Source organism: Paenimyroides ummariense, from assembly GCF_900115115.1.
Classification (GTDB): domain Bacteria; phylum Bacteroidota; class Bacteroidia; order Flavobacteriales; family Flavobacteriaceae; genus Flavobacterium; species Flavobacterium ummariense.
On sequence record NZ_FOVI01000005.1, the window covers coordinates 1 to 196,089 of the forward strand.

General features: G+C 38.3%; 171 protein-coding genes, 4 tRNA genes and 1 pseudogene. 88 read left to right on the forward strand and 88 right to left on the reverse strand.

Annotated features, from left to right (window positions below; translation table 11 throughout):
* Positions 1-97: 97 nt before the first annotated feature.
* The gene (locus BM253_RS04870) at positions 98-724 is read right to left on the reverse strand and encodes a peroxiredoxin (protein WP_091520109.1); all 627 of its coding nucleotides are present in this window, start codon (positions 722-724) and stop codon (positions 98-100) included.
* A gap of 121 nt (positions 725-845) precedes the next feature.
* Between BM253_RS04870 and BM253_RS04875 the strand changes: the two genes are divergently transcribed.
* Positions 846-1,265 (forward strand): RrF2 family transcriptional regulator, encoded by a 420-nt coding sequence (locus BM253_RS04875; protein ID WP_091520112.1) that lies wholly within the window; start codon positions 846-848, stop codon positions 1,263-1,265.
* A gap of 31 nt (positions 1,266-1,296) precedes the next feature.
* On the opposite strand, the gene BM253_RS04880 is transcribed toward BM253_RS04875, so the two are convergent.
* The gene (locus tag BM253_RS04880; protein WP_218154367.1) at positions 1,297-2,526 is read right to left on the reverse strand and encodes a PQQ-dependent sugar dehydrogenase; all 1,230 of its coding nucleotides are present in this window, start codon (positions 2,524-2,526) and stop codon (positions 1,297-1,299) included.
* Positions 2,527-2,752: 226 nt separating this feature from the next.
* Between BM253_RS04880 and fabV the strand changes: the two genes are divergently transcribed.
* Both fabV and BM253_RS04890 read left to right on the forward strand, forming a co-directional pair.
* Positions 2,753-3,949: an enoyl-ACP reductase FabV gene (gene fabV, locus BM253_RS04885; protein ID WP_091520116.1), complete on the forward strand. Its 1,197-nt coding sequence runs from the start codon at positions 2,753-2,755 to the stop codon at positions 3,947-3,949.
* 413 nt (positions 3,950-4,362) lie between these two features.
* The gene (locus tag BM253_RS04890; protein WP_091520119.1) at positions 4,363-5,604 is read left to right on the forward strand and encodes a DUF445 domain-containing protein; all 1,242 of its coding nucleotides are present in this window, start codon (positions 4,363-4,365) and stop codon (positions 5,602-5,604) included.
* A gap of 100 nt (positions 5,605-5,704) precedes the next feature.
* Here BM253_RS04890 and BM253_RS04895 read toward each other — a convergent pair whose 3' ends face one another.
* The 8 genes from BM253_RS04895 to BM253_RS04930 all read right to left on the reverse strand — a co-directional run bounded on the left by BM253_RS04895 (position 5,705) and on the right by BM253_RS04930 (position 14,921).
* Positions 5,705-7,024, reverse strand: a complete 1,320-nt coding sequence (locus BM253_RS04895; protein ID WP_091520123.1) for an MFS transporter — start codon at positions 7,022-7,024, stop codon at positions 5,705-5,707.
* A gap of 57 nt (positions 7,025-7,081) precedes the next feature.
* On the reverse strand, positions 7,082-7,774 hold the full coding sequence (gene cmk / locus BM253_RS04900) for a (d)CMP kinase (protein WP_091520127.1): 693 nt from the start codon (positions 7,772-7,774) through the stop codon (positions 7,082-7,084).
* Between the two features lie 26 nt (positions 7,775-7,800).
* Entirely contained in the window at positions 7,801-8,811 is a 1,011-nt protein-coding gene (porQ, locus tag BM253_RS04905; RefSeq protein ID WP_091520130.1) for a type IX secretion system protein PorQ, read from the reverse strand.
* Positions 8,812-8,906: 95 nt separating this feature from the next.
* Complete coding sequence (locus BM253_RS04910; protein WP_091520134.1) at positions 8,907-9,365, reverse strand: hypothetical protein; 459 nt, start codon at positions 9,363-9,365, stop codon at positions 8,907-8,909.
* An 84-nt stretch (positions 9,366-9,449) separates the two neighbouring features.
* Positions 9,450-11,915, reverse strand: coding sequence for an endopeptidase La (lon, locus tag BM253_RS04915; RefSeq protein WP_091520137.1), 2,466 nt, complete (start codon positions 11,913-11,915; stop codon positions 9,450-9,452).
* 143 nt (positions 11,916-12,058) lie between these two features.
* Positions 12,059-12,676 carry a hypothetical protein gene (locus BM253_RS04920; RefSeq protein ID WP_091520141.1) on the reverse strand — a complete coding sequence of 206 codons (618 nt, stop codon included), beginning with the start codon at positions 12,674-12,676 and terminating at the stop codon, positions 12,059-12,061.
* A gap of 84 nt (positions 12,677-12,760) precedes the next feature.
* The gene (locus tag BM253_RS04925) at positions 12,761-14,068 is read right to left on the reverse strand and encodes an MFS transporter (protein WP_091520144.1); all 1,308 of its coding nucleotides are present in this window, start codon (positions 14,066-14,068) and stop codon (positions 12,761-12,763) included.
* A gap of 46 nt (positions 14,069-14,114) precedes the next feature.
* Complete coding sequence (locus tag BM253_RS04930) at positions 14,115-14,921, reverse strand: M48 family metallopeptidase (protein ID WP_091520148.1); 807 nt, start codon at positions 14,919-14,921, stop codon at positions 14,115-14,117.
* 87 nt (positions 14,922-15,008) lie between these two features.
* Between BM253_RS04930 and BM253_RS04935 the strand changes: the two genes are divergently transcribed.
* Positions 15,009-15,863 (forward strand): alpha/beta hydrolase, encoded by an 855-nt coding sequence (locus tag BM253_RS04935; protein ID WP_091520151.1) that lies wholly within the window; start codon positions 15,009-15,011, stop codon positions 15,861-15,863.
* 82 nt (positions 15,864-15,945) lie between these two features.
* Entirely contained in the window at positions 15,946-16,326 is a 381-nt protein-coding gene (gene msrB, locus BM253_RS04940; protein WP_218154368.1) for a peptide-methionine (R)-S-oxide reductase MsrB, read from the forward strand.
* On the opposite strand, the gene BM253_RS04945 is transcribed toward msrB, so the two are convergent.
* Positions 16,323-17,051 carry a biotin--[acetyl-CoA-carboxylase] ligase gene (locus BM253_RS04945; RefSeq protein ID WP_091520158.1) on the reverse strand — a complete coding sequence of 243 codons (729 nt, stop codon included), beginning with the start codon at positions 17,049-17,051 and terminating at the stop codon, positions 16,323-16,325. The genes msrB and BM253_RS04945 overlap by 4 nt on opposite strands.
* Before the next feature lie 85 nt (positions 17,052-17,136).
* Between BM253_RS04945 and rsfS the strand changes: the two genes are divergently transcribed.
* The 7 genes from rsfS to BM253_RS04980 all read left to right on the forward strand — a co-directional run bounded on the left by rsfS (position 17,137) and on the right by BM253_RS04980 (position 22,657).
* Positions 17,137-17,517 carry a ribosome silencing factor gene (rsfS, locus tag BM253_RS04950; RefSeq protein WP_091520163.1) on the forward strand — a complete coding sequence of 127 codons (381 nt, stop codon included), beginning with the start codon at positions 17,137-17,139 and terminating at the stop codon, positions 17,515-17,517.
* Positions 17,518-17,525: 8 nt separating this feature from the next.
* Positions 17,526-19,469 (forward strand): ATP-dependent zinc metalloprotease FtsH, encoded by a 1,944-nt coding sequence (gene ftsH, locus BM253_RS04955; protein ID WP_091520167.1) that lies wholly within the window; start codon positions 17,526-17,528, stop codon positions 19,467-19,469.
* Positions 19,470-19,578: 109 nt separating this feature from the next.
* Positions 19,579-20,178: an LUD domain-containing protein gene (locus BM253_RS04960; protein ID WP_091520551.1), complete on the forward strand. Its 600-nt coding sequence runs from the start codon at positions 19,579-19,581 to the stop codon at positions 20,176-20,178.
* Positions 20,179-20,181: 3 nt separating this feature from the next.
* Positions 20,182-20,976 carry a phosphatidate cytidylyltransferase gene (locus BM253_RS04965; protein WP_091520171.1) on the forward strand — a complete coding sequence of 265 codons (795 nt, stop codon included), beginning with the start codon at positions 20,182-20,184 and terminating at the stop codon, positions 20,974-20,976.
* Positions 20,976-21,629, forward strand: coding sequence for a phosphatidylserine decarboxylase family protein (locus BM253_RS04970; RefSeq protein WP_091520174.1), 654 nt, complete (start codon positions 20,976-20,978; stop codon positions 21,627-21,629). Before BM253_RS04965 ends, BM253_RS04970 begins: the two co-directional genes overlap by 1 nt.
* Positions 21,630-21,887 carry an acyl-CoA-binding protein gene (locus BM253_RS04975; RefSeq protein WP_091520179.1) on the forward strand — a complete coding sequence of 86 codons (258 nt, stop codon included), beginning with the start codon at positions 21,630-21,632 and terminating at the stop codon, positions 21,885-21,887. It begins immediately after the preceding gene.
* 5 nt (positions 21,888-21,892) lie between these two features.
* A complete protein-coding gene (locus BM253_RS04980) occupies positions 21,893-22,657 on the forward strand; it encodes a superoxide dismutase (RefSeq protein WP_091520181.1) in 765 nt (254 codons plus the stop codon).
* A gap of 155 nt (positions 22,658-22,812) precedes the next feature.
* Here BM253_RS04980 and BM253_RS04985 read toward each other — a convergent pair whose 3' ends face one another.
* From BM253_RS04985 to ccoS, 9 genes are all read right to left on the reverse strand, one after another.
* Positions 22,813-23,880 (reverse strand): T9SS type A sorting domain-containing protein, encoded by a 1,068-nt coding sequence (locus BM253_RS04985; RefSeq protein WP_091520184.1) that lies wholly within the window; start codon positions 23,878-23,880, stop codon positions 22,813-22,815.
* Between the two features lie 52 nt (positions 23,881-23,932).
* A complete protein-coding gene (locus BM253_RS04990) occupies positions 23,933-24,937 on the reverse strand; it encodes a hypothetical protein (protein WP_091520188.1) in 1,005 nt (334 codons plus the stop codon).
* A 171-nt stretch (positions 24,938-25,108) separates the two neighbouring features.
* The gene (locus BM253_RS04995; RefSeq protein ID WP_245758448.1) at positions 25,109-25,807 is read right to left on the reverse strand and encodes a sulfite exporter TauE/SafE family protein; all 699 of its coding nucleotides are present in this window, start codon (positions 25,805-25,807) and stop codon (positions 25,109-25,111) included.
* Positions 25,807-26,253 carry a FixH family protein gene (locus BM253_RS05000; RefSeq protein ID WP_091520193.1) on the reverse strand — a complete coding sequence of 149 codons (447 nt, stop codon included), beginning with the start codon at positions 26,251-26,253 and terminating at the stop codon, positions 25,807-25,809. Before BM253_RS05000 ends, BM253_RS04995 begins: the two co-directional genes overlap by 1 nt.
* Before the next feature lie 38 nt (positions 26,254-26,291).
* Entirely contained in the window at positions 26,292-27,710 is a 1,419-nt protein-coding gene (gene ccoG, locus BM253_RS05005; protein ID WP_091520197.1) for a cytochrome c oxidase accessory protein CcoG, read from the reverse strand.
* 105 nt (positions 27,711-27,815) lie between these two features.
* Entirely contained in the window at positions 27,816-28,757 is a 942-nt protein-coding gene (locus BM253_RS05010; protein WP_091520200.1) for a cbb3-type cytochrome c oxidase N-terminal domain-containing protein, read from the reverse strand.
* Positions 28,758-28,759: 2 nt separating this feature from the next.
* Positions 28,760-28,963: a CcoQ/FixQ family Cbb3-type cytochrome c oxidase assembly chaperone gene (locus BM253_RS05015; protein ID WP_091520204.1), complete on the reverse strand. Its 204-nt coding sequence runs from the start codon at positions 28,961-28,963 to the stop codon at positions 28,760-28,762.
* Between the two features lie 3 nt (positions 28,964-28,966).
* A complete protein-coding gene (ccoN, locus tag BM253_RS05020; RefSeq protein WP_091520209.1) occupies positions 28,967-31,153 on the reverse strand; it encodes a cytochrome-c oxidase, cbb3-type subunit I in 2,187 nt (728 codons plus the stop codon).
* A gap of 9 nt (positions 31,154-31,162) precedes the next feature.
* Positions 31,163-31,342, reverse strand: coding sequence for a cbb3-type cytochrome oxidase assembly protein CcoS (gene ccoS, locus BM253_RS05025; protein ID WP_091520213.1), 180 nt, complete (start codon positions 31,340-31,342; stop codon positions 31,163-31,165).
* Between the two features lie 571 nt (positions 31,343-31,913).
* Between ccoS and BM253_RS05030 the strand changes: the two genes are divergently transcribed.
* The 11 genes from BM253_RS05030 (at position 31,914) to pdeM (ending at position 48,393) form a co-directional block, all read left to right on the forward strand.
* Positions 31,914-32,861, forward strand: coding sequence for an alpha/beta fold hydrolase (locus tag BM253_RS05030; protein ID WP_091520215.1), 948 nt, complete (start codon positions 31,914-31,916; stop codon positions 32,859-32,861).
* Positions 32,858-35,263 carry a bifunctional aspartate kinase/homoserine dehydrogenase I gene (gene thrA / locus BM253_RS05035; RefSeq protein WP_091520219.1) on the forward strand — a complete coding sequence of 802 codons (2,406 nt, stop codon included), beginning with the start codon at positions 32,858-32,860 and terminating at the stop codon, positions 35,261-35,263. The genes BM253_RS05030 and thrA overlap by 4 nt, the downstream gene beginning before the upstream one ends.
* A 2-nt stretch (positions 35,264-35,265) precedes the next feature.
* Positions 35,266-36,423 (forward strand): trans-sulfuration enzyme family protein, encoded by a 1,158-nt coding sequence (locus BM253_RS05040; protein WP_091520223.1) that lies wholly within the window; start codon positions 35,266-35,268, stop codon positions 36,421-36,423.
* Positions 36,423-40,130: a methionine synthase gene (gene metH / locus BM253_RS05045; RefSeq protein ID WP_091520227.1), complete on the forward strand. Its 3,708-nt coding sequence runs from the start codon at positions 36,423-36,425 to the stop codon at positions 40,128-40,130. Before BM253_RS05040 ends, metH begins: the two co-directional genes overlap by 1 nt.
* Before the next feature lie 261 nt (positions 40,131-40,391).
* The gene (metF, locus tag BM253_RS05050) at positions 40,392-41,348 is read left to right on the forward strand and encodes a methylenetetrahydrofolate reductase [NAD(P)H] (protein ID WP_091520231.1); all 957 of its coding nucleotides are present in this window, start codon (positions 40,392-40,394) and stop codon (positions 41,346-41,348) included.
* Between the two features lie 77 nt (positions 41,349-41,425).
* Positions 41,426-41,989, forward strand: a complete 564-nt coding sequence (locus BM253_RS05055) for a Crp/Fnr family transcriptional regulator (protein ID WP_091520235.1) — start codon at positions 41,426-41,428, stop codon at positions 41,987-41,989.
* Between the two features lie 85 nt (positions 41,990-42,074).
* Positions 42,075-42,329, forward strand: coding sequence for a SemiSWEET transporter (locus BM253_RS05060; protein WP_091520238.1), 255 nt, complete (start codon positions 42,075-42,077; stop codon positions 42,327-42,329).
* 364 nt (positions 42,330-42,693) lie between these two features.
* On the forward strand, positions 42,694-43,701 hold the full coding sequence (locus tag BM253_RS05070) for a ligase-associated DNA damage response exonuclease (RefSeq protein ID WP_091520245.1): 1,008 nt from the start codon (positions 42,694-42,696) through the stop codon (positions 43,699-43,701).
* Positions 43,698-45,278, forward strand: a complete 1,581-nt coding sequence (locus BM253_RS05075) for an ATP-dependent DNA ligase (RefSeq protein WP_091520249.1) — start codon at positions 43,698-43,700, stop codon at positions 45,276-45,278. Before BM253_RS05070 ends, BM253_RS05075 begins: the two co-directional genes overlap by 4 nt.
* A gap of 2 nt (positions 45,279-45,280) precedes the next feature.
* Positions 45,281-47,734 (forward strand): ligase-associated DNA damage response DEXH box helicase, encoded by a 2,454-nt coding sequence (locus tag BM253_RS05080; protein ID WP_091520253.1) that lies wholly within the window; start codon positions 45,281-45,283, stop codon positions 47,732-47,734.
* Entirely contained in the window at positions 47,731-48,393 is a 663-nt protein-coding gene (gene pdeM, locus BM253_RS05085; protein WP_091520257.1) for a ligase-associated DNA damage response endonuclease PdeM, read from the forward strand. The genes BM253_RS05080 and pdeM overlap by 4 nt, the downstream gene beginning before the upstream one ends.
* Positions 48,394-48,528: 135 nt before the next feature.
* Here pdeM and BM253_RS05090 read toward each other — a convergent pair.
* The 4 genes from BM253_RS05090 to BM253_RS05105 form a co-directional block, all read right to left on the reverse strand.
* Positions 48,529-48,602: transfer RNA gene (locus BM253_RS05090), tRNA-Arg, on the reverse strand.
* A 25-nt stretch (positions 48,603-48,627) separates the two neighbouring features.
* Positions 48,628-48,702, reverse strand: a tRNA-Pro gene (locus BM253_RS05095).
* Between the two features lie 6 nt (positions 48,703-48,708).
* Positions 48,709-48,792: transfer RNA gene (locus tag BM253_RS05100), tRNA-Ser, on the reverse strand.
* A 14-nt stretch (positions 48,793-48,806) separates the two neighbouring features.
* Positions 48,807-48,879: transfer RNA gene (locus BM253_RS05105), tRNA-Lys, on the reverse strand.
* Positions 48,880-49,084: 205 nt separating this feature from the next.
* On the opposite strand from BM253_RS05105, the gene BM253_RS05110 reads away from it, so the two are divergent.
* The 7 genes from BM253_RS05110 to BM253_RS05140 all read left to right on the forward strand — a co-directional run bounded on the left by BM253_RS05110 (position 49,085) and on the right by BM253_RS05140 (position 55,435).
* Entirely contained in the window at positions 49,085-49,660 is a 576-nt protein-coding gene (locus BM253_RS05110) for a Crp/Fnr family transcriptional regulator (protein WP_091520262.1), read from the forward strand.
* An 88-nt stretch (positions 49,661-49,748) separates the two neighbouring features.
* Positions 49,749-50,138 (forward strand): VOC family protein, encoded by a 390-nt coding sequence (locus tag BM253_RS05115; protein ID WP_091520266.1) that lies wholly within the window; start codon positions 49,749-49,751, stop codon positions 50,136-50,138.
* A 10-nt stretch (positions 50,139-50,148) separates the two neighbouring features.
* The gene (locus tag BM253_RS05120; RefSeq protein ID WP_091520270.1) at positions 50,149-50,520 is read left to right on the forward strand and encodes a MauE/DoxX family redox-associated membrane protein; all 372 of its coding nucleotides are present in this window, start codon (positions 50,149-50,151) and stop codon (positions 50,518-50,520) included.
* Between the two features lie 2 nt (positions 50,521-50,522).
* Entirely contained in the window at positions 50,523-51,047 is a 525-nt protein-coding gene (locus BM253_RS05125) for a hypothetical protein (protein ID WP_091520274.1), read from the forward strand.
* Between the two features lie 161 nt (positions 51,048-51,208).
* On the forward strand, positions 51,209-52,813 hold the full coding sequence (locus BM253_RS05130; RefSeq protein ID WP_091520277.1) for a Na+/H+ antiporter: 1,605 nt from the start codon (positions 51,209-51,211) through the stop codon (positions 52,811-52,813).
* A 75-nt stretch (positions 52,814-52,888) separates the two neighbouring features.
* On the forward strand, positions 52,889-53,839 hold the full coding sequence (locus tag BM253_RS05135) for a bestrophin family protein (protein WP_245758449.1): 951 nt from the start codon (positions 52,889-52,891) through the stop codon (positions 53,837-53,839).
* Between the two features lie 276 nt (positions 53,840-54,115).
* Positions 54,116-55,435 (forward strand): aspartate kinase, encoded by a 1,320-nt coding sequence (locus BM253_RS05140; RefSeq protein WP_091520283.1) that lies wholly within the window; start codon positions 54,116-54,118, stop codon positions 55,433-55,435.
* Positions 55,436-55,523: 88 nt separating this feature from the next.
* Here the strand turns inward: BM253_RS05140 and BM253_RS05145 are convergent, their stop codons facing one another.
* The 4 genes from BM253_RS05145 to BM253_RS05155 all read right to left on the reverse strand — a co-directional run bounded on the left by BM253_RS05145 (position 55,524) and on the right by BM253_RS05155 (position 57,898).
* Positions 55,524-55,991, reverse strand: a complete 468-nt coding sequence (locus tag BM253_RS05145; protein ID WP_091520287.1) for an META domain-containing protein — start codon at positions 55,989-55,991, stop codon at positions 55,524-55,526.
* A gap of 77 nt (positions 55,992-56,068) precedes the next feature.
* Positions 56,069-56,725, reverse strand: coding sequence for a hypothetical protein (locus BM253_RS05150; RefSeq protein WP_091520290.1), 657 nt, complete (start codon positions 56,723-56,725; stop codon positions 56,069-56,071).
* A gap of 64 nt (positions 56,726-56,789) precedes the next feature.
* Entirely contained in the window at positions 56,790-56,939 is a 150-nt protein-coding gene (locus tag BM253_RS17300; RefSeq protein ID WP_177205736.1) for a hypothetical protein, read from the reverse strand.
* Positions 56,940-56,992: 53 nt separating this feature from the next.
* The gene (locus BM253_RS05155; protein WP_091520293.1) at positions 56,993-57,898 is read right to left on the reverse strand and encodes a helix-turn-helix domain-containing protein; all 906 of its coding nucleotides are present in this window, start codon (positions 57,896-57,898) and stop codon (positions 56,993-56,995) included.
* Between the two features lie 701 nt (positions 57,899-58,599).
* Between BM253_RS05155 and BM253_RS05165 the strand changes: the two genes are divergently transcribed.
* The 7 genes from BM253_RS05165 (at position 58,600) to BM253_RS05195 (ending at position 64,004) form a co-directional block, all read left to right on the forward strand.
* Positions 58,600-59,031: a hypothetical protein gene (locus tag BM253_RS05165; RefSeq protein ID WP_091520301.1), complete on the forward strand. Its 432-nt coding sequence runs from the start codon at positions 58,600-58,602 to the stop codon at positions 59,029-59,031.
* Positions 59,032-59,354: 323 nt separating this feature from the next.
* Positions 59,355-60,605: a site-specific integrase gene (locus BM253_RS05170; RefSeq protein WP_091520304.1), complete on the forward strand. Its 1,251-nt coding sequence runs from the start codon at positions 59,355-59,357 to the stop codon at positions 60,603-60,605.
* Positions 60,606-61,182: 577 nt separating this feature from the next.
* Positions 61,183-62,256: a DUF932 domain-containing protein gene (locus BM253_RS05175; RefSeq protein ID WP_066436458.1), complete on the forward strand. Its 1,074-nt coding sequence runs from the start codon at positions 61,183-61,185 to the stop codon at positions 62,254-62,256.
* A gap of 51 nt (positions 62,257-62,307) precedes the next feature.
* Positions 62,308-62,715: a hypothetical protein gene (locus tag BM253_RS05180; protein ID WP_066436456.1), complete on the forward strand. Its 408-nt coding sequence runs from the start codon at positions 62,308-62,310 to the stop codon at positions 62,713-62,715.
* 2 nt (positions 62,716-62,717) lie between these two features.
* The gene (locus BM253_RS05185) at positions 62,718-63,212 is read left to right on the forward strand and encodes a DUF1281 family ferredoxin-like fold protein (protein ID WP_091520307.1); all 495 of its coding nucleotides are present in this window, start codon (positions 62,718-62,720) and stop codon (positions 63,210-63,212) included.
* A gap of 4 nt (positions 63,213-63,216) precedes the next feature.
* On the forward strand, positions 63,217-63,648 hold the full coding sequence (locus BM253_RS05190) for a hypothetical protein (protein WP_066436453.1): 432 nt from the start codon (positions 63,217-63,219) through the stop codon (positions 63,646-63,648).
* Positions 63,649-63,698: 50 nt separating this feature from the next.
* Complete coding sequence (locus tag BM253_RS05195) at positions 63,699-64,004, forward strand: penicillin-binding protein (protein WP_245758450.1); 306 nt, start codon at positions 63,699-63,701, stop codon at positions 64,002-64,004.
* 240 nt (positions 64,005-64,244) lie between these two features.
* On the opposite strand, the gene BM253_RS05200 is transcribed toward BM253_RS05195, so the two are convergent.
* The 22 genes and pseudogenes from BM253_RS05200 to BM253_RS05305 all read right to left on the reverse strand — a co-directional run bounded on the left by BM253_RS05200 (position 64,245) and on the right by BM253_RS05305 (position 81,794).
* Positions 64,245-64,694, reverse strand: coding sequence for a response regulator (locus BM253_RS05200; protein ID WP_066436445.1), 450 nt, complete (start codon positions 64,692-64,694; stop codon positions 64,245-64,247).
* Positions 64,676-64,963, reverse strand: coding sequence for a hypothetical protein (locus tag BM253_RS05205; protein WP_091520313.1), 288 nt, complete (start codon positions 64,961-64,963; stop codon positions 64,676-64,678). Before BM253_RS05205 ends, BM253_RS05200 begins: the two co-directional genes overlap by 19 nt.
* Before the next feature lie 278 nt (positions 64,964-65,241).
* The gene (locus BM253_RS05210; RefSeq protein ID WP_091520316.1) at positions 65,242-65,535 is read right to left on the reverse strand and encodes a helix-turn-helix domain-containing protein; all 294 of its coding nucleotides are present in this window, start codon (positions 65,533-65,535) and stop codon (positions 65,242-65,244) included.
* Complete coding sequence (locus BM253_RS05215; protein ID WP_002978523.1) at positions 65,516-65,827, reverse strand: helix-turn-helix domain-containing protein; 312 nt, start codon at positions 65,825-65,827, stop codon at positions 65,516-65,518. The genes BM253_RS05210 and BM253_RS05215 overlap by 20 nt, the downstream gene beginning before the upstream one ends.
* 158 nt (positions 65,828-65,985) lie before the next feature.
* Complete coding sequence (locus tag BM253_RS05220; RefSeq protein WP_091520318.1) at positions 65,986-66,780, reverse strand: cation efflux transmembrane domain-containing protein; 795 nt, start codon at positions 66,778-66,780, stop codon at positions 65,986-65,988.
* A 4-nt stretch (positions 66,781-66,784) separates the two neighbouring features.
* Positions 66,785-68,956, reverse strand: a complete 2,172-nt coding sequence (locus BM253_RS05225; protein WP_091520321.1) for a TonB-dependent receptor — start codon at positions 68,954-68,956, stop codon at positions 66,785-66,787.
* Positions 68,957-69,042: 86 nt separating this feature from the next.
* Positions 69,043-69,354 (reverse strand): hypothetical protein, encoded by a 312-nt coding sequence (locus BM253_RS05230; RefSeq protein ID WP_091520323.1) that lies wholly within the window; start codon positions 69,352-69,354, stop codon positions 69,043-69,045.
* Between the two features lie 74 nt (positions 69,355-69,428).
* Positions 69,429-69,716, reverse strand: a complete 288-nt coding sequence (locus BM253_RS05235; protein WP_002978515.1) for a hypothetical protein — start codon at positions 69,714-69,716, stop codon at positions 69,429-69,431.
* A gap of 109 nt (positions 69,717-69,825) precedes the next feature.
* Positions 69,826-70,275 carry a DUF3872 domain-containing protein gene (locus tag BM253_RS05240; protein ID WP_091520326.1) on the reverse strand — a complete coding sequence of 150 codons (450 nt, stop codon included), beginning with the start codon at positions 70,273-70,275 and terminating at the stop codon, positions 69,826-69,828.
* Between the two features lie 12 nt (positions 70,276-70,287).
* Complete coding sequence (locus tag BM253_RS05245) at positions 70,288-70,848, reverse strand: conjugal transfer protein TraO (RefSeq protein ID WP_013632611.1); 561 nt, start codon at positions 70,846-70,848, stop codon at positions 70,288-70,290.
* A gap of 20 nt (positions 70,849-70,868) precedes the next feature.
* Entirely contained in the window at positions 70,869-71,762 is an 894-nt protein-coding gene (gene traN, locus BM253_RS05250; protein WP_066436433.1) for a conjugative transposon protein TraN, read from the reverse strand.
* 24 nt (positions 71,763-71,786) lie between these two features.
* Positions 71,787-73,127: a conjugative transposon protein TraM gene (gene traM, locus BM253_RS05255; RefSeq protein ID WP_084019013.1), complete on the reverse strand. Its 1,341-nt coding sequence runs from the start codon at positions 73,125-73,127 to the stop codon at positions 71,787-71,789.
* Positions 73,114-73,398, reverse strand: a complete 285-nt coding sequence (locus tag BM253_RS05260) for a hypothetical protein (protein ID WP_024566592.1) — start codon at positions 73,396-73,398, stop codon at positions 73,114-73,116. The genes traM and BM253_RS05260 overlap by 14 nt, the downstream gene beginning before the upstream one ends.
* Before the next feature lie 18 nt (positions 73,399-73,416).
* On the reverse strand, positions 73,417-73,845 hold the full coding sequence (locus BM253_RS05265; protein ID WP_091520329.1) for a hypothetical protein: 429 nt from the start codon (positions 73,843-73,845) through the stop codon (positions 73,417-73,419).
* 11 nt (positions 73,846-73,856) lie between these two features.
* On the reverse strand, positions 73,857-74,480 hold the full coding sequence (gene traK, locus BM253_RS05270; protein ID WP_037440337.1) for a conjugative transposon protein TraK: 624 nt from the start codon (positions 74,478-74,480) through the stop codon (positions 73,857-73,859).
* A 19-nt stretch (positions 74,481-74,499) separates the two neighbouring features.
* Entirely contained in the window at positions 74,500-75,495 is a 996-nt protein-coding gene (gene traJ, locus BM253_RS05275; RefSeq protein WP_024566595.1) for a conjugative transposon protein TraJ, read from the reverse strand.
* Positions 75,496-75,498: 3 nt separating this feature from the next.
* Positions 75,499-76,131 carry a DUF4141 domain-containing protein gene (locus BM253_RS05280; protein ID WP_048499037.1) on the reverse strand — a complete coding sequence of 211 codons (633 nt, stop codon included), beginning with the start codon at positions 76,129-76,131 and terminating at the stop codon, positions 75,499-75,501.
* A gap of 28 nt (positions 76,132-76,159) precedes the next feature.
* Positions 76,160-76,645: a TraG family conjugative transposon ATPase gene (locus BM253_RS05285; protein ID WP_262487574.1), complete on the reverse strand. Its 486-nt coding sequence runs from the start codon at positions 76,643-76,645 to the stop codon at positions 76,160-76,162.
* A gap of 59 nt (positions 76,646-76,704) precedes the next feature.
* Positions 76,705-78,516, reverse strand: a complete 1,812-nt coding sequence (locus tag BM253_RS05290) for a reverse transcriptase/maturase family protein (RefSeq protein WP_091520333.1) — start codon at positions 78,514-78,516, stop codon at positions 76,705-76,707.
* 553 nt (positions 78,517-79,069) lie between these two features.
* A pseudogene (locus BM253_RS05295) lies at positions 79,070-81,151 on the reverse strand (TraG family conjugative transposon ATPase); the annotation flags it as partial.
* Entirely contained in the window at positions 81,148-81,477 is a 330-nt protein-coding gene (locus BM253_RS05300) for a DUF4133 domain-containing protein (protein WP_084019010.1), read from the reverse strand. The pseudogene BM253_RS05295 and the gene BM253_RS05300, both read right to left, overlap by 4 nt.
* Before the next feature lie 11 nt (positions 81,478-81,488).
* The gene (locus tag BM253_RS05305; RefSeq protein ID WP_002979435.1) at positions 81,489-81,794 is read right to left on the reverse strand and encodes a DUF4134 domain-containing protein; all 306 of its coding nucleotides are present in this window, start codon (positions 81,792-81,794) and stop codon (positions 81,489-81,491) included.
* Between the two features lie 257 nt (positions 81,795-82,051).
* Between BM253_RS05305 and BM253_RS17475 the strand changes: the two genes are divergently transcribed.
* The 7 genes from BM253_RS17475 to BM253_RS05340 are packed head-to-tail and all read left to right on the forward strand — an operon-like array spanning position 82,052 to position 90,042.
* Positions 82,052-82,267, forward strand: a complete 216-nt coding sequence (locus tag BM253_RS17475) for a helix-turn-helix domain-containing protein (RefSeq protein WP_109570615.1) — start codon at positions 82,052-82,054, stop codon at positions 82,265-82,267.
* Positions 82,268-82,274: 7 nt separating this feature from the next.
* Positions 82,275-83,171, forward strand: coding sequence for a hypothetical protein (locus BM253_RS05315; RefSeq protein ID WP_091520341.1), 897 nt, complete (start codon positions 82,275-82,277; stop codon positions 83,169-83,171).
* On the forward strand, positions 83,168-83,458 hold the full coding sequence (locus BM253_RS05320) for a hypothetical protein (RefSeq protein ID WP_013632622.1): 291 nt from the start codon (positions 83,168-83,170) through the stop codon (positions 83,456-83,458). The genes BM253_RS05315 and BM253_RS05320 overlap by 4 nt, the downstream gene beginning before the upstream one ends.
* On the forward strand, positions 83,448-85,223 hold the full coding sequence (locus tag BM253_RS05325; protein ID WP_013632623.1) for a DUF2326 domain-containing protein: 1,776 nt from the start codon (positions 83,448-83,450) through the stop codon (positions 85,221-85,223). The genes BM253_RS05320 and BM253_RS05325 overlap by 11 nt, the downstream gene beginning before the upstream one ends.
* Complete coding sequence (locus BM253_RS05330; protein WP_091520343.1) at positions 85,224-86,036, forward strand: endonuclease; 813 nt, start codon at positions 85,224-85,226, stop codon at positions 86,034-86,036.
* Positions 86,037-86,076: 40 nt separating this feature from the next.
* Positions 86,077-88,218 (forward strand): ATP-dependent nuclease, encoded by a 2,142-nt coding sequence (locus tag BM253_RS05335; RefSeq protein ID WP_091520346.1) that lies wholly within the window; start codon positions 86,077-86,079, stop codon positions 88,216-88,218.
* Positions 88,219-88,221: 3 nt separating this feature from the next.
* On the forward strand, positions 88,222-90,042 hold the full coding sequence (locus tag BM253_RS05340; protein ID WP_091520349.1) for a UvrD-helicase domain-containing protein: 1,821 nt from the start codon (positions 88,222-88,224) through the stop codon (positions 90,040-90,042).
* 26 nt (positions 90,043-90,068) lie between these two features.
* Here the strand turns inward: BM253_RS05340 and BM253_RS05345 are convergent, their stop codons facing one another.
* The 3 genes from BM253_RS05345 to BM253_RS05355 form a co-directional block, all read right to left on the reverse strand.
* Entirely contained in the window at positions 90,069-90,542 is a 474-nt protein-coding gene (locus BM253_RS05345; RefSeq protein WP_450088496.1) for a conjugal transfer protein TraD, read from the reverse strand.
* A gap of 173 nt (positions 90,543-90,715) precedes the next feature.
* Positions 90,716-91,165, reverse strand: coding sequence for a DUF3408 domain-containing protein (locus BM253_RS05350; protein WP_013632628.1), 450 nt, complete (start codon positions 91,163-91,165; stop codon positions 90,716-90,718).
* 4 nt (positions 91,166-91,169) lie between these two features.
* Complete coding sequence (locus tag BM253_RS05355; RefSeq protein ID WP_091520354.1) at positions 91,170-91,937, reverse strand: ParA family protein; 768 nt, start codon at positions 91,935-91,937, stop codon at positions 91,170-91,172.
* Positions 91,938-92,701: 764 nt separating this feature from the next.
* On the opposite strand from BM253_RS05355, the gene mobA reads away from it, so the two are divergent.
* From mobA to BM253_RS05385, 5 genes are all read left to right on the forward strand, one after another.
* On the forward strand, positions 92,702-93,133 hold the full coding sequence (mobA, locus tag BM253_RS05365; RefSeq protein ID WP_091520360.1) for a conjugal transfer protein MobA: 432 nt from the start codon (positions 92,702-92,704) through the stop codon (positions 93,131-93,133).
* A gap of 8 nt (positions 93,134-93,141) precedes the next feature.
* Positions 93,142-94,428 (forward strand): conjugal transfer protein MobB, encoded by a 1,287-nt coding sequence (gene mobB / locus BM253_RS05370; RefSeq protein WP_091520364.1) that lies wholly within the window; start codon positions 93,142-93,144, stop codon positions 94,426-94,428.
* Positions 94,429-94,529: 101 nt separating this feature from the next.
* Positions 94,530-96,530 (forward strand): conjugal transfer protein MobC, encoded by a 2,001-nt coding sequence (mobC, locus tag BM253_RS05375; RefSeq protein WP_091520367.1) that lies wholly within the window; start codon positions 94,530-94,532, stop codon positions 96,528-96,530.
* A gap of 127 nt (positions 96,531-96,657) precedes the next feature.
* Complete coding sequence (locus BM253_RS05380; RefSeq protein WP_091520370.1) at positions 96,658-97,554, forward strand: LysR family transcriptional regulator; 897 nt, start codon at positions 96,658-96,660, stop codon at positions 97,552-97,554.
* Between the two features lie 75 nt (positions 97,555-97,629).
* The gene (locus tag BM253_RS05385) at positions 97,630-98,595 is read left to right on the forward strand and encodes a YeiH family protein (protein ID WP_091520374.1); all 966 of its coding nucleotides are present in this window, start codon (positions 97,630-97,632) and stop codon (positions 98,593-98,595) included.
* A gap of 66 nt (positions 98,596-98,661) precedes the next feature.
* On the opposite strand, the gene BM253_RS05390 is transcribed toward BM253_RS05385, so the two are convergent.
* Positions 98,662-104,094 carry an N-6 DNA methylase gene (locus tag BM253_RS05390; RefSeq protein WP_091520377.1) on the reverse strand — a complete coding sequence of 1,811 codons (5,433 nt, stop codon included), beginning with the start codon at positions 104,092-104,094 and terminating at the stop codon, positions 98,662-98,664.
* Positions 104,081-104,518 carry a DUF1896 domain-containing protein gene (locus tag BM253_RS05395; RefSeq protein WP_091520379.1) on the reverse strand — a complete coding sequence of 146 codons (438 nt, stop codon included), beginning with the start codon at positions 104,516-104,518 and terminating at the stop codon, positions 104,081-104,083. Before BM253_RS05395 ends, BM253_RS05390 begins: the two co-directional genes overlap by 14 nt.
* Before the next feature lie 179 nt (positions 104,519-104,697).
* On the opposite strand from BM253_RS05395, the gene BM253_RS05400 reads away from it, so the two are divergent.
* Entirely contained in the window at positions 104,698-106,833 is a 2,136-nt protein-coding gene (locus BM253_RS05400; RefSeq protein WP_091520382.1) for a DUF262 domain-containing protein, read from the forward strand.
* A gap of 21 nt (positions 106,834-106,854) precedes the next feature.
* Positions 106,855-107,613 (forward strand): Swt1 family HEPN domain-containing protein, encoded by a 759-nt coding sequence (locus BM253_RS05405; protein ID WP_091520386.1) that lies wholly within the window; start codon positions 106,855-106,857, stop codon positions 107,611-107,613.
* A 44-nt stretch (positions 107,614-107,657) separates the two neighbouring features.
* Here the strand turns inward: BM253_RS05405 and BM253_RS05410 are convergent, their stop codons facing one another.
* The 6 genes from BM253_RS05410 to BM253_RS05435 form a co-directional block, all read right to left on the reverse strand.
* Positions 107,658-108,539 (reverse strand): ORF6N domain-containing protein, encoded by an 882-nt coding sequence (locus BM253_RS05410; RefSeq protein ID WP_091520555.1) that lies wholly within the window; start codon positions 108,537-108,539, stop codon positions 107,658-107,660.
* Positions 108,529-110,622 (reverse strand): type IA DNA topoisomerase, encoded by a 2,094-nt coding sequence (locus BM253_RS05415; RefSeq protein WP_091520389.1) that lies wholly within the window; start codon positions 110,620-110,622, stop codon positions 108,529-108,531. The genes BM253_RS05410 and BM253_RS05415 overlap by 11 nt, the downstream gene beginning before the upstream one ends.
* A 6-nt stretch (positions 110,623-110,628) precedes the next feature.
* Positions 110,629-112,089: a DUF3945 domain-containing protein gene (locus BM253_RS05420; RefSeq protein ID WP_091520393.1), complete on the reverse strand. Its 1,461-nt coding sequence runs from the start codon at positions 112,087-112,089 to the stop codon at positions 110,629-110,631.
* 85 nt (positions 112,090-112,174) lie between these two features.
* Positions 112,175-112,483 (reverse strand): helix-turn-helix domain-containing protein, encoded by a 309-nt coding sequence (locus BM253_RS05425; protein ID WP_002978404.1) that lies wholly within the window; start codon positions 112,481-112,483, stop codon positions 112,175-112,177.
* Between the two features lie 11 nt (positions 112,484-112,494).
* A complete protein-coding gene (locus BM253_RS05430) occupies positions 112,495-112,848 on the reverse strand; it encodes a helix-turn-helix domain-containing protein (RefSeq protein WP_091520397.1) in 354 nt (117 codons plus the stop codon).
* Between the two features lie 262 nt (positions 112,849-113,110).
* Positions 113,111-113,956 carry an RteC domain-containing protein gene (locus tag BM253_RS05435; RefSeq protein WP_027384306.1) on the reverse strand — a complete coding sequence of 282 codons (846 nt, stop codon included), beginning with the start codon at positions 113,954-113,956 and terminating at the stop codon, positions 113,111-113,113.
* A gap of 240 nt (positions 113,957-114,196) precedes the next feature.
* Here BM253_RS05435 and BM253_RS05440 point away from each other — a divergent pair, with 240 nt between their 5' ends.
* The 10 genes from BM253_RS05440 (at position 114,197) to BM253_RS05485 (ending at position 122,437) form a co-directional block, all read left to right on the forward strand.
* The gene (locus tag BM253_RS05440; RefSeq protein ID WP_027384307.1) at positions 114,197-114,760 is read left to right on the forward strand and encodes a helix-turn-helix domain-containing protein; all 564 of its coding nucleotides are present in this window, start codon (positions 114,197-114,199) and stop codon (positions 114,758-114,760) included.
* Between the two features lie 90 nt (positions 114,761-114,850).
* Positions 114,851-117,262 (forward strand): heavy metal translocating P-type ATPase, encoded by a 2,412-nt coding sequence (locus tag BM253_RS05445; RefSeq protein WP_027384308.1) that lies wholly within the window; start codon positions 114,851-114,853, stop codon positions 117,260-117,262.
* Positions 117,263-117,265: 3 nt separating this feature from the next.
* On the forward strand, positions 117,266-118,216 hold the full coding sequence (locus tag BM253_RS05450; RefSeq protein ID WP_027384309.1) for a cation diffusion facilitator family transporter: 951 nt from the start codon (positions 117,266-117,268) through the stop codon (positions 118,214-118,216).
* Positions 118,217-118,261: 45 nt separating this feature from the next.
* Complete coding sequence (locus BM253_RS05455; protein WP_027384310.1) at positions 118,262-118,648, forward strand: hypothetical protein; 387 nt, start codon at positions 118,262-118,264, stop codon at positions 118,646-118,648.
* A gap of 264 nt (positions 118,649-118,912) precedes the next feature.
* Entirely contained in the window at positions 118,913-119,293 is a 381-nt protein-coding gene (locus BM253_RS05460) for a hypothetical protein (RefSeq protein ID WP_143095587.1), read from the forward strand.
* A gap of 68 nt (positions 119,294-119,361) precedes the next feature.
* Complete coding sequence (locus BM253_RS05465; protein WP_027384312.1) at positions 119,362-119,700, forward strand: four-helix bundle copper-binding protein; 339 nt, start codon at positions 119,362-119,364, stop codon at positions 119,698-119,700.
* Between the two features lie 169 nt (positions 119,701-119,869).
* A complete protein-coding gene (locus BM253_RS05470) occupies positions 119,870-120,379 on the forward strand; it encodes a plastocyanin/azurin family copper-binding protein (RefSeq protein WP_027384313.1) in 510 nt (169 codons plus the stop codon).
* A gap of 107 nt (positions 120,380-120,486) precedes the next feature.
* On the forward strand, positions 120,487-120,732 hold the full coding sequence (locus BM253_RS05475) for a heavy-metal-associated domain-containing protein (protein ID WP_091520400.1): 246 nt from the start codon (positions 120,487-120,489) through the stop codon (positions 120,730-120,732).
* Between the two features lie 108 nt (positions 120,733-120,840).
* Positions 120,841-121,257 (forward strand): helix-turn-helix domain-containing protein, encoded by a 417-nt coding sequence (locus BM253_RS05480; protein WP_143095588.1) that lies wholly within the window; start codon positions 120,841-120,843, stop codon positions 121,255-121,257.
* 109 nt (positions 121,258-121,366) lie between these two features.
* Complete coding sequence (locus BM253_RS05485) at positions 121,367-122,437, forward strand: flavin reductase family protein (RefSeq protein ID WP_091520404.1); 1,071 nt, start codon at positions 121,367-121,369, stop codon at positions 122,435-122,437.
* Between the two features lie 63 nt (positions 122,438-122,500).
* Here the strand turns inward: BM253_RS05485 and BM253_RS05490 are convergent, their stop codons facing one another.
* Together BM253_RS05490 and BM253_RS05495 are read right to left on the reverse strand one after the other, a co-directional pair.
* Complete coding sequence (locus BM253_RS05490; protein ID WP_027384315.1) at positions 122,501-122,812, reverse strand: hypothetical protein; 312 nt, start codon at positions 122,810-122,812, stop codon at positions 122,501-122,503.
* 45 nt (positions 122,813-122,857) lie between these two features.
* On the reverse strand, positions 122,858-123,124 hold the full coding sequence (locus BM253_RS05495) for a hypothetical protein (RefSeq protein ID WP_027384316.1): 267 nt from the start codon (positions 123,122-123,124) through the stop codon (positions 122,858-122,860).
* 206 nt (positions 123,125-123,330) lie between these two features.
* Between BM253_RS05495 and BM253_RS05500 the strand changes: the two genes are divergently transcribed.
* The 14 genes from BM253_RS05500 (at position 123,331) to lpdA (BM253_RS05560) (ending at position 145,032) form a co-directional block, all read left to right on the forward strand.
* Positions 123,331-123,906 (forward strand): helix-turn-helix domain-containing protein, encoded by a 576-nt coding sequence (locus BM253_RS05500; protein ID WP_091520408.1) that lies wholly within the window; start codon positions 123,331-123,333, stop codon positions 123,904-123,906.
* Positions 123,907-124,149: 243 nt separating this feature from the next.
* The gene (locus BM253_RS05505; RefSeq protein WP_091520411.1) at positions 124,150-125,220 is read left to right on the forward strand and encodes an efflux RND transporter periplasmic adaptor subunit; all 1,071 of its coding nucleotides are present in this window, start codon (positions 124,150-124,152) and stop codon (positions 125,218-125,220) included.
* Positions 125,221-125,223: 3 nt separating this feature from the next.
* Positions 125,224-128,349: an efflux RND transporter permease subunit gene (locus BM253_RS05510; protein ID WP_091520414.1), complete on the forward strand. Its 3,126-nt coding sequence runs from the start codon at positions 125,224-125,226 to the stop codon at positions 128,347-128,349.
* 9 nt (positions 128,350-128,358) lie between these two features.
* Entirely contained in the window at positions 128,359-129,654 is a 1,296-nt protein-coding gene (locus tag BM253_RS05515; RefSeq protein WP_091520418.1) for a TolC family protein, read from the forward strand.
* 100 nt (positions 129,655-129,754) lie between these two features.
* Positions 129,755-130,321: a DUF2652 domain-containing protein gene (locus BM253_RS05520; RefSeq protein ID WP_027384322.1), complete on the forward strand. Its 567-nt coding sequence runs from the start codon at positions 129,755-129,757 to the stop codon at positions 130,319-130,321.
* 115 nt (positions 130,322-130,436) lie between these two features.
* A complete protein-coding gene (locus tag BM253_RS17655; protein ID WP_027384323.1) occupies positions 130,437-130,862 on the forward strand; it encodes a Fur family transcriptional regulator in 426 nt (141 codons plus the stop codon).
* A gap of 164 nt (positions 130,863-131,026) precedes the next feature.
* Complete coding sequence (gene lpdA / locus BM253_RS05530; protein ID WP_034671907.1) at positions 131,027-132,430, forward strand: dihydrolipoyl dehydrogenase; 1,404 nt, start codon at positions 131,027-131,029, stop codon at positions 132,428-132,430.
* Between the two features lie 118 nt (positions 132,431-132,548).
* Positions 132,549-132,965 (forward strand): hypothetical protein, encoded by a 417-nt coding sequence (locus BM253_RS05535; protein ID WP_027384325.1) that lies wholly within the window; start codon positions 132,549-132,551, stop codon positions 132,963-132,965.
* 160 nt (positions 132,966-133,125) lie between these two features.
* Positions 133,126-133,461, forward strand: a complete 336-nt coding sequence (locus tag BM253_RS17660; RefSeq protein ID WP_394330690.1) for a DUF6660 family protein — start codon at positions 133,126-133,128, stop codon at positions 133,459-133,461.
* Positions 133,462-133,581: 120 nt separating this feature from the next.
* Positions 133,582-137,898 (forward strand): CusA/CzcA family heavy metal efflux RND transporter, encoded by a 4,317-nt coding sequence (locus BM253_RS05540; protein ID WP_091520422.1) that lies wholly within the window; start codon positions 133,582-133,584, stop codon positions 137,896-137,898.
* Position 137,899: 1 nt separating this feature from the next.
* A complete protein-coding gene (locus tag BM253_RS05545; protein WP_027384837.1) occupies positions 137,900-139,210 on the forward strand; it encodes an efflux RND transporter periplasmic adaptor subunit in 1,311 nt (436 codons plus the stop codon).
* 177 nt (positions 139,211-139,387) lie between these two features.
* Positions 139,388-141,634 carry a heavy metal translocating P-type ATPase gene (locus BM253_RS05550; protein ID WP_051230782.1) on the forward strand — a complete coding sequence of 749 codons (2,247 nt, stop codon included), beginning with the start codon at positions 139,388-139,390 and terminating at the stop codon, positions 141,632-141,634.
* Between the two features lie 65 nt (positions 141,635-141,699).
* A complete protein-coding gene (locus tag BM253_RS05555) occupies positions 141,700-143,598 on the forward strand; it encodes an Nramp family divalent metal transporter (protein ID WP_027384835.1) in 1,899 nt (632 codons plus the stop codon).
* 21 nt (positions 143,599-143,619) lie between these two features.
* Entirely contained in the window at positions 143,620-145,032 is a 1,413-nt protein-coding gene (lpdA, locus tag BM253_RS05560) for a dihydrolipoyl dehydrogenase (RefSeq protein WP_034672041.1), read from the forward strand.
* Between the two features lie 113 nt (positions 145,033-145,145).
* Here lpdA (BM253_RS05560) and BM253_RS05565 read toward each other — a convergent pair whose 3' ends face one another.
* The 3 genes from BM253_RS05565 to hppD all read right to left on the reverse strand — a co-directional run bounded on the left by BM253_RS05565 (position 145,146) and on the right by hppD (position 147,723).
* The gene (locus BM253_RS05565; protein ID WP_027384833.1) at positions 145,146-145,559 is read right to left on the reverse strand and encodes an OsmC family peroxiredoxin; all 414 of its coding nucleotides are present in this window, start codon (positions 145,557-145,559) and stop codon (positions 145,146-145,148) included.
* Positions 145,560-145,633: 74 nt separating this feature from the next.
* Positions 145,634-146,491, reverse strand: coding sequence for a helix-turn-helix domain-containing protein (locus BM253_RS05570; protein ID WP_051230781.1), 858 nt, complete (start codon positions 146,489-146,491; stop codon positions 145,634-145,636).
* Positions 146,492-146,562: 71 nt separating this feature from the next.
* Positions 146,563-147,723, reverse strand: a complete 1,161-nt coding sequence (gene hppD / locus BM253_RS05575) for a 4-hydroxyphenylpyruvate dioxygenase (RefSeq protein ID WP_091520426.1) — start codon at positions 147,721-147,723, stop codon at positions 146,563-146,565.
* 367 nt (positions 147,724-148,090) lie between these two features.
* Between hppD and BM253_RS05580 the strand changes: the two genes are divergently transcribed.
* From BM253_RS05580 to BM253_RS05610, 7 genes are all read left to right on the forward strand, one after another.
* On the forward strand, positions 148,091-148,312 hold the full coding sequence (locus BM253_RS05580; protein ID WP_091520430.1) for a heavy-metal-associated domain-containing protein: 222 nt from the start codon (positions 148,091-148,093) through the stop codon (positions 148,310-148,312).
* A gap of 38 nt (positions 148,313-148,350) precedes the next feature.
* Positions 148,351-148,794 carry a DUF3347 domain-containing protein gene (locus tag BM253_RS05585; protein WP_091520433.1) on the forward strand — a complete coding sequence of 148 codons (444 nt, stop codon included), beginning with the start codon at positions 148,351-148,353 and terminating at the stop codon, positions 148,792-148,794.
* Positions 148,795-148,860: 66 nt separating this feature from the next.
* Entirely contained in the window at positions 148,861-151,161 is a 2,301-nt protein-coding gene (locus tag BM253_RS05590) for a multicopper oxidase family protein (protein ID WP_091520437.1), read from the forward strand.
* Positions 151,162-151,398: 237 nt separating this feature from the next.
* Positions 151,399-152,520, forward strand: coding sequence for an MFS transporter (locus BM253_RS05595; protein ID WP_245758453.1), 1,122 nt, complete (start codon positions 151,399-151,401; stop codon positions 152,518-152,520).
* Positions 152,521-152,703: 183 nt separating this feature from the next.
* The gene (locus tag BM253_RS05600; RefSeq protein ID WP_245758454.1) at positions 152,704-153,558 is read left to right on the forward strand and encodes a heavy metal-binding domain-containing protein; all 855 of its coding nucleotides are present in this window, start codon (positions 152,704-152,706) and stop codon (positions 153,556-153,558) included.
* A gap of 115 nt (positions 153,559-153,673) precedes the next feature.
* Entirely contained in the window at positions 153,674-153,895 is a 222-nt protein-coding gene (locus tag BM253_RS05605) for a heavy-metal-associated domain-containing protein (RefSeq protein ID WP_091520439.1), read from the forward strand.
* Between the two features lie 151 nt (positions 153,896-154,046).
* A complete protein-coding gene (locus BM253_RS05610) occupies positions 154,047-154,874 on the forward strand; it encodes an RteC domain-containing protein (protein WP_091520443.1) in 828 nt (275 codons plus the stop codon).
* 250 nt (positions 154,875-155,124) lie between these two features.
* Here BM253_RS05610 and BM253_RS05615 read toward each other — a convergent pair whose 3' ends face one another.
* The 6 genes from BM253_RS05615 to BM253_RS05640 all read right to left on the reverse strand — a co-directional run bounded on the left by BM253_RS05615 (position 155,125) and on the right by BM253_RS05640 (position 162,125).
* A complete protein-coding gene (locus BM253_RS05615; protein WP_091520447.1) occupies positions 155,125-157,833 on the reverse strand; it encodes a prealbumin-like fold domain-containing protein in 2,709 nt (902 codons plus the stop codon).
* Positions 157,834-157,935: 102 nt separating this feature from the next.
* On the reverse strand, positions 157,936-158,958 hold the full coding sequence (locus tag BM253_RS05620) for a hypothetical protein (protein ID WP_091520450.1): 1,023 nt from the start codon (positions 158,956-158,958) through the stop codon (positions 157,936-157,938).
* Positions 158,951-159,748, reverse strand: coding sequence for a fimbrial biogenesis chaperone (locus tag BM253_RS05625; RefSeq protein ID WP_091520454.1), 798 nt, complete (start codon positions 159,746-159,748; stop codon positions 158,951-158,953). The genes BM253_RS05620 and BM253_RS05625 overlap by 8 nt, the downstream gene beginning before the upstream one ends.
* A gap of 74 nt (positions 159,749-159,822) precedes the next feature.
* Positions 159,823-160,374, reverse strand: a complete 552-nt coding sequence (locus tag BM253_RS05630) for a hypothetical protein (protein WP_091520457.1) — start codon at positions 160,372-160,374, stop codon at positions 159,823-159,825.
* A gap of 225 nt (positions 160,375-160,599) precedes the next feature.
* Entirely contained in the window at positions 160,600-161,118 is a 519-nt protein-coding gene (locus BM253_RS05635) for a hypothetical protein (protein ID WP_091520461.1), read from the reverse strand.
* A 146-nt stretch (positions 161,119-161,264) separates the two neighbouring features.
* Entirely contained in the window at positions 161,265-162,125 is an 861-nt protein-coding gene (locus tag BM253_RS05640; protein WP_091520464.1) for a helix-turn-helix domain-containing protein, read from the reverse strand.
* Positions 162,126-162,671: 546 nt separating this feature from the next.
* Here BM253_RS05640 and BM253_RS05645 point away from each other — a divergent pair.
* From BM253_RS05645 to BM253_RS05655, 3 genes are read left to right on the forward strand one after another with little or no spacing between them, the layout of a single operon-like run.
* Positions 162,672-164,342, forward strand: a complete 1,671-nt coding sequence (locus BM253_RS05645) for a peptidase domain-containing ABC transporter (RefSeq protein WP_091520468.1) — start codon at positions 162,672-162,674, stop codon at positions 164,340-164,342.
* A 33-nt stretch (positions 164,343-164,375) separates the two neighbouring features.
* On the forward strand, positions 164,376-165,680 hold the full coding sequence (locus tag BM253_RS05650; protein WP_091520471.1) for an HlyD family secretion protein: 1,305 nt from the start codon (positions 164,376-164,378) through the stop codon (positions 165,678-165,680).
* Positions 165,677-167,083, forward strand: coding sequence for a TolC family protein (locus BM253_RS05655; RefSeq protein ID WP_091520474.1), 1,407 nt, complete (start codon positions 165,677-165,679; stop codon positions 167,081-167,083). The genes BM253_RS05650 and BM253_RS05655 overlap by 4 nt, the downstream gene beginning before the upstream one ends.
* Positions 167,084-167,133: 50 nt before the next feature.
* Here BM253_RS05655 and BM253_RS05660 read toward each other — a convergent pair whose 3' ends face one another.
* The 6 genes from BM253_RS05660 to BM253_RS05685 all read right to left on the reverse strand — a co-directional run bounded on the left by BM253_RS05660 (position 167,134) and on the right by BM253_RS05685 (position 173,178).
* Positions 167,134-167,298 carry a DUF1737 domain-containing protein gene (locus BM253_RS05660; protein ID WP_177205738.1) on the reverse strand — a complete coding sequence of 55 codons (165 nt, stop codon included), beginning with the start codon at positions 167,296-167,298 and terminating at the stop codon, positions 167,134-167,136.
* 175 nt (positions 167,299-167,473) lie between these two features.
* The gene (locus tag BM253_RS05665) at positions 167,474-169,567 is read right to left on the reverse strand and encodes a TonB-dependent receptor (RefSeq protein ID WP_091520482.1); all 2,094 of its coding nucleotides are present in this window, start codon (positions 169,565-169,567) and stop codon (positions 167,474-167,476) included.
* Positions 169,568-169,579: 12 nt separating this feature from the next.
* Positions 169,580-170,863: a PQQ-dependent sugar dehydrogenase gene (locus tag BM253_RS05670; protein ID WP_091520485.1), complete on the reverse strand. Its 1,284-nt coding sequence runs from the start codon at positions 170,861-170,863 to the stop codon at positions 169,580-169,582.
* Positions 170,864-171,058: 195 nt separating this feature from the next.
* Entirely contained in the window at positions 171,059-172,003 is a 945-nt protein-coding gene (locus tag BM253_RS05675; protein ID WP_091520487.1) for an aldo/keto reductase, read from the reverse strand.
* Positions 172,004-172,217: 214 nt separating this feature from the next.
* Positions 172,218-172,685, reverse strand: coding sequence for an META domain-containing protein (locus tag BM253_RS05680; protein WP_091520490.1), 468 nt, complete (start codon positions 172,683-172,685; stop codon positions 172,218-172,220).
* 112 nt (positions 172,686-172,797) lie between these two features.
* Complete coding sequence (locus tag BM253_RS05685) at positions 172,798-173,178, reverse strand: Fur family transcriptional regulator (protein ID WP_091520493.1); 381 nt, start codon at positions 173,176-173,178, stop codon at positions 172,798-172,800.
* Between the two features lie 120 nt (positions 173,179-173,298).
* Between BM253_RS05685 and BM253_RS05690 the strand changes: the two genes are divergently transcribed.
* Positions 173,299-174,207, forward strand: coding sequence for an NAD(P)/FAD-dependent oxidoreductase (locus tag BM253_RS05690; protein WP_091520497.1), 909 nt, complete (start codon positions 173,299-173,301; stop codon positions 174,205-174,207).
* 156 nt (positions 174,208-174,363) lie between these two features.
* Here BM253_RS05690 and BM253_RS05695 read toward each other — a convergent pair whose 3' ends face one another.
* Positions 174,364-175,983, reverse strand: a complete 1,620-nt coding sequence (locus BM253_RS05695) for an LVIVD repeat-containing protein (RefSeq protein ID WP_091520500.1) — start codon at positions 175,981-175,983, stop codon at positions 174,364-174,366.
* A 245-nt stretch (positions 175,984-176,228) separates the two neighbouring features.
* Between BM253_RS05695 and BM253_RS05700 the strand changes: the two genes are divergently transcribed.
* Positions 176,229-177,458, forward strand: a complete 1,230-nt coding sequence (locus BM253_RS05700) for a YaiO family outer membrane beta-barrel protein (protein WP_091520503.1) — start codon at positions 176,229-176,231, stop codon at positions 177,456-177,458.
* A gap of 78 nt (positions 177,459-177,536) precedes the next feature.
* Here the strand turns inward: BM253_RS05700 and BM253_RS05705 are convergent, their stop codons facing one another.
* From BM253_RS05705 to BM253_RS05740, 8 genes are all read right to left on the reverse strand, one after another.
* A complete protein-coding gene (locus BM253_RS05705; protein WP_091520505.1) occupies positions 177,537-180,959 on the reverse strand; it encodes a sulfatase-like hydrolase/transferase in 3,423 nt (1,140 codons plus the stop codon).
* The gene (locus BM253_RS05710; protein ID WP_143095589.1) at positions 180,956-182,032 is read right to left on the reverse strand and encodes a hypothetical protein; all 1,077 of its coding nucleotides are present in this window, start codon (positions 182,030-182,032) and stop codon (positions 180,956-180,958) included. The genes BM253_RS05705 and BM253_RS05710 overlap by 4 nt, the downstream gene beginning before the upstream one ends.
* 7 nt (positions 182,033-182,039) lie before the next feature.
* The gene (locus BM253_RS05715) at positions 182,040-182,399 is read right to left on the reverse strand and encodes a response regulator transcription factor (RefSeq protein WP_091520512.1); all 360 of its coding nucleotides are present in this window, start codon (positions 182,397-182,399) and stop codon (positions 182,040-182,042) included.
* 4 nt (positions 182,400-182,403) lie between these two features.
* Positions 182,404-186,315 (reverse strand): response regulator, encoded by a 3,912-nt coding sequence (locus tag BM253_RS05720; protein ID WP_091520515.1) that lies wholly within the window; start codon positions 186,313-186,315, stop codon positions 182,404-182,406.
* Positions 186,316-186,610: 295 nt separating this feature from the next.
* Positions 186,611-188,047, reverse strand: coding sequence for a TolC family protein (locus tag BM253_RS05725; protein WP_091520520.1), 1,437 nt, complete (start codon positions 188,045-188,047; stop codon positions 186,611-186,613).
* A 3-nt stretch (positions 188,048-188,050) separates the two neighbouring features.
* A complete protein-coding gene (locus BM253_RS05730; RefSeq protein WP_091520525.1) occupies positions 188,051-191,203 on the reverse strand; it encodes an efflux RND transporter permease subunit in 3,153 nt (1,050 codons plus the stop codon).
* A 15-nt stretch (positions 191,204-191,218) separates the two neighbouring features.
* Entirely contained in the window at positions 191,219-192,304 is a 1,086-nt protein-coding gene (locus BM253_RS05735; protein ID WP_091520529.1) for an efflux RND transporter periplasmic adaptor subunit, read from the reverse strand.
* A 106-nt stretch (positions 192,305-192,410) separates the two neighbouring features.
* Entirely contained in the window at positions 192,411-192,854 is a 444-nt protein-coding gene (locus BM253_RS05740) for a hypothetical protein (RefSeq protein WP_091520533.1), read from the reverse strand.
* A gap of 165 nt (positions 192,855-193,019) precedes the next feature.
* Between BM253_RS05740 and BM253_RS05745 the strand changes: the two genes are divergently transcribed.
* The gene (locus BM253_RS05745; protein ID WP_091520537.1) at positions 193,020-194,021 is read left to right on the forward strand and encodes a T9SS type A sorting domain-containing protein; all 1,002 of its coding nucleotides are present in this window, start codon (positions 193,020-193,022) and stop codon (positions 194,019-194,021) included.
* 191 nt (positions 194,022-194,212) lie between these two features.
* Here BM253_RS05745 and BM253_RS05750 read toward each other — a convergent pair whose 3' ends face one another.
* Positions 194,213-194,788 (reverse strand): RNA polymerase sigma factor, encoded by a 576-nt coding sequence (locus BM253_RS05750; RefSeq protein ID WP_091520540.1) that lies wholly within the window; start codon positions 194,786-194,788, stop codon positions 194,213-194,215.
* Between the last annotated feature and the right edge of the window lie 1,301 nt (positions 194,789-196,089).

Below are 196,089 nucleotides of genomic sequence, written 5' to 3' on the forward strand. Positions count from 1 at the left end.
ACCTCAAGTTAACAAAATTTGAGGACAATAAAAAAAATCCCCGACAAAAAACATGTCGGGGATTATACCAAAGACCTTTTTAGACAGCCTCTTTTGTTTATGGTTGCTTAACGTAACGTAAATAAGGTTTAACAATATTTACTTCACCAAAAAGTTCTTGTGCTTTTACCGTATCAACAGCTGGTGTAACAATACAATCATCACCATTTTTCCAATTAGCCGGCGTTGCCAATTTATGTTGATCTGTTAATTGCAAACTATCAATAACGCGAATAATTTCATTAAAATTTCTACCTGTACTTGCCGGGTATGTTAAGGTTAAACGTACTTTTTTATTTGGATCGATCACAAAAACACTTCTAACTGTTACGGTTTCACTTGAATTAGGATGAATCATATCATACAAACCCGCCACATTTTTATCTTCGTCTGCAATAATAGGAAACTGCACAGAAACTTCTTGTGTTTCGTTAATATCTTCAATCCATTTATTATGACTTTCAACTCCGTCAACACTAATAGCAATTGCTTTTACATTGCGTTTAGCAAATTCTTCTTTTAATGCAGCTGTTTTACCTAATTCGGTAGTACAAACGGGTGTAAAATCTGCAGGATGGCTAAATAAAACGCCCCAGCTATCATCTAAATAATCATATAAATTTAATCTTCCTAAACTGGTATCAGCTGTAAAATCGGGTGCGATATCTCCTAATCTTAATGACATATTATATATTTTTTAAAATTAATCTTCACAAAAATAGTAAACTTTTGTTTAATCACTACTAAATCAATGAAGTTTAATTTTAATAAAATATTGTTAATTTTGTAAACAGATAATTTAGTATATGCTATCACAAAAATCGAAATATGCTTTAAAAGCTTTAGGTTACCTTGCAAAGAATCAGGCAGGCGGCCCCGTACTTATAAGCACCATTTCTAAAGAGAAAAAAATTCCGCAGGCTTTTTTAGAAAATATTTTTCATGAACTGAAAAAAGCAGGTTTTTTAACGAGTCACCGAGGCAGATTTGGTGGTTACACATTGTCTGACGATCCAAGTAAAACAAAACTTTCATCAATTATACGAGTTGTAAACGGACCGTTAGCTATGTTGCCATGTGTAAGTTTAAATTTTTATGCAACATGTGATGATTGCTGCGAAGAGACCTGTGGTTTGCGTGGTATTTTCCAAGATGCACGGGATGCATTGTTACAAGTTTTAGAAAACAGATATCTTTCTGATATTATGGATAAGGATGTAGAATAAAAAAAGCAATCTTCACAGATTGCTTTTTATGTTAATTTTTACTGATTCTGTAGATTTTACCGCTATCAGTAACCGCATATAATGATTGATTCTGATGCGATGCCAATACATCTCGGAAACGTTCTCCTTTGTCTGCCAACAAACGTTCTTCGCCTGCTATTCTGTTGTTTTTAATTACCAAACGAATAATATGCTGACCACTTAAAGCACCTAAAAATAAATTATGCTGCCATTCGGGAATGGTATTTCCTGTGTAAAAATCCATTCCGCTTGGTGATACCGACGGATCCCAGTAATAAACTGGTTGCTCCATGCCTTCTTTTTGGGTTATTCCCTCGCCTATTTTGTTTCCGTTATATTCCAAACCGTACGAAATAACAGGCCAACCATAATTTTTACCGGGTTCTATAAAATTGATTTCATCACCTCCTTTAGCACCAAATTCAGATTCCCACAATTGTTTTGTAACGGGATGAAACGCCAAACCTTGCGGATTTCTGTGTCCGTATGAATATATTTCGGGTTTAGCATTAGCCGTGGACATAAACGGATTACCCGAAACCGGTTGCCCATTTTTAGTAATTCGGACAATTTTACCCAAAGCTTTGTCTAATTGTTGTGCTTGCGGACGTGTAGCCAAATCAGACCGTTCGCCTGTGGTTGCGTACAAATTTCCTGCATCGTCAAAAGCTAAACGGCTACCATAATGCAAACTTCCGTTGTACGAAGGTTCGGCTCTGTAAATTACGGTTGGGTTTTCAATCAATTTTTCATCGGTAGATAATTTTCCTTTAGCAATTGATGTTAAATTTCCGTTGCCAAATGGTTCAGAAAACGACCAATAAATCATTCTGTTCGAAGCAAAATCGGGATCCAACGCAACATCTAACATTCCGCCTTGTCCACCGGCATCAACCGCAGGAAATCCTAAAACTTCGGTCATCATTGTTCCGGTTTCAGAAAAAATCTTCATGGAGCCACCTTTTTGGGTTACTAACAAATTGTTATTTGGCATTGCAACAATTGCCCACGGACTCACTAAATCTGTAGCGATAACATCAATTTTAAGATTGGTTGTTGTTTTTACACTTCCAATACGGGTTTGCCCTTCAAACGCTGGTTTGTAATTGGTGTTTGGCTGCTGTGTTTCAACCGGATCACCCAACGGAACAGTGTCTTCTGGCGAAGTAGAATTGTCATCGTTGCAAGAGAAAATTCCCAGCAACATAAAAACGGGAATAAAACTAAAATTTCTTTTCATAGCGCAAATATTTATAATTATTCAAACCTAAAGTTACAAAAAATGCAATAAAATATTTATTTACAAAGAAATTATGATGTTAAAAATGATTTATCTTACCAAAAATGTAATAAAATCGAATCATAAAATCAATCAACAACGTCAGAAAATATAATTTTAAAATAAGATATAAATAGTTAAATTTGATGTTTAAAACAAGATTCAAAATAAATTAAAATATAGCAAAATGATTATTAAACCAAGAACAAGAGGTTTTATTTGTTTAACATCGCACCCAGACGGAACGGCGGTTAACATTAAAAATCAAATTGATTATGTTAAATCACAAGGCGAAATTAAAAACGGACCAAAGAAAGTTTTGGTAATTGGTGCTTCTACCGGATTTGGAATTTCTTCACGTATAGCAGCGGCTTTTGGTTCGGGTGCTGCAACAATTGGTGTTTTCTTTGAAAAACCAGCTGCCGAAGGCAAACCAGGAACTGCAGGTTGGTACAATTCTGCTGCTTTTGAAAAAGAAGCGCAAAATGCAGGTTTGTATGCAAAATCTATCAACGGAGATGCTTTTTCTGATGAAATTAAACAACAAACCATAGATTTGATTAAGAAAGATTTAGGAACGGTTGATTTAGTTGTGTACAGTTTGGCATCGCCACGCAGAACGCATCCAAAAACGGGTGTTGCGTACGCGTCGGTTTTAAAACCAATCGGACAAACATTTTCTAACAAAACGGTTGATTTTCATACAGGTGTTGTTTCTGATATTACAATAAATCCTATTGAAAGTCAAGAAGATATTGATAATACCATTGCTGTAATGGGTGGTGAAGATTGGAGATTCTGGATGGAAGATCTACAAAAAGCGGGTGTTTTAGCTAATGGAGTTAAAACGGTTGCTTATTCGTACATTGGACCAGAATTAACCTTCCCAATTTACCGCAACGGAACTATTGGTCAGGCGAAGAACGATTTAGAAGCTACTGCATCAACTATAAATACTATTTTAAAAGATTTAAACGGAGAAGCTTACGTTTCTGTTAACAAAGCTTTGGTAACGCAGTCAAGTTCTGCAATTCCTGTGGTGCCACTTTACATTTCGCTTTTGTATAAAGTTATGAAAGAAAAAGGTATTCATGAAGGAACGATCGAACAAATGTACCGTTTATTTAATGACCGATTATATACTGCTGATGGAACTATTCCTTTAGATGCTGAAGGTAGAATTAGAATTGATGATTGGGAAATGCGTGAAGATGTTCAGCAGGAAGTTGACAAATTATGGAAACAAGCTACTACTGAAAATTTAGAACAGATTTCTGATATTGAAGGATACAGAAATGACTTCTTTAATTTATTTGGATTTAACTTTGACTCTATAGATTACGATGCTGAAGCTAACGAACAAGTTAACGTTCCAAGTATCTAAAATAATTTAAAACTATACTTAAAATCGCACTAACTATTTAGTGCGATTTTTTTATTTTATAAAAAAATCAATTTCATTTTTTTAAATAATGTATTATCCATCTTACAAAAAATATCAAAATTTAACATATAAACAAAATCTATTTTAAAATATAATTATTTGATTATCAAAAATTAAAATAAATTTATTTAAATAATAAGTTAAATATATTAAATTAAAATTGTTTACAAATAAATACAACCATTGATACATTATTTTAAAATACTTAAACAATTAAAACAGACAATATTATAATCTAGATACAGTATAATTTAAAAAAATGAATAGCGAATTCTATATTTAACTAAAGAATTTACAAAAAATTTAATTTGAAAATTCACTCAAAAAATCGTAGCTTCATTAAAAGATAAATCATGAACGATCAGTTAAAGAAAAGTCAACTAAAAAAACATAAAATGTTAGCCACAGGTTTGTTTCTACTTATGGCTTTTGTATATATTTTAATGATGTATCTTTTAAAAAACAATCCGCAAAAGTGGATGGAATATGTTCGTGCGTTTTCAGAAGCCGGAATGGTTGGTGCATTGGCAGACTGGTTTGCAGTTACAGCCTTGTTTAAATATCCGTTAGGTATAAAAATTCCACATACAAATCTTATCACAAACAATAAAGATTCGTTAGGTGAAAATTTAGGAAACTTTGTCAGCACAAATTTCCTGACTGCCGATACTATTCGTCCGTATATTGATAAACTATCAATCAGTGAATATTTAAACGATTGGCTTTCCAAAGAGAAAAACCAACAGCTTATACACAATGAATGCAGTAAAATTATTCAGCGTATCATTAGTAATTTGGATGATGAATCTATCGCCGAATTTTTAGCGACCAAAGGTTTTGAGCTTACAAGCGAAATCCGATTAGAAAAATTGGCAGCTACTTCCCTACTTTATCTTTTAGAGCAAAATGAACACGATCGTTTGTTGAATATTATTTTGCCACAGGCTCAACATTACGTTGAAAATAACCGGGAATTGATTTATAAGAAAGTCGTTGAAAAACAACCAATACTAGGTTTAATCGGCGGAAAATCGGTTACCAATCAGTTGATTTCGGGTATTACTACTTTTTTAGAAGAAATTGAAAAGAATCCAAATCATGATATTAGAAAGTCGGTTACTTTAAAGCTATATCAGGTGGTTGAAGATTTGAACGAAAAAGACGACTGGCATGATAAGTTCGATCAAATAAAAGAAGAATTCATTACAAAAGAAAAATTGTACGAATACACGAAAGATATCTGGCTGCGACTGAAAGAAGATATGCTAGAAAAGTTAAGTGACCAAAATGCTACTTTTAATCAATATATAAAACAAAATATCCAGCAAATGATTGTGAGTTTTAGAGAAGATCAAACAATGCAGGAAAATATCGACAAATATGCTAGACAATATGTTTACAAAATGGTATTGAAAAACAGTAATGAAGTCGGAAAGATTATTACAAATACGGTTCAAAAATGGGACGGAACTGAATTAAGCGAGAAAATGGAATTAGAAGTTGGTAAAGATTTACAATACATTCGCATAAACGGGACGTTGGTTGGCGGACTTGTTGGGTTGATTATTTACACGCTCACTCATTTATTTTTATAAATGCTACAATTCAAATGAGATTCCTCCTTCGTCGGAATGACAAAATACATTAACAATTATCATAAAAAAACGGAAACTTTAAGTTTCCGTTTTTTAGTATTTAGATATTTTTATCATGCTTATATTTAAATAGAATAGCAAATAAAATGGTTACAACCAAAGCATAACCTGCAAAAATGTACCACGAAGTTTGCCAACCTGCTATTTGCGCTTCAGCACTTTCACTTGAAAATACAAAATGATTTACAACCGCTTGGGCACCTAACATTCCAATAGTAGCTCCAAATCCGTTGGTCATCATCATAAAAACTCCTTGAGCCGATGAACGAATGTTCTTATTAGTTTCTTTATCAACAAACAATGAACCTGACACGTTAAAGAAATCAAACGCAATTCCGTAAACAATCATTGATAAAACAAACATCCAAACGCCATCGCCAGGATTTCCCGTAGCAAAAAGTCCGAAACGTAAAACCCATGCAACCATTGCCATAAGCATTACTTTTTTTATACCGAATTTCTTTAAAAAGAAAGGAATTAGCAAAATACAAAGTGTTTCGGATACTTGCGAAAGAGAGATTAAGGCATTAGCATTCTGTGCTCCCCATGTTTGAGCAAACTCAGGAATTTTCTGAAAGCTTTCGATAAACGGATTGGCGTATCCGTTGGTAATTTGAAGAGAAACCCCTAATAGCATCGAAAAAATAAAGAAAATTGCCATTTTTCGTTCTTTGAATAAAGCAAAAGCTTTTAAACCTAACGTATCTGCAAGCGTTTTTTTCTCTTCATCTTTACAAATTGGGCAATTAGGAAGCGTAAAACTGTACAAAAACAAGATAATTCCTAAAATTCCCGATACAAAAAACTGACTATAGGTGTTTTGAAAACTTAAGAAATTAGCACTTTTACCTAAAAAACTAAAGGTAATAGTACCGTTTTCTGTCCCCATAAAATTTACTAACAACATAGCAAAAATAAACCCAACAGTTCCTAATGTTCGAATGGGCGGAAACGCTTTAATAGTATCAAAATTATTATTTGTAAGAATAGTGTACGAAGTAGAGTTTGAAAGTGCTATTGTTGGCATGTAAAAAGCGACACTGCACGAATATAGTAAGAATAATGTTGAAAATTCAGCCTCTGTACCGGTTGTCATTCCGTAGTATCCGGCTAAAATGATAAATGCAGCAGCCAACGCATGACAATATCCCAATAATCTTTGAACGGGAATCCATCTATCGGCAACTATCCCCATAATGGCAGGCATTATAATAGAAACAATTCCTTGCATTGCATAAAAAAAGCCGATTTGTTCCCGCATTCCAATAGAAAACAGATAACTTCCCATTGATGTTAAATAAGCTCCCCAAACAGCAAACTGTAAAAAGCTCATTATTGTTAATCGTAATTTTATGCCCATTTGTATCGATTTAAAAAAAGTGTGTAAAAGTATAAATTTTTAGCGGTAAGAAAAAGCCTAAACAGCATTTATGGCTTTGTGTGCCAAATCTAAAATTAAATTAAACTGTTCTTCTTTTGTTAGGTTTGAATTATCTATCATTACTGCATTTTCTGCTACGATTAAAGGGGAATCTTCGCGGGTAGAATCAATTTTGTCGCGTTCCACAACATTTTTCAGAACTTCATCAAAAGTAATATTTGGAGATTTTTCCTGCAATTCTAAATATCTGCGTTCTGCTCTGATCTCAGCCGAAGCCGTCATAAAGATTTTTAATTCGGCATCAGGAAAAACAACGGTTCCAATATCACGACCATCCATCACCACACCTTTATCAATGCCATATTTTTTTTGCTGCTGAACCAATTTCGTTCTAATGGCTGAAACTTCGGCGATTTTACTTACAAAATTCGATACTTCGATTGATCTTATTTTATCTTCCACATTTTCATCGTTCAGATAAATTTCGGCAAAACCCAAATCTTCATTAAACTTAAACGACAAAAAAACATGATTTAAATTGGCAACCAATTGGTCGGCATCAAAGGTATCAGAAGTAATAAAACCTTGCTGCATGGCAAACAAGGTTACGGCACGGTACATGGCACCGGTATCGATATAAATATAATTTAAGGTTTTTGCCAGCTGTTTTGCCAGCGTGCTTTTCCCGGTTGATGAATGACCATCAATAGCTATGGTTATTTTTTTCAAAAGAATTTATTTTATCTGCAAAAATATTACAGTTTAACCGATAAGCCAAACAAATTGGTGTTTCCAGCCAATGTAAAGCGGTTGTAAGCGTATTCTATTCTAAAACGTTTTACCTGTAAGCCAAAACCTGCGGTAAAACCTGCAAAACTGCGTTGTTCTACCAACTTCATTTCTTCGCCGTTTTTAAAGTTATATCCTAAACGAATGTTGAAGTTTTTTTCTGGAAATAGTTCGATACCAACCACTACGTGTCGCATAAGATTGTTACCAAAACCAACTTTTTCTTCGGTAACATTATTTTCTAAATCAACTTGTGAGCGGTTTGGGTTTGAAAACGAAATATCCCATTTCTGAAGATTATCTAACGTTAAATGCCAGCGAATCGGTACATTTTCTAATAATTTACTGAAACCTAAAACAACTTCGAACGGTAAACTTTCGCGCGTATCTTCGTAGCTAGACAATTGTCCTCCCAAATTTTTTGCCGTTAAACCTACAGCCCAACCTGTTTCAGGATCATTATACAAACCTCCGATATCTGCTGCAACAGCAAACGAATTATAGCTTTCTAAGGTTGATGAAATAGCTTTAATGTTTGCCCCCACAGAAAAATTGGTATCTTGAAAAGGATGCGCATAACCAACTGAAACCGCGATATCGTTACCCGAAAAAGATCCGGTTGCCGTACCGTTTTCATCGTAACCATCCATAGATCCGTAATTTAAAAAGGTAACACCCACATGAAAATTACGTCCGTTTTTAAATTTGTGTGCATAAGCTGCAGATCCCAAACTTGTATCGCCGTAATATCTACCAAAATTTACCGCCAGCATGTTGTTCATTTCGTCGTTTAACGATGCCGGATTGTATAGTACCTGATTTACTTCGTTGCCCGTTATGGTTGCATTGCTGCCACCTAACGCCGCTTGTTTGGGCGATGTGGGCATTTGTAAAAACTGATAAGCATCTTTGCCACCTACCTGAGCAGTTGCAGTTGTTAATGTTATTAAAGAAACTAAGGTTAATAGTTTACGCATGTTTAGTTGAATTACATGAAAACGAATATATAACTTTATAACGACAGAATAAAAAAATTGGTATGTTTTCGTGTGGAAATTTTGAAACAAACATCTTAATTTTGTCTTACTAAAGTTACTTTATAATCTTTATCTTCTAAAAACTCAATGTTCAATAGTAGATAAACTGTTTCTAATCTATTATCGTAGAAAATTTTAAGATAAGTATTTTCTTTTTCATTAATGATTTTTAGTTTATGTGGGAGATTTTTCGGTCGTGTAAAAGAATTCATAAAAAAACTTCCGTTTCTATAGCCTCCCGTACCTTGATAAAAATATCTAGCTGAAGAAAAACTCCATCTAATTATTTTTTGATCTTCGGGAATTTTATGTCTAAAGAAAACTAAAGTGTCATTTTCAAAATATACATCTTCTTTATTCTCAGCTATCCATTTAATATCACTAGGTCTTTCTAATTTAAAAAGTGACTTAAATTTTTTCTTTAAATCTTTTTCTTGTTGACCTAAACATATTATTGGTAGTAAAAAGAATATAATTATAAGTTGCTTTTTCATTACAGTGTTTCATTTTAAAAAATAAAAATAACAAAAAAAGCTAATACATTTCTGCATTAGCTTTTTAATCAATTTATAGTTCCATTAAACTTCTTTAACAGTAAGCTCTTTTGCGTTTTTAACCTTCTGGTTTGTCAATGCTAAATCAATAACTTCGGTCATTTTATCAACGTAATGAAACGTTAATCCCGTTAAATATTCCGGTTTTATTTGATCGATATCGCGTTTGTTTTCTTTACAAAGAATAATTTCTTTAATATTCGCGCGTTTTGCAGCCAATATTTTTTCTTTAATACCACCAACCGGAAGTACTTTTCCACGTAAGGTAATTTCACCGGTCATTGCTACATTTTTCTTGATTTTACGTTGGGTAAAACTCGAAACCATTGAGGTTAACATAGCAATACCTGCCGACGGACCATCTTTCGGTGTTGCACCTTCTGGAACGTGAACGTGAATTTTGTATTTATCGAACACTTTTGCATCAATTCCAAACAAATTACTGTTTGATTTAATGTATTCCAACGCAATCGTTGCCGATTCTTTCATTACATTCCCTAGATTTCCGGTCATTGTAAGCGTTCCTTTTCCTTCAGAAAGTATCGATTCTATAAACAAAATATCTCCACCTACGCGTGTCCAAGCCAAGCCTGTAACAACTCCGGCAACATCGTTTGTTTCGTATTTATCGTAATCGTATTTAGGTGCACCTAAAATTTTAATGATATCTTCTTCGGTCAGTTTTTCGTTGAATTCTTCTTCTAAAACAATCGATTTTGCAATATTTCGAACAATAGTTGCAACTTCTTTATCTAACCTACGCACACCCGATTCACGTGTGTATTTGGTAACAATAAACTCCATTACTTTTTTAGGAATACTGATTGTCTTAACATCTAAACCATGTTCTTTTAGCTGTTTTGGAAGTAAATGTTGTCTTAAAATCTCGGTTTTTTCTTCAATAGTGTAACCGTTCATTTCAATTACTTCCATACGATCCAACAACGCAGGCTGAATGGTATTTAAGCTGTTTGATGTAGCAATGAACATTACTTTTGAAAGATCGAAACCTAATTCCACGAAATTATCATAGAATTCTTTGTTTTGTTCCGGATCTAAAACTTCTAACATGGCACTTGACGGATCGCCCTGATTACTGCTTGAAAGTTTATCAATTTCATCTAAAACAAACACCGGATTTGATGTTTTTGCTTTTTTGATAGATTGAATAATACGCCCCGGCATCGCACCGATATAGGTTTTACGATGTCCGCGAATTTCGGCTTCGTCACGCAAACCACCTAACGAAATACGAACATATTCGCGGCCCAATGCTGTTGCAACCGATTTTCCGATTGATGTTTTACCAACACCTGGTGGTCCGTATAAACACAAAATTGGCGATTTCATATCGTTTCGAAGTTTTAAAACCGCCATGTGTTCAATTACACGGCGTTTAACATCTTCCAACCCGTAATGGTCCTTATCTAAAATCTTTTTTGCGTTTTTAAGATCGAATTTATCAACTGTGTATTCATTCCAAGGCAATTCCAACAAAAGTTCCAAGTAATTTCTTTGGATAGAAAATTCTGCAACCTGCGGATTCATACGCTGCATTTTGCTTAATTCCTTATCAAAATGCTCTTGAACTTTAGCATCCCATTTTTTAGATTTCGCTTTCTTACGCATTTCTTCGAATTCTTGCTCGTGCGAAACGCCACCCAATTCTTCTTGAATCGTTTTTATTTGCTGATGTAAGAAATATTCTTTTTGCTGCTGATCTAAATCAATACGGACTTTGGTTTGAATATCGTTTTTTAAATTCAATTTCTGAAGTTCGGTATTCATTCTGCGCAGCGTTTCCAACGCGCGTTCTTTTAAATCGTTTTTCTCTAAAAGAGCTTGTTTATCTGCAACATCAAGATTTAGGTTTGATGAAACAAAGTTTACTAAAAACGAATCGCTTTCGATATTTTTAAGTGCAAAAGCAGCTTCTGATGGAATATTCGGGTTTTCGCGAACAATTTCCTGCGCCGTTTCTTTAATGGTTTCAATAATCGTTTTAAACTCTAAATCGTTTGCATCTGGCTTCGCATCTTCAGCTTCAACAACTTTTGCCTTTAAATACGGATCTTCCTGAATAATTTCATCAATTGCAAAGCGCTTTTTGCCTTGTAAGATTACGGTAATATTACCATCGGGTAATTTTAGCGTCTTTAAAATCTTCGCAACGGTACCAAATCGGTACACATCATTTCCTCCAGGAACTTCAACTTCCTCGTTAAGCTGCGCAACAACCCCGATTGTTTTATTTCCTTCTAAGGCTTCGTTGATTAATTTGATAGATTTATCGCGCCCTGCCGTAATAGGAATTACAACACCTGGAAACAAAACCATGTTACGTAAAGGTAATATACTAAGTTCTGTAGGGATTTCTTCTTTGTTCATTGCCTCTTCGTCTTCTTGAGAAAACAACGGAATAAATTCTGCATTTGAATCTAAATCTTGAAGTGACAAATTGTCTAATGATATAATTTTTTCGTGTGACATAAATATTTTATAAGTCAAAATGTCATTATAAAAGATAAATAACATTTTAAAACATTAAGTTCGTATGTATTTCTAACTAAGTACTAAATGTTTCAATATTTATGCCAATAAAAAAAACCTTACAATTGTAAGGCTTTATGATATTAATAATTTATATAATTGAAATTTCCTTTTGTTATTCTTTGTGGTTCTAATGTCAAATCAATATCTTCATCTTCAATTTCAGTAGGAATAAGTAGATAATCAAAATTTCCGCTCATATATCTTGCTACATCGTTTATACGTGTAACGTTTCCATAACCTGCATTTTGATTTTCTTCAGCATTTAATGTGGAATAAGTTACCCAAAACCTATTAAATTTACCTTCTTCTTCTTCATCTGGCACCATTTCCTGTACGTTTAAAGTAGCGCTACTTAAAAGATTGCTAGGATTCTCGATACTTAATCTGCTAGGAAAATTACCTACTGTGAAAGTACTAAACTGAATAATTAAGTTAGCCGCTTTGTAACGCAATTCAGGATTTGAAGTATTTTCGTGATGAACTAATGATAAGCGTGCGTTAATGGAAATGGAATTTCCATTAAAATCTACTGTTACTTTATCAGTCACAACTGTTTCTTTAGCATTTAAATCGAAACTTAATATAGGTGTTCCTGGTAAACTATCATCCTTTACTTTTTCATCAATAGGCTCTGTTTCACATGATGCAAATCCAGCCGATAAAACTACTGATGCCAAAATATATTTTAATTTTCTCATAAGATTTAGTAAGAATGTTAAATTTATCCAAATATAAAATTATTTTTTTTACATACGAAAGTATTTGTAAAAATATTATTTATTTTAACTAATTGCTTCTTTTTTTCGAGTTTTAATTAATAAAATAATTCCTATTGCAAAAAACACCACTAAAAATAAAATAGCATTTTGCATTTTGCCTGTAATTTGAGCTATTCCTCCGTAAATAAGCATTCCTATTACAATTCCAATCTTTTCGGTTACATCATAAAAACTAAAAAACGATGTTGTATCAGTTGTTTCAGGTAATAATTTTGAATAAGTTGATCTTGAAAGCGATTGAATTCCGCCCATTACCAAACCAACCATTGCTGCAACTATATAAAATTCTACTGGTTTTACAACAAAATAGGCACATATACAGATAAAAATCCAAGCGGCATTTATTACAATTAAGGCATTAATGTTTCCTATTCTTTTTGATAATTTCGATGTAAGAATCGCTCCAACAACTGCAATTAGTTGAATAAGAAGAATACTGACGATTAATCCCATTTGTCTTTGATCGTCGTCTTCCCATTGAACTTCTTTCTCCCCAAAATAAGCAGCGATAATCATTACGGTTTGTACTGCCATACTGTAAACAAAGAAAGCACCTAAGTATCCTTTTAAAACGGGATATTGCTTTAATTCTTTAAAAATTCGTTTTAATTCTCTGAAACCTGAAAAGAACGCTTGAGCGCTGATCCTTTTTGAATTTCTAAAATTTGGTAACAATCTGTAAGAAATCTGACTGAAGCCTAACCACCAAATTCCGACCAAAATAAACGAAAACTTCATTGCCTGCATAGGTCCGTCGAAACCAAAAAGTTCACTTTTCATAACCATTGTCAAATTGATAATCAACAAAATTACCGATCCAATGTATCCTAACGAATATCCTTTGGCAGAAACTGCATCTTGTTGCTCCGGAAAAGCAATATCGGGCAGATAAGAATTATAGAAAACCAAACTTCCCCAGAAACCAATCAATGCCATCATATAAAAGAACAGACTTGTATAAAGATTGCCTAAATCGAAAAAATAAAGCATCATACAAGAGATAGATCCTACGAAACAAAACAATTTCAAGAAAAACTTTTTATTACCCAAGTAATCAGCGACACCCGATAAAAGCGGAGAGATAAAAGCTATGATTAAAAAACCAATGGCAGTTACGTAGCTTATAATAGATTCGCTTGGTGTGTCGATACCAAAAAACGAAGCAGATTTTTTATCTTCTAACCTAAACAAGGCTCCGTAAAACAGCGGAAAAATAGAAGATGAGATCACCAAGGCATATACAGAATTTGCCCAATCGTAAAAAGCCCATGCGTTAAGAACTTTTTTTTCGCCTTTTATATATGTTTTCATAAAGAAGAAATAAAAAGGCAGTTTTACAACCGCCTTTTAAATGAAGTTAATATTTTTTACCAAATTTAGCAGCTTCTGCCTTTGCTTCCGGAATTAATTTTTGAATGTTTGCAATACGCGTTTTATCGCTTGGGTGAGTGCTTAACAATTCCGGAGTTTTACTGCCGCCTTGAGCCGACATTCTTTGCCAGAACGAAATAGCATTATCGGGGTTATATCCAGCAATTGCCATTAACATTAATCCTAAACGGTCTGCTTCAGATTCATCGCTTCTGCCGTATGCTAACATTGCCAAGTTTGATCCTGTTCCATACAACAAGCCTAATCCTTGCTGAACTGCTGCCGAACTACCAGATGTTGCTGCACCTAAACCTTGCGCTACACCTGCTTGGATCAGAGCCTTATCCATACGCTTGCGGCTGTGGCTTAACAAAGCATGTGCAACTTCGTGACCCATAACGGTTGCTAAACCTGCTTCGTCTTTCGTTACTGGCATAATTCCGGTAAATACGGCGATTTTTCCTCCAGGCATACACCATGCGTTGATTTCTTTGCCTTGAATCAATTTATATTCCCATTTATAGCTGGAAATTTGATCTTGAAATCCTTTCGATGTCATCCATTTTACTGCTGCATCTTTAATTTTTGTTCCAACATTCTGCACTTTTGTAGCATCGGCTGTACCCGTAACCACTTTATTCTCCTTTAAAAAGGTGGTATATTGCTGATAAGCTGCCGGAATTAACTGTTCGTTTTCATTTGTTAATGCCAATCCTTTCTTTCCCGTTAGCGGGTTTGTAGCACACGCCAGCATTAAAGCTGCCACGCTGCACAATACTAATACTTTTTTCATAGCTAAATAATTTAATCATTAAATTTTTCTAAAATTATAAAATATTCCAAACAATACCTTTTAACTTTGTTTACAAAAGTAAAAAATATGGCACAAAAACAAGAAAAAGTTTTAGAAGTTCCACGTTATATTAAAAATACATCGAAGGTTTTACAAACATTAAATAAAAATATGGCAGCTGCGTTTGCCCTGAAATTGTTTGAAACACCAATTAAATACAAAATGCCAAAACGCGAACAAAAAATGTACGAAGTTTCGCATAAATCGAAATTAATCTTACCGGAAAGCGGCAAAGAGATCGTGGTTTACGAGAATAAATTCGGACCTAAAAAAGTATTACTTGTTCACGGATGGAATGGTCGCGGCACGCAATTGGTATCTATTGCAAAAGCTTTTAAGGAATTAAATTATACCATTATTAGTTTTGATGCTCCCGGTCATGGAAAAAGTGCGAAAACGACTGCTAATATGAAACATTTTATTGAAGCTGTTTTTGAATTGGATAAGAAATATAATGGTTTTGATGTAATGATTGGTCATTCGTTAGGCGGCATGAGTGTTATAAATTCTTTAGGTAGAGGATTGCAAACAGACAAAGCTATCATTATTGGCAGCGGAAATACCACAAAAGCCATTACCGAAGATTTTTTAGGAACTATTGGAATGAAACAAAAATTAACGCCAACATTAATCAATATGTTCGAAAGAAAATACAACGACAAAATGACCAATTACGATGTTGCCGATCAGGCGTCAAAAGTAAATGTTCCGGTTTTAATCATTCACGATAAAAATGATAAAGACGTGCCTTTTACGGCTGCCGAAGCAATTTCAAAAAACCTGCAAAACAACGAATTATTAATAACAACAGGATTAGGACACAGAAAAATTTTAGGAGATGAGAACGTTATTGAAAAAATCGTACAGTTCGTTACCAATTAAACTATTTTGGATATTTTTATCTTTACAATTGGTAAGCTGTAAAGAACACAACGCCAATGCACAAACCCAAACAACAAAAACTATGACAGAGAAAGATTGGAAAGAAAAACTAACGCCCGAAGAATATTATATTTTACGCGAAAAAGGCACAGAACGACCTTTTAGTGGCAAATACAACGATTTTTTTGAAAAAGGATCTTACGTTTGTGCTGCCTGCGGTAACAAATTGTTTAATTCCGATGCAAAATTTGATTCATCATGTGGTTGGCCATCGTTTGATCAAGCTATTGAAGGATCGGTAACTTATACAAAAGATACATCGCACGGAATGATTAGAACCGAAGTTACTTGTGCAAAATGCGACGGACATTTAGGTCATGTTTTTGATGACGGACCAAAAGATACCACCGGAAACCGTTACTGCATGAATTCAGTTTCTATAAAATTTGTTCCTGCTGATTAATACATCAACTTAATATCTTTCAAATTATAACACTGTAAATCGTCATTTTCTAACTGCAAAACCAGCTGACCATGGCGATTTACTTCTTTTGTAATTCCGTTAAATAATTGTCCATCTTTACTTTCAAAAGTACTTACGCTATCTTTTCTAAATAAATGATTGTGGTAAAAATTCCATTCTTCATCTGTTTTATTTTCTAAATCATTCAAAATTTCCTTAATATTATCAACAATTGCGGTTAATAATTGCAAACGATCTGGTGCGATATCATACTGTTTTAAAATAGACGAAGCTTGCGGAAATCCGTCGAAATTTGTTTGTTCGCAATTAATTCCAATACCAATTATCGAACTTACACTGCCATTGACATGAATGTTATTTTCAATTAAAATGCCCGATATCTTCTTGTTGTATGACAAAATGTCGTTAGGCCATTTTACATAAATATTCGTTAAATTTAAAGAAATCAAAGCCTTTAATACAGCATTTGCAACCACTACATTCAGGGTAAACAGATTATCTGCTGTGGTCTTTTTTTCTTTTAAATAGATACTAAACGTTAGGTTTTTAGCATCTTCGGTAACCCAAACACTTCCCATTTGACCTTTTCCTTGCAACTGCATATCAGCCCAAACAACCGTAAAGTCGTTTAAATTAGAAGTAACAGACAGATTTTTTAAAAAATCATTTGTAGAAGATGTGGCATTGAGTTTGATTAAATACATTATAAATACTATCTTTAGGACAAAATTAATTTTTAAGACAATACAATTTAATAAATTTGCAATAATTAAAGTACAAAATAGTTACATGAGCGAAAACAAAAAGAACAATGAGGCTTTATTAGCCTTAATTATTGAAGGAATAGAAAACGTTAAAGGAGAAAATATTACCATTTTAGACTTAAGAGCCATAGAAAATACTGCCTGTGATTATTTTGTGATATGCGACGGAAATTCTAACACACAGGTTAATGCCATTTCCGGAGCAGTTCAACGTACTGTATCAAAAGAACTTAAAGACAAGCCTTGGCATGTTGAAGGAACTGAACAGGCAAACTGGGTTTTAATGGACTACATTAATATTGTTGTTCATATCTTTCAAAAAGAAACCCGCGAATATTATAATATTGAAGACCTTTGGGGCGATGCTAAAATTACCCAGGTAACTTCAAACCAACCAACACAGTAACCATTTTTATGAAGAATCCCGTAAATAATAAGCCCAAGTACAACCCTTGGATGCTTTATGGTGGCATTATATTTATACTTTTTGCTATTTCGCTTACAACTGGCGGAGGTAGTTTCGGAGGTAATAAAACCATAGGTCTTTCTACATTTTATAAGTATTTAGACGGTAATCAGGTAGAAAAAGTAGTTTTTAACAACTCGTCTGCGCAAGTTTTCTTAAACGAAACCGCAAAGAACACTGCCGAACATCAAAAAGATAACAAGCCTACACTGTTAAGCTCCATGTCAAAAGGTCCTGATTATGTTGTAGAAATTGCCAATAAAGATCTGTTTGAAGAGAAATTGATTCAAGCATCTAACGAAGGAAAAATTAAAGAGTTTTCTAACGAAAAAGAAAGCAACTGGGGTAGTATTTTATTATCATTATTGCCAATCATCTTAATTCCGGTAGTTTGGATTTTTATGATGAGAAGAATGGGCGGCGGCGCTAGCGGTGGCGGTGGCGGACAAATTTTTTCGATAGGAAAATCAAGAGCTCGTTTGTTCGATGAAAAGAATGATAGCCGTGTTACTTTTAACGATGTTGCCGGTTTAGAAGGTGCAAAAGAAGAAATTCAGGAAATTGTTGAATTTTTAAAGAATCCTGAAAAATATACTTCGATTGGTGGTAAAATTCCAAAAGGAGCTTTATTGGTAGGTCCTCCGGGAACAGGTAAAACCTTATTGGCGAAAGCTGTTGCTGGTGAAGCACAAGTACCTTTTTTCTCTTTATCAGGGTCTGATTTTGTGGAAATGTTCGTTGGTGTTGGTGCATCTCGTGTACGTGATTTATTCAAACAAGCAAAAGAAAAATCGCCTGCCATTATTTTTATCGATGAGATTGATGCTATTGGTAGAGCGCGTGGAAAATCGAATTTTTCAGGATCAAACGATGAACGCGAAAACACATTGAACCAATTACTTACCGAAATGGATGGTTTTGGTACAAACACAAACGTTATTGTTTTGGCAGCAACAAACCGCGCCGAAATTCTAGATAAAGCTTTAATGCGTGCCGGTCGTTTTGACAGACAAATTTATGTAGATCTTCCGGATGTTAACGAACGTAAGCAAATTTTTGAAGTTCACTTAAAGAAAATTAAAAAAGTTGAAAACCTTGATGTTGATTTTCTTGCAAAACAAACTCCAGGATTTTCGGGTGCAGATATTGCCAACGTTTGTAACGAAGCTGCTTTAACCGCTGCACGTAAAGGAAAAACCGAGGTTGATAAACAAGACTTTTTAGATGCTGTTGACCGTATTGTTGGCGGTTTAGAAAAGAAAAACAAAATTATTACACCAGAAGAAAAATATGCTATCGCGATACACGAAGCTGGTCACGCGACCGTTTCTTGGTTAACAGAGCACGCTGCACCATTGGTTAAAGTAACTATTGTTCCTCGTGGTATGAGTTTGGGTGCTGCATGGTATCTGCCAGAAGAACGTCAAATTGTGCGTACAGAACAAATGTTAGACGAGATGTGTGCAACAATGGGCGGTAGAGCTGCAGAGAAAGTTATTTTCGATAAAATTTCTACAGGTGCTTTAAGCGATCTTGAAAAAGTAAACAAACAAGCACGTGCAATGGTTACTATTTATGGTTTGAACGATTCGTTAGGAAACATTACGTATTACGATTCATCGGGTCAAAGCGAATACAACTTTTCTAAACCTTATTCAGAAGAAACGGCGAAATTGATCGATAAAGAAATTTCAGGTTTAATTGAAGGTCAGTACCAAAGAGCAATTGATTTATTAACAGAAAATAAAGATAAATTAATTCAATTAGCTGACTTACTTTGTGAAAAAGAAGTGATTTTTAGAGAAGATTTAGAAGATATTTTTGGAAAACGTGCTTTCGGTACTAAAGAAGTTATCGATATAACTACCGAAAATGGATCGGAAGTTATTTAAAATTAACACTTTAACCTAACATACAAAAACTTGGTTTAACAGTAAGTTGAACCAAGTTTTTTTTTATCTTTGAATATGTATAATGCCAAGATATACTTAAAAATTGCCAATGAACATATTTAAAAAATTTTTAAGCAGTTTTTCGTCTCCTCGTCAAGATAAGAATGAGGAGGAAGGTAAATATCTGCCTGAAAAAGAAACACCTGTCGACGAACAGTTTACGCATAACTTTAAGACGAACGGCGGGAAGTTTTTATATTGTGAAAATGAAGAAGAATTAGACGAAAACTTTATAAGTATTTTACAGGAAAACGATTGGTTTGAAATTGAAGCTTTAACGTTTGAAAAAGGACTTCAACACTTTTTGTCTGATAATAAACTGAATTATAAAAATCCTGCAAATCCTATATTCTTACTAACAAGCTGCGAAAGTTTAATTGCACAAGACGGATCTATTTTGTTCTCGTCAAAACAGTTATTTCATTACAAACCAAATGAGTTGCCTAAAAACATCATTGTTGTAGCAAAAGCCAGCCAAATTACGCGTTCTAAAAGCGATGGTTTACGCAATATAAAAATTAGGTATGCCAATGAAATACCTACAAATATTACCACAATGCAACATTTTAAAGAAAGTAAAAACGACGATTTTTTACAATACGGCATTCAGGCTAAAAACTTTTACCTGCTGTTATTAGAAGATTTTTAAACTATGAATGAAGTTGTAAAGCGCACCCTGTCGGGAATTTTATACATTGCACTATTAGTTGGTGCAATTTTATTTTCAAAAGATACATTCCTTGCACTTTTTGCGTTCTTTTTTATTGTGGCAGTTTACGAATTTTGTCAGCTGTACCACATCAATAAAATATCGGGTTTTATTTGGTCGATCCTTTTAGCATCTTCCTTTATTTTTGTAGATAATCTGCCAACTAACAGTATTTATCTCTCTTTTCTCCCATTTAGTATTTTTCTAATTATTGATCTTTTACAGAACAAAACATCTTCAAAACCATCAATATTTCAAAAATATCTGCACTTAACAGGCTATGTGGTGCTTCCGTTTTTAATCATCACCCAACTACCCTATTCAAACCAAAGTTACACGCCCCTATTGTTATTAAGTATTTTTATAATGATATGGTGTAACGACACTTTTGCTTATATTTGTGGCAAGCTTTTGGGAAAACACAAGCTTTACGAAAAAATATCGCCCAAAAAAACGATCGAAGGTTTTATAGGCGGATTAATTTTCACACAGGTTGCCGCTTTTATCATCTTTAAATACACCGATATTCAGGCATCGCTGCCATTTTGGATGTTAATTGGTTTAGGTATAAGTGTTATTGGGACCATTGGTGATTTGGTTGAATCCAAGTACAAACGCCAAGCTGGTATTAAAGACAGCGGATCGATCATGCCCGGACACGGCGGTATTTTAGACAGGTTAGACAGTATTTTATTTGCTGCACCCTTTTTATTTTTAATTTATAAAATTGTTATGTAATGTTTCATAAAGAAGGCGCTAAAATAATTTTAGTTACACTTTTAATTGCTGTTGCAATTATTCTTGGAGTTGAATATTTAATTTCGATACCTTGGTTAGTTAAAGCCATACAAATTGCTACTTTGTTGTTTTTGGTAATTGTTCTTCAGTTTTTTAGAAATCCAAAAAGAACATTAGACGATATTGCCGATCATTTAATCTTGGCTCCGGTTGATGGAAAAGTTGTGGTAATTGAAGAAGTTTACGAACCTGAATATTTTAAAGACAAACGTTTAATGGTATCCATTTTCATGTCGCCAATAAATGTTCACGTAACTCGATATGCACTTAACGGAATGGTAAAATACAGTAAATATCATCCGGGAAAATATTTGGTAGCTTGGCATCCAAAAGCCAGCGAAGAAAACGAACGTACTACGGTAGTTATAGACAATCCTGTTTATGGCGAAGTAATGTACAGACAAATTGCAGGTGCATTAGCTAAACGAATTGTAAACTACGCAAAAGTGGGGCACAGAGTTAATCAGGGCGATGATGCCGGATTTATTAAATTTGGTTCGCGTGTAGATTTGTATCTGCCATTAGGAACCAACGTAAATGTGGTGCTTAACCAAAAGGCTCGCGGAAACAAAACGGTAATCGCTAATAAATAAATGAACCAAACCGATCAGTTATTTAAAGAAGCTTTTGAAAAAGCGTCTGCAACACACATAAAATTACCGGACGATGTTCGTTTGCGTTTGTACGCCTATTACAAACAGGCAACTTTAGATTATACGCATAATTTTGTTTATCATGAAGTGGATCTAATTCGCGGATTTAAATTCAATGCCTGGAAACAAGTAGCACATTTAACACAAGAAGAAGCTAAAATTTTGTATATTGAACTTGTAAAATCATTAAAGCTATAAATTGTATGAAAAGAAACATTTTATTACTTACAGCAGTTACTTCTTTTTTACTTTTCAGTTGTAAAAATAAAGAAGAAATGACCGAAGTGCAAGTGCCAAGCGCAACTGCAAAAGATTCGATACCAGCAAAAGGAGACCCTAAATCTGTTGTTGCAAACCAAGGAGCTTTTCAAATGAAAGGTTTAAACTACGGTTACAACGATTTAGAACCATATATGGACGGACAAACCGTGGAAACACACTATGGCAAACACCATTTAGGTTATTGCAATAAATTGAACGATGCTGTGAAAGGCACACCTTTAGAAACAATGTCTATTGAAGAGATTTTGAAAGGGATGGATCTTAAAAACAGTGCCTTAAGAAACAATGCCGGCGGATACTACAACCACAACATTTTCTGGGAAATTTTAGGACCAAAAGCAGGCGGACGTCCAACAGGAAAAGTAGCCGAATTGATCAATAAAGATTTTGGAAGTTTCGATCAGTTTAAAACACAGTTCAGCGATGCAGCTAAAGGAGTATTTGGTTCGGGCTGGGTTTGGTTGGTTTATCAGAACGATGGTACATTGAAAATTACAACATCAATCAATCAAGATAATCCGTTGATGCCAAATTCTGAAGTTAAGGGATATCCGTTAATGAATATTGATGTTTGGGAACATGCTTATTACTTAAAGTATAAAAACGAACGACCAAAATATATTGAAAACTTCTGGCAGTTAGTTGACTGGAGTAAAGTTGAATACAGATTGTCATTAATCAAATAAAACAAAAAAGAGATTCTAAAATTAGAATCTCTTTTTTTATTAAAAACACTGTGGATTTCCAGAGATAAAAAATTTACATATTTCCTTTACCACAGATTGCTGCGCTTTATTCGCATTTTACTCTTACATTATACAGCAATATAATTTACAAAATATTACTTTTTAACTAGTTTTTTAACGGCTAAACCTTCGTTAGTTTGTAAATGTAACATGTAGGTTCCGATTGCTAAATTTTCTACGCTCAATTGAATATTAGTTTCGTTAGTAAATGTTTGTCTTTTTATTTCTTTGCCTGCTATATCGTAAACTGTTATTTGTTGTATCTGCATATTTTCATTGTTGGTAATATTTACAACATTGGTTGCCGGATTGGGGTACAAATTAAATTTATCTGCTAAAAAATTCTCTGCGCTTAAAATATAAGGTGGCACACTTTTTAAAGCCGTTATTTTAATGTTATCGTACTTGTTATTATCAACTGTAGTAGTGCTGTTCGTTGTAAATATGAAAGCCAATGTTTTTGGTTTAAAATCTTCTATTAAATTGGTAGAGGTGCTTGTTTTTAAAAAATCACCAACGGCTATGGTGTTAAAATAAGGCGTTTCAAAATATGCTTTTTTATTGTTATAATCTAAATATACAATTAAGGTGATCCAGGTATTAAAGGGTATTTTAGCAACATTAGTACTATTTTTATCTAATTTAATATTTTTACCAAGATCTTTACCAACAACAGCCATCTGATCAGCATGTGTATGAAATAAATAACTTATCAGTCTTTTATTTGCCAACCTAATATCACCGGTAGAATCATCACCTATTATTATATGCTGCCCATAACCATTAAATTGCTGCTGAACACCGCCTGTATAATAATCAATTTCAAACTTTAGCACGTTATTACCGGGCGTGCGTTGATCAATCAACGATCCTAAACCATTTTTTTTTGCAATAAGTCCAGTATCCAATGGGATTGTTGTGTCGTTTGACAAAGTAAGTACGTTGCCTTTATTTGCTTCGGTGGTAATAGTAAACAGATTGTTACTCTGTGCACCAGGAAGTAAACATTCTGTTAGCCAGCCGCCTTTGCCGGGTGTTGTGCCTGTAAAATCGGTACCTACATTGCCCTGTGAATAGCTGTTAAAAGTTTCGTTGTATAATACCTGGCTGTATAAGTTATTTAAACAAAATAATGCTGTTATAATATATATGCTCTTTTTCATAATCAATTAAAATTATTAAAGGCTGTTTTTAGGCAGCCTTTTTATTAAAATATTATTCTACTTTTAACGACAATGCAGAATTTTGCCAAAAGGTTATATGGTGTAAAAGAAAATCCATTACCAATGTTTTACTTACACTGCCACCTAAAATAGGTTCTGTGTGGTTTATGTTTTGGCGATCCACTATAACTTCAAAAGAATTACATGTTCCAGACCCTCCACTTCCAGAAGAATAAGACGTTTGATTACTAGAACCATCAGTATAATAGTATAAATCAAAACTTCCAAATGGTACATTTGCTTGTTGTTGTGTTCCACCAGGTGTGTCTTCTACTTTTTGCCAAGGTGTACTACCATCGTTCAATGTGTGAATTTCGGGATGCAAGTAATATTTACCTACAAAAGCACCGGCTTCAAAAACATCAACTTCATAGAAAAATACTTTGCCGTATTCTTTTAATAATGCTTCCTCTTGTGGAAGAACAGCACCTACAATATCAAACCCTGAAGCTCCTTGAGTATGTGTCCAAGCTTGCGGAGCTGGATATTTAGGATTTGATGGATTCATTGTAGGTAAATGGTCATTAATATCTTCAATTCTGGTTGCTTCAGCAGGAAGAAATCTTAACGGACTTGCTGTTCTTATAAGATTACCAACTTCTTGATGAATGCCTGCGTTAAAAGTATATAAATTTGGATATTGACCTGGATTTGCAGCCATGCTGACTATTGGTGTAGGGGGTGTTGTTAAGGGATTAGTTAAAACGCCATCATTAACACCATCAAAATACGCCAAACCTATCCATGCATAAACTTCTAAAGTATACGGAGAATAGTTTCCGTCAACACCACCATCACCATTCTCAAAAATATACGATGGCTGCTTATTAACATATGCTGCCCCTCTATTAAACCCTATATCCCAGGGTGAAAAATAGTTATCTGAAATATTTGTAAAACCATCTGGCCATAATCCTCCTGGATTAGTGTCATTGAAACTGTTAGTTTGATACTGTGAACCTGTTTCTGCATTTTGTTGATTAATGTCTTCAAACACACTGTCGGTTGTACATGCTGTAAGGCTTAAGGCAATTACCCCCCCCCCACAAAATTTTTGTAAATTTTGTCATAAATAAATATTTTTACTAAGTTAGATAGTAAATATAACAAAAATTTTAACACATTGTTAAATAAAATAACAAAAAAAATTAAACAATTTGCTGGTTTATTAAAAACATTGTGGATTTCCTGAAATAAACAATTGTAAACTCGATGGCGATAAATATGGAATATCTAAATTTAAACCTCGTACAATCAATAAACATCCTGTAAAAAATAAAAATACCGGAACGGCTTTTTGTAATTTGTTTTTAAATGTTCTGTTTACCCAATTTCCCATCCAAACTAAAAGCGTGAGTAAAGGAATGGTTCCTAAACCATACCAAAGCATAAACAAACCACCGTATAAACTGCCTTGAGTTGCAGTCGCTCCAAACAATGCCATATAAATCATGGCACAAGGCAGCAAACCGTTCAACATGCCCATAACAACGAATGATATAAGTGTTTTTTTGCGGATGTATGTGCCAAAGCTATTTTTAAACTTTAAATACCATTTTGAATTGGAGCTTAAAACAACGTTTTGAAGTCTTTTTTCGTTAAAAAACAAAACTCCGATTATTAAAAGAACTCCAAATATAATAGAAACATTTTGTTGTAAACCTGCAATAAACAAGCCTTTGCCTAATGTTCCAAAAATGATTCCCAATAAAACGTAAATGCTTATTCTGCCTAAATGATACAGTAAAATAGCTGCTGTTTTCTTTGTTGTGTTAAATTGATGCACGGGTAACGCCAAAGCAATTGGTCCGCACATTGCTACACAGTGCATGCTTCCAAATAACCCCAACAACAACGGTATAATCATTATAAAACCAAGGTTTGCTGTTTTAAATATGCAGTGTTATTATGTGTAAAATCAAGGGTAATATCCCAACGACCATCTACCAAGCGAGATTTAGGTATAAGCATGTGATTTGAAGACAATTCCAAAGGAATTGTTTGATCAAAAGCCTGGTTAGACGGTCTGTAAAGGGATACTGTTCCTTTTATATCGGCAGCATTAAAATCTTCAGGAAAATAAATATCAATTCCTTTTTCCGAAATTTCAAAACGTAATTTGTTTTCTAAAGCATTTGCGTTTTCCTGCTTAATTCTGTTACCGTTAATTTCTGTTTCTTTCTGATAATATTGTTCTGTTACCAGTTCGTTATCATAGCGTGCATCTAATTGCACACGAATCACGTATTGCAGTATAAATACCATAAATGCTATGATACCTATTACTATTCCTGTTCCCCAATTAAATTTCATTTGTTCTAGTTTTAGTTTTTTTTCTTTTCTTTTTCCTTCTAATTAAAACTCCGTGGTCCTAAAAAGTTGGTTTTTGTGTGATCTATCAATTCATCGTTATTATAAATTTCTAACTGAACTTCGGTTTTATCACTCTTTAATAATGCCTGCGGAATTTCTATAAACAACGTTCCTTGCACTACTTCTTCTTTTGGGATTTTGATCGATTTTTTGCCAACCAATTCTAATTTACCTTTCGGATGTATCAGTTTAATAGATACGCTTTCGTAATCTCTAGCTGTTTTGTTGACAATTTTATAGGTGTAAACGTTACTTATGTTTTCCCCTTTATGTTCAAACAACTGTCCTGGTAAACGCAATACTTTTGCTTCAACTTCGCTTCGTAAGAACAACAAACCGGTTAAAATGCCCACCAATATCAGCAATACGGCAGAATAGCCTTTCATACGGGCTGTGAATACGAATTTTTCTTTCTTGGCGATTTCATCTTCCGATGCGTATCTAATCAAACCTTTCGGAAGATTTACCGATTCCATCATAAAGTCACAGGCATCGATACAAGCAGTACAGTTTACACATTCTAACTGCGTACCGTTACGGATATCGATTCCTGTTGGACAAACCTGCACGCATTGCGAACAATCGATACAATCACCAATGCCTTTTTCTTTACGATCTTCGTTTTTTCTGAATTTGGCTCTGCCTTTTTCTGCTTCGCCACGCTTATAATCATACGCTACAACCAGTGATTTTTCATCAAGTAAAACACCTTGTAATCTACCATATGGACAAGCGATGATACAAACCTGTTCGCGAAACCATGCAAAGACAAAATAGAAAACGGCTGTAAAAATGATTAGCGAAATTAGGGTAGATACATTGGTAAAGGGTCCGTTTTTGATCATTCCCAAAACCTGATCAGAGCCTATTAAATATGCCAGAAAAACGTTTGCTATTATAAATGATACAATAAAAAAGAGGAACCATTTTAAGCCCTTTTTCCTTATTTTTTCGGCATTCCACTTTTGTTTGTCTAATCGTATCTGTGCACCTCTATCGCCTTCAATCCAATATTCGATCCTTCTGAAAACCATTTCCAGAAAAATCGTCTGCGGACAGATCCATCCACAAAAAATCCTGCCAAAAACAACCGTAAAAAGTGCCACAAAAACCACAACGATAATAATTGCAATTACCACGATATAAAAATCTTGCGGCCAGAACGTAAAACTGAATATGGAGAATTTGCGCTCTAAGACATTAAATAAAAACAGCTGGTTTCCGTTTATTTTTATAAATGGCGATGCCAAAAGTATAACCAGCAGTAAATAACTTATTATTTTGCGTAGATCATAAAATTTACCTGACGGCTTTTTAGGATATACCCAAATTCTTTTTCCTGCTTCGTCAACAGTACCTAATCTGTCTCTAAAGCTATTATTTTCATCATTAATCATTACTACATAAATTTTAAACTAGCTTTAAAATAACCACAGCCCTTGTTTGTGAAGAGCTGTGGAAGAAAAATAAAACTAAAACTCTCCAAATGATTATGGAAATTACTATGCGTCTGGTGCACTTGCTTGCGGTGCTGCCAAACTATCGTTTTTAACGGGTGCCACACCTGCCGATGCCGCAACCTTATCGCCTTCTGGTGCTTTGCCATCTGCCGGATTTGTACCTTGAAGCGATAAAATATAACTTGCTACTTTTTGAATATCGCTTGGTTTAATTTGCTGTTTCCAAGCAACCATTCCTTTACCGTCGCGACCACCTTCCATAATGGTATTAAAGATTTCTTTAACATCGCCACCTAAAATCCAGTATTCGTCTGCCAAGTTAGGACCGATACCACCACCACCATCGGCACGGTGACACGCCACACAATTACTATCGAAAATAGCTTTACCTGCAGCAATATCGCCCGCATCGGTCAATAAAACCACTTTGTCTGCTGTAAGTAAATCGGGAGCAGTTTTCTTGTACTCTTCGATTTCTTTTTGAGCGATCATCATATCCTTTTCTAACTCTTGAATCTGATTATCGCCACCAAACAAATGGTATTTACCAATGTAGATTACTCCAAAAATAATTGTGGCATAGAAAAGATACACCCACCATGGCGGTAAATCGTTGTCAAGCTCTTTAATACCATCGTAATCATGCTCTAACTCAATTTCTTTTTCATCTTCTAAACCACGAGTTTTGGTTAGTTTTTGCAGAAGATTTTTAACCAACGGCAATTGCGAAATTGGTGTATTATCTAATGCTTCTTTCTGTGCGCGTTCTTCGGGCGACATAAGTTGGTTAATGATATTGTTAGATGCACTTGCTACAATTTCCAGCGCAATAATCACCAACAAAATCAATCCTAAAAGAGCTAACACAGACGGATATTCAATAATCATTGGTTTATCGCCCGAGTCTATGAAATAATCTAAAATTCCGTAACAAGCAAAAAATATTAGCGGAACACGGACATATACAGGGAAAAATCTTTTCATAACTATAAATTCATATTGGTTTGACCTTCGTTTTCGTCGGCATTTTGCAACGGCAACTTACTTAATTCGTTCAAGGCACTTTTTTTATAGGTAAATACCCAAATAATTAAGCCCGTGAAGAACAAAAAGAAGATAAGCAAGGCGATAATTGGATAAATTTCTATACCAGAAATGGTATCCATATTGTGTTTTATAAACTTCAACATAACCTATTCGTTTTTATCTTTAACCTTAATATCAGTTCCTAAACGTTGTAAATACGCAATTAAAGCAGTGATTTCTCTTTCGCTCATAGGAACAAATTTTTCTCCGTTTGCTTCGGCAGCTTTTTTACTGGCTTCGTACGATTTTACAAAATCAGGATCACTCTTTAAATTTTCTTCGATTTTTTGCGCTTGAATTTGGATCGATTTTTTAGCGTTTGCAATTTCTTCATCGGTATAAGGAACACCCAATTTCTGCATTACGCGCATTTTGGTTTCTACTTCGGTAAGATCCATTGCTTCGTTATCAAACAACCATTTGTAACCCGGCATGATTGATCCCGGCGAGGTACTTTGCGGATCGTACATGTGGTTGAAATGCCAGTTGTCTGAATATTTGGCTCCTAAACGGTGTAAATCGGGCCCGGTACGTTTTGATCCCCATAAGAACGGATAATCGTAAACATATTCTCCTGATTTTGAGTATTCGCCGTAACGTTCTACTTCACTTCTGAATGGTCGAACCATTTGCGAGTGACAGTTCACACAACCTTCACGAATGTAAAGATCACGACCTTCTAACTCTAACGGCGTGTATGGTTTTACACTTGATATGGTTTGTATGTTAGAATCTACCACCAATGTTGGTACAATCTGAATAATTCCACCAATTAAAATAGCTATTGTTGCTAAAATTGTTAATTGAATTGGTTTACGTTCTAACCATGCGTGGAATCTTTCACCGCGAACACGCTTTGGAGAAATTTGTGACAATGCCGGAGCTTCAGCCAATTCGTCTTCTACTTTTGGTGCAGCAGTCATTGTTTTGTAAATATTGTAAACAAGAACTAAAATACCAATTAAATAAAGCGATCCACCTACCGCACGCATGGCGTACATTGGCATAATAGCCGTTACAGTTTCAAGGAAGTTACCGTATTTTAATGTTCCATCTGGGTTGAACTGTTTCCACATCATGTGCTGACTAAAACCTGCGACATATAAAGGAATGGTGTATAAAATAATTCCTAAAGTACCGATCCAGAAATGGAAGTTTGCTAGTTTTTTAGAATATAATTCTGTTTTTGCAATTCTTGGCAGTAACCAATACATAATGGCGAATGCCATAAATCCGTTCCAAGCCAAAGCACCAACGTGTACGTGAGCTACAATCCAATCGGTATAATGGGCAATTGCGTTAACGTTTTTCAAAGAAAGCATTGGTCCTTCAAAAGTAGCCATACCATAACCGGTAATTGCAACTACGAAGAATTTTAAAACTGGTTCTGTTCTAACTTTATCCCAAGCACCACGAAGTGTTAACAATCCGTTGATCATACCACCCCAAGACGGTGCAATAAGCATTACAGAAAATACTACTCCCAAGTTTTGTGCCCATTCTGGAAGTGCCGTGTACAACAAGTGGTGTGGACCTGCCCAGATGTATAAAAAGATTAACGACCAAAAGTGAATGATTGACAAGCGATACGAATAAACCGGACGATTGGCAATTTTAGGCAAAAAGTAATACATTAAACCTAAAAACGGTGTTGTTAAGAAAAATGCTACCGCGTTATGACCATACCACCATTGCACCAAAGCATCTTGCACCCCTGCGTAAACCGAATACGATTTCCACATGTTCACAGGTAGTTCGATATTATTAAAAATATGTAGAACAGCTACTGTAACAAACGTTGCCAGGTAAAACCATATAGCAACATACAGGTGGCGCTCTCTACGTTTAATAATGGTCATAATCATATTAATACCAAAAACAACCCAAACAACTGCAATAGTAATATCAATTGGCCATTCTAATTCGGCATATTCTTTAGACGATGTATAACCCAAAGGCAACGTAATAGCTGCTGCCACAATAATAAGCTGCCATCCCCAGAAGTTAATATTACTTAAAAGATCGCTATACATTCTGGTTTTTAGCAAGCGTTGTAATGAGTAATAAACGCCCGCAAAAATGGTATTACCCACAAAGGCAAAAATAACTGCATTGGTGTGTAAAGGACGAAGCCTACCGAAACTTAACCACGGAATATTGTCTGTGATGTTCGGAAATATAAACATAATTGCTAAAAGCAATCCTACCAGCATACCTACAACTCCGAAAAGTATTGCGGCATACAGGAACTTCTTAACAATTTTGTTATCGTAATAAAATTGTTGCACTTCCATAAATAATAATTAATTTGATTGTTTTTGTTTTTTTCCTTTTTTTTCTTTGATCTCATCGTCGAACAGCATTCTCACCGACGGTGTATACTGATCATCGAATTGTCCGCTTTTTACTGATTTTATGAAGAGGGTCAGAAAAACGGCTGCTACAAATATGCTAATGCATATTAAAATGTAAATTACGCCCATACCTTAAATCTTTGTACAAAGCTATAATTGGCAGATTTAATAAAATATGATAAATGTCAGTTTGCAATTTTAATTTTAAGATTTTATTTATTAATCTAGATTAAGTTCTTAATAGAAACATCTTACTAAATTTGAAACTTATTAGGTCTTTATTTTTAATATTTTCGAAAGACACCGGCTTTTCAGTTGGTGTCTTTTTTGTTTGGATATTTTTTTCGACTACTTCTCTCCTACTCAAACATTTTTTTTTCATTCTAATTTTTAAATCAAAAATAAAACAGTTTTCATCGTTTTAAATCCATATCCTAAAATTATTCTATTACAAATCAACTTAAAAGAAAAATAATCATACAAACATCTTTTAATAATCAATTAAACAGATTTATTTTCTTAAATAACACTTGTTTTTAGAAAATATATAACTACATTTGCTTCGTTAAAAAATAACAATGACAACAACTAACCTTTATAAAATGTACATGTTTATGATGATGCGTAAAGCGTCGGAATAAACTATACCTTAAACCCAAATTTGTTTAATCCTTTAGGTATAGCCCTGAAGGATTTTTTTATGGAATTTATCATGATCAAAAAAATAATACCAAAACAGTTTACCAGTCATTTTGCAGATAAAGATTGCGAAATCAGTTATCAGTGGATTTGTACTTACAATGAATCCAAACCAACGCTTGTTATTCTACATGCGCTAACAGGGAACAGTACGGTTACGGGCGAAAATGGTTGGTGGAACGAATTGGTTGGAGTTTCAAAAGTGATTGACACTGCTAAATATAACATTCTGTCAATTGATACTTTAGGTAACGGATACGCAACAAATACCCACGAAAATATTCATTCAGTAGAAAAAATGAGCGTTAACGATATTGCAAAAATTAATCTTTGGTTGTTGAATGAATTAGAATTGAGAAAAGATATTTCAATTATCGGTGGAAGTTTGGGCGGAGCAATTGCTTGGGAAATGTGGAAAGAGAATCCGGAATTGTTTGATAAGTTGATAAGTATTGGCGCGAATCCGTTTGAAGATCATTGGATTAAAGCAATTACTTTTTTACAGAACGATCTTTTACAAAACGATAATGGTTACGAAAAAGCGCGAATGTGGTCGATGCTTTTTTACAGAAATGCTTTAGGAATCAACAATAAATTTAAAAGCAGTAATCAGACAATAGAAGATTGGTTGGTGTATCACGGAAATTCACTAAAAAAACGATTTTCGAAAAAATCATATCAAATCATGAATCATTTGTTAGGATCGATAGGAAAAGGAATCAATAAAGATCAATACCTAAAAGCATCTCAAAAAAGCAACACGAAAATTGTGATTGTAAGCATTTCATCAGACTGGTTGTTTCATCCGCAACATCAAATAGAATGGACAAATGAACTAGCAAAAACATACAAAAACGTAACGCATCACTCTTTAGAATCAACACACGGACACGATGCTTTTTTAATAGAATTTAAAAAATTAGAAGAAATATTAGCACCTTATTTATGAGCAAAGTATTAAAATTCGGAGGAAAATCACTGGCAAGTTTACACACAAACAACAACTTGCTGAACATTATAGCCAATTATTTAGAAACATCAACGTTAATTATCGTTGTATCGGCAATTGGCAACACAACCGATTTGCTGTTGGAATTGCTTGAAAAAGCAAAAGAAAACAAACCTTACACAGATCAATTACAAGAACTTAATGCATTAAATTTTTATCCACAGATAAATACCGAAGAGCATTTTAAGTTGATCGAAAACATTTTGCAAGGCGTTTCGTTAATTCAGGATTACAGCGCAAAAGTTCAGGATTTATTGTTGGCTCAAGGCGAATTAATCAGTTCAAAAGTAGTAACGCAACTGTTATTAAATCAAGGTTTACAGGCAACTTTTGTAAACAGTTCGCAATTAATTAAAACCGATGCTTATTTTACCGCAGCAAATGTAAATGAAACTTTAACCGAATTAGCTGTTAAAACCGAATTTGAAAAATTATCTGATAAAAAACTGATTGTTTTAGGTGGATTTATTGGCAGTACTGCAGAAAATGAAATTACAACTTTAGGCAGAAACGGCAGTAATTTAACCGCAGCGCTAATTGCAAATTATACTCAGGCTGAAGAATTTTTAAATTTTACGCATGTTGATGGTATTTACACCGCAAATCCGGAATGGGTTGCATCTGCCAAACGAATTGAACATTTAAACTACAGCGAAGCGAATGAATTGGCTACTTTCGGGGCTTCGATTCTACATGCAAAAACCATTGTTCCGTTGATTGATAAGAAAATTCCGTTACGAATTTTAAACACCTTGAATCCTGACAGCACGGGAACATTAATTTCTGCAGAACCAACACCAAATGGAGTAAAATCGTTAACGGTTCTTCAAAACGTAGCATTGATTAATTTTCATGGTAAAGGTTTGTTTGGAAAAGTGGGAGTCGATGCTCGAATTTTTAATGCACTGGCAAAAAACAACATCAGCGTAAGTGTTATTTCTCAAGGTTCGTCTGAGCGTGGATTAGGATTTGTCGTAAATGATTCAGAAGCAACTTCAGCAAAAGAAATTTTAGAACACGAATTTCAGCACGATTTTTATACAAAAGATGTCGAAAACATCAGTATTAACAACAATATTGCCGTAGTTTCAATTATTGGGCAAGATCTAAAATCGTTTCACAAACCTTACAGCGCGTTGGTAAAAAACGGCATTGTTCCTATTCTTTTCAACAACTCGGTTTCGGGAAAAAACATCAGTTTGGTGATCGAAAAAGAACAATTTAAAAAAGCATTGCACGTAATTCACGGACAAATTTTCGGCGTGAATAAAACCGTTAATATTGCCGTTGTTGGCAAAGGAACTGTAGGCAGTGTGTTGATTGACCAAATTGTTGCATCGAAAAATCAGATTTCCGAACGTAAAAATATCGATTTAAACATTTTTGCAATTGCCAATTCGCATTCGGTTTACTTCAGTACAAACGGTTTCAACACCAATTGGCAAGATCAGTTCAATATTCCGCAACCAAATTCGCTTTCATCAATCATAGAATATGCAAAAGAGAATCATTTAGAGAATTTAATTTTAATTGATAATACGGCGGCAGAATCACTTCCAAACCGCTATAATGATTTTATTGATAATGGATTTGATATCGTTTCATCGAACAAAATTGCGAATACGCTTTCGTTTGAATTTTATAAAAATTTGCGTGAAAATCTAAAGAAAAATCAGAAACAATATTTATACGAAACCAATGTTGGTGCGGGTTTACCTTTGATCGATAATATAAAATTACTGCATTTATCGGGCGAAAATATAACCAAAATAAAAGGTGTTTTTTCGGGAACTTTGAGTTACATTTTTAATCTGTTTTCGGTAGAAAATAAACCGTTTTCTGAAGTTTTAAGAGCAGCGATTGAAAAAGGATTTACCGAACCCGATCCTCGTGATGATTTATCGGGAACCGATGTTGCCCGTAAATTATTGATTCTTGCCCGCGAATTAGATTTAGAAAATGAACTGCAAGATATTTCCATTCAAAATTTAATTCCTACTGAATTTCAATCATTAACCGTTCAAGAATTTTTAGCACAATTAAGCGGATTAAACAATCATTACGATGATTTAAAGCAGCAGTTAAAAGCAAACGAAGTTTTACGTTACGTTGGCGAATTATCGGGTGATTTACAACAACAAAAAGGCGTTTTAGAAACCAAATTAGTAAAAGTAGATAAAAATTCTGCTTTGGGACAATTATCGGGATCTGACAGTATTTTCGAGATTTATACCGAATCTTATGGCGACAGACCAATTATTATTCAAGGAGCCGGAGCCGGAGCACATGTTACTGCACGCGGCGTTTTTGGAGATATTTTACGTTTAGCAGAAAAAAAATAGTCATGAAAAAAGAAACATTAGCAATAAGAAATCAAACCGAACGCACGCAATATTTAGAACACAGCACGCCGTTATTTTTAACATCAAGCTTTGTTTTTGAAGACACAGAAGACATGCGCGCATCGTTCGCAGAAGAAAAAGATCGAAACATTTATTCACGCTTTAGCAACCCAAATGTATCCGAATTTATAGAGAAAATGGTGTTGCTTGAAAATGCCGAAGACGGTGTTGGCTTTGCAACCGGAATGGCTGCGGTTTACAATACGTTGGTGACGTTTCTAAACAGTGGCGATCACATTGTTTCTGCAAGCAGCGTTTTTGGTTCAACTCACACGTTGTTCACAAAATATCTGCCAAAATGGAACATTGAAACTACGTATTTCAACATCAGCGAACCTGAATCAATCGAAGCTAAAATACAATCGAACACTAAAATATTGTTTGTTGAAACACCTACAAACCCTGGAGTTGAAATAATTGATCTGGATTTTTTGGGCGATTTAGCGAAAAAACACAACCTATTATTAATTGTTGATAATACGTTAGCAACGCCAATTATTCAAAACCCGATTGATTTCGGTGCTCATTTGGTTATTCATTCGGCTACAAAATTAATCGATGGTCAAGGCAGAGCATTAGGAGGTGTAACTGTTGGATCAAAAGAACTGATACGCGAAATTTATCTATTTTCTCGCAACACAGGCCCTTCATTAGCGCCTTTTAACGCTTGGATTTTTTCTAAAAGCTTGGAAACTTTATCAATCAGAGTAGAAAAACATAGTGAAAATGCTTTGAAAGTTGCTCAATTTTTAGAAAGTCATCCGGCGGTTTCCAATGTAAAATATCCATTTTTACCGTCGCATCCACAGTATCAAATCGCAAAAAAACAAATGAAATTGGGCGGAAACATTATTGCTTTTGAATTAAACGGAGGAAAAGATGCAGGTAAAAAGTTTATCGATTCTATAAAACTGTTTTCAATTTCAGCAAACTTGGGCGATACACGAACCATTGTCACGCATCCGGCAACCTCAACACACAGCAAATTAAACACAACCGAACTTGCCGAAGCCAATTTAACTGAAGGTTTAATACGAATTTCGGTTGGTTTAGAACATATCGACGATATTATTACCGAACTAAATACCTCTTTTTTATAATGGAAACGCTCTGTAAAAAATCATCAATTTCAGAAATCATAAAGCACCGAACGTTGGTGCTCGATGGCGCTATGGGAACCATGTTGCAGGCGTATCAATTTACCGAAGAAGATTTTCGCGGCACGCAGTTTCAAGATTTTCAGCATCCGTTAAAAGGTAACAACGATTTACTTTCGATCACGCAACCCGAAGCGGTTAAAGAAGTCCATAGAAAATATTTGCAAGCAGGTGCCGATATTCTGGAAACCAACACGTTTTCTTCAACAACCATTGGTATGGCAGATTATTACCTGGAAGATTATGTGTATCAGTTGAACTATCAGTCGGCAAAAATAGCCCGAGAAGTTTGTGACGAGTTTGATATCATTACACCCGATAAACCGCGGTTTGTTGCAGGATCGATCGGCCCTACGAATCGTACGGCATCTATGAGTCCTGATGTGAATAATCCGGGTTATCGTGCCATTACTTTTGAGGATTTACGAAAAGCTTATAAACAGCAAGTTGAAGCGTTGATTGATGGTGGTTGTGATTTACTTTTGGTGGAAACTATTTTTGACACGTTGAATGCAAAAGCGGCATTATTTGCGATTGAAGAAGTTAAAATTGAACGAAATATTGATATTCCAATCATGGTTTCGGGCACGATTACCGATGCTTCCGGCAGAACACTATCCGGGCAAACAGTCGATGCTTTTTTAATTTCGATTTCGCACATTCCGTTGTTAAGTATCGGGTTCAACTGTGCTTTGGGAGCCGAACAATTAAAACCTTATTTAAAGCAGTTGGCGCAACATACATCGGTAAATATTTCGGCGCATCCAAATGCCGGTTTGCCGAATGCTTTTGGCGAATACGATCAGTCGCCCGAAGAAATGCAGCAATTGATTGCCGATTTTTTAAAGGAAGATTTAGTGCAGATTATAGGTGGTTGTTGTGGAACAAATCCAGATCACATCCGCTTAATTGCAGATGCTGTTACGCAGTACAACACTTTAAGAAATAATGTGGAGGTTGATGAAGTAAAACCGCACCCAATTTTAACGCTTTCAGGTTTAGAACCGCTTTTTGTTACAAAAGAATCGAATTTTATCAATATTGGCGAGCGTACAAACGTAACCGGTTCACGAAAATTCCTTCGATTAATAAAAGAAGAAAAGTTTGATGAAGCCTTGGATATTGCCCGATTACAAGTTGAAAACGGGGCACAAATCATCGATATAAATATGGATGAAGGCATGTTGGATGGCAAAGAAGCAATGGTGAATTTTTTAAACCTGATTGCTTCGGAACCTGATATTGCTCGCGTTCCAATAATGATCGACAGTTCTAAATGGGAAATTATCGAAGCCGGTTTGCAAACCATTCAAGGTAAAGGTGTTGTAAATTCCATCAGTTTAAAAGAAGGCGAAGAACTTTTTATTCGTCATGCAAATTTAATTAAACGTTACGGTGCTGCGGTGGTGGTAATGGGGTTTGATGAAGCCGGTCAGGCAGATACCTATCAAAGACGAATTGATATCTGTAAAAGATCGTACGAAATTCTGGTTCATCAAGTTGGTTTTCCTCCGCAAGACATTATTTTCGATCCAAACATATTTCCCGTTGCTACAGGAATGGAAGAGCATAACAACAATGCGCTCGATTTCTTTTTGGCAACAAAATGGATTCGTGAAAACCTGCCGTATGCAAATGTTTCGGGTGGTGTAAGTAATGTTTCGTTTTCTTTCCGTGGGAATGATCGCGTAAGAGAAGCCATGAATGCAGCATTTCTGTATCACGCCGTTCAGCATGGTATGAACATGGGAATTGTAAATCCTGAATTATTGGAAATTTACGATGAAGTTAATCCTGAATTATTGGTTTTTGTTGAAGATGTACTTTTAAATCGAAGAAGTGATGCCACCGAACGATTGCTTGATTTTGCCGAACATTTAAAAGGTGAAACCAAATTTAAAGAGGAAAAAGTTTTAGAATGGAGATCGCACGCTTTGCAAGAGCGTATTACACATGCGCTGGTGAAAGGTATTGAAGAGTTTATTAATACTGATGTAGAAGAAGCCCGCCAAACGGTTGACCGACCAATTCAGGTAATTGAACAACATTTAATGAACGGAATGAACATTGTGGGCGATTTGTTTGGTTCGGGAAAAATGTTTTTGCCACAGGTTGTAAAATCGGCTCGGGTAATGAAAAAAGCGGTGGCTTACTTGTTGCCTTTTATCGAAGAAGAGAAGTTGAAAAACGGAGTAACAAATAATTCATCGGCTGGTAAAGTTTTAATGGCAACCGTTCGCGGCGATGTACACGATATCGGTAAAAACATTGTTGCTGTGGTTTTGGCTTGTAACAATTTCGAAATTATAGATTTAGGAGTGATGGTTCCGCCCGAAAAAATTATTGAAACCGCCATAAGAGAACAGGTTGATGTAATCGGGTTAAGCGGATTAATTACTCCTTCGTTAGACGAAATGGTTTATTTGGCTAAAGAATTAGAAAAAATCGGAGTTAAAATTCCGGTAATGATTGGTGGTGCAACAACATCTCGTGCACACACCGCCGTAAAAATTGCACCTGAATATACACAAACGGTTGTTCATGTGAACGATGCATCGCGTGCGGTAACAGTCATTAACAATTTATTGCAGCCCGATAAAAACAAAATTTATAAAGAAGACATTCGTGCCGAATATGAAAAATTACGTTACGATTTTTTACATAGAGCGCGAGATAAAAAATATTTGTCGATTGCCGATGCCCGTAAAAATAAATACAAAATAGATTGGGATTCACAACAAATTGTAAAACCAAATTTTCTTGGTAAAAAGCAGGTTAGCGTAGAATTATCAGAATTGGTTCCATATATAGATTGGACTCCGTTTTTTAGATCTTGGCAGTTGTTTGGTAAATATCCCGAGATTTTAACTGATGATATTGTAGGTGAACAAGCAACTATTTTGTTTGCAGAAGCACAGGAAATGTTGAAGAAAATAGTTTCAGAAAAATGGTTTGAAGCTAAAGGAATCATTGGGATTTACAAAGCGAATCAGGTAAATGATGATGATATTGAGTTGATTGATGAAAATAATGAAACTATCGCAACTTTGCTAACTCTTCGTCAGCAGGCACATAAATCGGGCAGTGTACCAAATATTGCCTTGGCAGATTTTATCGCTCCAAAATCAACAGGAATCAACGATTATGTAGGTTTGTTTTGCGTGAGTACCGGTTTTGGAGTGGAAGAAAAAGCCAAAGATTATGAAAACGCTCAAGACGATTACAACTCTATTATGGTTAAAGCGTTGGGCGATCGTTTGGCTGAAGCTTTTGCGGAGTATCTGCATGAAAAAGTCCGTAAAGAAATTTGGGGTTATTCGGTTTCGGAACAATTAACCAATGACGATTTAATTAAAGAATCGTATGAAGGTATTCGTCCGGCGCCTGGTTATCCGGCGTGTCCCGATCATTTGGAGAAAAACACCATTTGGGATGTTTTAAATGTAGCCGATGAAATTGGTGTAACACTAACCGAAAGTTTGGCAATGTGGCCGGCATCGTCGGTTTCGGGATATTATTTTGGAAACAAGGAAGCTAAATATTTTGGCGTGGGGAAAATTAAAAACGATCAGGTTGAAGATTATGCCCGCAGACGAAACATCAGTTTTGAGGAAGCTACCAAATGGCTTGGTCCAAATATAAATGAATAACTTTTGAAAAATACCACAGATTCACAGATTTCGTCAGTTCGAGCTTGTCGAGAACTTTATTTCAAACCTCACAGGTTTTAAAAACCTGTGAGGTCTTGATAGAGATTTTAAATTTTATGGTGTATCAATAAAAAATAGAGTATCAACAACCAGTTGCGTTAGGGATTAAAGTGAAAAGCCTTTTGTGAAGAATGAACAAAAGCTTGTAGCGAAAAGCCCGACCCGTCCTGATAAGGCGGGTAACACCCAAATAATGATAAAATGAAAGTTACCGAACATATACAGAATGCCGACGGAAAAGCATTGTTTTCGTTTGAGATTTTACCGCCTTTGAAAGGGCAAAATATTCAATGTATTTTTGACACGATTGATCCGTTAATGGAGTTTAATCCGCCATTTATTGATGTTACTTACCATCGAGAAGAATATACGTACAAAGATGTTGGCAACGGTTTGCTGGAGAAAAAAGTGGTAAAAAAACGTCCGGGAACGGTTGGAATTTGTGCCGCTATTCAGAACAAATATAAGGTTGATGCTGTGCCGCATATTTTGTGTGGCGGCTTTACGAAAGAAGATACCGAGAATTTTTTGATTGATTTAGATTTTTTAGGAATTGATAACGTGGTTGCATTGCGTGGCGATGCGGTTAAAAGCGAGATTTATTTTAAGGCTGAAAAAAACGGACACAGATATGCATCGGAATTGGTAACGCAGATTTCGGAATTGAACAACGGTATTTATCTGGATGATGAATTGGAAAATTCGCATACAACCAATTTTTGTATAGGTGTTGGTGCGTATCCTGAAAAGCACATGGAAGCGCCGAATTTTGATACCGATTTGCAGTTTTTAAAGCAGAAAATTGATAAAGGTGCCGATTATATTGTTACGCAGATGTTTTTTGATAATGCCAAGTTTTTTGATTTTGTGGATAAATGTAGAAAATCGGGTATTGAAGTTCCGATTATTCCGGGATTGAAACCATTAACAACTAAAGGTCAGTTAAATATGATCCCGCATCGTTTTAAAGTAGATTTGCCAGATGCTTTGGTTATTGAAATTTTAAAAGCGAAAGACAACGAAGCCGTGAAACAAATTGGTATTGAATGGTGTATTCAGCAAAGCAAAGAGATCATTGCAGCGGAAATTCCTATTGTGCATTATTATTCTATGGGAAAATCGGATACTGTTAAAAGGGTAGCGAAAGAGGTTTTTTAAAATTGAAATAACAAAATAGTTACTGCATCATTCAAAAAACCATATATTTATAAAACATAAAACACAGATTTTAATCAATGGATATTGATCTAATTTTAAACAAAGTACATTCGCTCCCACAGGATTCTTTAAAAGTACTAAAAAGCTATATCACCGAAGTTTCGTACCCAAAAGGTCATATTTTGCTTGATACAAAAGCGGTAGAAAAGAATATTTACTTTATAAAAAAAGGAATTGTCAGAGCTTTTGCACGCACTCCCGACAATGACATTACTTTTTGGATTGGTCGCGAAGGCGAAACTGTTATATCTATGAGAAGTTATGTGGCGCATGAAAAAGGCTACGAAACTATTGAACTTTTAGAAGACGGGGATCTTTATCAGCTTAACACCACTGATTTAAATTCGCTTTACGAAAAAGACATTCATATTGCCAATTGGGGAAGAAAATTCGCCGAACAAGAATTACTTAAAACAGAAGAACGATTGATATCGCGACAGTTTAAAACGGCATCAGAACGTTACAAAACACTTTTGGCAGAAAATCCCGATTTAATTCAACGTGTACAATTGGGTTATATTTCATCGTATTTAGGAATTACTCAAGTAAGTTTAAGTAGAATTCGAGCTGATATTAAATAATTTTTATAAGTTTCCATGAACAATAACAGCAATTTTGCATAAATAGTGCTAAATTTATGTAACATCGTTTAACCAAATAGTACACATGGAAACAATTATAGGAACAATTGCAGGCATATTAACATCGGTATCAATGATACCCCAACTAATTAAGGTGTTAAAAGAAAAAGACGTAGAAAATCTTTCATGGGGAATGATCGCCGTTTTACTTACGGGAGTTTCGCTATGGGTGGTTTACGGAATTATGAAAGATGAACTACCTATTGTTCTTTCGAATGGATTTTCTGTTTTGGTCAACACAACTTTGTTGATTTACTATTTCAGATACAAAAATAAGTAGCATGAAAATGTTAGCAATCATGCTGCTTTTTCGTTTTTTTTGGCTAACTTTAATACAGATTATAAAAAATTAAGACTATGAAAAAGTATTTTTTATTCAGCTGTACCATTCTAACTTCATTACTATTAACAAGTTGTAGTGCGGTAGAAACTATTTTTAAAGCCGGCATGTGGTGGGCTTTTATCTTAATATTTCTTGGAATTGGATTAGTCCTTTGGATTTTTTCTAAAATGAGAAATAAAAACTAAATTCTTACATTACCAAGATGCGGATTTTTTATAAAAAACCGCATCTTTTCTTCCCTTATAAAAACATTCAAAACGCCATTTTTTTAGTTTTAATTTGATAGTAAGCAATTCAAAAAATGCAAATATTAAATTTTACAGACAAAGGCATTTACTGTATTCCGGGTAAGTTTTATATCGATCCTTGGAAACCCGTAGACTATGCGTTGATAACGCATGGTCATGCCGATCATGCGCGTTGGGGAATGAAAAAATACTTGTGTCATCACCTCACAGTTCCCATTCTTCACATTCGCATTGGTGCAGATATTCAGGTTCAGGGCATTGGCTACAACGAACCTATCAACATAAACGGCGTAAAAGTGTCGTTTCATCCGGCGGGTCATATTATTGGTTCGGCACAGATTAGAATGGAATACAAAGGAAAAGTTGTGGTTGTTTCAGGCGATTATAAGTTACAGAACGATGGACTTTCGACTGTTTTTGAACCTGTTAAATGCCACGAATTTGTTACCGAAAGTACTTTTGGACTGCCAATTTACAAATGGGCATCAACCGAAAAATTGAATGAATCCATGCAAAACTGGGTACTTCACAATCAGGAAATAGGAAAAACATCGGTTTTTGTGGGATATTCTTTAGGCAAGGCACAACGTATTTTGAATGCTGTTAATGGTATCGCTCCAATTTATACACATTATTCCATTACCAAACTCAATCAGGCGTATGAAAATGCAGGAATTCAACTGCCACATTATGAATCGCTCGATTTTAGAGAAACTGTTCAACATGTAAATAAAGGCATTGTAATTGTTCCGCCATCGCTGGTTGACACCAATGTTTTAAAGAAAATTCCGAATATGGTTTACGCTATTTGTTCAGGATGGATGCAGGTTCGCGGTGCAAGGAGGTGGCGCAGTGCCGATGCCGGTTTTGCCGTGAGCGATCATGCCGATTGGGACGATCTTTTAAAGGCTGTTAAAGAAACAAATGCCGAAAAAGTGTATGTTACCCACGGGCAAACTGCGGTATTTGCCAAATATTTGAACGAAAACGGAATTGAAGCCGTTGAACTGCATACTGCTTTTGGAAATGAAGAAGACGAATCTACACCCGAAAGCCTATGAAAGCATTTGCACAATTGATCAATTCGTTAGATAGCACCAATAAAAATCTGCAGAAAATAGCGGCAATAGAACTGTTTATTGATACCGCAAGTAATGACGATAAATTATGGTTTCTATCACTTTTCACAGGTAAACGCCCAAAACGAAGTGTAACCACGAAACTTTTAAAACAGTGGGTTTTAGAGGAAACGCAGCTACCCGATTGGTTGTTTGCAGAAAGTTATGCGGCTGTTGGCGATTTAGGAGAAACCATTGCGTTGTTGTTACCCGATAACGAACATCCTTCTGAAAAACCACTTTCTGAATGGATGAACGAAATTATTGCCTTAAAAGATAAATCGGAAGATGAAAAACGAACCTACGTTGTTAACAGTTGGAAAGCCTTAAACACTAGCGAACGCTTTATTTTCAATAAATTGTTAGGTGGAAGTTTCCGTTTGGGTGTGTCGGCAAAAACGGTTATTAATGCTTTTGCAAAACATTTTGACTTGGAAGCTGCCGCCGTAACGCACAGTATTATGGGCGATTGGGATCGAACCAAAGTCGATTTTGAGGGTTTAATTAAAGGAAATTATACCGAAATCAACAAAAGTAAACCTTATCCTTTTTGTTTGGCGTATGCTTTGGATAAAGATTTGATTGAATTAGGATCGATCGATGATTGGCAGATCGAATATAAATGGGATGGAATTCGGGCACAAATAATCAAACGAGAAGGTGAATTTTTTATTTGGTCGCGTGGCGAAGAACTGATTACTGCCCAATTTCCCGAAATAGAAAAAGCGTTGATTGATTTTCCTGATGATTTTGTGATCGATGGTGAATTGTTAGTGGTTAAAAATGGCGAAGTATATAATTTCAGCGAACTTCAAAAACGGTTAAACAGAAAAAATCTGCCTAAAAAAATGCTCGAAGAGCTTCCCGTATCGCTTTATATTTACGATGTTTTAGAATGGAAAGGTGAAGATATTCGCACAAAACCACTTTCGTACCGAAGATCAATTTTAGAAAGTTATTTTAATATCGATACAAATTCATCGTTGCATTTATCACCCGTTATCAAAGAAATCGACTGGAATAAACTACCCGAAATTAGGACAAATGCACGTGTAATAAACAGCGAAGGTTTAATGTTAAAAAATGTTGATTCTCCTTACCACACCGGGCGAAAACGAGGCGATTGGTGGAAATGGAAAACCGATCCGTTAACCATTGATGCCGTACTTATTTACGCTCAAAAAGGCAGCGGTCGCCGTAGTGGTTATTATACCGATTATACGTTTGCCGTTAAAAGTGGCGATGCGCTGGTTACCATTGCCAAGGCTTATTCGGGCTTAACTGATAAAGAAATTCAAGAGGTTAGCAAATTTGTAAACAAAAACGCAATCGAGAAATTTGGTCCGGTACGAACGGTAAAACCCGAGCTGGTTTTCGAAATTGCTTTTGAAGGAATTGGTTACAGCAGTCGGCATAAATCGGGCGTGGCATTGCGTTTCCCAAGAATTTTACGTTGGCGAAAAGACAAAACTGTTGCCGATATTGATACGATTGATGAAGTTAAAAAACTGATTACCTAATTATGGAAAACTTAAAAACATCCGAAGGTTATCAGATCATAAATAATTGGATGACCACCGACCAAAAAGTTCCTTTTGAATTTCAAGAGCGAACCTGGAACTATTATCACAAAGGTTACAGCGGCATGGTGGTTGCACCAACAGGTTTTGGTAAAACATTTTCGGTTTTTCTGGGCGTTGTCATCAATTACATCAATCAATACCAAAAAATGCAGTCGGGCTTAAAATTGTTGTGGGTTACCCCTATCCGATCGCTTGCTAAAGATCTGGCACGCGCCATGCAGGAAGGCGTTGACAGCATAGGAATTGACTGGGTTGTTGAAGTACGTAACGGCGATACCGATCCTAAACAAAAAGCCAAGCAAACCAAACAAATGCCCGATGTACTAATTGTAACGCCCGAAAGTCTGCATTTGCTGCTGGCACAAAAAAGTCGTGATAAATTCTTTAAAAACCTACAATGTATTGCTGTTGACGAGTGGCACGAATTAATGGGAAACAAGCGCGGTGTATTGGTTGAACTGGCTTTGGCGTATCTTCAAAACAACGTATCGAACCTAAAAATTTGGGGAATTACAGCGACAATTGGCAATATTGATGAGGCGATGGAAGTTTTGCTTCCGAATGTATCAAAAAAGATCAAAATTGTATCAAAAGAAAAAAAGCAGATCGAAATTATTCCGGTTTATCCCGATAAGGTTGATGTATTGCCTTGGGCAGGTCATTTGGGTGGAACGTTGGCTGATAAAGTTGCTGAAATTATTTCACAAAGTCGATCTACTTTGGTTTTTACAAATACCCGAAGCCAGAGCGAGCTATGGTATCAGTTGCTTTTAAATGCCGATCCCGATTTGGCTGGTCAGTTGGCACTGCATCACGGTTCTATAGATCACGCATTGCGACAATGGATTGAAAATGCCTTGAGCACTGGTCAGTTAAAAGCGGTTGTTTGTACCTCGTCTTTAGACTTGGGTGTCGATTTTAAACCCGTTGATACAGTTGTTCAAATAGGATCAAGCAAAGGAATTGCCCGTTTTTTGCAACGCGCTGGTAGAAGTGGTCATTCGCCTTATGAAACATCGAAAATTTATTTTGTACCAACCCATACTTTAGAATTGTTAGAAGTTGCAGCACTTAAAGATGCCTACAAAAATAAAGTCGTGGAAAAACGAGAACCAATGGTTCTTTGTTATGATGTTTTGGTTCAGTTTATGGTTACCATTGCATTGGGCGGCGGTTTTAAATCGAACGAACTTTTTCCGATTATTCAGCAAACACATGCTTTCCAATATCTGCAAGAAGAAGATTGGAACTGGTGTTTGGCATTTATTACAAAAGGTGGAAAATTGGGCGAAAATTATGAAGAATTTCATCGGGTTGCTGTGAATGATGATGGCGTTTACGAAGTTAAAAAACGACGCATTGGTATGCTTCACCGGTTAAATATCGGCGTAATTGTAAGCGATGCCATGTTGCGGGTTAAATATACATCGGGCGGATACATTGGCATGGTTGAAGAATATTTTGTGACAAAACTTAAAGTGGGCGATAAATTTATTTTGGCTGGAAGAGTGTTAGAATATGTGCGAATGAAAGAGCTAACCGTTTACGTTCGCAACAGTTCGGGCAAGGCAATTACACCCAGTTGGTTGGGCGGCAGATTACCTTTAAGTGCCAATTTAAGTATGTTTTTGCGTGAAAAATTATCAGAAGCTGCCGAAAATCAATCCAAAAGTAAAGAAATTCAATTTTTAAATCCGCTTTTAAATTATCAGCAAACTCATTCTGCATTACCGCTACACAACGAACTTTTAGTGGAACAGATTCACACGCGCGAAGGTTATCATTTGTTTATGTATCCGTTAGAAGGACGCTTGGTCCACGAAGTTATGGCAACCGTTATTGCATACAGAATCAGTAAGCGATTTCCGATCAGTTTTTCGATCGCTATGAACGATTACGGTTTTGAATTGTTTTCGGATCAGCCAATACCTGTCGATCTGGAATTTCTTACCGAATTATTTCAGTTAGATCATTTACTGGACGATGTGGTTGCAAGTATCAACGCAGCCGAAATGGCTCTGCATAAATTCAGGGATATTGCCGTAATTGCGGGCATGGTAATACAAACGTTTCCAGGGAAACAGCGAAACAATAAATCGCTTCAGGCATCATCAAGCATCATTTTTAAGGTGTTGGAAGAATTTGAACCATCGCATCTTTTGGTTCGTCAGGCGTATAACGAAGTTTTTAATCAGCAGTTGCAGGAAGTCCGTTTGGTTGATGCCTTCAAACGCATTGCATCCAACAAAATTGTCCTTAAATTTACTGACCGATACACGCCAATGAGTTTCCCGATAAAAGTAGACAGCTTACGACAGTCGCTTTCAAGTGAAGATCTTACAACGCGCATTAACCGAATGATTGAACGAAATTTAAAGAAACGTAAAAAATGAATCTGATTGAACAACCTGTTTGTTTTTGTGGTAACGATTTGCTGTTGAACAATCAGCGAAGTATTTATTGGCAGGCACAAAACGCCTTGATTTTTTCGGATCTGCATTCGGGTAAAAGTGCCCATTTTAGAAAGCACGGCATGGCGATACCATCATATCTGCATTACAGTGATTTAGAGCGATTGCAATTTTTAATTCAACATTATCAACCAAAACAAATCATTATTGTAGGCGATTTAATACATGCTGCCAGCAACAAAGAAGTGACTGATTTAAAACGAATAACCTCTACTTTTTCTACTATTGATTTTCATTTGATAAAAGGAAACCATGACCGTATTTCAGAAAAATTAATCAAAGATTTAGGAATTGCTTCTGTAACCGAAAATTTAATGATTGATACTATTCAGTTTGTTCATGAACCAAGTTCACACAGTAATTTACCAACCATTTCAGGACATATCCACCCAGGAATTCAAATTCCTTTGTTAAAAAACAGTCGAAAAAAATTGCCTTCTTTTGTAGTACAACCTACACAAATAATATTACCCGCCTTTAGCAAATTGACAGGTTTAGACATTAAAACAACTTTTGATGAAGCAACTTTTTATGGTTTTCATGAAGAGGGATTTATCACTATAGTCCCAAATCAGTTGTAAAAATTAAAAAACAATATTGTTTTAAAGTTTTAAAGAAATGATTTCAGAAAATAAATAAAAGTGATTAAGTTAATACACATATCTTAAAAATGAAGATTCAAAAAATAAGATGATTATGTGATACAAAGAAAAAAGTGACCCAATCAGGATTCGAACCTGAGACCTACTGCTTAGAAGGCAGTTGCTCTATCCAGCTGAGCTATTGGGCCGAACCTAAACACAAGGTTTAATTTGTCGGGGTGGCAGGATTCGAACCTGCGGCCTCCTGCTCCCAAAGCAGGCGCGATAACCGGGCTACGCTACACCCCGAAATTGCGGAGAGACAGGGACTCGAACCCTGGCGACAGTCACCCGTCGACAGATTAGCAATCTGCTCCGTTACCACTCCGGCACCTCTCCTAAATTATAATTTGTGACCCGACTGGGGCTCGAACCCAGGACCCCAACATTAAAAGTGTTGTGCTCTACCAACTGAGCTATCGAGTCTAAAATTATTTAAATCCTTACATATTAAGAACGTAAATACTTTTGTTATTAAAGTGGTGCAAATGTAAAATTACTTTTAATAAAAACAAAGCTTTTTCTGTGTTTTTAATCATTAAGTTTCCTAAAAATTAATTAACCGTTTAGAAATTAATAACTTCAAAAAACATTTATTTTGTATCTTCATCTAAAATTCAGCAAAAAATATATGTCAGATATTTTTCAATCGGTTTACCAGCATCTTCAGTTTTCAGCAGAAGATATCAAAGTCATCGCCAAGGCACATCAAAAAATAGAAATAACGAAAGGTAGTTTTCTTCTGAAAGAAGGCGAAACTGCTAATGAATATTATCTTTTAGAAAAAGGTCTTGTGCGGGCTTTTGTTCACGATTACAACAACAACGAAATAACAACCGAGTTTTTTGTGGAAAATGAAATTGTAATTGTTCCTGCTTCGTTATTTCAGAGAAATCCTTCACAGGAAACTTTGCAAACCGTTACCGACTGTGTTTTATGGAAAATATCATTCGAAGATTTTCAGCATTTGTTTCATTCCGTTCCCGGATTTTCAGAATGGGGTCGCTTATGGTTCACAACCCAAGTATTTTCATTAAAGCAAAAATCGCTCGATATTGTTACAGAAACGGCGACAAATCGATACCTAAAACTACTTAAAGAAAAACCGCAGATTATTCAAAATGCGCCGTTGAAACAAATTGCTTCCTTTTTAGGAATTACAGATACATCGTTAAGCAGAATTCGCAAAGATCTTTCAAAAATCTAACCTAAAACATCTATCAATTTCTTGCCAAAAGACAAGTCGCAGATCTTAAATAATAATTTACATTTGGTTTAAACAAACTCTAAAGAAAATGGAAAATAAAAAATTTAATCCTGTTGCTTGGTTCGAAATTTATGTTGATGACATGGAAAGAGCCACAAAATTCTATGAAACAGTTTTTAATGTACAATTGACAGAAATGCCTGTTCCTGGTGATGCACCAATGCTTATGAAATCTTTTCCCGGATTTGAAGACGGTATAGGAGCATCGGGTACTTTAGTGAAAATGGACGGTTTGAAAGCCGGCGGAAACAGCACCATTGTTTATTTTGGTTGTATGGATTGCGCTGTGGAAGAAAGCAGAGTTGTTAATGCAGGCGGATCAGTTCATCAGCCAAAAATGTCGATCGGCGAATATGGTTTTTGCTCGATTATTATGGATTCTGAAGGAAATACCGTTGGTTTATACTCAATGAATTAAATTACAAGCTATGAAAATTGTAAAGACAATCCTTTTTGTACTGTTCGCATTAATGTTTATCAACGCAGGGATGGATAAATTTTTCCACTACATGCCTATGCCCGAATTTCCTGCAGAAATGATGAAAATTAACGAAGCTATGATGACGTTGAAATGGATATTGCCATTGGTTGCAACTATAGAAATTCTTGCGGGCATTTTAGTACTTATGCCAAAAACAAGAGCGTTAGGCGCTGTAATGATCTTCCCTGTAATGATTGGTATTTTGTGTCATAATGCAACTTTTATGCCTGAAGGATTACTTATTGCGGGCGTATTTTTTGCGATTAATATTTGGATACTGATTGACAACAAAGAAAAAATCAAACATTTAATAAGTTAATTATGGATAAACCAAAATCAGAAAAATTAGACATCATTATTCCTGCATTTCGCGGACACAGTCAAAGTTTTCTAATGGTTCTTGAAGGAATTTCAGAAGAAGATGCTTTAAAAAGAATCGAAGGAAGAACGAATCATATCATCTGGATGGTCGGAAATTTTCTGGATATGCGTTATGCAATGGGAAATGTTCTGGGGTTAAGCGAAGAATTTAAATACAAGGATTTTTTCTTTCAAGGAAAAGCCTTAGATGAAAGTTTTTCATATCCTTCACTACAAGATCTTATTGCAGATTTCCACAGCATATCACCACTTGTTTATCAAAGATTATTACAGGTAACCGACGATGAATTAAGCAAAGCTTTCCCAATGGGAATGAATATTGATTTTTTTCCGGAAGATGTATTAAACTTTGTAGGCATGTGTATTGGACGAGAAGATTATCTGTGCGGACAAATGGGTTTAATGCGCAGAATTCTAGGTTACGATGCCATGAAATACGATTTTGATCTGAATATGAAATATTAAAAAACATCATTCTTAAACTTACTTATTGATGCATAAAAGTGTTTGATCTTTAGGAAAAAAAATAGCAAAAACATGCTACTTACAAATTTAGGACAATTTTAAATTATGTCAATTAAATAATTAATTTAGCCACTTAAATATCTGCTTAATAACACACTTTTATGCATCATAATCTACTACTAATACTTGGGCTATTATTTGTAGTTTTTTTATTGGTAATGTTAGCACAACGCATACGAATTGCGTATCCTATCTTTTTGGTAATTGCAGGTTTGGGCATCAGTTTTATTCCCGGTGTACCTCAACTGCATCTTAAACCCGATTTAATTTTCCTTATCTTTTTACCTCCCTTGCTGTATGAAGCAGCCTGGTATACTTCATGGAACGATTTCTGGAAATGGAAACGTCCCATTGCTTTACTGGCATTCGGTTTGGTGTTTCTAACATCAGGTGTTATTGCCTATACTTCAACGCTGTTCATTCCGGGAATGACATTGGCATTAGGTTTTCTGTTAGGTGGAATTGTATCACCACCCGATGCCGTTGCAGCCGCTACCGTTTTAAAAGGAATGAAAGTTCCTAAAAGAATCATGACCATTCTAGAAGGCGAAAGTCTGGTTAACGATGCTTCATCGCTTATCGTTTTTAAATTTGCTTTACTTGCCGTAATTAGCGGAACTTTTTCTATGCAAGAAGCCACCGGTCAGTTTTTTATTGTATCGATCATGGGAATTGTAATAGGTTTAACAGGTGCACATATTATGTACGCTATTCACAGATTTTTACCAACAACTCCAGCTATTGATGCTGCTTTGACATTAATGACTCCGTACATTTTGTTTCTTGCGGCAGAACAATTTCATTTTTCAGGTGTAATGGCAGTTGTAAGTGGTGGTTTGTTCATGTCGTACCGTTCGCACGAAATCTTTAAAACAGGCAGCACCCGTTTAAATATGCTGGGCGTTTGGACAACCGTTATTTTTGTAATGAATGCCTTGGTTTTTATTTTGATAGGATTAGAATTACCGGAAATTATTCACGGTTTAGGAAATTATTCTATTGCCGATGGAATTAAATACGGAATAATAATAAGCATTATTACTATTATTCTTCGTTTTTTATGGGTTTACCCTATAGCACATATTCCGCGTTGGTTAAGTGCAAAAGTTCGGAAAGATCCTTCTCCAGGTTGGAAAGGACCATTAGTTATAGGCTGGGCAGGAATGCGGGGCGTGGTTTCACTGGCAACCGCTTTATCTATTCCAATCATGCTTACAGATACTGTGGCTTTTCCACAACGAAACCTCATCATTTTCATCACGTTTGTAGTAATTTTCATTACACTTGTTTTGCAGGGTTTAACCTTACCTTTTGTTATTAAATTGATCAAGATAGAAGAGATTGATACTATTAGTTCCGAAGAAGAACAACAGGCTGGTATAAAATTGAGACTGCACACTATTGCGTTGAATGTACTTAATAACAAACATGATAACAACAACAAAAATGATCTTATTGGTATTTTTAAAGCGAATCTTGAAAAAGAAATAAACAATACACAGATGACGCTAACATCGTTAGAACTTTGTGTAAATACTACCGAAGATCTTAAAGTTTACCACCACACATTATTAGAGATTTACAGTTTGCAACGAAAAGAGCTTTTTAAATTAAGAAAAGAAAAATTCTTTACTGATGAAGAAATTAGAAAAGCCGAACTGCAACTGGATCTTGACGAACTAAAAATAAGCGGATCTAACCATTAATTCAACCTTATGAATATATCAAGCCATTACAAACTACTACATTTTATTCCATGGACGCGGACTAAAATATACAAAATGCTTTTATTAAGCATTGTACCAACACTACTGTTCTACTTTTTAGATTTTAAATGGTTGGCTATTCCGTGGGTTCCGGTTGCTTTACTTGGAACTGCCACTGCTTTTATTTCGGGGTTTAAAAATACCCAAACGTACAACAGAATGTGGGAGGCAAGGCAAATTTACGGATCAATTATCAACAGCAGCCGAGCTTTCGGAATAATGGTAAAAGATTTTGTACGAACAGATAACGAAACCGAAACTGCAATAATACATCAAACCATTATTTACCGTCATTTTGCATGGCTTACCGCTTTGCGCTTTCAATTACGTGAAGTTAAAAGCTGGGAAAACGTAAAAACAAAAAGCTATAACAAAGAATATTTGCAGTATTACAAAGTTCCTGAATGGGAAAGTAACTTGAATGATGAATTGAAAAATTTTTTGAACGACAAAGAACTTAACTACATTTTATCAACCAAAAACCGAGCTACACAATTGATCGCAAAACAATCGGAAACTATCAAAAAACTAAACCAGCAAGGCACAATTTCCGATTACAATTATGTAGCACTTTCCAATCAATTGAAAGATTTGTACGATCAACAAGGTAAATGTGAACGCATTAAAAATTTTCCTTATCCTCGACAGTTCTCAAGTATTAACATCTATTTTACCAACTTATTCTGTATCCTTCTGCCACTTGGTTTTATTGGTGAATTTTCTAAAATTATCGAAAAATCGGGCGAGCATATTATTTGGCTTACCATTCCGTTCAGCGTTATTTTAGGTTGGGTTTTTCTGGTATTAGAACAAATTGGTGAAAGTACAGAAAATCCGTTTGAAGGAAATGCAAACGATATTCCCATAACACAAATCAGTCGAAGTATAGAAATTGATTTAAGGGAAATGTTAGGCGAAACAGATTTACCTACGCCAATTCAACCACAAAATAATATTGTTTTGTAATAAAAGTTTTTTATTTTTAGTTTTATTGTTTGCTTGAACTAAAGGTGTATAAGAAAATAATGCTTTTTACTATCTATTTTTTAAAAAAAAATGTATATTTGCCCATCAAAAAATAAAAAATGATATTATCTAACTTAAGAAAGGGAAAGAAGCAGAACTTACGTAGCAACTCGTGAGTCATTTTCCTTTGGTTAGAACCCAGCATATCAGGAGCCTGTCATCACGACAGGCTCTTTTTTTTGCTCATAATTTAACAATAGTACACAAACCTAATCTATGAAAGTATTAAAATTTGGAGGAACTTCAGTAGGAAGTCCAGAACTTATCGAACAACTATTGCCCATAATTAAATCGCAGACTGCCAATAAACATTTCGTGGTATTGTCTGCCGTTTCGGGAACTACAAATGACCTTGTAATTTTATCCGAGCTTTATGCAAAGAAAGAAAACGATGCTGCCCGAAAACACATCGATTCCCTTTATGATAAATACAAAAAATTTGTAGGAGAATTATTTAAAACCGCAGAAGGAAAATCTGAAGCAGATGCTTTTATCAACCAAATATTCCAACTGCTTTACAGTTTTGAAAACACCGCTTTTTCAACAAAAGAAGAACGCATTATTTTGGCGCAAGGCGAGATTATTTCTACTACCCTATTCCACCTGCGTTTAAAAGAAAAAGGTATTTCATCTGTATTGTTATCAGCACTTGATTTTATGCTTATTGATTCCGAAAACGAACCTAATATAGATTTTATTAAAGAAAATGCAGGTTTACAACTAAAAAAATATCCTAACGAAAACCTATTTATAACTCAAGGTTTTATCTGTAGAAATGCACAAGGAGAAATAGACAATTTACGCAGAGGAGGATCTGATTACACCGCTTCGCTTTTAGGTGCTGCCTTGCAAGTTGAGGAAGTTCAGATTTGGACGGATATTGATGGTTTCCATAACAACGATCCGCGTTATGTTCCCAACACCAAGCCAATTCCACATCTAAGTTTCGATGAAGCTGCCGAATTATCGTATTTCGGAGCGAAAATTCTGCACCCGCAAAGTGTATTTCCGGCACGCAAATTTAATGTTCCGGTGCGTTTGCTTGACACTATGAACCTTAGTGCGCAGGGAACTTTAATTTCGGGCGACACCAAAAACCAAAACCAAATTGTGGCCATAGCTGCGAAAGACGGTATCACGGCAATTCGTATAAAATCATCGCGCATGCTTATGGCGTATGGTTTTTTAAGACAAATTTTTGAGGTTTTTGAACGATACAAAACTCCGATCGACATGATTACCACTTCAGAAGTAGCTGTTTCACTGACAATAGATCAAACCGAATATCTTACCGAAATAATAAAAGAATTAGAATCTTTTGGTATTGTTGAAATAGACAGCGACCAATCTATTGTTTGTATTGTGGGCGATTTCAGAAAGAACAAACATGGTCATGCCACCATTGTTTCCGAAGCTGTAAAACATATTCCTATTAGAATGATTTCGTACGGCGGAAGTGAAAACAATATTTCGCTTCTATTACCTTCTGCCAATAAAATTGAAGCTTTAAGGTCGCTGCACAACAGATTATTTTAGTTTTATTTTAAGCAAAAAGACTGTCTTAGTGTTAGACAGTCTTTATTTATTTAGTATCGAATTGAATCTGCAAATTATCAGTTTATAACTAATTTGCATCGATTTCTAAAGTGGCTACCGTTGTATTTTGATTGTTGTTTAGGTACAATGTGTTGTCTGAAACAATATAGTTTGTAGTATTTTGTAGTGCTTCGTTGAATTTAGTTTCGATCTCTAAATTTCCACATGCCATTTCTGTAGATGTAATTTCAGAAATTTTTATGCTGTTACTACCCGTAAATTCTACTTTTGCACCAAAACCGTTGCATCCCAAATTACCGGAAGCGCTATTTATATCGTTAAATTTTATGTAAGGATATTTTTCAAAAGTACTGTCTAAAACTATTGGTGTACCATTCAGCTCTTTTAAACGCCATTTTTTTCCAAGCATTTCATTTGGATCGGCAGTTACTTCTGTGGTTTGAACTTCGGTTTTATCTAAAGTTTCTGTTTCCTTTTTGTTAGAACATGCTGTTGTAATCGCCGAAAGTACCGCAATAAATAAAATCTTTTTCATCTTCTTTAATTTATGGTTACAAACAAAGTTAATTATATTCTTGCTTTATTAAAAGAATTAAGTACTTAATGAAGTTTTTAATTACACTCTACATCTGTGGTGCTTTTATATGTTGCCAGCTTTTGATATTTATCGATGAGTTTTAGAATGTTTTTGCAATCTGAAACAGTATTTTCAATTTCATCGGGGTTTGGATTAGTTTTGGAATGTGAATATACCGTGTACTTTTTCTGTAAACATTCTGCCGGCTCGTTATTAATGATGTAGCCTCTATACTCGGTTATATTGTCTTTGGTTTTACCTTCGGCTTCAAAAGACCAAGCTGCTTCCTTACTAAAAATAAAAAAGGGATTACCGCTTATAATATAATATCGATCGGTGGCAGAAAAGTGGTCGTATTCACTGTAGCTGTGCTCTATAATTCTTAAATTGCCATCTTCGAAAAAATAGGTGAGCTTACCGCTTTTTTCATTGTCACAGTTGTAATTAAATGCTATTTTTTTATAAAATCCGGTTTGTAGTTTTTGTTCCCACGCCGCATAGAATTCCTTTATTTCACTTATGTTTTTTGGCGTTTGGTAAGTTGGCAGTTGGTTTGGACTCTTTACAATACTGTCGCTTTTTACGGTAGGTTCTACATTATTTTTTTCTGTTTTTTTAGTACAAGCCACCATAAGTGTAGTTGCAATAAAACACAATAACCAACTATATTTATTACTCTTCATATCTGACATATAAATTATTTTTAACTATAAATTGAACAATAAAACTACACACAAATTTTATGAAAGATTGTTCTTAAACCTCATCGATAAATTTTAAATCTACTTTTAAAGGAATATCTAATTCTCTTAATTTTTGATTCCATGTATCGATCTGCTTAAGCAATTCTTCTGTAAAAACCTTTTTAATTTCTATTTGTTTGTCTAATTCTTCATTATTATCCATTATTCAAGTGTATTATGTTTCACAAGTGCTTTTTAAATGATTAAAAAATGGTATTAACCCTGCAGTCTTTCTCTAAATTGTTTGGGCGTAATACCGGTTTGTCCTTTAAAAAATTTGGTAAAATTGGTTACTTCACTAAAACCGAATTTAAAAGCAATTTCTCCAATCGAACTGTCCATGCGGTTTAATTCAATCTGTATTTCGGAAACCAAACGCTTATTAGCCCATTTTTTAGGAGTGGTATTTTCATTTTTTTTAAAAGCTCGTTCTAAGGTATTCAAGTTTAAATCCATTTTATCGCAAAAGAATTTTAAACTTTGTCTTTTGTTTAATTCCTTATTATACAGTAATTTAAAATCTCTTACAATTTTAATGTCTTTATCAGTTCTAAACGTAACGCGTTCGTGCTTATGCAACTCTTCGCTAATTAGCAACATGCTAAAAACGTAATTAAGCAGTATTTGTTCCTGAATTTCGCTGTAAGGTCTTCTTAGTTCGTTAATAATCAATTGAAACAAGTTCAAAACATCATCAAAACGATCTTCAATTTTAAAAAAAACAATTTTATCAAGGCTGTTAAACAATTGGGTGTGATGTAAAAAAAAGCTTTTCATACTGGTTTTACTGAAAAACACTTCAGAAAAAATAAGAACAAATCCTTCACAATCGTTTGATGTGGTAAAATGTTTAATTCTATCTAACGGGCTAAACAACAAAGCCGGCGATTCAACCACCGTTTCCTGATTACCCAATTTGTACATACCTTGCCCGCGTGTATAAAAATGAACCGTATATGCACCAACGTTTTTAGAGGTAAAAAACGCGCGTTCTGTATCACTAATTTTTTTTAAAGAATGTAAACTTAAAAATTGTTTGTTCTTTAAATCTAAAAATGGCTTGGTTAAAAATTCTTTCATCTGCGCAAATTCTTTTACATTACTAATTTTTATTCCTTCCATCTGCTTAAAATAGTACGCGAATCTACAAGTTACACCGCGAATAATCTACAGCGCTCTACAGCCTGAAAATTCTATACAAATTGAAATTACACTACGTTACAACAAACTAAATACCAATATCATTTTACCGTGTGAACAATTTAAGCATTAACAACAACAACTTTTTAATCTTATTTTTAGATTTAGCGTTTTAACGCTTGATCTTTAAATCGTTAGAAACCCAAATCATTTCTAATGAATTTAGTCAAATTTAATATTCTTTAACAGTATATTTTTAATACATTTTCTACAATAAATGGTTAAAATAAGTGAACAACGTAAAAGTAATTTTAAGAGATATGCTTTTATAAAATGGGATTATAACATTTTATTATTTGATAGGACACTAAATATTTATACACCAAAAATGATAAAAACTAATATACAACTACACAATAAAAGTGTTTTTTTTAGACATATTGGGGAAAATTTTACCATAAAATTTTCATAATTTATTTAATTAAAAGCAGTTTTTAAATTAAATACTCTTTTAAACACACTATTTTCAACGATTTAAGTATCAATTTTTACAATATTTCAAAAACGGTATTATCATTGTACTTAACCTTATGCTTTGAAATAGAATTTAAACCTTTGGTTTAGGTGAAAACGCCCGATATTGATTTGTCGGGCGTTTTATTAACGTATTTAACAACAATAAAATGTTTAGCAGTAAAAATATTATTTGTCTTGACTTAGAATTAGGTAACAGCATTACATCTGCAGAGCAATTTAACATAAGCATTGTATCGGCAAATCTTGCAGATTTTAATTTTAGGTTTGAAACCGACATTACTTTGCATTACAGTTGCAATACCGGCGAATTTGAGCCAATTGATAAGGAAAACGTGTTAGCACAATGGTTTTGCGACGGAATTAAAGAGCTACTCGCGTTTGCAAACTCACAGGCAAATCACAGTAAAGAGCATATTGAAAAATACCTTAACAGCCGTAAAAGTGAGGTAGAACACCTTAAAATTTCATCAACTTTTGGAAACTATTGCAAACGTTACCACAATTATTCGCCACTTGGTTTTTTAAGCTATGATAATGAGCAATATGTAAAGAAAGAAATGAACAGTTTGCTTGTTTAGCAGCTGTAATTACAGTAGATATTATATTAATGATGTATGTGTTTGTTTTTTATTTTTTTATAAAAAAGATTAGTAAAAAGCAAAAATAAGCAAAACGGTTAAAACCTTTGCTATACAAGGCTTTATAAAAAGAGTAGTCTTAGTTCGGAAGTCGGTGTCTGGTAGGTTTTGGGCTTAAATTGACAAGGTTAGGTTACTAATTCGTTACCGATTGACAAAGGCAACAGCATAGCTTAACTGATTATATTTCAGTTTTTTGCACCCTTTTCTACATTCCCTTGTAACTCAATGTAATTTAATTTTAAACGTTAAACATTTGAGTTATGGAGCAGACAAAAAAATCGACGTTCAAACTGCTTTTCTATTTGAAAAAGAACGAACTGAAAAAGAACGGTAATGCGCCAATTATGGCCCGTATTACCATTGACGGAACCCCTAAAACTTTCGGAACAAAGTTAGAAATTGACCCCAATAATTGGGATTTGAAACACGGAAGAGTTCAGGGCAAAAGTGTGCAGGCATTAAGCATCAATAAAAGACTGGATAACATACGTGGGCGTATCGACAAGATTTATGAAGATATGTTGAAGCACGAGGGCTTTGCAACCGCCCAAAAAGTAAAGCTATCGTTCTTGGGTGTTGGTGTAATGGATGATGCTATCCTAAAAGTTTTCAACGACCAAAATGAGGATTTTAAAAAATTGGTCGAAAAGGAAGAACGCTCACAAAGCACCTACAACAAGTATTTCACGGTTTACAATCATCTTACCACCTTTATAAAAGAACGCTATCATCGTGATGATATGGCTTTCCGGGAATTGACTGGCGATTTTATCCGGGAGTTTGATTTTTACCTCCGGTACAACTTACAGTCTTCGCATAATACGGTTTGGGTGTACACGATGCCCGTATTAAGTCTGGTGGAACTGGCTATTAAAAAAGGCTTGATACGTGATAATCCGTTTCAGGATTACGAAATCAGTATGGAGGAAACCGACCGGGGTTATATCCTTAAAGAAGATGTAGAAAAGCTGATGATGTGCGTACCGTCCCATCCACGGTATGAACTGGTAAAAGACCTGTTTATTTTCAGTTGCTTTACCGGACTTGCTTATGCGGATATTAAGAAACTGACAAGGAACAATATTCAATCATTCTTTGACGGTCATCAATGGATTATCAGCAGGAGAAAGAAATCAGATATTGCTTCAAATGTTCGGTTAATGGAAATCCCTAAACGTATCATTGAGAAATATCAGGGTACGACAAGGAATGAATTTATCTTTCCGGTTCCGACCAATGCAACCTGCAATACTCACATAGGCAAACTGGTTGAAAAGGCAGAAATCATTACGGAGCAAAAAGTAACTTTTCACACGGCAAGGCATACTTTCGGAACAATGTTTTTGACCGAGGGCGTACCGCTTGAAAGTCTTAGCAAAATGATGGGGCATAAAAATATTTCCACCACACAGATTTACGCTAAAATCACAAGCCAAAAAATCAGTAAGGATATGGATTTAGTTACCCCTAAATTCAAGGCAATGGAAGAAGCGTTTATGATGGCAATCTAATCAGCTTTTATCTAATCTCAATGAGCAGAACTTAACGGTTCTGCTTTTTTTATGCCTATCTTTTTGTGTAGGTAAAGCACATTTATTTTCCTCTACGCAATCCAACGCTGTAAAAGAGCTTATTACCTACTTCAGAAATAGAAAATTGAAAAACGAAACCCTTATCTAACGCTCCCTGCTATTCCATTTTTCAAATCCCTATTACAGGCTATCATAGCCTGGTCATTAATGCCATAAAAATTTAGAACAGAAAATTTCCACAATCAACCGGTAAAAAGGCAGCTAAGTTATAGCGGGCAGCCACCTCACACGCCCAACCAAAAGACTACGGCATAATGGCAAGGCAAAATGCTGGCTTCGCCGAATTGCTGTGTGTTGCCTTGCCACCCTCCGGGACTTATTCCGTTTCCTTTCGGTTTTACGCTGTTGCCCGCTTGGATTATCTGCTTTCTTTTTTCCGGTTTTTCTTTTGGAAAAATTTATGCGAAGCGAAGCGGAGCAAACCACAACGGGAAGCGGGAAACGAGAAAAGCGAGTGAGTAAATAACATTTTTTCAAACATCAAAATTTTAGCATTATGGCACACAACATCAATTTCAACGAGCAAACAGGACGTCATTCATTCTTTAGCGTTCAGCAAAAAGCGTGGCACGGTTTGGGGCAAATCGTAGAGCAGTACCCAACAAGCGAGGAAGCAATCGTACACGCAGGTTTAGATTACGAGGTTATCAAATCTCCACTGTTTACACAGGGCAGAACAATGAGCATAGGCGAAAACGGAGAACTGATTGAAGCCAATGACATCTTAGTACCTAACAGTTTCGCCACCCTCCGCACCGACACCAATACACCGTTGGGTGTAGTAGGCAAAGACTACCATATTGTACAAAACCGTGAGGCGTTCAATTTCTTTGATGCTATTGTAGGCGGAGGCGAGGGAATATTGTACGAAACCGCAGGAGCATTGGGTAACGGGGAGCGTATTTTTATCACTGCCAAGCTGCCCGACTATATCCGTGTAGGTAACGGCGACGATGTTACAGAAAAGTACATCTTCTTAACCACAAGCCACGACGGTAGTGGAAGTATTACCGCAGCGTTTACACCTATCCGTATCGTATGTCAAAACACCCTGAACGCATCATTGCGGAGTATGACCAATGTAGTGCGTATCAAACACACGTCAGGAGCAAAACAACGCCTCGAAAATGCTCACAAGGTTATGGGGCTTGCCAACACACTAAGCACGCAGTTAGAGAACATCTTTAACGATTGGGCTAAAGTAAGGGTAACAGACCGAGAAGTAAGAAAGCTAATCCAGTTGGCACTTTGCCCGAACAAAGAAACGCTTAACCTGCTCAAAAAAGGTGCGGAAGATGAAGTTTCCACCGTGTTTAAAAACACCGTAGATGATGCCTTTGAATACGCTATGATAAGCGACACCCAACAAATGGCAACTACCAAAGGCACATTATTCGGGGCTTACAATGCTGTTACAGGTTACTTTCAGAATGTACGCAATTACAGGGATGGCGAAGCCAAACTACAATCTATTGTAATGGGCGGTACAGCACAGCTAAAGACACAAAAAGCCTTTGAACTGTGTACAGACTTTGCCTATTCAGGAGCAGAGATTTTCAACTTCAATTAATCATCAAAGGCGACTGCCTGCAAAGGTGGTCGCCTACTAAAAATAAAAGATATGAAAGCATTAGATAAAATGGACAACCTCGATAAAGCGGGCTTGTTGTGCAAATTGTTTCCCGCAGAACTGGAGAACCTGCAAAACGCTATAAAAACGCAATGCGACTACTTCCTGCAAAATGAAACCGCCTTTCGTGAGGGTTGGTATCAAAAGGGATTTTTTACCGCTGAATTTTGGTACAGGCTTGTGCAGAATGCACAAAAAGGCATAGACAAGAATGAACCACTTTGGAAACGCCCGAACTGGTTTACAGACCATTTTTTTGACGGACACAATTCAATTTTCGCTATCCACTGCCTGATTGAATATACAGAGGATGCACAATGCGACCCGCAATTAAAACAGGCGATACACCTGCTTTTCGGGAACGACAAATTTTTACAGATAACCTTAAACGATAAATAATTATGGCTAATTGGTGCAACAACTGGGTTGTTTTTGAGGGAACAGCCGAAGCAATAGAGCAGATAACACAGCTATTCAAATCAATGGCTGAACAGGAACAGAAAGACAACTGCGGGCATTTACCCCATTTCGTACAGGACACGCACGGAGATTATTTCTACAATATCAGTCAGGACAATGAAAGTGCGGGTGTATTCCAGTATGAAACAAAATGGTCGCCAAATACGGATGCCGTTAAGCAGATAGCCGAACATTTCAAAGTGAATTTCACACAGGACTATGAGGAATTAGGATGCTTAGTATATGGTCAGGCAATATTTGAAAACGGCATACTAAACGACACCTGCTTAGATAGCCAGGACTTTGACAGTTACGAATTAGACGAGGAAACAGATACCTACCATTTTGAGGGCAAGGAGTACGACAGCGAATGGGAAATACTCGACACTTTGTTAGAGCGTAAAAGCGAAAATCAATTAAACACCATTAAAATTTAGAACGATGAAACTATCAGATAAAGCGACAGCACATATTTTGGTTAAAGCCAACAGCGAATGGGATAATTGCGAGTTTGCAATTATCCACCTATCCGAAGAATGGAAAACAGAACAGGCAAAACGGCTTGCATTAGTTAAGCCGTTAGAGGGCAATCACTATTTCTGCTCAATGAATTACTATGATACAGCAGTAGATTTTTATAGGACAGGCGAAAACGACAACCCGAATATTGAAGAATTGCTAAACGGTAATGAATGGATATTTGTGGAGCTTGACGAGCAAGAGCAGGAAACGTTTACCGTACCTGAAAACCGACTGGACTGTTACAGGCTTGTATTAAGGGCAAACGGTACAGGCTACTATACAGCATACGGGAAGCATACGAGCGAAGAATTTTGGACGGAAGAATTTTTATTAACCCAATTAATTGCTTAATCAGAAAAATCAAATTTCAAATTATGACACGTTCAAATCTTCACATCAAATTGAGTAACGGTAAATCCCTTGTATGCGTTGCCGACAGCAGCAGCGCACCCGAACAGGGCTATATCGTTGAAAGGCTTTTTTTGCCCTTGTTATCCCTTGATAACAGCGAGCAAGAACTCTTAATGCTTAAAGAGTATTGCACGATGGATGAAAGGCGGATAAACGCATATTACCGCTATTTAATAGACCTTACCACTAAAGAAGTTAAGTTTTTTGAAGAGCATTACAGTTATACCAATGACACTTTCAGGAAAGGAAAGGATATAACGGAAAGATACTACGAGTATTTAAAAACGATTAACTAATACAAGCCGCCTGACCCGAAAAGTCGGGCGGCAAAAAGACAGATCCTCCCGATGGTCGGGCAGTCTTTTTGCTTTAAATTGGTGCAATCCCCTTTAGCAAAATGCACCCTTACAAATCCTTTTCATTTTACCAAACAGGTTGCAGCGTTATTGCGTGGGATATTCGTTATCCCATAATTAGATTAGAGTGATTACTTTCTTTCGTGAGTTCAGCGGAAAAGAAAGTAACAAAGAAACCTGCTATTGCGGAAACTGTTTGTAATATTCTTTTGCTACTTCAGCTACACCTGCACTGAAATAACGCCCTCCGTCGTTTAGTACCGTGATGGCTTTTTTGAGTTCTTCGGGGTCTGCGCCTTTCAGGATATACCCTTTTGCCCCGCTATTAAGCATTTTAACCACATCCTGCACATCATCGTTAATACTAAAAGCCAAGATTTTGGTTTGCGGATATTTTTCAAGCAATGCTTTAGCAGTTTCAAAACCATTCATTACAGGCATATTTATATCAACAACCATTATATCGGGAATAACTTCAATTTGCTCCATTTTTTTCAGTGCTAATTTGCCGTTTTCCGCTTCAAATACGATTTCAAAATTATCGTCGTCCCGTATAAAATCGCAGATACCTTTCCTAAGTAAGTCGTGGTCGTCTATCATTCCTATCTTAATTATTTTTTCTTTACCCATTTTCTTCTTTTGATAAAATTGAAAAATCCGTATTTAGACTTAGATAAATCAGATGTTCTGTCAACGTGAGGTAAGCCATTATTAACCGTAATGTCCCTGACCTTAAAATGATTAAGCCATTCTTTAAAGTGTGCTATTTCGTGAGGCTTGAAACGAACAATTTCCCCGTTTTTAAGAGATACGATAAAAACATCAATGCAGAGAGTGAATGCAGATAGATGGGATGCAGGATAGTCAAATTCGGGGTAAAAAATATGCTCATTCTCCATAGCCTTAATGTTTTAGGTTGTGGATGCCTGGCACAAAAAAAGAGCGCAGGCAACTACACTTACCGCACATTGAGGCACTGGTATGCCCGACAACGAATAAGCGAGCGCCCACGCCTTTTGACGTGAGCGTTCTTACTTATCTGTCCCGTTGTCTAAAAATTACCAGTTTTCAATGTGGGACTTAAAGCAAAAACACTTTAAGTATTTTCTATATTTTCGACAACAAAGATACTAAACTCGTGCCTTTTTGACTGCATATAGTACAAAAAAGATTACAGTCAAACTGTTTTTTGTGAAATATAATTCTGTTCAAGTATTGTCAGAATATCGCTTTCCTTATAAATAATCTTACCGCCTATCTGTATATACGGCAGGATATTGTCATCACGGTATTGCTGTAAAGTTCGTTTGCTGATATGGAGCAGCTTACACACATCTTCGCCCGACAAATAAATTTCCCCGTTCATTACAGGACGATAGTTTTTTAATATTTCTTCGATACGGTTTCGCAACTGCATTATCATTTCCTGATGGGCAATGATTTCTTCGGTGTCATTCGTTAATAAGTCCATTGTCGTTTGTGTTGTAGGGCTGCCCGGCTTTGAGCAAAGCCTGTATGTCCGAGAGTTTATAATAATTTTTACGGTTCAGTTTGGAATAAGGCAATAAGCCTTTGTCCTTATAGGTCTGCAAAGTCCGTTTGGTAATGTTCATCATCAAACACACTTCCTGGTTATCGAGCCATTTCTCCTTTTTGAAAATCGGCGTGTATTTCCTCGTGGCATTTTCGGTCATTTCCAAAAGTTCCCTTAGCTCATTCTTCATTCCGTCCAATGCGGATTTTTGTATAGCGATAACTTCCATAGTCTGCTCAATTTTTCTGTGGAAGTCGAATTTATAAAGGCTTATTGCAGCGTTGGAGAATGTTGCAGGATTTGGCTTTGAAAGGCAGCGTTTGGCGTTAGTAGTAAGATTTGGTACAAAAAAAGCCCCGAATTTCGGGGCTATGATTTGCTGCTATTTTATTTTGCCAACTTCAGTATTCTATATGCACCTCTTGCCACAATCACGAATACAATTGCCCCAATAATCAAATCCGGATAACTCGAATTGAGCCAATTGACCAATAATCCCGCAATGATAACACCCGAATTGATTATAACATCGTTGGAAGTGAAAATCATCGAAGCCTGCATATGTGCTTCTTTGCTTTTGTTCTTTTGCAACAGGTAAAGACAAAGTACGTTGGCTATCAATGCCAAAACAGAAACAATAATCATTGTTTTGAAATCGGGCATCGCTTCTATTCCGATAAAACGTCTGATAACTTCAACAAAACCGATAACGGCTAACAGAATTTGAAAGTAACCTGCAAATTTGGCGATATTGTTTTTTCTTGCAATCGTACCCCCAACAGCAAACAATGCCAAAGCGTAAACAATACTGTCTGCAAGCATATCCAAGCTATCCGCTACCAATCCCATTGAATTGGAAAAAATACCGAACAACATTTCCAATCCAAAGAAAACGAAATTGATAATCAATACCGTCCATAGTAGTTTCCGTTGGCTATTGCTTGTATCTGTTTCAACAACTGCGTTAGTTTCTTCGGTTGAAATCAGCGTTGTATTTAGGTTCAAGGTTTCCAAAGCTGAAAAAATCGGCTCTGGGTTTCCACTATGGTAAACATTTAGTTTTCTACTGGGAATATCAAATTCCAATGACTTTACCATATCGAAATCCTGCAATTTCATACGGATTAATTGCTCCTCACTTGGGCAATCCATTTTAGTTATATTGAATATGGTTTTATTCATCTTCTTAAAGTCTAAATTTTATTCCGCCATTAATGACAAATCCGTCCAATGGTGCATAAATGTCTTTAAAAACAGGGTTGGTTATTGTACCTGTATAAATGTTGTCGAAACGTGTCTGCCTTGTATCAAGGAAATTTTCAAAATTGACATATAACGAAAACCTTTCCCAAATCTTTTCAGCCATAAATCCACATATAACATAGTCTTTTCCTGTTGTTCCGTCATTGAGCTTTTGCGGACTAAAATAATAGGCTTCCAAACCGATTTTCCATTTATCCTCTATTTCATACATAAGTACAGAGTTAATGCGGTGTTTTGGTGTTAGTGGATTTTCGGTATTTGTTCCGTTTTCAATCAATCGGGTATCGGTAAAAGTGTAGCCCAAAAACAATTTAAAATCATCATAACCGATTTTGATATTTGTTTCTGTTCCTTTGGTATGAATGTAGCCCGATGAATTGATGAACTGATAAGTATTTGCAGTTATATTTTGAAGCAACAAAGGGTTATCCAAATAGGTGTAAAAGAATAAATGATTTATGCTAAATGTCCAATCATCGCCAATATTAGTACGGTAATTTATGTCAGCATTTGCTCCGTAGCTCTTTTCTAATTTATTGGTATTATCATCAATAGGCATTACGTTTTGATATTGTATGCGTTCGCTTTCTTCGGTAAAAATGTTTGGTGTTTTGTAGCCAAATCCGCCCCCGATACGTGAAGTCAATCCGTTTGCAATATGGAATAGCGCCGATACTCTTGGCAAGAATACAGCCCCATAATCTATAACATAATCCGTTCTTAAACCTGCTTCCAATTGAAGCCAATCCGTAGCTTTAAAATTATTTTGGACGAAAGCCCCAAATGTGGTTTGGCTATAATCTCTTAACGGAAATACTGTAATCTGCTTTTCTTTAAAATTGTCCGTCCAAATATTAACGCCTGTTACCCATTCTGACTTTTCTTTGCTGTAAGTATAATTAGCTTCCGTAAAAGTGGCTGTTTGCGTTCCCTCAAACTCGTAAGTGGGAATAGCCGTATTGCGGTTAAAATAACTTACACTGTTTTTGATTTGAAAAGAACTGTTTTCATTAATTAAATGGTCAAAAACAAATTGTGTGGAATAGCGTTGTGTTTTGTTTTCTTCAAAATATTGATGCGTATTATCCCCTTTGCCCTTGATGTAAAGTATATCGCCGCCCAAACGGTTCTCTATGGTTGTATTGATGCCAAAATTCAGTTTCGTTTTATCATTGAAGTAAACAAATAATTTAGGGTTCAATACGAAGCGTTCAAACTTTGGAATGGCGGAAAAACCAATTTTTGCAGGGTCATAAGCTCCGTTTCTGTTGTGCGAAGCGAAAATAGTTGTTCCAATTTTATTGAATTTTTGCCCATAAAAACCATTAATGTCTAAACCTCTCCCTGATGTTCCGTTGATATGAAAGCGTAAATCTCTTTCATCAGTTGGCGTTTTGGAAATCAAGTTGACTAATCCTGCTATTGCTCCACCTCCGTAAAGTGTAGAAGTTGAGCCTTTGATAACTTCAACCTGCTTTAAATCAAGTGGCGGAATTTGTAATAAGCCCAAACCACTTGAAGCTCCCGAATAAATCGGAAAACCGTCTTTAAGGATTTGTGTATATCGTCCGTCAAGTCCCTGAATACGGATACTCGCATTGGCACTTGTGGGCGACGTAGTTTGTACGTGAATACCTGTACTCTCACTCAAAAGCATACGAATATCCCCTGCTTTCATATTGCCTTTTTCGTCTAACTCCTCACTTCCTATAAACTCAATGCGTGTAGGGATATTTTGTATAGTTCTTGTACTTCTTGTTGATGAAATAACAATACCGTCTAACTCCGTTGAACTTTCATAAAGTAAAATCTCAATCGGGGTTGTATCTGCTAACGGAAAATTAAAGCTGTCGGTACGTTGGGCAAAACCAATATAACTAAATTGAATTTCCTGTAAACCGTTTGGAATACCTGTTAATATGATTTGTCCGTTTTCATCGGAAGTTGTTCCGATTGTTGTGCCTGTAATCTGTGCAGTTACACCCATTAAAGGCTCTTTTTTCTCGCTGTCTTTTATTACAGCTTTGAATGTATTTTGTGCATATACACAAAGGTTGAGTGCCATAAAAAATGACACAATGAGTATTTTTTTCATTGTAAAAATGATACTTAATGTGAATAAATAAATGATAGTGGTGCGATACACCACTTGCAATTAGTTTGTGCCGAAAGCACTATACATTAAGCAAGTTGTGGGGGATGCCAAACGGAAAAGGGAAAATCAGAAATAGGTGGTGTTGGCATTGTGCCTAATTTTCTTTGCGGTTCTTTTACTGAATGGACAATAGAGAAATGAAAAGTAGTTAAAACAAATCCTGTACAGGTGTTGCAACTAAAAAAAGGCGAGCAACATCCCTTATTACAATCTTGGTCATCCTGTCCGTTTTGTCCTTGTTCGGTAGTATGCTTCTGCATACATTTATCCTCAATAAAAGTCGGTACTGCTGATAAAAGCAATACATAGGCGGCTAATATTAAAGATATAAATTTCATTCTGCAAAGTTAGATAAAAATTGATTGTGCTGCCTCGCAAACTTTATTTTGGTTTTTAAAGCTAATAGGCTTAGTTATCGTTGTTGTTCCGTTTTTACTTCCTGTTGTTTTTTCTCTCTATCTTTTTTCATTTGCGAATACGACCAAATGAAAAGAATACCGATAATAATCAAAGCGTAGGCAATCCACTTGCCAACACGTTCTATAAAACGGATAAATACAGATGCTTCAAAGCTCGAAAAACCCTCCGCACCTACAGCATTACGTCTGTAAAATTTCCTGCGGCTTATCCAATAGATAAGCCCTATCCCGATAACAAGCGGAATAATACCAAGCACTAATTGAGCAGTAACCGCATCCATATTGATTATAATTATATCAAGTAAAATTAAACAAAAACATCCTATGCCGAAAGTCGAAAAGCAAAAAACCGACCTGTAAAGTCGGTTTTTATCTTCGCTTATGTTGCACTTAATCGCTACTATTAAACTGAAAGCTCAATTGCTTTTCGTTCCCTAAGCTATCCGAAATCCAAACATCAAAGGACTGCGATACGGCAGACGTTGAAGTGTAGTACAGCCTGAACTGCTCCGTTGGTAATTGGTACAGGTCATTGGGCTGATACGGCGGTTCGTTGTAGTATTGCAATGTTCCCTGCCCGTCAAATTGAAAGTAACGGAGGAAATACTGCGTATTGCTGTAATTGCCTGTACGCTGTATGGTAATGCGTATTTCTACGGTCTGCCCGTTTGCAACATCTTTAGGCACTGGCATTACATTGACCTCGAAAGGAAAATTGTTCTGTATTTCGAGGTCATCATCTTTGCTGCAAGATACCAACGTAACCGAAGCTGTGAGGATTGTCAGGAATACATATAGTGGCAGTAGCCCCGTTCTGAATTTATTGAATATTGCTATCATCGTTTTTACGTTTTAAAAGTTAAACCTTAATCCCACACCTGCTGACGGTCGGAACTGTTGTAAATCCGTACCCCAAAGGATTTTTGTACGCCCTTGCAGGACTAATACAAAACGGTCGGACAGGTACGTTTCAAAAGTGAGGCGACCGCCTGCACCGTAGATAAAATTATCTTCGCTCAATATCTTCGCACCGTCGTACAACATTGTTTCGCCCCGGTTGATGGTTTCGTAACCGACCACACCTGTTACGGCGAAATTCAGCGTGATGTTCTTACGGGCATCGCCCAACAAAAAGAAGCTGTAACCGCCCTCTGCGGAATAGGTTTCCTGCGGTATGCGGAGGTCTTTATACCCGTGGTACTGGTGGGTATATTCCAACGCCCAAAGCTGATAGTTACCATTCTTACCGTTTACCGTCATTGCTGCGCTGATGTAGTAATCATTGCCAATCTTATCATCGGACAATACACCTGCACTTATTTCCAATCCTTTCTGCTTCGGCAGCATTCTTTGCGCCTGTGCAGCCGTGATGCCTATCAGGACAAACAGCACGGTATAGATATACTTTTTCATATTCTTGCTTTAAAGGGTTATTAAAATTTCAGGTGCATATCGTCAATCAAACGGGCTTTGATTAAATCGGAATTTTCGACGTGCAATGTTTGATGCCTGCCACCGTTTTTCTCGAAAATCTCAATCAGCAGTACCTTATCATCGGCAATGGTAAACTGGTCTAACAGGAACACATTTTGTTCGGTCGATTTTCCGGAAATACCGTCCAATGGCTTGTAAGTTCTCAAAGGAGTTAAAGGGCGTTCCTGGACTACGGTGCGTTTAGCTACCTTTTTATCCACTACTTTGAAATTGATGAAATCAATCTCGAAAGGAACATTGGCACGGTTTCTCAATTCAGTATGGAAATAGTATTTGCCGTTATGTATGTAAATCCCTTTTAGGATAAACTGAATGCCGAAACTCTTAGCACCGATATGCTTTACAATGCGTTTGTCTTTCTTGTAAATGGTTTCCAAAAGCAAGCCTGCCAGTGACGGCGAATTGTTGCCCAGTTCTTCAAAAAGCACATCGTTACCTTTGGCTTTATCCACCGCTTTTTGCATCGTGAGCAGGTCATAGCTCATTGCCTCCGGGTAGGAACTGTAATACACGTTGAAACTATAAAAACGTCCGTCATTCGTAATAACGGAAAAATTCGTTTCCGGCTCAAAGTCCCTTACAGATGCTTTTACACGCAACACGTTTTCCGCATCTTCGGCTTTCCCTGCAATAAGGTATTCGCTGCCCAAATCCACGTAACGAATGGCAGTCGGGAAAATCAGGTGCGAGGTTTTATCGTAGGTAACTTCCATACGGTACGGCTCTATCTTGCCCAATGCAAGTGGTGTTCTGATGCTGTCCTGTGCATTAGATTGTGCAGCAAAGCCGAGTATAAGGGCAATAGCCCAAAAGGTTTTTAAATGATTTTTCATTGTTTTATTTATTTGAGTTCAACATTATTTTTTAGATACAAGAAAGACCTGATAGCCTGCTTTGAGTGCAACCTTTGGCGTTCTTACTTTCTTAGCGAAATAGCCCGAAATACCTTGCACTGCACTTTTACTTAGGTCAGAAGTAATTTGCTGTCCAGGAGTAGAACTCATACTGAAGCTCGAACCTGTGGCATTGCCCATATTGGCTACAATGTCCGTAACCGCATTTCTTTCAGGCGAATACGGAACATATAAACCTTGCTGTCCGTCCAAATCATAAATAGTAATATCTACCGGGATGATATTGCCCTCCAGTTCTACCGAAGTAACTTTTAATTGTAACCTGCCATTCTGAAATTTGGCATTAGCCGTTACAATTGTTCCTTTGGGGATGGTACGTTGCGGGGTTTTGGCAGGCTCTAACAGGCGTAAACGCACACCCGTTTCGCCAACTACCGTTTGGGCTTCGTGTACACAGGCTTTGATACTGTTTTTAGGCTGTACCACCTCTTCAGTAGAACCTGCGGTATAGAACCCCCTGTTTTTTGTTTGGCTCCAATCGGCTGCAAAGGCACTGTCCGACGGTTCACGGTACAAGGCTGATACAATGTTCTTTCTTGTTGGTGTGAACGATACAAATTGCTCTTTTTGGTTAGCACCCGCAGCAGCAGGAGTTGCACCGATGGCAGGAGCAGCGTTTCCGGTATTGGCATTTTGGGGAAGATACTTTGCTGCCATTTCATAGGATTTCTCCATTAATTTGAGTTGGTCGTCAACGGTGGCCACAGGTGGCACATCTTTTTCCGACAACTTTGCTTTTAGTTCGTCCACTTGCTTACGCAATTCCATTGTTTCCGAATTGTTGTCCTGATAGAATGAACCCAGTGTGCTTTGTGCATTACGGTAACTATTCAATGCAGAATTTCCGTTTCGTCCCGATTTTCTGCCACCACCCCCAAAGCCGTTGCTTTCTTCGTCTTCTTCAGGTAAACTTTCTTCATTGTCAGCAGATGCAGTATCTTCAGTATTCCAATAATCAGAAAGCGTGGTCAGTGCATTGCGCTTTTCCTGCTCTTTGCGTTCGAGCATTTCCTGCTCATACGCCTTGCTTTTATCATCGGGCATCCCTGCTCCGGTAGCCTGCGGTACGGCATCGTTCAGCCCGATATTTTCGACCGCCTTTTTATCTTTCGACGGTTTAAATATGAGGTACATACAGCCGAGAAATACCACGCCCATCAAAAGGAATATGATTGGCTTTTTGAGCTTATCCTTATTGCTCTTTTTATTATCCGGCAGATTTGATGCTCCGTTTTGGTCTTCTCCCTCAACGAGAAAGCTGACCCTTTTTTCATTTTCTTTCATAAATCTGATTTTTTAAAATTGTTGATACACTATCCTGCAACCTTGCAGGATTTTTACTTTTAAGGACAGGGTTTTCGATATGCTCTATGACCATACCGTTACCGGACTTTGAGGTATCGTACATTACTTTGCCAATGACCGCTACGGTAAGCAGCAGGTAACCCACAAAGAAGTACAGCGTATATTGGTGCTGTTTGCGCAAGGGCAACGCCCGCCAACGTTCGTCCAACTTGTCAAAGTACCTGTCCATATTTGCTCTTAATTTTTTCATAGCCTTACTATTTCTGTGTTATAGCTTGAAACGCTTAGGACTTTTACCCGCCTGTTGTTTCGGCGCATCGTTGACCAGTGCGACCGCCTCCGTTAATTTGGGTGCGGACATTACGGACAGGTTTGCCAGTTCCGATTTTTTGAGTAATTGCCCAAAGCCGTCTTTCTTGGCTACCTCCATACGGCTCAATGAGAATTTGCCATTCAGGTACTTTACCCACATACTGCATTCTACACGGGGCTTGTCATCGCCCGACCATTGCAGGTAGCCTGTCAGCAGTAAGTCCTGCTTAGGCAAAGTATCTGCACCTTTTTGGCAGCTTTCGAGGTATTCGCTGATGCTGTCTTTCAGCTTTCCGGCATACGCACCCTGCGTATGGAAATACCCGTTATATCCTTTGTCGGTAAGGATTTTTGCGAACGTGCTTAAATCTGATAATGCTTCCATAAGATTGTTTTTTAGCGTTCGATGACCTCTATATCCTTATTTTCCACGACTGCAAATTTTTCAATATTGAAGCCCTGCGGATTATTGTCGGAACGAACGGAGTTGACGAGATAGCAGGAAGTAATCAGGTTTCGCCTGGTTACATTGCTTGACCGGATAATGAACTGTTTGGCATAGGTGCGCACTGCATACGGGTAGTTGTCGAAATTGCACACGACACTATCCACCTCGATGCGTTGCTGCACGTTCCCCGAAATGATACGGCTGTAATAGCCCTTTTCCGACAAGTCTTTGTAGTAATCAAAAGCACTTTTATCGGCAAGGTTAAATGCCCTGCTCATATTGCTTTCAATAGCGTTCTTGTCGGGAGCAAGCGTAAAGAACAGTTCGTGAAATCTCCTAACGTGTTCCCTTGCTTCAACCGGGCGGTTGATGCTCGCATCCTGCGATAAGGCAAGCATCAGGGATTTGCCGTTATCCAGTACATAGATTTTTTGGCGTTGTTCTTCTGCAAAGCGGTAGGAACGCCATACGGCGTAACCTACCACGCTAATGCAGAGAACCGCAAACACAATGGCATATAATCTTATCTGCCTAAAGCTGTTTTCGATATTTCTTAGCGTTTTAAATTCCATTTTTTAGAATGATTAATGATTATTTATTCATCAGTTTACCGCCGATGTTTCCAACTGTTGAGCCTGCGCCTGCTCCGGCGATGTTTCCGGCTTTCATTGCTGTGGAGTTTACATTGCGGGTAAAGTTTCCTGCGCCTCCGGCTTGGATTACCCAACCTGTTACGGTCGGGATAGTGAAGTAACCGATGATGCCGATTATCATAAAGATGATGTACACGGTATTGCTCGTATCAGGTATATAGGTGGGGTCGGCAAGCATTGCTATATCCCTTTCCAAAATGAGGGATTGTATTCTTGCCAACATTGAGCTGAACAAATCCGAAACAGGAAGCCACAGGTAAACGCTGACGTACCTCGTGAGCCATTGCGTGAGCGTGGACTGAAAGCCGTCCCATACGGAAATAGCAAAGGCTATTGGTCCGAGTATGGAGAGGACTATCAGGAAAAACGTTCGTATGGTATCAATGACCAAAGCCGCTGCCTGAAAGAGTATTTCCAGTAGATTGCGAAACCAATCCTTTATGGCTTTCTCAATCTTGTAGGCTTGCCTGTCCATATACATACCCGCCATTGTTCCAATGTCGGAGGGCGACCATCCCAGTTCATCCAGTTTTTTATCAAACTCTTCGTCTGATACCATATAGGCAGTTTCGGGGTTCCTTACCATTGCCTCGTATTCCAACTGGTCTTTCTGCTGTTGCAGCTTGTTCAGGTCAAGCACCTGGTCTTCGAGTATTTGGTGGGTTCCTACTACCACGGGGCTTAATACCGCATTGATGGTTCCCAAAACAATGGTTGGAAAGAACATTATGCAAAGCCCCAAAGCGAACGGGCGCAGCAAAGGGAACATATCAATAGGTTCGGCACGGCTTAAAGCCTGCCAAACCTTTAATGCCACATAGAACAATGCTCCCAATCCCGCCAAACCCTTAGCGACTGCCGCCATATCGCCTGCAAGTGGCATCATATCATCATAAAGCGACCGCAGGAGTTCGTGAAGATTATCCCATTCCATAGTTTACCAGTATTTTTGGTTAGCAGTTCCGTAGAGTTCAAGCACTCTTTGGGCATCGTTTTTCTTTTTCGCTCTTAGGTAGCTTACAGAAATGTTCTTGTTGGTGTAGTAGCGTACAAGGCTGTGGTAATCCTTTACCTCTTTGTACACACGGTCAATCACATCCATACGCTCTTTGTCATTGAGCGAAAGGCTTGATGAGGTTATAATCTGCTTCAGTTCTTTCAGCAGTTCGGTACTTTCATTGAGCAGTGCCGAATAACCGTTGCCGATAGCGGTCAGTTCCTGCGGTGTGAAATTTGGGTCGTTCATCATCTTGCCGAAGTTGTTCACGTACATTTCGGAAACATCGCCTACCAACAATACCGTTTGTTGCACTTTACGGGCATCTTTCACAAGGTTGTTGATAGCTTTCAGCTTGTCGTAATATTCCTTGCCCTGGTCGTAAACTTTTTTCACTTCGTTGAAGTTCTTTATCACGTTGCTTACGGTGGAAGAAGTCTGCACGATTTCGTTTGCAGAGTTGATAATGCCCGAAGCCAAATTAGCCGGGTCGGTTACAACCCACTGGGCTTTTGCTGACGGTGCTACGGCGAGCATCAGTGCCGTACACACCAGATACAATACTTTTTTCATTGTTTCTGAATTTTTAAATTGTTAATGACTATTGATTTGAATTGTCCCGCCTTTGCATTGCGATATGCTTAATGGCGAGTTCTACATTACCATCCAGTTCGGAAGCAAGCTGCATTACTTCCATTTTTTCGGTTTCTTCTGTCGTGTAGGCGAGGTATTCCTCCAAACTAACTTCGGTGGCATAGACTGCCGAGTGCGTACCACCTAAGCCAATCCAAACCTCTTTGTAAAGTCGGCTTGCATCGTTGTTCATATTGATGGAAAGTACCTGCCCTTTCTCTTTGTCCGTAAGCCCCAACATCGCCTGTATATCATCAAACTTGTTCATATACTTGCGTTGGTCAAGCAGGATTTTACAGTCGGAGTTATTGATGATACTTTCCTTGACAATGGGCGACTGGATAATATCATCGACCTCTTGCGTTACGACAATCGCTTCTCCGAAAAATTTGCGGACGGTCTTAAGTAGGCTAAGCATCCAGCGCCTTTTCGTATTGCTACGGTAGGTTTCCAAACACTCGCCCCCGAACCGGACTTACACGTCTCCGCGTATCCGGCTCTCCACTAATCTTGTCAGTCTAATGTTCCATTATGGATTTTCTGATGACAGCTGTGGCATACAGCAACAGTCTTTCTTCTTCTCGCAATCATGTGTCTTTCCCAACTCTTTTTACCTTCAAGGTTTTTGAGTTTTCGCACATGGTGCATCACAAGCTTTTCCGTAGCTCCACATATTTCGCATTTTTCAGCTTTTAGCCTGTCTATAAGGCTTGTCTTACCTGCATCAAAGATGGAATAGGGTAAAATATCAAAGCCAGCGTCTGTCATCGGATTCTTTCTTTTGAACCCCAAGTCGTAGAAGTATCTCTCTTTTACAACACCAGATTTAGTGGTAAACCTTACTGTAAATTTTCCATTTCTACGATACTTGGCGTTTATCTTTCTCGTTGAACTTTTGTATTTTCCAGCAAAGGTTTTGTACATACTGTACTCCATTATAAACCTGAAGTTGTGCAGTTCAGAACAGTTGTTAGCAATAGAGAAGTAATTGTAGAACCCTCGAATTTCCCGATTATATCGGTCAAGAATTTCAAGGTCGTCATTGAATATAAGTCCAGACCTGCATTTTGGTTTCCAAATTTCCTTTCCATTTGGGTATTGGAATTCCAATACGCCATAGTCAAGTAATTTATTCCTAATTGTTTCTGTACTCAATTTGAGATATACCCTTTTTCCATAGGTTCTTCTCAAACGACCTGCAATATCTCTTCGTTGTGCGTTGGATTTTCTCACAAAGATTTCGTAACCAAGAAAATGTGCTGAATCTTCCGTGTGGGTAATGAGAGTTTTCTCGTCTGACAGTTCCAATTTGAGCTTTTCATTAAGGAAATTTTTAATATCTTCCTTAACTTCTTTAGCATCTTGTTTACTGCCTATTATCCCAATTAGGAAATCATCTGCATATCTGACATATTTCAATCTCTTGTAATCTGTGTCCATCTCCTCAGAGCTTGGGTACATTGCACGTTCCTTATCTTCTGCCTTGATCTGTTGGATCAAAACCGCTCTCTCATTTTCGTCTTCTACATACCTTAGTTTTCTAACAGTTCTTCTCCTAGCATTTTCAAAATCCATACGGACTCTACTTGGTCTGCGTTTTTCTCCCTTATCGAATTTTGTGATGTACTCTTTTATGTATTTGTCTAATCTGTCGAGATAAATATTTGCCAGTAATGGACTAACAATACCTCCCTGCGGCGTTCCGCTATACGTTTTATTAAATTTCCAATCTTCGATGTAACCTGCATTCAGAAACTTTCTGATTAGTCTTATAAATCTATCGTCGGAGATATGTTCTTTAAGTATGCCTATCAGCACATCATGACTGATGTTATCAAAGAATCCTTTTATATCTCCTTCAATGAACCATTTGGCTCCACTGAATGACTTCTGAATCTGAGCCAGCGCAGTGTGACAACTACGATTTGGACGGAAACCGTGTGAGGTATATTCAAAACGTCCCTCATAAATAGCTTCCAAAATCATTCTTATCACTTCCTGCACTAATTTGTCATCAAAAGCAGGTATGCCAAGGGGGCGCATCTTACCGTTTTTTTTCGGTATATAAATTCTCCTCGATGGCTGGGGCTGATAGCTTTCATCTTTTAATGAGGCTATCAGCTTTTCAATCCGAGATAAACTCATATTGTCAATACTTTGACCGTCTGAACCTTCCGTCATATTACCTTCTTTTGCATAAATGCGTTGATAGGCAACATAGAACATCTCTTCATTGAACAGAATCCTGTAAAGCCTTTCAAACCTGTAGCTTGAAGTTTTACTGTGTTCCATTAGACTGTTTAATACTCTTTCTGGATTTCTCATAATGTCTCTCACATTTTCCTTTAATAGTATTAATAAAAATTAGCTGCTTCCCTTCGCCATGTACAAGGCTTTCCCTTGCTCGGACTACTACGGAAGCTCCGTTACCATGTCGGATATTCAGAGAGCTTTACTCTCATAGCCTTTTGGCATTCCGATTTAGGTAATCCCCGTTTGCGACTTAATAACTATTGGCACGATGGATTGTCGGATACGACTTCCGTCCTTTGTACGCTTACTGCGACTGCGCTGTAATAAGTTCCTGCTCCAACCATACCAATTCACTGGTGGAGTATTACAGTATGACGATTGATAGCTATCTTACGCCATAATTTCAAGTGGAATCGCTTGGACTATCGTTTAATCAATTCGGATTTTATCCTCATATCCATCTTTTCATCTTGCCATTCAGTAGCAGTCTGATAGCTAACTGACTTATGACTTTACCGACATGCTTCACTCCCTGTCCAGTTTCCCTTTCAGATAAGTCGGTTGATGATAGGTTTTTAAAGAACACTAACCTAATCTCTTGCCAAAGAGATATTTACTAAGCCGCCTGTACGGGCGCACACAAATACTTGATGTATTCTGCCATTCCTTCTTTGGCTATCGCTTTCCAAGCCTCTTCAATCAGGATGAGCTTACGAATACCTTTCAATCGGCGCATCTTGTTGATGAACACCTCCATAATGATGATGGTCACAATGGGAAAGAGGATTTTGTGGTCTTTAATCGCATCAATCTCAAACACGATAAAGCGTTTGGAAAGCAGGTCTAACTGCTTGTTGGAGTTCAGCAGGTAATCATATTCGCCACCCTTGTAATAGGGTTCGAGTACGTTCAGGAAGTTGGCAATGTCAAAGTCCTTTTCCCTGACCTGCTTTTCTTCCAGTACCTTGCGGTAGTCGCCTTTTACATACTCATAGAAACCGTTGAATGACGGGTAAACGTCTTCCGTTTTGATACGTTCGATATAACCGCTTACCGCATTGGAAAGGGCAACTTCTTCAGAACGGGTTGGCGGCTCATCGTCACGTTTCCATAAGGTCAGTATCAAAGTCTTGATACTTTCCCGCTTCTCAATGTCGAACACGCCATCATCGGTATAGAAAGGGTTAAAGGCAATGGGGTTATCTTCGGTATAAGTGAAGTAAACACCGTCTTCGCCTTTGGTCTTTCCTTTGATGAGTTCGCACAAGCCCTGATAAGAGTTACCCGTATCTACCAACAGTACGTGTGCGCCCTGTTCATAATACTGCCGTACCATATGGTTAGTGAAGAACGATTTACCACTTCCCGATGGACCAAGTATAAACTTGTTCCGGTTCGTAATGATACCACGCTTCATAGGCAGGTCGGAAATATCCAAATGGATAGGTTTTCCTGTAAGCCTGTCAGCCATCTTGATACCGAACGGCGAGGGCGAATTGTGGTAGTTGGTTTCTTCCGTGAAGAAGCACAATGCAGGCTCAATAAAAGTGTAAAAACTTTCCTCACTGGGGAAGTCGCCCGCATTGCCGGGCATACCTGCCCAATACAAAGTGGCTACGTCCGTAGTGTTGTGCCGAGGCTTACACTCCATCAATGCCAATGCACTACCGCAATCATTCTTTAGCTGTTTCAGTTCCGCAGGGTCTTCCGACCACGCTATAATGTTGAAGTGCGCACGGATTGAAGAAAGCCCGAAGCTGTGGGCTTCGTTCAGGTACTTTTCTATCCACTCTTTGTTGATTTGGTTGGCACGGCTGTAACGAGCCAGTGAGTGCATATTCCTTGCGGACTTCTCAAACTTTTGCAGGTTGTCTTCGCTGTTATCCAAAAAAATGTACTGGTTGTAAATGTGGTTGCAGCTTAACAGCAAGCCCACGGGTGCGGCGAATGAAAGGCGGCAGTCGCTACGGTCGGTAGATAGCTTTTCAAAACGGGTATCTGCCGATACCGTTCCGGGCAGGTCGTCCGTATCTGAAAGTGTATGCAGGCTTAACCTTTTGTTACCGATGCGTACTTCTTCGTTTCCGAGTGCGATGTCCTGCATTGGTGTTCCGGCTCCCCTCGATAACGTGAGGTACTGTTCCAGTAATCCCTGTGTATCTTCCGTTCCGATAATGTCCTCTTCGGTCAAACGCCGCAGGCTAACAAAACCGCTATCGTTCACGATACGCTCAAACTGGGCGACCGCCTCCATAAAGCGGTGTATCGTTTCCTTGTTCCTGATTTCCTTTGGTATCAACGTACCTTTGCAAAGCGAACTGAAGTTGCTTTGCATCCGCATTCTTTCCTTTGTGGTCTTCGTCAGGAACAGGTAGCAATAATGGTTCAGGAACGGTCGCTCGTTGAAATGGCGTTGATAGGACTTTGATAAAAAGCTCTGGTCTTCGATTGCCAAATCGGGCGCATAGCTTTCCTTAATGTACCAATCCTGTTTGTGAATGACCGTAAAATCAGGCAGGGTTTTGATAGCCTTGTGCCAGGCGGAGTGTATGGCTTCGTATTCCGCAGAAGCTACCGTGAACAGTTCCGGCAGGCGCACTTCAAAGCAGGCGGTAATGTCCGCATCTTTGGATAAGATGCAGTTGTTCTCTACTGCCAACAAAGGAAATTTATTTTCCAGTGTGGTGGTCTTTGCTACATTTCTCATACGGCATTCTGTTTAGGTGTGAATTTTAAATAGCGGTGTACAGGCTTGCGGCAGATGATGTAGCGGGGATGCCTTTTATTGGCTGCAATTTTCATCAGCCCGTGTTCGCCGTACTTCCTGTTGAGCGAAAAGGTCTGCCATATAATGAGCGAAGCACCGCCTGCTCCGAGGAACAGGCAGATGTAGGAGTTTACGCCTGCCATATACAGTATCATCACGAGGATAAGCGTACCGAGCAGCCCACCTGCGAAAATGAACAGGTATTGCGCTTTCAGCCCTTTAAATTCCACCGTCCTGCCGATGCCTTTGTTGATATTGTAATTCATAAGGCAAAGGATTAAAGGAAGAATGAACGCAGGATGGTAGCGGCAACAATCAAGAAGATACACGCACCGAACCACGAAGCTGCGGTCTTGCTCGTGTCGGGGTCGCCGGAACTGAATTTGTTGTAAACCTTAACGCCCCCGATTAACCCGACTACCGCACCGATGGCGTAGATTAACTGCGTTGCGGGGTCGAAATAACTTGTTACCATTTGGGTAGCCTCGTTGATACCTGCCGAGCCGTTTCCCTGTGCGAACGCACCAATTCCTGACAGCATTGCCACGGCTGCCAGCAAAACTTTTTTTCTCTGTTTTTCCATAATTGAAACACATTAATTTGTTACTGTTTATCCCGCACCTTGCGAGCTTTCGGGACAAATGTCTTGTGGAAAAAGAGGCGTTATAAGAAAGTGGCAGTCAAAGGAAGTGTTTGGCTGTGAGTGGCTTTGTTGGTGGGGACTTCCAGAACGGAAGTACAAATGATGGGAGGCTTTTATTGCAATTTACAGTTGGTTCAATGCAACTTTTAAATTACATTTGTACATTCATAATAAAGTCAATTTTAATCCTTTTTGAGATGAAAATATCAGGCAGACATATTGGAGAAATGCTGAAGGAAGCCAGAGAACAAAGACAGCTAACTCAAGAACAATTAGCCCAAAAAGTGGGTAAGAAAAGGAGTTACATTTCTAAGGTCGAAACTGATTATGGCAATAATATCAAACTTCAAACCCTTAAAGAGATAGTAGAAAAGGGATTTGACGGTACGGTTAAAATTAATTTGGAACTCTGATTTGTATATGGATAAATTATTGAAGAACGCTTTTAAAATGCAAATTCAATCCAAAGAAGGATTTGAGTTCGAAGAATTTATTGATGAACTGTTTCTTTTGAAATATGGCGTTGATAACTATACGCCCATCAGGAGGAATAAGGATAAAGGCAATGACGGTACTATTTTGCCCGAACAAATGATATTGGCTTGTTATGCGCCAAGAAAATATAGCAAAACTGATTTTGAAACAAAAGTTTTAGGTGCAGCAAATAAAGAAGGAGATTTTGAAAAATACCAAAAAAACTGGAAAGACAAATTTCCAAATTGGGAAATGTATGTTAACCACGAAGTGTCACCGGAACAATTTACACTAATTCAGGGTTTAGATGGCGATACTTCGATTAAGGGGATAGACCAAATTCTTTCTATTGTTGATGAACTTGTATCAAGTAAAAAAAGGAAACTTGCAGCCTACTTAGGCATTGAAAACTTTTTTATACAGGACTATATTCAGGAAATCATTAATGACCTACTGAATGCCTCAAACGAAGAAGATAAAGCTCTGCATTTCGACAGGAAAACATTAGTCCCTCCCCAAAAGAAAATCGAACTCAACTTTGAACAGGAAGATTGGGATGGGATGAACTCGGAAATGGTATTGGTTATGGCGGAGTTTAATACGATTACCAATATACTTTCGGGATATAATGATGATGAGATTAATACCCTGAAAAGAAGGGTTATAAATGATTACAATAAACTTTCAGGAAATTTCAAGGAGAGATTATATAATCTGACCGACCAATATACAACGACATATGGAAACATTAAAGATGATGAATATGTAAAATGCGTAAAATCTATATTGCTGTATATGTTTGAACAGTGTTTAATAGGCAGAAAAACAGAAAATGAACTATGATATTACCGCAGCCTGAAAGCAATCTTAAAACCAACCTTATGGTATTGGGAGCAGATATTATAAGTATTATGGGTAATTCCCCTTTCAAAAACAAATACGTTATCGTGGATGATATAATGAATAAGTTTTTAAACAGGGATAAAGATAGGACACCCGACCTTTTTCTGTATGCCTTGACCTTCTTGCATACGATTGGCAGCATTGAGAAAAAAGGATATAAAATTAAATTGGTAAAGAAAGAAAACCAAGAAGAAAATCAAACAAGTTTATTCGACAATGTTAATTAGAATATATTCAGAAACCAACCTTATAGATGCTGTTCCATTTCACAATGGAATAAACATCATATTGGGCAAATACTCTGGGGATAAAGAAGCACGAGGGATTAATGGTATTGGCAAATCTACGTTGGTCAGGCTTGTTGATTTTACCTTATTAAGCGGTAAAGCAGAAAAAAGATTTGCTCAAAAAAAGTATGACTTTTTACGTGATGATGAACACACGATTACTTTAGAAATTGAAGTACAGGAACAAAAATATTTTATCAAGAGGGGCTTTGCCGATACAAAAAAAATATTTTTCGGGAAGCGACCGGATGCTCTTGATGAATATGAAAAATCTGAAATGCCGAAATTGCTGGAAGGGATATTTTTTCCGACAGAGAACAACGAAGTATTCTTTGAAGGAAAAAGATATGGAACGTTGATGGAATTTTTTGTTAAGGACGACTTGCAAAGTCAGCAAAGAGTTGACCCTTTAAATTTTGTTTCTTACAATGCCAATGCAAGAGAAAAGGCATTGTATAATTTTTATTTGCTAAATCTCCCGACAAAAACACTTTTAAAATATAACGAAGTATCTTCTGAATACGAAAGGTATAATAATACGGTAAAATCCCTTTCAGAAAAGGTTAAAGCAGATACAGGTAAAGATATTCAGGAATTTAGAACAGAGCGGTTAAAGATTGAAAAAGACATTGCTGCACTCGAAGGCAGCCTGAAGGAATACAATTTTCTTGCTAATCACAAAGAAATAGAACAAAAATTAAATCAGGTTATATCTGAAATTAACGAGCAATCTGTCATCTATCATAATACAAACCGGAAATTAGAAAAACTAAAATCCTCTTACAATGATGTGTCTTCTATCGACCTGGACAAAATTCGTAAGCTCTACAATGAAACCGTAGCAACATTCGGCAACTTTGTAAAAAGGAGTTTGGATGAAGTTATAGACTTTAAAAAACAACTACTGACGAATAGGAATAAATATTTGTTGGAAGAAGAAAAGAAATTACAATCATCAATCGACCAGAGTTTAACGCAGCTTGAAAAATTAGAAAAGAACAGGAGCCAATTATTTTCATTGCTAAAAGAGAGAGGTGCATTGGATAGGATTGAAAGCACTTATGAAAGATTAGTCAATGAAAAAACACTTTTAGAACGGAATACCTCAATTGTACGAGAAATTGACGAAATAGAAGAGATATTGGGAAACTCCAATATTGTTATCGCAGAATTAAAAAGAGATATTGTCAGCGAGCTAAATAAGCAGCAATCATACCTTGATGAGTTGAGATTGTTATTTCAGCAAATTCTTGAAAATGCAATTTATTTAGATGAAGAATTTGACAACTCTTATTTTAATATCACATTAAACTCTACTTCGCCGAGAAACCAATTGCCTTTTAAAATAAGTTTGGAAATCCCTAAAGCTGATGCGTTAGGACAAGAGCGTTTGAAAATCGTAGCGTATGATTTAATGGTCTTTTTAAAGAGCAGGATTGACAAGCGTAATATTCCGGATTTTCTTGTACACGATGGTGTATTTCACGCCATATCATACAAAACAATATCCAATGTCCTGAACTATATGTACCACAAATCAAACGAGCTGCATAACTTTCAGTATATCCTTACTTTCAATGAAGACGAAATTGATTTAAACGGGGATGAAAATAAGTTTGGCAAGTTCGATTTTGATTGGTCTAAACAAGTGATTGCTGAATTCTCAGATACCGAACAGGAAACAATTTTTAAACGATTTTTTTAAATGGCAAACTATCAATTACCTCCTTTAAAAGATGAAAGGTTATTTGAGGAACTCACTTGTGATTTATTCAATTTTGTAGAGAATACCTCGTCATATGAGAATACAGATTTTCAGACGTTTGGTGTGAAAGGACAAAATCAGAAAGGTATTGATGTCTTTTCTTCTAAAACAAAAACGGTTATACAGTGCAAATTGAAAAGTATTGGAAGAAAAGATGAAACTATAAGGAAAATTCTAATTCAGGATATAAATACTGATTTAGAAAAAGCAAGGGATTTAGCGATTGATTTCGACAAATTTGTTTTTGTTTCTACATTTCGTGACGATGCTCAAATACAGGAATACCTAAATCAAATTAAAAAAGAACAGGAACTACCATTTCATTTATATTATTGGGGATGGGATACCATAACAAAACATATTGAACAATCAGAGGCTTTATTACATAAGTATTTTCCAAAGTTTGTAAAAAAATCCAAGCCTATAAAGCCAAAAATTGAATTACCAGACGGAGCGTTAGGCAAAGAGCTTTCCAAGAAGAACTATATTGATTATTTAAAAAAGCGATATGGCGATTGGAAACAAGTTGAATTAAACAAAAAAGGGGAAAAATTTAATTGGGCTGCATTCACTATTTCATTGTCTAAAAGATATAAAGCATCAGGGATTAATTATATTGATGTTCGACACTTTGATGATTTAGCATCGTATCTAAAAAGCCGAATTGATGGTACAATAATGGGAAAAGTGAACAAGTCTAAAGGAATAAAAAACTATTCTGTGTTTGAAGAGTTCTCGGAAACTGAAATCTAAAAATATTGGTAGATTTCAAACTTAAAAACCTTATTTTCTAATGTATATCTCTAAAGTCAGCCTGGTCAATTATAGGAATTTTGCAAATGCAAGTTTTCAATTCAACAAGGGAATAAATACCATAATCGGAGAAAACGGTTCTGGAAAAACAAATGTTTTTAGGGCAATAAGGCTGTTATTAGAAGATGCCTCCTTGCAATATGCTTATAAACTGACGGAAGGAGATTTTAACAGGTCTTTGGATAAGGGAAAATGGAAAGGTCATTGGATTATTATCAGTGTTGAATTTGATGAGCTTAACGATGAAGAGGCAATACAATCCTTGTTCATTCACGGTGTTGGAGTTGCCGCAGAAGATTATGTAAAAAAAGCTACTTACAACCTTTTCTTTCGTCCTAAAGCTGACATCAGACAAAAACTTTCCGAATTAGCTGAAGGAGATGCAGTTGGATTACAAACGATACTCAATAGCATCACAATTCAGGATAATTACGAAACTTTCTTTACTGGAAAAAGCACTGCTGATTTTAATGACCCTAATGTATATAAGGAACTTGTAGGCGATTTTGAAAATGTGGTTTTCCCATCTACGATTGATGCTTCTAAATTTGGCTCTAAAATTCCGCATCAATTATCTGTTTCCAAAGAAATCTCTTTTACATTCATCCAAGCCTTGAGAGATGTAGTAAGTGACTTTCATAACAATAGAACTAATCCTTTACTTACTCTATTGAAAAACAAAAGTGGAGAAATCAAAGAGGAAGATTACCAACCTATCAGCGATTTGGTTGAGCAATTAAATGAAAGCATTGAAGATTTGCCCGATGTACAAAATATAAGGTCAGATATAAAATCAACCATTCAGGATGCCGTCGGTCTTACCTATTCGCCATCTTCATTATCCATTAAATCAAGTGTTCCCAATGAAGCCGAAAAATTGTTACAATCATTGAAACTTTTTATCGGAGAACCAGGCGAGGAATATGAGGGCGGTATTCACGAATTAAGTTTGGGAGGTGCTAATCTAATATTTTTAACCCTGAAATTACTTGAGTTTAAGTATAGAAAATCAAAAGATACATTTGCCAACTTCCTTATTATTGAGGAACCGGAAGCCCATATACATAACCATATTCAAAAGACCTTATTTGACAAATTGGATTATGGAGATACTCAAATTATCTATTCTACTCATTCTACACAAATTTCCGAAGTAAGTAATGTTGAGAATATAAACATCCTTGCAAAGAAATTAAATTTTGCGGAAGTATATCAACCATCAACTGGTTTAACACCTGAAAGCATCAATCAAATACAGCGTTATTTGGATGCTGTAAGAACCAACCTGTTATTTGCAAGAGGAATAATATTAGTTGAGGGCGATGCAGAAGAGATTTTAATACCAATAATGGTCAAAAAAGTATTTGGTGTAAGTCTTGACGAACTTGGAATTAGCCTCATCAATATACGAAGTACAGGCTTTGAGAATGTAGCCCAACTTTTCCACGATAGCCGTATAAGAAGAAAATGTGCAATTCTAACAGATTTAGATGATGCGATTTGTGATACAACTATTAATGACGATGATAGCGACCGATTAAAAAAATACAAGAGAAAAGTTGAGGCATCTAAACAAAAGGGATTAGAACGTAAAGCTAAATTAGATGTCTTTGAAGCAGAGAATGATTGGATAAAGGCATTTTATGCTGACTATACTTTTGAAGTTGATTTTATAACCGAAGGCAACGAGGAGGAAGTAATAGCTATAATTGACCAAGTATATACAGACCAACCAACAAGAGTACAAGCTAAAACTGATATTGAAGATGATGGTGTTGCGGTTTATGGAAAGCGAGTGCTTACAATGGCTAAACAGGAAGGTAAAGGTTGGTTTGCTATAATGTTAGGCAAGCATATTTCTTTTAAGACGGAAATTCCAAACTATATAGTTGATGCCATTCTTTTCGCCAAAGAAACATACTCCAACAATATTATTGCCGACATCATTGAATATAGGATGAACAAACATTTTTATGATGATGATGCTTTGGATTTTTCATCTTGTAGGGAGAGCCTAACGAAGTATAGAGCCGAAGAAGCAACTTTAGATGACCTTGCTTTTGACTTGGACTTGGTAATACCAGATGACCAGCTATTAACATTCATAGATAAATTGAAATAGGCTATGTTCATTTGGGAAAAAGGAAGTTTGAATGATGAGCAAGAAGTTGCAATCTTGGAGAAAGATAGTGTACTCTTGATTGCCTGTCCTGGTAGTGGAAAAACGAGAACGCTTACATACAAAATCGCTTACGAATTAAGCAGGCTAAATTCCAATAAAGAGTTCGTTATTGCAATTACATACACGAATAACGCTGCTGATGAAATTAAAGAACGGGTTGAATTATTGGGGGTTGATACTACACAATTATGGATTGGTACAATTCACTCATTCTGTATGGAATGGATATTAAAGCCTTACCATCTGTATTCTGAAAGGTTGAAAAACGGGTTTAAAGTTTGTAATTCCTTTGATACTGAAAAGCTCCTAACCGAATTATGCAAAAAATATAGCAATCCAAAAGTTACTTTTTATGATTTTCAATATTATGCTACCATAAATGGTACATATAAGTTTACATCAAAAAATAGTAATCAGAATAAGCATATCAAAGCTATTCTTCAAGAATATTTCGGAATATTAAAAGAGAATAATCAATTGGATTTTGAGCAGATACTTTTTTATGCTTATGAATTATTGAAATCAAAGCCAATCATTTGTACCGTCTTATGCAAATTATTTCCATTTATTTTGATTGATGAATATCAAGATACTAAAGAGATACAATACCATATAATATCAAAAATATTAAGTGCAAACAAAGGGTGTTCAAAAACATTAATTGTTGGCGACCCTAACCAATCTATTTATCATTCTTTAGGTGGTTATCCGATGCCAAAGGATGATTTGGAAAAACTTTTGGGGTTTAACTTGATACAGTTGAGTTTAGACAAAAATTACAGGTCATCTGAAACCATAATAAATTACTTCGATTATTATAAAACATTTGCTACCCCTATTATAGCATTCGGAAACGAAAAAGATTATAATAGTTTAATCACATATAACTTATCGGTTTCGTTAGATAATTTGATAGAAGAAATTGCAAAATTGATTTTGTTTAATGTCCGTGAAGCCGGAATTAGCCCTAATGAAATTTGTATTGCAGCACCTCAATGGGTTCAGATTGCAAGTATTACAAGGAAGCTAATGATTAGACTTCCGGATTTTAGTTTTGACGGACCCGGTATGGCTCCGTTTTCACGGGACATTGAGAATTTTTGGTTTAAAGTTGCAAGAATTGTTTTGACAGAACCATCGCCCTATATGTACGTTCGTCGTTTACGTTGGAGTAAAGAAGTTTTGAACGAACTTGATGCTGCGGGAGTAGATGTATCAAACTTATCAAACAAAGAGTTTTTGAAAATCTGCAATTCAATTGAAGTGAATGAAAATGATGGTTTAACCTACTTACGTTCTTTCTTTGAAAGAATTTGTGAAAGCCTGAAAATACAAATTCAGAATTTCCCGTTACTTGAAGAACATCACACATCATTTTTTGCAAGTTCTGAAAATAGAATACAAAGGCTTATTGACGAGGGAAATCCATTTATTGGAGAGATTGAAAATTTTAGAAAAGTTTTCAGGCAAAGAGATGGTATAACCGTTTCAACTATTCACGGCGTAAAGGGAGAGGAATATGATACAGTAATAGGTTTTGCTCTTCTTAATGATTATGTCCCACACTTCAATGATACAAACGGTTACGAAAATTCTAAAAAATTACTTTACGTTTTAGCTTCAAGAGCAAGAAAAAATTTACACTTAATCTCTGAAACGTCAAGAGGGATAAATTATTACAATCCTGAAGGGAAAAGCCCTACACCTCATTTGCTCGAATATAATTATGAATATTCGATTGTTGCTCTTGACAATTCCGATTGAATAAATAACAAAAGGAAGCCGTCTTTTCAGACAAACTCCCCAATGTCAAAATCACCCAAATTACTTTTCCGCAAGGTGGAAGAACTGTCGTCGCTTTCAGATGAAAGTGTGCTATCCAAAAGCTCGGCAATTTTTCGGGAAGCACCCTCAATGGAATTTTCCAGTAAGCTGAATAATTCGGTTCCCTGTAATTTCTGAACTATGGCTACCGCTGTTTCCTTTTGAGCCTGTTCCAAATTCTCTTTTTGGAGCAATGCCCCTACGGAGCTTAGTTCGTCATAGGTAACCCCTTGGGCAAAACCGTTATCGCCACCGGATATTCCGTACCTGTTCCATTCTTCTTCCTCTTCTTCCAAATCAGGCATATTGCTGAAAACTTCGTCCAGTTCTTCCTGCGGAATTTGAATGCTGACGTTTTCGTTTTCGTCGTATTCGATGTCTAAATTATCAGGGTTTATCTCCGGTTCCGTTATTTGGCTGTCATTGGCAGTGTTTGGCACTGAAAGGCTTCTTACTGGCTTGGGTTGCCCCATAATATCGGGCAGGTTCGGGTTAACTTTTTCCTGTTTGGACTTTTGCTCCGACCTTTTATGAATTACAATCTTATCCTGCAAAAGCAGGACAATGACTATCAGCAGGCAAATCACAATTACTATTTCCATAATCAGATGCTTTAAAAAATGGGTTTAAACTTTTCGTTGAAATCATCGGTAATGGCTTTTTCAAACATTTCAAAATGATGTTCCAGTATGTTATCGAGATAGGCATACAGGGGTATAGCATCTTTACCGATTACCTGTACAATACGGGATAGCCGTTCGTGGTATTCCTGCCGGATATAGATACTTTTATCGCCCCGCTTTGTCATCGAATGGGTTTTCAAAAAGTGTTCGCCGTAGCTTCCGTCAAGGCTCTTCTTGGTACGGTTTCTTTCCCTTTGTACAGGTTTGCTTTGTGGTAATTCATCCTGCCTTACCTCGTTTTGTATTTCTTCCTTTTCCTGCTCTTCGGCAGGTTCAGGCGGTAGCTGCAAACCGTCCTTTTTAACGCCGTCTACCATCAGGTTCATCATCAGCTCTTCGTTAATGTCCGGCGTAACTTTACGTTTATTATCTTTTTCCATAGCACTACGATTGAATGATGTTTAAAAATTCGCTGATGAACAGGTCTAACTGGCAGGCTTTCATCAAACGCTCATCAGGTGGCATTACGGTAGAACGGAAAACCGTTTTGCTGTCCGCTTCGCTTTCCTTGCGAAAACGGGTGCTGTTCTTGATTTGGCTTTGCATCAGGCTTAACCCCAGTTGCCCGATAAGCTGATTGTACACGTCATATAAGGGTGTGCTTTCCCTGCCGTCCACCTGGTTCCAAAACAGGTTAATGCTTTGTATGGAAGTTTCGCCTTTTTTCATAATCACGTCCTGTAAAAGCTGCGTGAAGATGAGCGTACTTTCCATTACCACACGGTCTGCCGTGATAGGCGTAAAAATGTGGTGCATACCTGCCAACGCTTTCAGGATGCCGGGCGTGTTCACGGTTCCGGGCAGGTCGAAGAACAGCACATCAAGCGGAACGGGAGAAGTGTTTACAAATTCGTGCGCCGCATCGAGTACGCTATCCGCTTTGTGCTGCATAATGGGATAGGCTTTTTTGTTGATGGTGGTAAACTGCTTATACGCCAGTTTTTTCAACGCCTCATTTTCCATTACCATTGCCAAATCACGGGTTTTCATTTTCATCAGGCTGTGCTGGGGAAAATCCGCATCAAATACGGCTACGTTGTAGCCCAACCGATAGTGCATCGTACTGGCGACAAGCGTAGTAAATGTGCTTTTGCCAACACCGCCTTTTTGAGAAGAAAAGGCGACAAACAGAGGTTTCTTTTTTGTGTCCATATTTTTAAAATTTAAAGTTTACATCTTACTGGTTTCAGTCTTGCAGGCTTTCAGCCGTGCAGTCCTGATTTCGTGCTGTCTTTCTTACAGGATAGCTATCAGGCTTGCCTGCGGGAATTGCTGATTGCCTGCTTTCCTGCCGTACAGCAGCAATGCTTTCATTCAGGCATCCTATCAGACGGGATTGCGTTCTTGCATTCGTTCCGTTCGTCATTCCATCTATCACGCAGGCGTGATGGTCTGATAGCAGGCTGTTACGCTTTCCGTCATTCCTGCGCTCTTGCTTTCTTGCATTCCTGCAATCTTGCAGGCAGGATAACCTGCCATCTTGAATGTGTGCCGTCTGCTCGTCCTGAAGCACGGGCTGTCTGCCTGCCTGCCAACATTCAGGGACAAAGAACTCATCAAATTCATTCGGTTGTATAGCGGTGGCAGTGTTTGGCGTTCAGAGGCAGCATTTGGCACTGTGGTACAGTGCAACGCTATCGTAAACAGGTCTTTACTTTGTATTGTGATTTTTATTAACGGATTTATGCAAAAGTCTTTCGACATATCAGGGGGTAACGGGAACGGCATCGAGCCGTTTTTCCCTGTTACATTCAATCCGTCCCGCAGGGCGGATTTTTGTGTTCACCGGAACACGGCAAGTTGTGTTTTGAGCATCTCGGAATGATTTCCGATGCTCAAAACAACTTGCCCTTTGCAGGGGGCAGAAAACACCTTCCGAAGTCAGGGTTTTGTATGGATTTTAAAATGGATTAGTGATGAACGATAACAACAGAAAGCAATTGAAAAAGACCGGACGCCGCCCTAAAGAAGACCCGGCGACAATCCGCTATACAATTTCCTTTAATGCGCAGGAACACGCCCGCTTTCTTGCTCTTTTTGATAAATCAAGTATGCAGGTAAAAGCGCATTTTATAACGTCCTGCATCTTTGACAAGACCATAAAGACCATTAAGATTGACAAGGGAACGGTTGATTTCTATATGCGGCTGACCTCTTTTCACAGCCAGTTCCGTTCCATTGGCGTGAACTATAACCAAATTGTAAAGCTGCTCTACAAGAATTTTTCCGAGAAAAAAGCCGCAGCATTTCTGTACAAACTGGAAAAACAGACGGCAGAAATGGTGGTGCTATGTCAAAAAATTATCCAAATAAGCGAGGAATTTGAAGCCAAACACCTGAAAAAATAGCGGTAGAAATGATAGCAAAAATTGGAAGAAGTGCAAATTTATACGGGGCATTGGCGTACAATCAGCTTAAAGTAGAGAATGAAAACGGACAGATTTTATTCGCCAATAAGATGATTGAAAACGCAAGCGGTCATTATTCTGTTGCACAATTAGCCCAATCTTTTGCGTCTTACCTAATAGCCAACCGTAATACCGAGAAACATACGTTGCATATTTCGCTCAATCCTGACCCAAACGACAAGGTAAGTGATGATAAGTTTCGGGAAATGGCAGAACAGTATATGCGGGAAATGGGTTACGGCGAACAGCCTTTTGTCGTATTCAAACATACCGATATTGACCGCAGCCATATACACATTGTATCGGTTTGCGTGGACGAGCAGGGCAAAAAGATTTCGGACAAATTCGAGAGAATGCGGTCTATGAATGTATGCCGTGAATTGGAAAGAAAGTACGGATTGATACCCGCAACGGATAAGGAGCGCAGCCAAACAGATAAGGTTTTCCGTCCGGTAGATTATCGGGCAGGCGATGTAAAAAGTCAAATCGCTTCAGTTGTTCGCCACCTGCCGAACTATTACCAATACCAAACGTTGGGCGAATACAATGCCCTGCTTTCCTTGTTCAATATTACCACCGAGAAAATCGAGGGCGAATTGCAAGGAAAAATGCAGCAGGGCTTATTATATATTCCATTGAATGAAAAAGGCGAAAGAGCCGGGCATCCGTTCAAGGCTTCGCTGTTTGGAAAGAGCGCAGGGCTTCTGGCTTTGGAATTGCATTTTGCGAAATGCAAAACCGCTTTGAAAGATAACCCTACCAAACAAAGCCTAAAATCTGCTGTTACCATTGCCCTGAAAACCACGGGCAATGAGCAGGCTTTTAAGAAGCAATTAGTAGAACAGGGCATTAACGTAGTGGTACGCAGGAATGATACAGGGCGCATTTATGGTATCACATTTATTGACCACAATTCCAAAGTGGTTTGGAACGGTTCACGTTTGGCAACAGAACTTTCTGCCAACACCTTTAATGATTATTGGAACAATAACATCAAACCCGATATTAAGGAACCTGTCGTTTCACAACCCAAACTATCCACATCAAATGATGCGGATCTTCCTACGGAAGAACCACACCATTTGTTCGACTTCTTAACTACGGACAAACACGAAGACGGTTTGATTGAAGCACTGGGCGGCTTATTGCCCGAAGCCCAGGGCGAAGATTACGAAGAACAGGACTTTGCCAATAAGATGAAGAAGAAGCGCAAACGCCAAAGAGGTCAGCAATAATATTTAGCCAAACACTGCCACAGAACGCCACTGGCTGCCACATTCTTAGAGCCACTCCATAGAGCCTTTAAATTCACGCCCGAACATTAAAACTTAAAATAATGCAGGGAGAAGACGATTTAAGAGGGCTTGCCAAGATAATGGCTTTTATGCGGGCAGTCAGTATTCTTTTGGTGCTGATGCACCTTTATTGGTTCTGCTACGGTTTCTTTTTAGAACGTGGTTGGACGTTGGAAGTAATTAACAAGATATTAGGCAATTTCGACCGGACGGCGGGCTTGTTTTCACATACCCTTTATACTAAAGCATTTGCTTTGGTTTTACTGGCTTTAAGCTGTTTAGGAACAAAGGGCGTAAAGAACGAGAAGATAACCTGGTCTAAAATTTACGTGGTTTTGGGCGTTGGTTTTGTGCTGTTTTTCCTGAACACACCGTTGCTAAAGCTATCTCCGGCAACAGGCACATTTCTGTATATGCTTACTAACTCATTAGGTTACATCGCCTTGCTGATGGCAGGCGTATGGATGAGCAGATTACTGAAAAACAATTTAATGGACGATGTTTTCAATAACGAAAACGAGAGCTTTCAACAGGAAACTAAGTTGATGGAAAACGAGTATTCCGTCAACCTGCCCACCAAATTTTACTACAAAGGCAAATGGAACAACGGCTGGATAAACATTGTAAATCCATTCAGGGCATCAATCGTGTTGGGTACTCCGGGTTCAGGTAAATCTTATGCTATTGTAAACAACTACATCAAGCAGCAAATTGAAAAAGGCTTTAGTATGTACATCTACGACTTCAAGTTTGACGACCTTTCGACTATCGCCTACAATCACTTACTGAAGCATCGGGATAAGTACAAAGTACAGCCGAAATTTTATGTGATAAATTTTGACGACCCACGCAAGAGCCACCGATGTAATCCACTAAATCCTGATTTTATGACGGACATTTCAGATGCTTACGAAGCGGCATATACGATAATGCTAAACCTCAACAGGTCGTGGATACAGAAGCAAGGCGATTTCTTCGTGGAAAGCCCAATTATTCTTTTAGCTGCCATTATTTGGTATCTGAAAATCTACGATAACGGTAAGTATTGTACGTTCCCACACGCCATTGAATTATTGAATAAAAAGTATTCGGATGTGTTCACAATTTTAACCTCATACCCCGATTTGGAAAATTATTTGTCGCCCTTTATGGATGCGTGGCAAGGTGGCGCACAAGACCAGTTACAAGGTCAGATAGCATCGGCAAAAATCCCGTTATCAAGAATGATAAGCCCGCAATTGTATTGGGTAATGACGGGCGATGATTTTACACTTGACATCAACAACCCGAAAGAACCCAAAATTTTATGTGTAGGCAACAACCCCGACCGTCAAAATATTTATTCCGCAGCTTTGGGTTTATACAATTCAAGGATTGTAAAATTGATTAATAAAAAAGGACAGCTAAAGAGTTCCGTTATCATAGATGAGTTGCCCACAATTTATTTCAGAGGACTGGACAATCTTATCGCAACAGCGAGAAGTAATAAGGTAGCAGTATGCTTGGGCTTTCAGGATTTTTCGCAATTAACGAGGGATTACGGCGACAAAGAAAGCAAGGTTATTCAAAATACGGTAGGTAATATTTTTAGTGGTCAGGTGGTCGGCGAAACGGCAAAAAGCCTTTCGGAACGCTTCGGTAAAGTATTGCAGAAACGTCAGAGTATGACCATTAACCGCAACGATAAATCTACCTCTATCTCCACACAGTTAGACAGTCTAATCCCTGCATCAAAAATCTCAACCTTAACACAGGGTATGTTTGTGGGTTCTGTATCAGATAACTTTGATGAACGTATTGAGCAGAAGATATTTCACGCCGAAATCGTAGTAGATAATGAAAAGGTAGCCGCAGAAAGCAAAGCCTATCAGCCAATACCACAAATCCTTTATTTTGTAAATGAGCAGGGCGAGGATAAGATGAAGCAGGAAATTGAAAGTAATTACAAGCAGATAAAATCAGACATACTGAATATTGTTGTCAGTGAAATGGAGCGCATCAAGAATGACCCGAACTTACAGCATTTGGTACAGCAAGATTAAAAACAAAGGGCTTTTTTAAGAAGCCCTTTGTTTTACAATTTAAGGAACAGTGTAACAGTTCAGCAACATAAAAGACAAGCAGTATTATATTGTATTTTTATAGAGCCGAATTTTTATTTTTTACATTATGCTTGATTTTAGACTAAAAGTTTTTTACGTCGTTGCAAAGCGGCTGAATTTTACCAAAGCCGCAGAAGAACTGTTTATTTCGCAACCTGCGGTCAGTAAGCATATACACGAAATTGAAACCCATTATAAAAGCAAATTCTTTGAAAGAAACGGCTCACGAATAAAATTAACGCCAGCAGGAAGCATACTTCTAAAGTGTGCTGAAGAAATATTTAATATACACAGAAATATAGAATTTGAACTTGCAGCACTAAAAAAGGATGTAAAAGGAACGCTGCACATAGGCGCAAGTACAACCGTAGCACAATATTTTATCCCTGCGTATTTGGCTTCTTTTAAACAAAAATTCCCCAATCTGAAAATTTCATTATGCGTAAATAATACGGAACACGTTGAAAATCTGCTGATAGAAAACAAAATCAATTTAGCCATTGTTGAGGGGCATACCAAGCGAAAGAATTTAAAATACTTGCCTTTAGTTAAGGATGAAATTGTTCTGTGTACGAGAAGTTCCAACCACGCTTCAAATAAGGCAATGATTACATTAAAGGATTTACAGCAATTACCCATAGTTATCAGGGAGGGTGGTTCGGGTTCCCGTGAGGTTATAGTGGCAGCATTGAAAAAAGCCGGAATAGCTGTTTCATCACTAAAAATTGATATGGAATTTGAGAGTACAGAAAGTATAAAATCATATTTGCTAAGTTCCAATTCTTATGCTTTCTTATCTATAAACGCAATATTTAACGAATTAAAGAACGGGGTGTTAAAAATAGTTGACGTGAAAGATTTGGAAATACAGCGTTATTTCTACTTTGTTACCCAACAAGGCGATACCCATTTTTTGAATGATGTATTTTTAAAGCACCTAACTTTAAATAACCTGAAGCTATAATACATTCGAAATAGTCATTTCCCTATTTTTTCAATCTTGCAGAATTTTGCACTAAATATTAAACAATTTAGTGCGATGAAAAACAACCCGCTTAATAATAAGAAAAGGATTTTAGACCGAAGCATCACAACCAGAGAATTAATTTTTCTCCTATCGCTCGTATGCTGCCTATCGCCCTTTATATCTCCACCATTAGCATTGCTTTTTGGAATAGTAATAGCACAATTTATAGGACATCCCTATCTACATCTTAATCATAAGGCCACGCATCTGTTATTGCAGATTTCGGTAGTAGGTTTAGGCTTCGGGATGAATTTAGGTACAGCATTGAAAGCAGGTAAAGACGGTGTTTTGTTTACAGTTGTCTCGATATTTAGCATCCTTATATTAGGTTATATTTTAGGAAAAGTTCTAAAGATAAATAAGGAAACCTCGTTTCTTATTTCAGTCGGTACGGCAATTTGTGGTGGCAGTGCCATTGCCGCTGTTTCGCCTGTTATAAATGCCAAAGAGAAGCAGGTAAGCGTTGCATTAGGTACTATATTCATTCTCAATTCCATTGCGCTTATTCTTTTCCCCATTGTGGGGCATATGCTGCATCTGTCACAAACACAGTTCGGATTGTGGTGTGCAATAGCAATACAGGATACAAGCTCCGTTGTCGGAGCGGCCAGTAAGTATGGGAACGAAGCACTGCAAATCGCTACGACAGTGAAGCTCACGAGAGCATTATGGATAATTCCGATTGCCTTTTTCAGTTCGGTTATTTTCAAGTCAAAAAACTCTAAAATAAAAATACCTTACTTCATTGGATTGTTTGTTGTTGCCATTATACTCAACACCTATGTCCCGTTCTTTCAGAAGATAGGAAGCTATATTGTGTACATTTCAAAAACGGGAATGACACTCACACTTTTTTTAATCGGCGCAGGATTATCGATAAAGGTTTTAGCTTCCGTTGGATTTAAGCCAATATTACAAGGTGTTATCCTGTGGGTACTTTTAGCAGTACCTGCCGTTTTAGTATTGCTATTTTTATAGTTGTATTTTTTTCAACTATTAAGACTTACTAAAAATACAAGAACACGTCTCATAGTAAAACAAAAATTAAAATCTACGAATAAAGGGAACGCTGTTTGTCCGAACAATACTTTCCGAAACCTGCGCAGCTTCTTTCAATTTTTCCACCTGCTCCCTACTTTCTCCTTTAGTTTCAGGTGTAATGGATAACTGTATCTTTCTTTCTACGGCTGCCAGTTCCGTTTTAAGCTCGCTTAATCGGTTTTCTTTAGACCAGATTCCGTTAACTACGTCCTGAAGTACAGGCAGGTCTTTTTGCATTTCCGTAATTTTCTCCTGTTCCTGCTTCACAAAGCCCGGTAGCTTTTCCAAAGCCCTTAAAAAATTCATTGCGGCAGTTTCGGGGTCTTTTGCCATTAATCCGTTGTTGTAGGTGTATTTGATATTGCCTTCGCCCTGCACCAAAAAGCGATTAACCCGAATATCCACGCCCTCTTTTTCCGACATTTCAGTTTTGACCAACAGCGTAAAACCGTACAAGCTGCCTATTTCTTCATACTGCCCTCCGGTATGGGCTTTGTCCGCAATCTCGTTCAGCTTTGCACCGATTTGTTTCGGATTTGCATTGGGTGGCAAGCCATTCAACAGCACAGGGTTTTCGATTGTACCGTCCGAACGCTTTTGCAGGCGTTGCTGTAAGTTTTCCCAGTCGGTACTCATACGGCTCAAACGGGATTGAGTGCTTTGCAACATTTCCGTATAATCCTGTACCTTAAATTTGGCACTGGATTTAGAACGGTTGAACGCCTGCTTTTCGCTTTCCAGTCCGGCAATCTGTTTTTCCAGTTTGGCTTTATCCAACAGGTCTGTATTTCCTGACAGGATTGCCACATATTCCGAAAAGTTCATTCCCGATTTTTCGTCCATACTTCCCTCGTCAATCGTTCTTTTGGTCAGGTTGTTGGTCTTTAACTGGTCGATGAAAAGCTGCTTATTATACAGCAGGTTGAACTTGTAACTATCCAAAGATTTTTCAACGGCATAGATAATCACAGCCACTTTATTATCGGCAAAGAATTTGGCAATCTCGTTGCCTTTTCTGATTGCCCGCCCGTCCCTTTGGGCAAGGTCTGACGGTCGCCACGGCGTATCTAAATGATGAACGACAACAGCTCTTTTCTGTGCGTTTACGCCAGTTCCGAGCATACTCGTAGAACCGAACAGTACACGGATTTTACCCTCGTTCATCCCGTTGATAAGGTCTTTACGTTGCTTATCATTTTTCGCTTCCTGAATAAACCTTATTTCGTGCGCAGGGATGCCGTGGTCTTCCACGAGCTTGCGTTTGATTTCAGAGTACACATTCCATTCGTTCGGCTTATAGGTTCCCAAATCAGAGAAAACGAACTGCGTTCCTTTTTGTGCGTTGAACCGGTTGTAATACTTGGCGATATTTGCCGCACAATGCGAAGCCTTGTTGTCGGGATGGTCGTCGTAGATACCGCTTACCATACGCATATCGAGCGACATCTTGCGGGCGTAGTCCGTAGCAATGAGCATCTTTGCTTTTTCTTCCCTTTGCGACAAAGGTTCTCTGCCGAGCAAAGTAGCATCGCCCGTTTTGGCAAACTGCATCAGGCTTTGTATAAAGGCTTCTTGGTCGGGCGTTGGCGGTATATTGTACAATATCTCGTTTTTGGTCGGGCGGTCAATACCAATATCCTTTGCCGTTCTGTAATCCGTTATCTCAGAATAGAACTGCGCCAGTTCTGGCACTTTGATAAAGTAGCGAAAACGCTCTTTGGCGACAATATTGTTAGCTACCGAAAATTCATAATCGGTCGTTTTCCTTGCATAGATAGCAGCCCACGCATCAAAGGAATGAATACCCTGCTTTTCCAATGCACGGGGACGCAGGTATTTGAACAGCAGGTACAGCTCCGTTAATGAATTGCTGATAGTTGTACCCGAAAGAAAGGTTGCCCCCATATCCGCATTGGTACGCTCCTGAATGGTGCGGATAGCAAACAGCAGGTTCAATGCCTTTTGGCTGCCGTCCACGTTACCCAGTCCGGCAACCCGTGTATGACGGGTGTTGAACATCAGGTTTTTGAACTGGTGGCTTTCGTCCACAAACAAATGGTCTATACCCATCATCTTAAAGTCCACAATATCATCTTTGCGGTTTTCAATATCGTGTTGCAGCGTTTTCAGCTTTACTTCAAGATTTTCTTTTCGCTTAATTACTCCGGCGAGCATTCCCCTTGTCACTTCCTTGCCTTGCGATTTCAGGGCATCGAGGTTGCGCTCTACGCTGTCTAATTCTATTTCGAGGATTTCCTTTTGTATTTCGGGCGACTGCGGTATCATTCCGAACTGGTCGTGCGTAAGTATCACACAGTCCCAATCATTATTTTTAATATCCCCGAAAATGCGCAGGCGTTTCTGCGGCGTAAAATCATCAATACCTGGATAAAGTATTTTAGCGTGGGGATAGGCTTTGCGGTAGTCTTCGGCAATGGCAGGTATATTCGCTTTCAGCCCGATAATCATCGGCTTATGGGCTAATCCCAAACGCTTCATTTCCTGCGCTGCGGTACACATTATCAGCGTTTTTCCTGCGCCTACTTCGTGGTCGCAGATAGCACCGTTGTTCAGTTTTATCATCCAAACGGTGTCCTTTTGGCTTGAATACAGGTCTTCAATGCCTGCTCCCTTGCGGTCTAATCCCGGAAATTCCTGATGGCTGCCGTCATAGTTCGGGCGAACAAAACAGTTAAACGTATCGTTGTACTGGTCGGTCAGCCTGTTTTTAAATTCATCATTCTGTGCGTGTAGCCAGTCGGTAAAAGCGTTACGGATTTCGTCAATCTTGGTGTTCGCCATTTGTATGGCTTCCATATCCCGTACTTTGACCTCTTGGTCGCCAACCATTACTTTTTTGGTAATATCAGGCGTGGTATTGACAAGGGCGTGTTTGAGCAGGGCAATACCGTCAAACGTTCGGCTTTCCGCTTTGACGGCATATTTTTCCCAAATGTGCATATTGCCCTGATGACACTTCACGGAAAAGTCGTCGGAGCTTTCGGAGTAATGAACCAGTACATCCGCATCGAACAGGTGCGAAGCGAAACGGGCATAAATTCGGGCAGGTATCCACCGTTCGCCGAGGTTAAAATCCAGTTCCTCAAATTCGATACGTTTTGGTCGGGCTTCCTCTAAAGCGGTAAGACTTTCTTTGGCTTCGGTATCATCAGGATTGTTTTCGAGATAGTTTCTTACTTCATCGGCTTTCTCAACTACGTTGCCTGCAATCCACCGTTCGGCTATCTCGTATTCTTGTTGTAGCGGATTGTAGAACAATCGTCCGTGAAAGGCTTCTTTCAGAGTATCGGCAGGCAGGCTGCTGATTTCCGACATAAAGTCCAAATCCACGTTGCCGTATTTGTTCAGCGAGGCGGCTAAAGCCTCTTCGGGATTATCGGTTGCTAATGTGGTGGTAGAAAAACTAACGGGACGGCTGAATATATCCGCTTTGTGAATTACGCCGCCAATGATACGCTCCAGATAGGGAATTTCTTTACCTGCACTGTCCGTCTTTATCAGCTTGGCATTTTCGGCAACATTGAGATTACCGTATTTTTTGACAAAGCCATCGTACAGGAGGTTCAGCGTTTCCCGTTCTACCTTGTGTTCGGTCTGCGTCTCAGCTTCCTTTTGGTACAGGTTGATATAACTGTCCCTTACGGCAATATAGGCATCGGCTCTTGCTTTCTGTGAAGACGGCAATTGCAATGGATGAAAGATTGCTTTTTTGTCTTCCTTTTCTACCTCTTGCAGATAACCCACCCAACCGTTTTCCACCACAAGGCAATCGTTACGGTGGAACGATTGCAGTTCACCAGTGTACGGGGCAGGTTCAGGAATAGCGGTAATATTGGTAGCGGTAATGGCTGTCTTATTAGACTGGCCATTACCGTTTATTTGTGAAAACAGGTCGCCGATAGGTTCCTGTTTTTTACCGTTTACTTGGGTTGTTCCATTGGCAGCACCATTAGATTTTAGCGGCGTGTAAGGTTGCCTTGCACTACTGAACAGGTCGGGCTGACGATTTATCGTGCCTCTTCTTTTATTAGTGCTTTGCCTTTTGGTTTGGGTAGTTTTTTTTGGTGGAGCAAGAACCATTACAGGTTCGCCCGCACTTTCAAACAGGTCGAAAATGCTTAGTTGCTTTAATTCCTGCGGGCTTTCCTGATAGACTACTGGAGTAGGTACAGGTTGCGGTTTTTGCGGAATGATTACAGGGTCAATGACTGGAGGTGTAACCTTTGGTTCGATAGGAATTTGTATAACAGGCTCATCATTGCGTTCGCCTCTGTATAAATTCAAATTCAGATGCTTTCCAAAATCTTCGGAAAGAATTTGCTTCAAATCTTTGGCAATACCCTCAACACCGCCTTTATGCGTGTAGATTAAGGCAGGTTGCCCGTATGGGTCGGTATCTAATTTTTGGTCGGTATGGATAATTCTTGTGCTATCCTGAAAGAGCGCATTGCCGGGAGTATTATATTCGGTTGGCTTGCTTTGGCAAAACAGATCTTCCCTGTCGGTCAGATTTTGTTTTGCCGTATTTTTTTGCAGGATAATAAGGTCGCTGCCGACTTCCGTACCTGCATATTCGGTAAACAGGTTGTTAGGTAATCTTACAGCCGAAACCAAATTATTATCCTGCATCAACGCCCTGCGTATGGGTTCGTTCTTGGGACTATTCAAAATGCCCTGCGAAGTGATGTAAGCCAACAGACCGCCCTCACGAAGCATATCAGCACCTTTCAGAAAAAAGTAATTGTGTATGCTTCGGGCAGCTTGTTCCTTTGCGCTGTTTCTACTACGGGAAAAAGAAAGGTCAAATACGGAAGTATCGCCAAAAGGGATATTACTGGCAACTACATCATAGCTCTTTTGTTCCCTTTCGGGGATTTCTTCAAAGCCGTTTATACGGATATTGCTTTCGGGGTAAAGCTGCTTTAAAATCTTGCCTGTAAGCAAGTCCTTTTCATAAGCGGTTACACTGGCTTTCTGATTTTCTATAAATGATTGGATAAATGAACCGATACCTGCGGAGGGTTCGAGGAATTTATCAATGTGCAGACCATTATCCCGTAAGGCAAATGAAATGGCATCTATAACCTTTGGTGGGGTATAAAAAGCCGTCAGTACGGAACTTTTCATACTATCCACATACCTGCGGTATTGCTTATCATCTTGGGAATTTTCTTTAAGTAGTTGGTGGAGTTCCTGCGTTAGTGGAAAAAGGTCGTGTTCTGTTTTTCTCCAATGATTGATGTCTATTTCGTTCTCTACGGGGTTCAGAACGAATTTAAGACCGCCAAATCCGCTGTATTGCATCATTAGCAGTCTTTCGCCTACGGTGGCTTGTCGTTTCTCCTTTTCCAGTTCAAAAACAATTCGCAGGGCATCAATATTCAGTTGGAGATGTTGCTTTTTACTGAAGCCCATTTTCCTCAATCCATATTGAGATGGTTCCGGTCAGTTCGGTATAGAGTACATCAAACTCATTTCCGTTGGCGAAATCATCAGTTAATTCATATTCTGCGAAAACAGGCTCACAAACGGGAAACATTTTAAAGGCGAACGGTCGCAGTTCCTCGTCTGCCATTATGGTATCAAATTCATTGCATACCACTTTGAAAACCGTGTCGAACTTGGAGAAGTGTAAGCCCTCAAAAAGTATATAGTTGGCTATTTCGTCGCATTGCTCAACGGCATTTCCCGAACGGAAAGCACCCTCATAAGCATTGGCAGCCCACGAAGACCGTTGGTCAATGAATTTTTGGTCGTGTGCCTTTTCGGGAAAGCTGCTGTTTAATAATTCTTGCAGTCGTAATCTGAAATACGATAGGTCTTTTTGCTGTACATCCATACTTTATTTTGTTTAGAATTTTACTTAAATCCTAAAATTAGAAGCAGAAGCAAACAGCTTTGATAATGTTGTAGGGTTTGGCTTTGAAAGGCAGGATTTGGCGTAAAGAAGTTAAATAGCGAGGAATTTAATTTGTATTTTTGAAAGTAAAAACGACGATAATCGACAGACAATAGATAATGAATGAATTAGAACCGCTAAAGAGTATTTTTAAAGACAGAATATTTAAAATACCAGACTACCAACGTGGCTACGCTTGGACTACACGACAACTAAAAGATTTTTGGGAGGATTTAGTTAATCTTCCCGCTGATAGATTTCATTACACGGGATTACTGTCCTTAAAAAAAGTAGACAAAAATACTTGGAGTAAATGGAATGATGAGCGTTGGCTGATTGAAGATAGAGGCTTCAAGCCTTTTCATATTGTTGATGGGCAACAACGATTGACAACATTTGTAGTTTTTATACAAGCTATCTCGGAACAACTCAAAGCCATACCTGAAAACAAGGATAAAAAGGATGAAGATATTTATCTTGGTTCGTTTAGTTTAAAAGCCATTAAGGAAGAATATTTAGTAATTGAAAAACCTCCGCAATTTATTATCAAAACATACAAATTTGGCTACGAGGTTGATAATCCAAGTTTCAAATTTTTACGACATAGAATTTTTTTAGAACCCAATAGCGGAACAATTCAAGAAACTTTTTATACCCTAAATCTTGAAAATGCCAAAAGGTTTTTCAAAGAAAATCTACAAAATTATTTCGACCAATATGGCTTAAACGAAATTGAAGCGTTGTTCAAAAAGGTCACGCAAAACCTAATGTTTAACGTTTATGAGATAAGCGATGATTTTGATGTTTTTGTTGCATTTGAAACAATGAATAATCGTGGAAAAAAACTATCAAATTTAGAACTTCTTAAAAATCGCTTAATATATTTAACCACTTTGTACGATGAGAATGAGCTCAAAAATGATGAGCGAAATTCCTTGCGAGAGAAAATCAATGATGCTTGGAAAGAAGTCTATTATCAGCTTGGACGAAATAAACAAAATCCACTCAACGATGATGATTTTTTAGTAGCCCATTGGATAATGTATTTTCAATACACAAGAGAAAAAGGCGATGATTACATCAGGTTTTTGTTGGAGCAAAAATTTACACCACAAAATATATATGCGAAAACAGAAGTGAGAGTTAGTTCTTTACAGGATTTTGAAGAAGTTAGAGAGGATGAAGACACCGACCAGGAAGAGGTTGAGATTAATGGAGAAGACGAAATAATAGTAATGCGTTCTCGACTTTCTCCTAAAGAAATCGAAGACTATGTAAACAGTTTAAAAGCTGCTGCTGTTCATTGGTATAATACACATAATCCGGTAAACAATCCAGACTTGACTACACAAGAAAGCCTATGGATAGACCGATTGAACAGAATTGGTATAATTTATTTCCGTCCGCTTGTAACCGTATCTTTTTTAAACAAGGATATTAATTCGAGTAAACGAATTAACTTATTCAAAGCAATTGAGCGTTTCATATTTATCACATTCCGGCTAAGCCGAGCTTTTTCTACTTATAGAAACAGTGAATTTTATCGGGCTGCAAGACAGTTGCGAAATAGCGAATTAACTATTGAAACTATTATCCAACGCTTGAATGACAGAATGAATTACTGTTTTTACACCCCTGAAAATTCTGAAGAAACCTATTTCGATTATACATACTTTCAAAAATTTATTGACAAGAAGTTTAAAAGCGGGGGTGGCTTTTATTATTGGAATGGACTTCGCTATTTCCTATATGAGTATGAAATGGAAAAAGTACGGCAAAGAGGAAGTCAAAAGATTGATTGGAGGTTATTTGTAAAGAGTGAAAAAGACAAAGTTTCCATTGAACATATTTATCCCCAAACTCCAACACATTCAAGCTGGAAATCCAGTTTTAAAGGTCATAAAAAGTCACAGTTACCTTTTTTTCAAGGAACATTAGGAAATCTTTTGCCACTTTCACAAAGCATTAATTCCAGTTTGCAAAACGATTGCTTTGATGATAAGAAAAAGGCAAAGTACAACGAAAAGAAAGAGAAAATAAGGCAAGGTTATTCCGACGGTTCACATTCAGAAATTGAAGTATCGGGATACGAGGAATGGAACTCTGAAACCATACTTGATAGAGGTAACAAGTTACTGGAATTTATGGAACAGCGTTGGGATTTAAAATTTGAAGATGAAACCGCAAAAGCTGAATTGCTGTTCCTTGACTTTATGCTCGAAGAAGAAGAACTACATACCACCACGGAAGAGTAATATATAGAAATAATAGTGCAAATGAATTATACAGAAAATATTGAACGCTTAAAAATACTCCTTACAGGAGCATCCACTGATGTTAATATAACAACTGAAAATGAAGCAGAATATAAGAGATTAAAAAGCGAACTGAACAAATCTGCTAAGTTTAAAGCCAATGAGCCGAAAGAGTTTAAAATCTGCTTTACGCTTCAGGAATTTAGAAGAGAAATGCAGACTAAAGGCGGGTATGCAGAACGGAGAAAATATATTAATGAAATCTTCTATCCTCTGATTTCAGATGAAAATTCGCTGTTAGATAGTATCGAAGAAATACAGCAAAATGTAAACTTTGGTCATTTAAACCTTTTACCACAGGATATACAACAAAAAGGGAGAGAAATGTCGGAAGTATATTTGTACCTGTACTGTATTGAAAATTCATTAAGAATATTTATTGAAGAGATAATGAAGTCACAAACTGTAAATATTCCTAAAAGAGTGCAAGACACAATAGATAAATTAAAGAAAAGTGAGCAAGAGAGCAAATATTTACCAATACGAGGTAATAGCGATTTGTTTTATTGCGACTTTATAGAGTTAGGAAAAATAATAGTCGGAAATTGGACAGTGTTCGGAAAGCATTTCCCAAAACAGAATGAACATTGGTTGAATGTAATGGTTGACGAATTATACAAGATACGATGTTTAGTTGCCCACAATAGTTACGTTGGTAAGGATGAACGTGATGCACTAAAAGTTTACTATAAAAGCATTACCGCCCAATTACAATTATAGTATTCTATCAAATGTTAAACCCTCTTAATTAGAGGGTTTTATTGTTATTGTTTGTTCAAGATTTGAAGCATCCTGCCGACTTCAATATCCATTCTTGAAAAGGCAAACCATTTTTTGCCCAGGTCTTTGAGTGATGCCCCTATGTGATAGAGTTCTGTATGGTCAATAATCAAAAAACGGTCGTGGGCATCAGAAAAAACCTCAATATCAACCGGAGGATATTGGCTATTATAGCGTTGTAAATCTAACCGTAGCTGATTGCTGATGCTTTTGGTAAGGATTGCAGCGGTTACGTTATTCTTACGCTTACCCAATAAAGTAAGCACCGTATCATCCACATAATTATCAAGTAGGATAATGGAATTTTTGGCACTTCGGATAATATCGGAAACAAAAGCGTAGGCATCAAATACCTGCCCGTTGTAGAAAATACCTTTTTCGCTGTGCAGCTTATCGCTTTCCAAAGCCTTAAATAGCTCTTCAAATTTTTGGTCGGCTTCCAATTGCTTTAATTCGATATTATCCAAACGATGAAACAAAGAAGCATTGCTGATAAGCATACGCCGCATTTCTACAAAGGCTTCCATTATTTCCACACTCATTTTAACGGCTATATCGGAACGGAGTATGGCAGATGCCATAGCAACGCCCTGTTCAGTAAAAACATAGGGCAAATAACGCCTGCCGCCGTAGCTTAAACTTGAGGTTCCAAATTGGAACCTCAAGTTTTCAACTTCCTCTTCGGTCAGTTGAAAGCAGAATGATACAGGAAAACGCTTAATATTTCTTTTAACAGCTTTGTTCAGGTTCTTTGTTTCTACCTGATATAAGGCAGCGAGGTCGCTATCCAACATTACCTGTTTGCCCCAGATAGTATAAATCAGGTTCCTGATTTCTTTGGGTACGATTGACGGTTTATTTTCCATTGCGTTTACTGCTTTTGTTTTTTTCAAACTCAAAGGAACTTTCAGCGTTTTCTTTCAGAATGATGTAAGCATCGAATTTCTTTCCGGCTTTGCTTGTCATTCCTTTGATAAGAGAGGTTTTGCCCTTATTAACAAGGCTTGTTACATTTTCGATACTGACTTGTACACCGCAGACGGTGCGGAACTGTACCCAGTTACACGCCTCATCAGGGCATTTCACAATCTTATCACGAATAATAAGTTGCTGATTTTTACATCTTGGGCAGTTCAATTTCGGCTGATTGGTATTTGCAATAGAGGTTTGCAGCAATTCATCGGTAATGGATTTGGCGTAGGTTTCCATTTCCTTTTGGAATGTTCCGGCATCTGCTTCATTGTTTTCAATTTTCTGCAATGCCAATTCCCATTCGGCGGTCATTGCCACATCTGCAATCTTGCGTTCTTTGACCAACTCATAAACCTGCAATCCTTTTTCCGTAGGAATTAAGGAACGTTTATCCCGAACGATATAATTACGGGTAAACAAAGTTTCGATAATGGCGGCTCTTGTCGCAGGCGTACCGATACCGATATTTTTGAGAGCTTTGCGCTCTTCCTCGTTTTCGATTTCCTTTCCTGCGGTTTCCATAGCCGACAAAAGCCCGGCTTCGCTGTAAAGCACTGGCGGTTTGGTCTGCTTTTCCAAAACGGCGGCTTCCTTTATGGCAAGTTCGTCGCCTTTATGCAGTTCGGGTAATTCCTGCACTGGCTCTTCTCCGTCATCGGTAAAACTTCCTTTTATGGAACGCCAACCCGCTTCCTGAATTTTACAGCCTTTTGCCGTAAAGTCGTAATGCAATACCTGTAATGATACATCAGTTATTTCTTTGCCACAGGCTTGCGATATGGCTTCGAGCAATCGAAGCGCAATCATATTGTATATCTTGTTTTCGTCTGCATTGAGTACAGACGGCACTTTGTCCGTAATCAACAAACCGTGATGGTCCGTTACACGGAGGTCATTCACGATACGTTTGTTGAACCGTCCCCATTTGATTTTGGTAAGGGCTTGCTTGCAATCTTCACGGTTCTGCAAAGCCCGCACAAGGTTTGGAATTTCTGCCCACATATCTTCAGGGATGTATTTGCTTCCGGTACGTGGGTACGTGATAAACTTCTTTTCGTACAGGCTTTGTGCGATATTAAGTGTCGCTTCAGCAGATAATTTCAGCCTTTTGTTAGCTTCCTTTTGTAAGCCTGTCAAATCAAAAAGCAAGGGCGGTTGTTCTGTAACGCTTTTGATTTCTACCGATGTAACGGTTGCCGTTGCGCCACGCTGAATAGCTTTAAGCGTATCATCGGCAAGCTGCTTTTCATCCCATTTAATTGCGGAAATACTTTTGAAATCAACCTGGGCTTTATTGTGCATTAGTTGTATCTGCCAGTATTTCTTTACCGTGAAATTCTTATTGTCGAGGTAGCGTTTGCATATCAAAGCCAGTGTTGGCGTTTGTACCCTGCCGAGCGAATAGATACCATTGCCTGCGGCAATGCTCAATGCCTGTGTAGCATTGATGCCCACAAGCCAATCGGCACGGCTTCTGCCTTGCGCTGCCTGATACAGTCCGTCAAATTCATTTCCGTTTTTCAGGTTGTCAAAGCCCTGCTTTATCGCCTTTTCGGTCAGGGAACTTATCCAAAGGCGTTCAAATGGCTTGTTGCATTTCAGGTATTCATAAATGTACCTGAAAATGAGTTCGCCCTCACGACCCGCATCGGTAGCAACGATGATGCTGTTGCTTTTATTAAAAAGCTGCTCAATGACTTTCAGTTGCTTTATTGCGCCAGTATCGGCGGTGTACCCTTTGTCCTTTTTGACCTTACGAACGGTCAATAAAAACGGGTTGGGCAATATCGGTAGGGATGCCTTGTCAAATCCCGAAATCCCGTAATCTTCTGGCATTCCCAGTCCTATTAGATGACCGAATGCCCACGTAACAAAATAGCCGTTACCTGTCAGGTAGCCGTCCTTTTTATCGGATGCTCCCACAAGTCCGGCTATTTCCCTTGCTACGCTTGGTTTTTCTGCAATAATTGTTTTCATACTGTATTACATTTTTCTGCCTTTGGATTTTGCAGGCTTGTTGTCCTGTTGCTCCTGCTGCTTTTCGTTTTTCGGTCTTTGCTGCCCGGACTTCAAAGGCTCTTGGACATTCTTGGTCGCTTCGTTGGTTTTGCCCTCGGAATTAACGGCAGTCTGCGTTTTATGGGTTTCGGCAGGTTCTACCCGTGCTTTATACTGACCGGGGAACTCAAAATTGGTCTTTCCGGTATCTTTGTCGAAAGTGATATAACCCTTATACGGTTGGTCTTTTTTGTCTTTCAGTTCAACGTAAATTGTTTGTCCGGCTTTGAACTTGTTATATTGCTCATCATCCAGTTCTTTGCCTCTGAAAGTTCTTGGAGCGTCCTGCGGTTGGCTTTGCTGATTGCTTTGTTGGGTGTTCTGTTGGTTCGTTTGCGCTTGCTGATTGTGGTTGCTTCTGTCAAACAGGAACTCAACATATCGCTTGTCCGCATTGAATTGTACCGTTGCCGAAAACTCCGTTCCTTTCGAGGAAATCATACCCTCTAAATAGAGTGGTTTGCCCTCCATCAGCGTTTGCTTTTGTTCGTCATTCAGCTTTACGCCCTTAATTTCATCGGGAATTTTTATAAACTCCGTGCGCAGTGCAATTACATCATTGGTCAGCCTGTCAATGCTGATAATGGACGGCATCAGTTCGCCTGTTTTGGAATTTACCAAATTGACGACACGCCCCATATTGCCCGTTTCAATTAGGTTTTTCTTGTCTTCATCCGTAAACTTGTGACCGAAAAACTCAAAGTGCAGGTTAGGTTCTTTTTTGATACCGTGTATTGCCACGATAACATTGCCGTCTTCACCTTGCTGTAAAGACAGGCGGGCATCTGTGCGGAGGATAGAGCCACCGAGGTTAATACCTATCGGTAAAAGCTCATTGGTTTTGTAACCTCGTAACAAAGGGTCGAGCAGGTTTCTTTTTTCAAGATACTCTTTGCTTAATCCGAGGTTTTTCATTGTGTCCCAATCAATCTGCTCCGGCTTGTAACGATATTCCGTTGCTTCCGTTGTGGTTTGTGCTGTTTCCATATTATTTTGATTTTCTTGTTTTTTATCAGGTTGTGTTTGCGCTTTCACTTCGTGCTCTTTCATCACTTTTTCACCCTCCGGTGTGGGCTTATCTACCTGCTTCTGCAATTCCTGCGCTTTTTCTATGGCGATGGGTGCAGGTACTTTGAAAAATGAAAAATTGGTGGGGTTCTTTAATTGGCTGAAAAAATTGGAGAAAAAGTTGGAAAAGAAATCTCCGCTTTTATCCACACGCATAAACTGGTTTTGATTTTTCTTCGTGGGGTCAACGGTTTCCATTTTCCCGTTTTCGTCGATACTCTTTACTGCCTGGATTTTCATTTTCTCTTTATCCAGTACGAGTAATATGTCCGAAAGCTGTTCGGGCATATCTTGTTTATTAGTTGTTTCTTCGCTCATAATCTGAAAATTTTAAAAATTCACTGTCGAATGTAAAGGAAGCCCGCACCGCATTGCACTATATGGCAGTCAGAGGCAGTGTTTGTCACTTATTGGCATCCAGTTTGGGCAAAGGCGGGTTAAAACTTTCCCTGATGAACTGGTGCACATCGGACAGCTTGTAATACAGTTTTCCACTGATAGTATAGTAAGGGAGCTTGCCGATGGAGCGATACCGTTGCAGGGAGCGGTTGCTGATTTTCAGCATTTGCAATAAGTCCTGATTGTCCAGTAATTCTTCTCCGTCTATGCTGTTGCGTTTCTTTTGTAAATCGTCTATGTGGTTGCCAAGAATGTCGAGCCTGTCCATTATGCGTTCCATCCACGCCACAAATTCCATTTTGTCGATGTTCATACGGTACGCTTTTAATGATTACCTGATTTCAGCTTTCTGCCTTTTTCGATGTAGCTTTTTCCTTGCGCCATAAGCTGCTCCACGTATTCATCGGTGGTCTGCACGGCATTGGCGTTCAACATTTCCTTGATTGCGCCAATCGTATAGTAATACTGCCCGTACATTTTTGAAAAGGCTATCTGACCGTTGGTGCGCATACGCCACAATGTTTTTTCGCTGATGTGGAGGTACTGGCAGACTTCGTGATTGTTAAGCCACAAACTATCGTAGCTTGTATCTTCCAGTTTGAGGATGTATTCGCTGATGGCTTTCAACCGTTCGTTGAGGTGCTTCCACACTTCTTCGTCAACTGTTATAATATTCATAGCAATGATGTTAAATATTCACAGGACAAAATTCAGAAGTGTGGCAGTGTTTGTCTGCCAATGCTTACCAATTGAAAAAGCGGTTTTTTGAAAATTTTACAATTTGCCGGAAAACCTTATTAAATAAGGGTTTGAGCAGATTTGCCGATTTTCGGGGCAGGAAAATATGCCCGTTTGCCCATTGGCATATATGGGTAAGCGCAGGTACAAAAAAAGCAATACGGGAGGCGTATTGCTTTCAAATTCTTTATTGACGGGTTGTTTATAAGTCCTTATCCATATATTCTTCCAATGACTGCTTCAACTGGTCTAAAAATAAGGTGCGGGAGCCTGCCCGGGTTTTCATCCGGTGGAATGCGTGGTGCACATCGGTCAGTGGCATGCGGAATAAGACCTGCGAAATGGCTGTGAGCTTTCTGATGCCGACTTTACCGCCTGAAATTGCACCCGAAGCATACAGGGCATACATCAACTCAATCAGGGCGTTTTTACTGTCCGTCCAGGATAGCTCTTTGATATCGTCTGTGTTACTGAAAAAAATATCGGGATTTTCTTCAGGGGTGATTTTAGTTAAAAGATAGGCATATAAAAGGTCATTAGCGATAATACGGGCTACTTTGTAATCATAATAGGTAGAGAATTGCGGGTCAATCTCAAAGACATAGCTACTAAGTCCATCAAGGTAATTTATCTGCCCACGCTTAAAGTATTCATTGTCCTTATCTACCCTGCCCGAACGGTAATATCTGTAAAAATGGGAATTGCAGATATGTTCACTAAATTCAATCTTTAATTCCGTGAGATGGGTAGAGAAATAGTTGTGATACATTTTCCCGTTGTTGACCGGACAGGCAGTTTCTATCCGGTAGAGCTTATTATAATAGATGAGTTTGCCCAGGATTTGCGGCTTGATCATTTTGAAGAACTCAATCTCTTTTTCTTCGTTGACAAATCCTGAACTTAAAACACATTCTTTTGATGAAATCAGTAGCTCCTGAAGAAAGACCGTCATTTGAAAAGCCTCTTCAATTAGCCCCGAGCACGTTACTGAAAATTTCCGTTCCTGCTCCTGAATTTCGGTAACAATAGTTCCTAATGACTTTCTCATAGTAGGGAGGATTATGTTATCAATATCAGTGTACCTTAGCAAATGTTATTAATAAACAGGGAATTAACAGCCAATATGACCCTACAATGGGAAAGATTTTGGTTATTTGTCCTTGTTTTTGCACCATAAAAATCCTTGACTGATCTACTTAGTCGCTCGTAATCAATAAATACTTAAATTTTAATCTTAAATTTGTCTTTGCGTATTTATGCAATAATATGAATTGTGATTTATTGAAATATGAGTACATTATTTATCAAAAATATGGTCTGCAACCGTTGCATTCTCGTAGTTCAGAATGAACTCGACAAGCTCGGCTTAAAAGCTAACAATATAAAACTGGGAGAAATTACCCTTGCGAAAGAATTAACCACTAAAGAGCGTGAAGCATTGGAACATGTTTTAGACCCTTTGGGCTTTGAGGTCATCGACGACAAAAAGAGCCGGATAATTGAAAAGATAAAAAACGTCATTATTGACCTGGTACACCATCAGGACAACGATGCGAAAACCAATCTTTCGGACGTATTGAGCGACCAATTGCACCACGATTACAATTACCTTTCTAACCTGTTTTCCGATATTGAGGGTACGACCATTGAGAAGTATTTTATCGCTCAGAAAGTCGAAAAGGTAAAAGAATTATTGGTTTATGATGAGCTGTCGTTAAGCGAGATTGCCGACCGTATGAATTATTCGAGCGTGGCGTATTTAAGCAACCAGTTCAAGAAAGTAACTGGGCTTACACCAAGCCATTTCAAGCAGATACGTGAGGACAAGCGCAAGCCACTGGATAAGGTTTAAGTAAATCTTACAAATCAAACCCAGAATTTCACAATAGAAGTCCCCTTTATTGTTGCCAACTTTGCATTATGAAAATAAAGCAATCGAGATATGGCAACCAATAAAGAAACAATTTACATCCCATTAGAGGATGTGGAAAGCGAGCACTGTGCATTAATCGTCGAAAAAGGACTGGCACAGGTAAAAGGCGTAGAAACCCACAAAGTAGAGCTAAATAACCGCAGGGCGGCTATTACCGTTAATGATAACGAGGTCGTAGGCGAAGCTGTAAAAGCAATCAAAGATTTAGGCTATGGCGTTCCTACCGTTAAAAAGACTTATCCTGTACTGGGTATGACCTGTGCATCTTGTGCAGGAAGTGCCGAAAGTATGGCAAAATATACTCCGGGCGTAGTTAGTGCCGAAGTGAATTACGGTACAGGAAACCTTAACGTTGAGTTCCTGCCGAATATAACCAGTTCCGAGCAAATCAGGAAAGCGGTACAGGACGGCGGTTACGACCTGTTGCTTGAAGACGAGAACAAGCAGCAGGAAACCTTAGAAGCCATCCACGCCGAAAAATTCAGAAAACTAAAAAACAAAACCATTTGGGCGGTAATCCTATCGCTCCCGGTAGTCATTATTGGTATGTTCTTTATGGATATGCCTTACGGTAATGAAATAATGTGGGCATTTTCCACTCCAGTAGTTTTATGGTTAGGTAAAGACTTTTTCATCAATGCGTGGAAGCAGGCGAAACACCGTTCTGCCAATATGGACACGTTGGTAGCATTGAGTACAGGTATCGCCTATATATTCAGTGTATTCAATATGCTGTTTATGGACTTTTGGCATCAAAGAGGTTTACACGCACACGTGTACTTTGAAGCGGCTGCCGTTATTATCGCATTCATCCTGTTAGGCAAGCTGTTGGAAGAAAAAGCCAAAGGCAATACCTCATCAGCCATTAAAAAGCTGATGGGCTTGCAGCCAAAAACGGTTATCGTGATTGAAGCGGACGGAACGGAAAGACAGAAAGCTATCGAAGATGTAAACGCAGGCGACATTATTTTGGTTAAGCCGGGCGAAAAAATTGCAGTAGATGGCATGGTCGTATCGGGTAACTCGTATGTAGATGAAAGTATGCTAAGCGGCGAACCTGTTCCGGTACTGAAAAAGGAAAACGAAAAGGTATTTGCAGGAACCATCAACCAAAAAGGTAGCTTCCAGTTCAAGGCGGTAAAAGTGGGCAAAGAAACAATGCTTGCCCAAATCATCAAAATGGTGCAGGATGCACAGGGAAGTAAAGCACCCGTACAAAAACTGGTGGATAAAATCGCAGGTATCTTCGTTCCGGTAGTAATGGGTATTGCTGTATTGACCTTTATCCTTTGGTTCTTCTTAGGAGGCGAAAACGGAGTGGTTCAGGGATTGTTAGCCGCAGTTACCGTATTGGTTATTGCTTGTCCTTGTGCTTTAGGTTTGGCAACACCGACCGCTATTATGGTGGGCGTTGGTAAAGGTGCTGAAAACGGCATTCTGATTAAAGATGCGGAAAGTCTGGAACTGGCGAAAAAAGTAAACGCTATCGTGCTGGATAAAACAGGTACGATTACCGAGGGAAGACCCCAGGTTACAGGCATACAATGGCTGAACAATGACGATGCGACCAAAGACGTTTTATTGAGCATCGAAAAGCAATCGGAGCACCCATTGGCGGAAGCCGTTGTAAAACATTTGGAGGGCGTTTCCACCACTGCATTATCAAACTTCGACAGTATTACGGGTAAAGGCGCAAAAGCCGATTACAACAACGATACTTACTATGTTGGTAATAAAAAGCTGTTAGCTGAAAACAACATTACCATTGCCGACCAACTGCAACAGCAGGCGGACGAATGGGGTACACAGTCTAAAACCGTTATATGGTTTGCAAACAGCAAACAGGCTCTTTCGGTAATCGCTATTTCCGATAAAATTAAAGAAACATCGGTAGCAGCTATCAAGGAAATGCAGGATATGGGCATCGACCTGTATATGCTTACCGGAGATAACGAAGCGACTGCCAAAGCCATTGCACAGCAGACAGGCATCGGGCACTACAAAGCCGAAGTATTGCCACAGCACAAAGCCGACTTTGTAAAAGAACTTCAAGCACAGGGCAAAGTGGTAGCGATGGTTGGGGATGGCATTAACGACAGTACCGCACTGGCAACAGCTGATGTAAGTATCGCAATGGGCAAAGGTTCGGATATCGCTATGGATGTGGCGAAAATGACCATCATTTCATCCGACCTTACCAAAATACCGCAGGCGATTAGATTGTCAAAACAGACCGTTGCGACTATCAAGCAAAACCTGTTTTGGGCGTTCATCTACAACCTTATCGGTATTCCAATTGCCGCAGGTATTCTTTATCCGATTAACGGTTTCTTATTGAACCCGATGATTGCAGGAGCAGCAATGGCGTTAAGTAGTGTAAGTGTTGTAAGCAACAGTTTACGCTTAAAATGGAAAAAATAAATTATGGAAAAAGAGCAAGGAAACGACCATTCTCATAGTACGAATAAGAAGACCTTAACGGTTAGTTTGGTCATTATTACGGTCTATATGGCAGTAGAGGTTATAGGTGGGTTAGTAACTAACAGCCTTGCCCTATTAGCCGATGCTGGACATATGTTGAGTGATGCAGTATCACTCTTCATCGCATTGATGGCATTTAAGTTCAGTAGTAAGGTAGCTGACTACGGAAAGACTTATGGTTACAAAAGATTTGAAATACTGGCAGCAGTCATTAACGGCGCAACGCTGATACTGATTTCAGGTTATATCATTTACGAGGCAATAGAACGCTTCCAGAACCCACCGGAAATTCAATCAAGCGGTATGCTGATTGTTGCATTCATTGGACTACTGGTCAATGTGCTTGTAGCTTGGATAATGATGCGGGGGTCTGATGTAAAAGAAAACCTCAATATGCGTGGAGCATACCTGCACGTCCTCAGTGATATGTTAGGGTCGGTTGGTGCTATCATCGCAGCCTTGCTGATTATGTTCTTTGGTTGGGGGTGGGCAGACCCGTTGGCAAGTATCATCGTTTCCATACTGGTTTTACGGAGCGGTTATTTAGTAACTAAATCATCGGTACACGTACTGATGGAGGGTACGCCGGAGAATGTAGAGGTGGAAAAGATGACAGAAAAAATTCTGAAAACAGAGGGTGTCAAAGGGATGCACGACCTTCATATATGGACAATAACAAGTGGTTTGAACGCCCTTACCTGCCATTTGGTCGTAGATGAAAAAATGAAGATTGAAGAAAGTGAAAAATTGCTCCGCAACATCGAGTATACTTTGGAAGATCTGAACATTCACCATGTCACTATCCAGTTGGAAACACCTGCTCACATGCACGATAATTCAATATTATGTAGTGTAAAAGCTGACCCATCAAGTCACGACAACCATAATCATTAATCAAATTCAATAAAATCAAGTTTTAATCTCTAAAAATAAATAAAAATGAAAGTGAACAAATTACTGATAGGTACATTCACCTCTTTAGCCATCTTTCTTACATCTTGTGGTGGCGATACCAAAACAGCAAAGGACGCTCATGTACACACCGATGGTGACGGACATAACCATGCTACAGAACAGGTTGATAAACCCGTTGAAAAAGTAGCACTCAAAGACAGAAATGAAAAAGGCGAACTAATTGATGCAGCAGGACACCTAATTACCGGCTGTCCTGGACATAAAGAAATGGTAGGTTCTCAGGGTGATATGTGTCCTAAGTGTGATTACATGACAATGATACCGATTACTTGGGATATTACTGGGGTTGATACCGTAAGAGTAACGACTTTAGCTGATTATAACCCACCTGCTGACAAGCTAAAAAAATAATGTAGAACTTAGCTTTATTGCGTTTGCTAAGCGGTAGTTTCTGAAAAAGGAGCTGCCGTTTTTTTATGACTTATCCGTAAAAATTACAAATCTTACAAGAAAAATCACACTTTCAAGCTCTTATCCTATAAGTAGATTTGTATATGGTCTAACTTTTATGGAGGGAATTTCCTAATGACAAACAACGATACACAGAATGCGAACCTTGTCCGCAGATCCATTGAAAACATAAGGGCGGTTTTAACGGAGAAGAACATACAGGACGTGAAAATATCCGACATTACATCGGTTGCTAAAATCTCCAGAAGCAAATTTTTCAGCTTCTTTGGTGGAATGAATACGCTGTTGGAACTGGTGTTGACCGAGGAACTGGTCAGGAGCTACGAACAGATTGCTTTGAGCATCAAAAATCAGGAGGAGAAAAAGAACTTAGAGGTAGAATTGAGCCTGCTCCGGATTATCTACATCAGGAAGAACCACATACTCTATAATTACTACAAAGTTTCGGAACTTTTACCGAGCCGATACGACGAATTGAAAGAAGCCCTAACCATTAAGGAACAAAATTTGCAGTCAGATATACTAAAAGAGCACGGCGTGGAACCCAACGGATTAAAATGGAAAAATGCTTTTAGCGTTTACTAAAGTTAACTTAAAAAGAACTAAACCGGGCTTCAAATGTTATAATTTAGTAATCACAAAAATTAAGAGATATGATACAGACAAAATTCCAATCGTGTATAGAAGCCTGCCTTAAATGTGTGGCTATCTGTAACCAATGTGCCATCGCTTGTTTAAACGAAGATGATGTTGCACACGTAAAAAAATGTATCCAGTTAGACCTGGAATGTGCAGCTATTTGCCAGGCGTCAGCAAACGTATTAAGTCTTGACGGTAAATTTAGCAAAGACATTTGCAAACTTTGTGCTGACATTTGCAACGCTTGTGCTGAAGAATGTGAAAAACACGCTGCAATGGGTATGGAGCATTGTAAAGAATGTGCAGAAGCGTGCAGAGCTTGTGCAAAGGCGTGTGAGGAAATGGCAGCGTAATACTGGCATTTTTTTTTGTTTAAAATTCAGAGGGTTCTTGCAACCCTCTTTTTTTGTGCCCTGTCCAATCAGTAAATATCACAAATCAAACACGGAAAAGCGTAATAAGGAAGTGGCCTTATGTGCTGAAATTTGCGCTATCAGATAACATATAAAATCTCAAATAGAAATGAAAAAGTTAGTGTTAGCATTGTCGGTAATCGCATTTACCGCCTGTAACAACAATCAGCAAAAAGAACAGACCACACAGGAGAGCAATCAGCCAGTAACAGAAGAAGCGGTTGCCCCAGCAGAAACAGGGAACGAAAATATAATTACCATTAGCGGTGGCGATGATATGAAGTTCGACAAAACCGAACTGAAAGCCAAAGCAGGCGAAACAGTAAGGCTTATCCTGAAGCATATCGGTAAAGCACCAATTGAGGCAATGGGACACAATGTTGTCATTCTTGCACAGGGTACGGATTTCAACGCCTTTGCCAATGCTGCGATAGATGCTAAGGACAACGGCTACATACCTAAAGGAATGGAAAAAGCCGTTATTGCTAAAACGGATATGATTGGCGGTGGGCAAACCACGGAAATTACCTTTACGGCTCCGGCTAAGGGTTCATATGATTTTCTGTGTTCGTTTCCCGGCCATTACATCTATATGAAAGGCAAATTAATCGTAGAGTAATCCGGCGATTTCAAAATCAGTAAAAATCACAAATCTTACAAGGAATAGCGTAATAGTAACCATCCGTTTAATACGGAAATTTGTATAACAATAAAAATAAGTTCAAAATGAAAAATGTAGAATTAAGCATACCAGATATGCAAAGCGCACACTGCCAGTCAAGAGTAAACGGAGCAATCAAAGATATTGACGGCATTAAAGTTGAAAAATTGGAAGCAGGAAAATTATCTGTTTCGGTTGAAAACGACGAAGTAAAAGAAGAGTTGGTTGAGGCGATTGAAAAAGCAGGCTACAAAGTTGGCGGCGACGACAGCGAAAAGGCTTCAAGTTGTTCAACAGGATGCTGCGGATAAGTTTTGGGCAGTCCCGGAGCAAGTACGCCAGTGCTTCTCCGGGATTTTTTACCAAAGCCACTCCAGCGTATGAAACAGTTAATAACCTCGTTCCATAAATAAAAAGCAATGTTACAGAAACAAAATTCAAGCGACTGTTCGGAGATAATGACGAAAGTTTGCAATGTAGCAGACCGGATTATACAGAACCGATTGGACACAGGTACATCTGCACCGTTTGCCGTGCAGCTTACAAAAGAACTGAAAACGGATTATCAGCAGTTGAATAATCTGTTTCTCGTTGAATGCGATATGAGCCTTGAAATTATCTATATCAAGCGCATTATCGAAAAGGTAAAAGAGTTATTGGTGTACACCGAGCAATCGCTATCACAAATCGCAAAATCGTTAGGCTATCAGAAGCCTGCGGAACTATCAGAGCAATTAGCAACTTACACGGGATTAACGTCTGCCCATTTTAAGCAGATACGAAAAAACAAGCTCGAAATCATCAGAAGACAGCAGGAAAAGCAAAACGAACTATAATTGTCAGAACAGCAAACTTTTAAATAGAAGTCTTGATGAAACCTCGCTTTGTGTACAGAAGCAGAGGTTTTCTTTTTATCAGCAATGCAAGACAAGAAACTACCGAGGGATGAAGAAATACACGTGGCGAACACATAAAATTATACAGGAAACCGAAGATACCATTAGTATATACTTTGACACGGAGCAGCAGGCATTTAGCTACCTGCCCGGTCAATACCTTAACATCAGGCTTGCCATAAACGGCGAACAGCTCATACGTTCGTATTCGTTCAGTTCTGTGCCATCTGACGAATTTCCCGCCATTACCATTAAAAGGGTTACGGGCGGAAAGATGAGCAATTACATTTTAGATAATGCCGGACTAATAGAAGCCTGGGAAATAGAAGCCCCCTTTGGCAGCTTTGTTTTGGAAAAGCCCATAGCCGAGCATTCCCAAATTGTTTTGTTGGCGGGTGGTAGCGGCATTTCGCCTTTGTTCTCAATGCTGAAAAGTATTGAAAGCAGCAGCCAAATTCCCTTACTGGTGTACAGTAACAAAACACCGGAAGATACCATATTTTGGAATGAATTGGAAGCGATGCAGGCAGCGCAAGAACTGAATATTTGTTATTCCTTTACCGCACCCGATTTTATTTCCACCAAAATCAACCACGTTGCAGGCAGGTTCAATTTGCTTGTATTGCGTTCGGTCATTAAAAGACTGGTTGGCGAGGTTGCGGCAGCCCATTATTACATCTGCGGACCCAATGGGCTGATGGATTTATACCGGGATGCCTTAACGGGTTTGAACATTCCCGAAGACCATATCCATTTGGAATACTTCGACCCGGTTCCGGTGGATGCGGGCGATTTGGAAACGGACGGTACTGTTAAAGATGTGATTGTAAACTATTACGAGGACAATTACGAGAACGACGAAAAGCAAACGTATGAATGTACATCGCTCATTGAGGTACAGCCGAAGCAATCGCTTTTGGATGCGATGAAAGCGCATCATATCAAAGTGGCGAGTTCCTGTAAGAACGGAACCTGCGGGGCTTGTTGGGCGGTGAAAACAGATGGGGAAGTTCGGATGCTCCATAACGGCGCACTAACAGAACAGGATATTGCCGAGGGAATAATTTTGTTGTGCCAAAGCTACCCGATGAATGCGGATGTTTGTGTTACGGTACAGTAATATCCATATAGAAAAAGGGCAAAATTACAGCTTTATAGCTGCTGTTTTGCCCTTGTTGTTTTGTTAGTCTTTTTTAAGTGCCAGTTTGCGGAGCATTGCTGTACTCATACTATCCGTATAAGCCCCGTAAGCTGTAACCAAAATTCCTTTTAAACCGTCTTTCGAGGCAATTCCGTACACCGTTGCCTCATCGCTTGGGTTGCTTTCTCCCTCGTAGCGATAGACCTGTTCGATTTCAAATTCATCAACTGTATATTTGTTGCTGCCGCAGATTAAACAGTTCTCTTCGAGGTTGAAATCCACGTTATAGCCCTCGTTCCGTAGGTTCTGTATCGCTACCAAAACCGTAGCGTATTTGTACGTTACATTTGTCATAGTAATAGTCTTTTAAATTGCTGTTTATCACTCCCGGCTGTCCTGTCAGAAGTCCTCTTTTAGCAGGTCTTTGAGCTTCCGGTGCTGTATGCACAATTCGGCGTACATATTTTTTAGCCTGCTGTTTTCTGCGTTTAAATTTACTAATTCTGCAAGAATATCCATTCCTAAATCCTTGTATTTCTGTTTGAGTTCAAAAATGTTCGTGCCGTAAACGCCGTATTTCTCAAAAAGCTCCAGTCCGCTTTTGCCTGCGTTATAGTCTTTCAGCACCTTTAAAACTTGATGTTCGTTGCTTTTTTTATTCTTCATTTTTATACGGATGTTGTCTGTTACAAAATTCCGTAAGATGAACGGGTGTAGCTATGTACTTTTCCCTGTTTAGTTTATGATATTTAATGTTGCTGCACCGATTTTCATAAAATTTCACAAAACAAACCCGGAATATCATAATAGTATGTCGGTGGCAAATGCAGAATTTTGACCATTGAATAAAGGAACTTATACACTTTAGAACTATGACACTATTAATAAAAGGAATGGTGTGCAATAGATGTACGTATGTTCTTGAACAGGAATTGACAGCTTTGGGTTTTGAGGTTTTGGATGTAAAACTGGGTCAAGCCATCATAAAAGATACGGCAGACTTTTCGCACAAGTTGGGAGCAATCAAAACAATGCTGAAAAGCATCGGCTTGGAGCTGATGTACGACAAGAACCAAAAGATGATTAACAAGATAAAAGAGTTGGTGGAGAAAGGTATTACATTGCAACTGCAAAGCGGCACACCTACCAAATTCACAACCTTAATCAGTGGAAAGCTGCACAAGAACTACGATACATTGAGTGCCTTATTTTCTTCGGTAGAGGGAATAACACTCGAAAAGTACATCATTCATCGGAAGATTGAAAAGGTAAAACAGCTTTTGGTTGATACCGAAATGTCCCTGACCGAGATTGCCCACGTACTGGGGTACAGCAGTCAGGCATACCTTTCCAACCAGTTGAAAAAACACACCGGCTTTACATCAAGCTATTTCAAGCAGGTAAAGCAGCAACAAGGGCAAAACGTTACTATGCAGATGGACGAATAGCATACTCCGCATTGAGGCTTTTTCAATCCATTCGCAGGCATTTTGCTATTTTTTAATGCGAGCATCAGAGCTACTGAAACATCAGTAGCTCTGTTTGTTTCAGGCAGATACCCACCAATCAAAGAAGTAAATTTCACAACTTTTACGCGTCATTTCGTATAGCTGCGCCTTAGCTGTAACCCGACCTTTGCCCTGTATTTAAAAGTTTAATTAAACAAAGAAGCGTAACAAAATAAATGTAAGATGAGAACAAGTAAAATTGGTTTGTTATCCCTCTTCATAATCGGAGCAGGATTGATACAGAGTTGCAAACAAAAAGAAGAAAAACAGTTAAAAGATGAGCCTCCGGTAGTCACCGTAGCCACTATCAACAGTTCGGAAACCGAGCAATCCGTTTCCTATTCGGGTTCCATTGTACCCGACAATATGACCACCGTAAGTTTTGCCGTTCCCGGCACGATTAACAGCGTGGGTGTGAATGAGGGGCAGCGTGTGAGCAAAGGACAGTTCCTTGCAAGCATTGATGCCACCGAGTATGAAGCTGCATTGCAGATTGCCAATGCGAGTTTAGACCAGAGCCAGGATGCATTCAGGAGATTTGATGAACTGTACAAAAAAGGAAGTTTCCCCGAAAAGGATTACATCGACATCAAAACAAAAGTAGCGCAGGCAGAAGCCAACAAAAAAATCAACCGCAAGCGCATTGCAGACAGTCGCTTACATTCACCTACCAACGGCATTATAACTGTGAAAACTGCCGAGGTTGGCGGTATGGCAGCACCTGGCGTTCCTGCCTTTACCATCGTAAAAACGGACATGGTATATGCACAGTTTTCAGTACCGGAAAGCGAAATCGGAAGCTTTAAACAAGGGATGCAGGTAGATGTGAACATTCCTACACTGCAACGTGATTTCAAGGGTAAAATAACCATTATTAATCCCGTAGCGGACGAAATATCCAAAGCATTTACTCTTAAAGTTCGCTTGGACAATCCGGGCGGTGTCCTGATGCCGGGAATGATTACCGAAGTGCTTGCAGGAGTACCGGTAAAGGTTAAGCAGGTGCGTGTACCGCTTACTGCCATTGTGAACAATGTTGATAAAATCCCTCACGTTTACGTGGTAGATAAAAATAACATTGCCAAGTTAACAAGGGTCAGCGTTGGTAAAATTGCAGGCGACGACATCATCATAACAGATGGGCTAAATGAAAGCCAAACTATTATCCTTACCGGACAGAACAACGTGAAAGATGGTAAGAAAGTTAAAGCGCAAACTACATCGGTAACAGCATCAGCCCCAAAATCTGAATAATTTATGAAAAGAAAGATAAACCTCATTGAAGCGGCAATGAAATTTCCGCAAGTACCGATAGCGATTACTGTTATTATGGTGCTTGCCGGGCTGATTTCATTGATGACGATGCCGAGAAGTGAAGACCCCCGTGTAACAGTTAGACAGGGGCTTGTTGTGGCTTTCTATCCCGGAGCCGACGAAGAGCAGATAGAGAAAGAAGTAACCGACAAACTGGAACAATACCTGTTCGGTTTCGAGGAAATCAAAAAAGAAAAAACCCATTCGGAAAGTAAGCCCGGACAGGTGGTTGTAACGGTAGAATTGCAGGACTATGTAAAGGACACCAAAAAATTCTGGAATACCTTGCAGCACGGCTTGGATGCCAATATGCCTTTAGCATTGCCACGGGGTGTACAGGGACCGTATGTGAACAGCGATTTCGGCGATGTGGTCGTTCAGATGATTGCCGTATCAGCCCCCGGTCGTTCTTACGCCCAGTTGGAAAACTATTTGGATGAATTGGAAGACGGCATTAAGACGATACCGTCCGTTTCCAAAATCAAGCGTTACGGCGGTCAGAAGCAGCAGGTATTTATTACCCTGCGTGAAGATGTATTGAAGCAGTACGGTTTCGGTATCAACGAAATCACGAACACATTAAGCCAACAGAATGTTACTATTCCCAGTGGCGATATTGAAATTGACAAAAACCGTTTCCTGATTTTCACGGATGCACAGTATCAGAATGAAAATGAAATCGGGAACCTGATTGTATATAGCTCCCCGCAGGGCGGCAATATCCGTTTGCGTGATATAGCCAACATCGAGAGAAGATACGAAGACCTGAAAAGCAAAATTACCGTTTCAGGAAACGATGTAATGATGCTGACGGTAGAAATGCAGCCCGGACAGAACATTGTCGATTTGGGTAATGCGCTGACACAGAAAGTTGCTGAAGTAAAAGAAATCCTGCCATCAGATGTGCAGGTCAACACCATTGTTGACCAACCCAAAGTAGTTGATATGAACTTGGGGCATTTCTTTATCGAGTTCGGTATTGCCATTGCTGCCGTTATCTTGGTAGTAATGCTACTGCTGCCGTTCAGGGTTGCCACCATTTCAGCCATTGCAGCACCCGTTACCATTGCCGTAACATTCGCTATCCTCAACTTGTTGGGTATCGAAATGCACCAGGTTAGTTTGGCGGCAATGATTATCGTACTGGGGATGGTGGTCGATGATGCCATTATCGTAGTGGATAACTACATCGAGAAAGTGGACGAAAAAATACCGTCGTGGACTGCCGCTTGGCAGAGTGCCACACAGTTAATGGTTCCTATTTTCACGGCTACGCTTACCATTGTCCTATCGTTCCTGCCTTTGGCATTTACGCTTACCGGGCTTACAAGGGAGTTTGTGCAATGGATACCGATTACCGTAAGCATCGCTTTGGCGGTTTCGTTCTTGGTAGCCTTGTTCCTTACACCGTATATGTGTTACCACTTCCTGAAAAAAGGATTGAAGAAGCACGATGATAAGCCGAAAAAACGCAATTTCTTAGACTGGATGCAGGACGGTTTCGACCGTGCAATCGAGTTCTGTATGAAATGGCAGAAAACTACATTGGTAGCAGGTTTGGTTATCTTTTTCCTTTCTTTCGTGGTTGGCAGTCAGGTTAAAACCGAGTTTTTCCCTATCGTGGAAAGAAACCAGTTCAACCTTGAATTGTGGATGGATAACGGTACGAACATCCACGAAACCGAAGCAGCCGTTAAGAAGATAGAAAAGGAAATTGCAGGCGATAAACGAATTGTAACCACAGCGAGTTTTATAGGTACAAGCTCGCCACGTTTCTACTCCACCTACGCACCGGAGCACCCACGTGAGAACTTTGCGCAGATATTCATCAATACCACAAGCAAGGATGCCACTTCTGAAATGATTGATGAGTATGTGCAGAAATTCAACAACTACTTGCCGAACGGTTATGTACGGGTAAGGCAGTTAAGCAAGAAGCAGCAGCCCGCACCGATTGAGATACGTGTGATTGGCAAGGATATGACCGAGCAGAAAAAAGTAGCCAAACAGGTTGCGGCATTACTGGAAAATACCAAAGGCTCTAACTGGGTGCGCACCGATTATCAGAATGATTATGTAGGGCTGAAAGCCGTTGTTAAAGAAGATGTAGCCCTGCGTTTAGGCGTTAGCAAAGCGCAGATTGCGCAGGCATTGGGTGCAAAGATAAAAGGCTACCCAGTATCGCAGATGTGGGAGGGCAATAAAGCCATTGATATTGTAATGAGAACAGACGAAACCGACCGGGAAAGTCTGGATGCTTTGGGTAATATGTACATCAATTCAACATTCGGTGCTAAAGTACCTTTAAAGCAGGTGGTAGATTTACAACCGTCTTGGCATACTGGGGCTATTGTACACCGTAACGGGTTAAGAACGTTAACCGTTTCTTCCGAAGCACAGTTAGGCAGAAAACCCGCAGAAGTATTTGCAGAGGTACAGCCGAAAATTGACAGCCTGAAATTACCAAAAGGCATTAAGATTGCCTACGGTGGCGAATATGAAGACGGACTGGAAAGCGGTCCCAAAATGGGAAAAGCTTTTATGATAAGTTTCGTCCTCATCTTCCTTGTTCTGTTATTCCAGTTCAAGCGTGTTGGTAAAGTATTCATTGTACTGGCTTCGTTCCCGTTGAGCTTGCTTGGTGCAATGTTAGGCTTGTTCCTTACAGGTTACGAGTTCGGGTTTATGGCAATCATCGGTATTACCGCCTTATTGGGTATTGTGGTTCGTAACGGGATTATCCTCGTTGACTATGCGGATGAACTGGTAAGCGAGCACGGTCATACAATTAGAGAAGCAGCTTTATTAGCAGCCAAAAGAAGAATGCGTCCCATCTTCCTTACCTCAATGGCGGCGGCTATCGGTTTGATACCGTTAATGGCGAGTGGCTCTCCGGAATGGGGACCGATTTCCAGTACCATTTCAATCGGTATTCTGGTATCAATGATTACTACTTTGTTTATCGTTCCAGTATTGTATTACAGGTTCGTAAAACCACCAAAAAACAAACAGTTGGATGAGCAGCAAGAATTGAATGCCGATGCTCACAACCAAAAATACTTATCATAAAAAGGGATTATGTTACAGAAAAGATATAAAACAGTCATAAAGGTTTTTATATGCGGTTTCGCTCTTTTGCAGGGAACAAACAACCTCTTTGCACAACAGCAGTTAACCCTTGCGGAAAGCAAAGAACTGGCATTAAAAAACAATAACAGGATAGGCAAAGCCAAAGAAGACGTAATTGCCACCCAATCCGATAAGCTGATTGCAGATGTGGCAGGCAGACCGAAACTGGATGCTTCAGCTACCGCCTTTTACTTTGGGGAGCCATTGAATACGATGCTGCCCGAATATGGGTTTGCGCCAATGGTCAGCGTTACACAGCCGATTTACACTGGCGGTAAGATTAAGTACGGCAAGCAGATGGCAGAAACCAATATACAGATGAGCAACGCTCAACAACGATTGGTAGAAGATGAAGTATTACTGGCTACCGAAACCGCTTACTGGCTTGTGGTACAGGCTAAGGAAGAAATCAAACTGGAACAGCAGGTTAAAAAGCAACTGGCTTCACATTACACATTCCTGAATAACCAGTTTGAGGCAGGATTGATTTACAAAAATGATGTGTTGCGGGCAAAGGTACTTCAGAACGAAAATGAAGCCCGTTTGCAGGCTGCGGAGAATAAACTCGTCTTGTCAAAGAGAAGATTGAGCCAGTTAATCGGGACGGAAGACCCCACAGGTATAGACGTAGCCGATACGTTGAGTACAAGCGATTTTTTAAAACAGGGTGTTTTGAAAGCTGCCGATGCTAACCGTCCGGAAATTGAGTTGGCAACCAATGGCATAAAAATGAGCGAGCTTACCAAAAGTATGCTTAAAGCAGACCTGAAACCATCGGTAGGTTTATCACTGAACGGAATGGCAGCCTTTGGAAAAGAGGGCATCAACTTCGGCGACCCTACCAAAAACCATATGCTGACTTACTTTGGTATGCTAAGCGTTAAAATTCCGGTTTTCGACTGGGGTAGCAGAAAAGAAAAAGTAAAGCAGCAGGAAGCCAATATACGTTCGGCTGAATACGGTCTGAAAGAACTGAAAAGCCAAATCACTGTGGAGATTGAGCAAGCTACGCTTAACCTGCAATTGCAGGCGAACAACATTGATTTAATGCAGGCATCGTTAATTGAAGCAGACGAGAACCTGAAACTAAGTAATGACCGCTTTAAAGCCGGAACCATTACCGGGGAAGATGTACTGATAGCAGAAACGCTTTGGCAAAGAGCATACAGCAATATGTTAGATGCAAAAGTACGGTACAAGATTGCCGAAGCTGTTTATCATAAAACCATTGGTCAGATGAAATAGCTTTTTTTTAAATTAGTTAATGCTATGGGAATTGATAATACTCAAAATGTAGGGGCATTAAAAAAGCCCCTGCTTTTTTAATTAATATTAAGATGTAATAATGAAAGAACTTTACTCCAGTGAAGAAAAGGGTTTGTTAATGATACCTGACATATCGGGCTTTACAGATTTCGTTATCAAATCAAATATGTTTGTTGGCAAATACATAACAGAAAGTTTACTTAAAACAATAATGGACAGCAATATTCTTTGTATGGAAATTTCGGAAATAGAGGGTGATGCCATACTGTTTTATAAGTACAAAAACCTACCCACATTTGAGGAAACTTTGGTACAAATAGAACACACATACAAAGATTTTCAAAAAGAGCTACAACGCTTATCTAAACAATTAGCAATTGAAATCCCGCTTTCTCTGAAGACAATCGTCCACTACGGCAATTTTGCTAAATATCAAATTGGCACTTTTGAAAAGCTTTATGGTGCACCTGTTGTGGAAGCACATAAAATGCTAAAAAATCATATTGCTGAATATCCTCCTTACGCTTTGTTTTCTGACGCATTTTTGAAAGCAAATTTCAAAGAGCCTGAACAATCAACTGTTGAATACGACAATTGTGAAGACTGTAAATATTTGCCTGAAATTGGTTACATACATTACCTATAAAGTACAAACAGTAAATATCACAAATCTATCAAAGGAAATTACAATACTTATACAAAAGAACATTTCTAATTTTACAATAGACTTAAATTCAGTAACAAATACTGATAGAAGTAAAATGAAAAGTTTAGAAGAAAAATTATTGAAAAGGGGCATAAAACCCACTTCGGTTAGGCTGTTAATCTTTACAACAATGTCTGGCTTACAAAAGGCTTTCAGCCTGACTGATTTGGAAACCGAGTTAGAAACCGTCAATAAATCTACTATTTTCAGGACATTGAGCCTATTCCATGAAAATTTGCTTATCCATAGTATTGATGACGGCTCAGGATCTATAAAGTATTCTATTTGCAGTGACACCTGTATGTGTACGGTTGGCGAGCTACACGTCCATTTCAATTGTAACCGCTGTAAGAATACGTATTGTCTTGAAAGTATTTCAATACCAGCAATTCAGCTCCCAGAAAAATTTCTTTTGGACAGTGTGAATTTCGTAATGAAAGGTATTTGTAAAGATTGCTCAAGGTTCGTTAAAACAAAATAATCATTTTCATTTTTAATTAAATTTTGAAGCAGCCCTTACCAAATAGGGTTGCTTTAAATTTGCAACCATGTTCCAAAAATTTACTAATAAATTTAGAGAATAAATTATCGAATTAACACTTTCGATATTATAGAAATACTAATATAAAATTAAAAATAAAACCTATGGAAAGTCAATTTGATGTAATTATCATTGGTTCAGGACCGGGAGGTTACGTCACAGCAATACGTTGTGCACAATTGGGATTAAAAACCGCAATAATAGAAAAGTATTCCGTACTTGGAGGTACTTGTCTGAATGTTGGATGTATTCCATCAAAGGCTATGCTGGATAGCTCTGAACGATACCATGAAATAAAGTATAGCAGTGTAAATCACGGTATTGATGTGGACAATACGAGGGTTGATTTAAAAAGAATGATTGCCCGAAAAGCAGACGTGGTTTCCAAAATCAACGGAGGAGTAAGCTACTTGATGAAAAAAAATAAAGTAGAGGTTTTCCAGGGCGTAGGTTCTTTTAAAAATAAGAATACCATCTTGATAAAGTCTGAAACCGCAGAAGAAACCATTACCGGGGCAAACGTAATTATTGCAACAGGCTCAAAACCGGCCTCGCTTCCCGGAATTGATATTGACAAAAAACGGATTATCAGTTCAACAGAAGCTTTGAACTTAAAGGAAATTCCCAAACACCTTGTTGTAGTTGGAGGCGGCGTTATCGGTATGGAATTAGGGTCAGTTTATGGAAGATTGGGAAGCAAAATTACCGTAATAGAGTATGCAGGGAGCATTCTCGCTAATATGGATAAAAAAATGGGGGCAGAACTTCAAAAATCACTAAAGAAAAATTTAGATTTTGAATTTTTACTTGGTTATAAGGTAACGGGAGCAACCAATACCGGTGATAGTATTGCTGTAACTGCTGAAGACAAAAATGGTGATATTGTCACATTGGAAAGCGATTATTGTTTAGTGGCAATTGGAAGAAAACCCTATACTACAGGATTAGGATTAGATAAAGTAGGAATTGAACTCAATTCGAGAGGACAGATTTCTACAGATAAAAATATGGAAACAAATGTAAAAGGAATTTATGCCATCGGCGATGTGGTAGAGGGACCAATGTTAGCACACAAAGCATCGGAAGAGGGTATCTTTGTAGCTGAAATTATTGCAGGACAAAAACCACATATTAATTACAATACTATTCCAAGCATTGTTTACACCAGTCCAGAGGTCGCCAGTGTTGGTAAGACCGAAGAAGAATTGAAAACTTCAGGAATAAAATATAAAGTTGGTCAGTTCCCTTTTTCTGCATCTGGAAGAGCCATTACCAGTGGTAAAACTGAGGGCGTGGCAAAAGTGTTAGCAGATGCAAAGACAGATGAAATTTTAGGTTTCCATATAATTGGAGAGCGAGCTTCTGATTTGATTGGAGAAGCTACGGTTTCAATGGCATATAGGGCAGCTGCTGAAGATATAGCCCGCATTTCTCACGGGCATCCGACTTACTATGAAAACCTGCGTGAAGCTTGTCTTGACGTCGAGAAAATTGCAATCCATATATGATTAAGCTTGAAAATATAACTTTTTAAAAACAGCCATATAACAATATGGCTGTTTTACATTTGCAACCAGGTTCCTAAAATCTACTGATAAATTTGCTGTGTAAATAAAACTTATTACAATGGCAAATAGAAATATTCATACCAGAAGTACCGACACGGCTTACAGAAGCGACCATCCGTTTGAAGTGATTGCATTTGAATGTGCCGTACCCGAAAAAGAAACAGTGGTTACTTACACGGCGGCATTACAATCTCATTCTGTACATCCAATAGCAGGCAGCATTATTAAATTTTTACCACGGATTAATTTGTCTGATTTCAAAATCGAAAAGTTTGAAGCAATACCTGGTTACGGTATCAAAGGTTTCGTAGACGGACACGAAATTATCATAGGCAATTTGGCTCTTATGAAATTGTACGATTTCTATTATGATGAAAGTTTGGACGAATTGCAAGAACCGGTAATAATCGTTATGATTGACGATAGATATTCCGGTTGTTTTATAATGATGGATAATTCAGCCGGATTGATATAGAAGACGAAAGAATTGTAGAGAACAATAAACATAATCAGCAAAGACATATATTTCAAACAGAACAAGTTTATCAGTATAGCAAATCTCATCATAATTGTATTTAGTAAATTCCCTAATTAATCTAATAGTTATTAACGGTATTGAAGTTTAAAATTTAACTGTGAAATTCTTAACATTCATATTTAGTGTCTATATGCTCGGAATGGCAATACTTCCTTGCAGTGATGCTTATTACCGATGTGCCACCAATAATGTATCAGACAGTGTAAATGTTTTGGAACATAACCACAAAACTGAACACAAAGATTTTTGCAGCCCTTTTTGTAGCTGCCAATGTTGCGGTACAATTAATGGAGTTACACTGGATTTTAGGCTACCTGAAATCAATGAACTTGAGTTTCAGTCCACTGATAAAAGAAAAGTCCCTTTAAGAAATATATATATCTTATCCCAATATAACGGGAACATATGGCAACCGCCTAAGATTAATGTTTAAGTAATAACTGCTTAATTCTTTCACAGCGTTTCGATGAAACCGTCTGTATCGTATTTATATGCTGTCATTTTTAGAAAATGGCATCATGCAAGTTTGTATAAACATTAATCATAAATTCAAATGTTAGATAGTATAATTAAATTCAGCATCAAGAACAAAATCGTCATTGGTATAATGACATTGGTTCTTATCATTTGGGGCGTATGGAGTGCCACCAAATTGCCGATAGATGCCGTACCGGATATTACCAATAATCAGGTACAGATTATTACTGCCTGTCCTACACTGGCGGGTCAGGAAGTGGAACAGTTGGTTACGTTTCCGATTGAACAGAGCATCGCCAACATTCCCGATTTAGAAGAAACAAGAAGTATATCCCGTTTCGGGCTTTCGGTGGTTACGGTAGTGTTCAAAGAAAATGTGGACATCTACTTTGCAAGGCAGTTGGTCAATGAAAAACTGAAAGAAGCCGAAGAAAAAATCCCGAAAGGTATCGGCACGCCTGAACTGGCTCCGGTTAGTACAGGGCTTGGAGAAGTCTATCAGTACATCATCCACCCCAAAAAAGGCAGCGAGCATAAATACAATGCCAAAGATCTGCGTACAATGCAGGATTGGATTGTTGCCCGTCAGTTGTACGGCACACCGGGCATTGCCGAAGTAAACAGCTTTGGCGGGGAATTAAAACAATACGAGGTTGCGGTAAACCCCGACCGATTAAGAGCAATGGGCGTAAGCATTCCCGATATATTTAACGCACTCGAACAAAACAATCAGAATACGGGCGGTGCGTATATCGACAAAAAACCGAACGCTTATTTTATCCGTGGTGTGGGCTTAGCTACAACTTTGGAAGACATTAAAAACATTCCCGTAAAAATCACGGGCCATACCCCTATTTTTATTAAAGACGTAGCAGATGTGCGCTACGGTAGTGCGGTGCGTTATGGCGCACTGACCTACAACGGCGAAGTAGATGCCGTGGGTGGTGTGGTTATGATGCTAAAAGGCGAAAACAGTAACGAGGTCGTAAAACGGATAAAAGAGAAATTACCGACCATTCAGAAATCTTTACCGGAAGATGTAACCATCGAGCCGTATTTAGACCGTACTGAATTAGTAGGCAGGGCAATGGGCACAGTGGAAAAGAACTTGATTGAGGGGGCTTTGATTGTAATTTTTGTGCTTGTTCTGTTCTTGGGCAACCTAAGAGCCGGACTAATCGTAGCATCTGCCATTCCATTAGCGATGCTGTTCGCATTGGGAATGATGAACGTATTTGGCGTTAGTGCCAACCTGATGAGCTTGGGAGCTATTGACTTCGGTTTGATTGTGGACGGAGCCGTTATTGTGGTGGAAGCAACCCTGCACCATTTGGGCTTGCGGAAATCCACCAATAAACTGACCCAAAGCGAAATGGACGAAGAAGTATTTTTGTCCGCTTCCAAAATCAGGACAAGTGCCGCATTCGGCGAAATCATTATCCTTATAGTATATATTCCAATCCTGACTTTAGTAGGTGTTGAGGGCAAAATGTTCACACCGATGGCGCAAACCGTAGGCTTTGCCATTTTCGGCGCATTGATTTTATCCCTGACCTATATCCCGATGATGTGTGCATTATTCCTGCCGAAAAAAGGACACGACAAGCCCAATTTCAGCGACAAGTTTATGGCAAAGCTGCAAGGCTTCTACCAACCTTTGTTGCAGAAAGCAATCAGGGTAAAATATTGGTTGGTGGGCATTACCACTGCTGTATTTGTAGTTACCGTTATCCTGTTCAGCAGAATGGGCGGCGAGTTCATCCCGCAGTTGCAGGAGGGAGATTTTGCCTTTCACTGTATTTTACCGCAGGGAAGTTCGCTCAACCAAAGTATAGAAACGTCGATGCAAGCATCCCGTATCCTTAAAGAATTTGACGAGGTTAAAATGGTGGTCGGAAAGACTGGAGCCGCCGAAGTACCTACCGACCCGATGCCGCCTGAAGCTACGGATATGATGATTATTCTTAAACCACAGGACGAATGGAAAAACAAGAAAAGCTACAACGAGTTAGGCGATGAAATGATGGAAAAGCTGTCCGTTATTCCGGGCGTTTTCTTCGAGAAGAACCAACCGATACAGATGCGTTTCAACGAGCTGATGACAGGTATTCGTCAGGATGTCGCCGTAAAGATTTTCGGGGAAAATATGGATACGTTGAGCGTGTACGCCAATAAGGTTAGCGAAGTGGTACAGCAGGTACAAGGCGCCACACCGCCACAGGTGGAAAAAGTAAATGGTCTGCCACAGATCAACATCGACTACGACCGTACCCGAATGGCTAATTACGGGTTGACGATACAACAGGTAAACGATATTGTAAGCACTGCATTTGCAGGTAAAGCCGCAGGTGTTATTTATGAGAACGAAAGACAGTTTGACCTGGTCGTTCGTTTAGATAGTGTACACCGAAGTAGCATCGAAGACGTAAGGAATTTGATGATACCAACTAATACAGGCTATCAAATACCATTATCACAGGTTGCTGAGATCAACTACAAATTAGATGCTGCGCAAATCAGCCGGGAAGCTGGGAAACGACGCATTGTTATTGGATTTAACGTAGCCGGACGTGATGTACAAAGTGTCGTTTCTGACATTCAGCAGCAACTTTCCGAAAAAGTGAAATTACCCACAGGTTACTATTTTACCTACGGTGGTCAGTTTGAAAACCTAAAAAAAGCCAGTAACCGCCTTATGATTGCCGTACCTGTATCACTGTTATTGATTTTCGCATTGCTTTATTTCACATTCCGTTCATTTAAGCAGGCAAGTCTGATTTTTACTGCTATCCCGATGAGTGCCATCGGTGGCGTCTTTGCTTTAATGCTTCGGGGAATGCCTTTCAGTATCAGTGCAGGTATCGGCTTTATCGCTTTGTTCGGCGTAGCCGTATTGAACGGTATCGTATTGATAGGCACATTCAACCAACTGAAAAAAGACGGTTGGGATGATGTCATTAAACGAACAATCGAGGGTACGAAAATCAGGTTACGTCCAGTATTGATGACGGCAACAGTGGCATCACTGGGGTTCCTACCTATGGCAATCAGCACCAGCGCTGGGGCAGAGGTACAAAAACCATTGGCTACGGTAGTAATTGGAGGATTAGTAACCGCTACATTCCTTACACTATTTGTACTGCCATTGCTCTATATCATATTCAATTCTAAATTTAATTTAAAAAGTAGTAAAAGTGTGAAAACAACCGTAATCGTTCTCTTACTGGGCATCGGTGGTATGACCACTGCAAATGCTCAGGAAAGGATAAACATAGATAATGCTATCAATACCGCATTGCAAAGCAATGGACAGGTTAACGTCAATAAGTCGGAGATTGATGCGGCTAAATACAATGTAAAGACCGCTAACGATATACCAATGACACAGGTATTTGTAGAAAATGAAGATTTAAGACCATCGGACAAAACGGGTATATGGAAAATCGGACTTACGCAAAGTATTGCGTGGCCCGGCTTATATGCTGCCCGCAAGGACTATTTAAAAGCACAGCTTAAATATTCCGAATTGAATACAGAGGTTATGAATGCAAATATTAGGAAAGACGTTAGAACGGCTTATTACCAGTTGTGGTTTTTGCAGGATAAAAACCTATTGCTGAAAAGCCTTGACAGCATTTATACAAACCTCTTCAATACAACGCAGGTTCGGGTTAGAACGGGCGACGTGGCAAAGCTCGACCAGATTGCTGCAGATGCCCAACTCAAACAGCTAAAAGCCTACGTGGAGCAGAACAATAAGGAAATCGTAATACAGCAGCAACAGTTAATGGTATTACTCAACCGTAATGAATGGATGCTCCCGGTAGATGAGCCGTTGCAGAAATTGGAAACAGGCTTGTATGATGAAAATAATGTGCACCCAATATTGCAGTTGCAGCAACAAAATGTAAGCGTTGCAGCGGCAAATATCAAAGTACAGAAGAACAGCAACCTGCCCGAATTTTCAGCAAGGGTATTCAGCCAGAGATTGTACGGCGTTTCAGATCCTTTTACGGGCTTTTCGGTTTCAATAGGTTTCCCGTTATTTGGCGCAGGGGCATATAAAAACAAAGTGAATGTAGCCAACAAGGAAAAGGAAGTACAGGAAAACCTATTGTCTTACCAAACGCAGGTAATGGCAACGGACAAGAAATCTGCCATCGCCGAAATGGAAAAGAATATGGCTTTGTTGAGCTTCTATGAAACATCGGGACTGCAACAGGCAAGGGATATTACCGAAGCGGCATCACAAAGCTACCGTTCGGGAGAAATCAGCTTTGCGGAGCTAAGCCAGTTCTTAACGCAGGCAATCAATATCCGCCAGAATTATCTGGACGTTCTGAACAGCTACAATCAATCATCAATTCAATACAATTACCTTAATAACAAATAAGATGAAAAATATATCGAAAATGTTTTTGGCAGCACTCTTTGCAGTTTCCCTGACCGCCTGCGGAGATAGTCAGAAAAAGGAAAGCGAAGACGGTCATAACCACGATCCCAAAACGGAAGAAAAAGCCGATACAGGGCACGGGGACGAGCACGGAGCCGAAGAGGGTTCCGCAACCGTTGCGGCACTTACGCCCGAGCAGATTGAAGCCGTAGGCATCAAATACGGTGTCGTGGAAATGAAAGAACTAACCGCCACCATTAAGGCGAATGGTATTTTAAGTTTACCCAACAGTAGCAAGGCAAACGCTACCTCTTTATACGGTGGCGTAATAAAGTCTATTAATGTGCAGATTGGGGATTATGTGCGCAAAGGACAGGTTATTGCCACCATTGCCAACCCGCAGTTTATCCAGTTGCAGGAAGAATACCTGACCATCAACAGCAAAATAACTTTTGCCGAACAGGAAATGCAAAGACAAAAGGAATTGAACACGGGCAATGCCGGAGCATTGAAAAACCTGCAAAACGCCACCGCCGAACTCAATGCGTTGAGAACACGGAAATCCTCTTTGCATCAGCAGATACAGCTAATGGGCATCAATCCAAATTCGGTCAGCAACAGCTCCCTTAAATCCTCGTTGGTGGTTACAAGCCCCATTAGCGGAGCTATCAGCAATGTGTACGGCAAAATCGGTAGCTATGTAGATGTTTCTTCGCCCGTGGCTGAAATAGTAGATAATAGTTCCCTGCATTTGCATTTGAACGTATTTGAAAAAGATTTGCCTATGATGAAAGCCGGGCAAACCATACATTTTACGTTGACCAATAACCCGGTAAACGAGTATGATGCGGTTATTTACGGTATCGGTTCCGCATTTGAAAACGATAGCAAGACCATTCCGGTACACGCCCGTGTAAAAGGCAATGTAAAAGGGCTGATTGACGGTATGAACATCACGGCAATCGTTAGCTTGGACAATGTGCTCTCCCCGTCAGTGCCGAATGATGCCATTGTAGATGCGGATGGCAAAAAATACATCTTTGTCATTACCGACAAAAAGCCGCAGGAAGCTGAAGAAGAAGAGGGACATGGCGGGCACGACCACGGCGATGAAAAAACAGCACATAAAGAGGAAGCGGCGAACACGGTAAATTTTGAAAAAATTGAAGTAGTAGCAGGCGTTTCCGAAATGGGATATACTGTTATAACTCCTGTAAATGAAGTTACCAAAGAAGCAAGAATAGTCATAAAAGGTGCATTTTTTATTAATGCTAAATTATCAGGTGGTGGCGGGCATGCCCATGCACATTAATAGATTTTCACTTTACTGATAGGTTGTCCTTCCTAACAACCTATCAGTTAAAATATTGCTTTAAATCAGATGATTACTTAATCTTTTTCATTCATTAAAGTTATTTGCATTTGCAACCAGGTTCCCAAAAGCTAAGGGTAATTTTGTTTTGTAAATAACACTAAACAATTAAAAAATATGTCAAAAATATGTTGTAGTACAGATAATAATCTGAACCTTGTAAAGAAAAAAGAGCACAAGCACAAATACGACAGTCATGGAAATCAGTTGTGTTGCGTCACAGAAGAAAAAGTTCATGAAAAAGCGGGAACAAAAGACCTGTTAAAAGACACAAACCATCAACAAAATGATGGGCATGGACATGGCGGAGCAAATTGTGGTGAGGATGACACTGGTGATTGTAAGGATGACGAAGACCATCACGGACACGACCATAGCGAACACGGTCATAAACACGACCATAAGAAAAAGGATAATCATGATCACGGGCACGACCACGGACACGATCACGGGCATGGACACGACCACGGTGACCACGACCACAGCCACGATATAGAGGGTAAAACGGCTTTTCAGCTATTTACACCCTCCGGTATTTCTTTGATTTTATTGCTGATTGCCATCGGGTTTGACAATTATTTTCCACAAGACTGGTTTACGGGTTGGGTAAGAATTGCCTGGTATGTTATTGCTTATGTACCCGTAGGTTTACCAGTAATCAAGGAAGCAATTGAAAGTATTCGTTTTAAGGATTTTTACTCGGAGTTCTTTTTAATGAGTATTGCTACCGTAGGTGCATTTGCTATAGGGGAATATCCTGAAGCGGTCGCAGTAATGTTATTCTACTCCGTAGGTGAGGTATTCCAGACGCTTGCGGTATCAAGAGCTAAAGGTAATATTAAAGCTCTTTTAGACCAACGCCCTGATGAGGTTACGATTTTGAAAGATGGCAAACCTGTTATCATTAAAGCTGAAGACGCAAACATTGGTGATATTATCCAGTTAAAGCCAGGGGAAAAATTAGGTTTAGATGGTGAACTTGTTTCGGAAAGTGCTTCATTCAACACAGCAGCACTAACAGGTGAAAGTAAACCAGACACAAAGGGCAAAGGTGAAACTGTATTGGCAGGTATGATTAATTTGAATACGGTAAGCCAGATAAGAGTAACAACAGACTATTCGGATAGTAAGTTGAGTAAGATTTTAGAACTTGTGCAGGATGCTACATCACAAAAAGCACCAACGGAATTATTTATCCGTAAATTTTCTAAGGTATATACACCAATAGTGGTATATCTATCTATCGCCATTACATTGCTGCCAATACTTTTTGTAGAAAATTATATCTTCAGCGAATGGCTGTATAGAGCTTTAGTATTCTTGGTTATCTCTTGTCCTTGCGCATTAGTTATTTCTATTCCCTTAGGTTACTTTGGAGGTATCGGGGCAGCGAGCCGTAACGGTATCTTATTCAAAGGTTCTAATTTCCTGGATATCCTTGCAAAAGTTCAGAATGTGGTAATGGATAAAACGGGAACATTAACCGAGGGAGTTTTTAAAGTACAGGAAGTGTTTATCAAACCTGAATATAACAAAGACGAAATACTAAACCTTGTTAACGTACTGGAAAGCCAAAGCACCCACCCTGTAGCAACAGCAATCCACAACTATTGGGGTGAAGTTGATACAAAAGTTAGCTTGGAAAATGTAGAAGAAATTGCGGGTCACGGTCTTAAAGCCACGGTCAATGGCAAAGAGCTATTAGCAGGGAATTTTAAATTGCTTGATAAATTCAATATAAGTCACGATGCTGATACAGCAAACATTGTATATACTGTTATTGCAATCGGCTATGGAGGTAAGTTTGTAGGTTATCTGACGATTTCTGACAGCATTAAAGTAGATGCTAAAATAGCGGTAGACAAACTGCATAAAATGGGCGTCAGAGCCACTATGCTAAGTGGCGATAAAAGTACGGTAGTACAACACGTTGCAGAGCAATTAGGAATTGACAGTGCTTATGGTGACTTATTGCCCGAAGACAAAGTGAACAAAGTAAAGGATATTAAATCCCGTAACGGTAGTGTAGCCTTTGTGGGCGACGGCGTGAACGATGCTCCTGTGATCGCATTGAGTGATGCAGGTATTGCAATGGGCGGTTTGGGAAGTGATGCAGCTATTGAAACTGCTGATGTAGTTATACAAGACGATATGCCGTCAAAAATACCAATGGCTATCAATATAGGCAAGCAAACAAAGAAAATCGTTTATCAAAATATTGTCCTTGCATTCGGAGTTAAGGCAATTGTATTAATTCTTGGTGCAGGAGGACTGGCAACAATGTGGGAAGCAGTATTTGCTGATGTGGGTGTAGCCTTATTAGCTATTCTGAATGCCGTGCGAATACAAAGAATGAAATTTTAATTGTTAGGTTGTTGAACTGCCGCCGGATTAATCTTGCGGCAGTTTTTATAAATACGTTTTTTCTAATGGCTAAAAATCAATCACAGGCTTCGTTAAGTGAAGTACACAGTTCCGTAGATACTACAGTTCCGGGCAAATCACGTTGGCGGAGGGTACTGGCGTTTTTCGGACCCGCTTATCTTGTTAGTGTCGGATATATGGACCCCGGCAACTGGGCAACGGGTTTAGCAGGTGGTAGCCAGTTCGGATATTCCCTACTATGGGTTTTGGTAATGAGCAGCATTATGGGTTTATTACTCCAGAGCTTATCCGCGAGGCTGGGCATTGTCCGAAATCGAGATTTGGCACAGGCAAACAGGGAAACTTACCCAAAGAAAATTAATTTTGTACTTTACATTCTTGCAGAGATTGCCATTGTAGCAACAGATCTTGCAGAAATTTTGGGAATGGCAATCGGTTTGCAACTACTCACCGGAATGCCTTTGATATGGGGCGTTGCCATCACAGCATTAGATACATTTCTACTGATGACCCTGCAAAAATGGGGAATGCGCAAGCTCGAAGCCTTCATTATTGGGTTGATATTCGTAATCGGTATGTCATTTCTGGTGCAGATATTAGTTGCAGATCCCAATACTGGGGAAATCGCTTCAGGGCTCATACCGCACATTCAGAACGACACGGCGCTGTATATTGCTATCGGTATCATAGGAGCAACGGTAATGCCCCACAATTTGTACCTGCATTCTGCATTAGTGCAAACACGAAAATTTAACCGGGACGATGCGAGCATCAAAAAAGCAATTAAACTGAATTTTTGGGATAGTGCCATTGCCTTAAATATGGCATTGCTTGTCAATGCCGCAATATTAATCCTTGCTGCAACAGTGTTTTATAAAACAGGGCGTTCTGATGTAGCGGAGCTAAAGCAGGCTTATGAATTGTTGCCACAGCATTTGGGCAGCGATTTTACCGCCAAACTCTTTGCTGTGGCTCTTATAGCCGCAGGACAAAGTAGCACCATTACGGGAACGCTTGCAGGTCAAATTGTAATGGAGGGTTATTTGCGGTTCCGAATGAACCCCTTATTACGCAGGCTCATCACAAGGTTGCTTGCTATAGTTCCGGCAGCTTTGGTAATCCTCATTAACGGGGAGGGAAAGGTAGATAGCTTGCTTATCTTTAGCCAGGTGGTATTGAGTATGCAGTTGGGTTTTGCGGTTATCCCGCTCATCCATTTTGTAAGTGATAAAAAGACTATGGGCAAGTTTGCCATTAAGCCACTGATAAAAATTTCCGCTTGGTTTATTACTATATTACTGGTTTACCTCAATTCAAAACTGTTGGTAGAGGAAGCGATAAATTTCTTTGACACTTCGGGCAATATCATCTGGAAAGGGTTGATAATTTTAGGAGGGATTGGTTTTGTAATCCTGATGGCTTATACCACGTTATACCCCTTGTTCAGCAGAAAGGCGTTTTGTGAAATTACGCCACACGACAAGCCGGAGCCTTTACAGCTACAACCATTCGTGCCGTACCGGAATATTGCGCTTACGGTGGATTTTAAAACCCTTGACCATAAGGTTATCAACCACGCCATTACGCAGGGCGGTAAAGACAGTAGGTACACGCTCATTCATATCGTGGAGAGTGTGGCATCCGCATCGCACTTTCACGACAGTACCGACGAGGAAACGCTAAAGGACAGGGAATTTTTGGACGAATATGCAAAGCAGTTACAGGACAACGGGTATTTTGCTGAAGCAAAACTGGGCTTTGGAAAAACCGCCGATGCCATTGCCGAAATTGTCAATCAGTCCGATGCTGAACTGGTGGTTATGGGTGCACACGGTCATAAGGGATTGAAAGATTTATTGTACGGCGCAACCATAAATCAGGTACGGCATTTGGTAAAAATTCCGGTACTGATTGTCAAAAACGAGGGAGAACAAAAACATTAACTCAATTAAATAATAGGTATTATGAATTATGATGTAATTTTTTTAGGCAGCGGTCCCGGAGGGTATGTTGCTGCCATTAGAGCCGCACAACTGGGGTTGAAAACAGCCATCGTAGAACGGGAAAGCCTGGGCGGTATTTGCCTTAATTGGGGCTGCATTCCCGCCAAAGCACTGATGAAATCGGCAGAAGTTTTTGAATACCTGATGCACGCACAAAACTACGGCGCAAAAGTTTCAGGTGTAGAAGCCGACTTTGAGGCAATTATAAAGCGAAGCCGTGGTGTGGCAGATAAAATGAGCAAAGGCGTTCAATTCCTCATGAAAAAAAATAAGATTGACGTAATTAAAGGCGTTGGTAGACTGAATGCCAGTAAAGCACTGGAGGTTACGGATGCGGATGGCAAAACCACTACCTACCAATCAAAGAACATCGTACTGGCAACAGGTGCTCGGAGCCGTGAACTGCCGAGCCTGCCCATTGACGGAAAGAAGATTATCGGCTACCGGGAAGCAATGGTATTGCCGGAGCAGCCCAAATCCATTATCATTGTGGGGAGCGGCGCAATCGGCGTTGAGTTTGCTTACTTTTTCAACAGCATTGGAACAAAGGTAACTATCGTTGAGTATCTTCCCCGTATAGTTCCGGTTGAAGATGAAGACATATCTAAAGAACTCGAAAAATCATTTAAGAAAAAAGGGATTGAAGTATTGACGGGTACTTCGGTTGAAAGCGCAGATATTAGTGGTAATGGTGTAAAAGCGATGATAAAAAAAGCCGATGGTAGCGGCGACCAGGTGTTGGAAGCTGACATTTTGTTGAGTGCAGTCGGCATAGTAGCGAACATTGAAAACATCGGGCTTGAAGCGTTGGGCATTAAAACAGAAAAAGGAAAAATCCTTGTTAACTCGTATTACGAAACCAATGTATCGGGTATTTATGCAATTGGAGATGCAGTTCCTGGTCCCGCATTGGCTCACGTTGCAATGAAAGAAGCTGTAATTTGTAGTGAAGTAATTGCCTATAAAGCCGGAAAATTCGACCGTCAACCCAATCCGTTGGATTATGGTAATATACCAAGTTGTACCTATTGCTCACCCGAAATCGCTTCAGCAGGTATGACCGAAAAACAGGCTAAAGAGGCGGGTTATGAAATTAAAGTGGGCAAGTTTCCTTTTTCCGCAAGTGGAAAAGCAAGTGCCGCCGGAGCGACAGACGGCTTTATAAAAGTGATTTTTGATAACCAGTACGGCGAATGGTTAGGTACGCATATGATTGGCTACAATGTTACCGAACTCATAGCCCAGACAACTACAGCCCGAAAACTGGAAACCACCTACCATGAACAGCTTGACACTATATTTCCACACCCGACAATGAGCGAGGCTGTAAAAGATGCTATTGAAGCGGCATTAGGTGAAGCGATACATCTATGATGAATTTTTAAATTAGACATAATGCTAAAAAGGGTGTTTCTCAATTGAAACACCCTCGTTAGTAAATATGGAAACTTAAAATGGATATTGTTTATCCCTTTCTTTACAAGCATTTATTGTTTTAGTTCAGCATTTAAAGAAATTTCTAAATTATATGCTTTTCCAACCGGACACATTTCTTTAGCCTGTTCAGCATATTTTTTGAAATCTACTTCGCTTATATTAGGGATTACTGCAATTACATCTAAATCAGAATTGGTAATGTCAAAACTTGTAGCCGTTATTGTGCAAGAAGTTTGTAAAGTTTCAACTTCTATACCATTACTTGTGAGAATGTAATTTAGTGTCATAGTGTAGCAAGCTGCATGTGCTGCTGCCATAAGCTCTTCAGGATTTGTAGCCGTATTTTCTTCTTCCTTTTTATTGTGTTTAAAGACACTTTTACCAATTGTGGAATGTACAGCATCAAAACTTCCACTTCCGCTTTTAAAATTACCCTGCCATTTAGCTGTGATTTTTGCTTTCATTTTTATTAAACTTTTAAATTACTTTGCAAAATTGCAATTCTAATTAAAAGCAGTCAATGCAGATAATTCGCTGTTTATAGCACATTTTTCCCATTTGCAGAGATTTGAGTTGCATTTCTGAAAGAAAGCGGAGAAACCCCAGTTTGCAATTTGAAAAACCGAACAAAATACGAGTAATCTTCATAACCGAGATACGCAGCAATCTCTTTGATACTGAATTGTGTATTAGCTAACATTCTTTTGGCTTGTAGAATAATCCTATTTTTTATAATTACATTCGGTGCGATTTGTCTTTCAGTTACTATTTTCCGGTTAAGGCTTTTCGGAGTAATATTAAGCATCAAAGCATAGTCTGATACATTATGCGCCGTACGGTAATGTAATTCTATCAATTGGCTAAACCTCCTTGTCAGATCCTTATCGTAAGATATTGCTTGATGAGTATCGTCATTTTTTTTTCCAAGTGTGCGTGTCGCTGAAATCACGATTTGCTTTATATATGTTTTAATCATCTCTTCAGCCCAAAAATCTTTCATTTTGATTTCCTTCTGAATAGAAATCAGAAGTTTTTGAAAATATTTTTCCTGACTTAAAGTAAGATCTATATAAGGAAGTTCGAAAACATTGTCAAAGAGAAGTCCATCGCACGCAAGTTCCTTATCATGGAAAGCAATGCAATAAAAATCTGGGCTAAAGTACACAAGACTTCCTTTAGAATTATCGCAGACTTTGAAATATTGCCCAATACTGAAAAAAAGCAAAGTGCTTTCCTCAAAATCATAATCTATAAAATCGACATTAATACGCCCACCCTTATTTATAAATACAATTTTATAGTACTTGTTAAACCAGCTTATGTCACTCTTGATTTCATTGGGCATTCCAAGAAGATCAAAATATCCAATCATTTTATCTCTATTAATATCGACCATTTTTTTGTACAACGATTAAAATAAAAAAAGTCCTAAACTAATTTTAGGACTTTGATAAAAATAAAAAAAATCTACAAGGTTCCTCTTCTTTCCTGCTCTCTTTCAATAGACTGGAACAATGCTTTAAAGTTTCCTGCTCCGAAACCTCTTGCACCCATTCTTTGGATGACCTCAAAGAAGAATGTTGGGCGGTCTTCAACCGGGCGGGTAAAGATTTGTAATAAATAGCCCTCTTCGTCCGCATCAATCAGAATACCCAACTCCTGCAATTCCTTAATATCTTCTTTAAAGCGGTGCATATGTGCTTTTAAACGTTCAGGAATGGCATCATAATATGCCTGTGGCGGTCTTGACAAAAATTCAACTCCTCTTGATTTAAGGTCGTTTACCGTCTTTACAATATCGTCCGTAGTTACGGCAATATGCTGAACTCCCTCGCCCTCGTAAAACTCAAGGTACTCTTCAATCTGTGATTTCTTTTTGCCCTCAGCGGGTTCGTTTATAGGGAATTTAATTCTACCATTGCCGTTTGCCATTACCTTAGACATCAGGGCTGAATATTCGGTAGAAACCTGCTTATCGTCGAACGATAAGAAATTTTCAAATCCCATTATATCCTCAAACCATTTTACCCAGGTATCCATTTGGTTCCAGTCCACGTTGCCCACCATATGGTCAATATATTTCAGCCCCGTAGGTGCAGGGTTGTATTCGGTTTCCCAATGCTCATAGCCCGGCATAAATACGCCATTGTAATTTTTGCGTTCGGTAAACATAAAAATCGTTTCGCCATACGCATAAATGCCAGATTGTACCATTTCTCCGTTTTCGTCAGTGGTTACGGTTGGTTCCATATAGGCTTTAGCACCTCTTTTCGTAGTTTCTTCAAAGGCTTTACGGGCATCTTCTACCCAAAGCCCAACCACTTTGATACCATCGCCGTGTTTCTTTACGTGTTCGTTGATTTCGGAATTAGAGCGCATCCCGGTAGTTAAGACTAATCGTACTTTGTCCTGCTTTACCACGTAGGAAGCCCTGTCCTGCAAGCCTGTTTCCAGTCCGGCATAAGCCAACGACTGGAACCCGAAAGCGGATTTGTAATAGTGGGCGGCCTGCTTCGCATTGCCAACATAAAATTCCACATAGTCGGTTCCTAAAATTGGTAAAAAGTCTTGTGCACCCTCGAATATCTTATCCAATCCGTATTCGACGTTTTTTAAATCGTTTGTCATTATAAATGATTTTAAAATTATATCAGTGTGATTTTGCAATAAAGATTGTTGCACAAATGGGATTAGTGCAATCGTGTATGGGTTGGGGAACCAGAGCTACAACATAGCCCGATGCAAAACCGAGAGAAAGGTTTTGATAGCCATTTTATAAACAGTTAGCGTTATTCGGTAGTAAATGTATTCCGCTTATTCTGAATGGGCACTATAATCAGTAAAAGTCACAAAACAAAACCGAAATATTACAAGTCGAAGCTGTTTTGAAGTACAATCAGTAAATATCATAAATCAAACAAGGAATTTCACAAACATTATAGCGCATTCTGTCCCGAAATTTGTACTAACAAAAACAATATAAAAGTTCAAAACAATGGAAAGCAAAAATCTTCAATTCAAGACAAACCTTAATTGCAGCAACTGTGTATCAAAAGTGCAGGCAGATTTAGATAACGCAGGCGGTATCTGCGAATGGAACGTTGATACTACTAACGCCGATAAAATACTTACTGTAAAAGCAGAGGGTATTACCGAAGACGAAATTGTCGCCATCATCAAGAAAAAAGGGTTTAAAGCTGAACCCATTTCAGAATAATATAATCAGCCATTCACTAATCATTAAAAAGGATAAAAATGAAAAATCTAATAGTAGCAATGACCGTAATGTTGTTTGGAGTTTCTGCTTATGCACAGAATACAGGCAACCTGTTGAACAACTACATCAGCGTAAAAAATGCTTTAGTAAGCAGCGATAGCAAAGCGGCAAGCACCGCCATTACCGCACTGAATGAAGCCGTAAAAAGTGAGGGCAATTTTGCACAGAAAGCAGAATTGCAGAAAGCCACAGACAAGTTAAGCAAAGCAGGTAATAACCTTGAAAAGCAAAGAGCCGCTTTCAACGATGTATCTACCGTACTGTGGAAATTGGTAAAAGGTTCTGACAAAGTCACCCAACCTGTTTACTACCAATATTGCCCGATGAAAAAAGCATATTGGTTGAGCAAAGAAAAGGAAATTAAAAATCCTTACTACGGTTCCTCTATGCTTACCTGTGGTAAAGTTGCCGAAACTAAATAATAACCCAGTAAGGCATTGCTCATTGGGCAATGCCTTTTAACTTTTATAACCAATGCGATTTTTAAAATGGATAATCAAAAAAATTTTTACAAAAAGCTGTTGCCGCTAACCCTGTTGGCACTCTTTATATCACAAGTCAGCATTGCCCAAAAGGTAGTTCATTACGACCTGTATGTAAAAGATACGGTGGTAAACTTTGCAGGCAAGGAGAAGAGGGCAATCGCTGTAAACGGGCAAATCCCGATGCCCACACTTGAATTTACAGAGGGCGACACGGCGGAAATCGTAGTGCATAACCAGTTAAAAGAAAGTACATCCCTGCACTGGCACGGCTTGTTCCTGCCCAACAAAGAAGACGGCGTACCCTTCTTAACACAAATGCCGATTGAGCCGGGCACAACCTATACTTACCGTTTCCCGATTATCCAGACAGGAACGCATTGGTATCATTCCCATTCAGGTTTACAGGAGCAAATTGGTATGTACGGCAGCTTTATAATGCACAAAAGGGCTAATGATAAAACATTCAGAAAAGGAATTGACGATTTGCCGGAAATCCCCATTATGCTAAGCGAATGGACGAACCTCAATCCCAACAATGTACACCGTATGTTGCACGCTGCAAGTGATTGGTTTGCGATAAGGAAAGGCGCAACACAAAGCTACGCCGAAGCCATTAGAAGCGGTAAATTCAAAACCAAGCTGACCAACGAATGGAAGCGTATGTTGGCAATGGACGTGAGCGATGTGTATTACGACCGTGTAATGATGAATGGTAATCATCATACCGATTTAAAAAGCATTGACGGCAAGCCCTTAAAAGCAGGTGATAAAGTACGCTTGCGCATTTCCAATGGCGGTGCATCGTCTTACTTTTGGCTACGCTACGCAGGCGGTAAAATTACCGTAGTGGCAAGTGATGGTAACGATGTGGAGCCTGTTGAGGTGGACAGACTGATAATTGCTGTATCTGAAACTTACGATGTGGTCGTTACCATTCCCGAAGACGGTAAAGCGTTTGAGTTTATGGCAACCACTGAAGACCGCACCCAATCCACAAGTTATTTTATTGGAAACGGTAAAAAACAGTTAGTAGGGAAAATGCCACGCCTGAAATATTTTGAGGGTATGCAGATGATGAACGATATGATGAAGATGAACGGCGACCTTGACGATATGGGAATGAATATGAGCCTGAACCAAATGGATATGAACGTAGTAATGTACCCGGAGATTACAGGCGAAGAAAAAAGTAAGAAAAGTAAGGATAAAGAGCCAGCTATGGAGCATCACGGCGACCATAATATGAGCAAGGACGAAGACCCCAACCGCTATAATGCCAATGCGTTGAGCGATATTAAAACACTGAATTACTCAATGTTGAAATCGCCGCATAATACCACGCTTCCGGCAGATGCCCCGGTCAAGGAACTGAAATTTACTTTAACGGGAAATATGAACCGTTACGTTTGGAGTATGGATAATAAGGTTTTGACAGAAACGGATAAGATACCTGTTAAAAAAGGCGAAGTATTAAGGATTACGATTTACAATAACTCAATGATGCGCCACCCGATACACCTGCACGGTTTTGATTTCAGGGTACTGAATGAGCACGGCGAAAATGCACCGATGAAAAACATCATCGACATTATGCCGATGGAAACCGATACCATAGAGTTCCTTGCCAATACCGAGGGCGATTGGTTTTTTCATTGTCATATCCTGTATCATATGATGGCGGGAATGAACAGGGTGTTTGCAGTGGACGATTATAAAAATCCTGAATTGCCCAACAAGGCTAAAGCCTACAAGATGTTACAGCGTGAAAGCAATATGCCGCACCTGATGGCGCAGAGCGATTTTGCTACCAACGGTATAGACGGGGAAGCAATGCTGATGAATGCCCGTTACAGCTTAGGCACGGAGTGGCGTTTGGGTTACAACGATATGCACGGTTACGAAGTTGAAACCCATTTAGGGCGTTACATCGGTAAAATGCAATGGCTGATGCCTTTTGTCGGCTTCGACTGGCGATACCGCAGAATGGGAATGGACGAGCACGAGAAAAACCTCTTCGGACAGGTTAATAAAAAGGACAACAGGGCTGCTGTGAGCTTAGGGGTAATGTACACCTTACCGATGTTGGTTAATGTACAGGCAGAAGTTTACCACGATGGTATTTTCAGGGTTTCATTGATGCGGGAGGATATACCTATCTCCAGACGGTTAAGAGCCGGGTTTATGGTCAATACCGATTTGGAGTATATGGCAGACCTGCGGTACATCCTGACAAGGCATATCGGTATCAGGGCGCACTATGATAGTGATATGGGCTTTGGTGCAGGGCTTTCGCTCAATTACTAAAAGAACTATTCAAAGAACAAGTAAAGGTTGTAGCGATTATGCTATGACCTTTTTGCATTTACAATACCGGGCTAAATCAGTAAACCTCACAAATCAAACAAGAAATATCACAATAGACAGCCCGAAGCAAATTGTCAATTTTGTATCATAAATTTTAAGATTATGACAGCAAAAATAAAATGGAACAACGTGTATCTTCTGTTTACCTAGCAGGCGCTGTTTCAGACTGCATCCATATTGGTAATTACGCTTTCGGGTGTGGTAGGCTTACAAATGGCTCCCGATAAAAACCTGGCGACCTTGCCATTGGCAATGATTACCGTAGGTACGGCAGGTATGATGATACCCGCATCCCTCATCATTAGAAAATTAGGTCAGCGCAATGCCTTTATGATAGGTACGCTGATAGGCGTTTTGTCGGGTTTGGTTTCGTGGTACGCCATTATCCAAAATTCCTTTTGGCTGTTTTCAGTAGGTAATATGCTCATTGGTGCTTATCAGGGCTTTTCGCAATACTACCGTTTTGCGGCGGCAGATGTTGTTCCCGACAATGCGAAAAGCAAGGCAATTTCTTTCGTTATTGCGGGTGGCGTTGTTGCGGCTTTCGCCGGACCCAACTTAGCGAGGTTTACACAACATTTAGGGGCGGTTCCTTACGCTTATTCCTACTTTTCCATTATCCTGTTAAGTGTGGTCGCTTTGGGCGTTGTTTCCTTTCTAAAGCTGCAAAGAACATCTGCGGTACAAACCAAGGAAGCAGTTAAGAAAGGTCGCCCGTTAAAAGAAATCATTAAGAATAAAGATACCATCCTTGCAATACTGGCATCATCTACCGCATTTGCCGTAATGGGAATGTCAATGACCGTTACACCGATAGCGATGCATAGTGTAGGACATTCGTCAGATAGTTCAGCAACGGTTATCCAATGGCACGTATTAGGTATGTTCCTGCCTTCGTTCTTTACAGGTATGCTCATTCAGAAATTCGGTGTTTACCGTATCATTATTTCAGGCTTGGCGATTTTGTCCCTGTACATCGTTATTGCCCTGATGGGAACAGGCTTTGCACATTTCGTTTCTGCATTGTTTATTGTGGGCTTAGGTTGGAACTTCCTGTTTATCGGTGGTTCATCCTTGCTAACCAAAGTGTACAGACCTGAAGAGAAAGAAAAAACGCAGGCTTTCCACGATTTCACGGTTTTTGCAGTAATCAGTATAGCGAGCTTCTTCGCAGGCAGCTTGTTTAATTACTGGGGTTGGAACGGCGTAAACATTGCATTGATACCGATGCTTATCATCACATTGATAGTCGTTACCAGGATTGTTATGAGCCAAAAGAACAGCGTTAGCAATCAGTAAAAATCGTAAATCAAACAAAGAATATCACAATAGATACAACCCATTTAATGCGGAAATTTGTATTGTAGTAAGAGAGATAGATAAGTGAATAATTTAAAAACCATATTGCTAAGCACGTTTGTTTCACTGGCAGCCTTATCTGCCTGTAACAATTCGGAAAGTAATAATAAAAAATCAGAGGATATGAATACACATCAGCACGCAAATCACGACAGCGCATACGTTTGTCCGATGCACCCGGAAGTAACAGGAAACAAAGGCGATAAATGCCCTAAATGTGGTATGGCTTTGACACCTGTTAACAATCAGAAAAGCCAGTTTGACGTAAAAGTGGCTGCCGACCCGCAAAATGTCGAAACAGGCAAACCGACAAACTTATCCATTGCCGTTACAGAACACGGTAAAAATGTACCGTTGGAAGTTGTGCACGAAATGAAAATGCACCTTTTAGTAGTAAATGAGGAATTAACCTGGTTTGACCATATCCACCCCGAAGAACAGGCAGACGGTTCTTACAAGGTTTCAGAAACATTCCCGGCAGCAGGCAAATATCTTTTGTTTATTGATTACAAACCGACGGGAGGTGAAGCCGATGTTAATATGCAGAAGATTGAGGTAAAAGGTACGGAAGCAATTCAAACAACCGATTTAAAAGCAAAATTTGTTTCAACCGTAGATGGTTTTACAGTAACACTGCTTAACGGCGAAGACTTCAAAACAAACAGAAATCAGGGTTTACAATTTTCGGTAGAAAAGAACAGCAAGAAATTAGCGGAAAAGGATATGCAAAATTATCTTGGAGCGACTGCCCATATCGTAATGATAAGCAAAGCCGATAAGGATTTTCTACATATACATCCGGTATCTAAAGAGAATTTCCCAATCTACGCCGAAACGCTCATCAAAAAAGCAGGGCTTTATAGAGTGTGGGTACAGTTCAAAATAGACAACGTGCTGCATACGGCAGATTTCACGATTACCGTATCAGAGGGAGAAAAATCGGCAGAAGACCACAGCCTCCACGCCCACAAACATTAACAATCTGCAAAACAGTAAATGTCACAAATTAAACACGGAATATCACAATAGCAGGCTTTGCGAATATGTTGAATTTTGTGGCAGTTCAAAAAATATTAAATAAAGTTTAAAAAATATGGAAAATACAGAATTTCAGTTCAAAACCAATCTTAATTGTGGCGGTTGTGTATCAAAGGTAAAAGCGGATTTGGATAGTGCGGACGGTATCTGCGAATGGAATGTAGATACAGCTAACAATGACAAAATTCTAACCGTAAAATCAGAGGGTATAACACAAGATGAAATAGTTGCCATCGTTAAGAAAAAAGGCTTTAAAGCAGAACCATTAGCGGTTTAATCTCTTAGCCCTATCCAGTTTCTAATAAAGGATAGGGCTTTCTCATACCGTTTCAATACATATAAAATGAGGCAATTTATTGTGGGCTACCTGCAATTACTGCCTCATTTTATACTTTTTAATTGGTTTCAAACTTTAAATTCCGGTTTCGATGATAAATTATTGCCAAACTATAATAAGCGAATTAGACGATAGAATAAATGAATTGACCTATGAGCCGAGTAATTCACTGGTATCGTATGAAAATGCTATTGGACTGGTCTTACAGAAACTTGAAGAGATAAAGAAATACATTAAGAAAAATGGCTTTAAAGATGATGAAGAGGAAATACTATTTTTCAAGCAGTTAAAACCGCAGTTGGTTTCTAAGCTCATCTACTTCAATTCGATTTACAAGATTGAAACCAAAAGACCACGTGGAGGGGATAAAACCATCAAGAAATATCTTAATGTAGAGCTTTCCAAAATCAAACGATATTTCGATGCCAATCTGGAATTTTACAAGTATTATAGAACCAACAGCACCCACCTCGACAATAAATTCTTTTTGCGTGGCAAGCACGATATAAAGTTAAGTTTAGACACGTATTATTTTGAAGCCGACCATAATTTCACAACATCCCACGATTACAAGGTTGCCAAGATTATTGCCAACGATTTGATACAGGTTTATCTTGAAGACCAGTTGAGTAATAACAATCAGAGAAAGCTATTTGAAACCACACCTTTGAACTGGACGGGCAGCAAAACTTCACTCATTGAATTGATTTATTCACTGCATTCGCAGGGTTCCATTGACAACGGGAATGCCGACATTAAAATCATTGCCAAGACCTTTGAGAATATGTTTAATATTGACTTAGGGGATTTCTACCATTCCTATTTGGAACTGAAAGGCAGGAAGATAAACCGAACGAAGTTCCTTGATAGTCTTCGGGATGCACTTATCAAAAGAATGGACGAGCAAGACGAAAAATAAAGGTAAAGTTTCAATGCTTTACCTTTATTTTTTATAAATTTGCAATAATGATTTACAAGGTAATTGAATGAAAGCAAGTGCAGTAAGCACCATTACTAAATCGTTACCGATAACTCTTTCGGTTCTTGTAAACTACTCTTTATTAGTCAGTTTTGACTAAATTAATCTTTTTAAATAAAAGTTGTTTAGTTGATTTTAAAAGGAGGTTGTTTTGTAACGGCCTCTTTTTTTGATTTCAATTCTTAAGTAATTATGAGCCAAATTTTTTAATTTTTACTTGTTTTTGTTGTACTTCGATAATAAAATCGGCAGCATAGGTTATTTTTCCCGACTCAACCACTAATTGCTGTTTTGGATTGGAACAAAAAGTATTTTCAGAAAGAGAGTTACGGTCTAACGTAAGTTCGTAAGTTCCTGTTGGAAGAAAGGCTGTAAAATTACCGTCGTCATCTGTACCGATACGCTGCACAAAACTTCCGTTTTTTGTAACAGTAAATACAATTCCGCCCGCTTTTGCATCGAAACTTTTTACTGTTTTTTCATCGTAACGATACTGTATTTTCCCTTTTAAAGATCCATTCTGGTGCAGTGCTACAACTATCTGTTGGTTGTAATCACTCATGACCAACTCGGTGCCTTCCGTGAACCATCCATTCTGTAAAACAGGCTGTATTCTGTAAGTACCAAAAGGCAAACTTTTGTATTTTATTTGTCCGTTTGCATCCGATTTAAATGTTGTTTTATCAATTGTGATGAAAAAATCCGGAGCAGGTTCATCGTTTTCATCAAATATACTGTTTCCGTTTTTATCATAATAAACAAATGTAGATAATGTTCCTTTTCTGCCTGCTGATGCTGCCCTGCTTCCTAAATTCACAGTCATTCCGGCTTCAACAACAAACATTCCGGCATTTTGAAAAACGGTTGCTTTGCTGTAATGAAACCATGACGAATTCAAATAAAAACGGTATTTATCTGTTGGCAGATATTGTAAATTAAGGAAAGCAGAAGGCGTTTCGCCCGAGATGAAATCATTTAAATAAGCAGCCCCGCTTCTTACAAAAAGTTTATTATCTATAAATTTATGATCTGTTGATAGTGAAAGCGTGAACCTGTTGAAATCGTTCTGATTTTGATCCATTACCAACAACGAAGAATATTCAGACAAAAAATAACTTCCGTGCTGATAAGTCGCACTTGCGTTAAACCCTTTATAACTGTAAATAGAATTTATTTTTAACTGCGGATATACCTTGTTTTTGTTTGACATTTGTACCAAACCTTCTTCAATCCCCAAAACTACCGAATGCTTTTGATTTTTGCTTAACCAGTTGAAATTTTCGGTTACGCGACAAGCTTCCATTGACAAAAAACCATTGGGAACAATCCATGAAAAAGCATTACCTGTTTCCTTATAATACTGTAAACCTAAAGAGCTGCCAATATTTTTAAGGCGGGGAATGGTTATACCTGTATCTAACCGAAACGTGGTGGTTTTCATATTAAAACTGTAAGTGTAGGATTGGGGTGCAAAATCGGAATAAAAAATATTTGCATACACCATACGTTCCCTTTTAAGATTTTTTATGAAATTTTGCTGTAACTGAACCACTCCTCTGCGGTTTCCGGGGAAATAGCTGCTGCTTACAAAATAATTTCCACTTAAGCGTATATCTTTAACCAAACCGTTATACTGCGTTTCCAAAGCGTACGATGGCTGGTTTTTATTAAAACGTTCGTAGTGGCTAATTGCCCCGTGTGCCTTCAAACGTAAGTTCCAATCTTTCGTAATTTGTTTAACATTCTCAAGACCTACCATGTTATGCCCCACCTGTTCCATATTATCCTTTTTAAAAACATAATTGAAACTTTTCTGATCAGACGGGTTGTTGGCACCGAAAGTACCCAAAGCATAAAAGCCGTATCCTCTTTTTAAAAAAGCATCTTTTTGGGTTAAGTTAAAGTTATCGTCAATAAAACCTGCCTGCAGCCTGTTGTTCTGTGTTTTATCTGAAGTATCGAACTGAATACCGCGACCGAACATGGGAAGTTCAAGCTGCTGACTAATATTTCCTACCTTTAGCTGGTGGTTATCTAAACGATATGCAAGATAGGTGTTGCTTATAAGCGGTTCGTTCTGACTATCTGCCTTATAAATATTTCCGCTAACCGATAAATATCCCGCAGGCAGGTCAATATCGCCCGATCCTATCAACTGATACACACCGGTATCGTTTCCGCTGGTACGGTAACTTGCAGTTAGGCTGTTTTTTTGATAGTATCGTGCATACGCCAAACTATTAATGTCTTCGTAACGTTTTACCGACGATACATTCTGAACATTAACCGAAAGACTGCCGAAGACTATTTTCTCGGTACCCCGCATAGCCGCTACGTTTACAGCAAACTGCGATTTGTCTAATAACGATTTCGGCACCCAAAATTTAAAGTCGAAAATAGAATCTTTACGAACATCAATAACAGCGGTTTGCTCAAAAAAACTTTCTTCGCCCGTAAGTTCCGGAATATTAAAAACTACAAAAACTTGCTGCGATTGGTTGCCAAGATTTGTTACATTTACTTTCACCGAAAGCGAATCGTTTGTATTGGTAAGAAAAATTGTAGGTGTTACAGCCTGCAAACTCATAGCATTATTCACTTCTACCTGTTGCGTAATGCTTTTTTTAACGATTGATTCTTTTTTATCGTTAACAAGATCTACCACTATATCTGTTGCTCCAGCAGCGGCAGTTTTACCCTTAATAATTTTTAAAGGAATAAAGATATGTTGTTCGGGTTTTAATTGTACCAAAATTTCAGAACCCGAAATACTTTTAAACCCATCAGGAGTTTTAATATGCAAAGTTCCGTTGAAACTGCTTGCCGATGTATTGGTTAACGCTACTACTAAATCTAAAATATTCTGCCTTCCGGCTGCCTCGGTTGTTTCTACCTTCATTTCTACAGCAGATTGTGCCTGTACCTTACAGCAGGCAACAGTGCAGCAAAAAACAAGCAGCAGTCTTAAAAGAAAGGAAGGAAACATTTTAATTGATACTAATTACTGTGGAACAATCTCGTATTGTAACGTAGTGGTGTATTGTTCCGGTTTTGCGTTTATAAGATTTGCATCGTTTACTTTTGTGGCATACATTATATCAAAAAACACCTGCGCACTTTGGGTTGATGAACCCGATGCTATTTTCTGCGAAGTTGCAGACAGGCCAACAGGAAACACCGCTGCCTGATTATTAGATACCGGTATAAGTGACAAATTCACCGTATTCAGTGGTAACATATTACCTGTGGTTGATGTAAAATTGGGCTGCAATGCCGTTACCTGTACCTGATAATTTGTATTGGCAGATATCATTAATCCGTTAGAATATTTTACGCTTACCCCTTGCAGATAATCTTGTTTGGTTTTTAATTCCAACAGACCATTTACGGCATTTGAAGCTACTTTTATTGCCAACTGATTTACCGGTGTTTGCGGACTTCCGCTTAATGTTGCAATTTGCAAGGTATAATAACGTTCCTGCAATCCGCGTACCTGATTTTTATTATCGTAAAACCTAAATTCTACAACCATTGTAAATTGTGACCAGGTAGTGAATTGCGAAAGATAAGCACCGCCTTCTACTTTTAAATCGAACGGAATATGAAAGTTGTAATAGGGATTTCCACCGCCGGCACTATTAAATAATCCTGCTTGTGATTGTGGAACCAGAAAAACTTCCTGTCCCTGCTGCAAAAAAGTTTGCAACGGCATGCCAATTTGGTTTATAGTGGGTATTGCAGATCCGTTTAACTGACCATAAGTAGTGGTGGGTAACAGACTTATTTTATCGGCAGGAAAAACCTGATTTCCATTTGAAATAGGCTGTTTTACACGAGCTGATACCCGCCAGGTAGGCAGATTCAGATTTCCGTTACCATCGATCCATACCTTGTAGGCATTACTTTTTACGATACCATTGTAAGAATCAATACTCGCATAGTTGTTACTGTCTACATTCAAATTCTGAGCTTTTGCAGTATATACCAACAATAACAGGAAGATAAAAAGAACACATTTATTCATTGGTAAAAGATAATTCGCCCATTTCTATGGTATTTTCATCGCCGTAATCAATAAGAATGTTTGCCGTATATTTTCCTTTTTCTAAATTGTCAGGTAAAGCAATCAGCATTTTACGTTTATCTGCAGGCATGGTGTAGAATACAATATGGTCTAATACTGTTTTTTTACCTGTAGCTGCATTGAACAATTCGGGATACACAATACCGTCTGCCCAGATATTGCCGTTATTGGAAAAGTACAATTCCATTCGATTGTTTTTCTTATCAAACAGTATATTTTCAATTTCCAGCTTACGTTTTTTTATTTCGTTGGTACGGTGAAATAATTTTATGCCAGAACGTACGCTTACCTTAATATTTGCACCTTTACTGTCAACATCATCTACCGGATTCATCTGTGTAACGTACAGCATGGCAGTATGTGCAGCAGGATCGCCAGAAAAAGTATTGGGAACCGTAATATTTACTTCAACCTCTTTATTTTCGCCAGGTTTCAAAGAAAAATAACTATCCGCCTTGCTGATACTAACCCAACCTGCACAGGAAGTTTCCAGACTGTCTGCAGGGAACATCATGTTTTCGCCCATTTCGTTATACCGCCAGTCGCCGGTACTTACTGCCAAATTCATAACATGCGTAGCACTCACATTTGTCACTGTAACTTTTTGTCGGCTGCTTTTACCGGCATCCGATTCAAAATACAATCGCGGAGGCGATACCGAAACACCGGTTTGTGCACATACGTTAGAACACCAGCATAAGGCAATTAAAAAAAACGCAGTTGCTTTCATAACCACAAAATTTATATTTAAAAAAAGTGCTGCAGAACATTGCAGCACTTTAATAAATAATTATTTTAATGCTACTATTTAGCGTAGATTGTATAAGTTACTACTGTAGAAAATGTAGTAGGTGTTTGGTTTGCTACATATTTGTCAAGGTACGCATCATTACCGGCTGCTTTATACTCAATATCGATATTTTTATCTCTTGCTCCTTTTGTAGAAGAAACAATAATACCTTCATTATTAGATAAAGCTACATTTTGCCCATATTGAGCATCTGCTAAAGAGTTTTGAGCAGCTTGCGTAGCAACAATATTGATTGTAGCAACATCAATGTTTCCATTAGGTCCGGCAGTCCCCTGATTGGTCAATTCAGAGCCACTTGATTTTACTTTTACTTCAAACCCCCCGGTACTGAAGATATTTAGGTGGTTTGCTTGTTTTGATGATACACCATCTTTGTAATGATCTTTTGTAGTATAGTCGATATTAACCGTTTTTTGCTGAGCATTTACTACTAAAGTTTGGATAGGGTTTAACTTTACGTTTAATGTAACATTATCTGTATTTGTTTGTGCCACTGCTGCGATGCCGCACACCATCATTAAAGATGTAATGAATAATTTTTTCATTTTTTGTTAGTTTTACTTTGTTGCTTATGTAAGTTTTGCTATATTTGAATTTACAACGTTTTCCCCCTGTTGTAAATCGGTTACAAAAGTACCCAATAGCATGTTTATGCTACTTATTAAAATATGCTTAAAACTTGTAGTTTTTTACAAAAGCATCCTTACACAAAAATTTTATTATAATTTTCATGTATCCAAATACTAACGTTAAGGTTATATGTAAATGTTTTATTGTGAAACTATGGTATATACCACCGTGTACGTATGGTTTACAGCTGTGCTGCTTTTAGCAAATTCAATTAGGGCATCATTACCCGCACCTTTATAACTAATGTTTACATTTTTATTAATAGCACCTTTAGTTGCAGAAATTATCGGCTGTTCATCCTGATTAATTTTTTTATTGGTATAAACCACGTGTGATTGATTTAACGGATTAGATCCAGAGGTAGGTATTACGGTAATATTGTCTAACAATCCATTATCGGCAGCAGCAGTTTCGGTACTTACCTTAACCTGAAATCCGCCGGTACTGTAAATGGTTAAATGGTCTTGTTGTTCGGATACTATGCCGTTGCTGTAATCTTCACGGGTATTGTATTCTAAGTTTACCACTTTTTGCGAAGGATTTACCACTAATGTTTGTATAGGGTACAAATTCACATTCAGCGTAACACTATTTTGTGCGTACAGCTCGCAGTTTAAAGATCCAAGTAATAAAGCAGTTGTTATTATTCTTAAAAACATACACCCGTAATTTAGCAGGTTTTACATTCACTGATCTAAATTTACGGATTTGTTTTTAAATAAAACATGACTATTATCACAACTTTACAGCAAAATAACCTTTAAGCATATGTTCTTAATATTGGCAGTGTATAACTAACAGAAAGTTAACCTGCATGCCTAATCATACGCGGATTTTTGGTAGTGTGCTTTTTTATAAAGGTGCTAAAATTAGCTTCGTCGTTAAAGCCCAACTGATAGGCAACTTCAGACACGGTAAAATTAGAATGCTTCAGCATACGTATCCCTTCACTAACCACTTTATCTATGATGACCTGCTTTGCACTTCGCCCTAAAACAGACTCTGTCATTTCGCTCAATCTTCTAGGTGTAACGAACAGTTGTTCTGCATAAAAGCTTACATGTTTTTCTATCTGGTAATGCTTTTGCAAAAGTACCCTGAATCTGTTTACTATATCAATAAAAGTAAATTTACGAACATCGTTCTGCTCTTCGTAGGCTTTCTCGTCAACATAGAAAAGTCCGTCTAATAAAAGGGCTTCTACACAATTGTGTGCTACAGAAATGTATAAGCCGTTATTCTGCTTTGTTTTGTACAGATCTAATCTGGTAATGATCAGTTTCAGCACTTCATCGATAGGAATTGAAGCCTGTGTAACCACTACTTTAGAAGATTTATCGAAGAAAAGATCAGAATTAAGCATTAACGAATCTTTTGCCGACCTTTCAAAAAACGATGCCGAAAACACCAATGCGTAGACACTGCCTTTTTTTTCGCTTTCTTCGCAGAAAACTACTTTTTTTAAAGGTCCCACAAAAACAAGACTGCCCCGTTTAAGTTCGTATAAAATTCCATCAATCGTAACAGCAGAATTGTTTATTACAATTAATATACAGAAATAATCCAACCCTTCAAAAGATCGGTTGCCCCCATTTCTCTCAATATAATAATCTATAGAATTTACACTGAACCCATTAATATTAAGTTCATCGGTTATCTTATACATTCAAGTTAAAATTTGAATAAAACGTTAATTTTTAAATATCTTCACAACAATTATGGCATTAAATATAGCATATTTATGTTACTGTCACAACATATTATTCATTATTACCAAAACTTAACAATAAAATAATTCTTTAAGAACCGTACTCTTAGGTATTAAAGAATTTTAGCTGTTTGATTTTAAATTTTATTTAGCGAATGTGTAAGATCTAACTTAAATAGGTTTTGTGTTTGATTTGCTTAAGTATAAACAAAAAAGCCTGCAATTGCTTGCAGACTTAGAGCTAAAGAAAATGTCTTATTTAAAACATTTATGATTTCCAAAAATAGCTATAAAAAAACAACCGAAAAATTAGAATTCAATTAGAAAATTCAAGTGCTTATCTTTTGTAATTAAAATGCCAATTTTTATCACTTTTAAAATACAATTAACAATAAAAAGCAGTGAATCTTTGAAATAGAGCCATATAATTTTTTTATTTTTACATCGATTTAAATAGTTCAAATAACTATTCAATTAATCAACAACCGTAAGGAAAAGCTTTATATGGCAAAAAATACACAGACAGAATTTAACAGCAGAAAACTGTTTACCTATATAACAAAAGAAAAAAAAGACGTAGCCAGCATTTATATCTATGCCATTTTAAGTGGTTTGGTGCAGTTAAGCATACCGTTGGGCATACAGGCAATTGTTAGTTACGTTATGGGTGCTACTATGGTTACCTCTTTATATATTCTTATTGGTTTTGTGGTTTTCGGAACCTTCTTGGCAGGTTTTTTCCGTATACGCGTTATGCAGATCATTGAAAAAATCCAACAGAAATTGTTTGTAGAATATTCGCTGGCGTTTGCAGAAAAGCTGCCAAAAACCAATTTGGCAACAACAAAAAAATACTATCTTCCCGAACTGGTGAACCGCTTTTTTGATGTTCCCAACCTGCAAAAAGGTATTTCTAAAATATTGCTCGAAATTCCTACTGCCTTAATTCAAATCGTATTCGGAATTATATTATTATCTTTCTATCACCCGTGGTTTCTGGTTTTTGGTGCATTGGTATTTATCCTTGTCATTGTTATTTTTCGATTCACATCAAGCTCGGGGATCGAATCAAGCTTGAAAGAAAGCGATAAAAAATACGAAGTGGCATCTTGGTTAGAAGACATCGCCGGATCGGTAAAAACGTTTAAAATCAACTCTAAAAGCGATACCCATTTAAAGGGAACAGACAACCGAGTGTTATCATACCTTACACACCGTACCAGCCATTTTAAAGTATTGTTGCTGCAATATTGGACTATTGTTCTTTTTAAGGTTCTTATTACGTTGCTGATGCTTTCCATTGGTACCTACCTGCTTATCAATCAAGAGTTGAACATCGGAGCTTTCGTTGCAGCAGAAATTGTTGTTTTAACGATACTTACCGCTGTTGAAAAGCTGATTAAAAGTCTGGAAAGTTATTATGATGTGATTACATCGCTCACCAAATTGAGTAAAGTAACCGAATTGCCTGAAGAAAGCGATTCTAACATTGAAATTCCTGACAGTAAAAATGGTATGGAAATAATTTTTAAAGATGTAAGCATTCATTTTAACGATCAAAAACCGATCATCAACAACATTAATTTTGAAATACCCGAAAACAGCCTAACCGTTATTAAAGGTTATTTAGGATCGGGTAAATCGTTACTATTGAACATGATGGCAGGTTTTTACGAGCCTACCAACGGAACCATTTTGTTTGATAAAGTGCCGTTAAGCAACATAAACAAAGCTACTTTTAGGGAACAAACCGGAATTTATCTGGAAGATATGCACATTATTAAAGGTACACTTTTAGATAATATTACGCTTGACAAAGAAAATTATCAAACACAAGATGTACTAAATTTAGCCGAAGAATGGGGTATTGAAGATTTTTCGAGTCAGTTTACACAAGGTTTATTAACGCCTTTAAGTGATACCGACACCGAACTTTCTTTCAGTTCCCGCAAAAAAATATTGTTGTTGCGTGCCATGTTAGGTAACAAACGATTGTTGTTGTTAGAAGATCCTGTGGACGGAATGGATCAGGATTTTGCAGGGAAAATGACTGATTACTTGAAAAAGATCAAATTAAAAACAACCATAGTAATTGTTTCAGAAAACGAGGAATTAGTCAATGCAGCAGACAATATCTTATCGGTACAAAACGGCAATGTCATCCACATTAAATAAACAAGTCTCCTAAAAATTAAAGAAACAGCATCGATGAAACCAAAATCTTTTGAAAACATATATCATGTTCACAGAAATTCACGAGTAAAGAGGTGGTTCTACATTTTTATGGCACTGGCTATTATTACTCTTTTTTTACCGTGGACACAAAATATAAAAACTACGGGAACAGTAACCACACTTTATCAGGAACAACGCCCGCAAATGCTTAATTCACCTATTCCCGGACGAATTACCAAATGGCACGTAAAAAACGGTGATTACGTTAAAAAAGGTGATACTATTTTGCAACTTTCTGAAATTAAGGAAGATTATATGGATCCGTTGCTACTTTCGCGTACCGAAGATCAGGTGGAAGCAAAAAAAGGCGTGCGTGATTTTTACGAAGCCAAAATTGGAACTACCGATGCACAACTTGAAGCATTGAACAGTGCGCGCGAACTGAAACTACAACAGTTAAAAGTAAAGATTCAACAACTGAACAACAAACTTGCTGCAGAAGAAGCCGAACTAAAAGCAGCAAACAACGAGCTGAACCTTTCGGGAGACCAATACGAACGTCAGCAAAAAATGTACGATGAAGGATTGGTATCGCTTACACAGTTTCAACAACGCAGTGTATCGTACCAAAACGCGTTAGCCAAGAAAACCGCAGCCGAAAACAAACTGGCACAAACCCGACAAGAAATCATTACCGTAAACATTGAACAGAATGCCACGGTGCAAGATTATACCGAAAAATTAAGTAAAATTCAAGGCGAGCGTTTTACAAGTATGGGACAAATTGAAAGCAGTACTGGTGAAATTGCCAAATTGGAAAGTCAAATGTCTAACTATAAAATTCGTCAGGGATTGTATTATGTTCTGGCATCGCAAGACGGGCAAATTGTTCAATTGAGCAAATCGGGTATCGGTGAAATATTAAAAGACGGAGAAAGCATCGGCTCTATCGTGCCGTTAAATGTTGATTACGCCGTTGAAATATACATAAAACCGGTAGATCTTCCTTTAGTAAAACCCGGACAACGTGTTATGTGTATTTTCGATGGTTTTCCTGCAATTGTTTTTTCGGGATGGCCCAACACCAGTTACGGAGTCTTTGCCGGTAAAGTAATTGCTGTTGAAAGCAACATAACCACCAACGGACTTTTCAAGGCGCTGGTTGTTGAAGAAAAAGGTAAAAAACCATGGCCGCCCCAAATAAAAATGGGTGCCGGCGTTCAGGGAATCGCTATTTTGAACGACGTACCGATCTGGTACGAACTGTGGCGAAACATCAACGGTTTCCCTGCCGATTACTATACCGTGAAAACCGATAAATCTACCCAGAAAAAATGATAAAGTTTAACAATATCGTTTTTACGCTAATGCTGCTTATAAGCATAGCCGGTTTTGGGCAGGATACGCTGCGCATGAGCCACAATGAATTTATTTCTATTGTGAAAAGTTATCATCCGCTGGCTTACAACTATCGTTTACAAAATCAGATTGCCGAAGCTGAAATTCAAAAGGCACGCGGAAATTTCGATCCCTTGGTTGATGCCAAAAACGGTTCTAAAACCATAGACGGTACCGAATATTACAAGCAAACCAATGTGGGTTTAGAAATTCCAACCTGGTACGGTATAGAACTAAACGGAAGTTACAACTATATTAACGGTCAAAAACTAAACAACAGCGATACCCGTGGTGGCTTGTATCAGTTTGGAGTAACGGTTCCATTGGCGAAAAATCTTTTGTACGATACACGTCGGGCGTTGTTGGATCAGGCAAAATCTGCTTTACAAATGACTCAGGCAGAACAAAAACTGCTTACAAACGAACTGCTGCTTAACGCCGATAATGCCTATTGGAACTGGGTTCGTATGTACGAAGAGTACCTGCTGCAAAGTCGTACCGTTGCTATAAACGAAGATCGACTGATCCTTACCAAAAAAACTTACGAATACGGCGAACGTGCAGCCATTGATACTACCGAAGTGGTTTCGCAACTGCAGAGTTATGAAGTAGAGAAACAAGATGCGTACCTTAAATTTATAAAAGCCACGCAAGAGCTTTCGGTTTTTTTATGGACCGAAAACCAGCAACCTTATGATGTGGAGCAACTAATAATTCCATCGCAAAAAATAACGCAGGCAGAATCGTATGAAAATTATGGCGTTTTACTGGCATTGATCGATCAACGGGATATTAACCGACATGCGGCATTGCAATATTATCAGCAGAAATTCAATATTTTAGAAAGTCAGCGTAGGCTGAAACGACAAAGTTTGCTGCCAAAACTGGATTTTACCTATAATTTTTTCAATAAAGAAAGTTACGAAACCGAACTACTGCCCCTTTTTGAAAACAATTACCAATACGGTTTAAAGCTGGAAATCCCGATTTTCTTGAGACAAGCGCGCGCCGATTACCAGATTGCCAAATATAAAATTGAGCAAAACCAGTTTGATGCCGATTACAAACAACAAGAATTAAATGCAAAAATCACTGCATATAAAAATGAAGTTATAAGTTATCAGTCGCAAATAAACCTGATGCAGAGCAATATTGAAAACTACAAACGTTTATTAAATGCCGAAGAGATCCGGTTCAGCAACGGTGAAAGTTCGCTTTTTTTAATCAACACACGTGAAAACAAGCTCTTGGAGGCCGAACAAAAGTTGTTAGATCTGCGGTTGAAATTCATCAACAGCTACAACCAGCTAAAATGGTTTAACGAGAATTTTGAGGTGAATTGATAATATTCTTTTACAAATAAAAAAAACAGGCATTGCAGCCTGTTTTTAAATTATGATTTTTTGATTTCCTGATAAAATACGGTTTTTGAACTGTTTATTGTAGGAATTTCAATTGCAGACAATTCGCCCTTAAGCTGCCAACCGTCTTGTAGTGCTTTTTTGGTCTGTCTTTCAAGGTCTTTTACCCTTGACGCTGTTAATACGTGACATTCCATGGAACTATTTTGTTTGTTAAGTTGTATCAAAACTATAAAAAAATACTTATAACTCATGAAGTTTCAATATTAATTAACAATTGCAGATCTTTATAAAACAGAAAAAAACACACAGATTTCAGGCTATTTAGTTCTTACGTCGGCTAAACTAACTAAAACAAAATTTCTGTTAATATCAAAAAACATACTTTAACTGAAACGATCCGAAATAATTCACCGGCTGTCCCGGATAGTAATATCTAGGTGCGCTGTTGCCAAAACCTGTGGCATTTACCAGAACCATTGAGGCGTACTGTTCGTTAAAAAGATTATTTACTCCAACATTTATCAATAAAGACAAAGAATCTATAACCTTACCCTGCCAATTCACAGCGGCATTGCAAAGGCTGTACGCATCAGAAAAAAGAGCATTGGCATCGTTTAACGGAATTTTATCAACAAAGAAATAATCGGCTTTTAAACCAAAACCATAAGGTAAATTGAACATAAAACCACCTGTAAACTGGTTTTTAGGCACTCCGGTAAGATCGTTTTCTGAAAAATCCTGATCGTTCTGTTTAAAATCATCGAACCTAAAATTACCCAATGCAGCAGACACATAAGGTATCACCAGCGTTTTTCTGCCCAACTGCCACTTGTACTGTGCCATGAATTCTAACCCCATGTGAACCGTACTGCCGGCATTTACACCAACATATTGGTCTTCCAACACCCGGTGTGCCACCAACAAATCGTTCACTTTCATTCGGTAAAGAGCTGCTTCTGCATAAAATCGTTTATCGACAGAAAATAATTTTGTACCTAATTCAACATTGTAGCCGTTTTCCGGTTTGATCGACGTATTTACCTGTCCGTTATCATCCATTGTTTCTTCGATTGATGGCAGTGAATATCCTCTTCCCACAGATACATATATCGTTTGATGTTTTGATGGCAGATAAGACAATGCGATTTGCGGAGCCCAGATTCCGTTGTATTCATAAGGCGTATCATAAACGTTGTCAAGCGGATACTTTTGCTGCAGCACAAATGATGTTTTATTGTAGTTAAGTCCGGCATTCAGCTCCCATTTTTCAGAGAAAACATACCGCAGCTGGCTGTAAACATTTACAAAATTCCGTCTTTGAAACAGTTGGTTTTTATCAGCACCTGCCAAACTTCCGCTTCCGTTATTTTCAAGATACAAATTCTCTAAAGTTGCCGCATCATATCCATCCTGAAAAAACTCAACCCCAACCGTTGCCTTTAAAAGTTTTCCATCCAACTGCCAACTGCCTACAAACTGCGAACGTGCACCAAAGGTTTCGGTTTTTTCCCTTAAAATATCAAATGGGCGCGGTTCATCACTATCCTTCAACGAATAAAAAACAGATGTCGCCGAAGTAATGTTCTCATGCAAGGCAAAATCGTAATTTAAACCCACCATAAAATTTTTATATGCCTCGTATCCTTTTGCCTCTTTCCAGTTTGCAGCCGCTGCTTTAGGATTGTTTAAAAACGTTTCCCTATCAATAGAACTGGCAATGTACGCCTGCAATGAAGTGAACTGCGACAGATAAGTCAATTTTGAATTTTTCTTACAGAAGGCATCGCCTGTTATGGTTACCCCTTCCCGATAATATTGACTGTTTTCACGGAATCCGTCACTTTGAACCTTATGGTATCCCACATTAAAACTATAAGTATGGGCACCATACGATGCAAAAATTCGGTTTTTTATCAATCCGAACGATCCAACCGTTGCAGAAACGCCCGCCTGCACCTGATCAGGATCGGCTGTTTTTGGTTGAAGCAGAACGGCACCACCCAAACCGGCACCGTACACACTTGAAAGCGGTCCTTTAATGATGTGTATATTCTGAAGAAATTCCAGATCTATATCTTCAATGGTTGTTTCACTGTTCCCGCCCGTAAGCGGAATATTGCCAAAAAACGCCCGTACCTTGTTGGTTCCGTAAGGCGTTCGCGCGCCAATTCCCCGAATGGATAACCGGTTGGTGTTAAACGTAGCCGACTGCATAAGCACCCCCGGTACGGTATTGAGTATCGGTGCCAGTTCTACCCTGTTGTTGCTCTGTAAAAGTTTTGTATCTAATTTCGCGACCGAAGCCGGCAATTGAAAAATACTGTCAGACACCTGCAACGGATACATTTGCGGACCGGAAGTACTAATCACCAAATCCTGCAACAAGGTGGAATGCAGCGAATCTTGTGCCCGAACTTTAAGAACTGTAATCAGGAAAAAAAGCACTGCTAAAAATTTCCTCATAACTAATAAAAATTAGTTACCTGTATAAGAAATTCGCCATAGAACATTTCCGCTATCGTCGTTAACAAGCAGCGAACCATCAGGAAGATTTTTAACAGCAGACGGTCTTCCGTACACTTTCGCTTTTTCATGATCTGCAATAAAACCCGTCATAAAATCTTCGGGATTGCCACTTGGTTTTCCATCTTTAAAAGGAATGAACACCACTTTGTATCCAGAGAACGACGATTTGTTCCATGAACCGTGCTGGGCAACAAAAATACCGTTTCTGTATTTTTCAGGAAATTTAGATCCTGCATAAAAAGTCAGACCCAAAGAAGCGGTATGGTTTCCCACCGCAACATCGGGTACAAGCGCCTGCTTAACCAGATCGGGACGGATACCTTTTAATCGCGGATCTTCTATGTTGCCAAAGTACGAATACGGCCAGCCGTAAAACCCTGATTTCTGTACTTTTGTTACATAATCGGGCACCAAACCGTCGCCCAGATTATCGCGTTCGTTTACAGCCGTCCACAACGAACCATCTACCGGATTCCAGTCCATTCCCACCGGATTTCTTAAGCCCGAACCATAAATAATTTCGCCAGATCCGTCTAAATTTACCTCTAAAATGGCAGCCCTGCGCACTTCTTTTTCCAATCCGTACTCGCCCACATTACTTGCAGATCCAACCGATATATAAATTTTTGTCTGATCTTTATTGGTGATGATGTTTCGCGTCCAGTGGTTGTTGTATCCACCCGACGGAAGCTCCACAATTTTACGACCCTTACCCTGTAATTTCAGATCGCCTTTTTTGTAAGGATATACATACAACCCGTCGCTTAATGCCACATAAAACTGGTCTTTAACGATTAAGGTCCCAAACGGAAGTTTCAAATTTTCGGCAAACACTTCCCGTACTTCGTAGCTGCCGTTTTTATCGGCATCTCGTAAAATTGTGATTCTGTCTGCGCTGTTAAAGGTATTTGACTCGGTTACAAATATATCACCGTTGGGTGCAATGTAAGAAGTACGCGGGTTTTTAAGATCAGATGCCAGGCGTTCCACTTTAAATCCGGCAGGCATTTTTGGCAACTGATTTTCGGGCCAATCTGCCATTACATGTCTGAAGGTTACCGATTCTGTTGCGTAAGGTGGCGGCAGTTTCATCGGCCCTACAGTAGTCATCACCGTTACACTGTCTTGTTTGCTGTACTGCTGTTTTTCTTTATCGGAAAGTTCCTTGATTTTTTGCGCATGCGTGGCAGTTACGCACAGGCACGCCAATGCAATAGTTGTAATTCTTTTCATAGCAATAGTTTTATTTAAATAGCAATTTGTATAAAGTTATTAAAAACCCATCATAAAAAAAACAGTTTTCTGTAAAAGCAACCCTGCCAGTAAAGAATAAAAAACTGCAGCATCAGATTTTTGTTACATATTCCTGATGCTGCAGTCTCATTAAAAGATTATAAAATTACGGATTTCATTCCGTATCAATTCAGATTACTTATCCGCTTGGTTAAGAAATTTAATATCTTCTGTATCCAGCTGTAATTGTGGTGCTTTAAAAATAGTTTGCAACTGATTTTCGCCTGTTGCACTAACGATGGGTGCCGTAATTAAAGGATTAGCCAACAGCCAAGCCAACGCAACTGTTGCAGGTTGGGAATTGTGTTTTGCTGAAACATGATCCAATGCTGCCAATACTGCTTTTCCTTCTTTATTATAATATTTTTTAATTCCACCGCCCCTTGCCGTTTGTTCAAAATCAGCCTCTGTTCTGTACTTTCCCGTTAAAAATCCGGCTGCCAATGAAAAATACGGAAACACACTCAAGCCATATTTTTCAACCAAAGGGGCATACTGTGTTTCAAACTTTTCTCTTTCCACCAAATTATAATGAGGCTGTAGTGCAACATATTTCGGCAGATCATTCTTTTCTGCCACGTTAAAAGATTCTATCAGCCTTTCCGGAGAAACGTTGGAAGCCGCTATGTATCGTACCTTACCTGCCTTAATAATTTCATCATAAGCTGCCAGCGTTTCTTCAACCGGAGTTACATTATCATCAAAATGCGTGTAATACAGATCAATATGATCGGTTTTAAGGCGTTTTAGGGATTCGTCAACAGATTTAAGAATGTGTTTTTTACTGATGTCAAAACCGTGTTCTTTGGTTTCGGATCCCACTTTTGTAGCCAGCACTATGTTATTCCTGTTCTTTCTTTCGCGCATCCATTTACCAATGATTTCTTCGGACTGACCGCCTGTTCCGTTTACCCACCATGAGTAGGTATCGGCGGTATCGATAAAATTAAATCCAGCCTCGTAAAACCTGTCCAATATATGGAACGATTCTTTTTCATTCAATGTCCAGCCAAAAACGTTGCCTCCAAAATTTATAGGCGCAATTTCAAGGTCGGTATTATTTATTATTCGTTTTTTCATCTGTACTTTTCTCTTTATAATTAGTTACATATTTTACAAATATAAACCCAAGGGTGCCTTTCGAAAACTTTCCATAAAAAACTTCTCGATACAATTTTTCTCAACGTCAGTTCGAGCTTATCGAGAACTCATTACTAAAAATCTACCCGAATTTACGGCTATCTGTATATCAAGTATATTTGGGTGTATTGTTCGTGATAGTTAATTGTTATTTTTATTTATCCGATTCTAACACGGCAACCGTAGTGTTTTCTGCATTATTCAGATAAAGCGTAGTTCCTGAGTTGATATAATTTGTTGCGTTTCGTAAAGCTTCGCCAAACTGCACTTCGGTTTCCATAGAGCCGCATGCCATTTTAGTTGATACAATTTGGGAAATTTTAATGCTGTTGCTGCCCGCAAATTCCACTTTTGCACCAAAGCCGTTACAGCCCAGATTACCTGAAGCTTTTACAAGATCGTTAAAGTTTATGTGCGGTTGCTTTGCAGCTGTAGTGTCCGTAACAACTTTATTTCCGTACAGTTCTTTCAGTTTCCATTCTTTACCTAAAAGTTCCGTAGGATTGGCAGTAACTTCGGTAGTTTCAACAGTTAACTTTTCGGTGTTTTCCTGCTCTTTCTTATCGGTGCATGCTACGAACGCAAGCGACATCATTGCTATTAAAAGATTTCTTTTCATCATAGAGTATTTATTTACATGATTTATAAAGATACGTTTTTTATAAAAAAGAACCTTCGTTTTGAGGCATGGTATTATAGCAAATTTACTTTAAGGGTATAATTATGTGCAGATCTTATGCCTCAGCACAATCATTACAAGTTCCTGTAAGCACACAGTTTACACTGCTCACGCTGTAACCTTTCGGAGTTGAAAAACGAACCGTTTCCGGCAGGCATTCAATTGTTTGGCAAACCGTACAACGAAAATGAAAATGATGATCACTTTGTTTCTTATCCTCACACTTGTTGCAAATGGCAAAATACTGCTTACCGTCTTCGGCTACAATCCTATGTACCAGTCCGTCTGTGCAAAAACTGTTCAGCACCCTATAGATAGTGGCACGGTCTATATCTACCGTAATTTGCTTTTCAATGGCATCGTGACTCATTGCCTTGCCTACATCTGTGAGCAGATTAAGCACGGCTTCTTTTGAAGGCGTATTCCTGCGTTTCATGTTTTCTTTATTTCTTTTACAAATTTACGGCAAAACAATTTAATTTTATTAACGCAACAATATCGCATTAATTAAAAACATATTATATTTGCATGAGATTCATCTATTAAAGAAATAAAAATGAATACAGCAAACAATTTTGACGTAATCATCATCGGCGGAAGCTACGCCGGACTTTCGGCAGCAATGGCATTAGGACGTTCATTACGCAACGTACTTATTATAGACAGCGGATTACCATGTAACCGACAAACGCCGCATTCGCACAACTTTATTACCCAAGATGGAGAAACACCTGCAGCAATAGCCAATAAAGCACTAACGCAAGTATTAAACTATTCTACCGTAAAATTACAAAGGGGGTTTGCAGCAAATGGAAAGAAAACAGAAACAGGCTTTATTATCGAAACTTTAGAAGGATTGGAATTTACAGCCAAAAAACTGATATTTGCTACCGGAATCACCGACATGATGCCTGATATTAAGGGGTTTGACCAATGTTGGGGAATTTCCGTAATCCACTGTCCGTATTGTCACGGTTATGAATTTCGTAACCAGAAAACAGCCATCATGGCAAACGGAGAAAGAGCCATTCATCTGGCATCGCTGGTACACAACCTCAGCAATCAGTTAACCGTAATAACTGCCGGTAAAGCTGAATTCACCACTGAACAACGCTACAAACTGCAATTTCACAACATACCCGTTATAGAGAAAAAGATTCAGGAAGTGATGCATGAGAACGGACGTTTAACAAGTATTGTTTTTGAAGACATGGAAACAATAAAACTTGATGCACTGTATGCAGCTGTTCCCTTTAAACAACATTCGGAAATACCTGCAATGCTAGGTTGTGAACTGACCGAAATGGGTCATATTAAAACAGATCCCTTTCAAAAAACCAACATTGCAGGAGTTTTTGCGTGTGGCGATAATTCAAGTATGATGCGGTCGGTTTCATATGCTGTGGCAACCGGCAGTATTGCAGGTGCCATGGTAAATAAGGAGCTTGTTGATGAATTGTTTTAGAATCTGATACAGATTTATTATCTTTTCTGCTACATGTCTACTAAAGTTCACGTTTTATTAAATTTACAAAGCTTCCAGATTTAAATTAAAGTACGTAGCGTACTATTAAAACAAAAAAAGGCGGAAATAAATTCCGCCCTTAGTGATTTTTGCTTACTAAAGCTTATTAAAAGTATCTTTAAAAGTACCCGTAATGGTTACATTACTGCCTTTAGTTACATTGCCATGAATCGTAATAGAAGAATTATTTCCTACAAACTCTAATTTAGCTCCGCTGTTTAAAATTAGGTGACCATATATAACCACATCCCCTTCTACACGCATCACTGCGTTGTTGTTTATAATTAAAGACAACCAAGGATTGCTTTGCTGCCCTTGAGCAAGAGATCCTTTCATATAAAACACACCGCCACTATTAATATTTAACCCTTGCGATACCGAAAGCGACCCGCAAAAAGTAAGGTTTGCATTAACGTTTACACCCATTAAAGAAGCAGATCCCTGGTATTCCTTAGTCTCGTTAGAATTAACATTTAACCAAACAGAACCGTTATATGTTGGAAACTGAGAACAGTTAAGAGTTTGCGTACTGGTTACCATTTTTGCAATCTTAAGTCCGCCGTTACCCATTGCTGCAAAAATATAATCGCCCTTACTCATGGTATAATTACAAGAACCGTTCATTGCAACTGACCCAACAAGGTTTAAAGCCTGATTTTCGTTCTTGTAGATATAAAGTCCTGCACCCCCATTGGCTAAAAATACATTCTGATTATTAACAGACACCGCATTTGTTGTTATGTCTGCATTATCAACACCTGCTATATTAGTAGGTACAGCAATTGTTTGTAATTTACTACCTGTAGAGAAATTATAGACTCCTAACCCATTATATCCTTCAGAAACCAATAAATTATTTCCAAGAAAATCTATGGTTCTTTTTGCACCCGGTACATCAACAGATGTAGCAAAAGAACCTTGGGGTGCCATAGAATTCGCGTCATATACCTTAACTCCGCTTGTTCCGCTAAGAACCACAATCTTGTTATTGTTTTGACCTACCGCACGTAAATCGGCTACCGGAATGGTTGCCTGAACCTGATTGGTATTTTTATCTAATGCTACCAGATCGCCCGCACCTCCAGATACTGCGTAATATCTGTTTCCTACTGACGTGACAGAAGTTGCAACATTACCCGATAACTGTGTTTGTACATAATTTGTGGTAAGCAGACCGTTATTAAGCGTCATTGCAGAAACAAATCCCGGTGAAGATAAATTTGGAAACGCATCCACACTTGCAGCACCAGCAATATATAATTTACCATTTTCATAACTTACGGCACTTACATCGGTATTGGGAAAAATGGCCTGAACCACCAATTGGGGAACATTGGGATTGGATATATTAATCACATCAACTGCACCGCCGTACGCCTCACCTTCCGTATTATATGAAACATAAGCATAATTGCCGTTTATTGCCACATGTGTTGCCTTCAAGGTTTTTCCTGCATAAACCGGCGGATTAACCTCGGCAACCAAAACAACCGGCAGACTGCCTGCCTGTACAGGCGTATTTTTTCCGGCTGAAGGCGTTATGATGTCTAAAACACCTGAATTTTCAAATTTAATTCTTTTGTTTAATGACTGCACGTCGCTATTAATAATAATTTTTTCATTTTCAGTACCTGCCGCAACATTATCATCATTATTACAAGAAATTAGTGTAAGTGCGGCCAATAAAGTACAGCCCAATAATGATTTGATTTTCATAAAATTAACAATTTAAATATTACGCAAATGTATAGCAAATTTGGTTTCTATACCAACTTGTGCATACATAATTTTTATTTGACAATAAAATTTATTGATGATGTAATGTGTATGTACATAATTGTTTTATAAAATATACCGTTTTAGTTCTTAAACATCATATTCATGATAATAATTATTTCATATAAACTATAATTTTTATATCTTCGGTTATAGTTACAAGAAGATTAATATAACAAACTGTAATGAGGTATTTTACTTTATTTCTCACATTTTTAATTCCGGTAATACTTTACAGTCAGGAAACCTTAACTGCAGACGAACTATTTTCGAAGGCCAGAACTATTGCTTTTGAAGAGAAAGATTATACGAAATCTATAGCACTGGCTAAAGAAGCTTTGGAGAAGTCGCCAGATTATACTGACATCTCTATTTTTTTGGGAAGATTATACACATGGAATGATGATGTAACTTCTGCAAGGGCACTTTTTGAAGATTTAGAAAAGCAGATGATTGCAGACGAAGATTTTTTTATTGCCTATGGTTCTTTAGAATTTTGGAATGATAATGAACAAGAGGCATTACGCATTGTTGAAAAAGGACTTCAGCATCATCCAAAATCAGAGGATTTATGGTTATTAAAAGCAAAAATTTATTCTTCAAACGATCCTGCCAAAGCGGAAGAAGCGCTACTGTATGTTCTAGAGCTGAACCCTAAGAATACAGAAGCAAGAGCCATGTACAGTAGAATAAGGGAACTTAACTCTAAAAATGCGTTAAGTGTGATTTATAATCTGACGCATTTTGACAAACAATTCGACGAAGACTGGCATATTGTAGGATTAAGTTATAAACGGGTAACTAAATATGGTTCGGTAATTTTAAGAGGTAATTACGCCAACAAATTTGGAGCAGACGGGAAACAGATTGAGTTGGAAGCTTATCCACGTATCTCAAAAACCTTTTATCTTTACGTTGGTGCAGGCTATTCTGAAGATGTCGGCATCTTTCCAAAATACAGAACAGGTATTTCCTTATTTGCAAATCTTCCAAAAAGTTTTGAAGGAGAGTTAGGATACCGTCAGCTTTATTTCAGTGATAACATTTGGATGTACACTGCATCGGTTGGAAAATACTATAAAAATTACTGGTTTAATGTAAGAACCTATCTTACACCAGACCATAAAAACATTTCACACTCTTACACCGGTACCGTACGCTATTATACCAAAGGTGCAAATGATTATTTCGGTATACAGGTAGGTTCTGGTATAAGTCCTGAAGAAAGTACAAACAACCTGCTTGCAAACGAAAATTTTAAACTTAAAACCTTTAAAGCCGGCTGTGAATATACATTCTCCGTACAAAAATTAAACATCTTTACGCTAACATTTCTTTACTCTAATCAAGAGTACCGCATTAATCAAAAAGGCAACCAGTTTGATTTTAGTATAGGATACACCCGAAACTTTTAAAGATTATTTATATACAAGATGGATCATAATTTTTATGATCCATTTTTTACGCCAAATGGTAACTTCCGTAACAAGCTGCTATTTATTATTACTAAAGAATTCCACGATTAAAGAATCAGGTATTAATTTTTGAGATGAATAGAATGTATTGTTCTTCTGTTTAAAATTATTAAACTGTTTTGTTATTTTATTTTTAGTAACCTCATTTTCAATCAATTCCTCATTATTTGTTTTAAGAGCGTACAAATTGTTTTGATTTAAATGATAACTACCGGATATGAAATCGGCAATCTGATCCTTACTCTGCATTAAAGGGAACCTTTTACCGGTCATTTCAACAGTACCCTTTAGACCGTTGCCAAACCATGCTACTTTTGCAGGGGTTTTTAAATTATAATTAGTTCTATAATAAGCCAACAGAGAAGGTGCGATATCAAAATGACTTACTATATTAGTAAAACGCTGGGACTGTTTTAACAAAGGTGAATAAATGATCAGGGGTACGCGGTATCTGTCTATTTTTTCCTGTAGCGGTATTTCAGGCATACTGTGGTCACCGGTAATTATAAATATGGTATTAGCAAAATCAGACCGCTTTTTATAGGTGTTAAAGAACTTTTCAAGCGCATGATCTAAATTCATAACCGTAACCAATTGTTTCTTATACTGTAATGCCCAATTTTTCTGACTATTGGTAATACGGTTCGATTTTACCTGCTCATCGAATCTATTCTCGTAATATGCAGTATTGTTAATTAAAAACGGATTATGGGTTGACAAGGTAAGAATCATGTTAAAGTAAGGTTCGTTCCCTTCTTTTTGTACATCGAGCATTTTTGTAAATACCGCCTGATCTTCATAACCCCAGCTTTCTCCATTACTTTGCGGAAGTTTCTGATACTTATCTCCGAAAGAAGCCTGATCTGTAATATGATCTACCTTACTGTACTCCAGAAATTTGTCCATTCTGTCAAAAGAAATATTTCCACCATAAAAAAAGCCTGTTTCAAAACCGTTATATTTTAAAACGTTAAACAAGTTATAGTGTTGCGGAGTTTCTTCAATTTCCAAGAAACCGCTCTTTCCAAACGGAAGCGATCCTGCAATGGTTGGCAATGCCCCAAAAGTTCTACCTGACGAACTTAAATTAAAGTCCCAATACAAACTTTTACCACTTAAAGAATCTATAAATGGCGTAAAACTACCTACATAACCATTGGGCGAACTGTATGCATGCCCAAGTCCTTCAACAATAACAACAACAATGTTAGGTATTTCATCAGATTTATTAAAATAACTGCCTAAAAAGTCTGCCGTATCCTCCTCTTTCAAAAACGGATATTTATCGTCAAAATTATTACTATCAATAGCGGCTTCAACATTCGGGTAAAGCCACTGGAACAGTTCAGGATGCCCACTTATATAATTTTCAGAATAAGAACCAATAAAATAAGATAGTTTGCTTTTAGCCGCATTTTGCTGGAATTCGTTACTTATAAAGCCTACTTGAAATTTATGAACCGGGATCACCATCAAAATAAAACCAATTATAATAAATACTGCACCTGCATACCATGATTTAAAGGAATATTTTGTGACCATAAATAATGGAATCGCGGTAGCAGCAGCCAGTAATAAAAGCAACGCCACATTCTTTACATTCAGCATTCCGCTTGATCTTAAAATCTGATGTATTTCTGCCGAACTATAATAGAACAGATCTGCACCTAAAATATTCTTTGTCTCTGCAAAATACAAAAACAAACCATACTGACTTACAATTATCAATGCAGCTGCTACAATTATAAAAAAATTTGCAATTTTTTCTTTTAATAAGCGAAGAATAAAGTATAAAACGCCTAAAACAGACAGTAATTTAAATAAAAATATAGTATTGGATATAAAAAGGTATTTTATGACAAAAACGGTATCCATATCATTAAAACTGTTCTTATACCAAATCCATTCTACAAAAACACTTATAAGGTACATTACCGAAAAAGCAGCTGCAATAAGTCCCCATTTTTTTAAGCCCGCTGTAAAAAACATAGTAATTTTTTGTTTAGGTGACAATTGTTTTGCAGACTGGCTAAAGCCCTGCCTGGTCATTTCTCCCCAGCTGTGCGATTTTTTAAAGTAATCTATAAAACCACTTACCCCAGCCTTCACCGTTAAAGGGTGGAAATAAAAAGGCTCTGCTACGGCAGTTGCAATTAATGTAAGAAAATCTTTTCTTTTGGTATAAACCTGCCTACCGACCAAATCGACCAAAACTGCGTAAACAGAATACAAAATACCGGTAGAAATTACCAGGGCAAACAACACAAAAAAGAACGGCCAGTTAACGATACCCAACAGTAAGAATATCAAGAAAACAACATATCCTGAAAACTCTACCAGAGGACCCAAAAATTCAAACAGAAACCAGTAAGGCAAACTAACCATACCCAGCTTGCCGTATTTCGGATTGAACATTAATTTACGGTGTTTCCAAAGCGTTTCCATAGTTCCGCGCATCCAACGGTTCCTTTGTCGGGACAATATATCTTTGCTTTCAGGAACTTCGGTCCAGCAAAGAGGTTCCGGAATATTAACTACCTCATAAGGTTCCTTAGCTTCCTCCATAAAACGGCGCATACGCACAACCAGCTCCATGTCTTCCCCTACGGTAGCTGTATCATACCCCCCACACTTCAAAACTATTTCCCTGTCAAAAGCCCCAAAAGCTCCCGATATAAGAATAAGTCCCGACGCGCGTGACCATGCCATACGGCCCAAAACAAAAGCCCTGATATATTCTAACGCCTGTGCCCTGCCCAATCGTGATTTTGGAAGGTTAACACTTACTACTTTACCGTTTTCTATCTTACAGTTGTTAGCCAGCCGTATTACACCACCGCAGGCAATTAATCTTTTATCGGTTTGCTCCAAGAAAGGTTTTGCAAGTTTTAAGATAGCATCCTGTTCCAAAATACAGTCCACATCAATACAGACCATGTATTCTCCGGAAGACACATTGATACCAACATTTAAAGCATCTGCCTTTCCGCCATTTTCCTTATCAACCACCAACAGTTTTTTAAACGCCGGGTTTTTACTTTTATAAATCCCCTTTACCGGTTTTGTTTCAATTGTTCCCTGTACAAAAAACGATACACGTTCCAAATCGTATGCGGCAATCAGTTTGGTGATCGAATCGTCTTTACTTCCGTCGTTAACGATAATGATTTCCAAATTGTGATAATAGAGTGACAATAATGAACGAACATTGTCAACAATGGTCAGCCCTTCGTTATAAGCAGGAGCTATAAGACTGAATGTAGGCGCGTTGGGATTTGATGCTATAATACCATAATCGGTAAACGTATTTTCATTTTTATAGCGTCTTACCGCTCCAAATGCATAAATACCTATCCACGAATAAACCAGAAAAACTGCTGCAGAATATATTAAGAACAGCCAAATAACAATTATATATACAGTGTGGGCAAAGTCAATCATATCTTCTGCTGTAATACGTGTTTTACAATTTCCCTTATTTGTTCCGATACAGCTTTACTGTGAGCGGTTTCTTTTAAACTTTCAGAAAATCCTAATGCCAGTAGTGCTTGTGCCGCTTCTATCTTTAAAGCAACAATAGGCTGATTGTTTAATTGCGTCATAAAAAAATCATAATAGCGCTTGTCGTTAGAATACTTCATCGCGCGCAGTATTGCAAGTTGAACCTTTACAGGCTGCAATGGATACGCTTCCATAAAGTCATCCTTTGTACGATCGTTTTCAAGAACCTGCAGTGTTAAGACTGCATTTAGTCGAACTTTTTCAGATGCATGGTACAGCAAACCTTTAACCTGATCATAGAGTGCCAGCATCTGAAATTTTTGAATCAGTTTCAATGTAAAAATCACAACTGATAAATTACTGCTTTTAAGCCATAGTTCAACAGATAAATCCGTATCATTTGGAATCATTTGCAGAGATCCCAACAGTCGCAATTGCTGCCAATCTGAGAGTACAGTATCCAGCGTATTTAGAAAAGCCAAACCGCTAAAACCTTTGAATACAACCATTGCATATTGCGCTTCATTATATACTTGTGCGGCCGGATGCTTCAAATATTTTTCTACTTGCGGCAGACTGTCGGTCATTTTCATCGCGGTAACTTCCTGAATACCGCCCGCAATTATGTAAGGTTTGGTACTATTTAAATTTTGAACAGCCTCTTTATTCAGTTCATAATTAACAAAAAGCCGTTGAATTTCATCCTGAGCCACTCCCGAGAATTTTTTCTTTGACGATACCAGTTTTTCCAACAGCAGATTCCTGAATGAACCTTCTTGAGAATGACTGTGAAAGAATTCACTTTCTTGAACTTCTTTTTCTTCTGAAAATACGATGGCGTTGCTTACCCTTGAATCAATCACAGATTCCCAATCGCGTTTGTTTTTCAGCGACTTGTATTGGTAGAAACCGTAAAACAATACCGCACCCATCATTATCAAAATAAGTACAAGTACCGTTAAGAAAATCAGTACCAGGTCATGGATCAAAATACTTAAATGTACTGTTCCCATACGTTATTTATTTTTGAGCCATAAGACGTTTGATACGCAATATCAGTTCGGTTGGGCTAAAAGGTTTCACCATAAAATCTGCCGCTCCCAGATTAAATGCATCTAAGACAACTTCTTCCTGACCAAGCCCTGACAGCATTATAACCGGAATATCTTTACCAAATGCTTTAATTGCCGACAATATTTCGGTACCTGAAGCAAAAGGCATCATAATATCTGATATAACCAGATCAATATCGGTCACCTTAATCAAATCGATCGCTTCTTTACCGTTGCGTGCGATCAGCACTTCGTATCCCTCCTTTTTAAGTTTATGTTCTACAGTTTTCAATATCAGTTCGTCGTCTTCAGCTATTAAAATCACCATATCTTTACTTTTTTAACATTTGTTGGAAAATTTCTATTCCCTTATTAATTTCACTTGTTATTTCCTGTTCCATGGTAAACAAGTCAGGATTCGATTCTATTTCCTGTTCCCAGAAGGCAGTTCTTTCTGTTAATTTCACCAGTCCCGATGTGCCCGCAGTTCCCTTAAGTTTATGAAGAAAACCTTTTGCTGTGGTACTTTCATAATCGGAAATAATTTTTTGCAGCTCTTCTTTTGTGTTGGCAAGCTCTTGTATGACTAAGTTTATAAAGAATCCTTTAAACTCTTCGTCATCGCCTAACTGCTCTTCGATCATTTTTTGATCCAAATGATCTGTATCATCAATATTCGAATCCCAAGTTGTGCTTTCGTCGGCAGCAATATTTTTTTTAATTACAGCGAACAATTCAGGCTGCCTGATAGGTTTTGGAAGAAAATCGGACATACCTGCCAACAAGCAGCGCTCTTTCTCGCCTACTGAATTACCGGCACTAATTCCTATAACTGGCACATCCTTATAATCAGGAAGCATTCGGATCGATCTTGTAGCTTCAATACCGTCCATCACCGGCATTTGCACGTCCATTAAAATTAAATCGAAAACGGTTTCTGTACATTTCAATAATGCCTGCTGTCCGTCGCTAACTTCTGTTAAGGCTGCGTTTGGAGTAATAAGCTGCATCATTTTATTGTTAAGCGCCCGGTTTACTGGGTTATCGTCTGCCAAAAGTACAGTCATAGGTTGTGTTATGACCATTTCTTCTACAGAAACTGCCTTATCTTTTATAACAGTATTCTTTTTAGAATCTTTAAGGGCATATTCCAACGTTCTGTAAAGTTCATCGGATTTAATAGGTTTTAAAAGACAGTACGACTTATCGTCTTTTCTAAACGCCGATATATATTCATTCTCTTCAGATGAAGTATGCAATACAATGAGCGGAATCATTTCTTCCTGAATTTTAAACAATTCCTTTATTTTTTCAATTGTTTCCAGCCCCGATAATACCGGCATGTGATAATCCATCAGAATCATATCGAACCGTTCACCGTTCATTAAAAGCTGAATAGCTTCCAATCCGTTTGCCGCTGCCTCAGATTTAATATTTTTATATGCCAGCATGTGCTGTATAATGGTTCTGTTGTTCTGGTTGTCATCTACAACTAAAACCCTGCCTATTTCTGACATATCAACGTCATTCTCCTGAAGATCTTCCTTATCATACGGAACTTCGATATCAAAATAAAATACCGATCCTTTTTCCATTTCGCTCTCAAGCATAAGGTTTGTTCCCATATACTTAAGCAAGTTGTTAGAAATAGTTAATCCAAGACCGGTTCCGCCATATTTTTTACTTACTGAACTGTCTTCCTGCGTAAAAGCATCAAAAATGCGCTTTTGCTTTTCCTGCGGAATACCGATTCCCGTATCCCTTACAGAAAAACGCAATGTTATATTTTTATCGTCTTGTTTTAACCTGCTTACAGCAAACTCTATTTCTCCCACTTCGGTAAACTTTACCGCATTACCCAACAGGTTTATCAGCACCTGCTTAATGCGGGCTTCATCAATCCAAATGGTTTTGGGAAGCCCCTGTTCTATGTTGAGAAGTAATTCCAAATCTTTACTCTGTGCCTGATACAAGATAATGTTTACTACATGGTTTGCCAAATCGTATACATTGTAACTGTCTATAAATAGTTCAAGTTTGCCGGATTCTATTTTAGAAAAATCTAAAATATCGTTTATAATGCTTAGCAGGCTGTTACCCGAATCGCTGATGTAGTTAAGATACTGTTTCTGCATCTCTGTTAAAGGTGTTTTAAGCAACAGATCAGAAAAACCGATGACACCGTTAAGCGGTGTGCGTATCTCATGGCTCATATTGGCAAGAAATTCAGACTTAGCCTTGCTTGCAAGATCTGCCAGCCGTTTTGCATCTTTTAATTCCTGGTTTGTTTTTACAGAATTTGTGATATTCTGGGTTGATATCACCACTCCGCCAATGGTTCCGTTTGTAAAATGCCATGGAATCACCTCCCAGTTAAAATGCTGTGGTGAAGTTACGCCCGGTATTTCGAACAGCTGGTTCTCATTTTTATACGCCTGGCCTTGAAGAGCTTTAGCATAAATAGCCCTTCTTTCATCGGGAATATTCGGGTTTACATCATATAAATTCTGCCCGATGATATCGGATCTGTTGTCATGAAATTCCTGCAGCCACCTCTTACTTACCGATATATAATTTAAGTTATTGTCTAACATTGCTACTGCAGCCGGAACGTAATTTACGAATGACCGCAACATAGCTTCCTTCTTTTCCAGTTCTAAAAATGTTTTCTTGGTTTGATCGATATCCTGAATAATACCAAATACCTTTACGCATACTCCTTCTTCGAATTCGGGAACACCTTTTACACGAACCCATATCAATGAACCATCGAATCTTTGCAGCCTTAACTCTTCGTCGTAAGGAAGCCCTTTTTCTACAGCTTGTGCAAACAGCTGCTCTATTTTTGGTTTGCTTTTTTCTTCAAAGAATGCTATCGCACTATCGAGATCGGGAACATAATTTTCGGGAACCCTGTGAATTTTTTTTGTAGAATCGGACCAGAATATCTTATTGGTTTTCAGGTTTACTTCCCAACCGCCTACACTGGCTACTTTGTTCGTTTGCTCCAGAATTTTCTGGGTATAGATCAGGTCCCTCTCCAGCTGTATCCGCTCGGTCATGTTCAATGCCGTACTTACCACATACTGTTTACCGTTCTCGTCGGTTTCTAGCATATTGTTATACATCCAGTAAATATCTTTTCCTGTTTTGGTACGCAGTATCATGGTTCCGGTATCTTCACCTTTTTCAATGATACGCTGCAAATAGTCGTTCAAATTATCAAGATGTTGTGGTGGTACTAATTGCTGTAGCGATAAATTATTTACATCCTCTTTTGAAAAATCAAGTATTTCTCGCCCTTTTTCATTCACGGCAAGAATCTTTCCATTTAAATCGTGCATACTCATAAGCCCGATCGCATTTTCAAAGAAATTTCTAAAACGGCGTTCTGAACTTTCCAATTTGCTGCGTTCTTCCATCTCTTGGGTAATGTTGCGGCCAAAACCTATTATTTCGGTCTTTTGCTGGTTGGGCTTAAAAAACCACTCTACAACCACTTCCTGACTATTAATAGTCGTTACAGTTGTAGCTGTAAATCCTTCGGAATCAAACTCCAGACCGTTCAATTTCTGCTGTAGGAAAGCAGGGCTGTCAACAACATCTGTAAATCTTAAATGAATCAGTGCTGCTTTTTCTTTATGAAACAAAGCTTCTAATGCAGGGTTCACATCTTTAAACACCAAATCATTGGTTAATACACAAATAAGGTTGTTGGTAACATTAAAAACTTCCGAAAAATACTCGGCCTGCGCGTGCTCCCTTCTGCGAAGCAAGGTTTTTGTAACTGCCTTTCCAAGGTTTTTTAAAGATTCAACCTGCTTGTCTGAAAGTGATTTAGGGGCAAAATCTACCACACAGATGGTTGCCAGCACCAGTCCGTTTTCGTCAAATATCGGAACTCCCGCGTAGAACCTTATATTGCCCTCAATGATCATACTTTTAGCTGATGTTCTTTCATCTGCAAACGTATCTTCAATAATAAGCACGTCCTGGCTCATAATGGTGTACTGGCACACCGTTTCACTACGCGGAACAATATCCACATCCATCCCCACACAGCTTTGAATACGCTGGTGATCGGCCTCCATTACCCCTATGATCGCTACAGGGCAACCGGTTATCAAACATGCTGCTTCGGCAAAAATATCCAGTTCGGGATCTTTTTGCAGGTTTAATAAATCATGAAGCCTTAAACTTTCAAGCCTTTGTTCTTCATTGGGCGGCACAGGGTGTATAGTCATATCGCTTACAATTAACGTATCCCATAAAAGTGGGATATCTATTGTAAAGTTATATTATTTTACCGAATGTAAAAATAAATATTACGATGCAGTTATCGGAAACTCACGCATAGAAATACTACATATTGTTCCTCTTTTCAGATACTGCATTCATAGCATTACAAAAATGTGTCATAAAGTTCTGGTTTTCAGCGAACCTATCCTTAGAATGTTAAGTACGTTTACTATTATGTTAAAAACAAAGAAAAGCGACCTTATCAGTCGCTTCTCATAATCTGTATGTGAACTTCTATTTTTAATTCGTCCAGCCGCCACCAAGTGCTCTGTAAACTGCAACCGTTGTTTTTAGCTGCTGCATTTTGGTTTCAACCAGTTCAAATTTTGCTTCTAAGGCTTCACGTTGGGTTAATAAAACCTCCATATAGTCAGCACGAGCCGATTTAAACAAATCGTTAGAAATTGTGATTGATTGTGTTAAAGCATCAACCTCTTGCGTTTTTAAATTGTAGGTATTCTGCAGATTATCAATTTTAGACAGCTGATTTGCTACTTCTATATAAGCCTTTAAAATAGTTTGTTCGTAATTATAAACTGCTTGTATTTGCTTGGCATTTGCGTTGTAATAATCGGCTTTTATTGCGTTTCTGTTTACTAACGGTGCTACTAAATCGCCTGCCAAAGAATAAAGCAATGATTGCGGATTAAACAAATATTTTGGATTGAAGGCTTGGTAACCAACACCTGCCGATATACCTAACGATGGATAAAAACGTGCTTTTGCCGATTTTATATCTAATTTAGAGGCAGCCAATTCCATTTCGGCTTGTTTAATGTCTGGACGGTTTGCCAAAAGATCTGCCGGAAGTCCTGCGTAAATAGTTTGTGGAACTAAATTATCAAACGCTGACGAACTGCGTTCTACGTGTTGCGGAAAACGTCCAACCAGAAAATTAATATGGTTTTCGGTTTCTGTTATTTTCTGCTGAATTTCGTATTGTAGCACTGTTGTTTTCAATACCTGAGCCTGAAATCGCTTTACAGCCAATTCATTTGCGCGAGCAGATTGCTTTAACAATTTTACGATTTGAAACGCACTGTTTTGAATTTCGATATTCTGCTGTACAATTTCCAGTTCGTTATCTAATGCCAGCAACTCATAATACGATTCTGCAATTTCTGCCACCAAATTTGTTTTCATAAAATTTTGACCTTCAATGGTTGCTAAATATCTGTTCACCGCTGCTTTTCGGGCATTGTGCAGTTTCCCCCAGATATCGGCTTCCCAATTGGCATAAACACCAATTCCTAAATCGGTTAACGGTTCGGGCATTTCTTTACCGGGCTTAATATCGGTAGTAGCTTCCATGGCACCAATATTGGTATAACGGGCAACTTTATCAACACCACCACCAACTTTTACGCCTACAAACGGTAAATATTCACCTTTACGTACACGAATTTCGTTTTTAGAAATTTCAATTTCTTGAAGCATGATGTTTAATTCCTGATTGTTGGTCAATGCTTCAGAAATCAATGTATGCAAATGCGGATCGCTAAAATATTGTTCCCAATTCATCTTCCCTGAATTAATGGTATCGTTTTGTATCGATGAAAAATGTTCTGGAACCGATTTGTTTTCTGCTTTTTCCTGAATATTTATCGATTTACAGGCAGCTAAGCTTAAAAGTACGCAGCCTATCACCGCGTACTTATAGATTATTTTTTTGTTCATTTACTAGTAAATATCTTTTGTTAAAGGCGTTTCATCTTCATTTTTAATCATCTTTCTACCGTCTGCCAGTTTTGCAAAAATCACGTACAAGCCCGGAATAACCAGCACACCGAACACCGTTCCAAAGAACATACCGCCCAATGCCGATGCCCCAATGGTATGGTTACCTATTGCCCCAGCTCCGTGTGCGAAAATCAAAGGAATCAATCCGGCGATAAATGCAAAAGACGTCATAAGGATCGGGCGGAAACGAACAGTAGCAGCTTCAATAGCAGCAGCTAAAATAGTTGCCCCGCCCTGCCTTTTTTGTACGGCATATTCTACAATAAGCACGGCATTTTTCCCCAGCAGACCTATGAGCATGATGAGCCCCACCTGTGCATAAATATCATTTGCAAGTCCCATTGCCTTTAACATAAAGAACGATCCGAAAACACCAACGGGTAACGATAAAATTACGGCAAGGGGCAATATAAAACTTTCGTACTGTGCTGCAAGAACCAGATAAACAAAGATCAAAACCACTCCGAAAACATACAAAGCTTCATTTCCACGCTGTGCTTCATCAAACGAAAGACCTTCCCACGCAATCTTGTAACCGTGCGGAAGTGTTTTTACAGCTGTTTCGTTAATAGCCGCAATAGCATCAGCCGTTGTGTAACCCGCAGCCGGAAGTCCCCGAATAGAGGCCGAGTTGTACATATTGTAACGGGTAATCTCGTTAGGTCCCTGCGTTTTTTTCAACTTCATAAAAGATGAATAAGGCACCATTTCACCGGTATCATTTTTCACATATAAGTTTAAGATATCTGAAGGAAGACTTCTAAATTCTGGCGATGATTGCACATAAACTTTAAAGAACTGACCGAAACGAATAAAACCTTGTTCGTACGTACTACCAACCAAGATATTTAAATTCTCCATTGCCTTCCCTATTGATACGCCTTTCTGCATAGCTGCACTGTTGTCAAACTCCAACTCGTATTGCGGATAATTAGCAGCAAAGAATGTAAATACACCCGTAAGTTCTTTTCTTTTAGCAAGATTTTCCATGAATTGTTTGTTTATTTTATCGAACTCATGATAATCGGTAGAGGCATTCTGATCTAGCAAACGCATCGAAAATCCACCAGAAGAACCAAATCCGGGAATTGCAGGTGGCTCGAAAAATTCGATCACCGCTCCCAGGTTTCTGGTTTTACTTTCCAGTTCTTCCATAACTTCAGTAACATTATGCTCACGATCGCCCCAGCTTTTTAAATTGATCAGACAAGTTCCAGCATTCGATCCACGACCTTCGGTCATAATTTCGTAACCTGCCAAAGAAGAAACCGATTCCACACCTTCAACCTGCTTACAGATTTTTTGAAGGTTACGCGCTACCTGATTGGTCTGTTCTAAAGTTGATCCCGGTGGCGTTTGAATTACCGCATATATTGTTCCCTGGTCTTCACTCGGAATAAAACCTCCGGGTAAGAACTGATTCTGAACATAAATTCCTGCACAAAAAACAATTAAAATAGTCCATGTAACGGATTTTCTATTAACAATTCTTTTTAAAATCCCAACATATTTGCCTGTGAGCTTATCGAATCCTCGGTTGAAGGCATCAATAAAACGTGTAAGTATGTTTACTTTTTTAGGTTTACCATGATTGTTTTTAAGCAGTATGGCACACAGAACCGGCGTAAGCGTTAAGGCAATTACTGCAGATATCACAATAGCACTTGCCATTGTTATAGAAAACTGACGATAAAAAGTACCCACAGGTCCGGTCATAAACGAAATAGGCAAAAACACCGATACCATTACCATTGTAATTGCTATAATGGCACCACTGATTTCACCCATAACTTCCTTAACCGCTTTATAAGGAGATACATGTTTTTCTTCCATTTTAGCATGAACCGCCTCGACGACCACAATGGCATCATCGACCACGATACCAATTGCCAGAACCAGTGCAAACAAAGTCACCAAGTTAATTGAAAGACCGAAAATCTGCATTACGAAGAAGGCTCCGATCAACGATACCGGCACCGCGATGATAGGAATTATGGTTGAACGCCAGTCGCCCAAGAAAATAAATACTACTACAGCTACCAGTATAAAAGCATCGCGCAAAGTGTGTAGAACTTGTTCAATAGAAGCATCTAAAAACTGCGAAACGTCGTAACTAATTTTGTAATCTACACCCGGCGGAAAGTTCTGCTTCATGTCTTCCAACTTCAGCTTTACCTGCTCGATTACTTCATTTGCGTTACTGCCGTAGTTCTGTTTCAGCATGATTGATGCCGAAGGATCTCCATCCAAATTCGAATAGATATCAAAAAACTCACTACCTAATTCAACTTTAGCAATATCTTTCAGTTTGATATTTTCCCCTTGCGAATTTGCGCGAATAATAATTCCTTCATATTCTTCAGGTTTGTTGTACTGTCCTTTATATGTTAGTACATATTCCAATGACTGTGCTGCAATACCCGAACTCTGTCCGATCCTTCCCGGACGACCAATGATACTCTGCTCACCTATTGCTTTCATAACCTCATCAACAGAAATATTATAGGCACGCATACGTTCGGGGTTCAACCAAATACGCATGGCATAGCGGCGGCTTCCCAAAATCTGCGCTTTGGCAATACCTTTTACCCTGTTAATTTCGGGAATGATGTTTACAGTAGCATAATTGTACAGAAACTTTTCGTCCATACTTTTATTTTTGCTGTACAGGTTTACGTACATCAGCATACTAGGCTGTATCGGCGTAACAATAACACCTTCTTTCTGAACCAGTTCCGGAAGTAGTGGCATAACCTGATCAACCCTGGTCTTGACGAGTACGACCGCTTCGTTGGGATCTGTGCCCGGATCAAATACTACATTAAGTGTAGCTTCTCCGGCACTGGTTGCATCGGTAGAAATGTACCGCATACCCTGCACACCGTTAATGGCATTTTCAAGGGTGATTAATGACGATTTTACCAAAACGTCTGCACTTGCACCGGGATAAGCTATAAAAACACTTACGGTTGTTGGTGCGATTTGCGGAAATTGTGAGGTTGGCAGCTGTTTTATGGCAAGTGCACCCACAAAGAGGATTACGACCGATATTACAATTGCGAATACCGGTCTGTGTATGATTTTTTTAAACATTTAGAAGCTTTTTAATTACTCTGCATACAATTCTAGACTAGACAATGCTTTTTGCGGAGTGATGAATTTAGTTGTGATTTTATCGTTTTCCTTTACCAGACGAAGACCTTCCAAGAGAATCTCATCGTTTTTTTGAAGACCCGACTGTACCACGTACACGTGAGGAATTTCGGCTGCAATTTTAATCTCGCGTGCCTTAACGGCGTGGTCTTTAGTAACCACAAATACATACTTTTTATCTAAAACTTCAAATGTTGCTTTCTGCGGGATAAGCAGTGCATTTTTATAAGGTGTAGTGATTACTACATTTCCTGTTTGCCCAAAACGCAGCAGATTTTTCGGGTTCGGAAAGGTTGCACGGTAGGCAATATTTCCCGTTTCATTGTCAAAATCGGCTTCGATTGTTTCAACAATACCTTCGTTTTCGAACATTTTTCCGTTTGCCATCTTTAAGCCCACGTGCAGTAAACCGTCTTTTGGTTTTTCGCTCATCTGCTCAAGGTATTCGGCTTCAGGAACATTGAAATACACCCACATTTTACTATTATCAGCCAGTTCGGTCAAAAGATCTCCTTCGGTAATCAAGCTACCCGCGCGTACATGGAATCGATCGATTATTCCGTCGAAAGGTGCTCTGATTTCTGTAAACTGTAAATGGGTTTTCATTGCTGCAACTTCTGCAGCAGCCTTACTGTATCTTGCCTTTGCCATAGCCAATTCGTTAGCGGCAACCACATTATTATCATAAAGCTGTTTGGTGTTTTTATATTCAATCTGTGCATAATCAGCTTCCGCTTTTGCACGATTTACATCGGCCTCGTAGAGATTTGGCATAATCTTAAACAACAGCTGACCTTTTTTTACGAACTGACCTTCATCAACATAAATTTTTTGCAGGTATCCTTTTTCCTGCGCCCGTATTTCAATGTGGTTTACCGATTTAATCTGTGCCACATAATCTTTTAATATTATGGTATCCTTTACCAGCGGAGTTGTTATGGAAAGTATTGTTTTTTCGTGTTTTTCTTCTTTATGAGACTGGCAACCAATATGCAGTAAAGCTATACAGAAGCTTACCAGCATAAGACCTTTTTTTATCATGTTTGTTAATTTTAATGATTTAAAAATTCAAATAAATACGTGCAGGTCTGCATTCTGTCAAAACATGACGAACGGCGAACCTACAAATTCAAAAAATCATTAAAAATCACAGTCGCATGACCTGCAGACGGATGTACAGATCATTGTAAAGAAAAGAATTGAAACGGAAATATTTAAAACGAACAGTTTGGTGTTCATTAAGGTCTTTACCCGACAAAAGTTGTAAAAAGCGAAGTACTTCAAATTTAAAAAGTGCTTTTGGCTTTTTAAGAGTCAGCGTATTTTCAGCCTCGAACTGTGTTTCAGGACAACTTCCTTTGGAATGACTTACAAAGGTGCGCTGAAGATTTTGTTTATGAAAAGTACTTTCCTTAACCTTTTTTAGAACAAGTTGCGAACCAACGTTTTTATCTGGATGAAGATATGCCGACTCTGCCTGTGCGTTTTCCCTACCAAACTGCAGCTTTTGCGCGTTGTTTGGAAAGCAGGTGAATGCCACAAAAAGCAATGCAGCTACAGACAGGCAGTATTTTAGAAATCCAGTTTTCATTCTGCCGGTAAAATTATCTAAAAAACCAAAACGCGTAATCGTTCCACCTATAAATAAAAGTTAAAGTTATTAACAATATTAACCTGCTGCTACTACAGCGATTATTAAAAGTGAAAACAAAATCATTTTTTTTTTAATACATTTGAATAATAAATAAAATAAATTATGAAAAAACTTATACTATTTCTATCAATATATTGTATTACGACACAATTTAGCAATTCCCAGATATTGTTTACTGAAGATTTCAACAGCTACCCAGCCGGACATTTAAATACCGACTATACCGGAAATACCTCGGGACAAGGTGGCTGGGTGACAAAACGAGGTACAGGAAGCGCTACTGTTATGGTTACACCCGAAGCAGGAAGAGGAAATGTTGCCACTTTTACAACCAACGGCAGTCAGACCAACGAAAATGTTACCGTTTTACAAAAAACAGGTGTTATAAACGGCTTGTGGAACAGCCGTACCGCAGGTCACAATATTTTAAAGTACGAGTATGAAGTGTATGTTAGCGGTACTTTCAGTGCAGCAGGAAGGCTACATAGCAGTAATACTAACTACTTTATGATGTTACGACTTATAACTACAAGCACTTACGCTATCGAGGCGCTACATCTGGCAACCAATAATCCACCAACCACATTAATAAAAAATTACACGGCTGCTACATTTCCGTACAATTTGTGGCATAAGGTAGAAGTAATCATTGATTACGACACCAATACAGCATATTACCATATACCCACACTGAACATTACGAAAAAAGATGCCTTAAACTCTTCCACTAATACCTACCTACCCCATAATATTTCAATATCCGGTGAATTTTTAAAACCAGGTTCAATTGTAAAATACGACAACATAAAACTTTCTGCATTGCAAAGTGTACCATCTTATATCTTAAGTACCGAAGAGCAATTGGCTGCAAAGTTCAATTTGTATCCAAACCCTGCAACAGATCTTTTAAATATTACCAACACCGAAAACCTATCAGTTACCAGAACGGAAATTTATGATTTAAAGGGTAAAGTGGTGAGTGCACAGAATTTTGACAATGCAACAGACATACAGTTAAGTATTTCTAATTTAGCATCTGGTACCTATATGCTGCACCTGAATACAAACCAAGGGAAAGCAGTTAAGAAAGTAGTTAAAAAATAAAATGATTATCGGACAGTTTACATCAAGTAAAATTTGTCAAAACAGTTAGTTCTAACCTGTCGCCAGTTTAAGCTGGTATAAAACACATTACAAAAAATCTGATGGAAAGCCCGTTTATCTGGTTATCAAGTAAATTTTTGTTTAGTGTTCGTGATCGTCAATAAATTTAATTATTTTAAGTACCTGAAATTTTAAGCTGATCTGAGATTCGCCTCCAGCTTCTTCACTTTTTTCTTTGCACGCAGCAACCGCATTTTAACGGCACTTTCTTTTATATTTAATATTTTGATCATTTGCTTAATGGGCAAATTATCTTGATACTTCATAATCAGCAACCTTCTGTCGTCTTCGGGAAGAACATCCATAAGCTGCTCCAATTTTTCATAGTTAGTATCAAACAGTTCGGCATCATCACTATTTTCAATTAAAGAATGATCTGTTAAATGATCATCTAATAAAGCCACTGTTTTGTGTTTGTTTTTACTAATATGGTTTATATTGGCATTAATAGTAATTGCGTATATCCAGGTAGAGAGTTTGGAATTTCCTTTAAATTTTGGAAGGTTGAGATATATTTTTATAAAGATTTCCTGAGTAAGATCCTTCGCTTCTTCTTTCTCCTTTACGAAACCAAAACATTTATTGTAAACAAAATGCGCATAACGATCGTAAATGACCTTGAAGTAACCTCCTTCACCTGATTTTACGATAAGATCTACCAAAAAAGTATCGGACGATTGGTATTGATTTTTTAGCTGCCCAAACATTAATTTTTTTTTTTAAGATATTAGTTAGAAATATCCGTTTTTAAGGGTATAGAAAGTATAGAAAATAAAAAGTTTTATTGTGGCAAACATTTTAATTTGATAAATACATAATAGTACCATTCTCATACAAAGGTATCTAATTAAAAGCTTTAAAACCAAAAAATAGTACACATATATGTTATATTGATCGCGATAGAAACAGGGGTAAGTATTGTGATGCTGGGTGCCGGATGTTGGGTGCCGGGTGTTCTTACTGTATGATGTATTTACTGACAAGTTGTTGGGTGCGGGGTGCCGGATGTCTTATTCTGTAATAGCATTATTGCTGTTTGTAATGATATTCCGACAAAATCTGATAAATAATCAAGAAACTATACATTTTTTTAACACCTCCCTGCCCTCCTCAAGGAGGGAATATTTTTAAATTATCCACATTCCCCCTTTGAAGGGGGCTTAGGGGGGATGTTAGTTGATCCCGATAAAAAGAGGGGTAAGTTGCGGGGTGCTGGTTGCCGGATGTTCTTACTCTATAATAGCATTATTGCAGTTTGGAGTAATACTCCGACAAAATCTGATAAATAATCAAGAAACTATACATTTTTTTTTGAACACCTCCCTACCCTCCTCAAGGAGGGAATTTGTTTAAACTATGCGCATTCCCCCTTTGAAGGGGGCTTAGGGGGATGTTATGTTGATCCCGATAAAAACAGGGGTAAGTTGCGGGGTGCTGGGTGTCGGATGTTGTTACTCTATAATAGCATTATTGCAGTTTGGAGTAATACTCCGACAAAATCTGATAAATAATCAAGAAACTATACATTCTTTTACACCTCCCTGCCCTCCTGAAGGAGGGAATCTTTTTAAATTATCCACATTCCCCCTTTGAAGGGGGCTCAGGGGGATGTTATGTTGATCCCGATAGAAACAGGGGTAAGTTGCGGGGTGTTGGGTGTCTGGTGTTGGGTGTGCCTTCGAGAACCTCAGGCACCGTTCGAGAATATTTCAGCAGGCTCAATAACCATGCTTCGATAAACTCAGCAACCGCCTCAGGCACCGTTCGAGAACATTTCGATACATCGACCACTTGTCTCGCTTCAGCGCAAGCACAATAACCGCAGGCTCAATAACCATGCTTCGATAAACTCAGCAACCGCCTCAGGCACCGTTCGAGAACATTTCGATACATCGACCACTTGTCTCGCTTCAGCCTTTAGATTTGTTCTTTGAAAAATTCATAAATTTATTAACAACCAAAACTGGCAAAGTACACCATTCGCTCTGCAAAGCTTTTAGACTTATCC

Bases quoted from the DNA above. Each gene is read 5' to 3' on its own strand.
- BM253_RS05435 (WP_027384306.1), bottom strand. From the start codon at position 113,956: ATGAGAAAGTCATTAGGAACTATTGTTACCGAAATTCAGGAGCAGGAA.
- fabV (WP_091520116.1), top strand. From the start codon at position 2,753: ATGATTATTAAACCAAGAACAAGAGGTTTTATTTGTTTAACATCGCAC.
- BM253_RS05565 (WP_027384833.1), bottom strand. From the start codon at position 145,559: ATGAAAGCAAAAATCACAGCTAAATGGCAGGGTAATTTTAAAAGCGGA.
- BM253_RS04870 (WP_091520109.1), bottom strand. From the start codon at position 724: ATGTCATTAAGATTAGGAGATATCGCACCCGATTTTACAGCTGATACC.
- BM253_RS05650 (WP_091520471.1), top strand. From the start codon at position 164,376: ATGAAACCAAAATCTTTTGAAAACATATATCATGTTCACAGAAATTCA.
- BM253_RS05220 (WP_091520318.1), bottom strand. From the start codon at position 66,780: ATGAATAAAACCATATTCAATATAACTAAAATGGATTGCCCAAGTGAG.
- BM253_RS05355 (WP_091520354.1), bottom strand. From the start codon at position 91,937: ATGGACACAAAAAAGAAACCTCTGTTTGTCGCCTTTTCTTCTCAAAAA.
- BM253_RS05385 (WP_091520374.1), top strand. From the start codon at position 97,630: ATGAAAAACAACCCGCTTAATAATAAGAAAAGGATTTTAGACCGAAGC.
- BM253_RS05450 (WP_027384309.1), top strand. From the start codon at position 117,266: ATGGAAAAAGAGCAAGGAAACGACCATTCTCATAGTACGAATAAGAAG.
- BM253_RS05475 (WP_091520400.1), top strand. From the start codon at position 120,487: ATGAAAAATGTAGAATTAAGCATACCAGATATGCAAAGCGCACACTGC.
- traJ (WP_024566595.1), bottom strand. From the start codon at position 75,495: ATGGAATGGGATAATCTTCACGAACTCCTGCGGTCGCTTTATGATGAT.
- lon (WP_091520137.1), bottom strand. From the start codon at position 11,915: ATGTCACACGAAAAAATTATATCATTAGACAATTTGTCACTTCAAGAT.
- BM253_RS04930 (WP_091520148.1), bottom strand. From the start codon at position 14,921: ATGAAAAAAGTATTAGTATTGTGCAGCGTGGCAGCTTTAATGCTGGCG.
- BM253_RS05730 (WP_091520525.1), bottom strand. From the start codon at position 191,203: ATGTTTAAAAAAATCATACACAGACCGGTATTCGCAATTGTAATATCG.
- BM253_RS04965 (WP_091520171.1), top strand. From the start codon at position 20,182: ATGAATGAAGTTGTAAAGCGCACCCTGTCGGGAATTTTATACATTGCA.
- BM253_RS05635 (WP_091520461.1), bottom strand. From the start codon at position 161,118: ATGTTTTTAAGAATAATAACAACTGCTTTATTACTTGGATCTTTAAAC.
- BM253_RS17655 (WP_027384323.1), top strand. From the start codon at position 130,437: ATGAAAAGTTTAGAAGAAAAATTATTGAAAAGGGGCATAAAACCCACT.
- BM253_RS05680 (WP_091520490.1), bottom strand. From the start codon at position 172,685: ATGATGAAAAGAAATCTTTTAATAGCAATGATGTCGCTTGCGTTCGTA.
- BM253_RS04970 (WP_091520174.1), top strand. From the start codon at position 20,976: ATGTTTCATAAAGAAGGCGCTAAAATAATTTTAGTTACACTTTTAATT.
- BM253_RS05465 (WP_027384312.1), top strand. From the start codon at position 119,362: ATGATACAGACAAAATTCCAATCGTGTATAGAAGCCTGCCTTAAATGT.
- traK (WP_037440337.1), bottom strand. From the start codon at position 74,480: ATGGAATTTAAAACGCTAAGAAATATCGAAAACAGCTTTAGGCAGATA.
- BM253_RS05515 (WP_091520418.1), top strand. From the start codon at position 128,359: ATGTTACAGAAAAGATATAAAACAGTCATAAAGGTTTTTATATGCGGT.
- BM253_RS04935 (WP_091520151.1), top strand. From the start codon at position 15,009: ATGGCACAAAAACAAGAAAAAGTTTTAGAAGTTCCACGTTATATTAAA.
- BM253_RS04895 (WP_091520123.1), bottom strand. From the start codon at position 7,024: ATGGGCATAAAATTACGATTAACAATAATGAGCTTTTTACAGTTTGCT.
- BM253_RS05645 (WP_091520468.1), top strand. From the start codon at position 162,672: ATGGCAAAAAATACACAGACAGAATTTAACAGCAGAAAACTGTTTACC.
- BM253_RS05070 (WP_091520245.1), top strand. From the start codon at position 42,694: ATGCAAATATTAAATTTTACAGACAAAGGCATTTACTGTATTCCGGGT.
- BM253_RS05580 (WP_091520430.1), top strand. From the start codon at position 148,091: ATGGAAAGCAAAAATCTTCAATTCAAGACAAACCTTAATTGCAGCAAC.
- BM253_RS05640 (WP_091520464.1), bottom strand. From the start codon at position 162,125: ATGTATAAGATAACCGATGAACTTAATATTAATGGGTTCAGTGTAAAT.
- rsfS (WP_091520163.1), top strand. From the start codon at position 17,137: ATGAGCGAAAACAAAAAGAACAATGAGGCTTTATTAGCCTTAATTATT.
- BM253_RS05015 (WP_091520204.1), bottom strand. From the start codon at position 28,963: ATGTTGAAGTTTATAAAACACAATATGGATACCATTTCTGGTATAGAA.
- BM253_RS05130 (WP_091520277.1), top strand. From the start codon at position 51,209: ATGCATCATAATCTACTACTAATACTTGGGCTATTATTTGTAGTTTTT.
- BM253_RS05315 (WP_091520341.1), top strand. From the start codon at position 82,275: ATGGATAAATTATTGAAGAACGCTTTTAAAATGCAAATTCAATCCAAA.
- BM253_RS05750 (WP_091520540.1), bottom strand. From the start codon at position 194,788: ATGTTTGGGCAGCTAAAAAATCAATACCAATCGTCCGATACTTTTTTG.
- BM253_RS05715 (WP_091520512.1), bottom strand. From the start codon at position 182,399: ATGGTGATTTTAATAGCTGAAGACGACGAACTGATATTGAAAACTGTA.
- BM253_RS05405 (WP_091520386.1), top strand. From the start codon at position 106,855: ATGAATTATACAGAAAATATTGAACGCTTAAAAATACTCCTTACAGGA.
- BM253_RS05585 (WP_091520433.1), top strand. From the start codon at position 148,351: ATGAAAAATCTAATAGTAGCAATGACCGTAATGTTGTTTGGAGTTTCT.
- BM253_RS05060 (WP_091520238.1), top strand. From the start codon at position 42,075: ATGGAAACAATTATAGGAACAATTGCAGGCATATTAACATCGGTATCA.
- BM253_RS04925 (WP_091520144.1), bottom strand. From the start codon at position 14,068: ATGAAAACATATATAAAAGGCGAAAAAAAAGTTCTTAACGCATGGGCT.
- BM253_RS05075 (WP_091520249.1), top strand. From the start codon at position 43,698: ATGAAAGCATTTGCACAATTGATCAATTCGTTAGATAGCACCAATAAA.
- BM253_RS05740 (WP_091520533.1), bottom strand. From the start codon at position 192,854: ATGAAAACTGGATTTCTAAAATACTGCCTGTCTGTAGCTGCATTGCTT.
- BM253_RS05485 (WP_091520404.1), top strand. From the start codon at position 121,367: ATGAAGAAATACACGTGGCGAACACATAAAATTATACAGGAAACCGAA.
- BM253_RS04960 (WP_091520551.1), top strand. From the start codon at position 19,579: ATGAACATATTTAAAAAATTTTTAAGCAGTTTTTCGTCTCCTCGTCAA.
- BM253_RS05010 (WP_091520200.1), bottom strand. From the start codon at position 28,757: ATGAAAAGATTTTTCCCTGTATATGTCCGTGTTCCGCTAATATTTTTT.
- BM253_RS05170 (WP_091520304.1), top strand. From the start codon at position 59,355: ATGGAGCAGACAAAAAAATCGACGTTCAAACTGCTTTTCTATTTGAAA.
- BM253_RS05690 (WP_091520497.1), top strand. From the start codon at position 173,299: ATGAATACAGCAAACAATTTTGACGTAATCATCATCGGCGGAAGCTAC.
- BM253_RS05480 (WP_143095588.1), top strand. From the start codon at position 120,841: ATGTTACAGAAACAAAATTCAAGCGACTGTTCGGAGATAATGACGAAA.
- BM253_RS05320 (WP_013632622.1), top strand. From the start codon at position 83,168: ATGATATTACCGCAGCCTGAAAGCAATCTTAAAACCAACCTTATGGTA.
- BM253_RS17475 (WP_109570615.1), top strand. From the start codon at position 82,052: ATGAAAATATCAGGCAGACATATTGGAGAAATGCTGAAGGAAGCCAGA.
- BM253_RS05300 (WP_084019010.1), bottom strand. From the start codon at position 81,477: ATGAATTACAATATCAACAAAGGCATCGGCAGGACGGTGGAATTTAAA.
- BM253_RS05420 (WP_091520393.1), bottom strand. From the start codon at position 112,089: ATGAGCGAAGAAACAACTAATAAACAAGATATGCCCGAACAGCTTTCG.
- BM253_RS04875 (WP_091520112.1), top strand. From the start codon at position 846: ATGCTATCACAAAAATCGAAATATGCTTTAAAAGCTTTAGGTTACCTT.
- BM253_RS05735 (WP_091520529.1), bottom strand. From the start codon at position 192,304: ATGATAAAAAAAGGTCTTATGCTGGTAAGCTTCTGTATAGCTTTACTG.
- mobC (WP_091520367.1), top strand. From the start codon at position 94,530: ATGCAGGGAGAAGACGATTTAAGAGGGCTTGCCAAGATAATGGCTTTT.
- BM253_RS05675 (WP_091520487.1), bottom strand. From the start codon at position 172,003: ATGAAAAAACGAATAATAAATAATACCGACCTTGAAATTGCGCCTATA.
- BM253_RS05685 (WP_091520493.1), bottom strand. From the start codon at position 173,178: ATGAAACGCAGGAATACGCCTTCAAAAGAAGCCGTGCTTAATCTGCTC.
- BM253_RS05185 (WP_091520307.1), top strand. From the start codon at position 62,718: ATGGCTAATTGGTGCAACAACTGGGTTGTTTTTGAGGGAACAGCCGAA.
- BM253_RS05155 (WP_091520293.1), bottom strand. From the start codon at position 57,898: ATGGAAGGAATAAAAATTAGTAATGTAAAAGAATTTGCGCAGATGAAA.
- hppD (WP_091520426.1), bottom strand. From the start codon at position 147,723: ATGACAAACGATTTAAAAAACGTCGAATACGGATTGGATAAGATATTC.
- BM253_RS05440 (WP_027384307.1), top strand. From the start codon at position 114,197: ATGAGTACATTATTTATCAAAAATATGGTCTGCAACCGTTGCATTCTC.
- mobA (WP_091520360.1), top strand. From the start codon at position 92,702: ATGAACGATAACAACAGAAAGCAATTGAAAAAGACCGGACGCCGCCCT.
- BM253_RS05080 (WP_091520253.1), top strand. From the start codon at position 45,281: ATGGAAAACTTAAAAACATCCGAAGGTTATCAGATCATAAATAATTGG.
- BM253_RS05400 (WP_091520382.1), top strand. From the start codon at position 104,698: ATGAATGAATTAGAACCGCTAAAGAGTATTTTTAAAGACAGAATATTT.
- BM253_RS05240 (WP_091520326.1), bottom strand. From the start codon at position 70,275: ATGATAGCAATATTCAATAAATTCAGAACGGGGCTACTGCCACTATAT.
- BM253_RS05745 (WP_091520537.1), top strand. From the start codon at position 193,020: ATGAAAAAACTTATACTATTTCTATCAATATATTGTATTACGACACAA.
- thrA (WP_091520219.1), top strand. From the start codon at position 32,858: ATGAGCAAAGTATTAAAATTCGGAGGAAAATCACTGGCAAGTTTACAC.
- BM253_RS05245 (WP_013632611.1), bottom strand. From the start codon at position 70,848: ATGAAAAAGTATATCTATACCGTGCTGTTTGTCCTGATAGGCATCACG.
- pdeM (WP_091520257.1), top strand. From the start codon at position 47,731: ATGAATCTGATTGAACAACCTGTTTGTTTTTGTGGTAACGATTTGCTG.
- BM253_RS17300 (WP_177205736.1), bottom strand. From the start codon at position 56,939: ATGGATAATAATGAAGAATTAGACAAACAAATAGAAATTAAAAAGGTT.
- traN (WP_066436433.1), bottom strand. From the start codon at position 71,762: ATGAAAAATCATTTAAAAACCTTTTGGGCTATTGCCCTTATACTCGGC.
- BM253_RS05670 (WP_091520485.1), bottom strand. From the start codon at position 170,863: ATGAAAAGAATTACAACTATTGCATTGGCGTGCCTGTGCGTAACTGCC.
- BM253_RS05410 (WP_091520555.1), bottom strand. From the start codon at position 108,539: ATGGAAAATAAACCGTCAATCGTACCCAAAGAAATCAGGAACCTGATT.
- BM253_RS05055 (WP_091520235.1), top strand. From the start codon at position 41,426: ATGGATATTGATCTAATTTTAAACAAAGTACATTCGCTCCCACAGGAT.
- BM253_RS05605 (WP_091520439.1), top strand. From the start codon at position 153,674: ATGGAAAATACAGAATTTCAGTTCAAAACCAATCTTAATTGTGGCGGT.
- BM253_RS05700 (WP_091520503.1), top strand. From the start codon at position 176,229: ATGAGGTATTTTACTTTATTTCTCACATTTTTAATTCCGGTAATACTT.
- BM253_RS05120 (WP_091520270.1), top strand. From the start codon at position 50,149: ATGAAAATTGTAAAGACAATCCTTTTTGTACTGTTCGCATTAATGTTT.
- metF (WP_091520231.1), top strand. From the start codon at position 40,392: ATGAAAGTTACCGAACATATACAGAATGCCGACGGAAAAGCATTGTTT.
- mobB (WP_091520364.1), top strand. From the start codon at position 93,142: ATGATAGCAAAAATTGGAAGAAGTGCAAATTTATACGGGGCATTGGCG.
- BM253_RS05570 (WP_051230781.1), bottom strand. From the start codon at position 146,491: ATGGTCGATATTAATAGAGATAAAATGATTGGATATTTTGATCTTCTT.
- BM253_RS05445 (WP_027384308.1), top strand. From the start codon at position 114,851: ATGGCAACCAATAAAGAAACAATTTACATCCCATTAGAGGATGTGGAA.
- BM253_RS05145 (WP_091520287.1), bottom strand. From the start codon at position 55,991: ATGAAAAAGATTTTATTTATTGCGGTACTTTCGGCGATTACAACAGCA.
- BM253_RS05600 (WP_245758454.1), top strand. From the start codon at position 152,704: ATGAATACACATCAGCACGCAAATCACGACAGCGCATACGTTTGTCCG.
- BM253_RS05620 (WP_091520450.1), bottom strand. From the start codon at position 158,958: ATGAATAAATGTGTTCTTTTTATCTTCCTGTTATTGTTGGTATATACT.
- BM253_RS05610 (WP_091520443.1), top strand. From the start codon at position 154,047: ATGATAAATTATTGCCAAACTATAATAAGCGAATTAGACGATAGAATA.
- porQ (WP_091520130.1), bottom strand. From the start codon at position 8,811: ATGCGTAAACTATTAACCTTAGTTTCTTTAATAACATTAACAACTGCA.
- BM253_RS05390 (WP_091520377.1), bottom strand. From the start codon at position 104,094: ATGGGCTTCAGTAAAAAGCAACATCTCCAACTGAATATTGATGCCCTG.
- BM253_RS05175 (WP_066436458.1), top strand. From the start codon at position 61,183: ATGGCACACAACATCAATTTCAACGAGCAAACAGGACGTCATTCATTC.
- BM253_RS05630 (WP_091520457.1), bottom strand. From the start codon at position 160,374: ATGAAAAAATTATTCATTACATCTTTAATGATGGTGTGCGGCATCGCA.
- BM253_RS05555 (WP_027384835.1), top strand. From the start codon at position 141,700: ATGGCTAAAAATCAATCACAGGCTTCGTTAAGTGAAGTACACAGTTCC.
- BM253_RS05340 (WP_091520349.1), top strand. From the start codon at position 88,222: ATGTTCATTTGGGAAAAAGGAAGTTTGAATGATGAGCAAGAAGTTGCA.
- BM253_RS05290 (WP_091520333.1), bottom strand. From the start codon at position 78,516: ATGAGAAATCCAGAAAGAGTATTAAACAGTCTAATGGAACACAGTAAA.
- BM253_RS05520 (WP_027384322.1), top strand. From the start codon at position 129,755: ATGAAAGAACTTTACTCCAGTGAAGAAAAGGGTTTGTTAATGATACCT.
- BM253_RS04975 (WP_091520179.1), top strand. From the start codon at position 21,630: ATGAACCAAACCGATCAGTTATTTAAAGAAGCTTTTGAAAAAGCGTCT.
- BM253_RS05230 (WP_091520323.1), bottom strand. From the start codon at position 69,354: ATGAAATTTATATCTTTAATATTAGCCGCCTATGTATTGCTTTTATCA.
- BM253_RS05235 (WP_002978515.1), bottom strand. From the start codon at position 69,716: ATGGATGCGGTTACTGCTCAATTAGTGCTTGGTATTATTCCGCTTGTT.
- BM253_RS04980 (WP_091520181.1), top strand. From the start codon at position 21,893: ATGAAAAGAAACATTTTATTACTTACAGCAGTTACTTCTTTTTTACTT.
- BM253_RS04985 (WP_091520184.1), bottom strand. From the start codon at position 23,880: ATGAAAAAGAGCATATATATTATAACAGCATTATTTTGTTTAAATAAC.
- traM (WP_084019013.1), bottom strand. From the start codon at position 73,127: ATGAAAGAAAATGAAAAAAGGGTCAGCTTTCTCGTTGAGGGAGAAGAC.
- BM253_RS05150 (WP_091520290.1), bottom strand. From the start codon at position 56,725: ATGTCAGATATGAAGAGTAATAAATATAGTTGGTTATTGTGTTTTATT.
- lpdA (WP_034672041.1), top strand. From the start codon at position 143,620: ATGAATTATGATGTAATTTTTTTAGGCAGCGGTCCCGGAGGGTATGTT.
- BM253_RS05505 (WP_091520411.1), top strand. From the start codon at position 124,150: ATGAGAACAAGTAAAATTGGTTTGTTATCCCTCTTCATAATCGGAGCA.
- BM253_RS05225 (WP_091520321.1), bottom strand. From the start codon at position 68,956: ATGAAAAAAATACTCATTGTGTCATTTTTTATGGCACTCAACCTTTGT.
- lpdA (WP_034671907.1), top strand. From the start codon at position 131,027: ATGGAAAGTCAATTTGATGTAATTATCATTGGTTCAGGACCGGGAGGT.
- BM253_RS04890 (WP_091520119.1), top strand. From the start codon at position 4,363: ATGAACGATCAGTTAAAGAAAAGTCAACTAAAAAAACATAAAATGTTA.
- BM253_RS05425 (WP_002978404.1), bottom strand. From the start codon at position 112,483: ATGAACATCGACAAAATGGAATTTGTGGCGTGGATGGAACGCATAATG.
- BM253_RS04995 (WP_245758448.1), bottom strand. From the start codon at position 25,807: ATGATTATACCGTTGTTGTTGGGGTTATTTGGAAGCATGCACTGTGTA.
- BM253_RS05655 (WP_091520474.1), top strand. From the start codon at position 165,677: ATGATAAAGTTTAACAATATCGTTTTTACGCTAATGCTGCTTATAAGC.
- BM253_RS05495 (WP_027384316.1), bottom strand. From the start codon at position 123,124: ATGAAGAATAAAAAAAGCAACGAACATCAAGTTTTAAAGGTGCTGAAA.
- BM253_RS05205 (WP_091520313.1), bottom strand. From the start codon at position 64,963: ATGGAGAATGAGCATATTTTTTACCCCGAATTTGACTATCCTGCATCC.
- BM253_RS04910 (WP_091520134.1), bottom strand. From the start codon at position 9,365: ATGAAAAAGCAACTTATAATTATATTCTTTTTACTACCAATAATATGT.
- BM253_RS05305 (WP_002979435.1), bottom strand. From the start codon at position 81,794: ATGGAAAAACAGAGAAAAAAAGTTTTGCTGGCAGCCGTGGCAATGCTG.
- ccoS (WP_091520213.1), bottom strand. From the start codon at position 31,342: ATGGGCGTAATTTACATTTTAATATGCATTAGCATATTTGTAGCAGCC.
- BM253_RS05455 (WP_027384310.1), top strand. From the start codon at position 118,262: ATGAAAGTGAACAAATTACTGATAGGTACATTCACCTCTTTAGCCATC.
- BM253_RS05415 (WP_091520389.1), bottom strand. From the start codon at position 110,622: ATGAAAACAATTATTGCAGAAAAACCAAGCGTAGCAAGGGAAATAGCC.
- BM253_RS05350 (WP_013632628.1), bottom strand. From the start codon at position 91,165: ATGGAAAAAGATAATAAACGTAAAGTTACGCCGGACATTAACGAAGAG.
- metH (WP_091520227.1), top strand. From the start codon at position 36,423: ATGGAAACGCTCTGTAAAAAATCATCAATTTCAGAAATCATAAAGCAC.
- BM253_RS05665 (WP_091520482.1), bottom strand. From the start codon at position 169,567: ATGAGGAAATTTTTAGCAGTGCTTTTTTTCCTGATTACAGTTCTTAAA.
- BM253_RS05550 (WP_051230782.1), top strand. From the start codon at position 139,388: ATGTCAAAAATATGTTGTAGTACAGATAATAATCTGAACCTTGTAAAG.
- BM253_RS05265 (WP_091520329.1), bottom strand. From the start codon at position 73,845: ATGGAAGCATTATCAGATTTAAGCACGTTCGCAAAAATCCTTACCGAC.
- BM253_RS05190 (WP_066436453.1), top strand. From the start codon at position 63,217: ATGAAACTATCAGATAAAGCGACAGCACATATTTTGGTTAAAGCCAAC.
- BM253_RS05380 (WP_091520370.1), top strand. From the start codon at position 96,658: ATGCTTGATTTTAGACTAAAAGTTTTTTACGTCGTTGCAAAGCGGCTG.
- msrB (WP_218154368.1), top strand. From the start codon at position 15,946: ATGACAGAGAAAGATTGGAAAGAAAAACTAACGCCCGAAGAATATTAT.
- BM253_RS05590 (WP_091520437.1), top strand. From the start codon at position 148,861: ATGGATAATCAAAAAAATTTTTACAAAAAGCTGTTGCCGCTAACCCTG.
- ftsH (WP_091520167.1), top strand. From the start codon at position 17,526: ATGAAGAATCCCGTAAATAATAAGCCCAAGTACAACCCTTGGATGCTT.
- BM253_RS05115 (WP_091520266.1), top strand. From the start codon at position 49,749: ATGGAAAATAAAAAATTTAATCCTGTTGCTTGGTTCGAAATTTATGTT.
- BM253_RS05280 (WP_048499037.1), bottom strand. From the start codon at position 76,131: ATGAAAAAAGTATTGTATCTGGTGTGTACGGCACTGATGCTCGCCGTA.
- BM253_RS05180 (WP_066436456.1), top strand. From the start codon at position 62,308: ATGAAAGCATTAGATAAAATGGACAACCTCGATAAAGCGGGCTTGTTG.
- BM253_RS05000 (WP_091520193.1), bottom strand. From the start codon at position 26,253: ATGAAATTTAATTGGGGAACAGGAATAGTAATAGGTATCATAGCATTT.
- BM253_RS05500 (WP_091520408.1), top strand. From the start codon at position 123,331: ATGACACTATTAATAAAAGGAATGGTGTGCAATAGATGTACGTATGTT.
- BM253_RS05330 (WP_091520343.1), top strand. From the start codon at position 85,224: ATGGCAAACTATCAATTACCTCCTTTAAAAGATGAAAGGTTATTTGAG.
- BM253_RS05165 (WP_091520301.1), top strand. From the start codon at position 58,600: ATGTTTAGCAGTAAAAATATTATTTGTCTTGACTTAGAATTAGGTAAC.
- BM253_RS05210 (WP_091520316.1), bottom strand. From the start codon at position 65,535: ATGGACTTATTAACGAATGACACCGAAGAAATCATTGCCCATCAGGAA.
- BM253_RS05720 (WP_091520515.1), bottom strand. From the start codon at position 186,315: ATGACTATACACCCTGTGCCGCCCAATGAAGAACAAAGGCTTGAAAGT.
- BM253_RS05260 (WP_024566592.1), bottom strand. From the start codon at position 73,398: ATGAAAAAATTAAGAGCAAATATGGACAGGTACTTTGACAAGTTGGAC.
- BM253_RS05545 (WP_027384837.1), top strand. From the start codon at position 137,900: ATGAAAAATATATCGAAAATGTTTTTGGCAGCACTCTTTGCAGTTTCC.
- BM253_RS05540 (WP_091520422.1), top strand. From the start codon at position 133,582: ATGTTAGATAGTATAATTAAATTCAGCATCAAGAACAAAATCGTCATT.
- ccoN (WP_091520209.1), bottom strand. From the start codon at position 31,153: ATGGAAGTGCAACAATTTTATTACGATAACAAAATTGTTAAGAAGTTC.
- BM253_RS05710 (WP_143095589.1), bottom strand. From the start codon at position 182,032: ATGGGAACAGTACATTTAAGTATTTTGATCCATGACCTGGTACTGATT.
- BM253_RS04920 (WP_091520141.1), bottom strand. From the start codon at position 12,676: ATGAGAAAATTAAAATATATTTTGGCATCAGTAGTTTTATCGGCTGGA.
- BM253_RS05395 (WP_091520379.1), bottom strand. From the start codon at position 104,518: ATGGATGTACAGCAAAAAGACCTATCGTATTTCAGATTACGACTGCAA.
- BM253_RS05200 (WP_066436445.1), bottom strand. From the start codon at position 64,694: ATGGGTAAAGAAAAAATAATTAAGATAGGAATGATAGACGACCACGAC.
- BM253_RS05705 (WP_091520505.1), bottom strand. From the start codon at position 180,959: ATGATTGACTTTGCCCACACTGTATATATAATTGTTATTTGGCTGTTC.
- BM253_RS05615 (WP_091520447.1), bottom strand. From the start codon at position 157,833: ATGAAGGTAGAAACAACCGAGGCAGCCGGAAGGCAGAATATTTTAGAT.
- BM253_RS05030 (WP_091520215.1), top strand. From the start codon at position 31,914: ATGGAATTTATCATGATCAAAAAAATAATACCAAAACAGTTTACCAGT.
- BM253_RS05140 (WP_091520283.1), top strand. From the start codon at position 54,116: ATGAAAGTATTAAAATTTGGAGGAACTTCAGTAGGAAGTCCAGAACTT.
- BM253_RS05470 (WP_027384313.1), top strand. From the start codon at position 119,870: ATGAAAAAGTTAGTGTTAGCATTGTCGGTAATCGCATTTACCGCCTGT.
- BM253_RS05510 (WP_091520414.1), top strand. From the start codon at position 125,224: ATGAAAAGAAAGATAAACCTCATTGAAGCGGCAATGAAATTTCCGCAA.
- BM253_RS05040 (WP_091520223.1), top strand. From the start codon at position 35,266: ATGAAAAAAGAAACATTAGCAATAAGAAATCAAACCGAACGCACGCAA.
- BM253_RS05335 (WP_091520346.1), top strand. From the start codon at position 86,077: ATGTATATCTCTAAAGTCAGCCTGGTCAATTATAGGAATTTTGCAAAT.
- BM253_RS05535 (WP_027384325.1), top strand. From the start codon at position 132,549: ATGGCAAATAGAAATATTCATACCAGAAGTACCGACACGGCTTACAGA.
- BM253_RS05430 (WP_091520397.1), bottom strand. From the start codon at position 112,848: ATGAATATTATAACAGTTGACGAAGAAGTGTGGAAGCACCTCAACGAA.
- BM253_RS04880 (WP_218154367.1), bottom strand. From the start codon at position 2,526: ATGAAAAGAAATTTTAGTTTTATTCCCGTTTTTATGTTGCTGGGAATT.
- BM253_RS05725 (WP_091520520.1), bottom strand. From the start codon at position 188,047: ATGAACAAAAAAATAATCTATAAGTACGCGGTGATAGGCTGCGTACTT.
- ccoG (WP_091520197.1), bottom strand. From the start codon at position 27,710: ATGATTAATGATGAAAATAATAGCTTTAGAGACAGATTAGGTACTGTT.
- BM253_RS05110 (WP_091520262.1), top strand. From the start codon at position 49,085: ATGTCAGATATTTTTCAATCGGTTTACCAGCATCTTCAGTTTTCAGCA.
- BM253_RS05490 (WP_027384315.1), bottom strand. From the start codon at position 122,812: ATGACAAATGTAACGTACAAATACGCTACGGTTTTGGTAGCGATACAG.
- BM253_RS04945 (WP_091520158.1), bottom strand. From the start codon at position 17,051: ATGTATTTAATCAAACTCAATGCCACATCTTCTACAAATGATTTTTTA.
- BM253_RS05695 (WP_091520500.1), bottom strand. From the start codon at position 175,983: ATGAAAATCAAATCATTATTGGGCTGTACTTTATTGGCCGCACTTACA.
- BM253_RS05660 (WP_177205738.1), bottom strand. From the start codon at position 167,298: ATGGAATGTCACGTATTAACAGCGTCAAGGGTAAAAGACCTTGAAAGA.
- BM253_RS05125 (WP_091520274.1), top strand. From the start codon at position 50,523: ATGGATAAACCAAAATCAGAAAAATTAGACATCATTATTCCTGCATTT.
- BM253_RS05215 (WP_002978523.1), bottom strand. From the start codon at position 65,827: ATGGAAGTTATCGCTATACAAAAATCCGCATTGGACGGAATGAAGAAT.
- BM253_RS05625 (WP_091520454.1), bottom strand. From the start codon at position 159,748: ATGAAAGCAACTGCGTTTTTTTTAATTGCCTTATGCTGGTGTTCTAAC.
- BM253_RS05135 (WP_245758449.1), top strand. From the start codon at position 52,889: ATGCTTTTATTAAGCATTGTACCAACACTACTGTTCTACTTTTTAGAT.
- BM253_RS05325 (WP_013632623.1), top strand. From the start codon at position 83,448: ATGTTAATTAGAATATATTCAGAAACCAACCTTATAGATGCTGTTCCA.